Origin of the sequence: Deinococcus soli (ex Cha et al. 2016) (genome assembly GCF_001007995.1) — a bacterium.
GTDB classification, from domain to species: domain Bacteria; phylum Deinococcota; class Deinococci; order Deinococcales; family Deinococcaceae; genus Deinococcus; species Deinococcus soli.
Window position 1 is genome coordinate 950020 of sequence record NZ_CP011389.1, and the last position, 223035, is coordinate 1173054.

Consider the following 223035-nt stretch of genomic DNA (forward strand, 5'->3'; position numbering starts at 1 on the left):
CGGGCAGCCCTGCGCGCCACCCATGCCAAGCAGGAGGCACAGCGCCGCGCCCGTCCAACCTCCAGCCCACCGACGCCCTGGCCGCATGCGGCATTCCACCATACCGGTCCGGGTCAGTCGAACTGGATGAAGATGGCTTTGAGGTACTGCGCTTCGGGGAAGGTCGCGTGGTGGTCGGGGGCGTGCTGACTGGTGTGCAGTTCGCGCCACGTGCGGCCCGAGCGTGTGGCGGCGTCGTGGACGGCGTCCCAGAATTCCTCGGCGCTGACGTGCGCGGAGCATGAAGCGCTCAGGAGGATGCCGCCGGGCGCAAGGCGGCGGATGCCGTCGGCGGCGAGTTTCCCGTACGCGCGGATCGCGCCGGCCCGTTCCGTCTCGCGGCGGGCCAGGGAGGGCGGGTCGAGGATCACGAGGTCGAAGTCACGGTCGGTGGCGGCGAGCCACTCGAACACGTCGGCCTGGACGGTCTCGTGCGGGGCACTCAGTTTCGGGTTCAGGGCGTAGTTGCGTTCGGCGCTGTCCAGCGCGTGGGCGCTGATGTCGAGGCTCACGACGTGCACCGCCCCGCCCCGCGCGGCGTACAGGCTGAAGCCCCCGCTGAACGAGAAGGCGTTCAGGACCCGGCGGCCCCGGGCGTACTTCTCGACGCGGCGGCGGTTGTCACGCTGGTCGAGGAAGAACCCGGTCTTCTGGCCGCGCAGGACCTCCGCCTCGAACGCCAGTCCGGTCTCGTGGAAGACGACGGTGCCGCTGCCGACGCTGCCCGCGAGGAGCTGACCGTCGAACAGGCCGTCCTCGCGCGCGCGGGTCTGGATGTTGCGGCTCAGGCGCAGCACCAACGCGAAGTCCGGGAAACGCTCGGCGAGGAGGCCCAGGATGCGCTCCAGGTGCGGGAACCACGCGGCGGTGTACAGCTTCACGACCAGCGTGCTCGCGTAGCGGTCCACGACCAGCCCGGGGAAGCCGTCGGACTCGCCGTTCACCACGCGGTACCCGTCGGTATCCGGGCCGAACAGCGGCGCGCGGCGCAGCAGCGCCTCGTCCAGCCGCGCCGCCCACCACGCGTCGTCCAGCGTGGCCGGGGTGCCCTGATGCAGCACCCGCACCCGCAGCGGACTGTCCGGGTCGAACAGACCGATCGCCAGGAAGCGGTCGCGGCGGTCGTAGATCACGGCCAGTTCGCCCGCGTCGCCGTCGCGGTTCTGGGCGCGCAGGCTGGACTCGTACACCCAGGGGTGCCCGGCGCGCACGTGCGCCTCGGCAGCGGGGGACACCCGCAACCTCAGGCGGGAACGGGTGGGGGCGGCGGGAACGTCCGGCATCCCTCCAGGGTACCGCACGGGCGGGAAAAGGCGGGAGGGGGCACGCCCCACTGGACGGCCCCCTCCTCCACTCCGCGCGACTCATACGGATTCCGTCTGCTTCGTTGACAGATCGGAACACCACCGATCTGCTAACTCCCCGCCCGGAACCCGCTCCACTCCTCCTCGCATCCGCTCGGATTGAACGGTTTTAGCAAACCATTCAATCGGAGTCCGTATCAGGCGGCGGGTGCGTCCCGTTCCGGGCGGGGGGCCAGGGCGCGCAGCACCAGCGGCGCCAGCACGGTCGTCAGGAGGACCATGAGGAGCACCTCGGCGTACACCTGCTTGCCGATCACGCCCGCCGCGAGACCCAGGCTGGCGACGATCAATCCGACCTCGCCGCGCGGGACCATGCCCACGCCGACCAGCAGCGACTGCCGCCCGCCCATGCTGCGCGCGCCGATCAGGCCGCCCGCGACCTTGCCGATCACGGCCAGTACGGTCAGGATCAGGCCCGCGACGATCACGACCGGGTCACCCAGCACGCCCAGGTCCAGCTGCAAACCCACGACCACGAAGAACACGGGGGCGAGGAAGGACTCCAGCGCGTGCACCTTCGACTCGAATTCCACCTCGTCCTTCACCTCGGCCAGGACCATGCCCGCCAGGAACGCCCCGATGATCGGCGCGAGGCCCGCCACGGTGCTCAGCGCGGCCACGCCCAGGCCCACCACGATCGCCACGTTGAACATGCGTGACAGGCTCAGGTTCCGCAGCCTCGGCTGGAAGCGGCGGATGAGCGGGATGCCCAGCGCGAGCACCAGCGCCACGAACCCCACGCTGAGGCCCAGGATCAAGCCCACCTGCCCGGCACTCATACTCTCCCCGGCACCCAGGCCACTCACGACCGCCAGCAGCGTCAGGCCCAGGATGTCGTCGATGACGGCCGCGCCCAGGATCACCTGCGCGAACCGGGCGTCCAGTACGCCCATCTCCTGCAACACCTTCGCGGTGATGCCCACCGACGTCGCCACCAGGGCCGTCCCCACGAACAGCGCACTGACGTTCTCCTGCCCCTGCCACAGCCCGAACCCGAAGCCCAGCGCCAGCGGGAACGCGATGCCCAGCACCGCCACGAGCAGCGCCTCCTTCCCCACCGACAGCAGGTCCCGGAAGCGGGTCTCCAGGCCCACCATGAACAGCAGGAACACCGCGCCCAGCTCCGCGAGGCTGAGCAGGAACTCGTCCGGACGCACCAGACTCAGCACGCTCGGCCCGATCAGAATCCCGGCCAGCACCTGCCCCACCACCGCCGGAACCCCCAGCTTCGAGGCCACCGTCCCGAACACCGCCGCAGCGAGTACCACCCAGAACAGCCCGAACAGCAGGTCCGCCGTTCCCGCCGAACTCGCCGCCAGCGCGCCGCCCGACAGCAACACGCCCAGCGGCAGCGCCGCACGCCAACCCAATCCCTTGAACACCACCATCACCTCCACACCTGAATGAGCGAAAAGCAAAAGGCATGGAGTCAGGCCAACTTGACCTGACTCCACCCCGGCGGCCTATGGGAACCGCACCCCGCCGCACCGAAGCGACGAACTTGAATCTCATTTTAAAGGTTGAAGAGGCCATGCGCCTGAACCTTTAACGCCCGATGAACCCCTGGAGGGGGATGCCAATCATGCGCCACATGAGAGGAATGCGCCACTCTAAAGTGCTTGACGTGAAACGTTCCGCTCTTCTGCTCGCTCTTCCTGCACTCCTGATCACTGCCTGCACGCCCGGTAGCGGAGGCACGGCCACGCCTGACACTACCGGCCCCCAGATCAGCCTGACCCAGAGCGCGCCTCTGGAAGACGCCACCGTCACCCTGACCGCCACCGCCACCGACGACAGCGGAATCAGCAAAGTCGAGTTCTACCGGAACGGTACCCTGCTCGGCACCGACTCCACCGCCCCTTACACGTATCCGGTCGATCTAGTAAATGACACCCGAACCGGGTACACCGCCAAGGCATACGACACCAAGGGCAACGCCACCGTTACCGCCGCGTTCAATGTCACAACCAAGTACCAGGGCAGCTGGTACTGGCTCGCCGTCGACAGCGCAGGCAATAACGTCGCAGACGGGGTCTCGGTCTTCATCACCGAGGTTCCCGTCAGTGGTCAGCAGGTGGCCGCCGGCGTGTACACCGACACGGCACAGACCCGGGTCGGCCTCAGCCTGCTGGGACCGATTGCCAGCACGACCAGTCTCGACGCCGCGTTCACCGTCGACACCACACAACCTGCCCTCTATCTCGTTGCTCAGGACAACGACGGCGCCTTCGGCACGTACAACGGCAGCGCCACCTTCGGCGGTCTGGGTGTCGTCATTGACCCGACCACCGGCGCTGAGCGGGACATCGCGCTGGGCATGGTCCAAATCGACACCACGGTGGATGCGGCAGCCAGAGCGCAGACCACCCTGCGTGCCATGCTGAAACGCAGCCTGAGTGCCCAGCGCCTGAACCGCTCTGCCCGCGTGGCCCTCCCCGCCACCCTGAACGTCAAGCTGCCCGACCTCAGCCGCTTCAAGCTGCCCCAGTAACCTTCACAGCCAAGCAGGGCACCCCCTTCCCGGCGGGTGCCCTGCTTCTACACGGCTCGGGTCAGTCGGCGGCCTGGTCCGCGCCGTACACTTCGATGATCCCGGCGGCGCCCATGCCCCCGCCGATGCACATGGTGATCAGGGCCTTCCCGCCCCCACGGCGCTGCAGTTCATAGATGGCGGTCGTGGCGAGTTTCGCGCCGCTGCACCCCAGGGGGTGACCCAGGGCGATCGCGCCGCCGTTGACGTTCATGATGTCCTGGTTCAGGCCCAGTTCCCGCGCCACCGCCAGGGACTGCGCGGCGAACGCCTCGTTCAGCTCGATCAGGTCGATATCGTCCAGGGTCAGGCCGGTCTGCGCCAGCACCTTCGGCACGGCCTTCACGGGCCCGATGCCCATCAGTTCGGGTTCCACGCCCGCCACGGCGAAGCCGAGGAACTTCGCCAGGGGTTTCACGCCGAGTTCCTGCGCCTTCTCGCCGCTCATGATCAGCACGGCGGCCGCGCCGTCACTGAACGGGCTGCTGTTCGCGGCGCTGACCGAACCGGTCGCCTTGAACGCGGGGCGGACCTTCGCCATGTCCGCGAGGTTCGCGTCCCGGCGGATCAGTTCGTCCCTGTCGAAGTTCACGGTTTCGGACTTCATCTTCGTGCCCTTCAGCTTGTCCACGCGGACGGGGACGGGCACGATCTCGGCGTCGAACTTCCCGGCGTCCTGAGCGGCCGCGGCGCGCTGGTGGCTGCGGAACGCGAACGCGTCCTGATCCTCACGGCTGATGCCGTACTTCGCGGCGACGTTCTCGGCGGTCATGCCCATGCCGATGTACGCGCCGGGGCGGGCGTCCACCAGTTCCGGGTTCGGGCTGGGGTTGTGACCGCTCATGGGCACGAAGCTCATGCTCTCCACGCCACCGGCCAGCATCACGTCCGCCTGCCCGGTCTGGATGGCCGCCGCGGCCATGGCGATCGTCTGCAGGCCGCTGGAGCAGAAGCGGTTCACGGTCACGCCGCCCACGCTGTCGGGCATCCCGGCGCGCAGCGCGGCCAGGCGGGCCACGTTCAGGCCCTGCTCCGCCTCGGGAATCGCGCAGCCGAGGTACACGTCCTCGACCAGGGCGGCGTCCACACCGGCGCGCTTGACGGCCTCGTTCAGCACCAGCGCCGCGAGGTCGTCGGGGCGGGTGTTCGCCAGGGTGCCTTTCACGCCACGACCAACGGGCGTCCGGACGGCAGAAACAATAACGGCGTCACGCATCAGGGTTCTCTCCTTGCACCGTCGCTCTCGGACGGTTGAATGTGAATCAGTCCTGTCATCGACAGAAATTCTTTGGTGCTCATCGAGGGGGGCAGGGAGGGGAAAGGAATGTCACTGCCTCCGATCCATGCACCACTCTCGTGTTGAAGGTTGAACGTCGCGCCTGTACCCATGAATACGACCAGGCCCGTGGGCGTGGAGAGACATTCGGGTTGTTCTTCGCTTCCCAGCCAGCTCAGGACGTACCTCTCACCTGCGGCGAGCTGGAAGGTCTCACCCCAAGGTTCCACCACGAGTTCAGTGTCCTCCTTCGGTTGCAGAGGCAAGGTCAGGGCGCTCACCCTTCCACCTCTGGCAGGACTTTGCCGATGAAGGTTTCGAGTTGGGCGTCGTAGGCTTTGGGGTTGATGTTCCACACGCGGATGTGTTTGCCGCCTTCGACCCGGTGGTATTCGATGAGGTCGGGGCGGGCGGCGGCCAGCGCGTCGGCCTGCGCGATGGGGATGGTGCGGTCGCGCGTGCCGTGCCACATGAGGATGGGGAGGTTGAAGTTGGGTGCGGCGCGGATCTGGTCGACGGTGTCGAAGTCCTGGCCGCTGCGGCGTGTCACGACCCACTGGGTGAAGGTGGCGACGTGCCGCGCGAGGAAGGGTGGGAGGCCGAAGCGTTGGCCCTGGGAGAGGATGGTGGCCCGCCAGTCCAGCGCGGGGCAGTCGAGCATGACGCCCGTGACGGGAATGGGGTAGGGCTGGTGCCGTTCGCGCAGGGCGCTGAGGGCGATGTTGCCGCCCATGCTGAAGCCGTACAGCACGGCCCGCCTGTACCCGGCCCCCTGCGCCCAGTGCAGGGCGCTGATGACGTCCTCGGCTTCCTGGTCGCCCAGGGTCAGGTAGCCGGTCTCGCTGCGGGGGGCGCCGTGGGCGTTGCGGAACGTGACGAACAGGCTGGCCGCGCCGGTGCGCCGCAGGGCGGGCAGCATCCGCAGGGCCTGGGGCCGCTGCCCGCCGTGCCCGTGGATGACGATCACGATGGCGTCCGCGCGGCCCGGGGCGTCGCCGCTGGGGGGAATGTGCCAGGCGGGCATGTCGCCCAGCGGGGTGCTGACCGCCGTGTCCTCGAACTCGACGCCCAGCTGCGCGGGCGTGCCGTTGTACACGAAGGTGCTGGCCCACGCGAGCGCGCCGTTGGGCAGCAGGCCGCGTTCCTCCTGCACCGGGCGGCGCACCAGCGTGCCGACGACCTGCCGTTCGCCCAGCACCGCGTGCCCCTTGTTCGGGAGCAGCGGCACGATGCCGATGGGGCCGCGCGACAGCGTCTCACTGCCTGCCGGGAGGTACACCTCGTTTCCGCGCCGACCCACCGGCACGAACACGCCCTTCACCCAGCGGGTCTTGCTGCGCAGGGTGATGTCGGCCCCCACCAGCGCCCCGGCCAGCACCACCCCGGCGTAAGCCAGGGCGGCCCAGCCGAGGGCGCGGCGTTTGCGGACGTTCAGGAGTCGGTCGGTCAGGCGGCCGCCGGTTGATGGGTGATGGGTGATGGGTGATGGTTGGCGCTTCATGCTTCGGCCTTCAGGGTACGGGCGAGGGCACTGAGCATGGCGGCGATGGTCTGCGCCTGCTCGTGAACGGCCTGGGTGTCGGTCTGCGGCACGAAGCCCAGTCGCACGGCGAGTTGCAGTCCGCTGGCAACCTCGTACGTGGATCCTCTGGCCTGCGTCAGGAAGTGGGCGAAGTCCTTGCGGGAGTCCCGCCCGGCCCCTTCGGCAATGTTGAGGGTGACTGAGGTCGCCGCGCGGCGCAGCTGATTGGTGAGGCCGAAGCGTTCGTCCTGAGGAAAATGCCCGGACACGCGGTAGACGTCGGCTGCCATCTCCACCGACAGGTGGTAGACGTCCAGTTTTTCGAATCCGAAGAAGCGTGCCTGAGTCATCTGTCCTCTTTCAACCTTCATCCATCAACTATCGACGTTAGTTGCGCAGGGGTTTGCCGGTCTTGAGCATGTGCTCGATGCGCTGCTGGGTGCCTTTCTTCCCGAGGAGGGTGAGGAAGGCTTCGCGTTCGAGGTCGAGGAGGTGCTGCTCGGACACTTTGGCGGTGCGGTTGTTGCCGGTGCCGCCGGAGAGAACCTTGGCGAGCTGTTCGGACACGACGAGGTCGTAGTCGGTGATGTAGCCGCCCTGGTGCATGCCGTGCAGGGCGCTCTTGATGGCGCCGATGGCGGCGTCGCCCATGACGGGGATGTCCTGGCGGGGGGTGGGTTGCACGTAGCCGGGGGCCAGGGCGAGAACCTGACGCTTGGCGTCCTCGAGGATGTGGTTCTTGTTCATGGCGACGGTGTCGGTGTCGCGCAGGAACCCGAGGTTGCGGGCTTCGAGGGCGCTGGTGCTCACCTTGGCGGTGCCGATGAGTTCGAAGGCGCGCTGCACGGCGGGCAGCAGCGTGGCGCCGACGCGCTGGCTGGGCTGCTGCTGGTCCGTGAAGCGCAGCAGCATTTCCTTGGTGCCGCCGCCGCCGGGGATCAGCCCGACGCCGACTTCCACGAGGCCCATGTACAGTTCGGCGCTGGCGACGACGTGGTCGGCGTGCAGGGTGAATTCGGCGCCACCGCCGAGCGTCAGACCGAAGGGTGCGGCGACGGTGGGGTGGGGGCTGAAGCGCAGCGAGGTGGTGACCTGCTGGAACTGCTTGATCATGTCGTCGAGTTCGTCCCACTCGTCCGCCTGCGCCTGCGAGAGGATCAGGGGCAGGTTGGCGCCCGCGCTGAAGTTCTCGCCCTGGTTGCCGATGACGAGGCCGTGGTAGCCCAGGTCCTGCACGAGCTTGTGGGCGTCCTGCACGGTGCGCAGCTGGTCCTCGCCGAGGGCGTTCATCTTGGCGTGCCATTCGGCCAGCAGGACGCCGTCGCCCAGGTCGATGACGCTGGCCCCGGCGCGTTTCTTGACGATCTTCGTGGCGTCCTTCTTCAGGTCGGTCAGGATGAAGTAGGGGGCCTGGTAGGGGGTGGGCTGGCCTTCAGGCGTGACGATCTCGCCGCCCTGGTAGAAGGCGTCGCGGCCACTGGCTTTCATGGCGGCCAGCAGGGGGGGCAGGGTGCGGCCCTCGGCTTCGAGGTTGGCGATGACGCTCTGGACGCCCAGGGTGTCCATCGTCTCGAAGGGACCCTGTTCCCAGCCGAAGCCCCACTTCAGGGCGTTGTCGATGTCCTGAAGGCGGTTGCTGACGTTGCCGGCCATCTTGGCGGCGTACCAGAAGCCGTCGTTCATGACGCCGCGCAGGAACTCCCCTTCCTTGCCTTCAGCGCCGTACAGGGCCTTCACGCGCTCAGCCAGGGGGCGGCCTTTGACGGCGTCCACGGCGGCGACCTTGACCTTGCCCTGGTCCTCGTACTCGAAGGTGTCGAGGTTCAGGTTCAGGATCTTGGTCTTGCCCTTCTCGTCCTTGGTCTTCTTGTAGAAGCCGCTGCCGGTCTTGTCGCCCAGCCACTTCTTGTCTTCCACCAGGGTGCGGAAGGCGGGCGTGAGGGTGAAGTCCTCGTCGTCCGGCGTGGCTTTGCCCAGGTCATTGGACACGTGGTAGATGATGTCCAGGCCCGAGAGGTCGGCGGTGCGGAAGGTGGCTGACGAGGCGCGGCCCAGGGCGGGGCCCGTGAGCTGGTCGACCTGCGCGGGGGTCAGTCCGGCCCGCTGCATGTGGTCCATGGCGCGGACGATGCCGTACACGCCGATGCGGTTGGCGACGAAGCCCGGCACGTCGTTGGCGACCACGATGCCCTTGCCGAGGGTGGTTTCCGCGAACTCGCTGAAGGTCTTCACGATCGCCGGGTCGGTCTTGGGCGTGGGAATGACTTCCAGGAGGTGCAGGTAGCGGGGCGGGTTGAAGAAGTGCGCGCCCACGAAGCGGCGCTGGAAGTCCTCGCTGCGCCCCTCGATCTGGAGGTGCATGGGGATGCCGCTGGAGTTGCTGCTGATGATCGCGGTTTTCTTGGCCACCTGCTCGACTTTGGCCCACAGGTCGCGTTTGGCGTCGAGTTTCTCGATGATCGCCTCGATGATCCAGTCGGCGTCCTTGAGTTTTTTCAGGTCGTCTTCGAGGTTGCCCACCTGAATCAGGCTGGCGCGGCTGGCGTCCATGAAGGCGGCGGGGCGGGCTTTCAGGGCGCGCTCCACGCCACTCTTGGCGAGGAAGTTGCGGTCGGGGTTGTCGGGCAGGACGATGTCCAGCAGGGTGACGGGAATCCCGGCGTTGGCGAGCTGAGCGGCGATGGCAGCGCCCATGACGCCTGCGCCGATGACTGCGGCTTTCTGAATCTTCATGCGACCTCCTGCGAGATACCTATAAAATTAGACTCGGTTCAAGTTTAAGACTGCGGCGGGGCGTTTGTCCACCAGCCCCGCACCCCGTTCAGCGCCCGCCGTCCCGCCTCCAGATACGCGGGTCGGCCCTCCCGCACCGCGAACGCCAGATCGCCCAGCGCGCGGCACAGCGCGTACCACGCCGCGCGCTCCCACACCACCCCGGACGCCGGGTAAACCACCCGCGCGGCGTGCCACAGCACCGGGTCACCCCAGTGGATCAGGCCCGCCAGATCCCGCGCCGGGTCCCCCAGCGCCGCGTCCGCCCAGTCCAGCACACCCACGAGTCGCCCCGCCCCGTCCAGCTGAATGTGCTCAGCCGCGAAATCCCCGTGAATGGGCACCGGGCTCACCTCCCACAGGTCGGGCACCGCCTGCACGCGGGCCGCCCAGGTCCCGGCCTCCGGCAGGACACCCGCTGCCGCCGCCACAGCCAGATCGTCCAGTGCGGCGGCCCGCCAGTCGCGCCCCGTCGGGTCGAGATCCACGCCCAGCCCGGAGCCCTGTGGGTTCAGGGCGTGCAGCTCGGCCAGCCAGCACCCCAGCACCTCACCCAGCGCGCCTGGATCGGCCAGAGGCGGCCCCAGTGCCGATACGCCGGGCACGCGCCGCGCCACGCTGAACCCCTCCGGGGCCAGGGGCGCCGGTTCCCCCATGTGTAGCACCTCCGGCAGCGCCGCGCCGGGCAGTCTGGGGGTCAGCCACGCCAGCAGCCGGGCCTCGCGCCGCAGGGCCTCTCCACCGCCGGGCCAGCGGGGCAGGCGCACCACCCGGTCCTCCCCCAGAGCGTAGGCGCGGTGATCGCTGCCCGCGCCCAGCCATGACACCGCGCCCCGCCACGACACCACGTCCGGCGAGGCGTGCAGCAGGGCCGCCACCTGCGCCGGGGTCAGGCTCGGGAGTTCCGGGGCGTTCACCCCGCCAGTCCACCACGCCCGGGTGAGGGGGCGGGTGAGGGGCGGCCTACTTGATGAAGCCTTTCACCACGAACACCAGCGCCAGCCCCGCCAGGGCCAGCAGCGCCGCGCCGCTCAGGCGGCGGTCCGTGCGCCAGCCCGCCGCCGCCACCCACAGCGCCGCCAGGACCGGCACGGCCGCCACCCACACCACGCCCACCCACGCGTAGTCCGGCAGCAGCACCCCCACCGCCAGCAGCGCCACGCCCACCCAGAAGCCCAGCGGGTACAGCCACGCGGGCAGCCCGGCCAGTTCGGTGTTGTTCCTGCGGTCCGGGGCGCTCACGCCTGCCCCCAGTACTTCCACAGCAGTTGCCCGGCAGTGAAGATCAGCAGCAGGCTGAAGAACAGTTTCAGCTGCGCGGCGGGAATGCGGCTTTGCAGGCTGGCTCCGGCGCGCGCGCCGATCAGGACGCCCAGCGCCACCCCGGCCGCCAGGCGCAGGTCAAGCAGGCCGCCCGCCTGGTACACCAGGGCGTTGCCGACGGCGGTCAGGCCCATGATGAAGGTGCTCGTGGCGATGGCCTGCCGGATGGGCACGCCCGCCATGAGGTTCAGCACCGGGACCTGCACGGTGCCGCCGCCGATGCCCAGCAGGCCGCTCATGATGCCCGCGAAGGTCATGGCCGGGGGGACCAGACGGGAGGGTTCGCGTTCGACCTCCACGCGTTTCAGTCCGCGCAGGAGGTTGTACGCGGAGTACAGCAGCAGCGCCGCGAACACGGTCGCGACCGCGCGCGCCGGGAGGATCAGGCCCAGGAACGACCCGGCGGCCCCGCCGACGATGGTGTAGGGAGAGAGCAGGTACCCGGTCCGCGCGCGCACGAGGCCCTGCTGCAGGTAGCTGGCCGCGCCGCTGAGGCCCACGGCGAGCACGCCGATCTGGCTGATCGCGACCGCCTGCGCGATCGTGATGTCCCGCCCGAAGTGCGGCAGCAGGAATTCCAGCGCGGGGACGACGACCACGCCGCCCCCCAGGCCCAGGATCGCGCCGAGCACCCCGGCGAGCAGGCCCACGCCGATCACGGCGAGCGTCACGGCACTGATCACGCGCGGCCCTGCCCGGCGGGCGCGGTCAGGATACGGACACGGGTTGAACTCACGTCCCGGAGGCTAACACGGGCCCGGCGGGTCCGGGCGGGGCCGCAGCGCGTCCGGGAGGGCCTCGGCCTCCCGCAGCTGCGCGCCGCCCCCGCGCTTGGCGAGGTACAGGGCGGCGTCCGCGCGGCCCAGCAGCGCGTCGGGGGACACGCCGGGTTCGCCCTGCGCCACGCCGACCGACACGCCCAGCGTCATGTGACCGCCGCGCACCTCAAAGGGCTCGGACAGCCGCCCGATCAGGAGCGCCGCGACCTGCCGGACCTGCGGGGCGCCCAGCGGCTCGCGGCTGAGCAGCGCGAACTCGTCGCCGCCCAGGCGGGCCGCATCGAACCAGGGTTCGCTGACGTCGTGAATGCGGCGGGCCACGTCGCGCAGCACGCGGTCCCCGGCGGCGTGCCCGTGGGTGTCGTTCACGGGTTTAAACCCGTCGAGGTCCAGCATGAGCAGGGTGCGCAGCCCGGTCTGGGCCTGCATGAGCTGCCGGAACCCGTCACGGTTGAGCAGCCCGGTCAGGCTGTCGTGCAGCGCGCGGTATTCCATCTCGTCGCGGCTGCCGCGCAGTTGCGCGGCCTGCTCGGTCAGCAGGCGGTTCAGGCGGCCGGTGTCCACCAGTGTGTACGCCTGCCGGACCATCACGAGCGCGAAGACGGTCACGGTGAACCACACCACGCCGCGCCCGCGCAGATCGAGGCTCAGACCGTTGAAGATCAGGATCAGGCAGGCGGTCAGGACCGCCAGGTACGGCAGGGTCCGCACGATCAGCGTCACGGCCACCGGGGTGGGCGCGGTCAGGTCGGGGCGACGGACGAGCAGTGCAAATCCCACTGCCTGCCCGACCGTGCCCCAGGTCCACAACAGGTCGGTCAGGCCGACGGGGATGCGAACCGGCCCGTCGATCAGGTACAGCAGGTCCGCCGCCACGTAGGACAGCAGGCCCGCCACGAGCGGCCAGGAGTGGTCGCGGCCCAGCCGCAGCCGCAGCAGCGCCAGGGTCAGCAGGATCACGTCGAGGACCACGTACGACACGTTCACGGACTTGAACAGCAGCGTGGTGCGCGGGTCGGCCAGCAGCGGCACGAGGCCCAGGACCCAGGAGAGTTCCGCGACGACCACGCCGGTGATCAGGCTGTCCAGAACCCCTTCGGGTGGCGTCAGGCGCCGCTCGCGCTGCGGGGGACGCGGGCCGGCGCGTGTGCCGAGCAGCAGGGCCACCAGTCCCAGGTAATAGGCGTGGTACAGCGCGTCTCCCACGCCGTAGTCAGGAGCGCGCAGGTCCTGCAGGTCATACGCGGCGACCAGGATCACCTCGGCGCCCGCCAGGAAGGTCAGACAGACGGCGGCCCACACGGCCAGCCGCCGGTCACGCGCGCCGCGGACCGCCTGCCAGCTGGCCAGCGCGGCCAGCGCCGGGACGATCAGGTACAGCCGGTCCGAGACAGTCAGGATGTCCCCGGCGCGGTGACTGAAGATCAGTGACACGCTGTGCGCGGCCGCCAGCAGCAGCAGCGGCACGAACAGGGTAGGCAGCGGGAAGGGGCGCATGGGCAGTCCGCACTCAGGGTAGCGCGCGGCGTCCTTCACGGGCCTGACAGGGCACCCGGCACCGGTGTGCAGGTCCCCTGAACGGACAGGGGAACGCCCCCCACTCCAGCCGCGGCCCTTCTCAGCCGGACGCATCGTGTCTGGTGGACCGCCCGGAACGCGCGTTGTTCTCACCCTGCGGGGCGACGCTCCCGGACGCGTCCGCCCGGAAAGGTGGGTGCACGCCACTCCACCGGAGTCCGGCTGCCCCCAGCGGTGCATCTCGCTGTGAACATCGGCGGGGGGGGGGAGCAGCGTACCGGACCGGTCGGGCGCCCGCCACCGCAGGTGACCAGGTGATCAATTCATGAAGGTGCGCCGCGCTGCCCGGTCAGAGTCTGACTGGCCGGGCGCGCCCATGACCACCCGGTCAGCCCGCCCGGTCACCCGGACGGCCCCAGGCCTCTGGCCGCTCCAGGAGCCGTCAGCGCCCGGGGCGAGCGGACTGGCGCCCCCTCCCCTCCCCCCCCCACCGTCATGCAGGCCAGAGCTGGCGGCAGGTGGGGGGGCTGTCAGGGCCCCTTCCGTACCGTCAGGGCACGACTGACAGGCCCCTGACAGCTCCGGCAGGTCGCCTGCCCCGCAATACACGCACTCAGCCCTCACACTCCACCCGGAGGCCACCCATGAAAGGAACGACCGCCCTCCTGACTGCTGCCCTCAGCCTGCTCGGCGCCGCCATGGCCGCCGGGACCACGCAGGGCACCGCGATCACGAACACCGCGACCCTGACCTATAAAGACGCGCTGAACCAGAACCGGACCGCCAGTTCCAACATCGTGACCGTCACCGTCCGTCAGGTGTACGTGACCACCGTCACGCCCGACGCTGCCGAGGGGAGCATTCCCGCCGGGCGGCAGCTGAGCACCTATGTGGGCGGCACCCGCCAGTACCCGTACACCCTGACGAACGGCGGGAACGGCCCGGACAGCTTCACGCTGAGCTTCACGCAGTCCGGCGCGGACGACTTCAACCCTGGCCTGAAGGTGTACCGCGACCTGGACGGCGACGGGACCTTCAGCGACGAGGTCACCGCGCCCATCAGCCTCGCGGCGGACGCCAGCGTGAACCTGATGGTCAGGGCCACCGTCCCCAGCGGCCCGCAGGTCGGGAACACCGGCATCTTCGCGCTGGTCGCCACGTCCACCGGGGACACCAGCGTGACGGACACCAACAACTACGCGCAGCTGACCGTCTCCGCCGACGGGCTGCTGGGGGTCACGAACACGGTCTCGCCCGGCGGGACCGCCGTGCCCGGCGCGACCCTGACGTACACCGTGACCGGCACCGTCGCCAGCGGCAACCCGGTCGGCGCGGTCAGCAACGTCGTCACCGTGGACGGCGCCGCCCGCAGCGGCGTGCTGATCACCGACACGCTGACCAACCTGAACTTCACGGCCCTGAGCAGCGTCACCGCCACGAACGGCACGGCCACCGCGCTGTACTCCACCGACGCGGGCAGCACCTGGAGCGCCACGAACCCCGGCAGCGGCGTGAACGCCGTGGCCATCCTGGTCGAGGGCAGCGGCAGCTTCCTGCTGGCCGGGAACACCGTGCAGCTGGTGTACACCGCGCAGGTGCCCGCCACCGCCCTGGCGGGCAGCACCGTGGGCGGCAGCGCCAGCGCCCGGTTCGACGGGAACGGCGACGCCGCCACGAACGAACTGCCCGAGACCACCACGCCCGTCGCCGTGAGCACCACGGTCGCCACCGTGACCGGCGGGGCGGTCGGGCCCAGCGCCTTCCCGCAGGCCGGCGCGACCGGCACGTACACACTGGGCGGCGTGACCATCGCCCGCAGCGGCGACACGCAGACCACCCAGACGGACATCGTCGCGGGCACCCGCGTGACCTTCCGGCAGACGCTGCGCAACACCGGCAACGCCAGCAACGACTTCACGCTGGCCGTCAGCGGCGCCCCCAGCGGGTGGACCTGCACCGTGAACACCATCGACGGGTCCGGCACGCTGGGCACCCTGACAAACCCCGTCACGGTCGCCGCACTGACCGACTACACCTTCGCGGTGTCGTGCGCGGTGCCGTTCAGCGCCGCCGGAAGCACGAACGTCGCCCTGACCGTCACCGCCACCCCGGCGGGCGGCAGCGCCGACACCACCACCAGCACCGTCGCGACCATCACCGCCGCCGGACTCCCGCAGCTGGGCAACGGGGACGGCAGCGACGCCACGGCGCCCACCAGCACGAACGTCACGGCGGGCGGCGACCCGGGTGAGAACGCCCTGTTCCGCCTGGAACTCCTGAACGGCGGGCCCGTGGACGAGGCCTTCACCCTGAGCGGTCCGGCGGGCACCGTGTTCTACCTGGACCTGGACGGCGACGGCGTGATCGACCCGGGCGAGCCGCCGGTCACGACCACCGCCGCCCTGACGCCCGGCCAGAGCGTCAACCTGATCGCAGCCGTGCCGGTCGCGGCGGGCAGCGCCACCGGCACCAGCCCCGCGGTGTTCACCGCGACCAGCACCCTGGACGCGACCCGCACGAGCAGCGTCACGGATACGCTGCGCGTGAACGCCGTCGCGAGCGGGACGTTCACGGCGGACAGTTCGCTCAGCACCATCGCGGGCGGGACGGTCACCCACGCGCACACCCTGACGAACACCGGGAACGGCGCGGCCGACTACGCCGCCGGGCCGCTGCCCACCACCGGCGGCTTCGCGTACGCCTTCTCGACCAGTCCCAGCGGGCCCTTCACGAGCACGCTGGGCGGGACGCTGGCGGCCGGGGCATCCACCCCGGTATACGTGCGGGTCACGGCGCCCACGCTGGCCAGCGGCGCCACGGACAGCCAGACGAAGACGGTGCCGGTCACGCTGACCATGCAGGACGCCCCGCAGCCCGCCGTGACGCTCAGCGTGCAGGACACCACCGGCGTGCAGAGCGTCGTGGGCACCGTGAACAAGAGCGCGCTGCGGTGCGCAGACGCCACCTGCGCGGTCACCAGCGCCATCACCGATGGGAAGGTCAGCCCCGGCGACATCGTGCAGTACACCCTGCAGGTCGTGAACAGCGGCACCAGCACCCTGTACGGCGCGCTGCTGAGCGACACGCGGCCCACCAGCACCACCTTCGTGAAACTGACCGGCGGCACCAGCATCCTGTTCAGCACCGACAGCGGCGCCACCTGGACTGCCGCGCCGCCCACCGCACTGTCCGGCGGTAACGACTTCCTGGCGGGCCTGGACACCAACGGCGACAGCGTGATCAATGACCTGGACACCCTCGCGCCGGGCGCCGGGTTCACCGTCACGTTCGTCGTCCGGATCAACTGAGCGCCGGGCCCGCACCGGGAGTCCTCCTCATGCCCCGACCGAGCCTGCTGCCCCTGACCCTGAGCGCGCTGCTGAGCGGCGCGGCGGCCCTCAGCATCCCGAACACCGCGTCCCTGTCTGCACGGGGCGTGCGCGTGAACTCGAACACCGTCGAACTGACGCGCGTGGCGCCCTGTGATCCGCGCGTCACGCCGGACGGCAGCGCCGCGCAGCCCGCCCGGACCCTGGACCTCGCCACGCCCGGCAGCCTGCTCATCCCGTACCAGCTGACGCAGGCGGGCGACGTGCCCGGCCCGGTCCGGCTGAGCGTCACCCTGAGCGGCGCCCCGGCCGGCGCGCGCGCCCAGGTGCAGGCGCCGGGCGGCGAGGCGCTGGACAGCGTGCCCCTCGCGCCCGGCGAGACCCGCCGCGTGAACGTGGCGCTGCTCGTCCCGCAGGGCGCGCAGGGGGAACTGGACGTGAACCTCGCCGCGCAGTGCGGCGCGAGCAGCGACCCGCTGAACGTCACGCGCGTGCGGCTCTCACCGCAGGTGAACCTGCTGCTGACGCACACCGTCACGCCCGCCCGCAGCGAGGTGGGCCGCACGGTGCCGTTCACGCTGCGCCTGCCGAACCCGGCCGCGCGGCCCATCACGCCGGAACTGACCGTCACGCTGCCCGCCGGGCTGAGCGTCGTGCCCGGCAGCGCCCGCAGCGGCGACCGGCCCGTGCCCGCCACGTCCGGCGCGGACGGCCGCGTGACCTTCACGCCCGGCCCGCTGGAGCCCGGCGCGACCCTGACCGTCACGTACGACGCGCTGATCACCCCGCAGGCCCTGCCGGATCCCGGCACGGAACGCACCCTGCAGGTGCCCGCCACGGCCCGCGCCCAGTACGCCGGGCAGACGCTGGTCGCCCCGGAGGCCCGCGCGGCCCTGATCGTGGCGCCCGGCGTGTTCGACCGGCGCGGCACCGTGATCGGCGAGGTGTTCCTCGACGCGAACGGCAACGGCCGCCGCGACCCGGACGACAGCCCGCTGGCCGGGGCGCGCGTGCTGCTTGCCAACGGGCAGCAGACCCTGACCGACGAGCAGGGCCGCTACGCGCTGCGTGACCTGACGCCCGGCCCGTGGCTGCTGCGCCTGGACGCCGCCACCGCGCCATTCGAGCCGGTGCCGGGGCTGGGCGCGCGCCTGGTGGACGTCTTCGCGCTGACCCGCGTGGACTTCGCGCTGCGCCTGCCGGGCGCGCAGCCTGCCCCGGCCGGGACGCTGGCCGCGCCGCGCGACACGACCGTGCGCAGCGGCCCGGTGGTCGTCACGCGCCGCGTGACCGCGCAGCCCGGCGGCGCGAGCCTGATCACGCTGGAACTCAGCAGCGCCCGGCCGGTCGCGGACGTGACCGTCACCGACCACGCCGGGCCGGACGAGCCGCCGCGCAGCTTCCGCGTGACGCTGCTGTCGGGACCCGTCACCTTCTCGTACCTGACCCTCACGCCGGCCGGACCGAACGATCCGGACGTGCTCTGGAGAGAACCATGACCACGTCATTCCGCATGAGGCCCCGCCTGGGGGCGCTGCTCCTGAGCGCCATGCTGGGTTTGGCGCAGGCGGCGCCAGTGGCGCTGCGTGCCGCCCTGAGCGGCGAGGACGCCCCGGCCGTGCCCGCCACCGTGACCCTGCTGGGCGACCGGGGCGAACAGACCGTCATGCTGCCCGAGGGCGGCGCGGTGCTGGACCTGCCGCCCGGCGAGTTCCGCGTGACCGTCGCGGGCGGCGCGACGCTGCTCACGCCGTCGTTCACGGTCACCGAGCGCGGCGCGGACGTGACGCTGCGCGTGCAGCCGGACGTGACGGTCCGCGCGCAGCTGCCCGCCACGGCCGCGCCCGGCGAGACCGTCACGGCCCGCGTCACGCTGAGCAGCGCGTACGGCGCTCCGCTGACCCTCACGCCAGAGCTGTCCCTGAGCCCGGGGCTGCTGCTGCTGCGCCGCGTGAACCTCACGCGGACGCTCGCGCCGGGGCAGACCGTGACGCTGGAGGTTCCGCTGCTGGTGGGCGCCGCCGAGGACCTGGGCCTGAGCGTGAACATCCGCGGCCTGAACGCCCGCGCCGACGCGACCCTGCTGGGCCGCGCGCCCGCCCGCGCGCAGGTGGACCTGGAAGATCCGGAGGCGGCGGATGACGCCGGTGCGGCGATCCGCACCGCCGGGCGCACCCTGACCGTCCGGAACGTGGGCGGCGAGGACGGCGTGTTCCCTGTGCAGGTGCAGGCGCAGGGTGTGCGCGACGCGCGCGTGATGCGCGGTGGACAACCGCTGGGCGGCGCGACCCTGGGTGTAGCGGCCGGGCAGGAGGTCCGGCTGGACGTGGCGGGCGAGGCGACCGGGCCGGGCGCGCAGCTGACCGTCACGGTGGGCGGCGTGCCCACGCGCGTGCCGCTGGCCGCGCCGGACGCGCCGCTGCTGGGCACCCTGAGCGTCACGCCGGCCGATCCGCTGCCGGGCGAGACGGTGACCGTCACGCTGCGCCTGGACAACCGCAGCGGCGCCCCGGTCAGCGGCCCGCTGCGCGTGCAGGCGCCCACGTGGCTGACCCTGGACGGCCCTCCCGGGGACAGCGTCACGGTCCCGGAGGGCACCTCGGAGCTGAGCTGGACGGCCCGCGTGCCCTTCGGCCCGGCCGACCGGGGGTTGGTCAGCGTGGAGGGCAGCGGGCCGCTCGCGGCGCTGCGGGACGCCCGGCCAGTCACGCGGACCCTGCTGGCCGTGCAGGCCGGGGTGGACCCGGACGTCGCCGCAGCCGGTTCGGATGGACTGCTGCCGCTGCTGGTGCGCAACCCGACCGGACGGCCCGTCACGGTGCGCCTTCAGGTGGACGCGCAGGCGCCCGCCGACAGCGGCCTGCCGGCCGAACTGGACCTGGAGCCCCACGCGGCGGCCGTCACGAACGTCAGCGTGCAGAGCCCGGAGGCCGGGACGGTCAGCGTGACGGTCACGCCCCTGATCGCGGGCGTGGTGGCGGGCGCGCCGCAGCCGGGCGGGGTGACCTTCGCGGCGGTCACGCAGGCGCAGCGGCGCAGCACCCTGCGGCTGCCGTTCGACATCCGTGGCCTGACGACCGGGCGTGTCCTGGCGGCGCACCTCCCGCCCGAGGGCGCGCGGTTCGTGCCGGGCAGCGCCACCGCGCTGCTGGATACGCGACGCGTGGCGCTGCCCGACCCGCGCGTGGGGGACGACGGGCGCCTGCACTGGACGCTGCCGGAAGGTGTCCGACAGGGCGCGCTGGTGTACGACGTGCTGCACAGTGACGCGCTGGACGCGCCGCTGCCGCTGGACCTGACCGCGCGGGTCGGCGAGCGGGACCTGCCCCTGGCCGGGCAGCTGCGCAGCGAGGACGCCGCGCGCGCCGCGCCGCTGCAGGTCAGTGAACGCGACGGGCTGATCCGCTTCCCGCGTGACGGCACGGTGCTGCCCGACGGGGGCCGCAGCGACGTGACGCTGGAAGGTCCGGCCGGGGTGCCGGTGCGCCTGACCGTGAACGGCGAGGAGGTCCCGGACGAGCGGATCGGCGAGGCGGGCCGCGCCTTCGACCGCGAGCGGCGCGTGTACGTGGGGCTGCCCATGCAGGTCGGCGTGAACGTCATCGAGGTCAGGTACGGCGCGCTGAGTGACCGCGTGCAGGTGGTCGTGCCGGGCGCCGCCACGCAGCTGGACCTGAGTCTGGACGGCAGCACGGTCGCGGACGGCAGCCGCCCGGTGGCGCTGCTGGTCCGCAGCCTGGACGCGCAGGGCCGCCCGTCCGGCGAGGGTCAGGTGACGCTGAGCACCAGCCTCGAACCGCTGGATCCCGACGCGGACCCCGGCGCGCCCGGCTACCAGGTGAACCTGCGCGGCGGCGTGGCGCGCGTGCGGCTCGAGGCGGTGTCCAGCGCGCAGACCCTGGAGGCCGAGGCGCTGCTGGGGCAGTTGCGGGCCCGAGCGGCGCTGTTCGTGCCGGTCCCGCAGCTGACGAGCGCGTCGTACCAGGCGAGCGCCGGATTGACGTACTCCGCGCGCGGCGGCCTGCGCGCGCAGCTGAGTGCACGCGGGTACGCGGAGTTCCCCGCGTGGCAGGGGCAGATGCAGGTCGTGGCGGACACCGGACAGCTCCCCGGTCTGGACAGCGCCGCCACGGCTGCGCGCCGCTACGCCCTGACCGGCAGCGGCACCGAGCCCCGCAGCGCGCTGAGCAGTGACCTGGGGTTCGCGTTCCGGTTCGAGCGGCAGGAACTGAGCGCCGGGTACTTCGCCGGCCCGCTGAACCTGCCGGGCCTGAACAGCCTGCCGACCGCGAGTGCGCTGCGCGTCACGACGCACGGGCGGGGCGTGAGTCTGTTTGCGGTTGCGGCGCGCGTGCCGGGCGGGACGGTCACCGACACCTTCGGGCCGGACGGTGGGCGCCGCTTCACGCTGCGCGCCCGGCCGCTGGTGGGAACGGAACGGGTGGTGCTGCGCGGCGCGACTGATCAGGTGCTCACGGCGGGCCGGGACTACACGCTGGACCCGGTGACGGGCGACCTGACGCTGGCGCGCACCCCGTCGCTGTTCGGTCCGAACTTCGAGCGGCAGACGCTGGTGGTCACGTACTCGGCGGTGGGTGAGGCGGGCGTGCGGCTGGGTGCCGGGGTGGGGGCCAGCGTGCAGCGCGGCGGGTGGACACTGGGCGGGTCGGTGGCGGTGCTGGGGACGCAGCCGGCCTTCGGGGTGCAGGCGCGTTACGTGCGGCCCGGCACGGAGTTCGGCGTGGCGTTCACGCGCGGCCCGGACAGCCCGGAGGGTCGTCTGAGCGTGGCGGGCAGCGTGCAGCGGGGGCCGCTGAGCGGCTCGCTGAGCGTAGGGGGCAGCGGGGACCTGCGCGTGACGCTGGCGGGCGCGGCGGAACTCGCGTACCGGCCCGGTCCGTTCGGGGTGAAACTGTCGGGCCGGGTGCAGGAAGGGGGGCTGTGGACGGCCGCGCAGGGCGAGTGGCGGCCCGCGGAAGGCGTGACCCTGTCGGCCGGGCCGGAGGTCCGCTGGGGCGCGCAGGGAACGGCGCTGAACGCGCTGCTGGGCGTGTCGGTGACGCGGGGGAACGTCTCGGCGGACCTGTCGCACGCGCAGCCGCTGCTGGGCGGGGATGATCCGCTGACGCGGCTGGGCGTGTCGTACGCGCTGAGTGCCACGACGGCCGTGACGGCGCGCGTGCAGCGCGGCGGGCCGGACGGCGCGCTCAGCGGCGAGGTGGGCGTCAGTCAGAAGTTGGGGACCAGCAACCTGAATGTCACGTACCAGCTGCCCGGCGTGAGCGGGCAGAGCAGCCGCGCACGCTTCGGGGTGAACACGCCCCTGGTGTTCAGCCCGAACCTGAGTGCCACGCTGAGCGCGTCGCTGCTGCGGGACCTGGACCGGGGGGTGAACACGGCCGGGGCGGGCTTCACGGTGAACTACCGCCGCGCGGGCCTGAGCGGCACGCTGGGCGTGGACGGCACGCGCGGCGAGGGCGGCGCGCGCGTGACGGTACGGGGCGGCGTGAGCGGCACCGTGAAGACGCACGTGCTCAGCGTGGACGGCAGCCTTCAGGTGCGGCCCGAGCTGGGTGGGCAGCTGAACGTCAGTCACGCGTGGCGTTCGGACCGCGCGGCGCTGCTGCAGTACCACCGCTTCAGCAGCCTGGGCGCCGACCCGACCCTGGAGGGCGAGGTCGCGCTGCACGTCGACCTGCCGCGCGCCGGGGGCCGTCCGGGCCTGACGCTGCAGCCGTCGGTGGCGTACCAGCTGCCCACGCGGCGCCGCGAGGACCTGACGGGGCAGCTGGGCCTGAGCGTCACGGTGCCGCTGGACGGGCGGTTCAGTGTGGGGGTCAGCGGGTTCCTGATCGGCCAGCCGGGCCGGGAGCAGTACGCGGCGACGCTGGGCGCGGACGTGCGCGTGCGCGTCAACGAGAACCTGCGCGTGGTGGGGGGCTACACCCTGAACGTGGCGGGGGCGGATCTGGCGGGCCTGACGCCCGGGGCGGGCGGCGGCTTCTTCGTGCGCGCCGACCTGTTCGGAGGACGATGATGCGGGGCATGGACGGACTCCTGAACGGCAGGCAGAGGTGGTGGCGGGCCCTGCTGCTGCTGGCGGCACTTCTCGCGGCCCTGCTGGGCGCGGCGCGGGCCGGGTCATGCGCGGCCGTGGCGTGCGTGAGTGCCGGGCCGCGCCTGGTGAGCGTGAATTCGGCGCAGAGTGCGATTCTCAATCCGCTGATCGGGGGGCTGCTGGGCGGGAACGTCACCCTGAGCGTGCTGGACTGGAACGCGGTGGCGGCCACGGACCTGCGCCTGGGGCTGTTCCTGGACGCACTGCGGGTGCAGGCGGGCGTGGCGACGGTGGAGGGGGCCCTGACGACCGGCATGAGTGTTGCGGGTGTCCTGGAGGCCGCGGCCGTCGCGGCCGAGGCGGACGGCAACACGGCCGGAGCGGGTGCGCTGCGGGCGCTGAAGGCGCAGGTGGCGGGCCTGACGGGCACCGTCGCGCTGGGGGACCTGCTGAAACTGAACTTTCCCAGCGGGGCGTTCGCGGACGCGCGGCTCAATGCGCTGAATCTCGTGACGGGCGGCGCGCAGCTGTTCAACCAGCGTAACGCCGTGACGACCGGCAGCAGTCCCGTGACGCTCAACGGGGTCAGCGTGAACCTTAGCGGGCTGGGCCTGGGGGTGGGCGCCGCCACGCCGACCGTGCAGCTGTTCGTGCAGGTCGTCGAACCGCCGGTGTACGTGTGCGGCGAGCAGGGCAGCACGTTCCACACGGCGGCGGTGCGCGTGAAGCTGAACGTGAACCTGAACGGCCTGACCGTGAACGTGCTGGGCCTGTCGAATGCGACTGTCGCCCTGACGAACCTGACCCTGTACCTGGAGGTCGCGCGGGCCACCGGCACGCTGGATCTCGTGAACGCCGTGTCGCAGGCGCTGACGCTGAAGGCCACGCCGGGCCTGGCGCGGCTGGGCCTGGGGCAGATCAGTGACGCCGTGTTCTTCGACCGGGGGCGCACGGCGCCCATGACGCTGCCCGCGTACGCGAAGATCGGCGCGGTTACCGCGAACCTGGGCCTGGTGCTGGGCACCGTGAACCTGGATGTCGAGGCCCGCAGTCTGGCGGACGGCACGTACCCGCTGGAGAGCGTCAGCGCGGCGCCGCCGTACCCGCAGGCGGTGACGGTGGGCAGTTCCAGCGCCGCGATTCCCACGCTGGTGGGGACGCTCGTCACGAACCTCGACGTGCGCCTGACGCCCGCGCCCCTCCAGGCGGTGCTGGACGTTCTGCTGGCCCCGGTGAAGACGACGGTGGGCACCGCGCTGCAACCGACGCTGGTGGCCGTGCTGCAGGCCAGCGTGGATCAGGTGCTGCGCCTGCTGGGCATCGGGATCGGCGAGGCGGTGTTCACCGTGAACAGCGTCTCGAACGGGTGCCGCGTGACCGCGCGGGTGTACCGCGACGCGGAACCGGACGGCGCGCCCGGCGCGGCCGAGACCTGGGACGGGCCGGGCACGCGGGTCAATCTCGTGTCCGGCGCCAGTGCGCGGCAGTCGGTGGCGGTCCCGGCGGGGGCAGGCACGGCGGAGCTGGGCGTTCCGGAGGGGACACATACCCTGATCGTCGCGGGCGGCGCGGCGGGCGTGGCGGCGCAGGCGCCGGCCGGGTGGGTGTTCGTGAATCCGGTGGGGGGCAGCGTGACCCTGACGGTGGCGGCGGGGACGGCCAGCGTCACGGACCCCACGTTCGGGCTGTTCGAGGGGGACCGCGTGGACGGCACGCTGTTCCGCGACGACGGCTTCGGGGGCGGCGCGGCGCATGACGCGGCGGCGCAGCCGTCCGAGCCGCGCGTGGCGGGCCGCAGCGTGACCGTGACCGGCAGCGGCGGCGCGAGGAGCGCCACGACCGCCGCGGACGGGTCGTTCACGCTGTTCGTGCCGGGGGGGTGGACGGGCGTCACGCTGGACTTCACGGGCGCCGAGACCGTCACGGGCGTGCGGGTGGGCGGCGCGGCGACCCTGGCGACCGATGCGCTGGGCAGCGGGGTGAGGCCGGCGGCCCTGCCGGTCCCGGCGGGCGCGGCGCGCGTGGTGACGCTGGGCGTCACGGGCCGCCCGGCGCTGAGTCCGGACCGGTCCGGGCGCAGCATCGCGCCGGGCACGCTGCGGTACCTGCACGTCCTGGATCCGGGGTCGGTGGGCACGCTGAGCTTCACGAAGACCGGCGCGTTCGGGCGGGCGTTCTACCTGGACAGCGACTGTGACGGCGCGGTGGGGGCCGCCGAGCGCACACCGCTGACGACCGTGACGGTCGGGGACAGCTGGCCGCGCGCGGCGGACGGCGCCCTGCGAAGCTGCGCGCTGGAGGTCGAGGTGAGCGTCCCCGCGAACGCCGCGTCTGGCGCGACCGAGGCGGCCACCGTGACGGCGCAGCTGGCCTGGGCGGGCAGCGCGGTGACGGACAGCGCCGCCGTGACGGACACCACGACGGTCAGTCCGCCTGCGGCGATCACGAAGACGGTGGAGAACCTCACGGGCGCGCCGGGCGTGGTGGGCACGGCGGCGCTGGCGCGCCCGGGCGACCGGCTGCGCTACTGCCTGAACGTCACGAATCCCGCGCTGGACAGCGTGACGGACCTGACGGTCAGTGACACGCTGACGGGTGCGGCCGGGTACGAGCCGGGCAGCCTGACGCTGGACGGGGTCGCCCTGAGCGACGCGGCCGACACGGACGCCGGGAGCGTGAGTGGCCGGACGGTCACGGTGACGCTGGCGACCCTGGCGGCCGGTCAGACCCGGCAGGTGTGTTTCGAGGTGACGGTCCCCTGAGCCCCGGCGGGAGGGGGCCCGTACGGGCGTGTGTGGCCGCCGCCCCTCCCGCCCGCCCTCAGGAGCTGCGGCGACGGCGCGCAGCAGACCGGTTGCGCCCCAGTGGCTCGTGTCCCAGAGGCGTCCTGCGTGTGGCACTGGCGCCTCTGCTGTGTGGTGTGCGGGCCCGTGCGGCCAGCGCCGCGGAGGCGCTGCGTGCTGTGGGCCGGGGCTCGTGGCGGGTGGGTCAGGACATTCGTCTCATCATTAATCCAAGCGGTTTACTTAGGATTACGGGGATGAAACGCACCCTGCTCGCCGTCACCGCCCTGCTGCTCACCGGCACCAGCCTCGCGCAGACCAAGACCCTGACCGTGTACTCCGGCCGCGCCAAGACCTTCGTGGACCCGGTCGTGCAGCAGTTCGAGCGTCAGACCGGCATCAAGGTGAACGTCCGCTACGGCACCGACGCGCAGCTCGTCGCCGCCCTGCGCGAGGAAGGCAGCCGCAGCCCCGCCGACGTGTACTGGGGCAACTCGGTGGGCGCGCTGGGCGAACTGGCCGAGGAAGGCAAGTTCAGCAAGCTGGGCGCGGCCCTGACCCGCAACGTCAGCGACGACTACCTGCCCGACAGCCGCACCTGGCTGCCCACCACCGTCCGCTTCCGCACGCTGGCCTACAACACCAGCAAGATCAAGCCGGACCAGCTGCCCGACTCGATCATGGACCTCCCCAAGATGACCAGCCTCAAGGGCCGCATCGGCTGGACCGTCAGCTACCCCAGCTTCCAGGATTTCCTGGGCGTGATGATCGCGCAGCAGGGCGAGCAGAAGACCCGCGCCTGGATCGAGGGCATGAAGGCCCTGCAGCCCAAGGACTACAAGACCAGCAACGTGGGCATGCTCGAGGCGATGCGCGCCGGTGAGATCGACGTGGCCCTGACCAACCACTACTACATCCAGCGCGTGAACCGCCTGAACTACCCGATCGACACGTACTTCTTCAAGAACGGCGACATCGGCAACCTGGGCAACGCCACGGGCGCGGGCATCCTGAAGACCAGCAAGAACCAGGGCAATGCTGCGCGCTTCCTGAGCGCCCTGGTCGCCAAGGACGCCCAGACGTTCTTCCTGAGCGTGAACTTCGAGTACCCCGTGATCGGCAACATCCTACAGCCCACGACCATGCTCCCCTACGCGGACGTGATCAAGCGCAGCCCCAAGGTGGACCCCACCGTCATGCCGAAGAACATCGAGAAGGCGCAGAAGCTCCTGCGTGACGCCGGACTGCTGTAAGCCCCTCCGGTCAGGCCGCCGCCCCGCTTGGCAGGGGTGGCGGCCTGCTCATGCTCCGGGGACACCCGACCCGAAACCCGAGTAAACCGCTCTGCTATCGTGACGGGGCTGCCCGCGTGGACGCACCACACCCCCAGCCATCCCCATGACCCGACGACGCCCGCCCCTCGCCCTGCTGCTGCCCGCCCTGCTGACCGTGGCGGGCGTCCTGCTGCCCCTGGCGTACCTTCTGATCCGCGCGCTGGGTGCCGAGGGGACCGAACTGCGCGAGATCGTGTTCCGCCCCCGCAACCTGGAGCTCCTCGCCAACACCCTGCTGCTGACCGGCAGCACGCTGATCACGACCACGCTGGTCGCGTTGCCGCTGGCGTACCTCGCGGCGCGCACCGACCTGCGCCCCCGCCGCGCGCTGATGCTCGCGGGCGTGCTGCCCCTGGCGATTCCCGGGTACGTGGGCGCGTACGCCATGCTCGCCGCGAGCGGCCCCGGCGGCACCATCGAGACGCTGACCGGCATCAACTGGCCCGGCCCGACCGGCTTCTGGGGCGCGCTGGGCATCCTGACGCTGTTCACGTTCCCGTACCTGTTCCTGAACCTGCACGCCGCGCTGCGCGCCCAGGACCCCGCCCTGGAGGACGCCGCCCGCCTGCTGGGCCGCACGCCCGCGCAGACGTTCCGCGAGGTCACGCTGCCGTACCTGCGGCCCGCGTGGCTGTCCGGGGCGCTGCTGATCGCCCTGCACGTCCTGGGGGACTTCAGCGTGGTCAGCCTGATGCGCTATCCCACCTTCAGCGCGGCGATCTACCAGCAGTACACCGCCGCGTACGACCGGGTGTACTCCGCGTGGCTGGCGCTGGGCCTGCTGCTCGTGACCGGCGCGGCCCTGCTGCTCGAGGCGCGGCTGATGCGCGGCCTGCACCTCGCCCGGGTCAGTCCCGGCGGGGCGCGTGAGGTCCGCACCATCCGCCTGGGCCGCGCCCGGCCCCTGGCGTGGGCGTTCGTGGCGGCCCTGACCGGCGCCGCGCTGATCGTCCCGCTGGGCACCATCGGGTACTGGCTGCGCCTGGAAACGAACCCCTTCGCGTGGGCCAGCCTGTGGGACGCCCTGAAGAGCGCGCTGGGCGCGGCCGCCATTGCCGCCGTGACGACCACCGCGCTGGCGTTCCCGCTGGCGTACATCGGCAGCCGCGCGCAGGGCTCCCTGGCGCGCTTCACGGAACGCGCCGCGTACCTCGGGTACGCCACGCCGCCCCTGGCGTTCGCGCTGGCGCTGGTGTTCTTCAGCCTGAAAGTCGCCCCGCCGCTGTACCAGACCTTCCCCCTGCTGATCCTCGCGTACACCCTGCACTTCGTCGCCGAGGCCGTCGGGCCGATCCGCACCAGCTTAAGCAGTGCCACGCCCCGCCTGGAGGAAGCCGCGCGGCTCCTCGGGCAGACCAGCCGGGGCGCGCTGGCCCGCGTCACGCTGCCCCTGATCCGCCCCGGGCTGCTCGTCAGCGCCGCGTTCGTGTTCCTGAGCGTCCTGAAGGAACTCCCGCTGACGCTGCTGCTGGCCCCCATCGGGTTCGAGACGCTGGCCCGCAACGTCTGGGCGTACACCGAGGAAGCGCAGTACGCCGCCGCCGCCCCCTACGCCCTGGCCCTGGCCCTGAGCGGCGCGGTCCTGACCCTGCTCATCCTGCGCCGCGAACACCGCCCCGCTCCCAGACCACCCCGCCCCCCCAAGGAACAGGCATGACCCCGATCCTCCAGCTCGACCACCTCAGCAAACGCTACGCCCCCGGCCACCCGCCGGTCGTGAACGACCTGAACCTCAGCGTCAGCGCCGGGGAACTCCTGACCCTGCTGGGTCCCTCCGGCTGCGGCAAGACCACCACCTTGCGCCTCATCGCGGGCCTGGAACAGCCCGACAGCGGCGACGTCCTCATCGGCGGGCGCAACGTGACCACCCCCTTCGCGCCTCCCGAACGGCGCGGCGTGGGCCTCGTCTTCCAGGACTACGCCCTGTTCCCGCACCTGAGCGTCCTGGGGAACGTCCTGTTCGGCCTCTCGCACCTGCCCCGCGCCCAGCGCCTCCCGCGCGCCCGCGAGACCCTCGCCCTGGTCGGCCTGACCGTCTTCGAGAGCCGCCGCCCGCACGAACTCAGCGGGGGACAACAGCAGCGCGTCGCCCTGGCCCGCGCACTCGCGCCGCGCCCCACCCTGCTGCTGCTGGACGAACCGTTCAGCAACCTCGACGCGCAACTGCGGCACGCCACCCGCCAGGAGATCCGCAGCATCCTGCGCGCGGCGGGCACCACCGCCATCCTCGTCACGCACGACCAGGAAGAGGCGCTGGCGTTCAGCGACCGCATCGTCCTCATGCGCGCCGGACAGGCCGAACAGATCGGCACCCCGCACGACGTGTACACGCAACCCCGCACCGCATTCGTCGCGAACTTCCTGGGCCGCAGCAACCTGCTGTCCGGCACCGCCGACCGCCACATGGCCCGCACCGCCCTGGGCATCATCCCCCTGCAGGAACCCCGCAGCGGCCCCGTCCTCGTCAGCGTCCGCCCCGAACATCTGCGCTTCACCGACGACCCCGCCGCGCCCGAGGTCACCATCCAGGCCCGTGAATTCAAGGGGCACGACATCACGTACACCGTCACCCTCGACGGGAACCGGCAGGAACTCCTCGTGCACGGCCCCAGCGACGACCTGCGCCCCGAAGGCAGCCGCGCCCGCCTGAGCGTCACCCAGCCCGCCCGGCCCGTGCAGTGAGGGGCACGGGCGGGTACAACATGACGTCACCGGTTCTCTGAGCACCGTCACCCGGCCTGCGCCGCACGCCGTCTCCGGCTTGACCGGCGCCGCGAGACACAAAAAAAACACCCGGCACGAAACCGGGTGTTCCTTGGTGGAGGCTTGGGGATTCGAACCCCAGACCCTCCGCTTGCAAAGCGGATGCTCTCCCGCTGAGCTAAGCCCCCTCAGCGCCCGGCAATGTATCAGAGGGGTGCGGTTCTGGCAAGGGGGGGCGGCGTAGGCCGTGCGGCGGAGGCCGGTCGGGATGGGGGCGGGTAGAGTGGCGGGCATGTTCCGTCGCCGTCCTCCTCTGCCGCCGTTTCCGCCGGGTGGGGTGCTGGTGGGGGGCGCGGCGCGTGACTGGTTGCGGGGCGTGGCGGCGAAGGATTTCGACTGGATGGTGCCGGACCCGGCGGGCGCGGCGCACCTGCTGGCGGGCGCGCTGGGTGGGTCGGCGTTCGAGCTGGATGCGGCGCGGGGCTACTGGCGGGTGTCGGCGGCGGGTGGGGTGCAGCATGATCTGGTGCCGCGCCCGGCGGACGTGGAGGAGGATCTGCGGCGACGGGATTTCACGGTGAATGCGCTGGGGGTACTGCCGGGTGGGCGGGTGCTGGACGTGGTGGGCGGGCAGGCGGACCTGCGTGCGCGGCGGCTGCGGATGGTGTCGCGGGGGAATCTGCGCGCGGATCCGCTGCGGGCGTGGCGGGCGGCGCGGTTCGAGCTGACGTTGGGCTTCCGGCTGGAGGACGGGACGGAGGCGGCGGTGCGGGAGGTCGCCTCGGACCTGGCGGCGGGCCGCCTGCCGGTGCCCGCGTGGGAGCGGGTGCGGGATGAGGTGCACGCGCTGCTGCGATCCATGGACGCGGCGCGGGGCGTGAGGCGCCTGGAGGAACTGGGCCTGCTGGCCCTGACTGTGCCGGAGCTGCGCGAGGGGCAGGGCGTGGTGCAGGGCGGCTTTCATCACCTGGACGTGTTCGCGCATGGGGTGGAGGCGCTGCATCAGCTGATCGGGCGCTTCCCGGACGCCCCGGTGCCGCTGCGCTGGGCGGCGCTGCTGCATGACGTGGGCAAACCCCGCACGCTGATGCGGGACGAGTTGACCGGTCGGACGTCGTTCCACGGGCATGACAGGGTCGGGGCGGCCATCACGGCGCAGGTGCTGACGCGCCTGAAACTCCCCGGTGAGGACGTGCGGCACGCCTCGGCGCTGGTGGGCGCGCACATGGTCCCGCTGCCCGCCACCGAGCGGGAGGCGCGGCGCTTCGTGCACCGCCGCCGCGCGCTGCTGACGGACCTGCTGGCGGTGATGCTGGCGGACCGGGAGGCGGCGCGCGGCCCGCTGAGCAGCGAGGCGTCCCGCCGGGCGTACGCGCGCGGCATCGAGCGGGTCCTGGCGGCGCTGGAGGAGCAGCCCAGCGCCCCACCTCCGCTGCTGCGCGGCGAGGAGATCATGGCCCTGCTGGGCGTACCACCCGGCCCCCGCGTGGGCGAGGCGACCCGCGCGCTGGCCGAGGCGACGGCCCTGGGCGAGGTCGGCACTCCCGGAGAGGCCCGCGCGTTCCTGCTGGCCTGGGCCGCCGCGAACTAGCCGGGTGGGGGGCCGTCAGCATTCCGACAGGGCCATGGGGCTATCCTGACCCGGTCATGAACGCGCTTCACCCGGACCACACCCTTGATCCCCGTCCTGTCACGCCGCAGTGGGTGACGGACGCGGTGTTCTACCAGATCTTCCCCGACCGCTTCGCCCGTTCGGGTCGCGTGCGGGGCCTGAACCTCCAGGAGTGGGGGGACACGCCGCACTTCAACCGCTACATGGGCGGCGACCTGTGGGGCGTGGCGGCGAAACTGGACTACATCCAGAGCCTGGGCGTGAACGCCATCTACTTCTGCCCGGTGTTCCAGTCGGCCAGCAACCACCGCTACCACACGCACGACTACTATCAGGTGGACCCCATGCTGGGCGGCAACGAGGCCCTGCGGCACCTGATCGACGAGGCGCACGCGCGCGGCATGCGCGTGGTGCTGGACGGCGTGTTCAATCACGCCAGCCGGGGCTTTTTCCAGTTCAATGACCTGCTGGAGCAGGGCGAGGCGAGCGCGTACCGGGACTGGTTCCATGTGGACGGCTGGCCGCTGCAACCCTACGACGATGCGCGGCCCGCGAACTACGCGGCGTGGTGGGGCAACAGGGCGCTGCCGAAGTTCAACACGGACAACCGCGCGGTGCGGGCGTTCCTGTGGGACGTCGCGGAGCACTGGATCCGTTTCGGGGTGGACGGCTGGCGGCTGGACGTCCCGAACGAGATTGACGACGATTCCTTCTGGCAGGAGTTTCGGCGGCGCGTGAAGGCCATCAACCCGGACGCGTACATCGTCGGGGAGATCTGGGGGGACGCGCACCGCTGGTTGCAGGGCGATCAGTTCGACGCGGTCATGAACTACCACTTCACGCGGCCCTGCCTGGCGTTCTTCGGGGCGCACACGCTCGATCACCCCATGAACGAGCGCAGCGGCACGGGGCGCGTGGACGCGATGGACGCCGCGGCGTTCGCGCAGCGCATGACCGAGGTGACGCGCATGTACCACCCGGACGTGGTGCGCGTGCAGCTGAACCTGCTGGACTCGCACGACACGGCGCGCTTCCTGACCGCCGTGGGCGGGGATCACACGGCGTTCCGGCTGGCGACGGTGTTCCAGATGACGTACGTGGGCACGCCCTGCATCTACTACGGCGATGAGGTGGGCCTGCCCGGCGGCCCGGACCCGGACTGCCGCCGCGCGTTCCCCTGGGACGAGGGCAGCTGGAACCAGGAGACCCTGGCCCTGACCCGCAAGCTGACGGCGGCGCGCCACGCCAGCCCGGCCCTGCAACGTGGGGACTTCCACGTGACGCACGCGCAGGGCGAGCAGCTCGTGTACGCGCGCCGTCACGCGAGCGGCGCGGCGCTGATCGGCCTGAACGCCGGCCGGAAGGACGCGCACCTGCCGTTCACGGGCGTCACGCCCGGCGATTACCGCGACGTCCTAACGGGCCGCACCGTCCACCTGACCGGCGACACGCCCCTGAGCGTGCCCGCGCGCGGCGCGCTGGTGCTGGTCCCTCTGGCGTAAACCGCAGGCCGGGCGTGGGAGGCAGCGGGCGCGTGCGCTCTGCCGCCCACGCCCGACTTCCCAGTTACAGCAGGATCACGTCCACATCGTCTCCGGCCTGCACGGCCTGCCCTTCGGGGACGATCACCAGGGCGCCCGCGTCACTCAGGGACCGCAGGATGCCGCTGCCCTGCTGGCCGTAGTCGCGGACCTGCCCGCCGTCGACCACGCCGCGCCAGAAGGCTGTCTTGTCGGGCAGGGCGCGGAAGGGCGTGGCGGCGCGCAGGCGCAGCGTCTGCGGGGGCTGACCGGTCAGGGCGGGCCGCACGATCACGTGGAACACCACGAGGCTGCTGACCGGGTTGCCGGGCAGGCCGAAGACGGGCAGGCCGTTCCAGCCGCCCAGAATGGCGGGTCCGCCGGGACGCATGCGGACCTTCCAGAAGCTCACGCGGCCCTGTTCGACCAGCAGGTCCCGCATGAAGTCGTATTTGCCCATGCTGACGCCGCCGCTGGTGAGCAGCACGTCCGCGCCGCCCGCCGCGTCGATGGCCGCCTGGAGGGCCTTCGGGCTGTCGGGCGCGTGCCCCAGCGGCAGCACCTCGCATCCGGCTTCCAGCAGCATGGCGTGCAGGCCGACGCTGTTGCTGTCGTATACCTGCCCCGCCGTGAGGGGCTGGCCGGGCGGGACGACCTCGTCCCCGGTGGAGAGCAGCGCGACCCGCAGGCGGCGCTGCACGCTCAGCTGCGCGTGCCCCAGGGCCGCCGCCAGCGCCAGCCGGGGGGCCGTGAGGTGTTGCCCGGCGTGCAGGACGACCTCGCCCGCGCGGAAGTCGCCGCCTTCAACGCGGACGTCGGCGGGACTGGCGGGGCGGCGCAGGAGCACCCCGTCCGGCCCGTCGTCGGTCAGCTGCTCGACCGGGCAGATGGCGTCCGCGCCCGCCGGGAGGGGCGCGCCGGTGTAGATCCGCACGCACTCCCCCGCGCCGACCGTGCCGCCGAACGCGGCCCCGGCGCGGCTCTCGCCGATCACGCGCAGGCGCGCCGGGGCGTCCGCGGAGGCGCCCAGCGTATCGGCCTCGCGGGCGGCGATGCCGTCCAGGGCGCTCTCGGTGGCGCTGGGGTGGCTGACCAGGGCGGGCACGTCCGCGGCCAGGGTACGGCCGTACGCCTGCGCGAGCGGCACCGTCTCGGCCGTCCGGGCGGGCAGCAGGGCGGTCAGGTGGGTGCGGGCGTCGTCCACGCTGACGTGCATGGGGAAGGTCGGGGCGGTCATGAAGGCAGGATAGGCGCGCGGCGCACGCGGCGCAGCCCCGGCCCGTCTAGCCTGAATGAATCATGGTGCGTTGGAGGCGGGCCCTGTGGGCGATCCTGGGTGGCGCGGCGCTGTTCGCGCTGGGCCTGAGCGGCCTCTGGCTGGCCGGGTGGTGGCCGGGTCGGGAGGCGGCCCGGCCGCCCGCGCCGCGTGTGGAGGCACCGCTCGCGCCGCCAGGGGCGTCCGCACCGGAGGTCCCGGCCGCCCCTGCGGTCCAAGCCCCCCCTGAGATTCAGGAGCCGTCCGCGCCCACGGACCTCGCCGGGGTGCGGCAGGACCCTCTGGGCACGGTCCCCCCCGCCCCGGCCACAGAGGAGCAGACGCCAGAGGAGCAGACGCCGCGCGCCTCCGCCCAGTCGGCGCCGGACACGCCGGAACCGCTGCTCGCTCCACCAGCGGCGGCCCCACCAGAGTCGGCGGGTGCCCGGACCTCTCCCCTGCTGGCGGGACTGAACCGGGTGCGGGCCCGCGCCGGACTCCCGACCGTGACGGCCGAGGTGGCGTGGCAGGCGGGCTGCGCGGGGCACGCGCGGTACCTCGTGAGGGAGGACCGCGCCGAGCACCGTCAGGACCCCGCCAGTCCGTTCCGGTCCGCGGCGGGCGAGACCTGCGCGCCAGGGCACTACTTCGTGTCGAGCCGCGCGGAGTCCGGGCCCGATCGGGCGCTGACGTACTGGGTGGGAGGCGCGTTCCACCTGCCGCAGCTGATCGATCCGCGGCTGACCCGCGTGGCGTCGGGGGTGGCGCACGACGCGGCCGGGGCCTTCCAGTCGGCGGTGGTGCTGGATGTCCGGCGCGGCCTGACGGGGGCGGGGCGGTACCCGGTGCGGTACCCGGGGCCGGGGCAGGCGGCGCCCAGCCTGCGGGCCGCGACAGGCGAGTGGCCGGACGCGCTGGCCGGGTGCCCCACGGTGGCGGCGCGGGGCGCCCCGGTCGCGTTGCTGCTCGGCCCCGGGCGGGCGGGCGAGGTGACCGGCGTGACGCTGCGCGTGAACGGTCAGGCGGTGGGCGCGTGCCTGCTCACGGCGTCCACCTTCACGGGGGCGAACGAGGCCGAGACGCGCGTGGGCCGGGGCGTGCTCGCGGCGCAGGGGGCGGCGCTGGCCCTGCCCGACATGCCGCTGCCGGTCGGGGCGGGCGTGCAGGTCAGCTTCGAGACGGCGCGCGGGCCGGTGGCGTGGTCGTTCCGCACGCAACCGTGACCGTCAGGAGACCGCGACCTGCGGGTCCCGGGGTACACTCCTGAGTGGCGAGCACGCCTCTCGCGCCCACCTGATCTCGGTGGGGCCGCGAAACGGAGACCCCATGAACATCACCCAGGACAAGGTTGTCGAACTCGACTACACACTCACCGTGAACGGCGAGGTCATCGACCAGAGCGAACCCGGCGAGCCGCTGGTGTACCTGCAGGGCCACAGCAACATCATTCCCGGACTGGAGCGCGCCCTGGAAGGCAAGGCCGTCGGGGACGAGCTGCAGGTGACCGTGCAGCCCGAGGACGGCTACGGCGAGCGGGACGAGGAGAACGTCGAGGAACTGTCCCGCGAGGACTTCGAGGACGACATCGAGGTCGGCGCGACGTACTACGCGCAGGCCGAGGACGGCAGCGTCATCCCCTTCACCGTGATGGACGTCAGCGGCGACACCGTGAAGGTGGACTTCAACCCGCCCCTGGCCGGGATGGTCCTGAACTTCGACGTGAAGGTCCTGAACGTCCGTGACGCCACGCCCGAGGAACTCGACCACGGGCACGCGCACAGCGACGGCGACCACGACCACGAGTAACCCCTGACCGGGCAGCGCCGCCCCTCCATTCCGGGGGGGCGGCGCCGCTTCAGTCTTTCACTCCTGATCGTCGTAGAGATGCAGGAGCATGGCCTCCGGGTCCCCGCCCGGGTGGTGGTGCCGGGCGACCAGCCTCGCCACGCGGGGCCGCGCGCCCGCGTGTGCCAGGAGCCGCGCGCCGAGTTCCGGGTGGTGTGCGCGGATGCCGATTGCCCCGACGGGCGGCAGCACGCGGGACAGCCGGTTGGGAATCAGCCCGACCAGCACGCGTTCCCACAGGGAGTAAGGGCGCAGGCTCTTGCCGCAGTCGTGCAGCAGCGCTGCGGCGACGAGTTCGGGGTCGGCGTGCGGGTGGTCGCGCAGCAGGTGCCGGGTGACGCGGCAGGCGTGCTCGCGGTCACGGGGGTCCATGGCGCGGTACACGACCTGCTCGGCGGGGGTGAGCAGGTGCTCGGCCCAGGGGTCGTCGGGGTGGGCGTCCTCGGCGTTCACGCTGCGCAGCAGGCGGCAGGCCTTGGCTGCGTACCCGTTGGCCTTGCGGCGGAGTCGGGCGAGAAGGGAACGGCGCGGCATGCGCTGAGCATAGTACGGATGCGGGCGCCCCCGGTTTTAGAGAACTCTGGTCAACGGAGCGGGACGCCCCGGGGGATCCCAGAGCGTCCCGGCGGGGCGACGATCAGTCGGCGGCGGTCTCGGTTTCGAGTTCCAGGGCGGCCAGGGCGCGTTCGGCGCTCATGGCGGCGCGGGTGCCGGCGCCAACCGACGTGCCCAGCTGGCGGTAGATGTAGTCGCTGACGTCCCCGGCGGCAAACAGCATCGGGACGCTGGTGTAGATCTCGTCCGTGACGTCCACGTACCCGTCGGGGCGCAGCTTGACGGTCTCCTTGACGAATTCGGTGTTGGGCGTGTGGCCGATGAAGATGAACACGCCGTCAGTGCTCATGTCGCTCTCCTCGCCGGTCTTGAGGTTCTTCAGGCGCACGCCGGTGACGGTGTCCTCACCCTTGATCTCCTCGACGGCGGTGTCCCAGATGAATTTCATCTTGGGGTTCGCGAACGCGCGGGCCTGGGCGACCTTGTTGGCGCGCAGGGTGTCGCGGCGGTGGATCAGGGTGACCTCGTCGGCGAACTTGGTCAGGAACAGCCCTTCCTCGACGGCGGCGTCCCCGCCGCCCACCACGACGACCTTCTTGCCGCGGTAGAAGAAGCCGTCGCAGGTGGCGCAGGTGCTGACGCCCTTGCCCCAGAAGTGCTCCTCGCCGGGCACATACAGGCGTTTGGGGTTCGCGCCGGTGGCAAGGATGACGGCCTTGGCGCGGTAGGTGCCGCTGTAGCCGGTGACCGTGAAGGGGTAAGCGTGTTCGCGGTCGTCGCCTGCGCGGGTGATGCTCTGGACCTCGTCCATCTCGATGACGCCGCCGAACTTCTCGGCCTGCTGCTGCATGCGGCTGGCGAGTTCCATGCCGCTGATGGGTTCGGGGAAGCCGGGGTAGTTCTCGACTTCCTCGGTCTGGGCGATCTGCCCGCCGGGGAGGCCCTTTTCGAGGATCAGGGTGCTGAGGCTGGCGCGGCCGGTGTAGATCGCGGCGGTGAGGCCGGCGGGGCCGCCGCCGACGATGACCACGTCGTAGTTCTGGGTGTTGCCCGTCATGGGTGAAGCGTACCACCGGGCACGATTGGGGATGGTCAGCCACGCACAGTTTATTTTTTAAAGCATTGCCTGGACAGGCAGGCGGCCCGGGCAGGACAGCAGGCATCCGCCCACCCACCTCCCACAGGCCACCGGACCGCTCCGCTCAGCGCGCGGCGTCCACGGCGAACTCCGCACCGGACTGCAGGCTCAGCAGGCGCGCCACGTTCACGGGGAATACCGCCGTGCGCCCCGCCACGCCCAGTTCCACGCCGCGCGCCGCGCCGGACACCAGCCGCACCTGCGCGCCCGGCAGGTCCGCCAGGGCCGCCAGCGGCACGAACGCCACCCGGTCGAACAACCGCACCGTGACCGGCAGGTTCTGGGCCTGCACCCGCAGCGTCGCGGTCCGCACCGTCACGGTCCGCACCGTCAGGCCCAGCGCCCCGGCCGCCTCGGTCAGCGGCAGGAACAGCTGCCCGTCCGCCACGCGCGCCTTCTGCCCCGCCGCCGCCGCGAACTGCTCCGGCGTCAACGCGGGCTGCGCAGGCTGGGCTGGTTGCGTCGGGGTCGTGGGCTGGGCGGGCGCGGCGGGCTGCGTCGGGGTCGTGGGCTGCGCCGGCCGGGTCGGCTGGGCCGGTTGGGTGGGCTGCGGGGGCCGCGCGGGCTGCGCCGGGGCCGTCGCGACCGGCGTGGCCGGCTTCAGGGCCGCCACGACCGCGCTGGCCGCCGCGCGGCGCGCCTGCGTCTGCGCCTGCAACTCAATCGGCGTGGGCACGCGCCCCACCGGGTTCGGCGCGCCGTGGAAGGTCGTCCAGGGGCCCACCGCCAGCGGCCGCTGCTTCTGCACGATGTTCAGGCCGCCGCCGTCCGTCACGAAGTACAGGCTGCCCTGATCGCTGACACTCAGCCCCGTGTCGATCTTCTTGCCCGTCTTGATCTGCCACAGTGCCTGCCCGGCCTTCCCGATGGCATGCACGGTGCCGCTCAGGTCCGGGACGATCACGGACCCGTCACTGAGTTCCACGGCGCTGCCCGCAATTCCGGCCCCGGCGCGGTACGTCCACTCGGTCTCGCCGCTGGTGTTCACGGCGTACACGCTGCCGTCGTAACTGCCCACCACGACCAGACCGCCGCTCGTGATGATCGGGCTGGCGTTCACGAACAGCCCGGTCAGGACTGTCCACTTCGGCTGCCCGTCCGGGCTGACCGCGTGAATGCGGCGGTCACTGCTGCCGAAGTACACGCTGCCGTCCGGTCCGACGGCCGGAGAGCTGAACACCAGTGACCCGGCCGCGTACGTCCATTTCAGCTGGCCGTCGGGCGTCAGGGCGTGCACGCGGTTGTTCTGCGCGCCGAAGTAGATTGTGCCGTCCGGGCCGATCGCGGGGCTGCTGAACACGGGCGCACCCACCTTGAACGTCCACAGGGTCTTCCCGGCAGGGCTCAGCGCGTGAATGGTGCCGCCCGCCGTGGCGACGATCACGCTGCCGTCGATGCGCAGCGCGGGCGTGGCGAAGATGTCCCCGTCGAGTTTCAGTTTCCACAGCAGCTTCCCGGCGGGGTCAAGGGCGTACACGGTGTCGTCGTAGGACGCCGCGATGGTCACGCCCTGCGGCGTCACAACCGGGTACGCGCGGCCGATGTCGCCCACCGGGAACGCCCACCGCGAGCTGCCGGTGGCGTCGGTACGGTGAATTTTGACATCCGACCCGACGAACGTGAGATCGCCGTTCCCGGAGACCGTCACGCCAGACATGACGCGCAGTTCCTTGAAGATGTCCACCTTCGGCGCGGTGAACTGAGGGGCGGGTGAAGGCGTGGATTGCGCACTGGCAGAGGAAAAACCGGCCAGAGTCATCAGAAGGACAGCGGGGAAAACGGAGGTTGTTCTCATGTTGGATTGGGCTCCTTTACACACTCTTTACGGTGCTGTTCGCGGCGTGGACGAGCCCCAGGGTAGAGCCTAAGATGCGAACTGTTATGAAGAAGATTCTCATGCTGACCGCGTTCGCGCTGACCGGCCTCGCCGCCGCGCAGGACACCACCACGACCACCACCGAGACCACCACGACCACGACGACCGTCGCGGAACCCGTGAATGCCCCGGCGATGATGAGCGCGGGCGACAACTTCGCCAAGGCGCAGGAGTACGCTGTGCAGGCCGACGTGGCCTACCCCGTGCCCTTCTACGACCGCACGCTGTGGAAGGCCGCCGTGGACCACGCCTACTACGCCGCCAGTATGGAAGCCGGCAACCGCGACTACAACGCGTACCTGGCGCAGCTGTACACCAAGACCCAGTGGTGGATCAACGCGTACAACGCCTGGACCCGCCTGGGCGACCTGACCGACCAGGAGAAGCAGTGGGCCTCCCTGAGCGCCGCCAAACTCGCCTACCTCGCGCTGCAGCGCGGTGACCAGACCATGGCCCGCATGTACGTCGAGAAGGGCATGGCCTGGGCTGACAGCGCCAGCCTCCAGGCCATCATGAAGCGCCTGCAGTAAGTCGCCCAGCACAGCATGAGAGCGGGAGGCCCGGCGTGGCCTCCCCTTTCACTGGCCGGGGCAGCGGTCCACAGGAATGCCACGCGCAAGGCGGGACGCTGGGGGTCACACCCACCGCGTCCCGCCTTCTGCGTGCAGGTGAACTACTGCAGCGTGCGCAGGGTCTCGCGCATGATCTCCAGGCCCGTGGCGGCCTCCTCGCGGGTCAGGATCAGCGGTGGGGAGATGCGGATCACCGCTTCACCGCAGTCGAGGTTCAGCAGGCCCCGCTCGAACATCGCCATGCTCGCCCGGTCCCGCAGCGCCCCGTCCGGGCTGCCGTCCGGCTTCACGAATTCCAGACCGATGAACAACCCCGCCCCGCGCACGTCCCCGAGGAAAGGGAATTCCGCCTGCATCTTCTTCAGCTCGGTCATGATGAACTCGCCCACCTGCGCGGCGTTGTCCATCAGGTTCGCGCCGCAGCCCGGGTGCTGCACCTTGCCTTCCAGCAGGTCCAGCGTCGAGTGCGCCGCCGCCGCCGCCACCGGGTTCCCCCCGTACGTGCTGCCGTGCGACCCGACCGGCCACGTCATGACGCTCTCCTTGGCCAGCAGCGCACCCAGCGGCATGCCCGACGCGATGCCCTTCGCAGACGTGATGATGTCCGGCTGCACGTCAAAGTGCTGGAAGCTGAACATCTTCCCGGTGCGGCCCATCCCGGCCTGCACCTCATCGAAGATCAGCATGATGCCGTACTTGTCACACAGCGCCCGCAGGCCCGGCAGGAAGTCCGCCGGAGGCACGATGTACCCGCCCTCGCCCTGCATGGGCTCCACGATGATCGCCGCGACCTCATCGGCCGGCAGGATGCCCACGAACAGGCTCTCGATGTGCTCCAGCACCGCCTGACCGCACGTCTCGGCCGTGCTGCCCAGCGGCGGACGGAACGGATTCGGGTACGGCACGTGCGACACGGCGGGCAGCAGCGGGCCGAAGCCACGCTTGTACTTCGTCTTGCTGCCCGTCAGCGTGATCGCTCCATACGTGCGGCCGTGGAAGCTACCCATCGTCGAGATGATGTGCTGACGCCCCGTGTGGTTGCGCGCCAGCTTCACGGCCGCCTCGACCGCCTCTGCGCCGCTGTTGCTGAAGAACACGCGCCACTTCTCGCCCGGCTTCTCGACATGCTTCACCAGCCGCTCGGCGAGGCTGGTCGTGATCTCCTGCGGGTAATCGGTCAGGCACACGTGAGTGAACTTCGTGATCTGCTCCTGCACTGCCTGCACTACGTGCGGATGCGCGTGCCCGGTCGTGCTCACCGCGATCCCCGCGAAGAAATCCAGCATGGTGTTGCCGTCCACGTCGGTCAGCCACACGCCCTCACCGTGGTCCGGCACGAACGGGTACGGACGCATGTAGGACGTCGAGAGGTGCTGGCTGTCGCGCTCCATGATCGAAGCGGTCTTCGGGCCGGGCAGAGCGGTTTTCAGTTCAGGCTGACGGGGTTTAGCAAGGGTGGTCATGGATGTTCTCCTGGGAGGAGGGCCGGCAGAGTCGCGGGCGACCCCTCCGCCCCTTCGGGGCACCTCCCCTCAAGGGGAGGCTGGTGTTCTCTGGCTCCACTTGGCTCGTAGAGCCCGCAGGGAGGGGAGCTGGCCGCGCAGCGGACTGAAGGGTCGCCTTTCGCTCAGTCGCCGCTGATGGTCTGGGGTTCGCTCTGGACGGGCTGGGGCGCGTCGATCATGCCGTCTGGCGCGGTGTCGGTCGCGGCGCCGATGCCGTGGGCAGCCCATTTGTCTTCGCGGCTGTTCAGGCGGTGCTGGGTGGCGCCGGGGCGGTGGCGGGATTCGGCGAATTCCTTGGGTTCGATGCTGATGCGTTCGCCTTCCATGAGGCCGAAGATGCCGCTCTGGCCGGGTTCCTTGCGCTGCCAGTCTGTGGGGACGAGCATGTCGGGGCCGGTGTAGTCGGTGGGTTCGCTGTACGCGGCGATGTAGCCTTCGAAGTTGCGCAGGATGAGCTTCTCGGGGCTGTGGCTCAGGACGTAGTTGGGCGCGACGGGAATCTTGCCGCCGCCGCCGGGGGCGTCCACAACGTAGGTGGGCACCGAGTAGCCGCTGGTGTGGCCGCGGAGGCTTTCCATGATTTCCAGGCCCTTGCTGACGGTGGTGCGCAGGTGCCCGGCGCCGTGCACGAGGTCGCACTGGTAGATGTAGTAGGGGCGGACGCGGATCTTGACGAGTTCGCGCACGAGTTTCTGCATGATGACGGGGTGGTCGTTCACGCCGCGCAGCAGCACGCTCTGGTTGCCCAGGGGCACGCCGGCGCGGGTGAGGCGGTCGCAGGCGTCGGCGACTTCCGGGGTGATTTCCTTGGGGTGGTTGACGTGGATGTTCATCCACACGGGGTGGTTCTCCGCGAGGACGTCGCAGAGTTCCTGCGTGACGCGCATGGGCATGAACACGGGGACGCGGGTGCCGATGCGGATGATCTCGATGTGCTCGATCTTGCGCAGTTCCGCGAGCAGGCGGCCCAGGACTTTCGGGGCCAGGGTGAGGGGGTCACCACCGGACAGCAGGACGTCGCGCACCTGGGGAGTGTTGCGCAGGTAGTTCAGCTGCTGCTCGTACTCGGCGGGGTTGAAGGTCTCGGTGGGGTCACCCACGATGCGGCTGCGGGTGCAGTAGCGGCAGTAGCTGGCGCACTGCGTGGTGACGAGCATCAGCACGCGGTCCGGGTAGCGGTGCACGAGGCCGGGGACGGGACTGTGCTTGTCCTCCGCCAGGGAGTCTTCCATCATGCTCGTGAACGGCTGGAGTTCTTCCTCGGTGGGAATCACCTGGCGCCTGACGGGGCAGGTGGGGTCGTCCCGGTCCATCAGCGAGGCGAAGTACGGGGTGATGTCCAGGCGGAAGATGCCCTCCGCGCTGGCGCCCTTCCGTTCGCTGTCGGTCAGGGTGAGGACTTCCTCAAGTTCGGCGACGCTGTTGATGCGGTTTTTCAGCTGCCACTTCCAGTCGTACCACTGCTCGTCGGGCACATCGGCCCACTTGTCGGCGCGGTGGTTGCGGGGCAGCATCATCTGGCTGCGAAGGGTGGCCTGCGGGTGAATCGGCATGGGAGAACCTCCGGTGGTGCGGCGTGAACGGGTGAAACTCGGATTGAGTGCACCTTCATTGTCCGTGCCGGGCGGGCCGGATTGGAATGCGCGTCGCCTGTCAGGTGCGCGGGGGTCGCCGCACACCAGCCTCGCAAACGCCACCCCCCACCTTCCAAATGCTAAGGTGGTGTGGATGAGACAGTCCGGCGGCCACCTCGACCCCCTCGACCACCGCATCCTGCAGGAACTCCAGACGGACTCCCGCCTGAGCATGCGAGAGCTGGGCCGCCGCGTCGGCCTGAGCGCCCCCGCCGTCACCGAACGCGTCCGCCGCCTCGAAGACGCCGGCGTGATCCTCGGCTACGGCATCCGCGTTGCCAGCAAACCCCTGGGGCGCACCATCACCGCGTTCATCGGCGTGCAGGACTCGGGTCGCAACGACCCCACCCTGGTCCGCTGGGCCACCAGGCACGACGGCGTGCTGGAATGCCACAGCGTCACCGGGGACAACTCCTGCATCCTGAAAGTCGCCGTGCCCGACGTCGGCGCGCTGGAGAACATGCTGACCGAACTGATCAACATGGGCTTCACCTGCGACACCAGCATCGTCCTCAGCACCCCCCTGGAAGGCAAACTGCTCCTCCCCCCCAAATGAACCGGATCAGAGCGGGTACAGTTCGTCATGACATCCAGATCCACCCGTAAGGCCCAGCCGGACGACGCCTTCAGCGCCGAGGAACGCGCTGCCATGAAGGACCGCGCCCGCGAGGTGCGCGCCTCCCGCCGGGCCAGACCCGCCGCCGACGGTGACGCGGAGGTCCGGGCCAGGATCACCGAACTGCCCGAACCCGAGCGGACCCTGGCCCGGCACCTGCACGACCTGATCCGCGAGGAGAGCCCCGCCCTGACCCCACGCCTGTGGTACGGCATGCCCGCGTACGCGCTGGAGGGGAAGGTCGTGTGCTTCTATCAGGCGGCAGCGAAGTTCAAAACCCGGTACGGCACGCTGGGGTTCAGTGACGCGGCCCGGCTGGACGACGGGGTGATGTGGCCCACGGCGTACGCCCTGACCAGCTGGACTCCGGAGAGCCGCGCGCAGGTGCAGAACCTGATCCTCCGCGCCGTCCGGGAGCGGCAGGGCGGGTAAGCTGCGGTCATGTGGCCTGAGCTGCGGGAGCTGTTCGTGCGGGACCTGGGGAAGCTGATCGCGGAACTGGAGGCGTACCCGGATGACGCGTCGGTGTGGCGGGTGCGGGGGGACATCGTGAATCCGGCGGGGACGCTGGCGCTGCACCTGATCGGGAACCTGTCGCAGTTCGTCGCGGCGGACCTGGGCGGAGTGCCGTTCGTACGGGACCGGGAGGCGGAGTTCGCGCGGCGGGACGTGCCCCGCGCGGAGTTGATCGCGGGGCTGCGGGAGGTGTCGGCGCGGGTGGTGGCGGGCCTGGACGGCCTGGACGAGGCGCGACTGGACGAGGTGAGTGCGCGGCAACTGCCGGGCTTCCCGGAGGGCATGACCACCCGGTACTTCCTGATTCACCTGTACGGGCACCTGAACTGGCATCTGGGGCAGGTGGATTACCACCGCCGGATGCTGGATTGAACGGCTATTTCACCTTGACGTAGGCGCTGTAGGTGCCAACGGACTGCATCCAGAGGATGCGCTGCCCACCGCGTCCGGCTTCGAAGTAGGCGTTGTACACGCGGGGTTTGCCTTCAATGTCGCTGAAGCTGATCTGCCAGCTGCCCTTCATGGCGTGCCTGCCGCTGGATTTGGCGCCGCTGAAGGTCTGCGCGCCGACAACGCCGCTGGCCATGGCGAGACTCCAGCGGTACGTGCCGGTCCCGGTGAACTCGAAGGTCTCGTTGCTGGAGAATCCGGTCGCGCCGGCGCTGAGGCCGGTGAAGGCGTTCACCCACTGCGTGTACCCGCCCGCGTTGCTGCTCCAGGTGCCGGTGAGGTCGCTGGCGGCGACGGCGAAGCGGTTCAGGCCGCGCAGGTTCCGCAGGGGCCGCAGGAGGGTGTCGTCCACGCCGTAGAACTGGGTGGGGTCCAGCCGGTAGGTCTTCAGGAACGTGTCGCGGTCGGGGGTGACGATCTCGATCCAGCCGCTCTCGGCCTGCCGGAACAGCGCGACGTACACCCGCTGCCCGGTCTCCAGGCTGGTGGCGGTCCCGGTGGCGAGGTAGGGCCGTTCGAAGTTCAGGGTGTCGAAGTTCTGCGCGTAGCCCTGGAGGTCGCGGTAGCGGGGCGCGACGAGGGTGTTCCAGGCGTCCCGTAGCGCGGCGTCGGAGTCCGGGTTGTAGCTGGGGCCGCTGGGGTAGTGGAGGCGGACGGTGGTGGTGCCGCGCCGGGCGAGCACCCAGTCCTTCTGCACGACGGACACCCAGCCGTCGTCGAAGGTGGTGGTGTCGAACTTGTAGGTGCTCTTCAGCGGGGTGGTGTTCAGTCCGCCCGGGGCGGGGGCCGCGGTGGTTTTCGAGGCGGTGGGCGAAGGGGCGGGTGGGGTCGGCGTCTGGGCAGTGGGGGCCTTCAGGCGCAGGGTGGTCAGGAACGTGTCGAACTGCTCCAGGCACTGTTCGTCGTTGCCGAGCATCAGCACGCTCGCCGCCTGACTGGCCGCGCTGAAGGTGGCCAGCACGGCCAGGCTGGTGCCGCCCTCGTACGCGAAGGACGCGCCGCCCAGGTGGCTCTGCCACACGCCCACCGGGTCGCCGCCCTCCTCCTCCGGGGCGCCGTCGGGCGCGTAGGGTTTCACGACCAGGGTGTTCCACTCGCTGCGGAAGTCCTGGGTCACGTTCCCGCTGCCCTTCGTGGCGGGGTACAGGTCAAACACGCAGTACTGGCCGCCCGCGGTGCGGCTCAGGCGCGTGATGCCCTTCGTGGTCGTCTGCGTCCAGCCGCTCGGGGGCGTGAAGGTGTACACGTCGAACGTCGCGGCGTGCGCGGTACTCAGGGTGCTCAGGGCCAGCAGGGGCAGGTGGGCGGTGCGGATGCGCATGCGGTGAACCTCCGTCAGTGGGGGCGCGGGCCGGGGGGACCATCAGTATCGCCCACGCGGTCCCCTGGCTCCAGGCCGCCTATCGGGTAGACTGCGGGGCTGATGTCCGACACCGCTGCCCCCACTGCCCTGCCGCCCCAGTCCACCGGGATCACCCTGGTCGTCACCGAACGCGTGCGTCTGTCGAAACTGGACGCGTACGAGGCCTGGGCCCGCCGCCTGCACGCGGTGCAGGCCACCCAGCCGGGCTTCGTGGGCCTGCATGTCCTGCGCGACACGAACGGCCCGGTCGCGGAGTACGTGACCCTGGTCCGGTTCGAGTCCGCGCAGGCGCTGGAGGCGTGGCGGGCCACCCCCGCCTACCGCGAGGCGCTGGCGCAGCTGGACGACTTCACCGCCGACGAGGTCGAGTACCGCGAGGCGCAGGGTCTGGAGGCGTGGTTCGACCGGCCCGCGCGCCTGCCCGCCCCGCCCCTGTGGAAGAACGTCATCGTGGGCATCGTGGGCGTGTACCCGCTGATCATGCTGTTCGCGTGGCTGCTGCGCCCCGTGACCGGCGAGTGGCCCGCGTGGGCCGCCACCCTGGCGACCGCGTCGCTGTCCACGCTGTTCCTGAACTGGCCGGTGCTGCCGTGGCTGTCACGCCTGCTGCGCCCCTGGCTGTACCCCACCCGGCGCGGGTGAGCAGGACAGCGAGGCGGCCCCGGTGTGCACACCGGGGCCGCCTCTTCGTGGTGTCCGTCAGGTCCAGGTGCCGTTCACCTCGCGGACGTGCAGGGTCGGGCCGTCCGCCGCGACGATCACGACACGAGCGCCCTGCGGGGTGTCGGGGCCGGTGGCGCGCCACTCGCTGTCCCCCACCCGCACGCGGCCGGTGCCGTTCACGATGGGTGTGACGACCGTGACGGTCTGCCCCACCAGCCGGTGTGCGCCCCGGTTCACGCGGCCCGCCTCGGGCGAGTCCGGCAGCAGGCGCGTGACGTACCGGCGGCCCAGCGTGACCGCCGCGACGCTCAGCGCGGCGAACAGCAGCAGTTGCGCGGCGACCGGCAGGACCGGCAGCACGAACACCAGCAGGCCCAGCGCGAACGCCGCGAGGGCCAGCCACACGAAGAAGATGCCGGGCGCGGCGACTTCCAGGATCAGCAGCAGGGCGCCCAGCACCCACCAGTGCCAGGACTGCACGCGTTCCAGGGTGGGCAGCCAGTCCATCCGCCTACCCCTTGCGTCCGAAGGCGTCGCGCGCGATCTCCGCGACGCCCTGCAGGCTGCCCAGGATGCTGGTCGCTTCCAGCGGCAGGATCAGGGTCTTCTGGTTGGGGGCGCTGGCGATGTCCTTCAGGGCGTCCACGTAGCGCTGCGCCACGAAGTAGTTGATGGCCTGCACGTTCCCGGCGGCAATCGCGTCACTGACCAGCCGGGTCGCCTCGGCTTCCGCCTGCGCGGCGCGTTCGCGGGCCTCGGCCTCCAGGAACGCCGCCTGCCGCCGCCCCTCGGCGGAGAGGATCTCGGCCTGCTTCTCGCCCTCGGCTTTCAGGATCGCGGCCTGCCGGAAGCCCTCGGCGTCCAGAATGTTGGCGCGTTTCTCGCGTTCGGCCTTCATCTGGCGGGCCATGCTGGCGACCAGATCGGCGGGCGGCTTTATATCTTTGACCTCGATGCGCGTGGCCTTCACGCCCCACGGCTCGGTGGCCTCATCCACGACGGTCAGCAGCCGCGCGTTGATCTGGTCGCGGTTGGACAGCAGTTCGTCGAGGTCCATGCTGCCCATCACGGTGCGGATGTTCGTCATGGTGAGATTCAGGATCGCCTGATTGAGGTTGCTGACCTCGTAGCTGGCCTTGGCGGCGTCGAGTACCTGGTAGAACACCACGCCGTCCACGGTGACCAGGGCGTTGTCCTTGGTGATGACCTCCTGGCTGGGCACGTCGAGCACCTGTTCCATCATGTTCACGCGGCGCCCGATGCGGTCGATGTACGGAATGATGATGTTCAGCCCCGGCTTGAGTGTGCGCTGGAACTTCCCGAAGCGTTCCTGCGTCCACTCGCTGCCCTGCGGCACGCTCTTGACCCCGGCGAACAGCGTGATGATCACCAGCAGCAGCAGGACCATGACGAAAATGGTGAATCCCATGAAATTGCCTCCCTTTACGGGGCAGTACGCGCCCCCACCGGGCCGGGTTCCCAGGGCACGCTGAGCACCCCCAGCAGGGGCAGATCCCGCCACAGCGGGTACGGGTCCACGCCGCGCCGGGCAGCCACGAGCAGGCTGATCACCGTCCCGTGCGCCACGACCGCCACGGTGGGCTGCGGGTTGGCGGCCATGACGGCGTTCACGGCGTTCGAGAAGCGGGTGCGGGCATCCCGCGCGGTCTCCTCGCCGACCACGAGCCGGTCCGGCTGCGCGAAGAACGCGCGGTATTCGGCCTGGAAGTCCGCCGGGTCAGCGTGACAGCGGGCCGTGTAGCGCAGCTGCTCGTGCAGACCGTGCATGGGCCGCAGCGGGATACTCAGGTGATCGGCCAGGGCCTGCGCGGTCGCGTGCGCCTTGGGTTCCAGCGAGCACACGATCACGTCCGGGCGGGGGTCCAGCCGGGCCGCCAGTGCGGGCAGCTCGGTCAGGGCATCCGGGGCGAGCGGCCACTCGTGCGCCGGGACGCCCGCCACGAACTGCGGCTTGCCGTGCTTGATCAGGTGCAGGGTGCGGGGCATGGGTGCAGCAGAGCACGCGCCCTGTCCCACTGGCGTCTGCCGGATCGCGTAGACGCCTCCCCGGCCCGCAGGGCGGCGCGCCGCTAGACTCGCGGGGATGAGTGCGCCGCTGGTGGCCCTGAGGGACGTGGATGTGATCGCGGGTGGGGACACGCGCCTGCGCGGCGTGACGCTGGACGTGCCGCGCGGCGCGGCGCTGCGGCTGTGGGGGCCGAACGGGGGCGGGAAGACGACGCTGCTGCGCCTCCTGGCGGGTGAGGTGGCCCCGGTGCGTGGCGAGCGGGCATACGGCCTGGGGGGCGGGGTGCAGCGGTCGGCGGTGCGGGCGCGGCGGTCGCTGCGGCTGGTCGGCCCGGACGCGGAGACCTTCTACCTGACGCGGGAGTGGGTGCAGACCGTGCAGGACGTGCTGCTGGCGGCGCTGTCCGGCGAGCGTCTGAACCTCTGGGAGGCGACACCGGCGGCGCAGGCGCGCGTGGCGGAGGTCGCGGCCCTGACGGGGCTGGGGGCGCTGCTGGGCCGGGACGTGCGGACGCTGAGTCACGGGCAGCGGCGGCGCGTGATGCTGGGCGCGGCGCTGATGCCCGCACCGGAGCTGCTGCTGCTGGACGAGTTCACGGACGGCCTGAGCCCGCAGGCCCGCGCGGAGCTGGGCGCGCTGATCGCGCGGGTGCACGCGGCGGGGGTGGCGGTGGTGCTCGCCACGCACCGCCCGGAGGAGGCGCCCGGTCTGCCCTGGCGGACCCTGCGGGTGGAGGGGGGCGTGGTGACCGAGGTGGCGCCGCCGGCCCAGGACCTCTCTCCTGCCCTGGTGCTGCCCGGCGCGGCGGGCACAGGAGAGACGCTGGTGCGGGTGCAGGACGCGGTCGTGTATCGGGACGGGCACCGCGCGCTGGGTCCGCTGGACTGGACGTGGCGTTCGGGGGAGCACTGGCTGGTCACCGGCGAGAACGGCAGCGGCAAGAGCACCCTGGCGCGCCTGATTGCTGGGGAACTGCACCCCGCGCTGGGAGGGCGCGTCCGGCGGCCGTTCCTGGGGCGCGACCTGCTGACCGAGCGCCGCGCGCAGATCGGGCTGGTCAGCGCGGAGCTGAGTATCCGGCAGCGGCGGGACTGGACGGGCCGCGAGGTGATCGGCAGTGCCTGGAGCGGCGCGGAAGGCTTCAGCCCCGACCTGACACCCGAGCAGGCGCGCAGGGTTGAGGAGCTGGCCGGTCACCTCGCCCTGAGAGACCTGCTGGACCGGGGCGCCGAGTCCCTGTCGCAGGGGCAGCTGCGGCGCCTGCTGCTGGCCCGCGCGGTCGCGCACCGCCCGCGCCTGCTGATCCTCGACGAGGGGCTGGACTTCCTGGACGCCCACGCGCGCGCCGCATTCCTGGCGCTGCTGCCCGGGCTGGCCCGCGCGGGTACGCACGTCCTGATCGTCGCGCACCGTGATCAGGACGCCCCGGCGGGCCTCACGCACCACCTGCATCTGGAGGGCGGGCGGGTCGCGGTCACGCGCCCGCTCCAGTCAGACTCGGCTCACCTTCAGGCTCTACCCTGACGCTCATGAAGCGCGCCACCCTGCTTGCTCCCCTGCTCCTCGCGGCCCTGAGCCTCACCCCCGCCCTCGCGCAGGGCGCCGCCGCCACGCCCGCGACGCCCGCCGCTGCGGAGGGGACGCGCACCGTGGAGGCCGTCACCGCCACGAGCAGCCGCGGGTACTCGATCCGCGTGCCCGCCGGGTGGATCCCGCTGAAGAACGTGCCGGGCGCGGACGTGGCGTTCATCAACCGTGACGCGGGCACCGTGCGCCCCACCGTGACCGTGCAGGTGCAGGACGTGGACCCCAAACTGAAGGCCACCCTGGCGGACTTCCGGGACCTGTTCGCCACGCAGCTCGGCAGAGACGTGCCCAAGTTCAGGATGCTGGGCGAGAAGACCATCAAGCTGGGCAGCACGCCCGCGATCCTCTGGACGTACCTGGGCGACGGGGACGGTGGCATGGTCCGCTGGACGCAGGTGTTCACTGTGAAGAACAACCGCCTGTTCACCGCGACCCTCGTGCAGCCCAGCGGCACCACCGCCGAGCAGATTGAGGAAGGCCGCGCGATCCTCACCAGCCTGACCCTGAAGTAAGCTCATACGGAACCGCGACCGCCACTTTCAAGGCGGTCGCGGTCTTCTGTTACAGCGCGTGGACGATGTCGCGGGTGGCCGGGTACAGCGCGCGGTACAGGCCGTACAGGCGGTCGTACTCGGCGCGGGTGGCCGCATCCGGCGTGACGGGCGGGCCGGGCTGCACCCAGCGGTCCAGATCGTCTCGGGTCAGCGCCCCGGCGGCCAGCCCGGCCAGGAACGCGTCGCCGTAGCTGGCGCCGACGGTCACCCGCGGCACCGCCTGCACCTGCCCGGTGATGTCCGAGACGATCTGCAGCCACGTGCCGCCCTTCGTGCCGCCGCCCACCGCGACGACGCGCCGCACGTCCGCGCCGAGGTCGCGCAGCGCGTCGAGGTTGTGGCGGATGCCGAAGCCCACGCCCTCCAGCGCCGCGCGGAACAGGTGCGCGCGGGTGTGCGAGAGAGTCAGACCCGCCACCACGCCGCGCGCCCGGGAGTCGTTGACCGGCGTGCGCTCGCCGCTGAAGTACGGCAGCATGAGCAGGCCGTCCGCGCCGGGCGGCAGGGCCGCCGCCTGCGTAAACAGCTCGTCGTAGGCGGCGGCGGTGTCCTGCTCGCGGGCGAATTCGTCCACGATCCAGCGGGTGAGGCTGCCGGTGGTGCTCATCCCCGCCGCGAGGTTCACCTGACCCACGAACGCGCCGCCCACCGACCACACGCGCGGGTCCGGGGTGGGGCGCTCCTGCGTGAGGATGAAGAAGGTGGACGAGCCGTACATGACCATCAGGTCACCGGGCCGCGCGGCGCCCACGCTGAGGCCCTCGGCCAGGGCGTCCACGGTGCCCACCGCGACGGGCGTGCCGGGCCGCAGGCCGGTTTCAGCGGCGGCCGCTGCCGTGACCTGCCCGGCCCGTTCGTCACTCCAGGCGAGGCGGGGCAGCACCTCCAGGCCCCGGTCGCCCAGCACGGACGCCGCGAACCGGGCTGTCCAGGTGCGGGCGCGCGGGTCGTACAGCGGCATGACGTGCGCGCCAGTGTGGTGGTCGATGACGTGCTCGCCGGTCAGGCGGAACACGAGGTAACTTCCCGCGCTGGTCAGGGTGCGCGCCTGCGCCCACACGTCCGGTTCGTGTTCGCGTAGCCAGCGGATCTTCGGGCCGGTCGCCTGACTCGTCAGGGCCATGCCGCTGTGCGCGAGGATCGCCGCCTCGCCCAGTTCGGCGTTCAGCGCGTTGATCTGCGCCTGCGCGCGGGTGTCCACGCCGTACAGGATGCCGGGCCGCAGCGGCTGTCCCTCCGCGTTCAGGGGCAGCAGCGTGGGCCCAATGGCGCTGCACGCCACGCCCGCCACGCGCCCGGCAGTGTCAGGTTCACGCAGCAGCGCCCGCAGGATCGTGACCACGTCCGCCCACCACACCGCGTCCGCGTCCTGCTCCACTTGCCCATGCCGGGGCACCGAGATGCCGTGCGGCACGACGTGCTGAGCCACGATCTCCCCCTCCAGCGTCGTGAGGACCCCCTTGCTGGAGTACGTGCCGACATCCACCCCGATCAGCAGATCCCGGAGCCGCTCAGCGGACATCGATCATGACCTTCATGGACGTGCGCTTCTCGCGGTCGGCGAACGCGAACGCGTCGGGCGTCTGCGCGAACGGGAAGCGGTGCGTGACGAGCGCGTCCAGGTTCACGCGGCCACTCGCCGCAAGCTCGACGGCAGCCGGGTAGCAGTTCGCGTAACGGAACACGCCCCTCAGCGTCACCTCACGGCTCGCGGCGCTCACGATGTCCAGGCTCACCTCCGGATCAGGCGGGAGGCCCACCAGGACCGCCACGCCGCCCGGTTTCGGTGCGGCCAGGGTCAGGCGCGTGGTGGGAAGGCTCCCGGCGGTCTCGAAGGCGACGTCCACCCCCGCGTGCGAGAGCGGCAGCCCGTCGCGCGCGGCGCACAGCTCGCGCAGGGCGGCCAGCGCGTCCACACGGCGCGCGTTGAGGGTGTGGGTGGCGCCGACCTCACGCGCGAGATCGAGCCGGAAATCCTCCAGATCCACCGCGATGATTGTCGTCGCGCCCGCCGCGCGGGCCGCCATGACGGTTGTGCAGCCCACCGGCCCGGCGCCCAGCACCGCCACCGCGTGCCCGGGCCGCACGTCGCCCCTGCGGGCGGCCCACAGGCCCACCGCCAGCGGTTCCAGCAGCGCCGCCGCGTCGTCACTGACGCTGTCCGGCACCGGGTACACGAAGTCGTCGGGCCACAGGACGTACTCGGTCAGCGCGCCGTCCACCGGGGGCGTCGCCATGAACGTCATGTCCGGGCAGAGGTTGTACGCCCCAGTGCGGCAGTACGCGCAGTGGCGGCACGGCACGCCGGGTTCCAGCGCCACGCGGTCGCCGGGGCTCACGCGCGTCACACCCGCGCCCACGGCGTCCACCACGCCGCTCACCTCGTGCCCCAGCACCAGCGGGCCGTTCACCACGAAGGGCCCGATTTGGCCGTGCGAGTAGTAGTGCACGTCGCTGCCGCACACGCCGATCCGCGTGACCCGCACCCGCACCTTCCTCGCCCCGGGCGCGGGCACCTCGCGGGACGTCCAGTCCAGCTGGCGCGGACCGGTCAGGACGGAGGTTCTCGAACTCAGGGTCATGTCACTCCTTGAAATGGTCGTGGGGTCGAAGGGTCGAGCGACTTCAGGCGTTCCGGATCCTCGACCCTCCCCGCGGGGGGCTTTACCAGCAGGTGTAGCCGCCGTCGACGACCAGGGCGTGCCCGGTGACGAAACTGGCGGCGTCGGACGCGAGGTACAGCACGGCGGGGGCGATCTCGGCGGGTTCCGCGAGGCGGCCCATCGGGGTTTCCTTCAGCCACGTCTCGCGCCATTCGGGGGTCTCCAGCCCGCGTTTGGTGAGGGGCGTGGCGGTGTAGCCGGGCGCGACGCAGTTCACGCGCACGCCGCGCGGCGCCCACTCGCCCGCCAGCGAGCGGGTGAGGTGAATCACGGCGGCCTTGCTGGCGTTGTATGCCGCCTGCGGCTGCGGGTGGTTGCTGATCAGGCCGCTCATGCTGGCGGTGGACACAATGCTGCCCTGACCGCGTTCCAGCATGCCGCGCCCGAATTCGCGGCAGCACCAGTACACGCCGTTCAGATTCACGTCGATCACGCTGCGCCAGTCGTCGTCGGGGGTCTCCTCGGCGGGGGTGTTGCGGACAATCCCGGCATTGTTTGCGAGGATGTCCACGTCCGGGAGCCTGCGGGCAAGGGCGGCGACGGCGGCGGCGTCGGTGACGTTCAGCACCTCGAACTGCCCGTCCAGGGTCGCGGCGGCGGTCTGGCCCACGTCGGGGTTCAGGTCGGCGATGGTGACGCGCGCCCCGGCCTGCGCGAGGCCCCGGGCGATCTCGAAGCCGATGCCCTGCGCGCCCCCGGTGATCAGGGCGTGGCGGCCGTCCAGGCGGAAGAGGTCGAGGATGGTCATGCGTGTTCTCCTTGCGTGGGGGCAGCGTGCAGGGCGCGCAGCGCGCCGAGTGGGCCGTGGGTGGTCAGGGCGGCGCGGGCGTCCAGGTAGGCCTGCACGAAGGCGGGCGCGGCGCTCAGGTCGCCGAACACGTCGGGCTGGTGCAGGAACGCGCCGGGCGTGACCTGATCGGCCAGGGCGGCACGGGTGAGGTCGTCGGCGCGGACGTCGTCCAGCCGGTCGCCGCGCGTGGCGGCCTGCGCGACGTACGCGCTCCAGGCGGCGACCACGAGGGCGCAGCGGCGCAGGTCCCCGCCCCGCGCGGCCTGTTCGCGGGCGACGGGCAGCAGGAATTTGGGGATGCGTTCGCTGCCGTCCACGATCAGGCGGGCCAGGGTGTCCTGAATGGCGGGGTTCGAGAACCGCGCGATGAGGTCGTGGCTGTAGGCCCCCAGGTCGATGCCGGGCACGGGGCGCAGGGTGAGGCGGGCCTCACACGTCATGTAGTCGAGCAGGAACTGTGCGTAGTCGGGCTGCTGGCAGACCTCGTGCACGAACGTGTGGCCGTCCAGAAGCGCGGGGTAGCTCATAGCCTGATGCGCGGCGTTCAGGAGGCGCAGTTTCATGAGTTCGTACGGTTCGACATCCGGGACGAGCTGCACGCCCACGTCCTCCAGTGGGGGGCGGCCGCAGGTGAAGTGGTCCTCGAGCACCCACTGCGTGAACGCCTCGGCGACCACCGGGCAGGCGTCCTGCACGCCGTACTCGCGCTCCAGGTCGGCGCGCACGGCGTCCGTGGTGACGGGCGTGATGCGGTCGACCATGCTGTTCGGGAAGGCGACCTCGCGGTCGATCCAGTCGGCGAGGTCCGGGTCCCGGCGGCGGGCGAAGGCGGTCAGGACGCGCCGGGTGACGTGCCCGTTGCCCTGGATGTTGTCGCAGGACATGACCGTGAAGGGACTCAGGCCGCGCTCGCGGCGGCGGCGCAGGCCCTCGGTCAGGAAGCCCAGGGTGCTGCGGGGCGCGGCGCCGGGCTGGAGGTCGTGCAGGACGTCCCCGCCGGGGTCGAACTCGCCGGTGGCGTTGTTCAGGCTGTAGCCGCCCTCGGTGACGGTCAGGGACACGATGCGCGTGGCGGGGTGCGCCAGCCGCTCGCAGACCGCCTCGGGGTCGTCCGGGGCGTACAGGTAGTCGTGCACGGCGCCGATCACGCGGGCCTCGCTGTGGCCGTCCGGGGCGCGGGTCAGCAGGGTGTACAGGTGGTCCTGGGCGCACAGCGCGTCGCGGACCCGGGCGTCCCCGGGCAGGACGCCCACGCCGCAGATGGCCCAGTCGTGCGCGGCGCCCAGGTTCAGCAGCCGGTCGAGGTACATGGCCTGATGCGAGCGGTGGAAGGCGCCCACCCCGAAGTGCACGATGCCGGTGCGCAGGCCGCGCGGGTCGTAGGCGGGCACCTGCACGCGCCCGGCCAGGGCGGGGAGGCTCGCGGCGCGCAGGGGGAAGCTGGCGGCCACGGTCATTTCACCGCGCCGAAGCTCAGGCCGCGGACCAGCTGCCGCTGGGCGACCCAGCCGAAGATCAGGACAGGCAGGACGGTCAGGGTGGCGGCGGCGCTCAGCTGCGCCCAGAACAGGCCCTGGCTGGTCTTGAATTCACCGATGAACACGCTCAGTGGGGCGGCGTCCGAACTGGTGAGGTTCAGCGCGAAGAACACCTCGTTCCACGCGAAGATCAGGCACAGCAGGGCGGTGGCGGCCATGCCGGGCGTGCTCAGGGGCAGCGCGATCCCGAAGAATTCCTGCGCGACGGTCGCGCCGTCCACCTTGGCGGCCTCGTAGATCGCGTAGGGGATCTCGGTCATGTAGGAGTGCATCATCCACACGACCAGCGGGAGGTTCATGGTGGTGTACATCAGGATCAGTCCGGGCAGCGTGTCGAGCAGGTCGAGGTTGCGGTAGATCAGGAACAGCGGCACGATCACGCCCACGGCAGGCATGAACTTCGTGGACAGCATCCAGGTCAGGACGTTCTGCGCGCGGCGGGTGGGGTACACGGCCAGCGCGAACGCGGCCGGGAGCCCCAGGATGAACGCCAGGACCGTGCTGCCCACGGCGGCGACCAGCGAGTTGCGCAGCGCCGGGAAGTACGAGCCCATGGCCTTCTCGAAGTTCTCCAGGGTGGGCGTGAAGATGAACACGGGCGGGGTGGCGAAGGCCTGCGCCTCGGTCTTGAAGGCGGCCATGAACATCCACACCAGCGGGAACAGGAACGCGGCGGCGATCAGGTAGGTGACGAGGGTCAGCAGGGTGTTACGCAGTCGGATCTGGGCTTTCATACGGACTCCGACTGAACGGTTTGCGCAAACCGTTCAGTTCGAGCGGATGCGAGAAGGAGCGAAGCGGGTTCCGGGCGTGGAGTGAGCAACCCGGTAATGTTCCGGGTTGTGAACGAAACAGACGGAATCCGCCTCATGTCATTCGCTCCTGCTGGTACGGGTCAGGAGGCGCAGCATGTACGCGGCGAGCACGTTCGTGAGGACCACGGTGATGACCCCGGCGGCGCTGGCCAGTCCGATGTTGTACTCCGCGAAGGCCTTCTGGTAGATGAAGTACGGGAGGTTGGTGGTGGCCAGCCCCGGCCCGCCGGACGTTGAGCCGTAGATCTCGCCGTACACCTGCAGCAGCGCGATGGTCTCCATCAGGACGACCACCTGGATGGCCTGCGTCCAGTGGGGCAGCACCACGAAACGGAATTCCTGCCAGGGGCTGGCGCCGTCCAGGCGGGCGGCCTCGATCTGGTCGTCCGGGAGGCTCTGCAGGCCCGTCAGGAGGATCAGCATGGCGAAGGGCGTCCATTCCCAGGTGATCATGGCGATCACGCTGGCCATCGGGTGCTGCGCCAGGAAGTCCACCGGGGGCAGGCCCAGGCTGGTCAGCACCCACGAGAAGAAGCCGAAGGCGGGGTTCAGGAGCATGTTCTTCCAGACGACGGCCGTCACGACCGGCATGACCAGGAACGAGCTGATCAGCAGGGTGCGCAGCAGCGCGCGGCCCGGAAAGTCGCGGTTCAGCAGCAGCGCCAGGGCCGCGCCGATGATCAGGGTGAGGATCAGCGTGCCGCCCGCCAGGACGACGGTGTTCCACAGGATCGTGAGGTTCTGCGGGTCGGTCAGCAGGTTCTTGTAGTTGTCCAGCCCGATGAAGGGGCGGGCGCCAGGAATGGCGAGGTTGTAGCGGAAGAACGAGTAGTACACCGTCATGAAGAACGGCACCTGGGTGGTCAGGATCAGGTACAGCAGGGCGGGCCAGATCAGCGCGGCGGGTGTCAGTCGGAAGCCCCGCCTGGGGGCGGCGGTCGCGTGTGGTGTGGCGGCGGCGGTCATGATTCACCTCCTGCGGGTGGGGGGTGTACAAGTTCAGGGGAGGCGAGGTGGTCGCCTCGGGCCTCCCCTGGAGTGCGCTGGGACTGTGGATTGTGGGTGGGCGCGGCGCCCTGGAGGATCACCGCGCCCCGTGGAGTGGTTACTTCTGGTAGCCGCCTTCACGGGCGGTCTTGTTCGCGGCGTCCTGGCTGAGTTTCAGCGCCTGATCGACGGTGTACTGCCCGCTCAGGGCCCCGGCGAGGTACTGTCCGACCTGCGTGCCGAGCGCCTGGAATTCGGGGATGGCGACGTACTGCACGCCGGTGTAGGGCACGGGGTCCTTGGTGGCCTTGTTCACGTCGGCGCTGTTGATGCTGCTCAGGACCAGACCGCTGAACGCCCCGGCGGCTTTCCTGTAGTTGGCGTTCTGGTAGGTGCTGGTGCGGGTGCCGGGGGGGACGCTGGCCCAGGTGCCCTTGGTCTTGGCGACCAGGGCGATGTAGTCCTTGCTGGTGGCCCAGGTCAGGAACTTGAAGGCGGCGTCTTCCTGCTTGGTGCTCTTGGGAATGGCGAGGTTCCAGCTCCAGTACCAGTTGTTGCCGCGCGGGGTGGTGCCGACCGGGGCCTTGGCGAAACCGACCGACTTGGTGATCTTGGAGCTGCTGGGGTCGCTGAGGAACCCGGCGGCGACGGTCGCGTCGACCCACATGCCGCACTTGCCCTGGCTCATCAGGGTGAGGTTCTCGGTGAAGCCGTTGCCGGTCGCGCCGGGAGGGCCGTACTTCTTGACGAGGTTCACGTAGAAGGTCATGGCGCTTTTCCAGGCGGGGGTGTTCAATTGGGCCTGCCAGCCCTGGTCGAACCAGCGGCCGCCGAAGGTGTTGACCATGGTGCTGAACAGGGCCATGTTCTCGCCCCAGCCGGGCAGGCCGCGCAGGCACACGCCGTACACGCCCTTGGCGGGGTTGTGGACCTTGCTGGCGAAGGTCTGGATCTGGGTCCAGGTGGGCTGGGCGGGCATGGTCAGCCCGGCGGCCTTGAAGAGGTCCTTGTTGTAGTACGTCATGCTGCTCTCGGCGTAGAAGGGCACGGCGTACAGGCTGCCGCCGACGGTCAGGGCGCCGCGCACGCCGGGCAGGACGTCGGCGAGGTTGTAGCTCCTGGCGATGTCCGGGTACTTGCCGAACAGGGGGGTCAGGGGTTCGAGCCAGCCGTTCTTGGCCCAGATGGGCACCTCGTAGGCGCCGACGGTGGCGAGGTCGAAGCTGCCGGCGCCGCTGGCGACGTCCAGGGTGATCTTCTGGCGCAGTTCGTTCTCGGGGAGGGTCACCCACTTGACCTGGATGTCGGGGTACTTCTTGTTGAACTCGGGGGTGAGTTTCTGCATGGTGACCATGTCCGGGTTGTTCACGGTGGCGATGGTGATGGTCACGGCGCTGGCCTGGCTGAGCAGGGCGGTCAGGGCGAGCAGGGCGAGTCGGTTCACGGGTGGTCCTCCATGGGGCAGGGGCCCGGTCAGGGGCGTGCGGCGCGGGGGCTGCGGCGGGTGACGGCCGGGCAGCTTCAGGTGACGGGTTCACCTGATCTCGGATTGAATGGTCTCGTGACCATCAGTGAATCACACCGCTTTTCGTTTGTCTACAGGTGCCACTGCCGGGGACATCATGTGAAAATGGTCTCGTGACCAACGGCTTGAGCGTGCCTCCCGCGCTGGCCTACAATGCAGCTGTGTCCACCATCCAGGACGTCGCCCGGCTGGCCGGCGTCTCCCCCACCACCGCCAAACGCGCCCTGAAAGAACCCGACAAGCTCACGCCGGACACCCTGGCGCGCGTGCAGCAGGCCATCGCGCAACTGCACTACGAACCCGACCAGCGCGCCGGAAGCCTGCGCGGCGGCCAGAGCACCACCGTCGGCCTGATCGTCGCCTCAATCCTCGAACCCTTCTTCGCGCAGTTCGCCCGCACCGCCTCACACGTCCTGGCGGACGCCGGATACACCCTGATCATCAGCGAGAACGAGTACAGCGCCCAGCGCGAACTCCAAGAACTCCGGCGCCTGTACGGCCTGCGCGTGGCGGGCATCCTACTGCGCCCCGGCTACGGCCAGGACAGCCAGGAGTACCTCGCGCGGCTGCGTTCACGCGGCGTGGCGGTCACCGAGTACGACTACCGCCCCCCGCACCACGACGAACCCAGCGTGATGCTCGACAACCCGGGCGCGGTGCGGCAGGCGGTCACGCACCTGCACGCGCTGGGCCACCGCCGCATCGCCGCGCTGGGCACCTACCACCCGGTCATCCACCCGGAGGAACGCAGCCGCGCCTTCCCGGAGGTCATGAACGCCCTGGGCCTGACCGTCCCCGCCGAGTACCAGCGCGTCACGCTGCTCACCGAGGACACCGCCTACGCCCTGACGAACGACCTGCTGGACCTGCCCCAGCCGCCCACGGCCCTGATCGCCCTGACCGGCACGCAGGCGTCCGGGGCGTACCGCGCGCTGCGCGAACGCGGCGTGCGCCTGCCGCACGACATCAGCCTCGTCGCCTTCGACAACTACCCCTGGACCAGCCTGGTCGATCCGCCCATCACGGTGCTGGAGCAGCCGGTCGAGGCGATGGCCGAACAGGCCGCCGCGCTGATGCTCGCGCAGCTCGGACATGGCACGGTCACGCAGCGCCACGTGGTGCTGGGCGCCCGGCTGATCGAACGGGGCAGCACCGCCCCGCCTGCACGCCCCTGACCGAAAACCGCTTACCAGTCCCTGGTCTGGGTGGCCGCCATCCGGTCTGCCCAGGCGTGCAGGAATGCCCCGAGCTCCGCCTGGGTGTCCACCCGGGCGTCCGCGTGCGGGGTCAGCAGCGGCAGGTCCCCCACCTGCACGCCGAACGCCGCGACTTCCAGCATCGCCTGATCGTTGTCACTGTCCCCGAACGCCACCGTGCGGTCATGCGGGACGCCCAGCGCGTCCGCGATCAGGCTCAGCGCCGCGCCCTTGTGCGCCCCCTGCGGCGTGACCGTCAGGAACTGCGGGTAGGGCGCCTGCGCGCCGGTCAGGACCAGATGAGGGTGCCCCTCACGCAGGCGCCCGGCCAGTCCCGCCACGTCCGGGTGGTAGTACCCGGCCTTCAGGATGCCCGCGCGCGGCGCGTCCGCCAGCGGCCGGAACGACCGCGCCAGCATCCAGGGTTCGGGCTCCACGCCGGGCGGCAGGTCCACGTACAGCGTCTCGGCGGTGAACAGCACCACACGCGCGCCCGGCAGCTCGTGCGCCAGCACCGCCTCTAGGTCCGCGTCGGTGAAACTGGCCTCCTGGTGCAGATCGTCCCCGACGAGGACCCGCCCGCCGTTGTTCGTGGCGACCGCGTGCGGCCGCATGGCGTCCCGCACCGCGCCGGGCGGCGTGTCCCGCCCCGTGATGATCGCCAGCTGCACGCCCAGGGCCCGCAGGCGGCCCAGGGCGTCCACCACATCGGGCGCGGCGGCGCGGCCCGCGTCGGGAATCAGCGTGCCGTCCAGGTCGAAGGCCATCAGCAGAGGGAGCGTAGTCGGGGCGTTCTCGGGCAGGTTCACAACGGGCAGCGTAGACCACGGGCATGAGGACGCGCCAGCAGTTCCGGACAGGCCCGGCGGCCCGGCGCACCCGTGACGGTACACTGCCGCTCGGGCCGGGGGGCGACTGGCGCTGAACGTGGGCACACCACGGGGAAGCCCCCGACACGGACTTCTGATCGCGCGCCTGGGTCGATCCCCGCCCCCGTGGGCGGGGTCCTCGGAGGTCACAGTGACGCAGCATGGGACGCAGACCGGCACACAGGGCAGGAGCAGACGGGCACTCATCTCGGTGAGTGACAAGACGGGCGTCGTGGAATTCGCGCGGCAGCTCGAGGCGCGCGGCTGGGAGATCCTCAGCACGGGCGGGACGTATCAGAGCATCGTGCAGGCCGGAATTGCGGCGCGGCAGGTCAGTGACGTGACGGGCTTCCCCGAGATGCTGGACGGGCGCGTGAAGACGCTGCACCCGGCGGTGCACGGCGGCATTCTCGCGGTGCGCGAGCCGGGGCACCTGGGGCAGCTGGAGGCGCACGGGATCGGCACCATCGATCTGGTGTGCGTGAACCTCTACCCGTTCCGGGAGACGGTGGCGCGCGGCGCACCCGACGCGGACGTGATCGAGAACATCGACATCGGCGGGCCCGCCATGATCCGCTCGGCGGCGAAGAACCACGCGGGCGTGCTCGTACTGGTGGACCCCGCGGACTACAGCGTGGCCCTGCAGGACGAGGTCAGTGAAGCCGAGCGACGCCGACTGGCCGCGAAGGCGTACCGGCACACCAGCGAGTACGACGCCGCCATCACCGCGTACCTGACCGGCGCCAGCGACGACCTGCCCACCGCCCTGCCTGGGACGCTGACCCTGAACCTGACGCGCGCCGCGCAGGTCCGCTACGGCGAGAACCCCCACCAGCCGGGCGCGATCTACCGCCTGGGCGACGCCACCGGGCCCGTCATCGACGCGCAGGTCGTGGCGGGCAAGCCCATGAGCTTCAACAACTACGCCGACGCGGACGCCGCCTGGGCGCTGTGCCAGGAACTCGCCGTGCAGGAGGCCGCGCTGCCCGAACACGCCGCCGTGTGCGTGGCGGTCAAGCACGCCAACCCCTGCGGCGTGGCGGTCGCAGCGGATGTAAGGGCGGCCTGGGAACGCGCCCGTGACGCGGACACCCTGAGCGTGTTCGGCGGCGTGGTCGCCGTCAGCCAGCCCGTGACGCTGGAGGCGGCGCAGGCGACGCGCGGCACCTTCTTGGAGGTGCTCATCGCGCCCGAGGTCACGCCCGAGGCCGCCGCGTGGTTCGCGGAGAAGAAACCGGACCTGCGGGTGCTGGTGGCCGCGCCCGCCCAGGGCGTGAGCGTGCTGGACGTGCGACCCCTGACCGGCGGGTTCGCCGTGCAGGAACGCGACGCGCGCCCCTGGGACGACCTGTGCCCCGAGGTCGTGACCAAACGCGAACCGACCGAGCAGGAGTGGCTGGACCTGCGCTTCGCCTGGGCGACCGTGAAGCACGCCCGCAGCAACGCCGTCGTGCTTGCCAAAGATGGCGTGACGGTGGGCCTGGGCGCGGGCGCCGTGAGCCGCATCTGGGCCGCCGAGCGCGCCGTGGCGAACGCTGGTGAGAAGGCGCAGGGGTCCGTCCTGGCGTCCGAGGCGTTCTTCCCCTTCGACGACGTGGTGCGTCTCGCGGCGAGCGTGGGCGTCACGGCGATCCTGCAACCCGGCGGCGCCAAACGCGACCCCGAGGTGATCGCCGCCTGCAACGAGCTGGGCATCAGCATGGTGTTCAGCGGCTCGCGGCACTTCAAACACTGACCTGAATCCTTACCTTCGACTTCCCGGGTGGACGTGGCGGCGTCCACCCCCCTTCTTTTCTTTTTGGGTGATGGGTGATGGTCAACAGCAGGCGCGCGATCACCCCGTCCAGGGCAGGCCACCCACTGCCCACGCCCTGCCTCCCACTCCTCTTCACCGGCTCCTCAGCCGCCCACATCCAGATTGTTGCAGAATGCAATCATGTCACCCGACCACCTCACGCCGGATCTCACGCGGCAGCCGCTGCGGTTCCTGGCGGCGTACTGGACGGCGTGGCAGGGCCTCAGCGGGCAGGTGCAGACCGCCCTGGCGCGCGAACACGGCCTGGATCTGCGCGCCTTCCTGATTCTCAGCCACGTGCAGGCCGGGCCGCAGACACCCAGCGACCTCGCCCGCACGCTGGATCTGCCCCGCTACGAGGTCGCCCGCGCCCTGCGGCACCTGCAGGGCGCCGGGGCCGTCGCGCACGCCCCGCATCCCACGGACGCCCGGCGTCACGCGCTGCACGTCACGCCCGCCGGGGCGCAGCTGTGGGGGGCCGCCATGCAGACCCTCCAGCACGCCACGCAGCCCGCCCTGACCCGCCTGGGTTCACAGCTGGACGCCGTCACGGCGGGCCTGGAAACCCTGAGTGCCACCCCCCTCCCGGAGGCCACCGCATGACCATCAACGAATCCAGCCCGCCCGAACCCGCCCGCTGCCCCTTCGGTGGGGACAGCCTCACGCGCCGCGACACGGCCCAGCCCGGCGCGGCCCCCCAGGCCGACGCGCGCGGCGTCGTGCAGGTGCGGTCCTTCCAGGCGGCGCGGGACGTGCTGCGCAGCGAGGCCGTGACCCAGGCGGGCTTCAACGCCGAGACCGTGAACGACGCCGGGATCCTCAAGCGCCGCCCCGTGCTGTTCACCGAGGGTGAGGAGCACCACGAGATGCGCCGCGACACCGCCCGGTACTTCACGCCGGCCGCCGTCGCCGGGTACCAGCCCATGATCGCGGCCCTCGCCGACCGCCTGATCGGTCAGCTCGCGGCGCGCGGCGAGGCGAACATCGACGACCTGAGCCTCACGCTGGCGGTGCAGGTCGCCTCGCAGGTCGTGGGGCTCACGAGCAGCCGCCTGCCCGGCCTGGAACGCCGCGTCATGACCTTCGTGGAGCACGACGGCAACAGCGAGCCCGGCATGAGCCCCGAGAAGGGCCGCCTGGCAGGCATCCTGGACCAGCGGCACCTGCTGGCCTTCTACCTGCTGGACGTCAAGCCCGCCATCCAGGCCCGCCGGAAACAGCGCCGCGACGACCTGATCAGCCACCTGCTCGACCGCGACTACAGCGACCTGGAGATCCTGACCGAGTGCCTGACCTACGGCACGGCGGGCATGGTCACCACGCGCGAGTTCATCACGGTCGCCACGTGGCACCTGCTGCGCGCCCCCGAGCTGCGCGCCGCGTACGTGCACGGCACCGAGAAGGAACGCCTGGACATCCTGCACGAGATCCTGCGCGTGGAACCCGTCGTGAGCACCCTGTACCGGCGCGCGCAGGCGGAGCTGACCGTGGACGGCCACACGGTCCCGCAGGGCACGCTGCTGGCCCTGAACCTCGCGGACGCGAACACCGACCCCGCCGTGGCGGGCGAGCAGGCCGGGTCCGTGTGCCCCGCCCGGCCCCTGCCGCGTGGCGTGCAGGCCCCCGTCATGGCGTTCGGAGACGGGCACCACCGCTGCCCCGGCGCGTTCCTGGCGATCAAGGAGACCGACACGTTCCTGCGCCGCCTGCTGATCTGGCAGGACCTGCGCCTGGTGGCCGAACCCCGCGTGACCTTCAACGAGGTCGTGAAGGGCTACGAGCTGCGCGGGCTGCGCGTCGCACTGGGCGGGGCCTGACCGGCAGTGCCCGGCGGATGGGGGCGGACGCGGATCATCACGCGGTCGTTCGCGCCCACCTGCGCCTCGTCGTACGCGGTGCTCGCGCCGGTCTCCTCCTCCCGGATGGGGTGGGGAGCCTCTGCGACGTCCGCCGGGTCCTGCCGGCCCAGATAGCGGGCGTACAGCGTGGCGCCCATCAGTCGGGAGACCGGGACGTCCGCGTGCAGCAGCCGGGGCGCGGACCACTGCTGCGCCACGACCGCCAGGGGCGTGACCCGCACGAGGCCCGGACGTTCCGGCTCACCCGCCGCTGATCGCTGCGGCGCACGGACGTCCTCGCGCAGTTCGATCAGCCAGGTCGCCTGCCCGCCCGGCACGGACGCCAGCACCCGGAAGATCGGGCGGCCCAGCACGGCGGACAGGGGCAGGTTCTCCTCAAACATCAGCAGGCGCCAGTGCTCCTCGCTGTCGTCGCCCAGGCTGACGCTCTCGCGGTCGAACGCGACGTGCAGCAGCCCGGGCCGCAGAACGTCCCGGCGGTGTGACGCCTCGCGCTGCCGCCACTCGTCCTGCGGGTCACGGGGCGGCGGGGGCAGCGTGCGGCGCGCCCTGGTCCAGCTCAGTCTGGCGCGGGCCAGCCCGGCGCGGACCAGGGGCCGCAGCAGCCACAGCAGCAGCAGCACCGCGGCCCCGCCGATCACCTGCAGGGCGCTGTCGGGTAGGGTCATGCCCGCCAGTGTAGAACGTGCCCACCTGCCGCCAGGGTCCGGCACCGTCCGGGCCCGGTGCCCCGGCCGCCGCTCAGGCGCTCTTCTTCCAGCGGCCCTTGCCGCGGTGCCCGACGCGGTTCCCGGCGTGGGCGGTGCGGGCGCGCACGTGTTCGTCGTCGTAGCGGAGCATGACGGCCAGCCGGGCGCGGCTGATGATGTGGTGCGGGTGCTTGGGCACGAACGCCGTGACGATATCCACGAGCCCGTCGCGGTGCGGCTCGGCGACGACATGCAGGGGCAGCGCGACGCCGCACGCCTCGAAGTAGCCACACACCAGCCAGCGGCGCTCCTGGGTGTACACGGCGCGCACGCGGCCGGTCAGGAGGACGTTCAGGACGTCGTGTTCCAGGAAGCCCTCGGCGCGGGCGTGCCCGATGGCGTGCGGGCACAGGTGGTACCGCCCGTCGTACACGGCGTCGCGCAGCCGGGCGTGCGCCTGAGCGAGGCTGAAGTCGTCGGTGCTCACGCCACCCAGTTCCGCCTGCCGCTGCGGTTTCAGCGGCGCCTGCGGCCGGGCGGCGCGCGCCGGGGTGGGCGCGGGGGCACGACGCGCGGCCTTCTCGGCGCGGGACAGCTGGGCGCGCAGGGCGAGCAGGTCGGCGCTGGCGGCCAGGGTGTTGGTGTGCCCGGGGTCGGCGGGGCGGGCGGGGGCGTCGGTTCCTGGCCGGGCGCGGCGGGGCGGGGCCCCTGGGGCCGGTTTGCTGGACTGTTTCGTCACGGCGGTGCACCTCCGGTTCTTCCGGGCCTGCTGGCGGCGCTGCGTGGCCGCCCCTTTCCATGAGAAGCTCTCAAAAAAGAAAAGGCCCCTCAAACACGGCTTCGTGTCTGTGGGGAGGCAGGCGGCGTACCCTGTTCAGGGCATGCGCGCAGCATATCACGCGCCCCCGGCGGCGTAGGGTGAGCGCCGGAACAGACGCGCCCGGCCCGGCCTCTCTAGGCTGGGGGTCAGCACCCGCACCGCTCCCGACGTCACGTTCTCCCGCTGCCCTGGTCCTTCCTGGAGGTCACCTCATGATCCGACCCATGCTGGCCACCGATGTCCCCGACGTGCTCGCCCTGCTCACCTGGATGGACGACGCCCCCGAACGCGAGGTGTTCTCCCCCGACGCCCGCGACCCACGCGAACTGCAGACCGAATGCGAGGACAACCTCTGCCTCGTGGACGTGGACGACGAGGGCGTGCTGGCGTACTGCGCGCTGTCTCCCTTCCGGGACGGCCTGGTGCTGGAGGGCCCCGTCAGCGATGGCGGGCACGTGCAGGCCCTGCTGGGGCGCGCGCTGGCCCACACGGACGGCCTGCCGGTGTACGCGTTCGCGGCGCAGGAGAACCTGCCGGTGCGCGCGGCGCTGGAGGGCGCGGGCTTCGCGGCGATGCACACCACCGACTTCTACAGCGCGCCCCTGGACCGCCTGACGCCGCACGCCTGCGCGCCCGCCGGGCACCGCATCGCGCGCAGGCTGCCCATCGCGGCGTACCGCGAGCTGTTCAAGTCCAGCGAGGACGCCTGGGCGGGCCGCCTGACCTGGACGCCCGAGCAGTTCGACGGTCACTTCGCGCGGGACGACGTGCGGCTGGTGGCGCTGCTGCGCGGGGATCAGCCGGTGGGGTTCGCGGAACTGGAATTCTGCCCCGAGGACGCCCGCGCGGACGTCACGTACCTCGCGGTGCATCCCGCCGAGCGCGCCCAGGGGTACGGCCTGAAACTGCTGGCGCTGGCCGCCGCCGAGGCCGAGACCCACCCGGAGGTCCGCACGCTGCGGGTCCGCGCGCACGACCACATGAAACCCGCCCGCGCCCTGTACGCCCGCGCGGGCTTCACGCACTGCCGCAGCATCGTGACGTACATGCGCGACGGCGACGAGGACGTGTAAGCCGGCATCCTCCCGAATGGTGTGGCCGAATCAGTGCACCCAGGTGGCTACCACGCACAGACCGGTCTCACGGCGTGCCCGGCCATCAACGCGGCGAGACGGCGCCTATGACCTGAGCGAACAGCGTTCGTTCACTGTCCCGAAGTTGTGACACGGCGCGCGGCACACTCCGGGATATGACGTCATCCGAGCCCGTGATCCCCGCCCCTCATTCCACCGGTGCCGGGCAGGAGCTCGCGCAGCGGATCGTGCATCTGGCGCAGGTGGCGCTCAGCGCGCCGGACCTGCCCAGCGGGATCGTGCCCACGCTGGAGGCACTGATCAGTGACACGGCCGCCGTGGGCAGCGCCTACTTCCACCTGGAAGCGCAGGACCTGACGTTCCGGGTGCGCGCCGCGACCGGCGAGATGCCCGCCACGCCCGCCATGCAGGCGATCGTCACACACGGCCTGCCGGCCGGCACGCCGCTGCTGCTGGCCCTGCGCGACAGCCGCGCGCCGCTGTACTTCGCGGACACGGCGGCCTCGCCGGTCACGGCGGGCTTCCCGGAACTGGGCGTGGCGAGCCTCGCGGCGGCGCCCGTGCGCGCCGCGACGGGTGAACTGCTGGGCGCGTTCCTGATGCATACCTTCACCCCGCACGGCTGGCAGGCGCACGAGCAGGCGCTGTTCGGGAGTATCGGCGCGACCCTGGCGACCCTGGCCGGGCGCCTGACCGCCGAGCAGCAGGCCCGCGAGGCGCGCGAGGCGGCCCTGCGCGCCCTGGGCCTGGCGCTGGAGACCCGCGACCGGGAGACGCTCGGGCATACCGACCGCGTCACTGACCTCGCGCTGCGCATGGGGCGGCAGCTGGGCTGGGACCCCGAGCGGCTGGAGGCGCTGCGCTGGGGCGCGTACCTGCACGACATCGGGAAGATCGCGGTGCCGGACAGCGTGCTGCTCAAGCGCGGCGCGCTGGACGCCCCCGAACGCAGCGAGATGCAGCGGCACGTGACCGAGGGCGTGCGCTTCGCGCAGGCGCTGGGGTTCCTGCCGCCGCAGGCGATGAACGTCATCCGCGACCACCATGAACGCTGGGACGGCGCCGGCTACCCACACGGCGCGGCCGGCCACGCGATCAGCGAGGAAGGGCGCGTGTTCGCGCTGTGCGACGTGTTCGACGCCCTGACCAGCGCCCGGCCCTACAAGGACGCCTGGACGCGCGAGGCGGCCCTGGCTGAACTGCGGGCCCAGGCCGGACGGCACTTTGACCCGGCGCTGGTGAGCATCTTCACAGGCCTGATTGAGCGTGGCACGTGCACGCCGGACCCGCAGGATCCAGAAGGCGCCCCGCACGGTCTGGCCTGAGCGCTGTGTTCAGGGGACCCGGCCTGCATCGCGGTGCGGGCCACACATGCGCGCGGGGGGCGGGGGTACGCTGCGCGCCTATGGCGAAGAAGGATCGGCGTTCCCCGCAACCGGCGTTCGTGACCCTGCGGGACATGCCGGGCACGCGGGTGATGTTCTGGGTGGTGGACGCCTGCCCGTACTGCGGCGAGCGGCACGCGCACGTGATCGGGAACCTCCGCACGGCGGACCCGGTGGACGCCCTGGGGGAGATTCCCGCGCCGTGCCAGCCCGAGCGCCTGTACGTGCTGTCCCTGCCGCCCAGGCCGAAACGCAAGGGCGGCAAGGAGGAGCGCCGCCGGGCCCGCCGGGATGGCAAACGCGAGGACCTGGACGACGAGACGTGGTGAGTAGGGGCTGACCTACGCGCGGCGCAGGGGCCGCAGCCAGTCGAGGATCCAGCGGGCGACCTGATCGCCGCTGGCCGTGGTGATGTCCAGATGCGCCGCGCCCTTCAGCGTGCGCACGGTGAGTGGGGCGCGGGTTCCGGCGGCGTACTCGCGGAACTGCGTCTCGGTCGTCACGCCCTGCTCGGCGGCAATACCCAGAACGGGCAGAGTCAGGTCGCGGGCGCTGCGGACCGGGAGGGTCTTCTCGAAGGGCGTGCCGGTCGTGTCGGTGCGCGCAGCGGCCAGATCCAGCGTCAGGCGGTTCGGGAAGTACCACTCGGCGTAGTCGCTCTGGGGCGTCAGGTAGCGGCGGACGAAGTCGCGGGCATCGGTGACCTGCCCGGCCTCGCTGCCCCACCCGACGGGCCGGGCCGGGTCGGCCGCGCCGGTGATCCAGCGGGTGTCCCTGGCGCCCAGCACGCGGTTCAGGAGATACGGGGCGTCCGCGGCGTTCGTGGCGTGCCCGGCGCGGATGGCCAGGAACGGCAGCAGCGCGTACCGCTGGTCCAGGCGGGTCATGGCGGCGGCGAGGTTCGTGGCGGGAAACGCCGCGAAGCCGTTCTGCGGGGCGGGCGCGTCGGGTTGCAGCGCGGCCAGCCGGGCCTGCGCGGCGGCGCGGGCGGCCAGCGCGGGGCTGAAGTACAGGGCGTCCACGTAGGGGCTGCGGGTCAGGGTGTTCAGGCCGGGCAGCGGCCCCAGGGGGTTCATGGCGCCCTGCTCGTACTGGTCGGTCGTGAGGGCCTTGCCGCTCATCAGGCCGGGCAGTCCGTCCAGCATGATCAGGCCGCGCACGTCCTTCGCGCCGCGAGTGCCACGGAAGTCGTACGAGGCGTACAGGCCGGTCAGGGTGCCGCCCATGGAGTGCCCGCCGATGAACACGTTCGGTGTCAGGGTGCGGGCCTCCAGCACGGCGGCGCGCCAGTCACGCAGGGTGACGTCCAGACCCCAGTCCTTCATGAAGGGCACGCTGGCGGGAGCGCGGGTGGGCAGGCCGCGCTGCACGATCTGCGCCAGCTGCGGGGCGCCGCCCGTCAGCAGCGGCGCGTGGTCCTCGAGCAGGTTCGCGCGGCGGTCCACCGCCCACACGGCCAGGGTGGGGTCGAGGTTCACGAGTTGCCGCGCCAGCCGGTCGAAGCTGCCCGCGCCCCCCAGGTAGCCGGGCATGAGCAGCAGCACGGCGGCGGGTTTCGCCGGCCCGTAACGGACGGTGACGCTGGCGTTCAGGTCGGTGGGCGTGCCGGGGACGGGCGTACCGGACCGCACGACACGCGTGACAGGCACGAGGTTCAGCGTGGCGGCCGCCTGAGCGTTCAGGTCGTCCAGGGCGGCGTCTTGGGCAGCCGCCGGGAGGCTCAGGGCCCCGAGCAGGGGGAGGAGAAGGGAGGCGCGGCGCATATGCCCCCAGGGTGGCAGGCGGGGGGCGCCGCAGTGTCCCAGACTGCGTTGACGGGACTTGGGTGTTCCTGTATGGCTTCTTCAGGAAGGATGACTCACAGCGGTTCCCAGTTCCATTGAGGGGTCAACACCACGCCCCGGGGCTCCACCTCCAACCGCTGTCCTTCTCAGGTGCTCGCTCTGCGGCGCAGCTCTTTGAGTCCACTCGATTCAGAGGTACAGAGAAAGCCCTTCAATGCCTCTGAAGTCTGCTGTCAGTCCTGCGGGGGCGTGTACTTGTCGCGCAGGTAGGTCGTCCCGGCCTGCTGGTCGCGGCGCTGCGCCTCGGCCTGCTCGCGGGCGATGCGGGCCATGCGGTCCTCGATCAGGCGCAGCTGCCGGGTCAGTTCCCGGTCGTCGCGGCCCTGCGGGGCGGCCGCCTGGTAGGTCTCCAGGATGCGGGGCAGGTCCTCGCGGGCGGCCTGGCGGGCGTCGAACACGTCGCGGGTGAGGGTCGAGGTGCGGGCGGTGGCGCGCAGCGCGTCGCGGGTGGCGGTCACGGCGCCCAGGAGGGCCGGGAGGGTGGGGGCGGGCAGGGCGCGTTCGTGCTGGCGCAGGGTGCGCAGCAGGTCCTGCTCGTCCGGGGGGGCGGCTTCCAGGGTCAGGGTGTCGGGCGTGGGGGCGCGCAGCAGGCGGCGGGCGCGGCGCACGCTCCAGCCGAGCACGATCAGGCTCAGCAGCAGCGTGGCGCCCAGCAGCCACCCGGCGACGTCACTGCCGGACGCCACACCGATGCCCAACAGGACGGCCAGCGTGCCCAGGAACGACAGGGCGGTCAGGGTCAAGGCGGCCAGCAGGCCGACCCCGGCGAAACGGCGGGCCTGGGTACGGCCATGGGCCAGGGCGGCGCGTGGGTCGCGGCCCGGCTGGAGTCGCCACGGGTCGGCGGGATTCAGGGGGGTGTGGCTGGGTGGGCTGAGCAGGTCGCGGGCGGCGCGCACGCCGCCCCGCAGGATCGTGCGGGAGCGGGTCATGATGCCGGTACGGTGTCCGGGGCGTCCGGGTTCCCGCGCAGTTCCTGCACGCGCGCGGCGAGGGCCTGCCAGGGCGCCAGCTGGAAGTGCGTCTGCCCCAGGGGGCTGGTGCTGGGCAGCACCCACAGTTCGCAGTCCTCCAGAGTCTGGGGCTGCTGGCCGTAGGGCAGGCGACCGGTGGAGACACCCAGCGTCTCGGCCGCGCCGCGCTTACTCGTGAAGGCGACCAGCCGGGGCCGGTGGGCGCGCAGCTTGGCGCGCAGTTCGTCCGGCGCCCAGGCGTGCCCGGGCAGGGCGGCGTCCACGCCGCTGTGCCGCTTGGCGACATCGGTCAGGCCAATGCCGAACTCGGGCAGGCGCGGGTATTCCTGCGGCAACAGAAGCTGCGGGGTCAGGCCCACCTCGTGCAGGGTGCGCCAGAAGCGGTTGCCGGGGTTGGCGTAGTAAGCGCGGGCGGCGGCGCTGATGCGGCTGGGCGCGGTGCCCACGAGCACCAGGGTCAGGCCGGGCCGCAGCACGTCCGGCACGAGGTACTCACCGCTTCCGGTCAGGTCGGGCGCGCCGGGGGGCAGGTCAGTCGTCGTCGTAACGTTCCTCCGCGAAGGGATCACCGCGCATGTGGTAGCCGTTGCGCTCCCAGAAGCCCGGCTGGTCGGCACTCATGAACTCCAGGCCGGAGAGCCACTTGGCGCTCTTCCAGAAGTACAGGTGCGGCACGACCAGCCGCAGCGGCCCGCCGTGCTCGGCGTCCAGGGGCTGCCCGTCGAATGTGTGGGCCAGCAGGTTCTCGGGCCGCAGGAAGTCCTCCAGGGCGAGGTTGGTGGTGTACCCGCCCACCGAGTGCTGCATGACGTGCGTCGCGCCGGGTTTCAGGTCGAGGTGCGCCATCAGGTCCGTGACGCGCACGCCGGTCCAGGTGGTGTCCAGCTTGCTCCAGTGGGTGACGCAGTGGATGTCGTACGTCAGGGTGGTCTGCGGCAGGGCCATCAGGTCCGCCCAGGTGAAGGTGCGTTCCCCGGCGAGGCCCGTGATGCGGATGACCACGTCCTCGGGCCGGTAGTGCTGGGTGGGGCCGTAGGTCAGCACCGGGAAGCGCGTGGTGAGGGTCTGCCCCGGGGGAACGCGGCCGCCCATGTCGTCGGCGGGTTTCTTGAAGAACTTGCCAAGCATGCCGCATTCAACACCCCCGGCCCGCGCGGTCCAGGGACGCGGCACACCATCCGGCGCGACATGAAGCGAATCAGAAGGCCGCCGCGCGGGCCGCAGGGTCTGCTGGGGGCAGAGGGCATTCGTCACCGAATCCTGACACGCGCAGATGTACACTGCACACCAAGTCCGGGCTTCTCTCTCCCGGCGGTGACAGAGGCGACCCGGCCCCCGCGCGCCCCCCCAGGGGGGACACAAGGAGTGAGCCAGTCCCATGTCCATCTTCGATCAGGCCAAACACGACGTCGAACGCGCCCGTTTTCTCGGGGACGTGCGCGACCTCCTGTCCATCCTGCGGCGGCAGCCGAACGAACTGCTGCCCTTCGACTGGGTGCGTCACCTCTCCCCGGACGGCGAGCACCAGCGCGGCCTGGAGACCATCGAGGTCGACCACATCATCGGGTCGGTGGACCGCTACCGCGAGTTCGACCGGCACTACCTGCCCAAGGAAGCGCACCTGGACGAACGCTGGATCGGCGTGCGCGCCGCGCAGCTGCAGGGCAAGGAACTGCCGCCCATCCAGGTGTACAAGGTCGGGGACCTGTACTTCGTCAAGGACGGCAACCACCGCGTGTCCGTCGCCCGGCGTCAGGGGCAGAAGTTCATCGACGCGTACGTGATCGAACTGCACGTCACCGTCCCGCCCGAGGAGGGCGACACCCTGAAGGACCTGATCATCAAGGGCGAGTACGCGCAGTTCCTGAAGGCCACGAACCTCGACACGCTCGTGCCGAACCACCACCCGATCCGCTTCACCACGCCGGGCCGCTACGAGAAGCTGCTCGAGCACATCCGCACCCGGCAGTACTTCATGGACCGCAAACCCGACCGCGCGGGCCTGCCGCCCGTCACCTGGGAGGAGGCCGTGGAGAGCTGGTACCGCCGCCTGTACTGCCGGATCGTGGAGAACATCGACCTGCACGACGTGATGTCCCGCTTCCCGGGGCGTACCGAGGCCGACCTGTACCTGTGGATCATGGATCACCGCTACTTCCTGACGCAGAAGTACGGGCATGACGTGGGCAGCGAGGAGGCCACCATGGACTTCCGCGCGCAACACTCCCCGCCGCTGTACAAGCGGCTGGGGCAGCGCATGAAGCTCGTGCTGCGCGGGAAGATCAACCCCGCGATGTAAGCAGGGAGTGGGAAGAGGTCATTCCACTCCCTGCTTCCCGTTTACCGCGCCAGGACGTATTCCACAAGCGTGCCGACGCCCCAGCCGGTGGCGTGTTCCTCGCGGGTGGCGTTCCCGGCGATGTCCAGGTGCGCCCAGGGGCGGGTGACGAACTGCCCCAGGAACAGCGCGGCCTTGATGCTCGCCCCGGCGGGCTGCATGTCGCTGTTCTTCAGGTCGGCCACCGTCCCTTTGCGGTAGGTCTTCAGGTACGGCTGGTGCAGCGGCAGTTCCCAGACGTGCTCGCCCGCGTCCTGCGCGGCGGCCTTCAGGCGGGCGGTCAGGGCAGCGTCGCTGCTGAACAGCGCGGCGATGTCGTTGCCCAGCGCGCTGACCTTCACGCCGGTCAGCGTGGCGAGGTCCACGAGTTCGGTCGCGCCTTCCTCGCAGGCGACGGTCAGCGTGTCGGCCAGCACGAGGCGGCCCTCGGCGTCGGTGTTCGTGATCTCCACGTGCAGGCCGTTGGCGGCGCGGTACACGTCGCCGGGGCGCATGGCGTCCGGGCCGACCATGTTCTCGGCGGCGGCGACGTAGGCGCGCACCTCGACGCCCTCGGGGATCAGGGCGCGCAGGGCGGCCAGGGCGCGCACGGCGCCCAGCACGGCGGCCGCGCCTCCCATGTCGCTCTTCATGTTCACCATCCCGGCGGCGGGCTTGATGGAGTACCCGCCGGTGTCGAAGGTGATGCCCTTCCCGACGAGTGCCACGACCGTGTGCGCCTCGCCCCGTGAGGGGAGGGTGGCGCGGATCAGGCGCGGCCCCGTGGCGCTGCCCGCCGCGACAGCGGCCAGAAGGTTCATGCCGCGCGCGGCGATGTCGTCCCCGTCCCAGACGTCCACGTCCACGCCGTGCGCTTCCAGGGTGCGGGCCTCGCGGGCCAGCGTGGCGGGGTTCAGGACGTTCGCCGGGGCGCTCACGAGGTCCCGCGCGAGGGTCAGGCCCGCGCCCAGCGCCTCGATGCGGGCCTGCTCGTCGGCGCCCAGGCCCTCCACGAACAGCTGGACCGGTGCGGGAGTGGCCTGGCGGTAGCGGGCGTCGCGCCAGTCCTCGGCCAGCGCAGCGGCGGCCAGCGCGGCGGCATGCTCGCTGGCGGGGACCCGGACGCGCGTGGCTTTCAGCTCGCGGGCCAGTCGCATCAGCGCGGCGCCCACCTCGCGCGCCTCGGCGGCGCCGGCGGGGTGCAGGGCGGCAGCCTGATCGCCGTCCTCGTGGCGGGCAGTCAGGCGGACCTCTCCCCCGCTGAGGTCCCGGGTCAGGCGGCCCCCGTCCGGCGTGACGAACGACAGGGTGAGGTCGGCGGCGTCCATGGCAGTGACCAGAGGCATGCGCGGAGTAGACCACGCGCCGCCCGGGTCGGGTTCCGCAGGTCGGGACGGTCGCCGGGACCACGCGCGGCGGCGGGCCTGCCGGGAACGGGCAGGGACGGGCGGGTATACTGCCCTTTACTGTGAATGGCTCCATTCAAATCACCGAGGCGGCCCTCGCCTCACTGATCGGGCTGACTGCCCACGAGATCCCGGGCGTGGTGGGCATGGCCCCCAGCAACCTGAAAGAGGGCCTCAGCCGCGTGCTGGGCCGCGCGAACGTCAGTGACGGCGTCGTGATCAGCCGCGACGGCGCGAAGTACGTGGCGGACCTGTACGTGGTCGTCGCGTACGGCGTGAGCATCCCCACCGTGGCGCGCAATATCGTGGAGCGCGTGGAACACACCGTGAAGACCCAGGCGGGCATTGACCTGAGCGCCGCGCGCGTGCACGCCGTGGGGGTGCAGCGTGTCTGACATTCCGAATGCCGCGAACACCGGCCACCGCGCGCACCTGACCCCCGCCGATCTGGCCCGCATGCTGCGCTACGCCACCGACTGGCTGGGCGTGTACCGCGAGCAGGTCAACGCCCTGAACGTCTATCCCGTCCCGGACGGCGACACCGGCACGAACATGCACCTGACCATGCAGTCCGTGCGCCGCGAACTGGACACCTGCGACGAGAGCAGCATGCCCGGCGTGGCCCGCGCGATCAGCTACGGCGCGCTGCTGGGCGCGCGCGGGAACAGCGGCGTGATTCTCTCGCAGCTCCTCAAGGGCTTCGCCGAGGCGATCAAGGATCTGAAGGTGGTGGAGGCCGCCGCGCTGGGCCGCGCGTTCCAGGCCGCGCAGAAGACCGGGTACGGGGCCGTCATGAAGCCCGTGGAGGGCACCATCCTGACCGTCGCGCGCGGCGTGGCCGAGGGGGCGGCGCAGCAGGGTGAGCACATCGAGGACGTGCTGGAGAACGCCCTGTTCAGGGGCCAGGAACTGCTCGACCAGACGCCCGAGATGCTCCCGGCGCTGAAACAGGCCGGCGTGATCGACAGCGGCGGGCAGGGCTACCTGTATATCGTGCAGGGCATGCTCGCGCAGCTGCGCGGCGAGGCGCTGCCGCCCGCGCCCGAGATCACCAGCTACGCGCAGGAGCAGTTCGAGAACGAGGAGTTCGGGTTCTGCACCGAGTTCCTCATGAGCGAGGCCACCAAGCCCATCGAGGAGATCCGTGAACTCGTCACGCCGTTCGGGGACAGCCTGCTCGTCGTGGGCGCCGAGGGGTACGTGAAGGGCCACATCCACACCAACGAGCCGGACCAGCTGCTCGCCACGGTGGGCCGCTACGGCAAGATGCTCAAGACGAAGGTCGAGGACATGAGCGAGCAGCACACCGAGATCCTCGGCATGGCGGGCGCCACCGCCCGCGCGGAAGAGGAGATCGCACCGACGGGCCTCGTGGCGGTCGCCAGCGGCTACGGACTGGTGAAGCTGTTCCGGGGCTTCGGGGCCAGGATCGTGTCCGGCGGGCAGACCGCGAACCCCAGCGTGCAGGACATCGTGGACGCCGTCCGGTCGGTCAGCGCCGAGAAGGTCATCATCCTGCCGAACAACAAGAACGTCCTGATGGCCGCCGAGAAGGCCATGGAACTCATGGAGGGCCGCGCGGTCGTCATCCCGACCCGCACGCTGGGCCAGGGCATCGGCGCGGCGCTGAACTTCAGCCCCGACGTGCCCGCCGGGGATCTCGTCGAGGCCATGACCGAGTCCTCGCGCGCCGTCACGACCTTCGAGGTGACCCGCGCCAGCCGCACCACGAACATCACGGTCAAGGACGGCCGCACGCTGGACATCAGGGAAGGTGACGTGATCGGCCTGATGGACGACGAACTCGTCCAGAGCGGCGGCAGTCCCGAGGACAGCGTCATGGAGATGCTCAACCGCCACTACCAGGGGCAGGAGATCATCACTGTATTCGGCGGCCCCCAGCACACCCAGGAGGATCTGGATGCCCTGGCTGCACGGATCAGAAAGGAATTCAGCATGGCCGAGGTCGAAACCCACCCCGGCGGGCCGGACCTGTACGACTACCTCGTCACCGTGGAGTAAGCACAGCCCGCAGTGCGGAGTGAGGTACGGACAGCGCGGGACAGGGGTCGGAGTTCACTTGAGCTCCGGCCCCTGCCCAGTTCATGGCGGCGCGGCAGACTTGCGGGCAGCCGTGAACGCCTCCAACGTCTGGGATCAGCGGTGCAGGTCCCGGAGTTCGTCCTCGGTCAGCGGGGCCAGGCCCAGGCGCAGCAGCACGGGCTGGCCTGCCCCGGCATTGGCGGCGCTGAACTCTGCGACCCTGCGCATCAGGAGGATCAGGTCGCGCTGCACCTCGGCCACCTGGGCGGCAGTCAGGCGGGCGGTGGGGGTGCCACTCAGCATCCGGGCCGGGGGGCCCTGCCACTCGTCCAGTGCGCTGAGGGGCCGGGCGCTGCGGGGGCCTTCCAGCACCGCGAAGCCCGGCGCGTCCGGCGTGGCGTACACCCGCAGGCCCCAGCCGGGCGTGAAGTCGCTCAGGGCGCGGCGGAATTCCCGCTCGGCCGCGTGGTGGAACAGTGTGTCCAGCGCGGTGGTCTTTCCGTCGTGGGCCTGAGGGGGCAGGTGCCGGGCGTCCACGAACAGGTCGTCTGCGCGGGCGCGGTACACCTTCACGGGCCGACCGGCGCGCGCCCTCTCGCGGAGCACGCGCAGCAGGCCAGCCCGCGTGAGGGCCTGCACGTCCCGGTGCACCACCCGGAGGTCCAGCCCGGTCTCGCGCGCCGCGCCCGCCACGGTCTGCTCGCGGCCCAGGAAGGCGCCCAGCACCCGCCGGGTCCGGTCGTGAACAAGGAGGGTCACGGCGGCCGGGTCGGTCACCTCGTGCGGGCTACTCACCGTGGAGCCTGTCATGGCGAGTAGCCTACCCGTGAAGCTGGCTCCATGCCCACCTTCACGCTGCCGACCCTGCCCGACCTCTCCCCTGCCACGCCGGTCCTGTGGCGGGGCCGCGTGTGGACCGGCGTGGAGGACGCCCCGCTGAACGACGGCGCGGTCCTCACCCGCGCGGGCCGGATCGAAGCGGTCGGACCCGCCACCCAGCTGGCCGCCCTGGAGGACGCCGTGACCGTGCAGACGGACGGCACGATCCTGCCGGGCCTGATCGACCTGCACGTGCACGCCCGGCCGAGGTACCTGCCGTGGTTCGTGGCGGCGGGCGTGACGACCGTGCGGGACGCCTGCAACTCACTGGAGACCGTGGCGGCGCTGCTGAATCCGGCGGGCCTCGCGCCGCGCGTGCTGCCTTCCGGTCCATTGCTGGATGGCCCGGACGCCTTCTTCCGTCAGTTCGGGCCCGGCGCGGTCCACGAACCGGGCGACGGGCAGGAGTACAGCGCCGGGGCGCTGATCGTCCGCACGCCCGCGCAGGCGGAACGCGCCGTGGCGTTCCTGGCCGATCAGGGCGTGACGCATCTCAAGCTGTACGAGGCCCTCGCCCCGGACGTCTACGCGGCGGCCACGCGCGCCGCCGCGCGGCTGGACCTGCCGGTCATGACCGACCTGGGCATGCTCACCACGCGGGGCCGCGCGGCGCAGGTGGATGCCCGACAGGCTCTGGCGCTGGGCGTGCGGTCCATCGAGCATGCCAGCGGGTTCGCTCTGGCCGCCACCCGCGCAGGATTCGACCCGGCAGGCGAACTGTCTGCCGCGCTGCTGGATGAACTGGCCGCCCTGACCGTGCAGGCGGGCACGGCACTCGTGCCGACCCTGAGCGTGTTCGAGCCGCTGGCGACCGACACCCCGCCCGACCAACGTGACCTGCCGCTTGCCGGGCAGGGCGGGCCGGTCCGGGAGAGCCTGGACGCGCAGTGGCACGCCGTGCACGCGGGCACCCGACCCATCCGCTCACTGGCGCAGGCGGACGCGCGACTGGCCGCGCAGCTTGCTGTGCGGGTCGCGCGGCTGGGCGGGCGGGTCGGGGCGGGCACCGACACCCCGGCGGGCGCGTTCACCCTGCCCGGCGGGGGCCTGCACGCGGAACTGGAGCGGCTGGTGCAGGCGGGCCTCACCCCGGCGCAGGCCCTGCGCGCCGCGACGGGCACGGCGGCGGACATCCTGGGCCGCGCCGATCTGGGCCGCGTGCAGCCCGGCGCGGTGGCGGACCTGCTCGTCGTGGCGGGCGATCCCACGACCGACGTCCGCGCCACCCGCGACGTGCGGCTGGTGGTGCAGGGGGGTCGGCCCCTGACCCCGGCGGCCCTGCGCGCCACGCTGGAGGCATGAAGGCGGCGGTCAGCCCTCCCGGAAGATGTCCAGGGGCAGGAACGCGCTGACCGTGTAGGTGGGGGCGTCGACGATCTGGCTGATCTTCAGGTCCACGCAGGCACTCGCCAGGACGTAGGCATCTTCCAGGCTCAGGCCACGCGATTCCAGGCGACGCAGCACGGCGCGCAGCGCGATGCGGGCGGCCGTCATGAGGTCCGGGTGGTGCCCGGTGGTGGCGTGCCACTGGCGACTCTGGCCGCCGCCTGTGGGCGTGGTGAATTCCGGGGTGGTGATCCCGGCCTGCGGCTCGACGTGCACCCTCAGGGTCAGTTGCCCGTCCGTCTCGATCCCGGTGCCGCTGACCTCGCCGTCGCCCTGCGCGGCGTGCAGGTCGCCCGCCGAGAGGAGCGCGCCGGGCACCTCCACCGGGAGCCACAGGGTGCTGCCCGCCACGAGCTGCCGGACATCCATGTTCCCGCCGACGTGCCGGGGCGGAGCGGTGGGATGCGGTCCCGGGGCGGCGGGGGCGACGCCGATCACGCCGGGGAACGGTGCGAGCGGCACGCGGATGCCGGGGCGGAAGTCGGCGTGCGTCCCGGCGCGCAGGTCCCACAGGTGCGTGTGGGGGCGCAGGCCCTCGGCGGCCAGCGCGGCGTCAAGGAGGCCGATGCCGTCCGGGCGGCAGCCGGTCCAGCCCCACGTGGCGGTGCGGACATCCAGGACCTCGATGCGCAGGGCGTCGCCGGGCTGCGCGCCCTGCACGAACAGCGGGCCGGTCAGCGGATGCCCGCGCGGGCCACTCAGGGGAGCGCGGGCGTCCGCAAGAATCAGGGCGCGCAGGTCGTCCGGGGCGCCCAGCTCGCCGCTGGCGACCCGGCGGGCCACGCCCCCACCCGAGGCGTCCAGGGTGTCCAGCGTGACGGTGTCGCCACTCGTGACGGTCAGAGCGGGCGGCAGCGCGTTGTCCCAGACAGTGTGCAGGGCGTCCGGGCGCAGGTGGTGGTGAGTCATGGGCTCAGGGTACGGCAGGCCGCGGGGCAGGCGGTATGCTGCCGGGCATGCTGGACCCTCAGGCGCCACTTCCCTTTCAGGCCACTGTTCATCCGGAGGCGCGCGCCGCACGGCGCCTGACGTGGGACTCGCGTGAGGCCTCGCCCGACGTGGCGTTCGTGGCACTGCCCGGTGAGCGGATGCACGGGAACGCGTTCGTGGAGCAGGCACTCGCGGCGGGCGCGCCGTTCGTGCTGACGGACCTGGACGTGCCGCGCGCCGTCCGCGTGGAGGACGCGCGGGCGGCGCTGTTCGACTGGGCCCGCGCCGAACGTGCCCGGGCACCACTGGTGGTGGGCGTGACGGGCAGCGCCGGGAAGACCACCGCGAAGAGTTACGTGGCGGCGGCGCTGGACGCGCTGTTCATGCCGGTGTTCAACACCATGCCGGCCATCGCGTGCTTCCTGATCGAGTCGGGCGGCGCGGGGCGGCCGCTGGTGGTCGAGATGGGCATTGACCGGGTCGGGGAGATGGCCGAGCTGGTGGATCTGGTCCGCCCGGATGTGGGGGTGATCACGACGATCGGCCCGGCGCACCTGGAGCAGCTGGGCAGCATCGAGGGGATCGCGCGGGAGAAGGGCGTGATCCTGCGCGGCGTGGACGGCGGGCCGGTGCGGGCGCTGGTGGGCGCGCAGGCGGCCGCGTTCTACCCGGGGGTGGACAGTTACGGGTTCGGGGACGTGACCTTCGCGGGTGAAGGCCTGCGCGTCACGCCGGAGGGTGCGTCGTTCTCGTTCGCGGGTGTGCCCGTCTCGCTGCCGCTGGCGTCCACGGTGCAGGCGGAGGCGGCGGTGCTGGGGCTGGTGCTGGCCCGCGAGGCCGGGGTGGACCTGGCGGACGCGGCCTCGCGGCTCGCGGGTGTCAGTGTGCCGGATGGGCGGTACCGGGTGCACCGGGGGCGTTTCACGGTGATCGATGATGCGTACAACGCCTCGCCGGTCGCGGTGCGCGCGGCGCTGGACGCCCTGAGTGGCTGGGAGGGGCGGCGGATCAGTGTGCTGGGCCGCATGCTGGAACTCGGCCCCACCGAGCAGCAGCTGCACGCCGAGGTGGGCGCGTACGCGCGGGACCGGGCGGACCTGACCTTCGGTGTGGGCGCCTTCGCCGCCGAGCTGGGCGAGCGGGCCTTCGCGACGGTCCCGGAGCTCGTGGGGGCGCTGCTCGCGGACATCAGGGATGGGGACGTGGTGCTCGTGAAGGCCAGTCGAGGGATCAGCTGGACGCCCGAGCGCCGCGCGCAGGAGGGTGTGGGGCTGGACGTGGTCGTGAATGCCCTGCTCGAGGCGCGGGACGGGCCCGCGTCGGTCTGACCCTCTTCTCCGGGGTCTTCATGCCCCTCAGGGTGGGGCTGGGCACAATGGCGGGCATGCGACTGCTGAGTGCCGCCCTGCCTGTTCTGCTGTCGGGTGTCCTGGGGGCCTGCGCGCCCGCGGTGACGGGCGCCGCGCCGGGTTCGCCCGCCGGTTCGCTGCGCGCGGCGTTCAGTGACGCCGGGGTGGCGTGGACGGTCGGGGGTCGGGCGTGCGTGGCGCGCGCGCCGTCCTTTCAGGCCAGCTGCCCGTCGCTGCCGGGCGTGGTGGACGTCGCGTGGCTGGGTGCGCAGGCGTGGGCGGGCGTACCGTCGCTGGGCGCGGTGGTCACGCTGGACGGCGCGGCCCGCAGCGTGAGCGTGGGCCGGGTGGCGGTCATGAGTGGAACGCGGGTGTACCGCGAGAACGGCAGCGCCGTGGATTATGCCGGGGTGGCGGCGGCGGGCGTGCTGGGTCAGCCGTCGGCGGCCCTGACGGGCGGGGACGGCCAGGAATACGTGCTGCTGGATGGCCGGGCCATGCGTGTGTCGGACGCCTCGGTCCTGCCGGGCGCGGGGTTCACGCTGCTGAACCTCCGGCCGGACGGCGTGGCGGGCGGCACGCAGCCCGAGGTGGTCACCGCGACTGGCACGTACCGCCTGACCGGCACGCAGCTTGAACGCCTGGACGCGGCGGGCGTGGTGCGGGCGCGGGTGCCGCACGGGCCGGGGCGGCTGGGGGTGGTGGGGGCGTGGCTGGTGACGGTCGTCCCGTCCGGCGAGGTGCGCACGTTTGGTCCGGACCTCGCGGCGCGCTGAGCGGACCCGCTCGGGTGCCGGGCAGTGTGCTCCGGACTCCAGTTGGCGCCGGTTGGTGTGTACGCACTGTTTCATCCGGGAGGCCGCGAGGCGCACAGCTGCCCCGCAGAGCGGGAGCGCAACAGCTTCCGGCCGGGCATGGGCTGCCGGTGGCCGGCTGTCTCTGACCCACATGGCCTCCGTCCGAGGGCCCGGATAGGGTCTGCACAGCGGCTGCGGCACGGTCTGGCCATGGCCCGTACAGGCCGTGACCGGGTGGATTCCGCTGGGCTGAAAGTGCTCACGCGACTCATACCGTTCCCTCACGGGCGGCCGGGGCGACGTGAGGAATTGCGTGAACTCTGGGGCTGACTTGTGGTGTACTAAAGCACCCCGTTCAAGAAGCCTTCATGTTCGGGGTGGGTGACCGGGCTGCGCGCGCCTTGCCCACCGGGCGACGGAGGCGGCAGCAGGTGACCGGAGTCAGGGAACGTTCCCGCTGGCTGGGCGTTTCAGGTGTCAGGGTTCCGTGAGTGGTGAGGTGGTTGAATGGAATCTCCATGCCCCTTGCCCCGTTGTCTTCTGCGTCGTCCGCTCACTGCCTGCTCCGGCCTTCCCGCCGCCAGATGAGTGAATGCTAAAATCCGCGTGATCCTGGAGGGAGAATGTCGAGTTTCCTGAACCGCTTACTCAGTCCGCGCCCGAACGCTCTGGGTGTGGAGATTGGCACGAGTGCCATCAAGGTCGTGGCCCTGCGCCCCGGCTCACCGCCGTCCCTCCAGCACGCCGTGATGGTGCCCACACCCATCGGCAGCATGCGCGACGGACTGGTGGTCGAACCGCAGGCGGTCGCGACCGAACTGAAGAACCTGCTGGCCGAGCACCGCATCACGAACCGTTTCGCCGTCACCTCGGTCCCGAACCAGGTGGCGGTCACGCGCAACATCATGGTCCCGAAGATGGACCGCAAGGACCTGCAGGAGGCCATCAAGTGGGAGGCCGAACGCTACATTCCCTACCCCATCGACGACGTCAGTCTGGACTTCGACGTGCTCGATGATCCGGCCAACGTGCCGGACGACGGGCAGATGGAGGTCGTGATCGCCGCTGCGCCCACCGAGGCAGTCGCCCGGCAGGTCGAGGTGCTGCGTCTGGCGGGTCTGGAACCCAGCATCGTGGACCTGAAGTCCTTCGCGGCGCTGCGCGCCCTGCGCGGAAACCTGCTGGGCGAGCACCTCACCAAGAGCACCCTGACCGGCAGCAACTACACCGAGGCCGGCGAGGTGGCGCTCGTCATGGAGATCGGCGCGAGCAGCTCCGTCATCAACCTCGTGCGCGGCGACCGCGTGCTGATGGCCCGCAACATCAACGTGTCCGCCGACGACTTCACGACCGCGCTGCAAAAAGCCTTCGACCTGGACTTCAGCGCCGCCGAGGAAGTCAAGCTGGGCTACGCGACCGCCACGACCCCCACCGAGGACGAGGAGGACCTGCTGAACTTCGACATGGCCCGCGAGCAGTACTCCCCGGCGCGCGTGTTCGAGGTCGTGCGCCCCGTGCTGGGCGACCTGATCACCGAGATCCGCCGCAGCCTGGAGTTCTACCGCGTGCAGAGCGGCGACGTGGTCATCGACCGGACGTTCCTCGCCGGAGGCGGCGCGAAACTGCGTGGTCTGGCCGCCGCGATCAGCGATGCGCTGGGCTTCCGCGTGGAGGTCGCCAGTCCCTGGCTGACCGTGCAGACCGATCAGGCGAACGTGGACACCGGGTACCTGCAGGCCAACGCGCCGGAATTCACGGTGCCGCTGGGCCTGGCGCTGCGGGGGGTGACCAGCCGTGGTTGAAGTCAACCTGCTGCCACAGCAGTACCGCAAGCAGAGCGAACCGACCCTCTGGCAACCGGCCGCGGTCGGCCTGGCGGTCCTGACCGCCCTAATCCTCGTGGGCGTCGAGGTCGCCACCGCCACGCGGGTGGGCAACCTGAAAAAGGACATCGACAGCGTGAACGGCGAGATTGCTGCCCTGACGCCCGCCGACCAGGAATTCAAGGCGCTGACGCAGGAGAAGACGCAGCTGACGCAGATCACGGCGATCGCCGGGCAGCTGCGTGACGCCAAGACGTACTGGACGAACGATCTGGCGAGCTTCACGGCGCAGCTGCCCGGTGGCAGCGGCGTGGCACTCAAGAGCATGACCATCCGCCCGCTGGACGCCGCGGCGCTGGCCACGCAGCAGCAGAGCGGTGTGTACACTGGCAAGAACGTGACCCGTGAAATTGAACTGAGCGGCTCGGCAAGCAGTCAGCAGGCGGTCGTGAACTTCCTGCGGACCTTCGAGAACAACCCGAACTTCGGCGTGAACTTCCGCAGCCTGCAGAGCGAGGGCGAGACCGGCCAGTACAGCTTCAACGCGACCGTCGGGCTCGTGAAGGGCGACGCGGCCGCACCCGCCACGCCGGCTGACGGTACGCCCACCGCGCCGCCCGCCCCGGGCGCGCCGGTCAGCTCCGCGGAGGGTGGCCGTGTCGATTAAACTCACGCCCCGCAACCTCTTCTTCGTGGTGCTGGCCGCGTGCCTGCTGGTCGTCGCCCTGTGGTACACGCTGCGCTTCCAGGCGCGCCAGCAGGAGATCAGCCTGCTGCAGGGTGACCTGGACACCGCGCAGGCGCGCGTGGCGGTCATGCGCAGCAACGCGGCGCAACTGCCGACGCTGCGCGAGGAGGTCGCGAAACTGAAGGTGCAGCAGGACGAGTTCCTCGCCGCGCTGCCGCAGACCGCGAACTACTACCGCATCCTCGACGAGGTCCGCCTGAACGCCGCGGCTGCCGGGGCGAGCATGTCCTCGTTCAACGTCACGAATGCCACCGCCACCAACCTGCCCGGCGGCGTGCGGCCCATCAACCTGAACGTGAATGTGTCCGGCACCTTCGGGCAGCTGTTCCAGCTGCTGCGCTCGGTGGAGACCATGAGCCGCTTCACGAACGTGAACAACGTCTCGCTGCAGTTGCCGCAGGCCGACAGCTTCGACCCGTCGCTGGAAGGCACGCTGGCCCTGACCGTGTACACCTTTGACCCCGCGCAGGCCAGCGCGCCGGCCGCCGGCACGACCCCGCAGGCGCCGAACGCCGCGCCCGCCGCGCCCGCCCCGGCAGGAGGCACCCAGTGACGCGCGCGCCCGTCAAACTCTCCCGAGAAATGAAACTGCTGCTGGGCCTGCTGCTGCTGGTCGCCGCGATCGGCCTGTGGTACGTCCTGACCAACCGCGGCGCCGCCCCGGATGACACGGCTGTCACGCCCGGCACCACCACCGGCACGCCCGTCACGCCGGGCGACACCGTGCCTGTCACGCCGCCCGAACAGTCCGGCAGCACCGGGCAGTCCGGTCAGGGCAGCGGCGTGCAGTCCGGCGGTCAGGTGGACGTCGAGGTCATCCCGCCCTTCCCCACCGGCGACACGGCAAGCACCACGACCCAGCCTGAACAGACCGACACGCCGCCCACCCCGGCCGGGATCAACCCCGCCGGCACGCTGGCCGCCGTCCCCGGCAACAACCCCTTCCGCCCCCTGACCATCGAGGGCGACGGCCAGACCGCCAGCACGCCCACCACGGCGCCCAGCAGCCCGGCCAGCACGCCCAGCGCGAGCTCCCCGGTGGCCAGCGCGCCGACGGTCACGCCGATCCCCTCGACCGGCGCGGTCGGCCTGAGCCCACTGCCCAGCAGCGGCAACGACACGGGCGGCGCGCTGCCCGTCCCGACCATTCCCGTCACGGACGGCACGCCCAGCGTGACCCCCATCACCCCGGGCGGGACGGTTGCTATCGGGAACGCGCCCGTCGGCACGCCCACCGGGACGGACATCCCCACCGGGACGAGTACCCCCGCGCCGGTCAAACCCCCGGTGGCCGGGGTCAGCGTGCCCGGCCTCACCCGCGTGCCCGCCAGCGTCACGGCGCCGCCCACGCCGGGCGCCGGCCAGGGCGGCGCGGCGACCCTGCCCACCGGCACCCCCCAGCCCGGCACGCCGCAGGTCATCAGCGAGGTCGCCAGCGGCGGCGGGGTCGTGTCGGCCACGTCGGCTCTGGACAGCTTCGTGCAGACGCAGGAACTGGCGTTCAACGCCGTGGTGCTCGGCCCGGTGAACACCGCGATCTTCCGCAGCAAGGACGGGTACGTGGTCGTCGCCGTCGGGCAGACCCTGCCGGACAGCCAGGTCACCGTGAAGGAAGTCACGGCGACCGGCGCGACCCTCAGCCTCGGCAACGACTCCAAGACCCTCGAACTGGATAAAAGGTGAGCCATGACTAACCGCTTCGCTACTCTGCTGCTGACCGCCACCCTGGGTCTGGCCGCCGCTCAGACCACCCCCGCGACCTCCTCTGTGGCCGACACCAGCCTCACGAACGCCACCGTGACCATCGAGATCGGCCGTTACGCCGGGCCGCTGTCGAGCCTGCTGGCCGCGCTGGCCAAGAGCGCCGGATACGGCCTGATCCTCGACACGAACGTGGACGCGCTGCCCCAGGCGGCCGGGACGACCGCCGCGACCGGCACCCCGGCCACCGGGACTGCCGCGACGGGTACCGCCACGGCGGACACGGCCCGCCCGGTCGTGTACTCCTTCCAGAACAAGCCCTTCAACGAGGTCTGGCCGCTGCTGATGGACGTCTACGGCCTGAGCTACGACGTCGTGACCCTGGCCGGACAGCCGGTGCTGCGCGTGAGCAACACGCCCATCCAGCGCACCGTCACCCTGAAGAACGCCGACGCGACGCAGGCCAGCCAGCAGGTGAAACTGTTCTTCGGCACGCCCACCTACAGTGAGACGCCCCAGAAGGACGCGCAGGGCAACACCGTCGGCGTGACCCGCACCCTGGTGGACGTGAAGCTCGACAGCGCCACCCTGCGAATCGTGCCGGACGTGCGCAGCAACGCCGTGATCGTGCGCGGCACGAACAAGGAGGTCGCGGAGGTCACGCGCCTGCTCGCGCAGCTCGACAGCACCCCCGGCGCGCAGGCGGGCAGCGCCAGCACCCCCGAGGTGCAGACCGTGCAGCGCGTGTACACCGTCAAGGGCGCGCAGGCGGACATCGTGGCGCTGCTGGCCGCGCAGTACCCGGGCCTGAAGGTCACGCCCGTCGGGCAGACCGGGCAGCTGGTCGTGACCGGCCCGCAGAACCAGCTGGACGCCGCGCTCACCCTGCTGGGGCAGGTGGACCGCGTGGCGCCCGTCGTGGCCGGCGCGCAGATCACGCAGCGGATCTTCCAGCTCGTGAACGCCAGCGCCGAGGAGGTCAAGGCGACGCTGGAGGGCACGCTGGCGCGTGACCTGGGCACGACCACTGCGGCCACGACCGGCACGGCCGCGGCAGGCACCACGACCGCCGCGACCGGCGCCGCGACCACCGCGCAGGCGAACACCGCGACGATCATCGCGGACAAGCGCACGAACACCGTGATCGTGCGCGGCACCGCCGATCAGGTGGCGCAGGTGGCGGACCTGATCCCGCAGCTGGACCAGAAGGTTCCGCAGATCAACGTGCAGGTGCGCATCCAGGAGATCACCGAGCGGGCGTCGCGCGCGCTGGGCGTGAACTGGTCGGCGGGCTTCGGCGGGTTCTCGGTGAGCAGCAGCAACACGGCGGGTCTGGGGGTTTCCTTCGATCCGACCCGCAGCCTGCTGGGCTTCAACCTGGGTGCGTCCCTGAATGCCCTGCAGGGTCAGGGGCTGAGCAAGAGCGTGTACGACGGCAGTATCACCATGCAGAGCGGCCAGCGGTCGCTGGGCGGATCGGGCGACACGCAGAACGCGTCGAGCACGGCGGCGGCCAGCATCAAGAGCGGTGGGCGTCTGGAAGTGAACATTCCCTCGGCGGCAGCGAACGTCCCAGCGATCCAGAAGCAGATCGACTACGGCGTGAACCTGGACTTCTTCAGCCCGCAGGTCGCGCCGGACGGCACGATCACGCTGCGCGTGCGCGGCCAGGTGAACGACCTCCGGACGACGATCGCGGCGAACACCGTTCCGAACGTCCTGCAGTTCACGAACAGCGAGGCGCAGACGACCCTGACCTTCAAGAACGGGGAGACGCTGCTGCTCAGTGGGCTGCTGGCGACTAAGACCACCGAGAACAAGGACGGCACGCCGTTCCTGTCGAGCATCCCGGTGGTGGGCAGCCTGTTCGGGAAGCAGAGCACCTCGACCGAGAAGACGCAGCTGCTCGTCGTGATCACCGGCACGATCGTCCAGTAACGCACTTTCTCCCGGCGCGCCTCCTCCAGGGGGGCGCGCTTTGTTTGTGCAGGGGCGGTGGGCTCCTGGGGGGCAGGCGCTACAGTCGGGGGGCATGAGGTACCTGACCGCTGGCGAATCGCACGGGCCGCAACTGACGGCCATCATCGAGGGGCTGCCCTCCCAGTTGCCGCTGGGCAAGGGGGACATTGACCCGTGGCTGCGCAGGCGTCAGGGCGGGTATGGCCGCGGGCGGCGCATGGTGATCGAGACGGACGAGGCCAAGATCCTGTCCGGGGTGCGGGCCGGGCGGACGACGGGCGCGCCGGTCACGCTGGCGATCGCCAACAAGGATCACCGGAACTGGACGGAGATCATGTCGCCCGAGCCGGGCGGTGAGCCGCGCAAGAAGGCCCTGACGGACGCGCGGCCCGGGCACGCGGACCTGACGGGCGGCGTGAAGTACCGGCACAAGGACCTGCGGGACGTGCTGGAGCGCGCCTCGGCGCGGGAGACGGCGGCGCGCGTGGCGGTGGGGAGCATCGCGCTGAAGCTGCTGTCGGAGCTAGGCGTGGAGGGCGCGAACTATGTGTCGAGCCTCGCGGGGATCGAGACGCGGGTGCCGTTCAGCTGGGACGCGCTGGAAGCCATCGAGAACAGTGACCTGAGGACCCCGGATGAGGACGCGGCCGCGCAGATGCGGGAGCGGATCGATCAGGCGAAGAAGGACGGGGACACGCTGGGCGGCATCCTGGAGGTGCGCTTCAGGGGGCTGCCGGTGGGGCTGGGTTCGTTCGTGCACCACGACCGCAAGCTGGACGGGAAGATCGCGCAGGCGGCCCTGAGCGTGCAGGCGATGAAAGGCGTGGAGATCGGCCGCGCGTTCGAGAACGCCACGGCGCCGGGCAGCCGCGTGCATGACGCCGTGTACTACCGGGGCGGCACGTACGCGCGGGACACGAACGGCGCGGGGGGCCTGGAGGCCGGGATGACGAACGGCGAGGAGCTGATCGTGCGGGTCGCCATGAAGCCGATCGCCACGCTGATGAAGCCGCTGCCGACCGTGAACGTGGTGACGCACGAGGCGTCCGACGCGGCCCGTGAGCGCAGCGACACCACGGCGGTCCCGGCGGCGGGCGTGATCCTGCAGTGTGTTATCGGCTGGGTGCTGGCCGAGGCGATGCTGGAGAAGTTCGGTGGGGACACCCTGCCGGAGTTGCAGGAGCGCGTGGCGGCGGCCCGGGCCTTCGCGCAGTCGTACTGAGCGCATGCTGAACGACACCGAGGGCGGGGTCCGCCACCTGCGGGGGTTCCGGGCCGGGCTGGAGGCCGGGCTGACGGCGCACCTGCGCGACGTTCCTGAAGAGCCGATCGGGGGACGCGTCACGCCGCGTCCGGAGGATTCCCGTACACTGTCCCCCATGTTCAGTTCGGGCCTCATTGAGCGTCCGGTGTCGTGGGTGGCGCTGGCGGGCTTCATGGGCACCGGCAAGAGCCGGATCGGCTGGGAACTGTCGCGGGCGCTGGCGCTGCATTTCGTGGATACCGACAAGCTGATCACGCGCGTGGTCGGCAAGAGCATCCCCGAGGTGTTCGCGCAGGAGGGCGAGGGGTACTTCCGCGCCTGCGAGCACGAGGTCGTGGGCCGCGTGACCCGGCTGGAGCACGCCGTGATCAGCCTGGGCGGCGGAACGTTCATCCAGGAGGAGAACCGCCGCTGCCTGCTGGAACGCGGGCCGGTGGTGGTGCTGTGGGCGACGCCGGAGACGATCTACCAGCGCACGAAGCACAGTGACCGCCCCCTGCTGCGCACCGAGGACCCCCTCGAGCGCATCCGCACGTTGATGGACGAGCGCGCCCCGGTGTACCAGCAGGGCACCATCCACGTGCACAGCGACGGGCGGCCCAGCGAGGAGATCGTCGAGGAGATCATCGACCGGCTTTGGTCGTGGGCGGACGCACAGCACGCCTGGGCGCTGGACCACGCGGCGCCCGACCACACGCCGGGCGGGGAGTCGCGTGCGTCGGATTGAGGTCGGCGGCGCGCAATCGTACGCGGTGGAGGTCGGCGCGGGCCTGCTGGACACGCTGAGGGTCCCCGAGCGGCACGTCGCCCTGATTCACCCGACCGACCTGCCCGCCGGGTTCGTGACGCGGGTGCAGAAGGCGTTGCAGCCCGCCGTGACGATTCCCGTGCCGGCTCGTGACGACTGCAAGACGCTGGAGGTCCTCTCGGGCGTCCTGTCGCGGCTGGCGGGCGCGAACATTCCGCGCGACGGCGCGGTCGTGGGACTGGGGGGCGGCGCGGCGACCGATCTGGCGGGCTTCGCGGCGGCCAGTTACCTGCGCGGCGTGGCGTTCTACACGCTGCCGACCACGCTGCTGGGCATGGTGGACGCGGCGGTGGGCGGCAAGACCGGCGTGAACCTCCCCGAGGGGAAGAACCTGGTGGGGGCGTTCTGGCCGCCGCGCGCCGTGTGGTGCGACACCGATACCCTGGGCACCCTGCCCGGCGCGGTGTTCCGCGAGGGGGCCGCCGAGGCGTTCAAGCACGGCCTGATCAGCGACCCCACCCTGCTGGACCGCGTGCTGTCCCCGGACTTCCGGCCCGGCGGCGCGCTGCTGGAGGGCACGCTGGCCGATGCGATCGACGTGAAGGCGGGCGTCGTCACCCGTGACCTGACCGAGCGCGGCGAGCGGGCGTTCCTGAACTTCGGGCACACGCTGGCGCACGCGCTGGAGGCCGTCACGCACCACGGCGTGCCCCACGGCGACGCCGTCGGGTACGGCATGCACTACGCAGCGCGGCTGTCCCGCGCGCTGGGCGGCGCGGACCTGACCGGGCACACCCGCGCGTTCCTGACGTGGCAGCAGCCGGCGCCCCTGCCCCCCGTGAGCTTCGAGGACGCCCTGACCTTCATGGCCCGCGACAAGAAGGCCGACGCGGACGGCGTGCGCTTCGTGCTCCTGCGCGACCTCGCTCAGCCCTACCTGACGCGCGTCCCGGAAGACGTGCTGCGAGAAGAATTCAGCGGCTGGCAGCAGGATCTGCACGACCTCAACCTGCTGACCTGAGCATCCCTTTCCATGCGGGCTGCACAATCCGCCCCTGGCCCACACGCCGGGGGCGGTACGCTGCGGGCATGCTGCTCGTGCTGAACGGCCCCAACCTCAACCGACTCGGCCTGCGGGAACCCGGCGTGTACGGCTCCCAGACCCTCGAAGACCTGGAACGTCAGTGCGACGCCTGGGGCGCGGAACTCGGGCAGGCCGTCACCTGCCGCCAGAGCAACTACGAGGGCCAGCTCATCGAATGGATCCACGAGGCCGAGGAGCACGGCTTCACCGGCATCGTCCTGAACCCCGGCGCGCTGACGCACTACTCGTACGCGCTGCGCGACGCGATTGCCGGGCAGCGCGTCCCGGTGATCGAGGTGCACATCAGCAACGTGGACGCCCGCGAGGAATTCCGCCACAAAAGCGTCACGGCCGCTGTGTGCCGCGGCAAGATCAGCGGGCTGGGCTTCCTGGGCTACCGCCTGGGCCTGGAGGCGCTGGTCGAGAGTCAGGAATGAGCGACTGGCACCCCTACCGGCCGCTGGCAGACAGCACCGTCACCGGGGACCTCTGGCAGCTGGACGGCGTGGGCGACGCGCAGCACGCGCCCCGGCCGGTGCTGGTGTGGCTCCCCCCCTCGTACCACGCGGACAGCGGGCGGAGGTACCCGGTCGTGTACTTCCACGACGGGCAGAACGTGTTCGACGCGGCCACCAGTTACAGCGGCGAGTGGGGCGCGGACGAGACCCTGACCGCGCTGGCCGCGCAGGGCATCGAGGCCATCGCGGTCGGCATTCCCAACGGTGGAGACCGCCGCTTCCACGAGTACAGCCCGGTCGAGTACCACGACTACCCGCAGGGCGGCGGGGGCGGCGCGGACGCCTACGTGGCGTTCCTGACGGACACGGTGAAACCAGCGGTAGACGCGGCGTTCCGCACGCGGCCCGGCGCGGACGACACGGTCGTGATCGGCTCCAGCATGGGCGGCGTGATCAGCCTGCACGCCTGGCTGACCCGCCCGGGCGTGTTCGGGCACGCCGGGATCATGAGCCCCGCCTTCTGGACGAACGCGGGCTTCTCGCTGCGGCAGGCTCAGGAGGCTCCCCTCCCGGCCGGGCGCGTGTGGGTGGATATCGGCGGGCAGGAAAGCCCGGAATTCCCCGACCGGATGCGCGCCTACTGGCATGAGGCCCACGCCTTCGTGGACACCCTGAGTGCCCGGGGTCTGGGCGAGAGGCTGCGCTTCCAGGCCGACCCGGCCGCCCCGCACCACGAGAGTGCCTGGGCGGCCCGGCTGCCCGCCGCGCTGCGCTTCCTGCTGACTGGCCTGTAGTTCCACACGACTTGCCCCGCCTGCGCTCATCTGGTACCCTTGCGTTTAGTGTCTCGCGCTTGGTAGGGCCGAGATGACCGGGAGGCACCCGGACACACCAGCAGCCCTCTCCCCCGTCGGCCTGGACCGTGTCGCAGCCAAATCCCCCAACTTCGGAGTTTCACGGTGAAAACCTACATCCCCAAAAATGACGAGCAGAACTGGGTCGTCGTGGACGCCACGAACGTGCCCCTCGGCCGCCTCGCGACGCTGATCGCCAGCCGCATCCGTGGCAAGCACCGCCCCGACTTCACCCCCAACATGATCCAGGGTGACTTCGTGGTCGTCCTGAACGCCGCCCAGGTCGCCCTGACCGGCAACAAGCTGGACGGCAAGGTCTACACCCGCTACACCGGCTACCAGGGCGGCCTGAAGAAGGAAACCGCCCGCGAGGCGCTCAAGAAGCACCCCGAGCGCGTCATCGAGCACGCCGTGTTCGGCATGCTGCCCAAGGGCCGCCAGGGCCGCGCCATGCACAGCCGCCTGAAGGTGTACGCCGGTGAGGCGCACCCCCACGCTGCCCAGAAACCCCAGACGCTCGAGGTCAAATAATGGCGATTCAGCAACCCGAACAGTTCTACGGCACCGGCCGCCGCAAGAGCGCCGTCGCCCGCGTGTTCCTCCGCCCTGGCGAAGGCAAGATCATCGTGAACGGCAAGGAGTTCCAGACCTACTTCCGTGGTCTCCTGCGCGCCGTGCACGCCCTGCAGGCCTTCCGTGAAACCGGCACCGCCGGCCGTTACGACGCCGTGATCACGGTTGTCGGCGGCGGCCCCACCGGCCAGGCCGACGCGATCAAGCTGGGCATCTCCCGCGCCCTGCTGAAAGTGAACCCCGACTTCCGCGCGCAGCTCAAGCCCAAGGGCCTGCTGACCCGCGACCCCCGCGAAGTCGAGCGCAAGAAGTACGGCCTCAAGAAGGCCCGCCGCGCCCCCCAGTTCAGCAAGCGCTGATCCCCGCGAAAAAAGCCCCCCGCACCTTCGGATGCGGGGGCTTTTTTGTTGATGGTCGATGGTTGATAGAGGATGGATTGCTCTCCTCTATCAACCATCAACTGTCTTCCATCAACGCCGCGTGTGCGCGGCGTAGCGTTCCAGGATGTCCCACCCCTGCCCGCCGTGCATGACGGCGCGGGCCTGTTCGACGCCCTCGCGGATGCTCGCGGCGCGGCCCGCGGTGCGCAGGGCCGCTCCGGCGTTCAGCGCGACGATGTCCCGCTGGGCCGGGGTGCCGCCGCCGGTGAGGAGGGCGCGGGTGATCTCGGCATTCTCGGCGGGACTGCCGCCCACGATCGCCTCGCGCGGGTGCAGGCTCACGCCGGCCTCCTCGGGGTGAATGGTGCGGTCGATGATCTCGCCGTCGCGCAGGCCAGAGACGGTGTTCACGCCGCTGACCGTGAATTCGTCCAGGCCGCTACCGTTCACGACGGTCGCGCCGCGAGCACCGAGCAGGCGCAGCACTTCCGCCAGCGTGCGGGTCAGTTCCGGCTTGAACACGCCCACGATAAGGTGCGTGGCGCCTGCGGGGTTGCTCAGGGGGCCCAGGATGTTGAACACGGTACGCGCCGCCAGTTCCGAGCGGACCGGCGCGGCGTGCCGCAGCGCCGGGTGGTAGTTGCGGGCGAACATGAAGCCGATCCCGAGGGTGTTCACGGCGTCCGCGACGACGTCTGGCGTGGCGTCCAGGTTCACGCCCAGCGCTTCGAGCACGTCGGCGCTCCCGGCGCGGCTGCTCGCGGCGCGGTTGCCGTGCTTCGCGACAGGTACGCCCGCGCCCGCCACCACGAACGCCGTCGTGGTGCTGATGTTGAAGGTGTGCGCGCCGTCCCCGCCAGTGCCGACCACGTCCAGCAGCACCTCGCGCGGCTGCACGTTCACGCGCACCGCGTGCTCCCGCATGGCCTGCGCGAAACCCGCGATCTCCTCGGGCGTCTCGCCGCGCACCCGCAGGGCAGCCAGGGCCGCAGCCAGCCGCACGCCACTCAGTTCACCCTCCATCACCTCGCGCATGAAGGTCGCGGCCTCCGCCTGAGAGAGGCGCTCCCCGTTCATCAGTCTCGCGTGCATCACTTCGTTGCCTCCTGCCGCGCGCGGAACGCCTGCACCTCGGTGAGGAAGTTCCGCAGCATCTCCAGGCCGTCCTGGGTGGCAATGCTCTCCGGGTGGAACTGCACCCCGAACACCGGGAAGGTGCGGTGGCGCAGCGCCATCACGACCTCGTCCTGCGGGTCGGTCGTCCACGCGGTCGCCACCAGCTCCGGCGGCAGGTCGCGCACCACCAGCGAGTGGTACCGTGTGACCGTCACGCCGTCCCGCAGGCCCGCGAACAGGCCCGCCCCATCATGCCGCACCGGACTGGTCTTCCCGTGCACCGGCAGGATCGCGCGGCCCACCTGTGCCCCGAACGCCTCGCCAATGCTCTGGTGGCCCAGACACACGCCCAGCACCGGCACGCTGGACCCCAGCTCACGGATCACGGCCACACTCTGCCCCGCCTCGGAGGGCGTACAGGGCCCCGGCGACACCACGATCGCATCCGGGTTCAGGGCCCGCACGTCATCCAGCGTGAACGCATCGTTGCGCCACACCGTCAGCTTGGCGCCCAGCGTCCCGAAGTACTGCACCAGATTGAACGTGAACGAATCGTAGTTGTCGATCAGGAGGAGGCGGAGGGGGGCGGTCGGCTCGGTCATCGGTGAGTCTCCTGAGCGGCTTGAGCTTGGTTCGGGCGTCATGGCGGCCATCACAGCCCTCCTGCGGCGAGTTCGACGGCGCGCATGAGGGCGGCGGCCTTGTTGCGGGTCTCCTGCTCCTCGCTGGCCGGGTCGCTGTCAGCGACGACGCCCGCGCCCGCCTGGATGTGCACGCGGCCGTTCGTGATGACCATGGTGCGCAGCGTGAGGGCCATGTCCATGCTGCCGTTCAGGGCGATGTACCCGAAAGAACCGCCGTACGGGCCGCGCCGGACGGGTTCAAGCTCATCGATGATCTGCATGGCGCGGATCTTGGGGGCGCCGCTGACGGTCCCCATGGGCTGCACGCTGGCCAGCGCATGCAGCGGCGTCTGGTCGTCCCTGAGGGTGGCGGTGACGCTGGAGACGATGTGCATGACGTGGCTGTAGCGTTCGATGGTGAACGCGTCGTGCACGCGGACGCTGCCGAAGCGGCTGACCTTGCCCAGGTCGTTGCGGCCCAGATCCACCAGCATCAGGTGCTCGGCGCGTTCCTTCTCGTCCGCGAGGAGTTCGTCCGCGAGGGCCTGATCGTGCTCAGGGGTGGCGCCGCGCGGGCGGGTCCCGGCGATGGGGCGGGTGGTGACCGTCTGGCCGTCGCTGGCGAGGAGGCTCTCGGGGCTGCTGGCGACCAGGGTGACCGGCCCGAGTTGCAGGTACCCGAGGTACGGGCTGGGGTTCACGCGGCGCAGCGCGCGGTACAGCGCGAAGGGGTGCAGGTCGCCCAGGTCGGCGCTGAAGCGCTGGCTGGGCACCACCTGGAAGATGTCCCCGGCGCGGATGTACTCCAGCGCGGCCCTCACGGCGGCCTGGAAGGTGTCGGGGGTGAAGTTGCTGGTGAATTCGGGCGGCGTGGTGGGGGTGCGGCCCGGCACAGCGGGGAGCGGCCCGCGCAGGCGCTGCGTGAGGCGCTGCACCTCTTCCTGCGCGCCCGCCTGCGTGTCGGCGGTGGCGACGGTGATCAGACGGTGCTTGAGATGGTCGAAGATGACCATGCCGCGCGGCGCGATGAAGCACGCGTCGGGGACGTTCAGTTCGTCGGGGTTCGCGTCGGGCAGGCGTTCGTAGTTGCGGATCAGGTCGTACGCGGCGTACCCGATCGCGCCGCCGATCAATGCCGGGAGGCCGCCCGGGACCGTCGCGGGGCGGACGGTCGCGTGGTACAGCCGCGCCAGGGGATCGGTGTCCTGCCCGTCGAAGTCGCCGAAGGTGCCGCTGCTCGTCACGTGCGCGCCGCGCGCCTCGAAGCGGCCCTGTTCACCCACGCCGATGAACGAGTAGCGGCCCAGTTTCTCCCCGGCCTCCACACTTTCCAGAAGGAAGGTGACGGTCTCGCCCTGCGCGACTTTCAGGTACGCGGTGACGGGCGTGTCGAGGTCGGCGTTGAGTTCCTGCACGGCGACGGCCAGAGGGGAGCGCGGATTCGGTTGCGTCATGGGTCTCCTGGGGTTCGGGGGCGGGGGGTCAAAAAAACGCCCGGGTGGGAGTTCCACCTGGGCGCGTCTGTGCAGTGTCGGGGCGACAAGCGTGATCAGACCCAGGAGTTTCTGGGCCACCACCACGCACCGGACACGGTCATGCGTGGCAGCATAGCGCGCGGCTCGCAGGGGCAGGGGGCGTGTGTAGACAGGTGCCAGCTCATCCGGGCGTGACGGTCACCGTTACCGCCTGCCCCTCCTCCAGCGCCTCCGCGCGGCGCACCGCGACCTTCACCGGCAGCAGGTACCCGCCGTCCTTCGGGAAGATCGAGGTGCGAAACCGGGTCTCGCCCACCACCGCCTCGCAGGGGATCATGCCCCACCCGTACGTCACGAACCGCGCGGCGTCCTTCAGGTCCGTCACCAGCTCAGCCGGCACCCGCAGGAAGTAATGCGGGGCGGGGCCGCGCCAGTGAAACAGCTCAGCAGTGAACGTCAGGGGCATGGAGGCAGCCTAGCGGGTCAGGGGGAGACGGTCAGCGAGAACGCGGCGCGCCCCACCACCTGACCGTCCTTACGGAACGTGAGGGTCATGGACGAGTCCCCGGCGGGCACCGTGGCATCTGCCTGGAAGTTCAGGGTGGTCTGGAGCGCCTGGGCACCCAGGCCCTGGCCGGAGAGGCTGGGCAGGATCAGCGTGGCGGGGCTGACGGTCACGCCCGGTACGTCCACCGACAGCGTGACGGTTCCGCTGATCGCGCCGCCCTGACGCAGGTCGACGGGTACCGCCGTGGGCTGACCGGTGCGGAGCAGCAGGTCACTGCCCCACGCGGGCGACGCGACGTTCACCCAGGCCGCGCCCGGCTGGAAGCTCAGGCGGGACCACGTTCCGGCCGGGACGGACGTGCGCTGGATGGTGGTCTGGGTGTCCGTGCTGCTGCTCTGCCGCTGGATCAGGTTCCAGCCCCGTTTCAGATCCAGCTGATCCAAGTACGTGAGCGTCATGCCCAGGGACGTGTCCTCGCAGCGGCCCTGCACGCGGATGTCCCGGTCGACGTACAGGCGGGTCAGGCCGCGCGGCTCCAGACTGGCGCTGACGGCGCGTCCCAGTGGATCACCCTGCGCGCTGACCACCTGAAGGTTCGCCTCTGTGGCCAGCGCGTCCGGTTGCGAACGCTCCCCCACGAAGGCCTGACACTCGAACAGGCTGCTCAGCGCCCCGGTGGGCGGGGTACTCAGCGTGACATTCACCTGCCCGTCGGCGGCGAGCGGCACGCTCTGCGCGGTCATGACGGCAGGGTCGGGCAGCGTGAAGTCCAGGTACTGCTCCTCGACCCGCGCCCCCTGACCCAGGGTCGGGTGGTGCAGCGTGCCCACCACCCGCGCCGGGTCGGTGGGGCCGCCAACCTCGCTGCCGGTCGCGTCCTGCGCGGACGTGAACAGCAGGCTGAAGCTGTACACCTGCGTGTCGGGCCGCTGCCGGTCCACCGGGAAGTCCACGGCGAACGTCACGGGGACACTCGCGCCGGGAGCGAGCGTGCCGGGCAGCACCCACCCGCCGCTCTGGGTGGCCACGCTCAGTCCGGCGGGTGGCGTGACCTGCACGCCGCGCAGGTCGAGGCCGGTCAGGAAGGGCGTGCCCTGCGGGTGCGGGCGAGCCACGCCGGTCTGAAGGTCAACGTCCTGGGCGCGGGTGGCGCTCAGCTGCGGCGCCTGCGCGGACGCGTCTTGCCCGCTGAAGAGTTGCAGGCGGCGGAACGGCGTTCCCGCGATGGTGGGCGCCATGGCGTTGTTGCCCGGGTCGCCGTCCGTGTCGTTCAGGGCGACGGGCAGCAGCACGAGGTTCGTGATGGGCACGCCGGTCGGGTTGGTGACTAGGAACGTGGTGTTCACATGCCGGACGTCCTGGGTGCCGCGGCGGCTGATGAACGTGACGGTGCTGATGGCCTGCGCGCCCAGCTGCACGTCACCCGGCGCGCCCTCCAGGCGCTGCGCGGTCAGCTGAGCGGGGGGCAGGGACTGCAAGGTCGCCTGCGTGCCCTGCGGACCGCCCACCCGGATGTCGAGGGCATAGACCTGACCGCCGGACGCCACAGGGTGAGCGGGTGGGGTCGGGGCAGAGCAGGCGAGCAGCAGCAGGGTCAGGGCCGGAATCAGGGACGCGCGCTTGAACATGAAGAACCTCGGGGACAGCAGGACTGGAGGTTCAGCGTAGCGGACGGCAGCGGGCAGTTCTGCCTCACCTGAGTGCGTGACGGCGTCCACGGGATCACCCCGGTCGGGGCCGGCGGCGTTACAGCTGATCGACGCCCTGACGGACGCTGGTCATCAGCGCCTCGTCGTACAGACCGGCGTAGTGGTCCCCGAGGGTGATGAGGAACTGCATCTCCTCCCGGGTCGTGCGGGCGCTGAGGCGCGTCTCGAAACTCAGGAGGAGCGCGCCGTACGCGAGGGACGCCGCGCCCGCGATGGCCAGGATGACCGGCAGTGGTCCGGCCTGGGCGCCGAGCAGGGCGCTGCCACCGATCAGGATGCTGGTCAGGACGAGCAGCGCCACCGCGAGATACAGGGCCGTCATGGCGCGCACGATGATGCGGCTGCGGCGCGCCAGCCGGGGGAGCTGCTTGACGATCAGGCGTTTCTCGTCCCGGGCGAGTGCCTCGGCGCGGCCCTCGTCGGTGACGAGCACCTTGAAGCGCGCCGTGAGTTGCCGCACGCGGTCGGTCACGCGGCCCAGGCGGCTGCTGGTGCTCATGAGCAGTGTGCCCGCGCCGCTGATCAGTACGGCCGGGGTGATCATGGCGGTCAGGACCTGCAGGTTCGCGTCGGCCATGCCATGAAGGTACGCTAAAACCCCACTGGGACGCCTTCGACAAATCTGCACATTCCCTGCGAGAAGCCTGCACGGGTGCCCGTCATCCTTTGACCCAGGAGAAGGGCAGCGGCGAGCGCCGCACCCGGATCGAAAAGGAGACCCACCATGAAGAAGATGCTGCTGACCGTCGCCGCTGCCCTGAGCCTCGCCACCACCGCCTTTGCCGCCAGCCCCATGACCGTGTACGCCACCGACGGGAACGGCAACGAGTACCAGAGCCTGTCCACCGAGTCCAGCTGGATGGCCATCGAGGTGCCCCTGAATGCCCTGGGCGGCAGTGTTCCCGGCGACCTGAGCATCGCCGTGAGTGGCCTGCCTGCCGGGACGTACGTGACACTCGACAGCGTGAGCACCGAGGGCGACAACGCGCTCCTGTACGTGTCGGTCACCCGCGACGACACCAGCAGCAACGTGAACGCCCTGGCGCAGATCAACGTGAACGCCGGTGGCAGCACCCTGACCACCGTGCAGATCCCGGTGTACGGCGCCGCGTACGGCGAATAATCGGGAACCGGCCAGTCCGGGTGATCGCCTGCCTCCATCCGGGGCAGGTGTTCTGCTGGTGTGGGCCGCCTCATGCTCTACCCTGCGGGGCATGTGGGAGTCACGGCGGGCGGCGGCGGTGCCGGGGAGCGTGTTTGCGCTGATGGACGCCGCAAAGGGGCGGGCGCGGGCGGCGGGCCTGGGCATCGTGGATCTGAGTATCGGGAGCAGTGACCTGCCGCCGCCGGACGCGGTGCTGGAGGTGCTGCGCGGGGCGACGCGGGACGCGCAGACGTACCGGTACCCGCTGTTCAGTGACACGGCGCCGCTGCGGGAGGCGGCGGCGGGGTATCTGGCGCGGCGCTTCGGGGTGTGCGTGGACCCGGCGCGGGAGGTGCTGCCGCTGATCGGTGCGCAGGAGGGGCTGGCGCATCTGCTGCTGGCGGTGACCGATCCGGGGGATAAGCTGCTGCTGCCCGACCCCTGTTACCCGCCGTACCTGGGGGCGGCGGCGGTGGCGGGCCTGAACGTGGTGACGTTGCCCCTGCGGCCCGAGGCGGCCTTCCTGCCGGATCTCGACGCCGTGCCGGTGGGCGTCCGGCCGCGCGTGCTGCTGCTGAATTACCCGAACAATCCGACGTCGGCGGTGGCGGACGCGGCGTTCTTCCGGCGGGCGGCGGCGTGGTGCCGGGCGCGGGGGGCGCTGCTCGTCCATGACCACCCGTACGCGGAGCTGACCTTCGGGGCGTACCGCGCGCCGAGCGCGCTGGAGGCTGGCCTGGAGGGTGTGGTGGAGCTGCACTCGCTGAGCAAGACGCACCACATGGGCGGCTTCCGGGTGGGCTTCGCGGCGGGGGACGCGGGCGTGATCGCGGCGCTGGCGCGGGTGAAGGGCGCGATTGACTTCCACCCGTACCTGGGCATCCAGCGGGCGGCGGCGCACGCGCTGGGGCTGCCGGACGGGGTGGGCCGGGCGGGCGCAGCGGTGTTCGAGGCGCGGCGGGACGCGCTGGTTCCGGCCCTGAGGGAGCTGGGCTGGGAGGTGGCGATGCCGGAGGCGAGCATGTACGCCTGGGCACGCGTGCCGGGCTTGAGGGACAGTGTGGCGTTCGCGGTGCGCGCCGCCGAGACGACGGGCGTGGCAGTCAGTCCCGGTGCGGCGTTCGGGGCGGGCGGCGAGGGCTTCGTGCGGTTCGCGCTGGTGCAGCCACCCGAGGTCCTGCGCGAGGCGGCGAGGCAGTTGGGGACGGTGCCAACCGCCTGAACGCGCGCGGGGCGCGGGCAGATGTCCGCGCCCCACCTCCTGTGACCGTTACTTGTCGAACTTGTCGTACCCGGCAGCGCTGCGGCGCTGGGCGCCACGGGCGTAATCCATCTGCATCTCGACCGTTTCGTGCTTGCCTTCGGTGAAGGTGCTGTCGTGAATCCAGTAGTTCAGGCGGTCATCGCCGAGTTGCACCCAGAGTTTGTGCTGGTCTTCGGGGTCGCGCCAGAAGGAGACGTGCTCGAAGGCGTTGCGCTGCGCCCAGGTCTGGATGTCCGACAGGACGCGGGCGGCCTTGGGGTGGGTCATCTGGAATTCCTGACCGTCGGCTTCGTTGCGGAACTTGATCTCGACCATGGTGGGTTCAGCGTAACAGACGCCGGGTGAACTGCGTACAGAGTTGCGCGAAGGGGTCTTCATGTGTCCTGCTGGGCGTGGAAGCGGTACCGGACTCAGCGGGATAACTACCCTGGTCACGCTAGGGTGAAGGGCGATGACGGACGCTCTGAAAGTCACCACCCTGAATGTGAACGGTCTCCGCAGCGCGCTGCGCAAGGGCCTGCGCGACTGGGCCGCGCGGGAACAGCCGGACGTGCTGCTGCTGCAGGAGGTCCGCGCCGACCCCATGCCCGACGCCCTGGCGGACCTGGGCTACGCCGGGGCGTGGTTCCCGGCGCAGAAGGCCGGGTACAGCGGCGTGGCGGTCCTGTCCCGCCGACCCCTGTCGGACGTCCGCGTGGGCATGCCGCACGCGGAGCTGGACGCCGAGGGCCGCGTGCTGAGCGCCGTGGTGGACGGCGTGCGCTTCGTGAGCGTGTACCTGCCCAGCGGCAGCAGCGGCCCGGACCGGCAGGGCTTCAAGGACCGTACGCTGCTGGACTTCCAGGCGTGGACGGACGCCCTACTGGCCGAGGGGCAACCCGTGGTGATCGGCGGAGATTACAACATCGCGCACCAGCAGGTGGACCTGAAGAACTGGCGCTCGAATCAGAAGAACAGCGGCTTTCTGCCGCACGAGCGGGCGTGGATGACCGCGCACCTCGCGTCGGGCCTGACGGACACGCACCGGGCTTGCCTGGGCGAGGCGGCGGAGTACACGTGGTGGAGCAACCGCGCGAACGCGTACGCGAACAACGTGGGCTGGCGCATCGACTATCTGCTCGCATCGGGCGTGACCGTGCAGGAAGTCTGCGTGGACCGTGACGCGCGCCTGAGCGACCACGCGCCCCTGAGCGGCGTGATCCGGCCGGGCGGGCCGCTCAGGGAAGCGTAAAGTTCGCGTCAGATGAGGCCGGAAGGCGCGTGATATGCTGAGCGGGCTGCCGGGTTCAGGACAGCGCCCCCGCCCACTCACCGCTCAGCACCCGCTGACTGACGCTGGACGGAGGGCGCAACCCGAGGATAGCGAACACCTGCTGCCCGTGGGCGGGTCGCGCGCACGCCAGCGTCAGTCTGAGAAGCGCGTCTCACACGAGTTAACCCCCACGGGCGCGTCCTGAGTGACCAGGAACGTACATGCCGAAAACGAAGAAGACGGAAACGGTGCCCGGCACCGAGAGGACCGGCACCGACATCACCAAGACCACCCCCTCCAAGCGCGGCGCGAAGAAAACGGCCGCCCAGACCGAACCGAAGACGGCCGCCAGTACGTCGGCCCGCCCGGCGAAGCGCGGCGCCAGCAAGGCTCCTGCGAAGACCACCGCTAGCCCCCGCGCGAAGAAGACCGTGGCGGTCACGCCCGACCCTGTCGTCGAGGCGCCCATCCCCGCCGAAGTCCCCACCCTGGCCGAGCCGGTCACGCCCCCTGTGCAGGCCGCGCCGAAGCGTGGCGCCCGCAAGGCGGCCCCGGCTCCCGCACCCGTGGAGTCAACCCCAACAGAAGCAGCACCAACTGAGGCGGCCCCAGTCGCAGCAGTTCCTGCCGACGTGACTGCCGAGGTCGAGGCGACCCCTGCGCCCGCATCCGAGCCGCAGCCCGTGAAGGTCCGCCGTGGCCGTCCGGCAAAGGTGAAGACCGAGCACGCCGAGCAACCTGAAATTCAGGAGCGCGCGGCGGTGACGGCAGCAGCAGACACTGAAACGGTCAACACCGTGGAGCCCACTCAGCCCGCCGAGGCCATCCCGGCGGAGCAACCGAAACCTGCCCGCGGGAAGACCGGCCGCCGCCCCAGCAGGGCCGGGATTGCGTCCCTGGCAGAGATTGAGCCTGCTCCCGTGACCGCGACGGAGGGCTCTGAAGAGCCCACCGCGCCGAAGCGGAAGGCAGGACGTGGTCGTCAGGCGGCTGCGCCCGTCACCGAACCGGAGGTGCAGGCGCCCACCGCTGAGTTGGCGCCAGAGCCGGGTGCTCCAGCCGTGAAGCCTGCGCGGCGGGGCCGCAAGCCCAGGGCCGCACCCATGCAGGACACCCCGGCCAGCGAACCGGAGGGTGTGGCAGACGCCTTGCCCGACCTGGCTCCCACGGACGCCGATCCGGTGATCCTGGAAGTGCCCCGCAAGCGTGGAGGCCGCCGCAAGAACGTGCTGCCGGTCGCGCCGCTGGAGGACGTGCTGACGGGTGTGGAGGCGGTCACGAGCGAGCCTCAGCCGACTGAGGTCGCAGCCGAGGCCGTTGAAACTGAGCCGGTCACCGCCGAACCCCTGGTCGCCGAGGCACCCGCTGCCGAGACGAAGGGTCGCCGGGGCCGCAAGAAGAAGCCGGAGGCGGCGCCCGCACCCACCCCGGTGGATGCTGATGAGCCTACGCCGGTCGTGGATCAGGCCGCGGAGTCCGTCGAGGAGGCAGAGGCCGGGGAGCCGCTGCCGGGCCTGGATCCGCTGAGGGATCTCGTGGTGGCGCAGCTGCGGAAGCTGGGCCGCCCGGTGCACGTGCGGGATCTGGAGCGCACCTTCACGCGGCAGACCATGAACCGTCTGGGCGGCTGGCGCGAGCTGACGGACCTGCTCGACACGCTGGTCGAGGACGGGCAGGTCATCCGCACCCGCAAGAAGACGTACGGGCTGCCCGAGGCGATGAGCCTGATCCGTGGGCGCTTCCAGGCGTCGGCGGCGGGCTTCGGCTTCGTGATTCCCGACAGTGGCGGCGAGGACTACTACGTCCCGGCCGAGCAGACGCTGGAGGCCTGGAACGGCGACATTGTGCTCGTGCGTCAGGAGGGCCGTGGCGACAGCCGGGACGACCGCGGCCGGGGCGGGTCGCGCCGCGGGCAGCGGGGGGACGGCAATCCCCGCGCGAGCGTCGTGCGGATCGTGCAGCGCGCCTACCGTCAGCTGGTGGGGACGCTGGAATTCCATCACGGGCACCCGATCCTGAAGCCGGACGATCACCGCGCGCGGCACCGCATCCTGCTGCTGCCCGAGGGTCTGGACGGCCTGGAGGCCGGGGCGCGCGTCGTGACCGAACTGTTCTGGCCCGAGCATACGGGCGAGGACGAGGTGTTCGGGCAGGTGTCGCGCGTGCTGGGCGACCAGGATGATCCGGTCACCGAGACGGAGGCCGTGATCGTGAAGTTCGGCCTGCGCGGCGACTTCCCCGAGGACGTGCTGGAGCAGGCGAACGCGATTCCCACCCAGATTCCCGAGGAGGCCCTGAAGGGCCGCCTGGACCTGCGGGACTTCAATATCTTCACGGTGGACGGCCGGGACGCGAAGGACTTCGACGACGCGATCCACATCCAGCCGACGCCCGAGGGCACCTTCGTGGTGGGCGTGCACATTGCCGACGTGAGCCATTACGTGCAGGAGGGCTCGCCGCTGGACGAGGAGGCGTACGCGCGGGCGACCAGCGTGTACCTGCCGGGCCGGGTGCTGCCCATGCTGCCCGAGCACCTCAGCAACGGCGTATGCAGCCTCGTGCCGTACGAGGACCGCCTGACCATGACGGCGCTGGTGGAACTGAGTGCCGAGGGCGAGATCCTGAAGGTGCAGCTCGCGCCCAGCGTCATCAACAGCAAGGCCCGTCTGACGTACGACGAGGTGCAGGCGTACAGCGAGGCGACCGCCACGCTGCCCGAACACGCCCGGCACCTCGAGGGCGACCTGCACCTGCTGCTGAAGATCACCACGAAGCTGCGCCAGAAGCGGCTGCGTGAGGGCTCGCTGGACTTCAAGCTGCGCGAGGTGAAGGTGGACGTGGGCCCCGACGGGCGCATGGAACTCATCCCGATCCGCGAGGAGACGGCGCGCGGCATGATCGAGGACCTGATGCTGCTGGCGAACAAGGTCGTCGCGCACGAGCTGATCCAGCGCGAGATCCCGGCCCTGTTCCGCATTCACGAGGAACCCACCCTCCAGCGCTTCCAGGACGTCACGAACGCCATCGGGCGCCTGGGGCTGGCCTTCCCCGGCGGGGAGCCCACCCCGCAGGCGTACCAGGCGGTGCTCAAGCAGGTACGGGGCACGCCGCGCGAGAGCGTCGTGAACACGCTGCTGCTGCGCTCCATGCAGCAGGCGAAGTACGCCGGGGAGAACCTGGGGCACTTCGGGCTGGCGTTCGACGAGTACCTGCACTTCACCTCGCCGATCCGCCGCTACCCGGACCTGCTCGTGCACCGCGTGCTGCGCGGCATGCTGTCGGGCGAACTGAAGGCCAGTTCGCGCGGGGTGGCGCAGCTTCAGGCGCGCCTGCCCGGCATGGGCGAGCACACCAGTGAGCGGGAACGCGCGGCGACGGAAGCGGAGCGGGACCTCACGAAGTACTACCAGGCGAAGTGGGCGCAGGAGCACCTCGGGGAGTCGTTCCCCGGCACGGTGTCCGGCGTGGTGGCCAGCGGGCTGTTCGTGGCGCTGGACAACGGCGTGGAAGGCAAGCTGCACATCTCACACCTGGACGACGACTACTACGTGTTCATCGAGGACGCGCAGATCCTGCGTGGCCGCAGCCGCGGGCGGTCGTACCGCCTGGGCGATTCGCTTCACGTCACGATTCAGGCCGTGAACCCGCTGGCTCGCCAGACGGATTTCACGCTGGCCGACCCGACCGACCCGGACTACCGCCCGGGCGACCTTCATCAGGAGACCGATATGGATTCACCCGTCAAACCCCGTGCCCGCCGCCGTGAGGACCGCGAGCAGGAGAAACGCGAGAAGTTGCAGAGCCTGCCCGTGAGCGAACCGAAGAAGTTCACGCTGGAGGACCCCTCGAACCGGCCCACGCTGTCGCCCTCCGCGGGCGGACGTGGCGGGCGTGGACGCCAGGCCCCGGCAGGCCGCAGTGAGGGACGCGGTGAGAGTCGGGGCGAGGCGCGTGGCGAGGGCCGCGAACGGGGCCAGGGCCGCACCTTCGGCGGGGTGAGCATGGGCCGCTCCCGGCGCGTGATCACGCTGGAACGCCCCCGCAACGAGCACCTGCGCCCGGTGAACATCACGGTGCAGCGCATGTACTTCGGCGACTGGACGCTGGAGAACATGCCGCCCGAGGACGGTCAGGGCGGCGGGCGCGGCGGGCGTCCCCCCATGCGCGAGCGCAGCGGCGGGGAGCGCGGGCGGGGCTTCACGCGCGGCGGGAACGACCGGGGCGCGGTGCAGCGCGTGAACGGCCGCCAGCAGGGCCAGGGTCAGGGCCGTCAGCGGGAGGCCGCCCCGCAGGTGCAGGCGCCGCAGCCCGCACCCGCCGCCGCGCAGGACGCCGCCGGGGATGACGCCAAGCGTCGCCGTCGCCGCCGGGGCCGCCGGGGCGGCGGGGGCAGCGCGCCCACGCAGAGCTGAGCTGCGCGGAACACCACGGATCACATTGATGGGCCAGTCTCCTGGGGGGGCTGGCCCCTTGACTTGGCGAAATTCTCATGTTGGCCGCTCTGCCGGGACACACCAGCGTGGCCCTCCCAGACAGGACGGAGCGCTGGGCACCCGGCAGGGCTGTCGCCTATGCAGGTGTGCGGAAGACGGGCACACCTTGGGGTTTCTATCATCGGGCGGGTGGCCGCCCCCCTCTAGGCTGTTCTGATACGCCCGGACGGGCGTGCAGGAGGGAAGAATCATGACCATGTCGGAACAGCCAGGGACCCAGCGTCAGCGCTCCCGCCTGGGGGCGCAACTCCTGCCGGGAGGGCGGGAGACGCGCTTCCGGGCCTGGAGTACCCGCGCCGGGCAGATGTGCGTGCGGGTCGGGGGCGAATCGCACGTGATGGAACCACTTCCAGGTGCGTATTTCGAGACGGTGCTGCCGGTTGGGGCGGGCACCCGCTACTGCTTTGAACTGGACGGGCAGGCGCTGCCGGACCCGTACGCGCGTTTTATGCCGCACGGCGTGCATGGTGACTCGGAGGTCGTTGATCTCTCCGCGTACGAATGGCAGCACCCGGACTGGACAGGACGGCCGCTGGCCGAGTGCGTGTTCTACGAACTGCACGTGGGCACCTTCACGCCGGAAGGCACCTACCGCGCCGCACAGGAGCGGCTGCCGCAGCTGGTGGAGCTGGGCGTGACCGCGATCCAGATGATGCCCGTCGCGGCCTTCCCCGGCGAGCGGGGCTGGGGGTACGACGGCGTGGCTCTGTTCGCGCCGTTCGCGCCGTACGGCCGCCCCGAGGACCTGATGGCGTTCGTGGACGCCGCACACGGCCTGGGCCTGGCGGTGTTCCTGGACGTGGTGTACAACCACTTCGGGCCGGACGGGAACTACCTGACGAGCTACAGCCCGTCGTACTTCACGGACCGTTTCCACACGGCGTGGGGGCAGGGCCTGGACTACGCCGAGCCGCACATGCGCCGGTACATCACCGGGAACGCGCGGATGTGGCTACAGGACTACCGCTTCGACGGCCTACGGCTGGACGCGACCGCCAGCATGCAGGACGACAGCGAGGAGCACATCCTGCACGAACTGGCGCGCGAGACGCACGCGCTGGGGGGCGGGCACATCCTGCTGGCCGAGGATCACCGGAACCTGCCGGAACTGGTCACCGAGACCGGCCTGGACGGCATCTGGGTGGACGACTTCCACCACGAGGTGCGCGTGACCCTGACCGAGGAGCAGGAAGGCTACTACGGGGGCTTCCGGGGCGGCGCGCGCGAACTGGCGCACGTCATCAACCGGGGCTGGCAGTACGAGGGGCAGTTCTGGAACGTGACCGGCGAGGAACACAACCGCGGCCGGCCCGCCACCGACCTGGAGGCGCCCAGCTTCGTGTACTGCATCCAGAACCATGATCAGGTGGGAAACCGCGCGCTGGGCGACCGCCTGCATCACTTCGAATCGGTGACGCTGGCCGAGTACCGCGGGGCGAGCACGCTGCTGCTGTCCCTGCCGATGACGCCGCTGCTGTTCCAGGGGCAGGAGTGGGCGGCGAGCACGCCCTTCCCATTCTTCAGCGACCACATCGGGGAACTGGGGCAGATGGTGACCGAGGGACGGCGGCGGGAGTTCGCGTACTTCTCGGGCTTCAGCACACTGAACGTGCCGGACCCGCAGGCGCCCGGGACCTTCGAGAGCGCCCGGCTGAACTGGGCCGAACGCGAGCAGGGCGAGCACGGGCGCACGCTGGCGCTGTACCGTCACCTGCTGCGCCTGCGCCGGGAGGATCCGGTGCTGCGGGAGCGCTCGCGCCGCTTCATCCGGGCGGGCGCGGTGGACACCGGGGCCGGGGAGGCGCTGTGGGTGCGCTGGGAGACCCCGCAGGGCGTGCGGGCCCTGCTGTGGAACCTGACACACAAGCCGCTCACGCCGGGGCTGCTGGCGCTGCCGTTCGCGCTGCCGCAGGAGGTGCTGCTGCACTCCGAGGGCGACCTGCACGCGCCCGCCGCGCTGGGCGGGCTGCACCTGAGTCCGGGTGAGGCCGCGCTGCTGGCCGGGCCGGTGGAGGCGTGACCCCGGCTTCCCGAAACGGGGCGTCTCAGGCCACCATGGACGGCACCCGGACCCACCTGCCGGGCGCGACGTACCGCCTCCAGCTGCACCGGGACTTCGATTTCGCGGCGGCGCGGCGGGTGCTGCCGTACCTCGCGCGGCTGGGCGTGACCGACGTGTACCTCTCCCCCATCTGGACGAGCACGCCGGGCAGCACGCACGGCTACGACGTGACCGACCACGCGCAGGTCAACCCGGAACTGGGCGGCCTGAAGGGCCTGAAGAGCCTGTCCGCGCGGGCCCGCGAGCTGGGCCTGGGCCTGATCGTGGATTTCGTGCCGAACCACATGGGCATCCAGGGCGGCCACAACCCCTACTGGGAGGACGTGCTGGAGCACGGGCAGGCCAGCCGCTACGCGCATTTCTTCGACATCTCCTGGCATCCGCTGAAGCGGGCGCTGGACGGCAAGGTGCTGCTGCCGGTGCTGGGCGACCAGTACGGCCGGGTGCTGGAACGCCGTGAGCTGCGCCTGGAACGGCAGGGCGGCGCGTTCCGGCTGCGCTACTGGGAGCGGCAGCTGCCCCTGTCGCCGCGCAGCGTGGGGCAGCTGCTGGCCTGGACGGCCCAGGCTCTGCCCGCCGGGACGGGCACGGTCACGCTGGGGGAACTGGCCAGCATCCGCCGCTCGGTGGACACGCTGCCGCGCAGCACCTCGGCCGACCTGACCGACACGGACCGCGTGATCCGCGCGCAGGAGGTGCAGGTCATGACCCGCCGCCTGGGCGCGCTGCTGGAGGACTCGGGAGCGGTACGCGGCGCGCTGGACGCCACACTGGACGCCGTGAACGCCGACCCGGCGCGGCTGGACCGGGTGATCGGCGAGCAGAACTACCGGCTGGCGTTCTGGAAGGTCGCCGCCGAGGAGATCAACTACCGGCGCTTCTTCGACATCAACGATCTCGCGGCGCTGCGCATGGAGGACCCCCGGGTGTTCGCCTGGGCACACGGGACGCTGTTCGACCTGCTGCGTCAGGGGCTCGTGCAGGGCGTGCGGCTCGATCACACCGACGGGCTGTTCGACCCTGCCGGGTACTTCCAGGCCCTCCAGGAGGGCGCCGCACAGGCCCTGGGCCGCGGGGTGGGCGACGAGCTGCCGCTGTACGTGGTGGCCGAGAAGATCCTGGAGCCCGGCGAGACCCTGCCCGAAGCCTGGGCGATCCACGGCACGACCGGGTACGACTTCCTGGCGCAGCTCAGCGGCACCTTCGTGGACGGCGCGAACGAGGAGGAACTGAGTGCCATCTACCGCCGCTTCAGCGGGGACCGGCTGTCGTACGGGGAGCACCTGTACCGCGGCAAGCACCTGATCCAGCGGGTGAGCCTGCCGGGCGAGGTGAACGTCCTGACCGAGCACCTCGAGCGGCTGGCCGAGACGGACCTGAACGCGCGGGACTTCACGCTGAGCACGCTGCGCGCCGCGATCCGCGAGGTCATCGCGACGTTCCCGGTGTACCGCACGTACATCCGCGCCGACGGGCAGCGCGAACCCGGCGACGACGCGAAGATCGCCCACGCCATCCGCGACGCGAAGGCCCACAACCGCCGGGACGGCCTGACCCTGGACCCCAGCGTGTTCGACTACCTGCACGCCGTGCTGACCCTGAACGCCCCGGACAGGCAGACGCGCGCGGCGTACGCGGACTTCGCGCTGAAATTCCAGCAGCTGACCGGGCCGGTCACGGCCAAGGGCGCCGAGGACACGGCCTTCTACCGCTACGCGCGGCTGCTCTCGCTGAACGAGGTGGGCGGCGACCCGGCGCTGTTCGGCACGCCGGTCGCGACCTTCCACGAGGCGGCGCAGGGCCGCGCGGCGCGCTGGCCGCACGCGATGCTGGCGGGCAGCACCCACGACACCAAGCGCGGCGAGGACACCCGCGCGCGCATCAGCGTGCTGTCCGAGCTGCCGCAGACGTGGTCGGCGTACCTGAGCCGCTGGTCGCCGCTGATCCGCAGCCTGGAGACCGACCTGGAACTGGGCCGCGCCCCCACCACCCTGGATGGGTACGTGCTTCTCCAGAACGCGCTGGGCGCGTACCCGCTGGACGGCCGCACGGAGGACTTCGCGGACCGCCTGAGTGCGTACATGCTCAAGGCGGCGCGCGAGGCGAAGCTCCGCACGAGCTGGGCCGCGCCCGACGAGGAGTACGAGGCGGCGCTGGACGCCCTGGTGCGCGGCCTGCTGACCGACGACGACTTCATGACATCACTCACCGAACTGCACGGCCGGATCAGTCCGCACGGGGCGCAGAACGGCCTGAGTGCCGCGCTCGTTCGCCTCACGGCGCCTGGCGTGCCCGACACGTACCAGGGCAGCGAGGGCTGGAACCAGAGCCTCGTCGATCCGGACAACCGCCGCCCCGTGAACTACGGCGCGCTGAACCGCACGCTGGGCCGCCTGGAACGCGGGCAGGGCACCCTGGCGCTGGCCCGCAAACTGCTCGACACCTTCGAGGACGGCAGCGTGAAGGTCCTGGTCACCTGGGCGGCCCTGCAGGCCCGCGCCGCGCACCCCGGCCTGTTCCGGGACGGCACGTACCGGCCCCTGGACGGCGGGCGGCACGTCCTGGCGTTCGCGCGGGAACTGGGGACGCAGCGGGCCGTGACGGTCGCGCCGCGCCTGACCTTCACCCTGACCCGCGAGCGGACCCCCTGGGCGACCGGGGCGGCGTGGGGCACGCGGCAGCTGACCCTGCCCGCCGGGACGTACACCAACCTCCTGACCGGGGAGCGGCTGCGCGCACGCGGCGGCAAGACCCCGCTGGCGAAGGTGCTGGAGGACTTCCCGCTGGCCCTGCTGCTGCGCGAGTGACACGGACGGCGGTCGAAGACCGTTCGACGGACAGATGAATCCCCCCGGGTGGGTGGAGGCGGGACGTGAATCCGCCTTCACCACCTGCGGGAACTTTCCCTGTGATCACCGCGTAGTCTGAGGCGTATGCAGACCTATCCCACCACTGCCCGTTCGACCGACATCGTGCGGACGTTCATGGCCCGCACCTATTCCTGGATGGCGGCCGGTCTGGCCCTGACCGCCGGCATCGCGTGGCTGACCGCCAGCAACGAGGCCCTGGCCCTGCAGGTGCTGAATCTGCGCCTGCCGCTGATCATCGCGCAGCTGGCGCTGGTGTTCGTGCTGAGCCTCGGCGCGCAGCGTCTGCCCAGCGCGCTGGCCGGCGTGCTGTTCATCGTGTACGCCGCCCTGACCGGCCTGACGTTCTCTTCGATCCTGCTCGCCTACGACCTGAGCGCCGTGACGGCCGCGTTCGCCACGACCGCCGGGACCTTCGGCCTGATGAGCGTGGCGGGCTTCGTGATCAAGAAGGACCTGAGCGCCATGGGCCGCTTCTTCATGTTTGCGGTGATCGGCCTGTTCGTCGCCATGATCGTGAACCTGTTCGTGGCCAGCAGCGCCCTGACGCTGGGCATCAGCATCGTGGGCGTGCTGCTGTTCGCGGGCCTCACCGCCTACGACACTCAGATGCTGCGGAACCTCGCCCTGAGTGGCGTGCAGGGCGAGCAGGCCGAGCGGGCCGCGATCAACGGGGCGCTGGCGCTGTACCTGGACTTCATCAACATGTTCCTGTTCATCCTGCGTCTGTTCGGTATCGGCGGCAGCCGCGACTGAGCCACGCACATGGAAGCGCCCCCGCCGATGCACGGGCGGGGGCGTTGTCCTGCGTGGCCTACTTCGGGTACAGCGTCTTCACCAGCGGGCTGTTCAGGTTCGCGTCGCCGCGCAGCGTCACGTACGGCAGGGTGACCGTCTCGGCGCAAGCCGACACGACGTGCGGCAGGTCGCTGGGCGTCAGGTTCACCCCGGCGGCGCTCAGGTGCGCGGTGAACTCGTCGGCGTCCTCACGCAGGACGTCCAGACACTCGGCCTCCACCTTCGTCTTCACGCCCGATAGGTACAGCGTCTTCTGCCGCGCGGCACTCAGTTTCGGGAACAGGGCGGTCAGCGGCACAGCGCGGCCCGTGTCGCGGTCCAGGATGACGCCCTCCGTCCAGTTGTCCGGGTGCGCGCCCCCGCAGTAGTAGTTCACGTCCTCGCGCAGGCTGATCAGGCGGGCGTTCGACAACGTGAGACCGGCACTCAGGGTGTAGCCGTTCTCCGGGTCCTTCTGGGCCGATTCGGGCAGCAGGGCGCGGCAGTCCAGGGCGTCCGCCGCATGGCGCAGCTGACGGTCCTGCAGCGCGGCGTTCAGCGCGCCGCTCGCGCCGGGCACGCGCGGGTACGTCACGCCGGACAGCGGCTCGCGCACCGCGCGCCCCCCGGGGAGTGTGACCCACGGGCGGTTCAGTTTCAGGAAGGCCAGCGGGTCGTCGCGGCGCAGCGCACTCAGGCCCGGCGAGAGGGGCAGCCGCAGCGGCAGGCGGCCCGCGTCCAGCGGGGTCAGGGTGACCTCCTGCGGCCGGGCGGCGCCCGGGGCCTGCCAGGTGCCCTTCAGGCCGCCCGGGGCGGGCATCAGGCTGAAGCAGCCGGTCACGACCGCTTCGCCGCCCAGTTCGCGGCGCACGCGTTCCTCCAGCACCAGCGCGTTCCCGCTGCGGCGCGCCTCCAGGAACAGGTCGAGGCTGCGGCCCTCGTAGAAGTACCGCGACTCGCCCCGGGGGTCGAGGCTCAGCGCCACGGGCAGCGTGCCGAGGGTCCCGCGGTACGTTCCGGCGCGTGCCCAGTCGGGCAGGCCCTCGGTGCCGCCGCACCCGGCGGCCTGCGCGCCCGCACCGAGGACGAGCGCGGCGGTGAACATCCATTTCATGCGTGCAGCGTACACCGTCAGGGTTGCGGGCCCTCCCACACGCCGTCCCCGCGGGCGTCCATGGTGCCGGTGCGCAGCAGCTGCGCCTCGCCGTCCCCGAAGGGCGTGTGGGTGCAGGCCCAGGTCACGGCGGCCTCGATGTCGTACAGGGTGGCCCGGAAACGGACGTCCCAGTCGCGCCCCGCGCGGGTCAGCAGCGTCCAGCGGGCACGCGGATCACCGTCTACCTGATCACTCACCGACCCGGCGTTCACGAGCAGCGTGTCCCCCACGCGGGTCATCCCGGCCCGGTGGGTGTGCCCGCACAGCACGACCTCCGCGCCCAGCGGGTCCAGCGCCGCGCGCAGCTCACGCGGGTCGCGGGCCCGGTAGAACCCACCGTGATCCCATACCCACAGCAGGCTGTGCCACGCGCTGTCCAGCGTGCCGTGGCAGGCCAGCAGCGCCCCGTTCAGCGCGCGGGTCGTCAGCGGCAGGGCCGCCACCCGCGCCAGCAGGGCCGGATCGGTGTGCTCGGCCAGCCACGCGCCGTAGCGCCGCGACAGGGCCGAGCGGCGCCCGCCGGGCCAGAGTTTCTCCTCGTTGTTGCCGCGCACCTCCAGCGCGCCCGCGGCGGCCAGTTCCGCCTGCGCAGCCAGCGCGCGGGCGGGGTCGGCACTCCCCTCGGCCTGATCGCCCAGGTTCACGATCAGGTCCGGGCTGGCGGCGCGCACCTCGCGCAGCACTGCGTCCAGCGCGAAGGCGTTCCCGTGCACGTCACTGATCACCGCGACCCTCATCAGGGCGCAGCGTAGCGCGTCACACCCCCGGCGGGCGCAGACTTGGCAGGCCCCGCCCCCCTGTGCACAATGGCAGCATGAACCGCTGCCTGCCGCTGGCCTGCACGCTGCTGCTCGGCTCCGCTCTGGCCGACTCGCTGGAGGGCACGTACCACGTGACCCGCACGCTGAGCGGCGGCCGCCAGGAACAGGGCACGCTGCGGATCACGGCGGCCGGGAAGGCCCTGAGTTTCGACTGGGATGGGGGCAAGGTCACGGGTCTGGGGCTGCGCCTGGGTGACCGGGTGGCCGTCGCCTACGGGAACCCGGACTGTGGCGTGGCTGCCTACCAGCAGACGGGCGGGACCTTCACGGGCCTCTGGACCCTCAGCGGGCAGGCGACGGGCACCGAGACCTTCAACTGGGACGGGCTGAAACCCGCCCGCGTACCCCTCAGTGGCCGCAATCCGGACGGCAGCACCTACAGCGGTGAGCTGCTGCTCCCCCTTCAGGACGGTCACAGCCTGCCGCAGTGGCGGATCGGGCAGGACAAGACGGCTGGCGCCGCGCTCCTGCAGAACGGATTCCTGGCCACCGCGTTCGGCAGTGAAACCTGCAACGTGGCACTGTTCGAGGTGCGGGCCGGGCCGGGCGAGCTGGGGGGCCGCTTCTTCACCCTGTCCCGGGGCGGCCCGGCCTGGGTGGCGGAGGTCGCGTCACGCCGCTGATGACCATCCGTCCACGCCGGGCGGATGACCTGCCCGCACTGGTCGCCGCTCTGCGCGCCGTGCACGAGACGATGGGTTACCCCTCGGTGTGGCCGGATGATCCGGCGGCGTTCGTCCTGGGCCGCGGCGAGGCCTGGGTCGCCCAGCACGCGGGCCGCGCGGCGGGGCAGGTCATGCTGGCCCCCCTGCCCGAGCCGCGCCCGGGCTGGGCGACGCAGATCGCCCAGCCCAGCGGAGCCGTCTGGCACGGCGGGATCCTGGAGGTCAAGCGGCTGTTCGTCAGTCCGCACGCGCAGGGGCTGGGGCTCGCGCGGGCACTGCTGGCCCACGCGCGGCGCGAGGCCAGCGAGCGCAGAGCGTTCAGCGTCCTGCAGGTCAATGAGACCAGCGGGCCAGCCCTGGGCCTGTACGAGCGCGAGGGCTGGCGGTTCCTGACCCGCGCGCAGGCCGCGTGGACGGACCCGGACGGCTCGCACCCGTGGGTACGGGTGTACGTGCAGCCCGGTCCTTGAGGCTCGCTTCAGAGATCAAGCGCTGTTCACGCGACCCTGAGGGTTCTCGCCTGCCCGCCTGCCACCCTGGACGCATGCCAGACAAGGACGACAAGAACAGCGGGCACACCAGCCAGCCGCAGGACTACGACCGCAACAAGAAGGAAGTCCACGAGATCGAGCACGACAACGGGCCTTCCATGAAGAGCGCGAACGACCGCGAGGCCAACGCGCCCCGCAACAACGACAATGGCCTGAGTGACAAGGAACTCAGGGACCGCGAGGAAGCCCGCAGCGTGCCCTCCAGCAACGGCTGACGCCGACCTTACCCGTCCCCCCACGGCGAGAAGGGAGCCCCGCAGCGGCTCCCTTTTCGCCGTGGGGGCGTACCCTGTCCGGGTGACTGTCTCTCCTGTGCCTCCCCGCCCGAGCGTGGGGACGCTGCTGCTCTCGGCGCTGTTCGTCACGGCGGGCACGCTGCACTTCGTGACACCCGGCTTCTTCGACCGGATCGTGCCCCCCTGGGTGCCCCTGACGGCGCGCCAGGCGACCCTGATCAGCGGCGCGGCGGAACTCCTGGGTGGGCTGGGCCTGCTGCACCCGCACACCCGCCTCGCCGCCCGCTGGGGCCTGCTGGCGCTGCTGGTCGCGGTCTTCCCCGCGAACGTCTGGATGGCGCAGGACCCCGGGCGGTTCCGGGTCAGTTCGTGGGTGGCGTGGGGGCGCCTGCCGCTGCAACCGCTGCTGATGTGGGCGGTCTGGCGCGCGGGCCGCCCCAGGGGGCACGGACCTCGCTGACGCCCGGCGAGGTCCGCACACTCCGTTTGCGCTACGACGTCTGCTCGCGCCTGACACCCAGCCGGGGCAGCACCCAGCGGTCCAGGCCCAGCCAACCCGCGACCCGCCAGCCCAGCACCAGCCACGTCGCCAGGATGAACAGGACGGGGTTGCTGCTGACCGTGCCCGCCAGCAGGAAGTTAGCGTTCAGAAACCCGCCGAGGAACGCGGCAGCCCCCGTGAACAGGCCCAGGATCAGCGCAACGCCGACCGTGAGTTCCCCGAACGTCACGAGGTGCGAGAACAGCGCCGCGTTGGGCAGCGCCACGTGCTCGATGAACCACGCGTAGCCTCCCGTGACGTCCGGATGGTCCCCGGTGGTCTTGGCGAGCGCGCCCTTCAGGAAGCCGCTGACCGCCCCGCCTGCCTCCGCGCCGATCCAGCCTCCGCCGGTGGCCTTGTGCCAGCCGGCCGTCAGCCACTGCCAGCCCACGTAGATCCGCAGCAGCGCCCACACGGGCGCGAGGCGCGTATCGGCGAACAGCAGATGCGACCAGCGGGTTTCCGGCACGATGACGGGCGTGCGGGGCGCGTGGGCGGGGGTTCTCAGTGCAGTGCTCATGGTCTGCCTCCCGGCGGGCCCGTGACGGTACGGGGGACCGCGCTGCGTTCACGGTGCGCGCCCCGCATTACCGTCCCGTTACCGCGCGGCGCCCGTACCTGGAGAGGGGGGTGGGTGCCACGCGGACCCAGTCGGTCCGGTCAGCAGCGCGGTTCAGGGCCGCGCGAACACCTGCGTCCAGTAGCGGGTGAATTTCGTGCCGGGGCGCTGCACGTAGCTCAGGCCGACCAGCGTGAAGTCCCCCATGATGTTGCGGCAGTGGCCGGGGCTGCGCAGCCACGCGTCCACGACCTCCTGCGGCGTCTGCTGCCCGGCGGCGATGTTCTCCGCGACGCTGGTGGGGTTCATCCCGGCCGCCTGCACGCGCCGCATGGGGGTGCTGCCGTCGAGCGCACTGGCGTGGTCGAAGTACCCGTACAGCGCCATGCCTGCCGACTGTGCCTGCGCGGCCACGTCGAGGGTCGCGTCGCCCTTCAGGGGGGGGCGGGCGGGCCCGCCGGGCCGCTTGGTGTCGCAGTTCCAACCCTGCGCGCGGGCCTGGTTGGTGAGGCGCAGGACCTCGCTGTCGAAGGGCAGGCTGGTGGTCAGGGCCGCGCCGGTGAGGGTCAGGGTGCGCTGCACGGTCTGCCCGGCGCTGGTCGTGGCCTGCGCGGTGGCCGTGTTCGCGCCGCCGCCCAGGCGCCCCGCGCCGCTGACCTCGCGGCCGTTCAGCAGCACCCGGACGGGTTCTGGTCGGTACAGGACGCTGCCCAGGCCACTCAGGCGCACGGTGCCGTCGGCGGCGTGCAGGACGGTCAGCTCGGCGCGCTCGGCGCCGCTGCCGCGCACCTGCATGGGGATTTCGGTGCGCCCCACGACGCGGCCCTGCGCATTCAGCAGCGACACCTGAATCTGGTACGTGCCGGGCCGGTAGTACGTGTGCGTCACCTGGGCGCCGCTGCCGGTGGCGCCGTCCCCATACGCCCAGGTGACCGTGTGCCCGGCCGGGTGCGTGACCCGCAGCGTGACGGTCAGCGGCGCGAGGTGGTCCGCGCTGGCGCTGTAGCCCACACGGAACAGTTCGCTCCCCTGGGCGCGGGCGGTCTGGCCCAGTGTCAGCAGTGAAAGAAGGGTCAGGCAGAGTCGCGCGGCAGGCACCCCACGATGTTAAGAGATCCTGAAGGCCACCCGCTGTGAAGTGGCCGTGAAGATCAGCCGGGCGTCAGCTTCCGCACAGGGACGGGCGCCGCGACCTGCGTGACCGCCTGCCCGAACGTCAGGGTGATCAGCAGACCCCCGCCCGGCGCATGGTTCAGCATCACGTCCCCGCCGTGCGCGTGCGCGTAGCGGCGCACGAGCGGCAACCCCAGGCCACTGCCCGGCCCGAGGCTCTGCGGGCCGCGCTCGTACGGCAGGAACACCCGGCCGCGCAGCTCGTCGCTGATGCCAGGACCGTGATCCCGCACCTGCACACGCGGCGCGCCACCCGGAGCGTCCAGCGTGACCTCCACGGTGCCCTGCGTGTATTTCACGGCGTTCTCCACGAGGTTCTCCAGCATCTGCCGCACGCGGTTGGCATCCACCGGCCACACCAGCGGCGAGGGCGCCGTCACGTGTACCCGGCTGGACGAGAAGCGACGCACGAGTTCGCCCAGGTCAGTGGGCTGCACACGCAGCGTCACGTCCAGGTACAGGTCGTTCAGGCGGGTCAGGTCCGCGCGACTGGCCAGCTGCGCGGCGCTGTCCTCGATCTGCGTCAGCAGACGCTGCTGCATGCCCTCGTCCCGCGCGGACCGCAGCGCGTCGGCGGCCAGCAACAGCGCCTGCAGGGGACGGCGCATCTCGTGACTGGCCAGCCGCAGCGCCTCACGCTGACGGTCCTCACGCCGCTGCGCCCGCACCTGGTCGGCGCGCCACAGCAGCAGGGCGCGCAGGATCAGCACCAGACTCAGCAGCCCCGAGAAGATCGCGCTGCCGATCAGGGCGCGGCGCAGTTCGACGAACGCCCGCTCGTAGGCGGCGCCCTGATCAGCGCTGTAGTCCCGCACGAGGTTGTTCAGGGCCACGGCCTCGTTGATCGCGCGCTGCAATCCCTGGGGGGTGCGCTGCTCCAGGCCGTGCTGCACGGCGCTCAGGCGGAACTCGTCACTGGCTTCGAGGTCGTTCAGGTACGCGTACTGCTTCCGGTTGCTGGCGCTGCTCAGGGCCTGCTGGTACCGCTCGGTGCGTTCTTCCGGGGTGACCTGCGGGTCCAGGGTGGCCACGCGGTACTGCAGGAGGTCCTGCACCAGTCCCTGGTACGCGTAGGGGCTGAGTCCCTTGCCGCCATTCGTCAGGGCGATGTACGCGGGCTGGGTGATCAGGCCGAGCAGGGTGACGGTGGCCAGCAGGGGCAGCAGCGCCAGCAGCAGTTCACGCAGCAGTTCACGCCGGGGGTGGGCGGGCCGGGCGGTCATGTCAGCGGGGCGATGCGCTCGACGTACCACACCCAGGCCGCGCCGTACTCGGTGGTGTGCAGCCGCGCAGGCTGGGCGGGCAGCACGACGGTCAGCGGGCCCTTCTGCAGGGTCGTGATGGCCTGCCCGTCGGCGCTGTAGGCGAGCATGATCGGTTCGTTCATGTAGTCGCTGGCGCGGATGGTCGTGAAGTACCCGTTGCTGGCGTACACCCGCAGGTCCTTCCCGGCGAAGCCGCCGCGCGCGGCAAGGTCACGCAGCGTGACCCCCTGGTACGTGAAGGTCTGTTTCAGCTGGCGGTGCAGGGTCGCGTAGCGCACGGCGGGCATGGCCTGTAACTGCCGCAGCGTGAGCTTCAGGGTGCCGGACGTTCCATCGAGTTGCAGCATGACCCGCTCGCCGGGTTTGCGGACCGGGGTGGGCTGAGCGGCGCGGGCGTACGTGAACGGCTTCCAGCTGGCGGGAGCGCCCCAGGTCTGTGCCGCCGCAGAGTGCAGCAGCAGCGCACTCAGGGCCAGTCGGGCGAGGTGGGGCAGGGTCACGATCCCGATTCTAGAGCAGTTCGCCGGATGGAGGCATCAGGAAACCAGCGTCCTGCTGCCTCTATTCTCCGTCCTGCCCGGTCAGATTCACTCGTCTTCCTCCGGCGCTTGACAGGTCTGTTCTCCCAGCGCAGCTCTTACGGCAGAGGCCCCAGGGGGCAGGCCGGGCCTCTCGGGCGCGCGTCCGGAGCGGGCGTGAGGTGGGCGTGAGGGGCGCCGCCGGTTTTCCTGATGCCCCGGTCAGCCTGGGGTCACGCCGGGGGCGCAGGATGAAGGGCATGAACGCGAAACTCTCCCTGACTCTGCTGAGTGCCGCGCTGGGCCTGGGTGCGCCCGCGCTGGCCGCCCCGACCCTGAGTGCCCAGAGCATCATCGTGAACCCGGTGCAGACCGACCTGAACGTGAAGGTCTGGACGGACCGCGACAGCAGCGGTGCGGGCACACCTGCGTACCGCCCCGGCGAGAAGATCCGGCTGTTCACCAGCGTGAATCAGGACGCGTACGTGTACCTGTTCAACGTGGACCCGCAGGGGCAGGTGGACCTGATCCTCCCCAACCGTTTCCAGGGGGGCGCGAACTTCCTGAAGGCGAACACCGTCAAGGCCTTTCCCAGCGCGGGTGATCCGTTCACGTTCGACATTGCCGCCCCGTACGGCGTGAACAAGGTGCTGGCCCTGGCGAGCCGCACGCCGCTGAAGCTGGATCAGATCGCGACGTTCAAGTCGCAGAGCAGCTTCGCGTCGGTGACCGTGACCGGGCAGCAGGGCCTGGCGCAGGCCCTGAGCATCGTGGTGACGCCCGTGCCGCAGACGAGCTGGGTGACGGACACGGCCTTCTACTCGGTCGCGTCTCCGGCAGCGGCGGTCCCGCTGCGCACGGCGCCCGCCCCCGCTCCCGTGGCGACCCAGCCCGCCCCGCGTACCGCGCAGGCGCTGTCCGTGACGGTGCAGCCCAAGGCCCCCGCGGGCCCATGGGGGTCGGCGCGCGAGTGGAGCACGGTCGTGGACAATCAGGCGGACCTGCGCGCCCTGCACGACCGCTACGCGGCGTTCCTGCGCGCCGAGGGCTACACGCTGACGGAACTGAAGAGCAAGCCCAGTGAGGTCAAAAGCGAGTACCGCCGCGCGAACGGCGGGAAGGCTGAACTGACCGTGAAGCGCAAGGGCAACCGCGTTGAGGTGAAGGTCGAGCGCCGCTGAACGTTCAGGCGCTGCGGAGGTGGTCCGGGATGTCGGGCCACCTCCTTTCTGTCTGTAGGCCGTAGCCCGGCCGCTCCGATAGCAGTTTCCAGTTTCATTGAAGGGCCGGCACCACGCCCCTTAGATCCACTTCCGGCCGCTGTCTTTCTCAGGTGCTTGCCCTGCTCGGTCCAGAGGTATCGAGGGGATCCCTCCACACCTCTGGACTCTGCTGTCAGCGCAGCAGGTCGCCCGCGATGATGAGTTTCTGGATCTCGCTGGTGCCCTCGTAGATGCGCAGGAGGCGCTGGTCGCGGTAGTAGCGTTCGACGGGGCTGTCTTTCATGTAGCCCATGCCGCCCGCGACCTGCACGGCCCTGTCGGCCACCTGGGAGAGGGCCTCGGTGGCGTGGTACTTGGCGACAGAGGCCATGCGGCGCACGTCCTGGCCCTGGTCGACCATCCACGCGACTTTCTGCCACAGGACGCGGCTGGTCTGTACGGCGATCTCCATCTCGGCGAGCATGAACTGCACGGCCTGGAACTCCGCGATGGGTTTCCCGAACTGTTCGCGGGCCTGGGCGTGCGCGACGGACAGGTCCAGCAGGCGCTGCATGGCGCCCGTACTGCGCGCGGCGATGCCGACGCGGCCGTTCGTGAGGATGCCCAGCGCCTCGCGGTACCCGAGGTGTTCGGGCCCCAGGAGGTTCGCGGCGGGAATCTCGGCGTCCTGGAAGATGACTTCGGCGCTCAGGGCGCCCTTCTGGCCCATCTTCTCGTCGATCTTGCCGATGCTGACGCCCGGCGTGCTCTGCGGCTCGACGAGAAAGGCGCTCATGCCCTTGCTGCCGCGGGCGGGGTCGGTGACGGCGATGACGGTCAGCAGGCCCGCGATGGGCGCGTTGCTGATGTAGTGCTTGGTGCCGTTCAGGACGTACACGTCGCCCCTCTTCTCGGCGCGGGTGCGGATGTTCGCCGCGTCGCTGCCGGAGCTGGGTTCGGTGATGGCGAAGCCCGCCACGCACTCGCCCGAGGCCATGCGCGGCAGGAAGCGCACCTTCTGATCGTCGGTGCCGAGCTTCACGAGGCCGCTCGTGCCGATGCTGGCGTGCGCGCTGATCACACCGCCGAAGCCCATGTGGCCCATGCCGAGCGCCTCGTATACGGCGCAGCGGCCCAGGGCGCCCAGGCCGACCCCGCCGTACGCCTCGGGGATGCTCAGGCCGAACAGGCCCAGGGCGGCGGCCTCGCGCAGCAGGTCGTCGGGGACGTGGTTGGTCTCCTCGATCTCGTGCGCGCGGGGTTCGACGCGCGTGAGCATGAAGTCGCGGATGGTCGCCTGCATGTCACGCAGGTCGCCGGGCAGCTCGAAGTTCATGTGCCCCCCAGCGTACTCCCTGCGGGCGGAACACCTGCGCGCGCCTGCGCGTGGCACCATGGGTGCAGGAGGTGGCGGGCATGACGGACGGGGACAGGCCGAATGGGGACTGGCTGCTGCGCTCACTGGGGCAGGCGGAGGTGCTGCGCGGCGGCGTGCCGGTCGCGTGGCCCGCGCGCAGCGCGGAGGAACTGCTGTGGTACCTGCACGCGCACCCGGACGGCCGTTACCGGCATGACCTGCTGCGGGACCTGTGGGATCTGGAGGACACCCCGGCCGCCGCGAACCGCTTCCGGGTGGCGCTGCACCGGCTGCGGCACGCGCTGGACTTCCCGGAGGCGGTGACCGAGCGCGGCGGGCGGTACGCGCTGCACCCGGACCTGCTGGCGGCCAGTGACACGGCGGCGCTGCACCGGGCGCTGCACGGCGCGCGGGAGGCCCAACTGCCGCGCGTGCAGGAGGACCTGCTGCGCCGGGCCCTGGCTTGCGTGGAAGGCGAGTACCTGCCGCACCTGACGGGCGAGTGGGTGCAGGAGGCCCGGCAGGCGCACCGCGCGGCGGTCGTGGAGGCGCACCTGACCCTGGCGCGGCTGCACTGCGCGGCGCACGAGTGCCCGCTGGCGGCGCAGGATCTCGTGCGGGCCGCTCAGGCCGACCCGCTGATCGGGGAGGATCACCACCAGCGGCTGATGGCGTGTCTGGCGATGACCCGGGACCGGTACGCGGCGACCGAGTACTACCGCCGCTACCGGCAGTACCTTCTGACCGAGATCGGAGACACGCCGCTGCCGGAGACGGTGGCGTTCGCCGAGCGGCTCAAGGAGGGCGAACTGCCGTGCGTGGACGCGCCGTTCCGCCCGGCCGGTTCCGGCGACCGCACCTGACGGACAGACAGGCTGGATGAAGGGCCCAGGTCACCCCCGGGGCCCTCGCTGCTGCCGCGCCCAGACGGCCCGAAGCGGGGCTGAGCGGGTCGTAATGCCTTCGTAATGCCCTCACTGGACCCTCACGGCATGGAGGTGTTCCATGCGAGTACTTGATCTGATGACGGCCCCGGTGATCACGGCGGCCCCGACCCTGTCCCTGCCGGACGCGGCGCACCTGATGCGTTCGCGCGGCATCCGCCGTCTGCCCGTGCTGGACGGCGTGACCCTGGTGGGCATCGTGACCGACCGCGACGTGCGCGAGGCGATGCCCAGCCGCGTGTCCAGCCTGTCCCCCTGGGAGGCCACGACGCGGCTGGCGGCCGTGTCCGTGGCGGACGTGATGCGCCGCTCGGTGCTCACGACCCGTCCCGACGCGGACGCCCGCGACGCGGCGCACACCATGCTCACGCACCGCGTGGGCGCGCTGCCCGTCGTGGACGACCAGGGGCGCGTGGTGGGCGTCGTGACCGTCAGTGACGTGCTGCGCGACTACGCGCACGAGGACGGACTGAACATGGGTTGCGGTGAGTCGCAGACGAACCCGACTGAAAGGAGCAGCAATGGAGACCGGAGTTCAGGAGATGGACGGACGGTCAGCGCTGTCCTGACCGTCCGGGAATCGGATGACTCCGGTCTCAAGCCCGGTGCCGCCAGTGGCGCGGAGGCGCAGGCGTGAGCGGCCCGCACCACCCGCAGGAGGGCGGTGAGGCCCCGCGCGGCGCGCTGGTCGTGGTGATCACCCTGGTGCTGAGCATCCTGAGCCTGTGGATGCTGGCGCTGGGCGTCCTGCAGGGGCGGGCCTGACATGAGCCGCGCTCCTGAATCCGCCCCGTCCGCCCGGCTGGACCACCACGCGCTGGAACGCTACGAGACCGCGTGGCTGGGCGTGGCGGCGGTCATGACGGCGCTGCTGTTCGTGGGCGTGCTGGCCAGCGTGGTCAGCGGCACCTACCCCCTGCTGGACGCGGGCAGCGGACATGCCCACGACGGGCCCATCGTCCGGGGCCGCGTGGATCCGAAGAATCTGGCCGCGACGCCCTTCGCGAAACCGGGCCTGGTCGTGGACGCGGCCGGGCAGCCCCTTCTGAACGATCAGGGCACCCTGGACGCGTACATCGTGGCGGGGAACTTCACGTTCCAGCCGGCGGTGCTGCGCGTCCCGGCGGGCGTGCCGGTCACGCTGCACGTCACCGCGACCGACGTCGCGCACGGCTTTCAGGTGACCGGCACGAACATCAACGCCGAGATCCTGCCCGGGCACGTCGCCTCCCTGACCGTCACGTTCCGCCACCCGGGCGAGCAGCACGCCATCTGCAACGAGTACTGCGGGGTGGGGCATCACAACATGATCACCCGCTTCGTGGTCGATCCGCCTGCCCAATCCACCCTGAAGGAGACCCAGTGACCACCGCCCTTCCCTCCAAGTCGGCCCCCGGCGCGGCGCTGCCGGGCCTGGACGCCGCGACGCTCAGCAGCCTCAAGACGCTCACGCAGTACTACGCCGTGACCGCCTTCATCGCCCTGATGATCGGCGTGCTGCTGGGGCCGCTGCAGGCGCTGAACTACGGCGGCATCAACGTGTACGACTCTCCCCTGCTGAAGGTCCTGATCAAGTCGTACTACCAGGGCCTGACGCTGCACGGCGTGCTGAACGCGCTGGTGTTCACGCAGTTCTTCATCAGCGGCTGGATGCTGTACCTGCCGGTGCGGGACCTGAACGTCCGCCCGAACATGCGCTTTGCGTGGTTCACGTACCTGATGATGACGGCGGGGCTGCTCACGGCCGCCGTGCCCCTGCTGACGAACGACGCGACGGTGCTGTACACCTTCTACCCGCCGCTGGAGGGCAGCCCGGTGTTCTACATCGGCGCGGCCGTGATGGTCGCTGCGAGCCTGCTGGTGGCCGGGCAGGTCGTGTGGCTGTGGCTGGCCTGGAAACGCGCCCACCCGGGCCGCGTGACCCCCGTCGTGACGTACATGAGCGTCGCCACGTGGCTGATGTGGGTCGTGGCGGCGCTGGGCCTCGTGGTCGAGGTCGTGGTCATGCTGATCCCCTGGTCGCTGGGGCTGACGCGCGGCGTGGACCCGCTGCTGGCCCGCACGCTGTTCTGGTGGACGGGGCACCCCATCGTGTACTTCTGGCTGCTCCCGGCGTACATCTCGTGGTACGCGTTCCTGCCCCGTCAGGCGGGCGGCCGCATGGCCAGCGAGGGCCTGACCCGCCTGGCGTTCGCGATGTTCCTGGTGTTCAGCGTGCCCGTGGGCCTGCACCACCAGTACGCCGACCCGAACGTGCAGAACAGCTGGAAGATCATCCACATGTTCCTGACGTTCCTGGTCGCGGTGCCCAGCCTGCTGACCGCGTTCAGCGCCGCCGCGTCGCTGGAGGACGCCGCCCGCGCCCGGGGGGGCCGGGGCCTGATCGGCTGGGTGCGCCGCCTGCCGTGGGGGAACGCCAGCATGACCGCGCAGGTGCTCGCCATGGTGTCGTTCATCTTCGGCGGGGCGGGCGGCATCGTGAACGCCTCCATGGCCTTCTCGCCCGTGGTGCACAACACCGCGTGGATTCCCGGGCACTTCCACATCACGGTCGGGACCGCGACCACCCTGACGTTCATGGGCGTGATGTTCTGGCTGGTCCCGCACCTGACCGGGAAGCGGCTCGCGTCGCCGCGAACAGCGCTGGCGTCGGTGTGGTGGTGGTTCACGGGCATGATGCTCTTCGCGCTCGGCATGCACTGGCAGGGACTGGCGGGCGTGCCGAGGCGCGCCCTGGTGAGCGCCTCGGCGCAGCAGGGCGTGTACGACGCCATGCACCTGGGCCTGCCGAAGATAATCACGGCCGCCAGCGGCGGGGTGCTGTTCATCGCGGCGATCCTCTTCTACACGGTGCTGTGGCGCACGCTGCTCTCCCGGCGCGTGGACGACCCGGAAAGCACCCCGATCCCCAGAAGTGACGCGATCAGCGCCGCCGGGGAGACCCTGGCCGACGCCAGCCCCCTGGTGCGCCGCACCGAGCCGCTGCTGGCCCTGACGTTCGTGGCCCTCGTGCTGGTGATCCTGGTGTACGGCCCGGTCATCGCGCCGATGCTGACGAACTACCAGTTCATTCCCGGCCAGAGGCTCTGGTGAGCGCCGTGCCCGACCCGCACGGGGGCTGGTTCACGCCGGGGCAGATCGCGGGCTTCGTGGGGCTGCTGGTGCTGGGCGCGGCGCTGGGCGCCGGCTCGTACCATGCCGGTCACCGCCTGGCGGGCACGGGCAGCGGCGCGGTCGTCGCGGCGGCCAGCAGCGCCGCCACCCCGGACGGCAGCGTCCTGTACGCCGGGAACTGCGCCGGTTGCCACGGCGCGAGGGCGGAGGGTGCGGTCGGCCCCGCCCTGAAGGTGGGCGGCTGGAGCGCCGCCGACTTCCGGCACGCGGTGCTGGATGGGCAGGCCCCGGGCGGCCGCACGCTGGGCGTCGTGATGCCCCGCTTCGCCGCCACCGGCCTGGACGGCGCGCCCCCCACCGACGCGCAGATGGACGCCATCCAGGCGTACGTGAAGACCCTGCCCTGACCGGCACGCGCAGACCGGGGCCGCCCGCACCGCCCGTGGGATTGACAGGCGGCCCCCCTGCCTTTAATCTGTGTGGGCCTGACAGGACGTGGGCCAGCGTGGTGGGTTTAGCTCAGCCGGTTAGAGCGCCGCTCTGTGGAAGCGGAGGTCGTGGGTTCAAATCCCATAATCCACCCCACACCGAAATCCCGGCCCCAGGCATCAGCCCAGGGCCGGATTTCATTTCATGCAGGGCCAGGTACAACCAGCGTGCGGGGATGGCGGAATTGGTAGACGCACCAGACTTAGGATCTGGTTCCCGTAGGGAGTGAGGGTTCAAGTCCCTTTCCTCGCACCACAGCCACAGCGGCGGTCTCACCCACAGCGGGCAGGGGCCGCCGCTGCGCTCTGCCCCGGCGGCCCAGCACCGCGTCTCTCTGTCCACTGCGCGTAAATGCACTATCATGCTCGGCGGCATGTCGCGCCCAGGCCCCCGCAGTGGTGGGGCGCCGGTGAGCGGCAGGGCAGATTCAACAGAGGAACGCGCCGCGACCGCTCGCACCCCTGAACCGGGGGCCGGGGAAGCGGCGCAGACGGGAGACCCAATGGCAGAGCTGATCAGCAGAGAAGGCAACAAGGTGGAATTCAAGGTGTCGGTGCCCGCCGCCGAAGTGAACCGCGCCTACGACCAGGTGTGGGCCGGTCTGGCGCGCGACGTGCGCGTGCCCGGCTTCCGCCCCGGCAAGGCTCCCCGCAAGGTCATTGAAGGTCGCGTGGGCAAGGGCTACGTCGAGCAGGAAGTCCGTGACCGCCTGCTGGAAACGCACTACACCCAGGCCGCCCGCGAACTGAAACTCAGCCTCGTGGACGCCAGCATCGAGCCGCAGACCCTGGCCAGCGGCCAGACGTTCGAGTTCACCGTGAAGGGCGAGACGTACCCCGAAGTGAAACTCGCCGACTGGAGCGGCCTGAGCCTCAGCGCCGCCGCGCCCGAGATCACCGACGAGGTGCTCGAGCGCACCCTGAACGACCTGCGCGAGCGCAACGCCACCTTCGAGAGCGTCGAGCGTCCCATCGAAGCCGGCGACCAGGTGACCATTGAGGAGGAAGGCGAGGACGGCGGCACGTACCCCGTATACCTGGACGTCGCCGAGGCGCACGTCCGTGACGCGCTGGTCGGCAAGACCAAGGGCGACACCGTGGAGATCACCGTGCCCGCGCACAGCCACGGCGACCACGAGCACGCCGAGCACACCGTGACCGTCAAGGTCGTGGACGTGAAGACCAAGCAGCTGCAGGAGCTCGACGACGCGTTCGCGGGCAGCCTGAACTTCGACTCCCTGGAGCGCCTGCGCACCGACCTGAAGGGTGAACTGGAGCGCCGCGCGCAGCAGGAAGGCGAAGCCGCCCGCCGCGAGGAATTCATCACCGCGCTGGTCGACGGCATGGAAGCCGACATTCCCCAGGCGCTGCTGGACCGCCGCCGCGAGGGCATGCTGGAAGAGATCAAGGACGACCTGGGCCGCCAGGGCGTCAAGTGGGGCGAGTACGAGGCGTTCATGCAGGAGCAGGGCAAGCTGGACGACTTCATGGCCGACCTGGGCAAGAACGCCGAGAGCCGCGTGAAGCGTGACCTGGTGCTGGAGAAGCTGGCCGAGGACCTGAAGGTGCAGGTCAGCGACACCGAGTTCAACCAGACCATGAACGCCCTGGCGCAGGCCAACGGCCTGACCCCCGCCGAACTGAGCAAGCAGCTCGGGCCGAACGGCATCAACTCGTACTACATCAGCCTCGTGCGCGAGAAGGGCCTCCAGCAGGCCATCGCCCAGCTGTCCGGCGCCAAGAGCGAAGGCAGCGAGGCCGCCGAGAGCACCGAAGAGCAGAGCACCGAGACCAGCGCGGAGTAATCCCGCATGAAGGGCCGGGGCGTTCCTGCTGGAGCGCCCCGGCTTTTCGTGTTCTACGCTGCTGCCAGCAGCATTCAGGAGTAGCGGAGCGAGCACCTGACAACACCAGCGGTTGGAAGTGAAATTGACGGGCGTGGTGTTGGCCCCAGGGTGGAACTGGAGACCGCTGTGCGTCTGATGCGGCCGGACAAACTCTGAACTCAATTCATTGAACGGACGTTCAAAGAATGCTACGGTGCCCCCATGAGCGACCCCTCCCCCACCCGGCCCACGCTGGGCATCACGGCGCTGGGCATGTACGTCCCCAAGCGCGTCGTGCCGAACAGCGACTTCGAGGCCCGCATGGACACCAACGCCGACTGGATCGAGTCCCGCACCGGCATCCGCGAACGCCGCTTCAGCGCGCCCGACGAGTACACCAGCGACGTGGGCGTCGGCGCCGTACGCGACATGCTGCGCCGCGACCCACAGGCGCTGCAGGACGTGGACGCTGTCATCTGCGCCACCGTCAGCCCCGACGCGCTGATGCCGTCCACCGCCGCGCTGATCGGCATGCAGGTCGGCCTGACCGGCGCGGCCGCCTTCGACCTCTCGACCGCGTGCAGCGGCTTCGTGTACGCCCTGAGCGTCGCGCAGGGCCTGATCCTCGCGGGCAGCGCCCGGCGCGTCCTCGTGGTGGGCGCCGAGGCGCTGAGCAAGGTCGTGGACCAGAACGACCGCAACACCGCCATCCTCTTCGGGGACGGCGCGGGCGCCGCCGTGGTCGGCCCGGTCCCCGCCGGGTACGGCTTCCAGGACTTCATCATGGGCGCCGACGGGAACGGCGGGTCCAGCCTGTACCTGCGCTGCGCCGCCCCCCAGCTGCCGGGCGGGTTCCCCATGGGCGAGTCGGTCGGCATGAACGGCCGCGAGGTCTTCAAGTTCGCCGTGCGCGTCCTGGGCGACAGCGGCACGCAGGTCCTCGCCAAGAGCGGCCTGACCACCGCCGATGTGGACTGGGTCATCCCGCACCAGGCGAACGTGCGGATCATCGAGGCCGCCATGGAGCGCTTCGGGCTGCCCATGAACAAGACCATCGTGAACCTCGACCGCTACGGGAATACCAGTTCCGCGACCGTGCCGCTCGTGCTGCGCGAGGGCGTGGACGCCGGGCAGATCACGGACGGCCAGCAGCTGCTGCTGATCGCGTTCGGCGGCGGCCTGAGCTGGGTGGCGGGCACCATGAAATGGTGGGGCGGCGCGCCCAGCCTGACCGCCGAGCAGCAGGCAGAGGTGAACGCATGAAGATCGCCGCACTCTTCCCCGGTCAGGGCTCGCACAGCGTCGGCATGGGCGCCGACCTGACCACCGCGTTCCCCGAGGCCGCCGAGGTGTACACCCAGGTCGAACATGTCCTGCCGGGCCTGCGCGCCGTGATCGAACAGGGCCCGCCCGACGAGCTGACCCTGACCGCCAACCAGCAGCCCGCCCTGGTCGCCGCGAGTGTCGCCGCGTACCGCGCGTGGCGCGCGCACACCGGCCTGACGCCCGCGTTCGCCGCCGGGCACTCGCTGGGCGAGTACTCCGCCCTGGTCGCCGCGGACGCCCTGAGCCTCGGGGACGCGCTGCGCCTGACCCGCCAGCGCGGCAAACTCATGCAGGCGGCCGTGCCGGTCGGCGCGGGCGCCATGAGCGCCGTCATGGGCGACCCGGCCATCGTCGCGGAAGTCTGCGCCGGGACCGAGGGCGCGCAACCCGCGAACTTCAACGCGCCCACCCAGACCGTCATCAGCGGCACGAAGGAAGGCGTGGAGGCCGCGAACGCCGCCCTGAAGGCGCGCGGCCTGAAGGCCATCCCCCTGAAGGTCAGCGCGCCCTTCCACTGCCCGCTGATGGCGCCCGCCGCCGCCGGGCTCGCCCCGGAGCTCCAGACGACCGCGTTCACGCCGCCCGCCTTCCCGGTTTACGCGAACGTCACCGCGCAACCGAACACCGACCCGACCGCCCTGCCGGGCCTGCTGACCGAGCAGATTACCGGGGCCGTGCGCTGGGTCGAGACCATCCAGGCCCTCGCCGAAGCGGGCGCGGACGTGTTCATCGAGTTCGGCCCCGGCACCGTCCTGACTGGCCTCGTGAAGCGCATCCTGCCCGACGCCCGCACCCTCAACGTCGGCAGCGCCGCGCAGGTCCAGGACTTCACGCTGTGAACCCCCACCGCCGGGATGAGGTGCTGGCCGGCCTGACCGACGCGCAGACCACCTGGACCGCCTATGCCCAGGCGCTGCCGCTGGAGACGTTCTTTCAGGCGCCGTCCCCCGGCCGCTGGGCTCCCATCACGCACCTGCGCCACCTGACCCTCACGCACCGCCGCGTGACCCAGGGCCTGAGCACGCCGCGGCCCGTCCTGCGGGTCATGTTCGGCACGCCGGGTCCAGCCCGCCGCTACGCCGAACTGGTCAGCGCCTACCAGGCGGCACTCGCGGCCGGGGGCACCGCCCCGGACCGTTACGTGCCCGCCCTGGACCGGACGGTCGCTGAACCGGTCCGCGACGAAGCGCTGGCCGCGTACGCCACCGGCGCGGCGGCCCTGCGCGGGGCCCTGGCCCGCTGGTCCGAGCCTGACCTGGACGCCCACGCCCTGCCGCACGACCTGCTGGGCCGCCTGAGCGTGCGGGAGGTGGCGCTGTTTACCCTGTATCACGATCATCATCATCTTCGCGGCGTCCGGACCGCACTGGAGACCCCATGACCCAATCCACCCGTAAAGTCGCCCTGGTGACCGGCAGCAGCCGGGGCCTGGGCCGAGCCATGGCCCTCAAACTCGCGCAGGGCGGCTTCGACGTCGCCATTCACTACGGCCGGAACGCCGACGAGGCCCGCAAGGTCGCCGCCGAGGCCGCCACGCACGGCGTCCGCGCCGAGGTGTTCGGCGCCGACCTGACCGTCCCCGCGAACGCCGGAGCGCTCGTCGAGGATGTCATCAAGACCATGGGCCGCCTGGACGTGCTCGTGAACAACGCCGGGATCACGCGGGACACCCTCGCGATCCGTATGAAGGACGAGGACTGGGACGCCGTGATCCAGACGAACCTGTCGAGTGCGTTCACCGCGTGCCGAGCGGCGATCAAGCACATGATGCGCGCCCGTTCGGGCCGGATCATCAACATCGCCAGCGTGGTCGGCCTGATGGGCAACCCCGGGCAGGCGAACTACGTGGCGAGCAAGGCGGGGCTGATCGGCCTGACCAAGGCGCTGGCCAAGGAGTACGGCGGGCGCGGCATCACCGTGAACGCCGTGGCGCCCGGCTTCATCGAGAGTGACATGACCGCGCAACTGCCCGAGACCGTGCAGCAGGCGTACCTGGGCGGCATTCCCCTGGCGCGCTTCGGGCAGCCGGAGGAGGTCGCGGCGCTCGTGGCGTTCCTGGCCAGCGACGGCGCAGGGTACATCACCGGGCAGACCATCGGCGTGGATGGCGGCCTGAATCCTCACTGAGAGCAGCGTCTACACCCGCCTTTTCCGGTCCTTTGAACCCCGTTCAAATCAGCCGACTCTCATGGGCGCCGCGTGTAGACTGGCGCAGACTTCAGTATCAGGAGGTACGAACTCATGGCAACTTTTGATGATGTGAAAGACGTGATCGTGGACAAGCTGGGTGTCGACGCCGACAAGGTGAGCCCCGAAGCGCGCTTCGTGGAGGACCTGGGCGCGGACAGCCTGGAGACCGTGGAACTGATCATGGGTCTGGAAGACAAGTTCGGCATCACCATCAGCGATGAGGACGCCGAGACGATCCGCACCGTGCAGGCCGCTGTCGATTACATCGAGAGCAAGCAGTAACTTCCCTGGTCGGGTCAGCCCGGCCCAGGGGACAGTGACGTCCGCACAGGACGTCCGGCGGGCGGGGTGCGGGCACAGATCCGCCTCCCGCCTCTACTTTTTCCGGGTGGCCCCTGTGGGCGCGCCCAGTCAGGAGGGAAGCCAGTGGGTGTTTCAGGACTGAAACGGGTGGTGATCACGGGCCTGGGGCCGGTCACGCCGATCGGGGTGGGCGCGCATGCGTTCGCGCAGGCGCAGCGGGCCGGGAAGAGCGGCATCTCGACCATCACGCGCTTTGACCCGGTGGATACGGGCAGCAAGATCGCGGGGGAAGTGAACGACGACCTGTCCGCGTTCGTGGATCCGCGCGAGGCGAAGAAACTCGACCGGTACGTGCAGCTGGCCCTGGCGGGCGCGGCGCTGGCCGTGCAGGACAGCGGCCTGAGCGAGGACGAGCTGCGCGGCGAGCGCACCGGCGCCGTGATCGGCAGCGGCATCGGCGGCGTGAAGACCTTCGAGGATCAGGCGGGCGTGCTGCACTCGCGCGGCGCGGGGCGCATCAGCCCCATGTTCATCCCGATGATGATTGCGAACATGGCCACCGGGCACGTCGCCATGCGGTACGGCGCGACCGGCCCGAGCAGCACGGTTGTCACCGCCTGCGCCACGGGCACCGGCGCGATCGGGGACGCGGCGCGCTACATCCAGCTGGGCCTGGCGGACGTGATGATCGCCGGGGGCAGCGAGGCCGCCATCACGCCCATCGCGATCGGGGGCTTCTCGAACATGAAGGCCCTGTCCACCCGCAACGACGAGCCGGCACTCGCCAGCCGCCCCTTCAGCGCCACCCGTGACGGCTTCGTGCTGGGCGAGGGCGCGGGCGTCGTCGTGCTGGAGGAGTACGGGCACGCCGTGAAGCGCGGCGCGACCATCTACGCCGAGGTCGTCGGGTACGGCACCAGCGCCGACGCGCACCACATCACCATGCCCGCCCCCGAGGGCCGAGGCGCGCAGGTCGCCATGCGCATGGCGCTCGCCACGGCAGGCGTGAACCCCGATCAGGTCGGGTACATCAACGCGCACGGCACGAGCACGCACTTCAACGACCTGCACGAGACGCAGGGCATCAAACACGTGTTCGGCGACCACGCCCACAAGCTGGCCATCAGCTCCACGAAGAGCATGACCGGGCACCTGCTCGGCGCGGCAGGCGCCGTGGAAGCCATCGCGGTCGCGCAGGCCCTGAAGGACGGCGTCCTGCCGCCCACCATCAACCTCACCGACCCCGACCCGGCCCTCGACCTGGACTACATTCCCCTGGAAGCCCGCGAGACGCAGGTGGAGTACGCGCTGAGCAACTCCTTCGCGTTCGGCGGCCAGAACGCCGCGCTGCTGTTCAAGAAGATCTGAAACTCCGGTTGAATGGTTTGCAAAAACCGTTCAATCCGAGCGAAGCGAGCAGGAGGAGAGCGGAGTCCGGGCGTGGAGTTCAACGATGAGGCCCCATCCGATCACTGGAGGGGGCCTCTGCTGTTCCTACTTTCGACTGATTGCTGCCCTCAGATGGCCTGTATTTCGAAGGTCAGGCCCAGTGCGGCGAGGTCGTCGCTGTTGGGGTCGCGGCCGGTGACGACGCCGTACGTGGCACGTTCCGGGGTGAGGTAGGTGTCCATGACGCGGCGCAGGTCGTCCAGCGTGACGGCCAGCAGGCGGGCCTTGTAGGTCTGTTCGAGGTCCTGGGTGTACCCGGCGTGGTCGCCGTAGATGCGGCGGCGGCCGGCGGTGTCGGGGCTGGTGAGGGGGTCGAGGATCTTGCTGGCGGAGAGGATCGCCTCGGTCAGTTCGCGTTCGCCCAGGTCGCCGTTCAGGAACGTGCGGGCGTCTTTGAACACCTGGAAGGTGCGGGCCACGTGCGGGTCGCGGTAGCTGCTCATGGCGAAGACGCCCTCGCGCGGGTCGAAGCTGGCGGCGCCGCCGTACGCGCCGCCCTTCTCGCGCAGTTCGGGCAGCAGGTACTCGCTGCGCAGGACGCGGGACAGGACGAGCAGGGCGGGGCTGTCGGGGTGGGTGTAGGGGACGGTGGGGAACGCGACGGCATTGTACGAGACGGGCACGTCGGTCGTGCGGGCCTGCGGGGCGCGCGTGGGCAGGGTGGGGGCGGGGCGGCCGACAGGGGCGTCGCCGCTGAACAGCTCCGTGAGGGGGCTCAGGTCGAGGTTCAGGTCGTCGGGTGTGGCGGTCAGCGCGAGGAGGGGGTCCGCCGTGCGGATCAGGTCCCGCAGGCGCCCAAAGCGCTCCAGGAGGTCGTCCAGGCCGCCCTCGCCTTCCACGGTGACTTTCAGGGTGGCCAGGGCGGTGAGGCCGCTGAAGCGTTCCTGCACGGCGCCCGTGACGTTCAGTTGCGCGGCGGCGAGGCGTTCGGCGTAGGCGTTCCCGGCCTGCACGACGCTGGCTTTCAGGCCCGCGAGGCGCTGCTTGAGCAGTTGTTCCAGGCGGTCGCGGGTGAAGTCGGGCGCGGCGATCAGGTCGCGCAGCACCTCAACCAGGGCAGGGGCGTTGCGGGCCAGGGCCTTGCCGCTGAAGGTCACGGCGAGGCGCACGGCGTTCAGGTCGTCCGGGGGGGTGCCCACGCCGACGGCGGCACTGACGCCGCCCGTGACGGCCTCGATGCGGCGCGCGAGGCTCACGTAGTCCTGCCCGGCGGCGCCGCTGCGGGTCACGGCGAAGGTGTACAGCGGCAGCGCGTCCAGCAGGTCGTCCGGCAGGGCCGGGAGGCGCAGTTGCACGTCCAGGTACGTGAGGCCGCCGGTAGGCTGCGCGGCGCGGGCCACGCGGGCGCGGCCGGGCTGCTCGGTGTGGTAGGTCACGGCGGGCGCGGCGGTGGGGATGTCCTCCAGGCCCAGGGTGGGCAGGACGCTGCGGTCGGCCTCCTGACCCTGGAGTTCCTTCAGGCGAAGGCTGTCCGCGACGATGCGGGCGCGGTCCTCGTCGGTGAAGTCGGCGCTGAGGCGCTCGACCAGGGCGGCCTCGTCGGCCTCGGCGCGTTCGGCCGAGGCGGGGTCAGGGGCGACTTCCAGCGTGACGCGGTGCGGGTTGCCGAGCAGGTCGCGGAGCATCGGCTCGAACACCGCGCCCTGCGCGAGATCGGCCCGCAGGCGCCCCAGTTGCGCGTCGAGGCGCAGGCCGGTGACCGGGTCGCCGCCCTGCATCCAGGGGCCGAGCAGGCGGAACATCACGCCCAGCGCGAAGGGGTAGCCGCTGTTGCTGACCTCCTTCTGCGCGATCTCGAACTGGTGGAGGCTGCTCTCGATCAGTTCCGGCTCGATGCCCTGCGTGGCGATCTCCTCCAGGGTGCGTAGCACGAGCGCCTCGACCTCGGCGGCCTTCCCGGCGGGCAGGCCCTTGAGTCCGGCGGCGAAAGCCCCCTCACGGAACGAGTCGCGGTAGCCGCTGCCGTCCGCCAGGGCGCTGCCCAGCCCGGACTCGATCAGCGGGCGGGTCAGGGGCGCGGCGGGGTTGCCTAGCAGCACGTCACTCAGGACGCTCCAGCGCAGGTTCAGGTCCGGGTCGCTGGAGTGCCCGAGTTTCCAGCCGACGAGGACCTGCGCGCCGCGTTCCACGTCCGTGCCGGGGTACACGGCGCTCTCGTGGCGGGGTGCGTCGAACGCGGGCTGGTCGGGGATGCTGACGTCCAGCGTCTGCGGCGCGAACTGCGCCATGACGTGGTTCTCGATGGCGTCCAGGATGCGCGCCAGCGGCAGCTGCCCGTAGGTGTAGAAGAACGCGTTGCTGGGGTGGTAGTGCGCCGCGTGGAAAGCCCGCAGGCCCTCGTAGGTCAGGTTCGGGATCTCCTCGGGGGCGCCGCCGCTGTTGTTCGCGTACGTCAGGTCCGGGTACAGCGCCTTGCCGAACGCGCGCCACATGACCGACCCGGGGCTGGCCATCGCGCCCTTCATCTCGTTGTACACGACGCCCTGCAACTTCAGCGGCGTGGTGGGATCGTCGGGCGTGGCGAATTCGAAGCGGTGCCCGTCCTGCCGGAAGCTCTCGTAGCGCATCAGCGGGAAGAACGTGGCGTCCAGGTACACGGCCAGCAGGTTGAAGAAGTCCTTCTCGTTGCGGGTGGAGAACGGGTAGGTCGTCCAGTCACTGGCGGTCATGGCGTTCATGAACGTGTTCAGCGACCTGGGCAGCATCGAGAAGAACGGGTCCGGCACCGGGAAGCGCTGGCTGCCCATCAGGACGACGTGTTCGAGGATGTGCGCCACGCCGGTGCTGTCCTGCGGGACGGTGGGGAACGTCACGCCGAACGCGGCGTTGTCGTCCGCGCGGATGACGTGCGCGTGCTGGGCGCCGAGTTCGTGGCGCAGCAGCACCAGCGTGCCCTGCATCTCGGGCAGGGGTTCGACGCGTTCGACGGTGTAGCGGCCCAGGTGATCCCCCACGCGGGGCGCGGCGGGCAGTGAATCCATGATCGTCATATGCCCGGCAGTCTAAACCCGGTCCCGGCGCGACGTGAGGGAAGTCAGGCACGATTCAGGCGGCCGCCAGGGGTGGCGGGAAGGGGTGGCCGGAACGCCGGGGGGAGCGGCGGACATCCGCGCGGAGCACCCCGCGCGCTGCGCTCCGTATCACGGTTCGTTCACCGCCGCGCGGTCCGGCGCGGCTACACTGCTCGGTATGGCACATTCGCGTTTCGCTGCCCGGCGGGGGCTGGGCGTCCTGCTGGCCTGCGCGCTGCCCGCCTTCGGGATGGTCGCGTGCGGGCAGGACCTGACCGGCACGTCCAGTACCAGTGCGCGCGACGCGCTGTACTTCAACGACCGCGCCAGCGGCCTGCCCCCGGTGTACATCCAGGAACCGTATTCGGCGCCCATCGAGGTCGCGGGCGGCGCGGGACCGTACACCGTCCGCCGCATCGAGGGTACCCTCCCGCCCGGGCTGACGCTGACCGGCACGACCCTGAGCGGTACACCCACGAAGACCGGGACGTACACCTTCACGCTGGAGGTCACGGATTCCACGCTGAGCAGCAAGCAGAAATCCTACACCCTGAACGTGCAGGAACTGCCGCCCCTGAGCCTCAGCCTGACCCTGCCGACTGGCGAGATCCGCGGCGAGACGCGCGTGCCGCTGCTGATCGCCGCGCCGCGCAGCGTCCGGGCCGCGCGCGTCACGTGGACCCTGCCGGAGAAGGTGACGGTCACGCGCGTGCAGCCCGAGGGGGGCGCGCTGGTGTTCTGGCGGCAGGACGGGACGCGCCTGACGGTGGACCTGGGCTTCAAGGCGGTGCCGCGCAGCGGGTCGCGCGTGGCACTGATCAGCGTGAAGCCGGGCGCGCCCGTCACCCTGAGCAGCCCCGACCTGGGTTACGAGGCGCGCGGCGGGGACGGCAAGGTGCTCGCGCAGAAACTGACGGCCGCCGAGCAGAAGACACTCGACGAGCAGAAGGCCGCCGAGCAGAAAGCGGCCCAGGAAAAGGCGGCGCAGGAGAAGGCTGCGCAGGAAAAAGCCCCGGAAGCGAAACCGGGTGACGTGAAGCCGGGCACTTCCACCCCGACCGACGCGCCGAAGACCGGGACGGACACCACCCCGCCGGGCGAGGCGCCGAAGACGGACCCGCCGAAGACCGAGCCGACCCCCACCCCTCCGCCCTCGGGCGGCGCGGGAGGTGGCAAGTGAACGCGCGCACGTTGCTGCTGGGCGCGGCCCTGGCCGTGCTCTCCCCTGCCCTGGCGACCACGGCGCCCACGCTGACGCTGACGCAGCAGGCGCAGCGGGCCGAGGTGATCGTCCGCGCCACGCTGGGCACCCCCGCCGAGGTGAAGGACGGGGAGGTCACGTACCTCGCGTACCCGCTGACCGTCACCGAGACCATCGCCGGGGACGCCGCGAAGCTGCCGCAGCAGGACGGCAAGCCCGCCCTGTTCGTCCTGAAGGGCGTGGACAGCCTGCCCGACCTGCGCGCGGGCCTGGAGGTTGTGGCGCTGCTGTACGCGTCCAGGCTGGACAGTCCGGTCGTGGGCTTCAATCAGGGGCTGTACCCCGTGACGGCCGGGAAGGTCGCGGCGGGCGACATCACCGATCCCACGAAACTGCGTGAGGCGCTGCTGGGCGCCCGGGGAGGCAAGTGATGCGCGCCCATTCCCTCCTGCTGGCCCTGGCGGGCAGCGTCCTGCTGGGCTCTGCCGGGGCGGTCAGCGTGAAGCTCCGTCCGCAGGGTGAGGAGCTGACGAAGGCGGTGCAGGCCGCGCTGGCCGCCCTGTCCACCCCCGACTTCCCGGTCACGCTGGACACCAGCGGCGGCCCCATCCTGACGCTGGGCGGCGCCGCCCCATTCAGCCCGGACGTCGCCGCCCGCAGCTTTGGCCTGGGCACCGAGCGCCGCATCGAGTTCAATCCGCGCGGCCCGCTGAACATCCAGGACGCCGTCCGCGCGGAACTGACCCGCGAGTGGAAACTGACCGACTGGACGACCGCCAGCGCCCGCGCACGCCTGAGCGGCGCGGACCTGAACGGCGACGGCAAGATCGACCTGACCGACCTCGCGCTGCTGATGAACAACTACGGCAAGTCGACCAGCATCGGCGACCTGGACGGCAACGGCAAGGTGGACGACGCCGACCTGAAACTGTTCAGCGCGCAGTACAAGCTGTAGAGGGGTGTGGGGAGTGGGCTGTGGGTTGTGGGAACAGATTGCTGTCCGCCCACAGCCCACACCCCACAACCCCATCACAGACAGGCGGGGCGGGGCGCTGCTACGCTGCGCGGCATGACTGGTGAACGAGGGTACCCCGAGCAGGACACGATCGACCTTCAGGACTTCCTGAAGATGCGCGGCATGGTGGAGACCGGCGGCGAGGCGAAGTTCCGCGTGCAGGGCGGCGAGGTGCGGCTGAACGGTGAGATCGAGACGCGCCGCCGCAAGAAACTGCGCCGTGGGGACATCGTGGAGTACGCCGGGGAGCGCGTGCGGGTGGATTTCTAACGTGACCGCCTCGGCGTACGAGGCGGCGGTGCTGGATTTCCGCCGCCGCAAGGACGAGCACTTCGCGGCGGGGCGCGGTCCGGTGGACCCGGCGGCGTTCGCGGGCCTGTCGTACTTCCCGCCGGATGAGGCGTGGGCGTTCACGGTGCTGCTCGACCCGCTGCCGCAGGCTGACGCGGGCGCGGAGTGGACGCTGGAGACGAACACGGGCGAGACGCGCACCATGACCCGCATCGGGCAGGTGCAGCTGCCCCTCCCGGACGGCGAGCGGACGCTGCTGGTGTTCGCGCCGCTGGGTGAGGAGCGCCCGGAGCGGGTGTTCATTCCGTTCCGTGATGCCACGAGCGGGGAGGCCACGTACGGCGCGGGCCGTTACCTGGACGCGCCCCTTGACCGTCAATTGGGTGGGGACGGCGCGCTGGTGCGGGTGGATTTCAATCTGGCGTACCATCCGTACTGCGCGTACGGGGACGGGTGGACGTGCCCGCTGCCGCCCCGCGAGAACTGGCTGCCGGACGCGGTGACGGCCGGCGAACGCCTGAGCTGAAACGGGCTGAGGTGGACGAGGAGCACCCGCCCCCCCCAGCCCGTTTCAGCGGGCGACGACCGCCACGTACACCTGCGGCGCGCCCGCCTGTTTCAGGGCGTCCTGGCAGGCCTGCGCGGTGTGCCCGGTGGTGAGCACGTCGTCAATGAGGAGCACCGGGCCACCGGGCAGGAAGCCCTCGTGCGCGCGGAAGGCGCCGTGCAGGTCCTCGCGCTGCGCGGCGTGCCGCCGGGCCTGCTGGGCGCCAGCGTGGGTGCGGATCAGGGCGGGAACGCAGGGGACGGCCAGGGCGCTGGCCAGGGCGCGGCCCAGCAGCTCGGCCTGATTGAAGCCGCGCTGACGCTGCCGCCCGGGGTGCAGCGGGACGGGAATGACAGCCTGCACGTTCCAGTCGGCGGGCACGCCCGTGGCGAGCGCCTCGCCGAGGATGCGGGCGAGGTCGCGGGCGTGGGCGAACTTCAGTTCCCGCACGGCGCGTCGGCGCACGCCGCTGTACGTCCCGAGCGTCACGAGGTGCGGTTCCGGCTGGGCGCGCAGGGGGCTGTGGGCCTGCACATGGGGGCGCAGGGCGGCGCGGCAGGCGGGGCACAGTCCGGCGTGCGCCCCGAGCTGCGCGCCGCAGCCGGGGCAGGCGCGGGGCAGCAGGGTGCGCAGCGCGCCGAGCAGGGCCGTTCCGAACGCAGCGGTCATGCGGCGAGTGAACCACGCCGCGCGGCGCGGCGTTGCCTCATGTGCACGCCGGTTGACAGATTGGCCGACCTTTCAACCCGAGCGGACTCGGAAAGCCGCCCAGCAGAGCGAGCAGGAGCGTGAAGGGATCGGGCGTGGAGTTCGCCAACCGGCGTTCTTCCGGGTTGGGAACGAAACAGAGGGACTCCTGGTCGGGTGAGCCTCTACGGGGCGGGCTGCTGCAATTCGTCCAGGAAGAGGGGCGGGCGGGTCGCCTCGATCCGCTCCCACGCGGCGTTCAGGCCGTCCGGGTCGAGCATCGGCGCGGCCAGCGCGAAGCACGCGATGTGGTGCGCGCACACCTGCGCCACGCCGCCTGTCCCGAGCCGGGCCTGCTCGGCGGGTGTCAGGAGCCGCGCGAACGCGGCCGGGTCGCCCAGCGCGGGGTGGCTGCCCTCGCGGATCGCGGCGCGCAGGAACGCGGCGACCTCGGAGGGGTTCAGCCAGAAGCCGAACATCAGCTGGTCGCTCAGGGCGTCCAGGCGGCGCATGCGCGCGCCGTCCAGGCCGCGCCGCACCAGCGAGCGGGCGAGGTCCTGGCGTTCCAGGCGCAGGGCGGCGTACTCGCTCAGGCGCAGCTGCTCGCCGGGCGGCGTGACGCGGCCGCCCACGGCGCGGCGCAGGCGGTAGGCGAGCACGTATTCCTGGTACTCGCGCAGCAGTTCGCTGACGGGCAGGGTCACGCCGGTCAGTGTACGGGCCTCCCATACGGCACACGGGGTTTTCACACCCGTTTGACACTGGGGGGGCATGCTGCGCGGGACGGACATGTTGGACAACTGCTGCGCGGTGGGGACAAAGGCCACCGCGTGACCCCGTACGCTGATGGCATCCAAGTCAGTTTCAAGGAGATTCCCATGCACCTGCTGAGGCGCAATCATCAATTCGAATTCCGTTCCCCGTCCGGTGATGACCGGCACGGCGCAGCCGACCTGTACAGCGACGCTGGGGCGACCCGCGCGGTGCTGGTGCTGCGCGGCATTCCGGCGGCCGAGGCGCCGCGCGCGCTGGCGTGCCTGAACCACTCGTGGCTGCCGTACCTGCTGCGGGCCGACACGTCGCTGCTGGTGCTGACGCTGCGCCCCCGCGCGGACGGCGAGAAGGCCCGCGCGGTCGTGCTGCCGCTCAGCGCGTAACCACACTCACAGGACGGCGCGGCCCCCGGAACCTGGAGACCGCGCCGTCTCCCGTCAGGGTCAGGCCGGGCGGGGGTGCGGGGCGGTCTGCACGGCCTTCAGGGCCAGCAGGGTGGCGGCCACGTCCAGCAGGGCGTGCAGGCCGTACACGCCCAGGCTGACCGCGTCGGGGGCGCCGCCCAGGCCCGCGACGGGCACGACGTTCACGACGCCCAGCGCGAGGCTCAGGGGCGCGGCCACGTTCAGCCACGACAGCAGCCGCGCGCGGGCGGGCAGGTCCTCCGGGTGCGGAGCGGCGCGCACGAGACTGCCGTACACGGCGTTCTTCGCCAGGATGAAGCCCAGTTCGATGGTGGCGATGGCGGTCAGCGCGACCGGGTTGGCGTTCAGCGTGCCGGACAGGTACGCCAGGGCGCTCAGGGCCCACAGGGCCAGCCGCAGGGACGTCAGCCACGGGAACAGGCCGCGCAGGGAGCGCAGCACGCCGTCCCCGTCCGGGGTGGGAACCGCGTGGGTGTAGCGGGCCAGGAGCTGCGTCCACCACACGAGGACCACGGCGGCCAGCAGGGCGCGCAGGGTCGCCAGCCACGCGAACTGGTCGGTGACGCCAGCGCGCCACAGGCTGTACGCACCGAGCGCGAGGGTCGCGGCGACCAGCGTCCACAGGGCAGCCAGGGCGGCGGCACGCCAGCGCCCCGGGGTGATGGCCCCGGGGATCATGACAGGCCCAGTTTCGCGGTCAGGCGCTCACGCACCACCTCCGGCTTGGCCTGCCCGCCCATGGCCTTCATGACCGGTCCGAACAAGGCGTTCATGGCCTTCGCGTTCCCGCCGCGCACCTTCTCCACGGTGGCCGGGTCGGCGGCCATGGCGGCGTCAATGGCGGCGTCAATGGCGGCGGTGTCGGTCACGACGCTCAGGCCGCGCTCCTGCACCAGGGTGGCGGGGTCGTGCCCGGCCAGCACGTCGGGCAGCAGGTCCTTGGCGATCTTGCCGCTGATGGTGCCTGCGTCGATCAGGCCCACGAGCGCGGCGAGGTACGCGGGCCGCAGGGCGCTGCCGTCCAGGGTCTCCTCGCGCGCGGCGAGCAGGCCGGACACGTCGCCCAGCAGCCAGTTCGCGAGTTTCTGGGCGTCAGGACGGGGTTGCGCGGTCAGCGCCTCGTCGAAGAAGCGCGACAGGGGCACGCTGAGGCTCAGGGTCTGCGCGTCCGCCGCGCGCACGCCCGCCGCGAGGTACCGCTCGAGCTTCTGCGCGGGCAGCTCGGGCATGCGCTCACGGACGCGGGCGATCCACTCGGGCGTGATGTCCAGCGGCGGCAGGTCCGGCTCGGGGAAGTAGCGGTAGTCGGCCTCGCCCTCCTTGGTGCGCATCAGGAACGTCTTCTGCCCGCCCTCGTCCCAGCCGAGGGTGTCCTGCGTGATGCGCCCGCCCGCGTCCAGAATGCGCGCCTGCCGCGCCGTCTCGAACTCGATGGCGCGGGCCACGCTGCGGAACGAGTTGAGGTTCTTCACCTCGCACTTCGTGCCCCACGGCTCGCCGGGCCTGTGCAGGCTGAGGTTCACGTCGCAGCGCATCTTGCCTTCCTCGGGCGTGGCGTCACTGACACCCAGCGCCTGCGCGATGGCCTGCACGCTCTCCAGGAACGCGCGGGCCTGCTCGGCGCTCACGATGTCGGCCTCGGTGACCATCTCCAGCAGGCTGGACCCGGCGCGGTTCAGGTCCAGCATCGAGTACGGCGCATATGTGGGGTGCGTGAGTTTCCCCGCGTCGTCCTCCAGGTGCGCGCGCTTGATGCGGATGCGGTGCGTGGTCCCGTCCTCCAGCGTCACGTCCAGGAACCCGTCGCGCGCGATGGGCCGGTCGTACTGCGACAGCTGGAAGTTCTTCGGGGCGTCCGGGTAGAAGTAGTTCTTGCGGTGAAACTGCGTGAAGCCCGACACATCGCAGTTCAGGCCCAGGCCGAACATCATGGCGAGTTCCACCGCCTCGCGGTTCAGGGTCGGCAGGGTGCCCGGCAGGCCCAGCGTGAAGGGATCGGTGAAGGTGTTGGGCTCCGCCCCGTGGTACTCCTGCGGGCACGCGCTGAAGATCTTCGATTTCGTCTTCAGTTGCAGGTGAACTTCCAGACCAATGACCGCCTGATACGCCATGACGCGCAGGATACCGCCGCGGGGCGGGAAACCCGGCGCTCAGGACTAGGAAGGCGTCCACTCAGCGCCCGGCGGCGCACGCCCCCGTGAGTTCCGGGCGGTACTCGAAGTGCATGGTGTCGAGGTGGTACCAGCGCCCGCCCCAGATCCAGCCGTGCCGCTCGAAGGTGTGCACCAGCCCCGCCGGGAACTGGTTGCGCCAGGGAATGCCGCGCTGCCCCTCGCGGAAGCCGCTCCACTGCCAGTACGCCGCGCGGGTGGTATTCAGGTCGATGGCCGCGCCGAACGAGTGGACGCTGCGCCGGGACGTGCCCGCCACCGTGCGCCACAGGAACGCGCCCGCGCTGGGCGTCAGGAACGCGCGCCACTCCGGGTGCGCCGCCAGTTCCTGCGCGACTGCCCGCAGCGAGTCGGCCGCTCCGTTCACGCGCGTGACCCGCAGCGGCTGCCCGAACCAGTCCACGGTCACGAGGTTCGCGCGCACGGCAGGGTCGGACGCGCCGTACATCTTCCGGAAGAGGGGCTCGAAGCGGGCGCGGCCCGGATCACTCAGGTACGCGGGCGCCGTCAGGGGCGCGCAGGCGGGGTACGCGGCGTCCAGCTGATCGAGCAGGCCCGGCGCGTCCAGTCGCCCCGGGTAGGTGGTGGCCGCGCTGCGCTTCAGGGACATGCGTGTGCCATCCCACCACACCAGCGCGCCGCCCTCCACGCCCCGCAGGAACGCCGGGTACGCCGCCACCAGCCGCTGCGCGGCGGCCGACTCGGCGGGGGTCAGGGCGGACGCCCACCCCAGGCAGGCCCCCAGCAGGCAGGTCCACACGGCACGTCTCTGCACCCGCGTAGCGTAACGCCTCGTTAACGCCTCCGGGCGCACACTGACCCCGTGCCTGAGCTGCGATGCAAGGGGGGCCGGAACCCGGGCCTGCCCGCCTCTCACGCCGCGCCGCGCACTGCCGACTTCCCCTCCGTCTTCCCTTCCGAAAGTCGTCACGCCGTGACGCGAAGGCAGCCCATGACGAACTATCCCCTTGCCAACTTCACCGGTTCCTGCGGCGAATCCTCCACCCGGGGCCAACCCAACTCCGTGAGCTCTGCCCGCGGCATGCAGCCCAACGAGGCCGCCGCCATCGACGGCAACACGGACCTGTCCACCTGCATGGTCGCCAACGGCGGCGCCAAGGTGTACGGCATCACCCTGACCGGTTCGCCCGGCATCTACGACTACGTCGTGAACGTGGACGCCCAGGGCCCCAGCGGCTTCGGCAGCGGCAGCATGTATCTGGCGTTCACGGATCAGTCCGGCGACACGTACTACCTGTCCATCTACAGCAGCAGCCGCTCGGTGCACACCGTGCGCTACAACAGCCAGCAGCCGGCCATCGTGAAGATGTGGTGGAGCGACTACAGCTTCGACGTGTAAGCCAGCCCGACTGAACCGCGCCGCCCCTCGTCCGGGCGGCGCGGTTCACGTGTCCTGCCGGTCCGGCGGCAGGAAGTGGGTGCGGGCCGCCGGGCTGTTCAGCACGTCGGGTGGGTAGAAGGCGTGCAGGTACGCGGGGTTGAACAGGTGGGGGCAGCGGGCCTCGAAGGCGTCCCAGGTTTCGGTGCAGTCCGGGTGGGTGCGGTCCAGGTGGTCGAGGACCACGAAGAACCACGCGGCGGTCTGTGTCTCGCTGTACTTGGCCTGGAGGCCCATCCGGTCGGCCAGGTCCCGCAGGCCGGAGCGGAATTCGGCCAGGGCGGTCAGCGCGGGCCGCTCCCGCAGCAGGTGCCACGCCACGTGCGGGTGGGCGGCGTGACTGAAGCGCCCGTACCGGGCGGTGGCCTGCGTGAGGGCGCGCTTGAAGGGGGTCATGCCTGCATTGTGCTTGAGAGTGCGGGATCAAGCTGCTACTATTTCGGTAGTTGCCTAATAAGGCAATCAGCGAATGAGGTACTGGCATGTGTGACCACCCATGAACGAGGTCTTCAAGGCCCTCTCCGACCCCACCCGGCGCGACATTCTCGCCGCCCTGCGCCAGGGCGAACAGACCGCCGGACAGCTCGCCGACCGCTTCCCCCTCAGCAAGAGCACCCTGAGCGGTCACTTCGCCGTGCTGAAGGCCGCCGACCTGATCGACAGCGAGAAACGCGGCACCACCGTCATCTACCGCCTGAACACCACCGTCTTCCAGGACGTCCTGAGCCACATGCTCACTCTGTTCGGCCCCGCCAGCGACCACCCCACCCGAAAGGAGAACCCCTGATGCGCCCCTGGCTTGCCCTCCTCCCCTTCCCGCTGACCTTCGCCCTGGCCGCCTGGAGCCTCCCACAGCAGCCCGCCCGCCTGCCCACCCACTGGGGCGTGGACGGTCAGCCCGACGCCTGGGGCAGCGCCGCGCAGGCCCTGTTCCAGCTGCCCGCCCTGCTCCTGCCCGCCGCCCTGCTGCTGCTGTACCTGGGCCGGGTGCCGTCCCAGCGCCGGAACGCACCCCTTCTGCAGCTGGTCGCGCTGGGCCTGGGCCTGCTGGCCCTCACGCAGACGGCCGCGCTGGCCTTCGCCTGGGACAGCAACCGCGCCCTGCTGGTCGGCCTGGGGCTGCTGTTCACGCTAATCGGCAACGTGATGGGCCGCGCGCACCCCAGTGCGTTCGTGGGCCTGCGCACCCCCTGGGTGTTCCTGAGCCGCCGCGCGTGGCACGCCTCGCAGCGCCGCAGCGGCGTGTGGTTCGTCGGCCTGGGCGTGGGTCTGCTGCTCGCTGCCCTGCTGGTGCCCACCGCGTGGCTGACCCCGTGGGTGGCCCCCTACGCCCTGCTGGCCGCCGTGGCCATCATGCTGGGTGTCCTGACGTACGCCTCTTACCGCGACTGGAAGACCGACCCGGAGCCGCAACCCGTCCAGCTGTAACCCCCAGCCTCACCCTGACCCGCGCGCCCGTTCAGTCGAGCACGCGGGTCATCTCGTGCGCGCTGGCCGTGAACCCCAGCGCCCCGTACAGCGGCCGGGCCATGTCGCTGCTGCCCAGGCTGACGCGCGTGACACCCTGCGCCCGCAGCACGTCCAGACACGCAGTGACCAGCGTGCGGGCGTGCCCGGCGCGGCGGTGGTCCGGGTGCGTCCAGACGTTCACCACCCGCCCCCGCCACGGCTGCGGATCACCCCGCGTGGGGCCCCAGTGCAGCAGGGTCACGCCCGCCCCGGCGATCACCTCCGCCCCGCCTTCCAGCAGGAACCCCAGGTACAGGCCGCCTCTGATGGCACCTGCCACCCACTCGGCGTACGTGGGCCGCTCGGGAAGGTCGCGGGCATCCGGGTAGCGGTGCGCGGCAATGGTGTGGGCGTCGGCAGGCGTGACCGGGCGCAGGTGGGGGGGCGGGGTCATGGCTGGCGGGTCTCGGCGTGCGCGATGAGGCGGCGCAGCAGCTGTTCGAGTTGCTGGCGTTCGCTGGCACTCAGGGGGCTGAGCAGGTCCTCCTCGCGCCGCAGGTGGACGGGCAGGTGCATGCGGACGAGGTCGCGTCCCGTGTCGGTCAGGTGGATGCGCTGGGCGCGGCGGTCCTGGGGGTCGGGGGCGCGGCGCAGCAGGCCTCGCGTCTCCAGGCGGTCGAGGCTGCCGGTCACGCTGGCGGGGGATACGGCCAGCAGCGCGGCGAGTTCGCCGGGGGTCAGGCCTTCAGGTGGGGCGGAGCGGTGCAGCGTGAACAGCAGGTCGCGAGTGGTGGGCGTCAGGTCGGCGCCTGATGCGGTGGCGCGAACGTGGTCGTCGAGCAGGGCCTGGGCGCGCGTGAGGGTGATGAAGGTGAGCATGGGGGCGGTGTCCAGTTCAGGTTCGCGGGTCTGCCAGTCGTGCCGGATGCGGTCCAGCAGATTGAGAAGGTTCACGGGAGGAGTATAGGAAATAGCCTATATACTTTATGTATAAAATATTTATAGATAAAATAATTATATGAAGCCCTCTCCTCTGTTGCTTGCCTCACTCGCCCCGATCGGCTGGGGCACCAGCTACGTCGTACTGGAGCACCTCCAGCCGCTCGGACCTACCAGCGTCGCCGCCCTGCGGGCCCTCGGGGCGGGACTGCTGCTGCTGGCCCTCGTGCGGCAGTGGCCGCGCGGCGAGTGGTGGTGGAAGAGCGCCCTGCTGGGCGCCCTGAACTTCGGGCTGTTCTTCAGCACCCTGTTCATCAGCGCCGCGCACCTGGGCGGCGGACTGGCCGCCACGCTCGGCGCGCTGGGTCCGCTGCTGATCCTGGCCTTCAATTGCGCGGCGCTGCGGCAGTCACCGGGCCCGGCCGCGCTGAAAGCCGGGGTGCTGGGCCTGCTGGGCGTGGCGCTGCTGGTCATGGGACCCGGCGCGCACGCCAATGCGATAGGCCTGATCACCGGCGTGCTCAGCGTGGTGGCGGCGTCTGGTGGATACCTGCTGGCGGGCGCATGGGGCACCCCACCCGGCGCCTCGCTGCTGGCCCTGACCGCGTGGCAGCTGTGCTGGGGCGGCGCGCTGCTCGTGCCGGTCGCGTGGTGGCTTGACGGGCCCCTGCCCTCCCTGACGCCCGCGCAGCTGCCGTGGCTCGCGTACCTGATCGTGGTGGGTACAGCGGTCGCGTACGCGCTGTGGTTCCGGGGGATCCGCGACACGTCGCCCGTGCAGGTGTCCCTGCTGACCCGCCTGAGCCCGGCGACAGCCATTGCGCTTGACCTGCTGAATGGGCGTCCCCTGGGCGCCGCGCAGTGGACCGGTCTCGGCCTGATTGCTCTGAGTGTGCTGGTCGGTAGCTGGCCTTCCCGCCCGGCCCGCGCGGCCTACAACTGACTGCCGCCCGGCAGGGTGCGGCCCAGCGCGTCGCCGGGGTTATGCAGCGCGCAGCGGTCCAGGCTGAGGCAGCCGCAGGCGATGCAGCCGTCGAGATCGTCGCGCAGGCGGGTGAGGGTGGCGATGCGGGCGTCCAGCGCGGCGCGCCATGTTGCAGACAGGGCTGCCCAGTCCTGCGCGCTGGGGGGGCGGCCGCCGGGCAGGGTGTCGAGGGCGGCGCGGATCTCGGCGAGGGGCACGCCGACGCGGGCGGCGGCGCGGATGAACGCGAGGCGGCGCAGCGTGTCGGGTGGATAGCGGCGCTGGTTGCCGCCGGTGCGCGCGGCGGTGATCAGGCCCTCGCGTTCGTAGTGGTGGAGGGTCGGGACACTCAGGCCGCTGCGGGCGGCGAGCTGGGCGGGTGTGAGGGGCGTGGGCATACGTGGCCTCCTGGGCTTGACCTCAAGTCAACTTGAGGTTCTACCCTTCCAGTATGTGGCGCCCACCCTGTTCCTGCGTCCCTGCCCGCCCGTGACCTCATCCCGCGCGCCCCCACCCCGGAGGAACCCCGATGCGCCTTGACCACCTGACCCTGCACGCCCCGGACCTGAGCGCCCAGCGGGCCTTCTACGCCCTGACCCTCGGCCTGACCGTCTGCCACGACACCCCGGAGGAATTCACCGTGCAGGTGGGCCGCTCGCGGCTGTCCTTCCGCCGGGGGCACACGCCCGCCGCGCACTTCGCCGTGGACATTCCCCGCACGCTGGTCACCCAGGCGCAGGCGTGGCTGGAGGCGCGGGTGCCGCTGCTCGCGGACCCGGCCGGGCAGGTGCGGTTCGGCCCGGACGGCGCCTTTCACAGCTCGAACCTGTACTTCCGCGACCCGGCGGGCCACATCGCCGAATTCATCGCGCGGCACGACCTGCCCTTCGATCACGCGGGGCCGTTCGGGCCGCAGCACGCGCTGCACCTCAGCGAGTTCGGGCTGGTCGTGCCGGACGTAGCGGGCGCGGTGGACTGGCTGGAGGCGCGGCTGGGCCTGCGCGCCTGGGTGGGCCGCAGCCGCACCTTCACCCCGGTGGGCGGCGCGGACGGCAGCCTGATCGTCGTCCCGCGCGGACGTGGCTGGTTCCCCATCGGCCTGCCGGGGCAGCCCGTCCCGTTCCACCTGACCTACCGGCAGGATCAGGAGCGCCACCTCAGCCCGGCGGACCTGCCGTTCCTGCACCCGCAGGTGCCGGCGTGACCGGCCGCCTCTCCCCTGCCCATCACATCTGGCTGGCGCGGCCCAGTCTGAATCTGGACGCCGCGCAGCGCTTCTATGCGGACGGCCTGGGCCTGCGCGTGCTGCACCGCAGCGCGCACGACGAGTTCGCTGCGCTGCTGATGCTGGGCCTCCCCGGCGCGGCGTGGCACCTGGAACTCACGCAGGCGCATCACCTCTACGTGGCGCCCACCCCCACTGCCGAGGATCTGCTCGTGCTCTACCTGGACGGCCCGGTGCCGCCCGACCTGATCCGGCGGCTGGAGGCGCACGGGGGCGGGCGCGTCGCGGCACTGAATCCGTACTGGGACCGCTGGGGCGTGACGGTGCGCGACCCGGACGGCTTCCGGCTGGTGCTGTGCACGCGGAATTGGCAGAGCGCCCCGTGACAGAATGGAACGCATGATCTTCGTGGCGCTGCTGCACGCCGTGAACCTGGGCGCCAGGCGCAAGGTGCCCATGGCGGACCTGCGCGCCCTGCTGACCGGCCTGAGGCTGGCGGAGGTCCGCACGTACATCCAGAGCGGCAACGCCGTGTTCAGCGCGGACCCGGAGACGGACCTGCGCGGGCGGCTGGAGGCGGCGCTGGAAGCGCAGTTCGGCTTCCCCGTGCCAATGACGCTCCGCACGGCGCACGAGTGGCGGGAGGCGGCCCGTGGCTGCCCCGCGCACCTGCGGGATGAGGCGGTCGTGGTGGCGTTCCTGCGCGACCCGCCCGACCCGGGGCGCGTGGAGGCCCTGCGTGGGCGGGACGTGACCCCCGAGCGCTGGGAGGTCGTGGGCCAGCAGCTGTACCAGACGGTGCCGGAGGGGATACGGAACCTGCGGCTGTCGGCTGCGGTGATCGAACGCCACCTGGGTGTGAAGGTGACTGTGCGCAACGAGCGGACTGTGCAGACCATCGCGGCGATGCTGGACACCTGAGCCCGGGTGGGGACGTGGCTGGTTTAGCCTGCCGCATGACCCGCCTGAAGTCCGCGCCCGCCGCCTTCCTGTCGGCGGCGCCGATGCTGTTCGTGCTGCTCTGGAGCACCGGGTTCCTGGGCACCAAGGGCGCGGCCCGCAACGCTGATCCCTTCGCGTTCCTGACGGTGCGCTTCATGCTGGCCGCCGGGCTGATGGCACTGCTCACGGCGGCGCTGCGGGCGCCGTGGCCCACGCGGGCGCAGGCGGGCCGCGCGGCCGTGACGGGTCTGCTGCTACACGCCGGGTACCTGGGCGGCGTGACGGCCGCCATCTGGCTGGGCCTCCCGGCGGGCGTGACGAGCGTGCTGGTGGGCGTGCAGCCCCTCCTGACCGGCTTTCTGTCCTGGCCGGTCCTGGGCGAGCGGGTCACGGCGCGCCAGTGGGCGGGCCTCGCGCTGGGTTTCGTGGGGGTGCTGCTGGTCATGGAGGGCCGCGTGAGCGGTGGGCTGGGCAGTCCCGCCGCGCTGGGGGCCGCGGCCTTTGCGCTGCTGTGCACCACGGCGGGCACCCTCTACCAGCGGCGCGTGGGGGGGGACATGCCGCTGCTGGGGGGGACGACCGCGCAGTACGTGGCAAGCGCCGCCGCGCTGGGGACCGTCACCCTGGCCCGCGGGGGCGGCGAGATTCACTGGAACGCGGAATTCATCCTGTCGCTGACGTGGCTGGTACTCGTGCTGTCGGTCGGGGCGATCCTGCTGCTCATGCGTCTACTGCGGGACCTCCCGGCGGCGCGCGTGAACAGCCTGTTCTACCTCGTACCGCCACTGGCGGTGCTGGAAAGCTGGCTGCTGTTTGGCGAGCGCCTGAGCGCCGCGTCCCTGGCCGGACTGGCACTGTGCGTGGCGGGCGTGGCGCTGGCCGCCGCCGTCCCGCGTCCGGCCGCGCGGGTGGGCGGCAGCTGACCGGCAGACCTCTGACCGCGCGTCAGATTTCTGTACGCGCCATGAGGTAGCCTGCACTCCCGAGATCAAACTGGGAAGGTTGACGTGACGGAATGACGATCCACGCCACAAACGTCCGCGGGCTGGAACGGCGGGCCGAGACCGCGCTGCTCACGGCAGTCGCGCTGCACGCCGCGCTGGTCCTCGCGGCGCCGCACCTGCCGGGCGGGCCCTGGGTGACAGGAGGCGCATACCTGCTGGCCCTCGGCGTGTGTCTGGGCGTCACGACGTGCGCGGCGCGCAGCGGGCACCCCGCGCAGCGGCCCCTGCTGCGGCGCTTCACGCTGGCGCTCGGCGCGCTGATCCTGGGCGACGCGGTCACCCTGAGTTTCGAACTGCGCGCCCTGCCGGTCCCGCCCCTGTCCGTCGCGGACGCCCTGTACGGCGCGTACTACATCCTGATGACCTGGGGCCTGCTGAGCCTCACGCGGCTGCGCGTGAACTCCCTACGCACGGCCGCCATGATCCTCGACAGCCTGATCGTCATGGTCATCCTGGGCACGGTGTGCTGGACGTTCCTGCTGACCCAGCCGGCGCCCCTGCACGCCGCGGGCGCCGCGTACATGACCCTGGACCTCGCGCTGATCGCCGTGGGCCTGCTGGCGCTGCGTCAGCAGCGGCTCAGCGTCCCGGTCGCGCTGCTATGCGCGGGCCTGACGCTGATCGTGGGCGGCGACCTGCGGTTCGCGGTGACGGGCGGCATGACCGGGGACCGCGCGGACGTCCTGTACCTGTGGGGCACCGCCCTGCAGGCGCTGGGGCTGTGGCAGCGGCGCGAGCAGTCCGTGCGGGGCGTGCAGTGGCGCCCACCGCGCCCCGTGCGGGTGTGGCTCGCGGCGTTCCCGTACCTGGCGGGCGGCCTGACCTGCGCGGCGCTGCTCCTGACGCGGCCCACCCCGGTCACGCTGTGGGGGGCCGCGCTGACGTTCCTGCTGATCCTGCTGCGCCAGAGCACCGTGCTGGAGGAGAACCGCCTGCTGGCCCGGAAGCTGCGGCACTCCGCGGCGGAACTCGAGCGGCGCGGCGCGCGGCTGCGCCACCAGGCGCGGCACGATACCCTGACCGGACTGCCCAACCGCAGCGAGTTCGAGGATCAGCTGCGCGCCGCGCTCGGCGGGCCGGCCGCCGTGATGTTCATCGACCTGGACGGCTTCAAGGATGTCAACGACACCTTCGGGCACCCGGTCGGGGACGAACTGCTGCGGCTGGTCACGGCGCGGCTGCAGGCGCACCTCCCGGCGCGCGCCACGCTGGCCCGCGTGGGTGGCGACGAGTTCACGCTGGTCCTGCCCGGCGCGGACGAACGGCAGGCGATGCACGCCGCGCGGCAACTGCTGGGCAGCCTGCGCGAGCCGGTGCCGCTGGTCGGCCTGAACGTGCAGGTATCCGCGTCCATCGGCGTGAGCCTCGCCCCGCGTGACGGCACGGACGTCACGACCCTGCAACGCCGCGCGGACACCGCCATGTACCACGCCAAGCGCAGCGGGCGGCAGCAGGCGCAGCTGTTCACGCCCAGCCTGGACGAGCAGCGCCGCGAGCGGCTGGTGCTGGAGGCGGCGCTGCGCCGCGCCCTGCACGGCGACGAGTTCACGCTGCATTACCAGCCGCAGCTGCGCGGCACGCACCTGGAGAGCGTGGAGGCGCTGCTGCGCTGGACCGCGCCCGACCTGGGAACCGTCACGCCCGGCCGGTTCATTCCGGTCGCGGAGCAGTGCGGCCTGATCCTCCCGCTGGGCCGCTGGGTGCGCGAACGGGCGTGCGAGCAGGCCGCCGCGTGGCACCGGCAGGGGCGCGCCCTGCGGGTCGCGGTGAACGTCTCCCCGCTGGAGTTCGCGCAGCCGGATTTCGTGCCGCACGTGCAGGGCCTGCTCGCGCGGCTGGACCTGCCCGCGCACCTGCTGGAACTGGAGGTCACCGAGGGCGTGCTCGTGCAGGACCTCGCGGGAACCGCCGCGAAACTCCGCGAGCTGCGCGCCGCCGGGGTCCGCATCAGCGTGGATGATTTCGGGGTGCAGCACGCGTCCCTGAGCGCCCTGATGGCCCTACCGGCCGACGTGCTGAAACTCGACCGGAGTTTCCTCATCGGGCCCGGCGGTGGGGACGCCCCCGCCGCCGGACCGCAGGTGCTGCGCGCCGTGCACACCCTGGGCCGCGAACTGAACCTCGACGTGCTCGCCGAGGGCGTCGAGACGCCCGAGCAGCACGCCATGCTGCGCGACCTGGGCTTCGAGTACATGCAGGGCTTCCTATTCTCCCCTGCGCTGCCCCCTCAGGAACTGGACGCGTGGCGCGCCGGGCGGGTCGCGCCGGGCGGCACGTAGGACCGCGTCCGGCCGTCAGCCTCACACGGCAACCCGAACTGATCTGCGCGCGTACCTGCGGGCATGGACCTGAACGGACGGATCGGCGGCATTACCCAGGGGTACGACGTGCACGCCGCGTGGGACGGCACGCACCTGACCGGCCGCATCGGCGGGAAGTTCGACGGGAAGGACATCCGCCTGAGCGTGCAGGGCGGGCGCGTCACCGGCCGGATCGGCGGGACCTTCGAGGGCTTCGACGTGACTGGCGACCTCAGCGGCGACCGGATGGACGTCCGCCTGGGTGGCCGCGTACAGGGCGACGACTTGCACCTGACCACCCACGATACGCGACTCGAGGGCCGCTTCTCGGGGCGCGTGTCCGGCAAGGACGTGAAGCTCACGGCGGACAGCGGCACGCTGCGCGGCCGGATCGGCGGCGTGGTGGACGGCAAGGACGTGCACGTGACCCTGGCGGGCGTTCCCGGCACCCTGGCGGCCCTCGCCGCCGCGTGTGCATTCAAGGCGCTGGAGGATCAGCAGGCCGCCTCGACCGCCGCCAGCACCTGAGTGGCTGTTGGCACACGGACAGCCACAGGCATCAGCCCAGCTTGGTGCCCGCGCCTCTGCTCACGTCGCGCGCCCGTCGCCGGGGACCGGCACGGCACCGGCAGGTGCTCAGCGGCGCAGCAGGATGAATCCGGCGGCGCAGGCCAGCGCCAGCAGCAGGGCGGGCGCGCCGAGCATCCAGTGGGCCGTGCCTGCCAGGGCGGCGGTGACGGTCAGGACGCCACTGATCCACCCGCAGGACAGCAGCGCGAAGGTGGTCCAGGGCAGGCGGTTGACCGTGATCAGCAACAGCGGCAGCAGCGCCACGTAGCGGAGCGTGCGGACTAGGCCGCTCGTAGCCCCCGCGTCGAAGGTGGCTCCGGCGATCCACAGGGTCAGGGCGGCGGCCGGAATCAGCAGCAGGATGGGCAGGAGGGCGGTGCGGGCAGCAGCGGGTTGCATCTAACCCACAGTACGGTCGGGAGAGCCACCGGGTTGCCTCATTCGGGTGCCGCCTGTTCCGTTCACAACCCGCAAGGACACCGGGTTGCCAACTGCACGCCCGGAGCCCATTTTTCTCCCACTCGCTCTGCTGCGCAGCTCTGCGAGTCCGCTCGGCTTGAACGGCTTTGTCAGCCATTCACTCGGAGTCCGTGTCAGGTGCCCAGCCCTTCCCACTTCCCACAACCCACTTCCCCCTTCATTCCCAGCAGGTCGCACAATCCCGCCCGGGGGTGCGTGGTACGTTCCGCGCATCATGACCGTGACTGCGAAGGCGAGGACGTTGGGAGAACTGCTTCAGACCGAAGGGTACGCCGGGCGCGCGCCGTTCGACGGGAAGATCCGCCTGGTGCAGGACGAGGTACGGGACAACCTGACCCGCAAGCTTCGGGGCGGTGAGGAACTGTTCCCCGGCGTGGTGGGCTATGACGACACGGTGATTCCGCAGCTGGTGAACGCGCTGCTGGCGCGGCAGAACTTCATCCTGCTGGGCCTGCGCGGGCAGGCCAAGAGCCGCATCCTGCGCGCCATCACCGAGCTGCTGGACCCGGAGGTGCCGGTCATCGCGGGTGTGGACATGCCGGACGACGTGCTGAACCCGGTGGGTGCCGAGGGCCGCGCGCTGCTGGAGGCGCACGGGCTGGACCTGCCGATTCGCTGGCTGCCGCGCGCGGAGCGGTACGTGGAGAAGCTGGCGACGCCGGACGTGACGGTCGCGGACCTGATCGGGGACGTGGACCCGATCAAGGCGGCGCGGCTGGGCACCAGCCTGGGTGACGTGCGCAGCATGCATTTCGGGCTGCTGCCCCGCGCGAACCGAGGGATCTTCGCCGTGAACGAACTGGCGGACCTGGCGCCGAAGGTGCAGGTGGCGCTGTTCAACATCCTTCAGGAGGGGGATGTGCAGATCAAGGGGTACCCCATCCGCCTGGAACTGGACGTGATGCTGGTCTTTTCCGCGAACCCCGAGGATTACACGGCGCGCGGGAAGATCGTCACGCCGCTGAAGGACCGCATCGGCAGCGAGATCCGCACGCACTATCCGACCGACGTGCGCCTGGGCATGGACATCACTGCGCAGGAGGCCGTGCGCAGCGGCGACGTGACGGTGCCGGAATTCATCGCGGAACTCGTCGAGGAGATCGCGTTCCAGGCGCGCGAGGACGGCCGCGTGGACAAGCTGAGCGGCGTGTCGCAGCGCCTCCCGATCTCGCTGATGGAGGTCGCCGCCGCGAACGCCGAGCGCCGCAGCCTCGTGCAGGGTGACGACGCGGTCGTGCGCGTCAGTGACGTGTACGCGGGCCTCCCGGCGATCACCGGGAAGATGGAACTGGAGTACGAGGGTGAACTCAAGGGTGCGGACAACGTCGCCCGGGACGTGATCCGCAAGGCCGCCGGGGCCGTGTACGCCCGCCGCTACGGCAGCGCGAACACCCGCGAACTGGAAAAATGGTTCGAGGCCGGGAACGTGTTCCGCTTCCCGCAGGGTGGGGACAGCGCCGCCGCCCTGAAAGCCACGGTGGAGGTGCCGGGCCTGAGCGACCTGGCCGCCGAGGTCGCCGCGAGCAGCGTGGACGCCGTGCGCGTCTCCGCCGCCGAGTTCATCCTGGAGGGCCTGTATGGCCGCAAGAAGCTGTCCCGCGCGGAGGAACTGTACGCCGCGCCGGAACCCGAAGCGCGCCAGCAGCGCGGCGGCCGCTGGAACTGAAGACCCATTGCGGTGAGTCGCAGACGAACCCGACCGGAGGGACTCGCCGAGCTGCGCAGCAGAGAAGCAATCAAAGCCGGAGCTCAGGAGATGGACGGCTCTCCGGGACACCGCCGGAGAGCCGGGAATCGGATGAGTCCGGCTCCGGCAGGGCCATGAGCTCTGGGCTGTGTGCGCTGAGCGAACCCCCTCCCCCACCCCGCGCGGGCCGGAGGGGGTTCGCTTTTCCCACTTCCCACAACCCACTTCCCACTTCCCACAACCCACTTCCCACTCCCCATCGCCCCCCTTTCGTATGCTGTGCGCTATGTCTGTTGTGACCCGTATTGCTCCGAGCCCGACCGGTGACCCTCATGTGGGGACCGCGTACATCGGGCTGTTCAATTTCACGTTGGCGCGTCAGGGTGGCGGGAAGTTCATCCTGCGCATCGAGGACACCGACCGGAACCGCTACGTGCCGGACAGTGAGAAGCGCATCTTCCAGATGATGCAGTGGCTGGGCCTGACGCCGGACGAGTCGCCGCTACAGGGCGGTCCGAATGGGCCGTACCGTCAGTCGGAGAGGTTTGACCTGTACGGCGAGTACGCGCGGCAGCTGGTCGCCAGCGGGCACGCGTACTACGCCTTCGAGACGGCCCAGGAGCTGTCGGCGCTGCGCGAGGCGGCGCAGGCGGAGGGCCGCGTGATCGCGGTGCCCAGCCGTGAGCTGGACCCGGCGGCGGCGCAGGCGCGGATGGATGCGGGCGAGGCGGCCGTGATCCGCCTGAAGGTCCCGCGTGAGGGCGAGACGGTCGTGAACGACCTGCTGCGCGACCCGATTCACTTCCAGAACCGCGAGATCGACGACAAGGTGCTCCTGAAGGCGGACGGGTTCCCCACGTACCACCTGGCGAACGTGGTGGATGACCGCCTGATGGGCGTGACGCACGTGGTGCGCGCCGAGGAGTGGATCACGAGCACGCCCATTCACGTGCTGCTGTACCGCGCCTTCGGGTGGGATGAGCCGGTGTTCGCGCACATGCCGCTGCTGCGCAACTCGGACCGGTCGAAGATCAGCAAGCGCAAGAACCCCACGAGCGTCGAGTGGTACCAGGGGCAGGGGTTCCTGCCGGAGGCGATGCTGAACTTCCTGGCGACGATGGGCTGGACGCACCCGGACGGCCTGGAGGTGTTCGACCTGGAGGAGTTCGGGCGGGTCTTCCGCCTGGAGGACGTGACGCTGGGCGGCCCGGTGTTCAGTCAGGAGAAGCTGCGCTGGTACAACGGCAAGTACCTGCGCGAGGTGCTGAGCGAGGACGAGGTCGCCCGGAGGCTGCACGCGTTCCTGGCCGATCAGAAGGTGAACCTCCCCCTGGACGACTACTTCCGTTCGGTGGTGCGCCTGATGACCCCCCGCATCGAGGTGTTCAACGAGTTCCTGGAGAAGACGCCCTACTTCTGGTCCGAGGAGTACCCGGTGACCGAGAAGGCGCAGGCGGCGATCGACGGCGCGCGCGACCTGCTGCCCGAGCTGGCCGCCACGCTGAAGAACCTGCCGACCTTCGACGCGGCGTCCATCAAGGCGGCCTTCGCGGCGTTCGCCGAGGAGAAGGGCCTGAAGCTCGGGAAGGTCATGCCCCCCGTGCGCGCGGCGGTCGCCGGGACGATGGAGAGCCCGGACCTGCCCGAGCTGCTCGCCACGCTGGGCCGTGACCGGGTGGTCGCCCGCATCGGGAAGCTGGGCGCATGACCCTGATCGCCGCCGCGCTGGTGGGCCTGATTGCCCTGCTGCACGTGTACATTCTGGTGCTGGAGATGTTCCTGTGGACCACCCCACGGGCCATGAAGGCCTTCGGCACCACCCCGGAACTCGCGGCGCAGACCCGCGTCATGGCGGGCAACCAGGGCCTGTACAACGGCTTCCTGGCGGCGGGCCTGATCTGGGGCCTGATCACCGGCTCGGCAGCGATCCAGCTGTTCTTTCTGACGTGCGTGGCGGTCGCGGGCCTGTACGGCGCGGTCACCGCGAACCGCCGCATCCTGTTCATCCAGACGGTGCCCGCTGCGCTGGCGATCCTGGCGGTGCTCGCGGCACGCTGAGCGCCCGTCCCCGCCTCCCAAACGCTCGTTTGGTTCCCGTGCCTCCCGGCTGCTACGCTGGGAGGCACTTCTCATACCGACGGGGCCGCGCGGCCCCACCTGCCCTGCCATGCCTGACGTTCTGCCCTGTCCCTCCTCCGGCCTGCCCCGTCGCAGCGACCGGCTGCTGAATCAGCGCCGCGCGCCCTGACGCGCCCCACCCGCCGCCTCAGACCCCGCGCACGCGCCCACCCTCAGACAGGAGACTTCATGACCCCAGACCCCACCCAGGCTGCCCGTCAGCCCCACGCCCCAGTTGCAGAGTCGCAGGACACCGCCCCCGGCTACGCGGCGGCGCAGGCCGCCTACGACGCCGCGCAGCAGGACACGACCATGGTGCAGTGCCTCGCGCCGGACGGCTCGGTCGTCCGCGAGGACCTGCTGCCCAACCCCGCCACGCGCCTGGAGCTGTACCGGCAGATGCGCCGCGCCCGGCACTTCGACGAGCGCGGCTGGGTGCTGTACCGCCAGGGCCGCCTGGGCGTCTTCCCGCCCTTCGGTGGCATGGAAGCCAGTCAGGTCGGCACCGCCGCTGCGCTGACGAAGAACGACTGGCTGTTTCCCACGTACCGTGACACCGGCGCGGCCCTGACCCTCGGGCTGCCCATCGCGCGCACCCTGGCGTACTGGCGCACGTCACCGCACGGGTGGCACATGCCCGCCGACCTGAAGGTCCTGCCCTTCTACATCCCGATCGCCACGCAGTATCCGCAGGCGGTGGGCGCGGCCCTCGCCGAGCGACGCCAGGGCACCCGCAACGTCGCCATGGCCTTCATCGGGGATGGCGGCAGCAGCGAGGGGGACTTCCACGAGGCCCTGAACTTCGCCGGGGCCCTGAACGCCCCGTGCGTGTTCATCCTCCAGAACAACGGCTGGGCCATCAGCGTGCCCACCCGCACGCAGACGCGCGCCACGGATCTGAGCCGCCGCGCCGACGGGTACGGGATTCCCGGCGTGCGCGTGGATGGTAACGACGCCCTGGCCACCTACCACGTCACCCGTGAAGCCGTGGAGCGCGCCCGGGGAGGCGGCGGCCCCACCCTGATCGAGACGGTCACGTACCGCGTCAAGCCGCACACCGTCGCCGACGACCCCAGCCGCTACCGCAGCGAGGCCGACACCGCCGGCTGGGACGCGAAAGACCCCGTCACGCGCCTGCGCACGCACCTCCTGAACGCGGGCCTGATGACCGAAGCGAGCGAGGCCGAGCTGCTGGCCGAGATCGCCGCCGAGTTCGAGGCCGCCCTGGCCGAAGCTGACGGCTACCCCGAGCCGACCCCCGCCGAGATCCTCGACCACGTGTTCGCCGAACCCACCCCCCAACTGAGGAAGCAGCGCGCGGAGATCCTCGCCGAGCACGCGCAGGACAAGAAGGAGCAGGCATGACCGCCACCGCCACCCCACCCACCGGCACCACCAAGAACATGACCATGGTCGCCGCCATCAACGACGCCCTCGACATCGCCCTGGCCGCCGACGACACCGTGCACATCTTCGGGGAGGACGTCGGCGTCATGGGCGGCGTGTTCCGCGCCACCGACGGCCTTCAGGCCAAATACGGTCAGGAACGCGTGTTCGACACGCCCCTCGCCGAGGCCGCCATCGTCGGCATGGGCATCGGCATGGGCCTCGCGGGCCTCAAACCCGTCGCGGAAATCCAGTTCGCGGGCTTCCTCTACCCCGCCCTCGACCAGATCCTCTCCCACCTCGGCCGCTACCGGCACCGCACCCGCAGCCGCTACCACCTCCCCATGGTCATCCGCGCCCCCTACGGCGGCGGCGTCCACACCCCCGAACAGCACGCCGACAGCCCCGAAGCGATCCTCGCGCACACGCCCGGCGTGAAAGTCGTGATCCCCAGCACCCCCGCCGACGCCAAAGGCCTGCTGCTCTCGGCCATCAACGACCCCGACCCCGTCTTCTTCTTCGAGGCCATCAAGCTCTACCGCAGCGTGAAAGAGGACGTCCCCGTCGGCGACTACCGCGTCCCCATCGGTAAGGCCCGGATGGTCACGGAAGGCGACGACGTCACCGTCATCTGCTACGGCGGCATGGTCGAAGTCGCCCAGAAAGCCGCCGCTGCCGCACAGGCCGCCGGCATCGGCGTTGAAGTCATCGACCTGCGCACCCTCGTCCCCATGGACACCGACACCATCATCACCAGCGTCGCCAAGACCGGCCGCGCCGTCATCGTCACCGAAGCGCCCCGCACTGCCGGATTCCACAGCGAAATCGCCGCCATCATCGCCGAAGAAGCCATCGAACACCTCCGCGCCCCCATCGTCCGCGTCACCGGCTTCGACGCCCCCTACCCACCCTTCACCGCCGTCGAGGACGTGTACCGACCCAACCCGCTGCGCGTGGCGAAGGCGATCCGGCAGGTCATGGACTACTGACCCATCTCGTGAGCGCGTAAGGGGGACGCCTGCGGCGAGCTGCCCCACCCCCCAGCCCCCTCCGCAAGCGGCTCATACGAGTACCCCAGGGGGGCAGGGGGAGCGGTCGCTGCGCTCGGCAGGTATTTCTCTGAGGTAGTCAGCGGGTATGGGGCGGGGTCGGCCACGTATGTGTCTGCATTCCTTCGGTTTCGTCGCTTGTGCCCCGCGCGCTGCGCGCACGACGGGCTCGGCTGCCACAACGCCAGTGGGGCAAGCCAACTTGGTGCGTGTCAGAAGGTTCTACTTTTTGGGCTTCAGCAGCGGCGGGCTTCTTGCGGGTGTCGCGGCGCACTCGTGCCGACAGCGTGATCTGCGCGACCTTTTCGCCTCAGGGGCGGATCATGAAGGGCGGGGACGATGAAGGGGATGCGTTCCCCTGCCCTGCTGGTGACGGCGGCCCTGCTCCTGTGGGCGGCCGCGTTCGGTGTCACACGCCTTCAGTCGGGTGCGGAAGCTCAGACGGCCACTGTCGAGCAACCAGCGGTGCCTGCGCTACCGCCCGCTGCGGAGCCAGCTCCAGAACCTGTAGAGCCGGACCCTGCGCCGGAACCGGTCATCCCCACTCCGGTACAGGTGCAGCCGCCCACGCCGGAGGTCACGCCCGCGCCTCCTCCAGCTGCGCCGTCCCGGGTGCTGCCCGCGCGGGCCAGCGTCACGGGCATCCGGCACGAGTACCAGCGGCTGAACAACTGCGGGCCGGTCACGATCGGCATGGCCCTGAGCCGCTGGGGCGGCACGCTGAATCAGTCCGACATCGCGCCGAAACTCAAGCCGTCGCGGGGGGACGTGAACGTCTCGCCGGAGGAACTCGCGGCGTTCGCGCGGGCGCAGGGCATGGACGTGCATCTGGCGCGCGGCGGCGACCGCGCGCTGCTGCGGTCACTGCTCGCGTCGGGCTTCCCGGTGATCGTGGAGACGTGGTTCGTCACGCCGGACTCTGGCGGGATGGGACACTACCGCCTGCTGACCGGGTACGACGACCGGGCCGGGCAGTTCAGCGCGCTGGACTCGTACCTGGGGCCGCTGCGGATGGACTACGCGAAGTTCGACGAGCTGTGGCGGTCCTTCGGGCGCACCTTCCTGATCGTCACGCCACCGTCGAAACGGGCGGCCCTGGCGGGCGTGCTGGACTGGCGGGCCGACCGCGCGCAGGAGCAGGCGGAGGTACTGCGGATCGCCGGGCGCGAGGCGGAACGGCGCAACGACGCGGTGGGCTTCCTGACGCTCGGGCAGGCGCAGCTGGACACCGGGGACGCCCGCGCCGCCGCGCGCACCTTCGACCGGGCGTTCGCCGCCGCGCCCGACCGCACCCTGGACCCGACCCGGCCCGCGTGGGTGCAGGGCGGGCTGCCATGGCGCGCGCTGTGGTACTCGTTCGGGCCGCTGGAGGCGTACACCCGCACCGGGCAGTACGCGCGGGTGTTGACACTGACAGGCGCGGTGCTGCGCTCGGTCCCCACGCACGAGGAGGCGCACTACTGGCGGGCTCGCGCCCTATCCGGCCTGGGACGCACCGCCGAAGCACAGGCCGCGTACCGCGAGGCGCTGCGCCTGCGCCCCGGCTACGCGGAGGCGCGGCAGGAGTTGAACCGCCTGTAACCCTCAGCCGGGGAAGTTCAGGAGGACGTGTTCGGCGCTGAAGCCGGGGCCCATGGCGCTCAGGAGGGCGCGGCCCTGTGGGTGGGCGCGCAGGGTTTCTTGCAACACGAACAGGACGGTGACGCTACTCATGTTGCCGTAGTGGCGCAGGACGTGGCGGCTGGCGTCCAGCGCTCCGGCGGGGAGGTTCAGGGCGTCCTCGTAGGCGCTGAGGACTTTCACGCCGCCGGGGTGGACGACGTAGGTGTCCACGGTGTCCTGGCTCCAGCCGTGTGCGCTCAGGGCGGCCTGGACGTTCCCCTGCATCATGCCGCGCACCAGGGTGGGGATGTCGCGGCTGAAGCGGACTTTCAGGCCCTCGTCCACGACGTCCCAGCCCATGATGTCCTCGCTGTTCTCGATCAGGGTGGAGTACGCGCCGCACAGTTCGGCCAGGGGGGCGGGGCCGGGTTCGTCGGGGTGGGTGAGGACGGCGGCGGCGCCCCCATCGGAGAAGAGGGCGGTGCCGACGAAGTTGCTCTTGGTCTCGTCGCCGTGCACGAGGGTCAGGCTGCACAGTTCCACGGCGACGTACAGCACGCGGCGGTACCCGGCGCGGACGAGGTCGGCGGCGCGGGCCAGTCCGCTGGCGCCCCCGGCGCAGCCCAGGCCCCACACGGGCAGGCGGGCGGCGTGCCGGTTGATCCCGAGGTGCTCGATCAGGTCGGCGTCGAGGCTGGGTGCGCTGATGCCGCTGGTGTTCACGACGACCACGGCGTCCACGTTGGCGGGGGTGATCTGCGCGGCGGCCAGCGCCTCTTTCGCCAGTCGGCGGGTCAGGGCGCGGGCTTCCTGCACGAAGACGGCGTTCTTCTCGCCGAAGCCGCGTGGGGTGAGGTACCACTCGAGTGGGCGGGCCAGGGCGCGCGTGTCGATCATCGCGTTCGTGAAGACGTCCAGCAGTTGCGGGCGGGCCGCCATGCGCGGGAAGAGTGTGCGGGCCGCCTCCTGCACCTGCGTCTGCGGGGTCAGGTGCGGGGGCGTGCCCGTCACGAGGGCGCGCAGGTGGGGGGTCAGGGGCATGCGCCGCATTCTGCGCGACCCTGGCAGGCTCCAGGGGGGACACACGCCACGGTTCAGTGTTCAGGAAACGTCCATGCACGCCTCACCGCGCTCCCCTGTCTCCTGAGGGTGAGGCGCGGTGAGGCATGAACCCTCCGCGTTCAGTTCTGCTGTTTCTCCCATTCCTGACGGCCGACCTCGTCCAGCGCGCGGAAGTCCTCGTCGGTCAGGGTGAGGCGGGCGGCGGCGACGTTTTCTTCCAGGTGCCGGACCTTGCCGGTGCCGGGGATGGGCAGCATGACGGGGCTGCGTTTCAGAACCCAGGCCAGCGCAATCTGGGAGGGCGTGGCGCCCAGTCGGGCGGCAATGTCGGTCAGGACACTGCCTTCCCTGGCGAGGTTCCCGGCGGCCAGTGGGTACCAGGGGATGAAGCCGATGTGCTCCTGCTGGCAGTAGTCCAGCACGTCCTCGCTCTTGCGGTTGGCGAGGTTGTAAAGGTTCTGCACGGTGGCGACGGGGAACACGTTGCGGGCGGCCTCGATCTCCTCGACCGTCACCTCGGAGAGACCCGCGTGGCGGATGACGCCCTCGTCCATGAGTTCCCTGATCGCGCCGAACTGCTCGTCGCGCGGCACGTTCGGGTCGATGCGGTGCAGTTGCCACAGGTCGATGCGGTCCACGCCCAGGCGGCGGCGGGAGAGGTGCGCCTGCTGCTTGAGGTACTCGGGGCGGCCCACGGGCATCCACACGTTCGGGCCGGTGCGGGTCAGGCCGCCCTTCGTGGCGATCACGACCGTGTCGTAGGGGTGCAGCGCCTCGCGGATGAGTTCCTCGCTGACGGCCGGGCCGTAGCTGTCGGCAGTGTCGATGAGGTTCACGCCGAGTTCCGGCAGGCGGCGCAGGGTGGTCAGGGCGCCCTCGCGGTCGGCGGGGTCGCCCCACACGCCGTCGCCGGTGACGCGCATCGCGCCGAAGCCCAGGCGGGTGACGGTCAGGTCGCCGCCGATCTCGAAGGTGCCGCTCTGGGCGGCGTTGGGGGTGGTGTCGGTCATGGTGGTGCCCTCCAGGGAGGCATTGTGCGCCGCGTGCCCGCCCGGGCGCGTGGCAGTTTCCTCAAGGGAGGATGAAGTCATACGGACCTCGACTGAATGGCTTGCAAAGCCGTTCAATCCGAGCGGACGCGACTCGTAGAGCTGCGCAGCAGAGGAGGAGAAAAACGGGTTCCGGGCGTGGAGTTGGCGGCCCGGTGCCGTTCCGGGTTGTCAACGAAACAGACGGAATCCGGATCACTCCCGTTCGGGCTGCTCGCAGGTGTCGCGGTACACGAACTGATCCAGGCGTTTGCGGTGGCGGCTGCTCCAGTCGATGCTGGGCCGCGCCTGATCGTGCGGCAGGTACCCCAGGCGGTACACGGCCATGAGTTCCAGGTCGCCGGGGACGCGCAGCAGGTCCTGGATGGCCTGCCAGTGGCGGGGGATCTCCATGGGCGTGCTGACGAACTGGATGCCCATGCCGAGCGCGCCTACGGCGTTCCAGATGTTCTCCATGGCAGCGCCCATGCCGAACACGGAGTAGAAGCCGGACAGTTCGCCGGGACGGTACTCGCCCTTGTCAAGGAGGACGGCCAGCAGCAGGGGGCTGCCTGCCACGAGTTTGCGGTTGTCCTCCCCGAGTTTTTTCGGCACGCCGAGTTGCCGCATGAGTTTCAGCCCGGCGTCGCTGAACACCTGCCGCGTGAAGGGTTTCAGCGGGCCGGGCAGGTGGTCGATGTGAATGCCGTCGCGCCGCTCCTCCATCTCCTTCTCGGTGAAGCGGAAGTAGCGGCGGTAGCGTTCGAAGAACACGCCGCCCTCGATGAGTTCGGTCATGCTCTGCCCGGCGATGCCAGCGACCTGCGCGATGGTGTCCGGGTTCTCGATGAGCACGAAGCGCCACGGCTGGCTGTTGAAGTGGCTGGGCGCCGCCTGCGCGACCCGCATCAGGAGGTGCTGGTGCTCGCGGCTGACCGGGTCCGGGCGGAAGGGGCCGTTGGTGGTGCGCCGCGCGAGCATGCCGTCGATCAGGTCCATGCGGGCAGGCTAGCAGTGCGGGCCGGTCAGGTGCCCCAGGCGGTCAGGGTCCCGGCGGTGAACGCGGCGGCGCTCAGCAGGGCGCGCTGCCAGTGGTCGGCGCGGCCCGGGCGGGTGCGGGGCATGCTCAGCAGGAGGGCCAGCGCGGGCAGCAGCGCCCAGGCGGCCGCGCCGGCGCGCCAGGCCAGCCCCAGGCTGATCAGCGTCCCGGCGCAGGTCAGGAAGAACAGCGCGTGGTGCGGCCAGCGGGCCGCGTCCCGCCGCCAGCCGAGGTGCAGGCTCAGGCCCAGCGCCAGCAGCGCGCTCAGCAGCGTGGCGGTGATCAGCAGGGCGAGGTGGTGCGGGCTCACGCCTCATGCTCGCACGGCGCGCCATATGACAGATGCCCTGCCGGGGCGGGTGTACGTTCAGAGGCATGCGTCCTGTTCACCTGCTGCTGCCCCTGCTGTTCCTGACTGCCTGCAAACCCGGCGGGGCGGCCAGTGACGGCGCGGTGCCGGGAAGGGAGGATCTGGTTGCCAGAACCCTGTTCACGGCGACCGGGTCGTTCGACGCGCAGGCGGACGCGCGCGAGCGGATCGGCGGTGGGCTGCGCCGCGCCACCTGGACCAGTCGCCCGCCGCTGGACGCCGCCGGGGTGGTCGTGCAGTACGACAGTGACGCGCGGCCCCTGAGCTGGAGGCTGGACATCCGGTCGCCGCGGTTCACCGCGCAGGACCTGGCCGGGCCGGACGCGCAGGCGGTCACGACGACGCAGGGCGAGGCGCTGCACCCGGTGGCAGGCTCCCGGCTGGCCGACACGCTGATCCTGACGACCACGCAGGGTCTGCGGGTGGTCACGCGCGGGTACGCCACGCAGGAGGACGCCGCGCTGCTGCCCGCCTTCCGCCGCTGAACGCTGGCGGCGCAGCGGCAGAAGGCGCGGACCGACCGCGCCTCTGTGCCTGGATGGCCATCAGCGGACCAGGTTGCGGCCGGAGCGTTTGGCGTTATACATGGCGCTGTCGGCGCGGGCGAACAGGTCTTCGGCATTGTCCTCCGCGCCGCGCAGGGACCCCACGCCGAAACTGGCGGTGACGTTCAGGCCCGCGATGGGCTCGTCGGCCACCTCGGCGCGCAGGCGCTCGGCGACGACCACCGCGTCCGGGCGGGCCATGCCGGGCAGGATCACCAGGAATTCCTCGCCCCCCCAGCGGCCCACCTGTCCGCCCGAGGTGCTCACGCTGCGGCGTAGCCGCTTGCCGAACGAGCGCAGCACGTCGTCCCCGGTGCCGTGCCCGTGCACGTCGTTCACGCGCTTGAAGTGGTCGATGTCGGTCACGATGATGCTCAGCGGCGCGCGGTTCTTCAGGGCCTGCTCGATGCTGCGTTCGAGTTCCTCCTCGGTGGCGCTGCGGCCCAGCACCTCGGTCAGGGCGTCCTTGCGGGCCGCCTGGAGGCGCTGGCTGGTCTGCTGGTGCGCGCTGAGGTTCTGCTCGATGAACGCCATGACGTTGAATGCGATCAGGCCGGTGCCGCCCAGCACGATGATCGCCGTGACCCAGTCGGCCATGTTGCTGGCCTCCAGCGGGCCGTTCATGAGGACGCTGACGATCATGGTCAGGACACTCCCGAGGTTCACGGCGGTCCCCAGGCGCGTGCCGAACACCAGGTACGACACGAGCACGTTCATGGTCAGCCACAGCGTCAGGTGGAACGGCATGTCACCCCACGCGACGGCGCGCGGGATTTCCAGCACGGCGACGAGCAGGTATCCGACGCTGGTCACGGCGTACACGGCGCCCACCCGCGCGGGCCGCAGCAGGGTGGCCGCAGCGGTCAGCAGGGCCACGACGCCCGCAATGTATTTCGGGAGCAGCAGAGCGACCCAGCCCTCGCGGGGCGGGTCGACCAGACCGGTCAGGACGGCGTACAGGACGTAGGCCAGGCTGGCGCTGCACACCACCAGGACCCGGTTGCGTTGCAGCAGCTGAGGAAGCGTCGGCGTTTTCAATTCGGCTTCACTCCGGGAACGGACCTGTCGACCATGTGCTGAGTGAAATTCTCGCACGAAGCGCCCGGCACCGTCACCCGCAGGTGGGGGCCTCCGGCGGGGGTGGCGCGCACCGGGGGTCAACGGCGCCGCGCCCCGCTCACGGTGGAGGCGGGGCGCGGCGCACGGGGGCACGGGGTTCAGGCGAGCAGTTCGCCGTCCTGGAAGAACAGGGCCAGTTCGCGCGCGGCGCTCTCGGTGCTGTCGCTGCCGTGCGTGACGTTCTCGCCGGTGGTGGTGGCGAAGTCGGCGCGGATGCTGCCGGGGGCGGCGTTGGCGGGGTTGGTCGCCCCCATCATGGCGCGCCAGCCCGCGATGGCGTTCTCGCCTTCCAGGGCGATGGCGACGACGGGCCCGCCGGTGATGAAGTCCACGAGTTCGCCGAAGAAGGGGCGCTCCTTGTGCTCGCCGTAGTGCGCTTCGGCGGTCTCGCGGGCGATGACCATCTGCTTGAGGCCCACGACGCGGTAGCCCTTGCGCTGGATGCGGGCGAGGATCTCGGGGGTCAGGCCGCGGCGGACGCCGTCGGGTTTGATCATGGCAAAGGTGCGTTCCATAGCGTCCCCGAGGATAGCAGGCTGGCCCGGACCGGGTGAGACCTCCACCCCCACCACCGGGCGCATGTGCACCTGTCCAGACTTGCCTGAAACCCCGTACAATGGGAAGGTGACCCACGATTCTCACCCTCGCCCATCCGGCGACGCGGCCCGCATCGCGCTGATCGCCTGCGCCGTTGCCGCCCTGGGCATGCTCCTCTTCCCCCTGGCCACCCTGGGCCGGGGCTTCAGTGCCGACGCCGTCCTGATGCACGTCACGGGCAGCGTCATGAACCTCACCTCCAACCAGCAGGCCCCGCTGCCCCCCACCGGCACGGTCTTGGCGCTGGCCTGGGCCGCACTGGCCGCGCTGCTCGTGACCCTGGCAGGCGCCTGGGGCCGCCAGCGCTGGTTCTGGGTGACGGGCCTCCTCACCTTCGGGCTGGCCACCGCCGCCGTGGTCGTGCTGGGCGGCGCCCTGGACGACCAGACCCGGCGCGTACTGGCCGACACGACCCTGCGCCCCGGCGCCAAGCGTCAGCTGGGGAACTTCTACGCCAGCGGCGGCATGAACCTGGGCCTGTTCCTCCCGGCCCTGGCGGGCCTGATCGCCGCCGGTGCGGGCCTGAGCGCCACGCCGCGCGTGTGGCAGGCGTTCAACCGCATGCGCAGCCTGCTGGTGCCCGCCGCCGCGATCGGACTGGCCGTGCTGGTCGGCGCGGTCGTCGTGCTGATCGTGCAGCCCAGCGTGAACCAGAGCGGCGCGCCCATGAGCCTGTGGGGCGCGTGGCTGGCCAAGTCGGACCTGGTGTACTTCGTGTACTCCACGCTGTTCGCGCCGGTCACGGCCCTGAACCCGCTGCTGGACAGCCTGAAGCTGGCCACGCCCCTGATCTTCACGGGTCTGAGCGTCGCGTTCGCCTTCCGCACGGGTCTGTTCAACATCGGTGCGCCGGGCCAGCTGACCATGGGTGCCATCGCCGCCATGCTAGTCGGCGTGTACGGCCCACCCAGCCTGGGCTACGGCCTGCTGGCCCTGAGCGTCCTCGCCGCCGCCGCCGGGGGCGCCCTGTGGGGAGCCATTCCCGGCCTCCTGAAGGCACGCTTCGGGTCCAGCGAGGTCATCAACACGATCATGCTGAACTACATCGCGTCTTCGGTGCTCGTGTTCCTGATCGGCAGCGACTCGTTCCCGTTCCTGGGCCGCGAGTACCCGCAACCGCTGAAGGCCGAAGGCTCGAACCCACAGAGTGAACTGCTGAACGGCGAGGCGCAGTTGCGTCCCCTCCTGGAGGTCCTGAACGTGGGGCAGAACGGTCAGGTGGCCCTGAGCATCGGCCTGCTGGTCGCGCTGGCCGCCTTCGTGATCGTGCGCCTCCTGGCGCGCAAGAACCGCACGCTGATCGCCCTGGCGGCCGCCGCCGTGCTGGGTGCCCTGACGTGGCGGATCGGGATTCCGGTCAGCGTCACCGGCAGTCAGCTGAACGGCGCGTTCCTGATCGCGCTGCTGTGCGCGGCGGGCTTCGGCATGCTGATGTGGCGCACCGCCGCCGGATACGCCCTGCGCGCCGTGGGCCTGTCCCCCAAGGCCGCCGAGTACGGCGGGATCAGCGTCGCGAAGAACACCATCCTGGCCATGACCATCGCGGGGATGTTCGCGGGTCTGGCCGGCACGCACTACGTGAACGGCGGCGCGCTCGACGAGTACCGCCTGAAGCAGAACATGCCCGTGAACGTCGGCTTCGACGGGATCGCCGTGGCGCTGATGGGCCAGAGCACCCCGGCGGGCGTCGTGGCGTCCAGCGTGCTGTTCGGCACCATCGACACCGGCGCGGTCAGCGTGACCACCAAACTCTCCAAGGTCAACAGTGACATCGTGACGGTCCTCAAGGCGTTGATCGTGTTGTTCATCGCCGCCGGGGGCTTCCTGAGCCGCCGCCTCACCTCTCCCCCACCGCCCGCACTGGCCGCCGCCGCGGACCGCCACGAGACGCCGGCCGCCGCTGACGTCACCAAGACCCTCACCCCGCAGCCGAACGTGGCCCAGGCCAGCGAGGACATCACCCGGGAAGGCAACAAATAATGGACGGCCTCATTGCACAGATCTTCACCACGGCGTTTCTCGCCACCTTCATCCGCAGCGTCGTGCCGCTGCTGCTGACCGCGCTGGGCGGCCTGTTCAGCGAACGCAGCGGCGTCGTGAACATCGCCCTGGAGGGCCTGATCATCTTCGGGGCGCTGTCGGCTGCCGTCAGCACACACCTGCTCACGCCCAGCCTGGGTGCGGCCGCCCCGTGGGTGGGGTGGCTGGCCGGGATGCTGGTCGGCGGTCTGATCGCCTGGATTCACGCGGTCCTGAGCATCAGGTACCGCGCCGATCAGGTGATCAGCGGCACGGCCATCAACCTGCTCGCCACCGGCGTGCCCGCCGTGGTCCTGACCGCGCTGTACGGCGTGTCCAACGAGAGCCCCAAGGTCGAGTACGCGCTGCCGCTGTGGGGCGCCGGGGAACTGCGCTTCTCGCCCCCGGTGTTCTTCGCGTTCCTGGCCGTGGTGATCACGTGGTACGTCATGTACCGCACGCCGTACGGCCTGCGCCTGCGCGCCACCGGTGAGCAGCCGGGTGCGGCCGCCAGCATGGGCGTGAACGTGCGCCGCATGCGCTACAGCGCCGTGATCCTGTCCGGCGTGCTGGCCGGGACCGCCGGGGCGTTCCTGAGCATCGGGAACCTCGACTCGTACGTGCGCAACATCAGCGCGGGCGCAGGCTTCATCGCGCTGGCCGCGCTGATCTTCGGCCAGTGGAAACCGCTGGGTGTGCTGGGCGCCACGCTGCTCTTCGGCCTGCTGCAGGCCCTGAGCATCGTGCTGGGCGGCACGAACCTCCTGCCGAGCACGCTGGTTCAGGCCCTGCCGTACCTGATCACGATCCTGGCGCTGATCTTCACGGGCCGCAGCCGCGCGCCCAAGGCGCTGGGCCGCCCCTACGACGGGTAGAGCCGACCCGCACCACCCAGACCGGGAGTCCGCCACACGGCCGGCTCCCGGTCATCCTGTTCCGGGTCCGGTACGGTCCGATGCGCTACTCTGGACAGTACCGTGACGAGCTTTGGAGCCGCCCTTCGACAGGCCCGCGAGGGTCTGGGTCTCAGCACGCAGGACGTCGCCCTGCGCACCAAGATCCGCGGGGACTACCTGCGGGCCCTGGAGGACGGCAACCTGGCCGCGCTGCCCGAACGGACCTTCGCCCGCTCGTACCTGACCCGCTACGCGCGGGAACTGGGCCTGGACCCGCAGCCGCTCCTGAGTGACTTCGACCGGGCGCTGCCCGCCCCCGCAGGGTCGTCCGCCGCGACCCGCGTCACCACGCCGGTCCGGCCCGCCCGGCGTTCGGCCGCTCTGTGGGCGGCGCTGGCCGCCGGCGCCCTGCTGATCGCCGGGGCCGCCGCGTACCAGTTCACGCGCGGCGGGAACGGCACCCAGACGGCCGTCACCCCCGCGACGGGCGCGTCGGCCGGGGCCCCGGCCGGTACGGGCAGCAGTTCGGCGGGCGGCGCGGCGACCACCACCCCAGCGACGCAGACGGTCCGCCTGACGGTGAAGGTCGTGCCACCCGGCGCGAGGGTGTTCCTCGACAACCGCGACCTGGGCACGGCGCCGGTCCTGGCGTTCCCGGTGGACGCCCGCCGGCAGGCGGAACTGCGCGTGGAACTCCAGGGGCGCGAGCCGCTGCGGCAGGCAGTGGACGTGAGCCGCAGCCGGGACCTGCGAGTCACCCTCAGTCCCAGCGGGACGACCAGCGTCCTGACCGACGCGGCCCGTCCTGTCACGACGGGCACCAAAGCGACGGGCACCGCCAGTGGCACCCCTGCTGATCAGGGTTCCGGCGCGGGCACCGGAACGGGCGCGGCGCCGAAGCCCACGCCAGCCCCCGCGAGCGCCGTGAAGGTCACGTACAGTGGGCCGTCGTGGACGCGCGTCACGGACGCCGCGGGCCGCATCGTGTTCGAGGGCACGCCTCCGGCCGGGACCGTGAAGGGCTTCCCGAAGGGCGTGACGATCCGCACCGGGAACGCCGCGGCTGTCAGCGTCAGCGTCAGCGGCGGGCCCAGCGCGCCCCTGGGGCAGTCCGGTCAGGTCGTGACGCGCACCTTCTGACAGCAGCGTTCAGAGGTGTCGGTGGTGTCCCTCACGACCTCTGAACCGGGCAGAGCCGCGCGGGCCCGGTTGCCCCGAAACCGGCTGTGGCCTTCCGGGTAGGAACCCGTGCGTGGTCGGGCGGTCGCGGCCCGCTAGAGTGGAGGCGTGACCCGACCTTCCCCCGCGCCCGCGCCCCGCTCCCGGCCGTCTTCCGGTGACCCGACCCGCCTGAACGCCTTCCAGTACGTGTGGCGTAGCCCGTGGGTGCGGGCGCTGGTGTTCCTGCTGGCCATCTACGTCGCGTGGCGGTTCGTGGGGCAGATCCGGACGGTGCTGATCGATTTCGCGGTGGCGTTCCTGATCGCGTACCTGGCCAATCCGCTGCTGAACTGGCTGGAGCGGGGCCGGGTCCGGCGCGGCCTGGGCGTGTTCTTCGTGGTGCTGATCTTCGCGGGCCTGCTGAGCCTCGCGGGGATACTGCTGGCGACCGTGTCCGGCCAGCTGGTCACGCTGATCAAAGCGCTGCCTGATCAGATCGGGTCACTGGGTGACGTACTGGACCGCGTGACCTCCTGGCTGACCGACCGGGGCGTGCCCGGGCTGACTGACTCGCGCGAGCGGCTGATCACGGCTGCGCAGGACTACGTGCAGAACTTCGGGCAGAACATCGTGCCGATCCTGCAAAACGCCCTGTCGTCCACGGGAACGCTGCTGAACAGCCTCGTGTCGATCGGCGGGGTGGTGGGGCAGGTGCTGCTGATCCTGCTGATGAGCGTCTACCTGATGATCGACTACAGCCGCGTGAACGCTGCGCTGCTGCATGTCTTTCCGCGTCCCTGGCAGCCGCGCGTGCAGGAGTTCAGTGATCTGGTCGGCACGGCTGTGGGTGGGTACGTGCGTGGGCAGTTGCTGATCGCGTCGTTCATCGGGGTGTTCGTGTGGCTGGGCCTGACCATTGTGGGGATTCCCAGTGCCGCCGCGATCGGGTTCCTGGCCGGAGCGTTCAACATCGTGCCGTACCTGGGGCCGATCATCGGTGCGACCCCGGCGATCCTGCTGGCACTGACGCTCCCGGGCGCGCTGCTGAAGATCGTGCTGGTGATCGTGGTGTTCGTCGCCGCCAACCAGATCGAGGGGAATTTCCTCAGTCCGTACATCCTGAGCCGCACGACGGACCTGCATCCGATCACGGTGCTGGTCGCCATCCTGGTCGGGGCGTCGCTGCTGGGCTTCGCCGGGGCGCTGCTGGCGGTGCCGCTGGTCGCGCTGGGCAAGCTGATGCTGCAGCGGTACTACTATCCCAGCCGCGTGTATACCGACGGGCCCTGACCGGCGGACGTCACGGGCGAGGGGGACGGGGCAGCGTAGCCCGTCCCCCTCATTCCGTTCTGCCTGCTGGTCCTCCCCGGGCATCAGGTCGCAGTCAGTCGGGCGGGGTCAAGGTCGGCGCGGTGGACACGGTTGCGGCCCGTGTTCTTGGCGTGGTAGAGCGCCTCGTCGGCCGCGTCGAGCAGGGTGGGGATGTGGGCGGGAACGGGACTGACGACCAGGCCGACACTGACGGTGACGTTCAGGCCGTGCAGGGGCTCGTTCGCGAGGCGGCGGCGCAGGCGTTCGCAGGCGTCGTGGGCGCTGCTGGGGTCAGGGACGCGCAGGATCAGCAGGAATTCCTCGCCGCCGTAGCGGCCCACGACGCTGGCCTGCTGCGCGTGCTGGTGGCTGCGCAGGTGAACGGCCAGGCGGCGCAGCACCTCGTCCCCGGTGGCGTGCCCGTGCCGGTCATTGATGAGTTTGAAGTGGTCGACGTCCAGCAGGCCCAGGGCGAGCAGGCCGCCCCGCTGGTCGTGGGCGTGCTCCTCCAGAGCGTGCAGCAGGGCGCGGCGGTTGGGCAGACCGGTGAGGACGTCAGTGTGCGCGTCCTGAAGGGCCTGCCGGGCGCGGACGCTGATGAGGTGGTGGCGGCGCAGCACGACGGTCTGGGCCGCGATGACGGTGGTGGCCGCCATCAGCAGTTGCAGCAGGGTATTCATGAGCTGCGCCTGTTCGGCCGTCCAGGGTGGAGCGGGCCACGAGGCGACGCTGAGCAGGGCAATCGCGCCGACGACAATGCCGTTCACGGACAGGCTGGTGCGTTCGGACACCACCCAGCTGGTGATCAGCAGGGCCACGATCACCCACGGGAGGGTGGAGGCCAGCTGCGCCGCGCGGGCGTCCAGGTCGGGGGTGAACAGCACGGCCCCGACCCGCCACGTGACAAACCCACTGAGGGGGATGATGACCGCGCATTCCAGCCACGCCAGCGGCACGGACAGCCAGCTGAGCGCAGTGAGCAGCACGTAGGTGGCGAGCATCAGCGGGAACGCCTGCTGGTCGAAGGGCGCCAGGAACGGCTGCTGGTGGTGCAGCCACAGGGGCACGGCGAAGGCGACGACGCCGCCCGGGAGGATCATCCGGTGGTACTGGTGACGGCTCCACGAGGCGTGATCCAGCGTGGCATGCGCCGGGTCGGGTCGTTCGGTCATGGGTTATCTCAGCACGCGTGGTCTGGCAGGTTCCTGACACGCCCCCGGCATGGATGTGCCCGCCCTCACCAGTGTGGTGGGGCGGGCACGGGGGTCTGGAGTCAGACCAGTTCGATGAGGGCCATGGTGACGCCGTCACCGCGGCGGGTGCCGACGCGCAGGATGCGGGTGTAGCCACCGGGACGCTCGGCGTACTTGGGGGCCACTTCATCCATGACTTTACGCAGCACGGCGTTGTCGTGGATGTCCTGGGCGACGAGGCGGCGGGCGTGCAGATCGCCGCCCTTGGCGGTGGTGATCAGTTTCTCGACGAAGGGGCGAAGCTCTTTGGCCTTCGTGAGGGTCGTCTGGATGCGGCCCTCGCGCAGCAGGGCCGTCGCCTGGGCGCGGGCCAGGGCGGTGCGGGCGCTGCTGTTGCGGTTGAGCTTGCGACCGGCTTTACCGTGACGCATGGTGTTTCTCCTTGGGGGTCAGTCGGCTCAGTCGCGTAGGGCGAGGCCGAACTGGGCGAGTTGCTGCTTGATCTCGTCGAGGCTGCGCTCGCCGATGCCGGGGACCTTTTTCAGGTCACGGTCGGACAGGGCGCACAGGGCGTCCACGCTGTCGATGCCTTCTTCCTTCAGGGAGTGCAGCACGCGGGTGGTGAGGCCCAGACCCTCGAGGGTCACGCGGGGGGAGTCCATCTCGGCGGGGTAGTCGCCGGGGTTCAGGTTCAGGCTGGCGGTGCTGGGCGGCAGGTCGTACACGTTCGGCGCGGTGGGCGCGGGGGTGTAGACGGGCTGCTGGTACTCGGGCGCGGCGGCGGGGAGGGTCTCCACGTTGCCGAACACCGTGAGTTCCTCACGCAGGATCTCAACAGCCTTGTCCAGGGTGTCCTGGGGGCTGGTGCTGCCGTCGGTCCAGACGCGCAGGATCAGGCGGTCCAGGTCAGTCTGCTGGCCCACGCGGGTGTTCTCGACATGGTACGCCACGCGGCGCACGGGGGAGAACATCGCGTCGACGGGGATCGAGTTGATGCGGTCTTTGGTGGCGTGCTTGTCCGCGGGGACGTAGCCTTCGCCCTCCTCGATGCGCACTTCCATGACCAGTTTGCCGTCCTCGGCGAGGTTGGCGATGACCAGGTCAGGGTTGACGATCTCGGCGTCGCTGGGGACCTCGAAGGCGCTGGCCTTGACGACGCCTTCGCCCTGCGCGCGCAGGGTGAGGGTCTTGGGGCCGGTCGCGTGGAATTTCACCACGAGTTCCTTGAGGTTCAGGATGATCTGGATGACGTCTTCCTTGACGCCGGGGATGGTGGAGAACTCATGCAGGACGTCCTCGATGTACACGCTCGTGACTGCGGTACCGGGGATGGAGGACATCAGGATGCGCCGGATGGGGTTCCCGATGGTGACGCCGTAGCCGCGGGTGAGCGGTTCCAGGACGAACTCGCCGTAGTCGCCGTCCACGCGGGCTTTGAGTTGAGGGCGCTTTTGATCCACTGGGGCCTCCTGGTTTAGCGCGAGTAGTACTCGATGATGAAGTTCTCGTTGATGGGCAGGGCGAGGTCTTCACGCGCGGGGAGGCGGGAGAAGGTGCCCTTGAAGTTCTCGGCGTCCAGTTCGACCCAGGGGCTCACGCGGCGGCGCTTCTGCGCTTCCATGTTTTCCTGGATGAAGCCGATCTTGCGGCCCAGGTCGGACACGCTGATCTCGTCGCCGATCTTGACGCGGTAGCTGGCGATGTCGACCTTCTTGCCGTTGACCAGGATGTGGCCGTGGCCGACGAACTGGCGGGCCTGGCGGCGGGTGCTCGCGAAGCCCATGCGGAAGACGACGTTGTCCAGGCGGCGTTCGAGCAGCTGCAGGAACACGGTGCCGGTCACGCCGGGAACGTTGGCCGCTTCCTCGAAGAGGTTACGGAACTGCTTTTCCCCGATGCCGTACAGGCGGGCGAGTTTCTGCTTTTCGCGCAGACGCACGCTGTAGTCGCTGGGGCGGCCGCGGCCACGGCGCTGGCCGTGCTGGCCGGGCGCGTAGGGGCGCTTGTCCAGGTACTTCTGGACTTTTTCGGTCTCCGCGAGGTTGATGCCTTCGCGGCGGCTGAGTTTGGTAATGGAACCACGGAAACGACCCATGTCTTACTCTCCTTGCGGCGCTTCCCCTGGGGGGAGGCCGGGTCTGCGGCCCTCTGTTGCCCGCCTCCGTTGCCTGTGGTGGGGCTTACGTCACGTGGGACGGTGGAGGCGGGGCAGGTGGGCGCGCGCGTGCGCTTTAGGCGCGGAACTTCTTCTTGGGGCGGCAGCCGTTGTGCGGCACGGGGGTGTCGTCCATGATGGACTTCACTTCGATGCCCGACGCCTGGATGGCGCGGATGGCCTGCTCGCGGCCGGAGCCGGAGCCGCGCACGATCACGTCGACAATGTTCATGCCGAAGGTCTGCTGGGCCTTCTTGACGGCGTCAGCGGCGGCCAGCTGGGCGGCGTAGGGGGTGCCCTTCTTGCTGCCCTTGTAGCCGATCGTCCCGCCGCTGCTCCAGGCAACGCTGTTGCCGTCGAGGTCGGTGATGGTGACGATGGTGTTGTTGTAGCTGGCGTGCACGTACGCGCGGCCAGCGCTGATGTTGCGCCGGGCGCGGCGCGGGGTCTTGCCTTTGGTGCTCTTCGCCATGGCTTACTTCCTCGTGGCCTTTTTCTTGCCGGCGACGGTCTTGCGGGGGCCCTTGCGGGTGCGCGCGTTCGTCTTGGTGCGCTGGCCGCGCACGGGCAGACCGCGGCGGTGACGCAGGCCGCGGTAGGCGCCGATGTCCATCAGGCGCTTGATGTTCTGGCCGACTTCGCTGCGCAGGTCACCTTCAACCTTGTAGGTCTTCTCGATGGCTTCACGCAGGGTGCTCTGCTCGCCTTCGCTGAGGTTCTTGACGCGGGTGTCCGGGCTGATGCCGGTGTTCGCCAGGATCTCTTTGGAGCGGGTCAGGCCGATGCCGTAGATGTAGGTGAGCGCGATTTCGACGCGCTTTTCGCGGGGCAGGTCAACGCCAGCAATACGCGCCATGATTAACCCTGCCTCTGCTTGTGCTTGACGTTGGAGCAAATGACCAGCACGCGACCATGGCGGCGGATCACTTTGCAGTTGTCGCACATCTTTTTGACACTGCTACGAACTTTCATTGCTTCCTCCTCGCGCCGCCGCGCCGACGCGCCCCATCATGGATGCGCGGCTGGCAGCGCTCGACCCCCCTCCCACCTCCGGCAGGTGGGGAATCTGTTGGGTACTTCGGCCCGGGTCTTACTTGCGGTAGACGATGCGTCCGCGCGTCGTGTCGTAGGGACTGATTTCCAGAACCACACGGTCCCCGGGCAGGATGCGGATGTAGTGAATGCGCATCTTGCCGCTGATGTAAGCCAGGATGTCGTGCCCGGTGTCGAGCTTCACGCGGAACGTGGTGTTCGGCAGCGCCTCTTCGACCACGCCCTCGGCCCGCACGGTATCGGACTCTTCCTTCTTACGCTTTTCCCGCTGTTCCGGCATCTTTCGTCTCGCCACGCAACCTCCAGGCCTGATACAAGCCAAACGTAAAGGTATCATGACCCTTCCCGGAACGGCAAGGCCGGACCAGGGGCATGCCGGGCAGGTACACGCCCAGCTCCAGAAGCGTTCGTCTATTCGGGACGTAGGTCGTCAAGGACCTCCTGCCAGAAGGTCAGGCAGGCCTGCTCGTACAGTTCCCCCATCCGCAGGGTGCGGGTGAAAGGAGGCTTGTCCGCCCACCCGCAGGGGTCGGCACGCAGCATGGCGTGGTAGGTGTCCAGCCGCTCCTGGTGCTGCTGAAGCTGCCCGGCGGCCAGTTCGCGCAGGGCCGCGTGATCTCCGGCGGGCGTGAAGAATATGCGCAGCAGGCCCGGATCACGTAGTTCGGGCATCCCGGCGGGACTGCGGCGCCACTCCGAGAGCGCGGCGCGGCCCGCGTCGGTGACCGCGTACAGGCGGCGGCGGCGGCCCGATTCCTCCTGCGTCTCTGTCAGCAGGCCGAGTGTGACGAGGCGCTGCGGTTCGGCGTACAGCTGCGACCGGGGGAAGGTCCAGAAGAAGCCCACCGAGTCGTCCGCCCAGCGTTTGAGGTCGTAGGCGGTGGCGGGGCCCGCGTGGTTCAGGAACCCCAGCACGATGAACGCGGAGGGGCCCAGGGTTGCGTCCGGCATACCCGGAGCGTACCATCAGATCAGACCATCCAGAATGGACCATTTAAACTAGATGATCAGGAGGAGCCATGACCCGCAACGCCACGACCGTCCCCGACCACCGCCCGGCGCGCCTGACCGCCGAACTGGGCGGCCCCTTCGCCGTGTTCCTGATCGGCGCGCGCGTGAACCAGCCCTGGAACGTCTCCGCGTGGCTCCCGGTGTTCCGCGCCATGCCGCGCATGCTGCGCGAACTCCAGGCCCGTCCCGAATTGGGCCTGCTGGGCGGCCAGACGCACGGCGGCACCCTGATCCAGTACTGGCGAAGTGCCGAACACCTCCACGCCTACGCGCACGCCCGCGACCACGCCCACCTCCCCGCGTGGCGCGCCTTCAACCAGGCCGCCCGGCGCCACCCGGGCGCGGTCGGCATCTGGCACGAGACGTACCTGATCCAGCCCGGCGCCTACGAGACCCTGTACGTGGACATGCCTCCCTTCGGCCTGGGCCGCGCCGGGACGCTGCACCCCGCCACCGGCCGGCGCCAGAGCGCCCAGGGCCGCCTGACCGGCCCACCCACCGACGTGGGCGCCGGCACCTGAGCAGCGCCCACACCCGACCGCATGTCACGCTGACGGCATGCACCCCCCCGCCGCGCTGACCGGCGCCCTGACCCTGATCGCGCGCACACCCACTCTCTGGCCCGGGTTCGCGCCGGAGCGCACGCCGCTGCTGACCTTTGAGGGCACGCACACCTGGCTGCACCACGCCGACCCGACCGGGGACGGCTGGAACCGGGTGCACGGCGCGTGGGTGTGGCCGGGCCGCCACCCGGCGCTGACCGCGCACACCGCCGTCACCCTGCCGGGCGGCCTGGACGCGGCGGGCGTGCTGCTGGCCGACCTGCCCCTGCCCGGCGACCCCGATCAGGCGGCACGGACGCTGGCCGCCACGCTGATCCACGAGGCCTTCCACGTGTACCAGGGCGCCACGCCGTCCCCCGCATGGCCCGCCCCGGAACTGGCGGCCCTGACCTACCCCGCCGGGACGGAGATCCGCCACGCCCGGGCCGAGGAGACCCACTGGCTGCGACTGGCCCTGCGCGCAGGAGACGGCGACTGGACGACCCCGGCGCGGCACGCCCTGCACTGGCGCGCCCGGCGGCACGCGCAGCTGGACGCGGACCACCAGCAGTTCGAGACCCGCATGGAGACCACCGAGGGCCTCGCCCTGTACGTCGAGACGCGCTTCCTGGCGGACCACCCCGACCTCGACCCGGACGCGGCGCCCCGGCAGACCCCGCGCAGCTGGAGTTACCGCAGCGGCGCGGCCCTGGCGCACCTGCTCGACCGGACCGGCACCCCATGGACCGGCGAGCTACTGGCCGGGCACCCTCTGGCCGACCTGCTGATCGGACAGGTCGGGTCTCCCCTGCCCGCCGCGCCCCACCCGGACCTGAAAGACGCCGCGCAGGCCGCGGCGGGCGCACACGACGCGGACCTGAGCGCCCGGCTGGCGGCCTTCCACGCCCAGCCCGGCCCCGCGCTGCACCTGAGCAGCCCCGGCGGTCTGCGGCTCGGCGGGTTCGACCCGATGAACCTGCACGCCGTAGGACCGGGGACGTTCCTGCACGCCCGGCACGTTCAGGTCCGCGGGCCCGATGCGGAACTGCTCACGGTGGGCCACCCCGCCCTGACACGCGGCCCAAGCCTGTTCGACGTCCACGAAGTCACGCTGCGCGCGCTGCCCGCACCCGCTGTCCACGAGGGACGCTGGCGGATCCGCACGCCCACCCTGACGCTCGACCTGCCCGGGCACGCGGTGCAGCGCACGCCGGACGGCTGGTCAGTCCGCCTGGGCTGACGGCAGCGGCCAGGGGCCCCACACCAGATCGTCCGGAGCGGCCGGGCGCGCCACCACGAACCCCTGGATGAGGTCGCAGCCCCACCCGCGCAGGTCCCGCCACTGCTCGGGCCGCTCGACGCCCTCGGCGACGACCTGCACCCCGGCCTCGTGGGCGAAGGTGATCAGCGCCCGCACGATCGGCCGGGACGAGCGCGCCGGAGCCGCCGCGTCCTGATCCTGAACGAGCGACCGGTCGATCTTCAGCCAGCAGGCCGGCAGGCGGTGCAGGCGACTGATGCTGGAGTACCCGGTCCCGAAGTCATCCAGTGCCAGCGGCAGGCCCAGCGCCGCCACGCGAGAGACGTGCGCCTCGCCGTCCTGACCCAGCACCGCGCCCTCGGTCACCTCCAGGATCAGGGCCTCGGCGTCCAGGCCGAACTCGTCCAGCGCCGCCTGCACCACCTCCGCGAAGCCCGGCTGCGCCAGCTGCCGCGGCGCGACATTCACCGATACCCGCAGCCCCGGGCGCTCCCGGCGCCACACCCGCAGCTGCCGGGCCGCCTCGCGCAGCACCCACGCGCCCAGCGGCACGATCAGGTCCGTGCCCTCGATCAGCGGAATGAACCGCCCGGGCGGGACCAGCCCCAGCTGCGGGTGCCGCCAGCGCACCAGCGCCTCCAGCGCCCGCACCTCACCCGTCGCGGCGTCCACGATCGGCTGGTAGTGCAGACAGAACTCCGCGCGGTCCAGCGCGGCGCGCAGCGCCTGCTCCAGTTCCATGCGCTCCAGCGCCGCGGCACTCAGGTCCGCGTGGAAGCGCCGCACCGCGTGCCGGTCCTGTTTGGCCTCGTACATTGCCAGGTCCGCGTTCTTCTGCAGTGTCCGCACGTCCCGCCCGTCCTCCGGGAACACCGCCACCCCGATGGACGCCGTGACCGTCCACTCGCGCCCCGCCAGCACCACCGGCGCCGCGAGTGAGCGCAGCAGCCGCCCGGCGGCCAGTTCCGCCTCCTCATGCGAACGTACGCCGCGCAGCAGCACCGTGAACTCGTCCCCGCCCTGCCGGGCCACGAGGTCCCCGTCGCGCACCGCGCGCCGCAGCCGCTCGGCCACCTGCACCAGCAGCACGTCCCCCATGTCGTGCCCCAGCGTGTCATTCACCTGTTTGAAGTGATCCAGGTCGATGAACAGCACCCCCACCGGCGCGCTGCCCTGCACCGCCACGTGCAGTTCCGTCTCGAACGCCGCGCGGTTGATCAGCCCGGTCAGCGCGTCGTGCCGCGCCTGATGCGCCAGCTGCGCCTGCGCCTCCTGCAGCGCCACGTTCGCGGTGGTCAGTTCGGCGCTGCGCCGCCGCTCCTGCTCGGCCCGGTGCGACACCTGCTCCAGCTTGATCTGCGCCGCTGTGACCTCGGTGCGGCGCCGCAGCACCTCGGTCAGCGCCTCGCGGTCCAGCTCGGCGGCGAGCCGCGCGTGCCGCAGCGCCCCCACGGCGTCCCCGTGGGCCTCCAGCAGCTCAGAGAGTTCCTGGTGCGCCTCGATCTGCCGGAAACTCACGCCCAGCTCGTCCGCGAGGGCCGCGGCGCGCTCCAGCACCGCGCGGGCCTGCGGGTCGTGCAGGGCCCGCAGCGCCCGGCCCTGCATCACCAGCGCGTCACACAGGTTCTCGCGGTCCCCGAGATCCTCACTGCCGCGCAGGGCACTCACGGCCTGCGCGAGCGCCTCGGCCGGGCGGTTCAGGCCCAGCAGGTTCGCGGCCATGTTCGCGCGCAGCAGGAACTCATGCTGCCGGTACCCGCGCGCCTGCGCGCCCGCCAGCGTCGCCCGGTTCAGCGCCAGCGCCTCCTCGAACCGGCCCAGGTAATTGAAGTCCAGCGCGGCATTGATGGACGCGCTGGACACCATCAGGTCATGCCCGAGGTCGCGGGCCAGCGCCAGCGCGTCCTGATGGTACGCGAGCGCCGTGTCGAAATCCCGCAGGTCCAGGTAAAGGTTCCCGATGTTGTTCAGGGAGCGTGCCTGCGCGACCCGGTCCCCGCTCGACTGCCCCAGTTGCAGGCAGTGCAGGTGCCGGTCCATGCCCGCCCCGTACTGCCCCTGCGTGACCAGGATGATCGCCTGACCGTTCACGGCGCGCGTCTGCGTGGCGAGCGCCCCGATCCGCGCGGCGAGCGCCTCGCTCTGGTCGAACAGCCGCAGCGCCTCGGGGTACTCGGACAGGAAGTAGTGGCCGTACCCGCACAGCATCCGCGCGCGGGCCTCCCCGGCCTCGTACGAGAGGCGCGTGGCGAGCGTCAGGGCCTGACCGGCCAGATCACGCGACCGCTGCATGGACGTCATGAGCACCGCGTCCGCCTCGTCGTTCAGGCGGTCCACGTCGGCGCGGGTGGCGGGCACGGGCAGGGCAGGGTGATCCACAGGCGGGTTGCCTCCTGCCCCCACCATAGGCGCGCGCGGCTGACAGGCTTCTGAATGCCGCGCCCACAGGCGACGTGAAGACCGCCCGTGAAGGTCACAGCAGCATTCAGGAGTATTGAAGGTGCCCTTCAATACTCCTGAACGAGCGGACTCGCAGAGCTGCGAAGCAGAGCGAGCACCTGACAACACCAGCGGTTGGAAGTGGAATTGAAGGGCGTAGGGCCCTTCAATGCAACCGGACACCGCTGTCAGTGTCCGGCGTGCCCCTCGCGGCGGGCCTGCGCGACCAGTTCACGGATCGCCTGCGGCCACGTGGGGTACTCGAAGGTGAAGCCCGCGTCCAGCAGGCGCGTGGGCACCACCCAGCGACTCTTGAGAAGGAGTTCCGCCTCAGAGCCCATCACGGCGGCGCCCAGGCCGATCAGCGCGGCGGTGGACGGCACGCCGACCGGTACGCCCCACGCGTCGCGGTACGCGCGCAGGAACGCCGCGTTCGGGAGGGGGTGCGGCGCGGTGACGTTCACCGGACCGGAGAGCGCCGATTCGGGGGACGAGTCGATCAGGAACTGCGCGGCGCGGCAGAAGTCCCGCTCGTGAATCCACGACACCATCTGCTCCCCACCGGCCATGGCGCCCGCCGCGCCCAGCCGTACCACGCGGTCGGTGGTCTCCATGATGCCCCCGGTGCCCACGCCGTACACCATCGCGGTGCGCAGCGCCACGCGCCGCGTGTGCGGCAGCGTCTCCTCGTTCAGCGCGGCCTCCCAGCGGCGGGCGACGTCCACGCTGAAACCCGAACCCAGCTCGCCAGTCCGTTCATCCTGCGGGTGGTCGCGGGCGTCGCGGTAGATGGTCGCGGTGGAACTGTTCAGCCACACGCGCGGCGGGCGGTCCACGCTGGCCAGGGCGCGGCCCAGCGCGCGGGTGCTGTCCAGGCGGGACGTGTAGATCTCCAGCATGTTCGCCGCGCTGTACCGGCAGTTCACGGTGCGCCCCGCCAGATTCAGCAGGGCCGCGGCGCCGTCCAGTTCCCGCACCCACTCGCCCTGCCGCAGCGCGTCCCACGCCACCCTGCGCCCCGGCGCCGGCGCAGCCGGGCGGGAACGCGACAGGATCACGACCTCCCACCCCAGCGCCGTGAAGTGCCGCGCCACCGCCCGACCCAGGAACCCACTGCCGCCCGCGACCACCAAACGCTGCGTCATAGGCCTACCCTACGCCGCTGCCCCGGACCACAAGTCCCTGATCGCCCGCCCACGCGCCCGGATCGTCCCCGCGCAGCGCGGCGGCCAGCAGGCCCGGAAAGTGCGCGGGCGTGCACGCGAACGCCGGGATGTCCAGGCTCGCCAGGGCGCGCGCCACGCCGTGGTCGAAACTGGGCGCGCCGTCGTCCGACAGGGCCAGGAGTGCCACGACCAGGACGCCACTCTCGCGCAGCGCGCGGGCGCGGGCGAGCATCTCGCGTTCGTTGCCGCCCTCGAACAGGTCACTGAGCAGCACGAGCACCGTCTGCTCGGGCCGCTCGATCACGCCCTGGCAGTACGCCAGCGCCCGGTTGATGTCGGTGCCGCCGCCCAGTTGCAGGCCGTACAGCAGCTCCACCGGGTCGCCCAGGTGCTCGGTCAGGTCCGCGACCGCCGTGTCGAAGGCCACCACGCGCGTGCTCAGCGCCGGGAGGCTCGCCAGGACCGCGCCGAACACCCCGGCGTACACCACGCTGCCCGCCATGCTGCCCGACTGGTCCACGCACAGCACCACGTCCCGCAGGCTGCGCCGCCGCCGCCCATGCCCGACCAGCCGCTCGGGGACGAGGGTGCCCAGTTCCGGGCGGTACGTGCGCAGGTTCGCGCGGATCGTGCCCGGCCAGTCGATCTCGGCGGCCTTCGGGCGGCGCGTGCGCTGCGCGCGGCTGAGACTCCCGGTGACGGCCGCGCGGGTCGGTTCCTCCAGTCGGCGCGTCAGGTCGTCCACCACGCGCCGCACCACCGAGCGGGCCGCGTCCCGCGCCGACGGCGGCATCACGCCCTTCAGGGACACCAGCGTCGCCACGAGATGCACGTCCGGCTCCACGCCATCGAGCATCTCCGGTTCGAACAGCAGCTGCTGGAGGTTCAGGCGCTCGATGGCGTCCGCCTGCATCACCCGGACCACGTCGGTCGGGAAGAACTCGCGCAGGTCCGCCAGCCAGCGCGCCACACGCGGCGCACTCCCCCCCAGCCCGCCCCGGCGTTCACCGTCTCGCGGGTCGTACAGCCCGGCCAGCGCGGCGTCCATCCGGCGGTCTTCCAGCGTGAGGGGCACCTCCGTGCCCTCCTGCGCGCCCAGCCCGTCGGCGTCCCCGCCACCCAGCACCAGCCGCCAGCGGCGCGTGCGTTCCTCTGTGGTCATTGCTGTCCTCCCTCCCTCTGCCCGCCTGCTTACCAGACGGACGTGAACTTCACGCCGAACCGGCCCGCGCCGCTCACCTCGGCGGCGAGGCTGTAACTGCCCACCCGGTACTCCAGCTCCGCGAAGGGCCCGGCCCCCTCGCCCCAGCGGTACCCGCCGCCCAGCCGCAGCGGGCGGCCCTCGCCGTCCTGCCAGGGCAGCGCGGCCCGCAGGCCCAGCTGCGTGCCCGACGCCCCGTGCGCCGCGCTGATCTGCACGTAATCCGCCGGAATCAGGGTCGCGCCCGCACCCCACGTCCACGCGCCACCCAGCCGACTGGCCCGCCCCCAGACCTCGCCGTACCCGCCCAGGGACACCGCGCCGGCCAGCAGCGGCCCGCTGCCGTCCCACCCGGCGGCCAGCGTGACCGGCGCGACGTTGAACGCCACGCTGCCCCCGGTGTACACGCCGTCCAGGCGGCCCACCCCGCGGCGCGCGGCGGCGTTCACACTCCAGCGGCCCTCGCGCCACGCCAGCCGCGTCTCGCGCTCACCGCGCCACGCGACGCTGATCAGCCCGTTCCCCAGCAGTTCGTAATGCGCCGGATTCCAGGTCAGGGGCGGCTCGACCGCCGGCGCCTCGCCCGCCCCCCGATCCAGCAGGGTGTCGATCACCGGCTCGGTCACCCCGGCCAGCAGAAGCGGCGCGCGGGCGTCCAGCCCCCAGCGGGCCCGCAGGGGCAGCAGCGTGTCGTCCCAGGGCGTGATGGCCGGCGCGGGCAGCGCCAGCGGATCCGGGCGGCCCAGCGCGGGCGGCCCCCCGGCCACCCCACACGAGAGCCCCTGCGCCATCGCCGCGCGGCGTACCCGCGCGTCGTGGCGGTTGAGCGGGTACGCGACGCAGCGGGCCGCCTCGCCGTCCGGGACGCTCAGCTCGCGGCGCAGGCCCGCCGGGGCGAGGTCGGCCAGCGCCGCGTGCCGGTGCGAGTGCGTACCGATCTCCCACCCGGCGGCGCGCAGTTCGCGCACCTGCGCGCGGCTCAGGCTGCCCGGCTGATCCAGCCGCGACCAGATCACGTACGCCGTGCCGGGCACGCCCAGGTCACGCAGCACCGGGAAGGCCAGCCGGTACACGCTCTCGAAGCCGTCGTCGAACTGGATGACCGCCACCTTCTCCTGCGGGGCGGCGCGCGCAGCCTCGCTGGAGGTCACGAAGCGGTACCCGAGGCGGCGCAGGGTCTCGACCCGCTGCCGCAGGGCCTGCGGCGCGATCCCCAGCGACGCCCCGCTGCCCGCCCCGACCTGGTGGTACACGAGCACCATGGGACGCGCCTGGGCGTGGGAACACGCCGCGCCGGAGATCAGGGCCAGGGGAAGCAGCAGGGCGCGCAGGCGGGACGTCAGCATAAGACCCGATCAAGATACCCGGCACTGAATCTCATTTTCTTATCATTCGGGGGATACCCCCAGCAGGCTCAGCACGACCGGAACGACCCGCGCCGCCCGGGCGTCATCCACCGTGACCGGCGCGAGGCGCGACGCGGGCGTCCCCCCACGCAGCGCCTCGCCGATCGCGCGGCGTTCCGGGGCCTCGAAGCGCGCGAACACCCGGCGCAGCAGCGGCAGCACGCTCTGGAACACCTCGGCGTCCAGGGCCGACAGCCAGCCGTCCACCAGCGCCAGCAGGCCCGCGTCGTGCACGAGCAGCGCCCCGGTGTCCCCCAGGAAGCCGTCCAGCCACGCCGTGACCGCCAGCGGCGACGGATCACTCAGGGCCAGTCCCAGCCGCACCTCCACCTGACCGGCGTCCAGCACGCCCGCGTCCCGCAGGCGGCGCAGCGTGTCCCCCAGCAGCAGCGGATGCGCGTCCTCCCGGTCCGCCGTCCGGCGCAGGGCCGCACGCCACTCGGCCGTCACGTCCGGGTCGTCCAGCAGGCGCACGGCCGCGTCCGCCCCCCGCACCGCGTCCCGCAGCCCGGCGGCCGCCTCGTCCCCCAGACCCACCCCGGCCAGCGGCAGGCCCACCGCCGCGCGGGTCAGCAGCGCCCGGAACGTCTCCAGGGGGGCCACCTCTGCCCCACCCGGACCAGAGGCGGCCGGACCGCGCCCACGCACGTCCCCGTAACGCGCCAGTCGCGCCAGGGGCGGCAGAGCACGCAGCACGTCCGGCACGTCCGCGCCCAGCGCCGACCGCTCATCCAGCGCCGCGAGCGTCACCGGCAACGCACCGGGCAGGTCCGCGAGGCGCAGCACCTCCAGCAGCGCCGTCAGTTCCGCCAGCGTCCCCGCGCCCCGCGCGGCCTCCAGCGCGGACGCCGTCGCCGCGTCCCGCACCGTCTGCCCCAGCCGACTCGCCTCGACCAGCCGCACGCTGAACTCCGGCCGCCAGCGCAGCTGCCACCCCTCGCGGAACGTCCCCAGGCCGCCCGACCCCCGGGGTTTCGCCCACGGCACGCCCAGCAGGTTCAGGCGGTGAAACAGCACGCTGCGCGCCAGATCGTTGTCCGAGCGCAGGTCCAGATCCAGGTCCAGCTTCTCCGGCAGCACCTTCAACCGCAAACTCTTCTGCTGCCGCGCCACGTCCCGCGCCAGCGGCACCGTCGGCACCCCGTCCGGCACCACGCCCAGCGCCTCCCCCACCACCAGCCGCTCCTCGATCAGCCGCAGGGGCAGGTCCCCGTCCCAGCCGAACACGCTCAGCGCCGCCTCGTTCAACTCCTCCAGACCCGGCAGCGCCCGCCCCCGCAGCGCCGCCAGCGCGTTCGCCAGCCGCGTCGCCTCGATCACCGACGCGCTGCTCGCCTCCAGCCGCTCGGCGCGCAGCAGCCGCGCCACCCGCGCAAACCAGCGTTCCGCCACCGCGTCGCGCGACGTGAACAGATGCTCGTAGTACCCGGGCGAGCGCACGCCCGCCCCGTACCCGCTCGCCACGCTCAGGCGACCATGCGTCCACGGCACCCATGTCAGGGTCACCTTCGCCTTCGGCAGCCCCCTGAGCAGCGCCGCGTCCGCCTTCACCGGGAACACGGAGACATCCAGCGCGGGCGCATGCCACGCCCCGCACACCACCGCCACCCGCGCGAAGCCCTCCTTCAGCGCCGCGCGGATGCCCTGCCGCATGAACGCCTCCCGCTGCGCCTCCCGACCCACCGGCCCCAGCGCATCCGCCCGCACCGCCCGCATCGCCTCGTTCACCGCCGCGAACACATCGAAATCATCACCGCGGGCCTCCACCAGCGACTCCCACCACCGCTCGAAATCCGCGAAACCCGCCGCCTGCGCCAGCACCCCCAGCGGATCATCCCGCAACTCATCCTCCGGCGCGTCCCGCTCCCCGGCCAGCACCACCCCAGCCGGAAGATCCACGAACCGCGCCACTACCCCCGCCCGCGCCGCCCACCGCAACGCCACGAACTCCGGACTGAACACCGCGAACGGCCAGAACGCCGCGCGAGAAGGATCATCATTCACGTAGCCGAGGAGTGCCACGGGCGGCGTCATGTCCGCCTGCGCCAGGAACGGCAGCACGGAACCCGCATCCGACGGCCCCTCGACCAGCACCACATCCGGATTGAGCTGCGACAGCGCGTGCTCAAGGCTGCGCGCCGAGCCGGGGCCGTGATGACGAATGGGAAAGATGGAGACGCTCACATCACTCCTTTGAGACACTGATCGACGGTGGTCTGAACTCAGAGCTTGCGAACCCTGCGTTGAAAGCAGCAAGGACTCTCTCGTCTGTCCAGCCAGTACCAGTTGCCTCGTGGACATCCACGATTAATGGAGGCGCCAATTCGCTCGGTAGGACGACCAGCGTTTCCTGCGTCGCGAATTCAGCAGGCAGTGCCAGTTGGACTTCCCAACCCGGCCAACGTTCACGAACAAGGTTCAATAAGAACAGGAAGAGATCACGATATTCAATGAGTTCGTGCATCTCTTCCGACATCTCGTCGTAGCCGCGCACGTCAGGTACCCACTCCCAAAATCCGAAGATGACCGACTGCGCGTCAAAATTGACCAGCATGGCAGCTTCAGTGTAAATCTCATCCCAAATGGCTCGTGGCGGCCGATCCACCCGTTCAGCAGTATCAAACTGAGCCTGAAACCAAGCCAGAAACGGTGCCTCCCCCAGCGCCATCAGGCTGGGGACATCCAACGCGAATCCTCTATGGCTGCATGCCAACGTTTTCCCATTCTCGTGACGGATCAGGTTGCCTCTATGCCCCATTCCGTTCAGCTCACCGCCCGGCAGGCTTTATAGAAATCTTTCCAGTCGTCGCGTTTTTTGGTGACGGTTTCGAGGTATTCGCGCCAGATGAGGGCGTCCTGGGTGGGGTCTTTGATGACAGCGCCGATGAGGCTGGCGGCGATGTCGTGGGGGGTGAGGGTGCCGGTGCCGAAGTGCGCGGCGAGGGACAGGCTCTGGCTGACGACGCTGATGGCTTCGGCGGTGCTGAGGCTGCCGCTGGGGGTTTTGAGGCGGGTTTTGCCGTCTTCGGTGGTGCCGGAGCGGAGTTCGCGGAAGACGGTGACGATCCGGCGGACTTCCTCTAGCGCGGGGGGCTGTGCGGGGATCTGGAGGGCGGCGCTGAGGGCCTGGGCGCGGGCGGTGACGATGCGGACTTCGTCGTCGAGGGTGTCGGGGACGGGGAGGATGACGGTGTTGAAGCGGCGTTTGAGGGCGCTGGAGAGGTCGTTGACGCCGCGGTCGCGGGTGTTGGCGGTGGCGATGAGGTTGAAGCCCTGCACGGCCTGGATTTCGGTGTTCAGTTCGGGAACGGGGAGGGTCTTTTCGCTCAGGATGGTGATGAGGGTGTCCTGCACGTCGCTCTGCACGCGGGTGAGTTCTTCCAGGCGGGCGATCTTTCCGCCCTGCATGGCGCGGAGGATGGGGCTCTGGACGAGCGCGGCGGGGCTGGGGCCTTCGGCGAGGAGGCGGGCGTAGTTCCAGCCGTAGCGGAGGGTGTCCTCGGCGGTGCCCGCGGTGCCCTGGATGAGGAGGGTGCTGTCGCCGCTGATGGCGGCGGCGAGGTGTTCGCTGACCCAACTCTTGGCGGTGCCGGGCACGCCCAGCAGGAGGAGGGCGCGGTCGGTGGCGAGCGTGGCGACGGCGATCTCCATGAGGCGGCGGTCCCCAACGTACTTGGCGGTGATCTCGGTCCCGTCGGGCAGGGTGTCGCCGAGCAGGTACGTGAGGACGGCGTGCGGGCTGAGGTTCCAGCGGGGCGGGCGGGGGCGGGTGTCATGCGCGGCGAGGGCGGCGAGTTCGTGCGCGTACTGCTGCTCGGCGTGCTGGCGCAGGACGGTGGCGTCAGGGGTGGTCATGGGTGCTCCTTGAAGTCGTGCCGGATCTGCCTGCGGGTGTCGAGGGTGCTCGTCAGGTCGTGCCAGACGCTCTGGGCGTGGTGGGGGGCGTCGGGTGGCAGGGGTGGGGGGGGCGTGGTGTCGGGGTGGAGGTGATGGGCGTGGTCGTGCAGGGTGCGCCAGCGTTGCGGCCACTGGGAGGGGTGGTCGATGTGCCGGAGGGTGTCCTGGATGAGGGTGAGGATGGCGTGGCTGTCGTCGGGCTTCCAGGGGGTGGGGTGGTGCGCCAGGGCGGCGAGGATGAGGTCGGGGTCGCGGGTGTGCAGGCCGCCCTGGAGGGTGCGGGCCGGGTCGCTGAGGGCGCGCAGGGCCGGGGTGGACGCGTGCGGGAGGAGGGCCTGGGCGAGGGGCTGGTGCCGGTGCGTGAGGGTGCCCGCGATGAGATCGTCGAGCAGGTGGTGGTCGTGGGCCAGGGTGATCAGGGCGGGGGGGCCGCCGGGCGTGGCGTGCAGCAGCGCGTCGGGGTGGGCGTGCCGCAGGACGTGGCTGAGTCGGGCCTGGGGGCCGCCGCTCAGGCCGTCGCGGGGGTTGGGTGGCGTGCCGGGGTCGTGCAGCGTGGCGGCCAGTCGGGCGTTCAGGGCGCTGCGCGGGAGGCGCTGAAGGGTCTGCCGGGCGAGGGTCTGCACGTCGGGGCTGTGGTCGTCCAGCGCGCCCTCCAGCAGGGGTTCCAGGGTGTGGTCGTCGCCGTTCAGGGTGTCCAGCACGGCGCTCAGGAGGCGTTTGCGGCTGGCGGCGCGTTCCGTGTCGAACTGCGTGCGTAGCAGGGCTCGGGCGGCGCCGGGGTTGAGGGCTCGCAGGACGCGGTGCAGGGTGTCGCGGTCGGTGTCGCTCAGGGGGGCCCAGGTGGGCTCGTCGGGGGCGTCAGCGTGAGCCAGGGCGGGGCTGTCCGCGTGGTGTGCCAGCCAGCGCCCCCGTTCGCCCAGCACGCGGGCGAGGGGGACGCGCAGGCTGCGGTCCTGCGTGGCGAGGGTCAGCAGGCGCGGCAGGTACAGCGCCGGGACGCGGTAGCCGTGCGCGTGGCACAGGGTCAGCCACTCGTGCAGCAGGGGGCCGCCCAGATGCGGGAGGTGCCGCGCGGCGCGGGCCGGGGCTTCCGCACGCGGGTCGCTGGGGGCGGGGGTGGGGGCCGGGGCGGGCGGGTCGGGTTGCCGTCCGGCGGTCGCGGCGAGGGTCAGCAGCGCGGCGCGGGCCAGCAGGGTACCTGCCGGGTCGTCCCGGATGACCCGCGCGGCGGCCTGTCCGGTGGCGTCGGGGCCGGGGGTGGGCAGGGGGGCACGTTCGGTGCCGATCAGCGCGGCGCTCAGCAGGGCGGGCAGGTCAGAAGGCATCCTCGTCCTCCGGGGTGTCCAGGGGATGCAGGGTGCCGTCCTGCACGGCGCACAGGGGTGTGAGACTCTGGCCGTCCCATTCGGCGGTGAACGTCTGGGGGTGTCCGCCACACAGGGCCAGCAGGGTGAGGCGGGCCGTGTCGCTGCCGCCCAGCGGGAGGCTGCCACGTGCGTCCCCGGCCCGCCAGGGGTCGCCGTCCCGCGTGGGCGGGTGGACCGTGACGGGCCCGAGGTGGTGCGCGGTGCGCTCCAGCCAGGGGTTCAGGGCCAGGGCGGCGCCGTGCGCGTCGAGCAGCCCCTCCAGGGTGACGGGTGCGGGCAGGGGGGCGGGGGCGCTGCGGGTGGCCTCGCCGTTCAGGACGTGCCGCTGGGGGACCGTGCCGGGGGCGTGGCTCAGGCGGGCGCGGACGCTGCTCCCGGCGGGCAGGGCGGGCGGGAGGGGCCAGCCGGGCGCGGCGAAGTCCAGCAGCAGCGCGGTGGTGCCGCCTTCGTGCAGCCAGGTGCGGCGGGTGCGGACGTGCTCCTCGTCGCTGACGGTGTGCCCCAGCACCAGCCAGCGGGTGTCGGTCCCCCCGGCGGTGACCGTGGCGGCCTTGTCCAGCGGGAAGCCCAGCGCGGCGCGCAGGTCGGCCTGCTGCGGGCCGCTCAGGGTGTCGCGGCGCGGCCACGCCTCGGTCAACAGGTACAGACGGGCCAGGTGGGCCAGCAGCCGATCCGGTTGGGGCAGGACTTCGGGGATCATCCGGACCAGTCGCGCGGCGCCGGGGGCCTGGGCGTCCACGAGGCGGGCGGCCTGGGTGTCCCAGTCGCTGTAGGGGCGCGCGGCAGCCTGCGCCAGTCCGTCCCGGACGAGGTCTTTCAGGAAGGTCTGCAGGGCGTCCAGGCCCAGGCTGACCTTCTTCTCGCGCGCGGCGCGACGTCTGGCCTGCGCGGCGGGATCGGGGCCGCTGCGGGTCTCCCCTGCCGGGTCGGCGTCGGCTGGGCTGGAGTCGGACAGGGCGTGTTTCTCGGCGCGGCCGTCCAGCCACTTCCGGATGGCGTCCGGTGCGGGGTCCGTGCCGAAGTGCTGCGGGTGCGCTTCATGCAGAAGCAGCAGCGCCAGGGCGTGCTTGCAGGGAAACTTACGGCTGGGGCAGGAGCACCTGAAGGCGGGCGCGTCTGGGCCACTGCGGTCCACGCCGATCAGGTAGGGCTGCGTGCCGCTGCCCTGGCAGTGGCCCCACAGGTGGGTGGGTCCGGCGTGCAGATCGGGCCACCCGGCGGGCGTGGCGAGTGTGCGTGCGCTGGCAGCGCTGCCCGCGTCGGGGGCCAGGGTCAGGATGGGGTCAGGGGTGGGCGTCATGGGGCATCCTTTCAGCCGTTACGCTGCCAACGTAATGTAGTGCATTCCCCCATCCGCCTCAAGCGCGCCGACCCGGGAGCACTGCCGGGCACACGAAGGGGGCGGGTGAGTCCAGCCTCAGCCAGAACCACCCGCCCCCCTCGCCGCTGCCTTTACTTCATGCTGCCCAGGATACGGCCGTAGACCTCATCCATGCTGCCCACGCCGTCCACGCGGGTCAGCTGGCCGCGCGCGCTGTAGTAGTCGATCAGGGGCTGGGTCTGCTCGCGGTAGATCTCCTGGCGGCGGCGGGCGACCTCCTCGGTGTCGTCGCTGCGCACCGCCTCACCACGCGCGGCGGCCTGACGGCCCCGGTCCACGATCCGGTCGATCAGCACCTGATCCGGCACTTCCAGCAGCGGCACGGCACTGACGGGCGCGCCGAGTTCCTCGAGCAGCACGTCCAGTTCCTTCGCCTGCGCGCCGGTGCGGGGGAAGCCGTCGAAGATGACGCGCACAGCGTCCATGCTGGCCAGCTTGTCGCGGATCAGCGCGATCAGGATGTCGTCCGGCACGAGCTGTCCGGCGTCCAGGATGGGCTTGACCTGCTGGCCCAGGTCGGTGCCGCGCGCCACGTGGTCGCGCAGGATGTCACCGGTGCTGATCTTGACGAGGCCCTTGTCCTGCGCCAGTCGTTCCGCCTGGGTGCCCTTGCCCGCACCGGGAGGCCCGAGGAAGATCACGACGTTGTGTTTGGGTTGAGTCACTGTTGTCCTCCGTTCACCCCTCAGCATAGAGGCTGAAGGTGCCGTTGGGGTTGCCCTGCCCAGGGTGCGGCTGTCCCCACGGGGGGAACAGGAAACGCGCCGCCCCCGGCTGGGAGGGCGGCGCGCTCTGCGCTGGGGTCAGCTGTCGCGGTTCATACGGCCGCGGATGCGGCCCTTGCTGATGAAGCCGTCGTAGCGGCGGACCGTCAGCTGCGCTTCGAGCTGCTTGAGGGTCTCGAGCGCCACGCCCACGATGATCAGCAGGCCGGTGCCGCTGAACTGGAAGGTCGTGATGCCGGTCCAGCGCTGCACCAGCTGCGGCATGACCGTCAGGATTACCAGGAAGACGGCGCCCCACAGGCTCAGGCGGCTGCTGATCGTGCCCAGGAACTCCGCGGTGGGCGTGCCGGGACGGACGCCAGGAATGAAGCCCCCGGCCTCACGCAGCTGCTCCGCGATGCGCTTGGGATCGAACTGCACGCTGTTGTACAGGTACGTGAAGCCGAAGATCAGCAGGGCTTCCAGCGCGATGTACAGCGGCTGCCCGAACGTCAGGTACGTGGCGATCCAGCTGCTCACCTGCGGCGCACGGGTCACGGTGCCCTGCTGGATCAGGTTGGGAATGATCAGCATCGCCGACGCGAAGATCACGGGAATCACGCCCGCCTGGTTCACCTTGATGGGCAACCAAGTGGCCTGACCGGCGCTGCGGGCCTGTCCGGCCGCGCCGCCACGCGCGCGGGCGTACGTGACGGGCACGCGGCGCTCGGCCTGGTACACGTACACGATCCCGGCGATGGTCACCAGAATCACGGCCACGAACGCCACGATGCGCAGCAGCCAGGGCGCGTCGGGGTCACTGCCGACCAGCTGGGCGGTCAAGCGGATCTCGTTGGGGTACATGGCGATGATCCCGGCCGTGATGATCAGGCTGATGCCGTTGCCGATGCCCACTTCCGTGATGCGCTCACCGATCCACATGGTGAACGCGATGCCTGCCACCTGGGTCAGGACCATCACCAGGATGGTGAACAGGCCCGGCTCCCAGCCGACCGCCAGGAAGCTGGGGTTGGCGTTGATGTACGACGCGAAGAACGCGGCCTGGAAGGTCCCCAGGGCCACGGCGGCGTAACGCGTGTACTGGTTGATCTTCTTACGGCCTTCCTCGCCTTCCTTGGAGAGTTTCTCCAGCGGGGGCAGGGTGGTCGTCAGCAGCTGGATGACGATGCTCGCCGTGATGTACGGCAGCACGCCCAGCGCGAAGATCGAGAACTGCGAAAGATTGCCTCCCGAGATCATGCTGATCAGCCCGAACAGACTGCTGTTCGTCGCGTCGCTCAGTGCGGCGCTGTTGACCCCTGGTGTGGGAATGCTGCTCCCCAGCCGGTACACGGCGAGGAGCAGCAGGGTGAAGACAATCTTCCGCTGAAGATCCGGAATCCGGAATGCGTCGCGGAAGGCGCGAAGCATTTACTCCGCCTTCTCGGCTTCGTTCGCTTCGGGCAGGATGACTTTGCCGCCGGCCGCTTCCACGGCCTTCACGGCGCCTTCGCTGGCGGCGTCCACGTGAATGGTCACGGCGCGGGCGATGTCGCCGCTGCCGAGCAGTTTCACGGGACGGTTCTTGCGGCGCACGAGGCCCGCGAGTTCCAGCACGTTGCGGTCGATGGTGGCGTCCTCGATGTTCGCCAGCTGCGCCAGGTTCACGACTTCGAACGTCACGCCGACGTTGTTGAAGCCGCGCTTGGGCAGACGGGCGATCAGGCGGCTGCGGCCACCCTCGAAGAAGCTACCCTTGCCAGCGCCGCTGCGGCTCTTCTGGCCCTTGTGACCGCGACCGGCGGTCTTGTCGGTGCCACCGGGGCCACGGCCGACGCGCTTGCGGTTCTTGCGGCTGCCGGCGTTGGGCTTGAGTTCGTGGAGTTTCATTCTTGCACCTCCAGCAGGTGCTTGACGGTGTTCACCATGCCGCGCACGGCGGGGGTGTCACTGACCTCGCGGGTCTGGCCGATCTTCTTCAGGCCGAGCGCCTGGACGGTCTTCACCTGGTAGCCAGGGCGACCGATGACGCTGCGCTTCAGGGTGATTTTCACTGGGCGCCTCCGGTGGGCTGCACCTCGCCGCGCAGGGCACGGACCTGCTTGGCGGTGCGGAGGTTCTTCAGGCCGTCGAACACGGCGTAGGCGACGTTCACCTTGTTGCGGCTGCCCAGTTCCTTGGACAGCAGGTTGGTGATGCCGGCCAGTTCGGCGATCGAGCGGGGCACGGTGCCCGCGATCACGCCGGTACCGGGGCCTGCGGGCTTGAGCAGCACGCGGCTGGTGCTGTTCACACCCACGATGTCGTGGGGGATGGTGCCGTTCTCGACGGGCACCATGATCATGTTCTTGCGGGCGATGCTCTTGGCCTTCTCGATGGCCACGGGCACTTCTTTGGCCTTGCCAATGCCCATGCCCACGCGGCCGTTGCGGTCGCCCAGGATCACGAGTGCAGCGAAGCGGAAGCGGCGGCCGCCCTGATAGGTCTTGCTCGTACGGTTGACGAACAGCATCTTCTCTTCGAATTCGCTGCTTTCGCGGTCCATACGGTCGTTACGTCGGTTAGAAGTCAAGGCCACCCTCCCGCGCCGCGTCGGCGAGCGCTTTCACGCGTCCGTGGTAGCGGTACTGACCACGGTCAAAGACAACCTTCTTGACGCCCTTGGCCAGAGCGGCTTCCGCGAGGGCCTTGCCCACGGCGGTGGCGGTGTCGGTCTTGGTGCCCGTCTTGACAGCGGCGCTGCTGGCGGCAGCCACGGTGACGCCTTTGCTGTCGTCGATGATCTGGGCGTAGATGTGCTTGCTGGAGCGGTACACGCTGAGGCGCAGGCGATCTCCGGCGGCCTGCCGCACTTTGCGGCGGGCGCGGAGCTTGCGGCGCACGGTCGTCTGGGCAGCCATTATTTCTTCCCTTTCCCGCCGGTGGCGCCAGCCTTACCGGCCTTGAGGCTGATTTTCTCACCAGCGAAGCGCACACCCTTGCCGTGGTAGGCGTCGGGCTTGCGGACTTTACGGACGTTCGCGGCCACCTGACCGACGAGCTGCTTGTCGATGCCGCTCACGTCGATCTTGGTGGGTTCGGGCACGGCGAAGCTCACGCCAGCCGGGGGCTCGATCACGACGGGGTGGCTGTAACCGATGGTCAGTTCCAGGGCCTTCCCGGCGAGCTTGGCGCGGAAACCGACGCCCTTGAGCTCCAGGTTGATGGTGTAGCCGTCGCTGACACCCTTGACGGCGTTCGCCACGAGCGTGCGGGTCAGGCCGTGCAGGGCGCGGTGGCGCTGCGCGTCGCTGGGACGCTCGACGAGCAGCTGGTCGCCGTCCTGCTTGATGGTCAGTTCGGTGTTGTAGGGAACGGTCAGTTCGCCTTTGGGGCCCTTGACCTTGAAGACGCCGTCCTGGGCGCTCGTGGTCACGCCGCTCGGGACGGCGATGGGCTGTTTGCCAATTCGGGACATGGTCTGTCCTCCTTCTTCCTTAAGTTCGGCCTGCCCGCTGTGGGGGCCGAGGGGTCAGGTGAGATGCTCGCGCGCCGGGAATCCCTGTGGGGATTACCAGAGGACGCAGATGACTTCGCCGCCGACGCCCTGCTTGCGGGCGTCGCGGTCGGCCAGCAGGCCCTTGCTCGTGGAGACCACGGCCAGGCCCAGGCCACGCTGCACGCGGGGCAGGTTCTCGGCGCTCACGTACGCGCGGCGGCCGGGGCGGCTGATGCGCTCGATGTGCTTGATGACCTGCTCGCGCTTGGCGCCGTACTTCAGGGTCAGGCGCAGCACGTCGAACTTCTGGCCTTCGGGCAGCAGACGCTCGTAGCTGGCGACGTAGCCTTCGGCCACGAGCAGTTTGGCCAGCTGCTCTTTGAACTTGGAGGCCGGGACATCCACGGTCTCCTTGTGGGTGCGCGTCGCGTTGCGGATGCGCGTGAGCATATCGGCGATGGGATCACTCAACATGTAGCCTCCATGGGCTGGTGTTGATCCGGGCTGGTTCCCCGTGGGGCCTGGTCCCGGCAGGTGGCCCGGCCCCAGGCAAGCTGGCGGTCGGGCGCGGTTCTCCCCAAGTGGAAGCGGGGGCCACAAGGTGGCGCGTCTCTTCTGTTGGGTCTTCACCACCACCGGACGATGACCTCTCAAGGCGACAGGTTCGTATCCGGGGGGCACTGCGTCCGTTCCTCTTTCAAGGCACGGCAACTTGGGAGTGTATCAGGTCTGCGCCGCGGCCACAAGACAGGGCCGAGCGGCACCACGCAAAAGACCTCCCGCGTGGGGAGGCCCTGGGGGGTGTCAGCTGATTACCAGCTGGCTTTCTTCACGCCGGGCAGTTCGCCCTTGTGCGCCATCTCGCGGATGCAGATGCGGCACAGGCCGAAGAAGCGGTAGTACCCGCGGGCGCGACCGCAGCGGCTGCAGCGGTTGTAGTTCTGCACGGCGAACTTGTGGCCGCGCGCAGCTTTGACGACTTTCGAGGTGTTAGCCATTGTTCATCCGTCCTTATTTGCGGAAGGGCAGGCCCATGGCTTGCAGGAGCGCGCGGGCTTCTTCGTCCGTCTTCGCGGTGGTCACGATGGTGATGTCCATGCCGCGCACCTTGTCGACCATGTCGTAGGTGATTTCGGGGAAGATCAGCTGTTCTTTGATGCCCAGGTTGTAGTTGCCGCGGCCGTCGAAGGCGTTGGGGTTCACGCCCTTGAAGTCACGGATGCGGGGCAGGCCGATGTTGATCAGCTTTTCGAGGAACACGAACATGCGCTCGCCGCGCAGCGTGACCTTGATGCCCACGGGCATGCCCTGGCGCAGCTTGAAGTTGCTGATGCTCTTTTTCGCCTTGGTGACGATGGGCTTCTGCAGGGTGATCAGCGCCAGTTCCTTCGCGGCCTTGTCGATCGCCTTGGAGTCTTCCTTGGCGCTGCCGAGGCCTTCGTTGACGACGATCTTCTCGATGCGGGGCACGGCCATCACGCTGGAGTAGCCGAACTGCTGCATCATCGCAGGGCGGACCTGCTCGTTGTACTTGGTTTTCAGTTGCTGCATGGTGGGTTCCTTCGAGCGGTCTCCCAGTTTTTCAGAGAGCGCCGCTCAGGCCGCCGCGTGTCCCCGGGGGGTGGGCGGCGGCCCGGAGTGGTCAGTCGATGTTCTTGCCGCTCGCGACGGCCACGCGGACTTTCTTGCCGTCCACGATGGTCTTGCGGATGCGGGTCGCCTTGCCGGTCTCGGGGTCCACGATGGACACCTTGCTGGCGTGCAGGGCCAGCTCGCGCTGTTCCTGGCCGCCCTGGGGGTTGGCGGGGCTGGGCTTGACGTTCTTGGTGACAAGGTTCACGCCTTCCACGACGACCTTCTGGTCGCGGGGCAGGGCCAGCAGCACCTTGCCGGTCTTGCCTTTATGCTTGCCGCTCAGGACGATGACGGTGTCACCCTTCTTGATGTGCAGCTTGTCGTTGTGGTGGCTACCAGCGCTGGGACGGGGCATTACAGCACCTCCGGGGCCAGGGACACGATCTTCATGAAGCGGCGGTCGCGGAGTTCACGGGCGACCGGCCCGAAGACGCGGGTGCCGCGAGGCTCGCCCTGGTTGTTGATGATGACGGCGGCGTTCTTGTCGAAGCGGATGGTGCTGCCGTCGGCACGCTTGATCGCGTGGCTGGTGCGCACGACCACGGCCTTGACGACGTCGCCGGCTTTGACGGTGCCGCGGGGGGCGGCGTCCTTGACGGAAGCGACGATGATGTCACCCACGTGGGCGTAGCGCTTGTTGCCGCCGCCGCCGGTGGTGAGACCCTTGCCGCCGATGCCGCTGTTGAGCACGCGGATGCACATGATCTCGCGGGCGCCGCTGTTGTCCGCCACGTCGAGGCGGGACTGGGGCATGATCATGCTTTACCCCCCTCGGTTTCCACGGCGGTGGTCTCGATGCCGCGGGGACGCTCGATCAGCTTGGTGACCTTCCAGGTCTTGGTCTTGCTGATGGGACGCACGGCGATGATCTCGACGCGGTCACCGATCTTGTACTCGTTGTTCTCGTCGTGCGCAGCGTACTTGTGGCTGCGGGTGACGACCTTGCCGTACAGGGGGTGGGCGAACTTGCGTTCGACCTTCACGCTGACGGTCTTGTCGGCCTTGTCGCTGACGACGACGCCGGTAAAGGTCTTCTTCATGCCTGCTCCCCTTTGCTGCGCTCGCTCAGGATGGTGTTGAGCTGAGCCACTTCACGGCGGAGCTGCTTGACGCGGTGGGGCTGGGCGAGGTTGCCCACGGCCGCCTGGAAGCGCAGCTCCATCAGTTCCTTCTTGCGGCTGTCGATTTCCTTGGCGAAATCGGCGGCCTGCAGGTTACGCATATCACTGAGCTTCATCGTAGACCTCGCGCTTCACCATCTTGGTCTGGATGGGCAGCTTGTGACCGGCCAGGCGGAAGGCTTCCTTGGCCTGCTCTTCGGTCACGCCGGACACTTCGAACATCACGCGGCCGGGCTTGACGACACTGACCCAGTACTCCACGGCGCCTTTACCCTTACCCATTCGGGTTTCGGCGGGCTTCTTGGTGACGGGCTTGTCGGGGAAGATGCGGATGTAGATCTTACCGCCGCGGCGGAAGTGGCGGCTCATCACGATGCGGCACGCCTCGATCTGGTTGCTCTTGATCCACGCGGGTTCCAGGGCGATCAGGCCGAAGTCGCCGAACGCGACGTAGTCGCCGCCCTTGGCGTCACCGGTCATCCGGCCGCGGTGCTGTTTACGGAACTTGGTGCGCTTGGGAAGAAGCATCACTCACCTCCGGGGCGGCGCCGCGCGGCGGGGCGGCGGCGGTTGGGGCGGTCACCGTCTTCACGGCGGCGCTCGTCGTTGCGGCGCTGGGGACGGGCGTAGGTTTCGGTCTTGCCGCCGATGACTTCACCGGTGAAGACCATGACCTTGATGCCCAGGCTGCCGTAGGTGGTCTCGGCGCGGGCGGTGCCGTAGTCGATGTCGGCGCGCAGGGTATGCAGGGGCACGCGGCCTTCGCGGACCATCTCGGTGCGGGCCTGCTCGGCGCCACCGAGGCGGCCGGACAGGATGATCTTGACGCCGCGGGCGCCGCTTTCCATCACGCGCTGGGCGGCTTGCTTCATGGCGCGGCGGAACGCGAAGCGGCGTTCGATCTGCTCGGCGATGCGCAGGGCGACCAGGGGCGCGCTGATGTTGGGGTTGGGGATCTCGGCGACGTTCACGGCGACGGTGCCGGCGGACACGAGGCGCTCGATGTCCTGGCGGAGTTCCTTGATGGACTCCCCGCCCTTGCCGATCACGATGCCGGGTTTCGCGGCGCTGATGATCACGTTGACCTGCTGGCCGGCGCGTTCGATCTCGATGCGCGCGATGCCGGCGGCGTTCAGCTTGCGCTGGACGAGCTTGCGGATCTTCTCGTCTTCCTTCAGCAGGCCGGCGTACTGCTTCTTACCGGCGTACCAGCGGCTGTTCCACGTGCGGGTGATGCCCAGGCGGAAGCCGTTCGGGTTGATCTTGTTACCCATTACTTGTTCCCCTTCTCGCCCACGACGATGGTGATGTGGCTGGTGCGCTTCTTGATGATGTTCGCGCTGCCACGGGCGCGGGGGATCAGGCGCTTGAGGGTCGGGCCGGCGTCCACGTACGCGGCGGTAATGACCAGACGGTCCTCGAGCATGTTGTCGTTGTGCAGCGCGTTGTGCTTGGCGCTGTTCAGGACTTTCGCGACGGGTTCGCTGGCGGCGCGGGGGATGAAGCGCAGCAGGTCTTCGGCGTCACGGACGCTCTTGCCACGGATCACGTCGACCACCAGGCGCACCTTGCGGGGGCTGATGCGGACGTACTTGGCGATGGCCTTGCCGGGCGTGCGCAGCTTGACGTTCTGCTTGCGCTGCTTCTTGTTGCGGAATTCAGGAGCGGTCATTTCTTCTTGCTCCCCTTGGCGTTCTTGTCAGCGCCGTGGCCGCGGTAGTTGCGGGTGGGGCTGAATTCGCCGAGCTTGTGGCCGATCATCTGCTCGTTCACGAAGACGGGCACGTGCTGCTTGCCGTTGTGCACGGCAATGGTGTGACCGATCATTTCGGGAACGATGGTGGAGCGGCGGCTCCAGGTCTTGATGACGCGCTTGTCCTTCTTTTCGTTCTGGACGTCGACCTTCTTCAGGAGGTGGTCATCCACGAACGGGCCCTTCTTGAGGCTACGGGGCATGTCCTACCCTCCCTTACTTCCCGCCGCGGCGGGTGATGATGAAGCGGTCGCTGTTCTTGCGCTTCTTGCGGGTCTTCAGGCCCTTGGCGGGCTGGCCCCAGGGGCTGACGGGCACGCGGCCCGCGCCGGTACGGCCTTCACCACCGCCGTGGGGGTGATCCACGGGGTTCATGGCGCTACCACGCTGGTGGGGCTTGCGCCCGAGCCAGCGGCTGCGGCCGGCCTTACCGATGTTGATGTTCTTGTGCTCGGCGTTGCCGACGGCACCGATGGTGGCGTAGCACTCGCTGTGCACGCGGCGGAGTTCGCCGCTGGGCAGACGCAGGATGACGTAGTCGCCTTCCTTGCCCTGCACCTGGATGCTGGTACCGGCGCTGCGGGCGAGCTGGGCGCCCTTGCCGGGGATCAGTTCCACGCTGTGCACAACGGCACCGACGGGCACGAAGCGCAGGGGCAGCGCGTTGCCGAGCTTGGGTTCGGCTTCGGGGCCAGCGTTGACCATGGCGCCGACCTGCAGGCCTTCGGGCGCGAGCACGTAGCGCTTCTCGCCGTCGACGTAGTTCAGCAGGGCGATGCGGGCGCTGCGGTTGGGATCGTACTCGATCGCGGCGACCTTGGCGGGCACGCCGGCCTTGTCGCGGCGCTTGAAGTCGATGATGCGGTACAGGCGCTTGTGACCGCCGCCGATGAAGCGGCTGGTGATGCGGCCGCGGTTGTTACGGCCACCGGTCTTGGGGAGCGCCTCGGTGAGCGCCTTTTCGGGGCGCTTTTTGGTCAGTCCGCTGAAGTCCGCAGTCGTCATGTGGCGACGGCTGGGGGTGTAGGGACGGTATTTCTTGACGGCCATGTTCAATCTCTCCTTAGGCCTGGCCTTCAAGGGCGGCGATGGTCTGGCCGTCGGCGAGGCGCACGATGGCCTTCTTGCGGTCGGCGCGGTGGCCCATGAAGCGGCCGACGCGCTTGCGCTTGCCGGGGACGTTCATGGTGCTGATGCCGATCACGGTCACGCCGAACGCTTTCTGGATGGCGCCCTTGATCTCGGTCTTGGTGGCCTTGGGGCTGACCCAGAAGGAGTACACGCCGCGTTCCATGCCAGCGTAGGCTTTCTCGCTGATCACGGGGGCCTGGATGATGTCGTAGTGGCTCATGCCTCTTCCCCTTCCTGCGCGGGCTCGAGAACGACCGCGTCGATCACCAGGCGCTCGTGGCGCAGGATGTCGTAGGCGTTCAGGCCGGCGACGGGCAGCACGGTGGCCCAGGCGACGTTACGGGCGGCCTGGCGGGTCGCGGCGTCATCGGTCACGATGAGCACGCGCTCGCTGCCGTCCATGCCGTTCTCTTTGGCCCAGGCGACGAAGTTCTTGGTCTTGCCGTCCTGGTCGTAACCGTCGACGGCGATCAGCTTGCCGGCTTCCTGGCGCGCGGCCAGGGCCATGGCCAGACCCAGCTGACGGACCTTGCGGGGCAGGGTGTAGCTGTAGCTGCGGGGCTTGGGGCCGAAGGCCACGCCGCCGCCCACGAAGCTGGGGACGCTGCGGTCGCCGTGACGGGCGTTACCGGTGCCTTTCTGACCGTACATTTTCTTGCCGGTCTTGCTGACTTCCGCGCGGGTCTTGGTGCTGGCCGTGCCGCGGCGGCGGCTGGCGAGCTGCCAGGTGACGACGTCGTGCAGGACGCCGCTGTTCACTTCCGGCAGTTCGAGGTCGATGGTGCGGCCCCCGTTCTTGCCGATGACGTTGATCTGCGCCATGTGTTACTTGCCTCCCTTGGCGGCCTGACGCAGGACAACGAGGCCACCGTTGGCGCCGGGGATTGCACCCTTGACCAGGATGATGTTCTCGTCAGCGCGGATCTCGACCACTTCGAGGTTCTGGACGGTGATGCGCTCCATGCCCATGTGGCCGGCCATGCGCTTGCCTTTGTACACGCGGCCGGGCGTCTTGCGCTGGCCGATCGAGCCGGGGCGGCGGTGCCACTTCTTGGAACCGTGGCTGGCGGGGCCGCCCTTGAAGTTCCAGCGCTTCATGACGCCCTGGAAGCCTTTCCCCTTGCTGGTGCCGGTCGCGTCGATCTTCTCGCCTTCGGCGAAGATGTCGATGCTGACGGTGTCGCCTTCGGGGCTGAAGTCGCGGAATTCACGCAGGAAGCGAACGGGGCTGACCCCGGCCTTCTTGAAGTGACCGGCTTCGGGCTTGTTGACGCTCTTCTCGCGCTTGGGCGCGTAGCCGATCTGCACGGCCTCGTAGCCGTCGGTCTGCGCGGTCTTGCGCTGCACGACGGGGCAGGGGCCGGCCAGCACGACGGTCACGGGAATGGCCTTGTCGCCCTTCCAGATCTGGGTCATGCCGATCTTGGTGCCGAGGATGCCCTTCATGCGCGGCCTCCCACCGTCTTGATCTCGATGTCCACACCGGTGGGCAGGTCGAGGGTCATGAGGCTGTCAATCGTCTTCTTGGTGGGGTTCATGATGTCCACCAGACGGTTGTGGGTGCGGATCTCGAAGTGCTCGCGGCTGTCCTTGTTCACGAAGGGGGAACGCAGGACGCAGAAGCGGCGGATGCGGGTCGGCAGCGGCACGGGTCCGCTCACGTCGGCGCCGGTGCGGCGCACGGTGTCCACGATCTTGCTGGCGGACTGATCCAGCGCCTTGTGGTCAAAGCCACGCAGTTTGATACGGATCTTGGGGGCAACCATGTCTATTACTCCAGAACCTTGGCGACGACGCCGGCGCCGACGGTACGGCCACCTTCGCGGATGGCGAAGCGCAGGCCTTCTTCCATCGCGATCGGCTTGATGAGTTCCACCACGAACGTGATGTTGTCACCAGGCATCACCATTTCCACGCCTTCGGGCAGTTCCACCACGCCCGTCACGTCCGTCGTGCGGAAGTAGAACTGGGGGCGGTAGCCACCGAAGAACGCGCTGTGACGCCCGCCTTCGTCCTTGCTCAGCACGTACACGCTGGCTTCGAACTTCGTGTGGGGCTTGATGCTGCCGGGCTTCGCCAGCACCTGGCCACGTTCCACGTCGTCACGCGCCACGCCACGCAGCAGCACGCCCACGTTGTCGCCCGCCATGCCGCTGTCGAGCAGCTTGCGGTGCATTTCGATCCCGGTCACGGTGGTCTTCTTCGTGTCGCGCAGACCGATGATTTCCACTTCGTCCTGGACTTTCACGACGCCACGTTCCACGCGGCCGGTCGCCACGGTGCCGCGGCCGGTGATCGTGAACACGTCTTCGACGGGCATCAGGAAGGTCTTGTCGGTGGCGCGCTCGGGGGTGGGGATGTAGCTGTCCACCGCGTCGAGCAGTTCCCAGATGCGGTCAACCCAGTTGTTCTCGCCGCGGGCGGTCTTGGGGTTGGCCTGCAGGGCTTCGAGGGCCTGCAGGGCGCTGCCCTTGATGACGGGCAGGTCGTCGCCGGGGAACTCGTACTTGCTCAGCAGTTCGCGGACTTCCATTTCGACGAGCTCGAGGAGCTCTTCGTCGTCGACCATGTCCACTTTGTTCATGAACACGACGATGTAGGGCACGCCGACCTGACGGGCGAGCAGGATGTGCTCGCGGGTCTGGGGCATGGGGCCGTCAGCGCTGCTGACCACGAGGATGGCGCCGTCCATCTGGGCGGCACCGGTGATCATGTTCTTGACGTAGTCGGCGTGGCCGGGGCAGTCCACGTGGCTGTAGTGGCGGGTGGGGGTGTTGTATTCGACGTGGGCGGTGTTGATGGTGATGCCGCGGGCCTTTTCTTCGGGGGCCTTGTCGATCTGGTCGTAGGCCAGTTTTTCGATGGTGGGGTCCATCGCGGCGGCCGTGAAGGTGATCGCGGCGGTCAGGGTGGTCTTGCCGTGGTCGACGTGACCGATGGTGCCCACGTTCACGTGGGGCTTCGTGCGCTCGAACGTTCCTTTAGCCATGTTCTTACTCCCTCCAAGAGGTGGATCTGCACGCAAAAGCGGCCCTTTGATCGGGGCTCCCCCGCGCATGTCGCAGGGTTCTGATGGTGCTGAACCACATTGGGTTGATTCTCGCCAGGGTGGTGTCCCACCGTGCTGGCCACGCTACGCCGCCTCTGCGTCCCGCTCCGGCGGTGGGTGAGGCCGCGGGGCAGGTCCGTGAGTCCACGGCGTACCGAAGAAGTATGTTACAGGATCACCTATCAAAGGGCAAGTGGGAGTAAAGAGGCAGGCAGGGGCCAGAAACGCCCACACAGTGGCAGAACGGGCAAGAAGGTGTGTGGTCTGTCACGCAGCATGTGACAGACCGCAATGTTTCAGGATCTCAGCGGCGCGTGTACGCCACGACCTGTTTGTCGAACGCGCCGATGAGCATCACGATCCCCAGCACCGTGAAGATCGGCGGGATGAGCAGACTGAATACACCAATCACGATGCTCGACACGCGCCCCCAGCCGCGGCCCTCCAGCACGGCCCGGCGCGTGTAGTACACCCACAGGATCTGGACCATGGTCAGGACGAACGAGATCCACAGCGCCGCCTGAATCTGCGCGGGCGTCACCGTCAGGTCCGGAATGCCCATCTGCCGGACCATATCTGTGGTGGTCTCGGTCAGGGTGGGTCCGGCAAACGGCAGGAACAGCAGGGTGATCGCCGAGTAGATCAGGTTGATCATCAGCGGCACGGTCAGGAAGCCGATCCGGGGGGGGAGCGGTCCGCTCGGGGCGGCCGGGTTGGGGGTGGGCACCGTCATGCACGCAGCTTAGCGTGCCCACCCTCTTGCCTGCCTGAAGCGAAAAAAGAGGAAGCCCCACAGTGGGAGCTTCCTCTGGCGTCACCCCGGTGCGGGGCGAGGCGGGTTTACTTCTTCATCAGCTGCTGGGCGATGTTGTTGGGCAGCTGGGTGTAGTGGTCGAAGAACATGGAGTAGCTGGCGCGGCCCTGCGTCTTGGAACGCATGTCGGTCGCGTAGCCGAACATCTCGCTCAGGGGCACGAAGGCCTTCACGATCTGCGCGTTACCGCGGGCTTCCATGCCCTGGATCTGGCCACGGCGGCTGTTCAGGTCGCCGATGATGTCACCCATGTAGTCCTCGGGGGTGGTCACCTCGACGCGCATGACGGGTTCCAGGATGGCGGGGCTGCCCTTCTGGACGGCTTCTTTCAGACCCATCGAACCGGCGATCTTGAACGCCATTTCGCTGGAGTCGACTTCGTGGTAGCTGCCGTCGTAGATGGTGACTTTCAGGTCGACCACGGGGAAGCCCAGCATGGGGCCGCTCTGCATGGCTTCCTCGATACCCTTCTGGGCCGGCCCGATGTACTCCTTGGGCACGGTGCCGCCGACGACGGCGTTCTCGAAGATGAAGCCCGCGCCGGGTTCCAGGGGTTCCACGCGCAGTTTGACGTGACCGTACTGACCGCGACCACCGGACTGGCGGGCGAACTTGCTGTCCACCTCGACCTGCTTGGTGATGGTTTCACGGTAGGCCACCTGGGGCGCACCGACGTTCGCGTCGACCTTGTACTCGCGCTTCAGGCGGTCCACCAGGATTTCCAGGTGAAGTTCGCCCATCCCGGCGATGGTGGTCTGGCCGGATTCCTGGTCGGTTTCGACCTTGAAGGTGGGATCCTCTTCGGCGAGCTTCTGCAGGCCGATGCCCATCTTCTCCTGGTCGGCCTTGGTCTTGGGCTCGATGGCGAGCTTGATGACGGGCTCGGGCACGTCGATGCTCTCCAGCAGGACCTTGTCGTCGCCGTCGCCGATCAGGGTGTTGCCGGTGCCGGCGTCCTTCAGGCCGATCACGGCGCCGAGTTCCCCGGCCTTCAGTTCGGTGACTTCCTCGCGGCTGTTGGCGTGCATCTTCAGCAGGCGGCCGACGCGCTCGCGCTTCTCCTTGCTGGCGTTGTACACGTAGCTGCCGGACTGCAGGGTGCCCGAGTAGATGCGCACGAAGGTCAGGCGGCCCACGTAGGGGTCAGCCATGATCTTGAACGCCAGCGCGGCCAGCTTGCCTTCGGGATCGGCGGGGAACTCGATGGTGTCCTCACTGTCCTCGACCTTGCCCTTGATGGCGGGCACTTCCAGCGGGCTGGGCAGGTAGTCGATGACGGCGTCGAGGAGCAGCTGCACGCCCTTGTTCTTCAGGGCGCTGCCGCACAGCACGGGGAAGATGCGCTTCTCGATGGTGCCCTTGCGCAGGGCGGCCACGAGCTGCTCCACGCTGGGTTCCTCGCCTTCGAGGTACATCATCATCAGGTCTTCGTCGACTTCAGCGGCCGCTTCGATCAGCTGGGCGCGCATCTCGGCGACCTTGTCGAGGTACTCGGCCGGGATGTCGGTCTCCTCGATATCGGTGCCCAGGTCGTTGGTGTAGAAGTGGGCGCGCTGACGCACGATGTCGATGATGCCCTTGAACTCGTTCTCGGCACCCATGGGGTACTGGACGGGCGCGGCGACGGCACCGAGGCGCTCCTTGATGTCGTTCAGCACGAGCTCGAAGCTGGCGCCGGTCTTGTCCATCTTGTTGCTGAACGCGATGCGGGGCACGCCGTACCGGTCGGCCTGACGCCACACGGTTTCACTCTGGGGCTCCACGCCCTGGCTGCTGTCGAACACCGCGACGGCGCCGTCGAGCACGCGCATGGAACGCTCCACTTCGATCGTGAAGTCCACGTGACCGGGGGTGTCGATGATGTTCACGACGTATTCCTGGTCGGTGCCGCTGCGCTTCCACTTGGCAGTCGTGGCGGCCGCCGTGATCGTGATGCCGCGCTCGCGCTCCTGCTCCATCCAGTCCATGGTGGCGGCGCCGTCGTGCACTTCACCGATGTTGTGGGTCCGGCCGGTGTAGTACAGGATGCGTTCGGTGGTGGTGGTCTTACCGGCGTCGATGTGCGCGGCAATCCCGATGTTACGGAAGTGGGTGAGGTACTGCTGGGCTTTGGTGGTCATAAGACTCCCTATTGTGGCGGGTGACGTGTCTCGTCACCGTCAGATGCGCTGGGTTTCGCTTCACGCGACATGGACGGCAGGGCGAACCTACCGTCCGAGAATTCCTGTGCGGGTGCGTGGGGGTGTGCCGCTCGCTGCACTTCGCATCAACCGGGAAAGCGCCGCTTGCTGCTGCGTTCCGCGAGAGACACACCTGTTCCTGCTCGCTCCGCTCGGATCTCGGGGCCCAGGGGGCCCCTTGACCGGAATTACCAGCGGTAGTGCGCGTAGGCGCGGTTGGCTTCCGCCATGCGCTCCACGTCGTCTTTCTTCTTGATGGCGCCGCCACGGCCCTGGGCGGCGTCCATGATCTCGCCGGCCAGACGCTCGACGGCGGTGCGCTCGGGACGGCTGTCCACGGCGCTGATCAGCCAGCGCAGGGTCAGGCTCTGCTTGCGGCGCTCGCTGGGCTCGACGGGCACCTGGTAGGTGCTGCCGCCCACGCGGCGGCTGCGGACTTCCACGCGGGGTTTGACGTTGTCGTACGCCTGGCGGAAGATCTTCAGGGACTCCTGGCCGGTGCGCTCCTGCACGAGCTTCATGGCTCCGTAGAAGATGCGGCTGGCGAGGTTCTTCTTACCATCACGCATGATGCGGTTGATCAAAGCGCTCACCAGAACGTCCTGGTAGACCAGGTCGGGCTGGATGACGCGCACTTCAGCTTGGCGGCGACGTGCCATGGTTGACTCCCTTGAGGCTCAGGCCCCACACGCTGTGGGGTGAGCGCGCGCACTTCAGGCGCGAATATGCTGCTTCATTGGCATCACCCCTGTGGGGGATGGGTTCGGGCGTGCGCCGCGGTGCGGCGCGGCGGCCTTACTTCTTCTTCGCGCCCGCGGCAGCGCCGGCCTTGGGCTTCTTGGTGCCGTACTTGGAACGGCTCTTGTTGCGGTCCTTGACGCCCTGGGTGTCGAGGCTGCCGCGCACGATGTGATAACGCACACCGGGAAGGTCCTTCACACGGCCGCCACGGATCAGCACGACGCTGTGCTCCTGCAGGTTGTGGCCTTCACCCGGGATGTAGGCGGTCACTTCGAAGGCGCTGGACAGACGCACGCGGGCGATCTTACGAAGCGCGGAGTTCGGCTTCTTGGGGGTGGTGGTCTTGACGACCGTGCACACGCCGCGGCGGAAGGGGCTGCCCTTCAGGGCAGGAACCTTGCTCTTCTTCTGGATCGTCTTGCGACCCTTACGGAGCAGTTGCTGGGTAGTAGGCAGGGGAAATCACTCCTCATCTGGTTCGGCCGCAGCGCGCCGGGTGGCGGCGCGGGCCGGGGGGCGGGTGGCCACCCACGCGTACGGGGCGGCGCTGGGTTGACTCGTGCGGGCTTGGAGGTGATCACGCACCACACTGGGCTGCGCGCGCCGGTGGTGGCATGCCGAAAAACCCCCCTGGTGCAACCCGGTACCGGGGCAGTTTTCAACCTTGAAAGCATACGCCTTCCTCACAGGCAAGTGCAAGCGGGACGTGAAGCGCCGGGAGTAGCGCGCCGCCGGAAGGGCGTGCTATGCTCCCCGTCGCCCGTTCAGGCGATCATCAGGTGCGGAGAGGTGCCAGAGTGGTTGAATGGGTCGGTCTCGAAAACCGAAGTAGTCGCAAGGCTACCGTGGGTTCGAATCCCACCCTCTTCGCCAACCGAGAGCCCCCAGGTCAACGCCTGGGGGTCTTTCCTTTCCTCCGTTCATTGCGGGCGCAGACCGCGCCAGTGTTGCAGGAGCGCCGCCTCCCGCGCGGCGTGCAGGACCGCCCCGTGGGCCTCGCGCTGCGCGGCGGGCGTCAGGGGCAGGAACAGTGCGTCATACAGCGCCTGCCCGGCGCGGGCGAGGTTCACGAGTTCGTCCCGCCACGCCTGCGCGCCCGGCGGCTGCCAGCCCTGCGGGTCGGTCGGGTCGCTGAGAAGCGCGTGTGGGTCGGCGAGGCGCAGGGCGGTGAGTTCCAGCGCGTGCCGCAGCGCCATGACCCGCCCGGCCATTCCGGGGGCGGCGCGCAGGTCGTCCAGGGTCAGGGCGTGCGCGGCGCGCAGCAGGCCGTCGCCGGGCACGCTGAACAGGCCCGACAGGCCGTCCGGGCCGTACAGCACCTCACGCAGGGTTTCACGCAGCAGATCCGACATCTCCGCCCAGTACGCGCCCTGGCCGATGCGCGTTCCCAGCTCGCGCGCGTACGCTGCGGACATGCAGCGGGGAACAGCATGAGTGAGGCCGAGATCATCGCCCGGACGGACACGCCGCGCACCCGCGCGACCCTGGCGGGCGATCTGCGCCGCCTGCGGGTGCAGCCGGGCGACACGCTGATCGTGCACGCCAGCCTCAGCAGTCTTGGCTGGGTGGCGGGCGGCGCGGCAGCCGTCGTGCAGGCGCTTCAGGACGCGGTCGGGCCGCAGGGGACGCTGGTCGTGCCGACCTTCACGCTGAACCTGACCGACCCGGCCAGGTGGGGCCGGACGAGGGTGCCCGAGGCGTGGTGGCCGGTCATCCGCGCCGAGTTGCCCGCCTTCGATCCGGCGGTGACACCCAGCCGGGGCATGGGCCGCGTTGCGGAGACACTGCGGACGTGGCCGGGCGCGCGGCGCAGCGACCACCCGCACAGCTCGTTCGCCGCGTGGGGCCGCCACGCCGAGCACGTCACGGCGGATAACCCGCTCGCGTTCTCGCTGGGCGAGGGCTCACCCCTGGCCCGCGTGTATGACCTGGACGGCCGGGTGCTGCTGCTGGGCACCGACGTGAACACCAGCCTGCACCTCGCGGAGGTGCGGGCCGGGCAGCGGCCCACCGTGCCTTTCAGCGGCCCGGTCCTGGTCGGGGGCGAGCGGCACTGGCTGACCTTCGACGAGGCGGACTACCACGAGCAGGCCTTCCCACCCGTCAAGGCGGCGTTCGAGGCGACCGGCGCGGTGACCGTGGGCGTGGTGGGCTCCGCGACCGCGAAACTCATGTCCCAGCGCGCCCTGGTGGACTTCGCCACGCAGTACTGGCAAGACGGGATGACCGAAGAGTAGTAACCATCAGCCGTTGACATCCATCTACGTCAGGTGGCCGATGCGCTCTCCCCTGCCTGCCCCGTACCCTGGGGCCACAATGATCAAGAACTTCAAGTGAACCCACACGTTTGCCCGTGACCTGCGGCGGTAACATGACGTCAATGCAGGCATGGCCGCGCCCCCAGTTCCAGCGTGATAGCTGGGCGGGGCTGCTGACGGCCCGGCAGTGTGCCCTTCACCTCTCTCCCCTTTCCGGCCGCCTGCGCGGCGGGTGGGGCGCGTATTCAAGGAAGTGACCAGCTATCGATAAAGTGCATGGTAATACGTCGGGCCTCCGCCCGGCTCAGATGAAAGCCCTCGGGAACCTGTACCGCCGCCGGATCGAACCGGGCCGGGTGGGCTCGCCGGAACTCGCGCGCAACCTCGCGGAACTGTCGAATGACGTGCGGCGCGAGGTGGGCGTCCTGATCGACCGGCGGGGCCGCGTGATCTCGGTCAGCGTGGCGGACGCCAAGGGCACCGAATTCCCGGACCTGCGCATGGGCGAGAACCGCCTGTCGGGCTTCCACCTGCTGCACACCCACCCGCGCGGCGGGGCGCTCAGCAAGGGCGACCTCTCCACGCTGTTCCTGAAGCGCCTGGACGCCGTGTCCGCCATCGAGGTCCGGAACGAGGGCCAGGCGGGGCTGGTGCACACGGCGCACCTGACGCCGCCCGGCACGGTCGGGGAGGAGGAGGACTGGCGCATCTTGCCGCCCGTGCCCGCCTTCCAGATTGACGAGTTCGACCTGGGCGCGCAGGTGCAGGCGCTGGAGGAGGAGATTGCCCGCGCCGCCCGCACGCGCGTGGCGAAGAAGGACCACGAGCGCGCCATTCTGGTGCAGATCGACCAGGGTGAATTCGACGCCGAGGACCGCCTGGACGAGCTGGCCGAACTGGCCCGCACCGCCGGGGCGGAGGTCGTGCACCGCGAACTGGTGTTCCGCCGCAACCTGAAGCCCGGCACGCTGGTCGGCGCGGGGAAACTGGAGGAACTGACGAGCCGCGCGTACCACCTGGACGCGGACCTGCTGATCTTCGGGCAGGAACTCGGCGCGGCCCAGGCGCGTGAGATCGAGGCCGCCACGGGCCTGAAGATCATCGACCGGACGCAGCTGATCCTGGATATCTTCGCGCTGCACGCGCAGGGTGTGGAGTCGCGCCTGCAGGTGGAATTGGCGCAGCTGCGCTACATGAAGCCGCGCCTGCTGGGTGCCGGGGCGGCCCTGTCCCGCATCGGCGGCGGCGGGGGCAGCGCGGGGGGCGGCGCCATCGGCACGCGCGGGCCCGGGGAAACGAAGCTGGAGCTGGACCGCCGCCGCATCAACGACCGCCTGAGCTTCCTGGAGAAGCAGCTGGAGGGTGTCGCGCAGCGCCGCGAGGAACGCCGCAAGGGCCGCGAACGCAACGCCGTGCCCGTGATCTCCATCGTGGGGTACACGAACGCCGGGAAGAGCACGCTGCTGAACGCGTTCACGCACGCCGCCGAGGAACCCCGCCGGGTGCTGGCGGAGAACAAGCTGTTCGCCACGCTGCGCCCCACCAGCCGCCAGGGGTACCTGGAGGGCATCGGGCCGGTCGTGCTGACCGACACGGTGGGCTTCATCCGCGACCTGCCCAAGGACCTGACCCGCGCCTTCCGCAGCACGCTGGAGGAGATCGGGGACGCGGACGTGCTGCTGCATGTGGTGGACGCCGCCAGCCCCGGCGCGGACACCCGCCTGGACGCCGTGAACCGCATCCTGGAGGACCTGGGCTTCCGGGACATGCCGACCGTCGTGGCGCTGAACAAGGCCGACGCGGCCGACCCGGAGGCGCTGGACCGTGAGCTGGAATGCACGGGCGGCATTGCCGTCAGCGCCCTGAAAAACCGCGGGCTGGCCGAGCTGAAGGAGGCCCTGGCGGACGCCGTGTCGGGCGTGCAGCGCGCCGAACTGGCCCGGCAGGAGGAAGCTCGCGCGCTGGCCGCGCAGTACCGGTAACGGCCCTGCTCAGCAGGAGGGTGGGTGTCACGGGGCGCCCACCCTCTCCCCTTTTCTGTGGACGCGCTGTGCGGCGGCAGGCGGCACACTGCGCGCTGTGCACGCCCACCTGTCTGCCCTGCCTCTGCTGACCCTGCTGCTCGTGGTGCTCGGCTGGGCGCTGGGTGAGCTGATCGGCGAGCGGACGCTGCCCACCCTGCTGCTCGCGTACGCCCCGCCGCTGCTGTGGGTCCTGCTGTGCCTGCCCGCGCTGGCCTGGGCCGCGTGGCGTCGCTGGGGCCTGGGCATGGCGCTGGCCGCGCTGCTGCTGGCCGCGTGGGGCGCAGGTCTCCTGCACTGGCGGCCGCAGCAGTCGGGCACGCTGCGGGTGGTGACCTTCAACGTGCTGGGCGGCGCACGCACCTCCCCGGCCGGACTGGGTGCAGCCCTGCGCGCCCTGAACGCCGACGTGATCCTCCTGCAGGAAGCCCGCTTTCACGCCCCCACCTTTGAGGGGGAGCTGCGGGCCGCCCTGCCCGGCTACCGCGCCGTGCGGGCGCAGGAGGTCCTGACCCTCACCCGGCTGCCCCTGCTGGGCACCGACGCGCGGCCCCTGCCCGGCCTGAACCGCGCCGCGCTGGTGACCCACCTGCGCTGGGACGGCCGCCCGCTGACGGTCATGAACGCCCACCCGGGAGCCACGCAGGTCAGTGCCGCCCTGCGCGACCCGGCCCGGCTGCGCCGCTCCCGCGACCTGCGCGCCGCACAGCTGGACGTGCTGATCACCCTGGCGCGCCGCACCCCCGGCCCCCTGATCCTGGGCGGCGACCTGAACACCCCGCCGCGCGGACCGGCGTACCGGGCGCTGCGGCAGGCGGTCGGCCCCGACACCTTCCAGCGTGCCGGGCGCGGCCCCGGCTGGACGTACCCCGGCCTGCGCCTGCGGATCGACCACCAGTTCAGCCGTGACCTGCGGCCCTCCCGCGCCCGCGTGCTCCCGTGGACGCTCAGTGACCACCGGCCGCTGCTGGTCGAGTACCGACCCTGAAGCCCGCTTCATGCACCTCGGTGGTTGATCGCACCCTTGCGCGGCAGACTGACGGTCATTCCCACTCAGGAGGTGCCCCGATGACTGGACCGTACGACCGTCCGCCCGCCCCCGCATCCGAACCCACCGACATGCCCACCCCGATGCCCGAGCAGATGCCCGGCACGGGTGACAGCGGTCCCGTGATGGACCCCCCGGTGAACCCGGACACCCCCGGGATGCCCGAACCGCACCCCACGCCCAACCCGGACACGCCCGGCATGCCGGAACCGATGCCCGCCATGTAGAGCGGGTCAATGGTCTGAGGGTCGAAGCGTCTGAGACTTAATCTCTCTGACCGCTTCGACCCTCGACCTTTTGACCCTCTAGAGGGTGTGTCCGTACTCCTTGAGCCATGCCCGGTGGGTCTGCCACCCGGGCATGAGGCGGGTCACGTGCGCCCAGTAGCGCGCGGAGTGGTTCAGTTCGAGGAGGTGCGCGGCCTCGTGCAGCGCGACGTAGTGCAGGACCTCGGTGGGCGCGCGGGTCAGTTTCCAGTGCAGGCGGATACTCCCGTCGGCGGAGCAGCTGCCCCAGCGGGTGCGGGTGTCGCTGACGTGCACGGCACGCAGGCGGTCAGCCGCGCCGAGTTTTGCGGCGTAGTCCTCCACCAGCGCCCGATACGGGACGGCGCAGGCCCGGCAGGTCCAGGCGGCCAGGGCGACCTCGGCATTCTGCGCGGGCAGGTGCAGGGTGTCCCCGTCACGGTCCGGACGGGTGCGGGCCGCGTCCAGGTGCAGGGTCAGGTCCTGTCCCAGGAACGGGACGCGCTGCCCGGTCTGCGGGGCGGGGCGCTGCGGCGGCCGGGCGGCGTACCCGGCGAGGTGCCCGGCGACCCAGTCGCGGCGGGCATCCAGAATGTCGCGCAGCTGGGACAGCGGCACGCGGGTCGGCGCGAACAGCGTCACAGCGCCCGGCGTGACCTGTACCGCCACCGTGCGCCGCCGCGCGCTGCGCCGGATCTGTACGGGCACGCCCGCGACCTCCCAACCCGTCATGGGGATAGGAAAGCGCATGCTGTGCCCGGGCGTAGTGAGCGCCGTCACGCAGCAGGGGCGGGGCGCGTCGGGTCTCCCCACCCCGCCCCGCCTCCCACTGGCCTTACAGCTGGTTGTAGTTCACGTTGAAGGTGTCGCAGCTGTTGGGGTTCCCGCTCCTGAAGCCGGTCATGAACCACCGGACGCGCTGCGCGGCGCTGCCGTGCGTGAAGGAATCCGGGGCGACGTAGCCCTGCCCCTGCCGCTGGAGATTGTCGTCCCCGATGGCCTCGGCGGTCGCGACGGCTTCCTGCACGTCCGCCTGGGTGATCTTGGCGTCCTGCTGGGTCTTGTTGCCCCACACCCCGGCGAAGCAGTCGGCCTGGAGTTCCAGGCGCACGCTGTAGCTGTTCGCCTCTGCCTCGGTGCGGGCACTGCGCTGACGGCGGTTCACCTGATCGGCAATCCCGAGTTCGTTCTGGATGTGGTGACCGACCTCATGGGCAATCACGTATGCGTACGCGAAGTCGCCGCCACCACCGAGCTGCCGGTCCATCTGCGTGAAGAAGCTGGTGTCGAGGTAGATCTTCTGATCGGTGGGGCAGTAGAACGGGCCGACGGCACTATCGGCCTGACCGCAGCCTGACTGAGTGCCACGCGTGTAAAGCACGAGGCGTGGTTCCTTGTACGTCCGACCGGCCTGCCTGAAGATGCTGCCCCAGACCTGATCGGTGCTGCCCAGTACCCTATCGACGAACTGATATGCCTCGTCGTTCTGGGTGGTCTGTGTGGACTGACTCTGCTGGGTGGGCTGACTACTATTGCCACCACCGAGAATCGCTCCGGGGTCTATGCCGAAGAACATGGCGATCAGCGCAATGATCAGGCCGCCCACACCACCCACCGCGATGCCCCCGCCGGGCAGTCCACCGGCTCCACGACGATCCTCAACGTTCCCACTGCCGGGAAGATTCTTCCAGTCCATACCCTGCCCCTTTGACGCTGCTTGAATTCAGAGGAGGTGGCGGGGTGTGCGCCCGCGAGTGCCGTCCGCTGTCGAGGCCCTCATTGTAGGAAGGGCCGTGTGCTGGACGTCTGATCTGACCTTTAGGCTTTGCACTGGAGATGTTCAGGCTTCAGGAGAGGCGCCTGAAGTACGTCTGGGCGCGTGGGGTGGGTCGCAGGAGGTGCACGGCGGGTTCGACCCTGGCAGCGGTGCGGCACATGTTCTTCCGGGTACAGGGGCCGCACGTGCTCCGCAGCACTGTAAGCTCACTCGATTCAGAGGGATTGAGGGAGCCGCCCAGACCCTCTGGAGACTGCTCTCCAGCCGACGCGGACTGCTACCAGAACCACAGGCAGCGGGCTTCCTGATGGAGCGGAAGCCAGCTGCTCTTCCCTACAGCAGAATTCAGGGGTATGGAGGGAATCCCCCGATCCCTCTGATCCGAGCGGATTGAGGCGCCGACATGACAGTGGTGGGAGGCAGAGCCCTGGGGCGTGCTGTTGGTCCCTCAAGGCAGCTGAACATCCCTGGAGACGCCGCTCCCCCGCAGGTCTGCCCGGTCCGGAGGTGTGGAGAACACTCCGGCGGGCGGTGCGGTCAGCGGTCTTCGAGGGCCAGTTCCACCAGCCGGGTGACCAGCGCGCTGTAGTTCAGGCCTGCCGCCTCAAACAGCTTGGGGTACATGCTGGTCGTCGTGAAGCCCGGCATGGTGTTCACCTCGTTCAGGAGCAGCTCGCCGGTCTCCTCGACGTAGAAGAAGTCCACGCGGGCCAGTCCTGCACAGTCCAGTGCGCGGAAGGCGCGCAACGCGAGGGTGCGGATCTGCTCGGCGACCTCTGCGCTCAGCGGCGCGGGGATGTGCATGCTGGCGCGGCCCTCGGTGTACTTTGTCTCGTAGTCGTAGAAGTCGGCGTCGAAACGCAGCTCGCCGACCGGGCTGGCGATCGGCGCGTCGTTGCCCAAGATGCCGACCTCGACCTCGCGGGGCTTGTGGGCGGTCATGGCCTCCAGGATCACGCGGCGGTCCAGGCTGAACGCCAGGGTCATCGCGCCGTCCAGATCCTCTGGGCGGGCGACCTTGCTGATGCCCACGCTGGAGCCCAGGTTCGCGGGTTTCACGAACAGCGGGTAGCCCAGCGCGGCGGCGCGCTCACGCACCGTGTCAGGCTGGGTCTGCCACTCACGGCGCACGGCCAGTGCCCACGCGACCTGCGGGATGCCCGCCGAGGCGAGCACCTGCTTGGTCATGACCTTGTCCATGCTGACCGCCGAGCCCAGCACGCCGCTGCCCACGAAGGGAATCCCGGCCAGGGTCAGGAGGCCCTGCACGGTGCCGTCCTCGCCCATCGGGCCGTGCAGCAGCGGGAACACGGCGTCGTAGCCCTCGGCACTCGCGGCGCGGTGCAGCACGAGGTCACCGCCGGTCGGGGCCTCGCCGGATTCCAGGGCGCGCTGCGTCTCGGTGGGGGGCAGCCAGCGGCCCTGCTTGCTGATGACCACGGGCGTCACGTCGAACTGATCGCGGGGCAGGGCGCTGAGGACACTCCGGGCACTCATGAGGCTGACCTCGTGTTCACCGGACTGGCCGCCGGCCAGCAGCAGGATGCGCTTCTTCACGCGGCGCAGTATGCCACGCGCGCCGCCCTACACACGATGCTCAAGAGCCACCACATGAGCCTCAAGCTCACCAGACGCCGCGTCCAGCACCGCCGAACATGCATAAATATAGACAGATGCGTTTTCTCAGCACAGCCACGAAGTATCTCTGATGCCCGGCGCGGACAACCGGACGAACGTCACACCAACGCTGCAGACGCTGCGCTATGATGCCGCCGATCAACCCACAGACTGTCCACCCGAGCCGCCCAGACGGGCGACCTCGCGCAGACCGTCAAAGCACCCATCTGGAGGATCAATGAAAAAAGTTGCTGCTCTCGCCACCCTGCTGGCCCTCACCAGCGCCCTCGCGGCCTCCCCCAAGGACACCCTGGTCTACCAGTCCTCCTCCGACATCCCCACCATGGACCCCGGCGTCACCTACGACACGGCCTCCGGCGGCGTCGTTGAAAACATCTACGAGACCCTCGTCACCTACAGCGGCGCCAGCCTCAGCAAGCTCGAGCCCCTGCTGGCCACCAAGTGGACCATCAGCAACGGCGGCAAGACCTACACCTTCGACCTGCGTAAGGGCGTGAAGTTCCACAGCGGCAACGCCTTCAGCTGCGCCGACGCCGAGTACACCTTCGAGCGTAACCTGGTCACCAACAGCGCCGAGTCCGGCAACTGGTTCCTTGCCGAGAGCCTCCTGGGAACCGGCGCCAACGCCGCCGACGACAAGACCATCACCTGGGCCCGCATCGACAAGGCCGTCGAGTGCAACAACGCCGGACAGCTGATCTTCAACCTGCCCGCCGTGGACCCCGCCTTCCTGGCCAAACTGGCCTTCGCTGGCCAGAGCGTCGTGGACAGCAAGTACGCCGCCGGCCTGGGCGAGTGGAACGGCAAGGAAGCCACCTGGAAGGACTGGGTCGGCAAGGACCTGACCAACAGTAAGCTGAGCCAGGCTCCCAGCGGCACCGGCGCGTACAAGCTCGTCCGCAAGGACTCCAACACCCTGCTGGCCACCGCCTTCGACGGCTACTGGGGCAAGAAGCCCGCGATCAAGAACATCGTGATCCAGAAGGTCAGCGAACTCGCCGCCCGCCAGCAGGCCTTCCTGCGCGGTGACGCCGACCTGATCGACGGTGGTGGCCGCGCGGTCGACGAGACCCAGGTCAAGGGCAAGGCCGGCGTCACCTGGGTCGACAACCTGGACAACACCGTCGCCACGGCGTTCTTCATGAACCAGAACATCAAGAACCCCGCGCTGCTGGGCAGCGGCAAGCTGGACGGCAAGGGTATCCCCGCGACCTTCTTCAAGGACGCCAACGTGCGCCGCGCCTTCAGCTACGCCTTCGACTACCAGAAGTACATCACCGACGTGCAGAAGGGTAAGGGCAAGCAGCGCACCATGCTGCTCCCCGAGATCTTCGGCGGCTACGACGCCAAGGTCAGCAAGTACACCTACGACAAGGCCAAGGCCGAGTCCTTCTTCAAGCGCGCCTACGGCGGCCAGCTGTGGAAGAACGGCTTCGTCCTGACCGCCAACTACCGCCAGGGCAGCGAGCCCTCGCAGAAGGCCATGGAAATCCTGAAGGCCAACCTCGAAGCGCTGAACCCCAAGTTCCGCGTGAACATCCAGGCCAAGCAGTGGAGCGAGATGCTCAAGGACTCCAAGGACGGCAAGGAAGCCATGACCATCATGGGCTGGGCGCCTGACTACGCCGACCCGGACAACTTCATGTACACCTTCTACAGCAGCAACGGGTACTACAACCCCCGCCTGAACTGGAAGGACAGCCAGATCGACAAGTGGCTCGAGCAGGCCCGCAGCACGGTGAACACCACCGAGCGTAACCGCCTGTACAGCCTGGTCGGCAAGAAGGCCTTCGAGCAGGCCCCGTACATCCTGATGCCCGCCGGCATCAACTACATCTTCATGCGCGACAA

At 70.6% G+C, this 223035-nt stretch carries 223 protein-coding genes, 4 tRNA genes and 1 riboswitch (2 of these 228 cut by a window edge); of the genes, 106 read left to right on the top strand and 121 right to left on the bottom strand.

The genetic code is table 11. The features are described from left to right. The 3 genes from SY84_RS04710 to SY84_RS04720 form a co-directional block, all read right to left on the bottom strand. Positions 1-24 carry the start of a hypothetical protein gene (locus tag SY84_RS04710; RefSeq protein ID WP_046843045.1) on the bottom strand. The gene continues 363 nt to the left of window position 1, outside the view, so only the first 24 of its 387 coding nucleotides appear in the window; it begins with the start codon at positions 22-24; the stop codon falls past the left edge of the window. 89 nt (positions 25-113) lie between these two features. Continuing rightward, the gene (locus SY84_RS04715) at positions 114-1322 is read right to left on the bottom strand and encodes a 23S rRNA (cytosine(2499)-C(5))-methyltransferase (RefSeq protein ID WP_046843046.1); all 1209 of its coding nucleotides are present in this window, start codon (positions 1320-1322) and stop codon (positions 114-116) included. 218 nt (positions 1323-1540) lie between these two features. Further along, positions 1541-2791, bottom strand: coding sequence for a cation:proton antiporter (locus SY84_RS04720; protein WP_081424661.1), 1251 nt, complete (start codon positions 2789-2791; stop codon positions 1541-1543). Positions 2792-3027: 236 nt separating this feature from the next. Here SY84_RS04720 and SY84_RS04725 point away from each other — a divergent pair, with 236 nt between their 5' ends. Then, entirely contained in the window at positions 3028-3894 is an 867-nt protein-coding gene (locus SY84_RS04725; RefSeq protein WP_046843047.1) for an Ig-like domain-containing protein, read from the top strand. A gap of 61 nt (positions 3895-3955) precedes the next feature. Here the strand turns inward: SY84_RS04725 and SY84_RS04730 are convergent, their stop codons facing one another. The 9 genes from SY84_RS04730 to SY84_RS04765 form a co-directional block, all read right to left on the bottom strand. Beyond that, complete coding sequence (locus SY84_RS04730) at positions 3956-5149, bottom strand: thiolase family protein (protein ID WP_046843048.1); 1194 nt, start codon at positions 5147-5149, stop codon at positions 3956-3958. Beyond that, the gene (locus SY84_RS16430) at positions 5149-5490 is read right to left on the bottom strand and encodes a hypothetical protein (protein WP_157882893.1); all 342 of its coding nucleotides are present in this window, start codon (positions 5488-5490) and stop codon (positions 5149-5151) included. Before SY84_RS16430 ends, SY84_RS04730 begins: the two co-directional genes overlap by 1 nt. After that, positions 5487-6710, bottom strand: a complete 1224-nt coding sequence (locus SY84_RS04735; RefSeq protein ID WP_046843049.1) for an alpha/beta hydrolase family protein — start codon at positions 6708-6710, stop codon at positions 5487-5489. The genes SY84_RS16430 and SY84_RS04735 overlap by 4 nt, the downstream gene beginning before the upstream one ends. Further along, positions 6707-7081 carry a four helix bundle protein gene (locus tag SY84_RS04740; RefSeq protein ID WP_046843050.1) on the bottom strand — a complete coding sequence of 125 codons (375 nt, stop codon included), beginning with the start codon at positions 7079-7081 and terminating at the stop codon, positions 6707-6709. Before SY84_RS04740 ends, SY84_RS04735 begins: the two co-directional genes overlap by 4 nt. Before the next feature lie 37 nt (positions 7082-7118). After that, on the bottom strand, positions 7119-9464 hold the full coding sequence (locus SY84_RS04745) for a 3-hydroxyacyl-CoA dehydrogenase/enoyl-CoA hydratase family protein (protein ID WP_046843051.1): 2346 nt from the start codon (positions 9462-9464) through the stop codon (positions 7119-7121). Positions 9465-9508: 44 nt separating this feature from the next. Beyond that, positions 9509-10420, bottom strand: a complete 912-nt coding sequence (locus tag SY84_RS04750; protein WP_046843052.1) for a phosphotransferase — start codon at positions 10418-10420, stop codon at positions 9509-9511. A 46-nt stretch (positions 10421-10466) separates the two neighbouring features. Further along, positions 10467-10745, bottom strand: coding sequence for a hypothetical protein (locus SY84_RS04755; RefSeq protein ID WP_046844945.1), 279 nt, complete (start codon positions 10743-10745; stop codon positions 10467-10469). Then, positions 10742-11509: a sulfite exporter TauE/SafE family protein gene (locus SY84_RS04760; RefSeq protein WP_046843053.1), complete on the bottom strand. Its 768-nt coding sequence runs from the start codon at positions 11507-11509 to the stop codon at positions 10742-10744. The genes SY84_RS04755 and SY84_RS04760 overlap by 4 nt, the downstream gene beginning before the upstream one ends. A 63-nt stretch (positions 11510-11572) precedes the next feature. Continuing rightward, a complete protein-coding gene (locus SY84_RS04765) occupies positions 11573-13102 on the bottom strand; it encodes a GGDEF domain-containing protein (protein ID WP_046843054.1) in 1530 nt (509 codons plus the stop codon). 665 nt (positions 13103-13767) lie between these two features. On the opposite strand from SY84_RS04765, the gene SY84_RS16775 reads away from it, so the two are divergent. The 7 genes from SY84_RS16775 to SY84_RS04800 all read left to right on the top strand — a co-directional run bounded on the left by SY84_RS16775 (position 13768) and on the right by SY84_RS04800 (position 29309). Continuing rightward, a complete protein-coding gene (locus SY84_RS16775) occupies positions 13768-16431 on the top strand; it encodes a beta strand repeat-containing protein (RefSeq protein WP_046843055.1) in 2664 nt (887 codons plus the stop codon). Positions 16432-16460: 29 nt separating this feature from the next. Next, positions 16461-17951: a hypothetical protein gene (locus SY84_RS04775; RefSeq protein ID WP_046843056.1), complete on the top strand. Its 1491-nt coding sequence runs from the start codon at positions 16461-16463 to the stop codon at positions 17949-17951. Further along, complete coding sequence (locus tag SY84_RS04780) at positions 17948-22489, top strand: hypothetical protein (protein WP_046843057.1); 4542 nt, start codon at positions 17948-17950, stop codon at positions 22487-22489. Before SY84_RS04775 ends, SY84_RS04780 begins: the two co-directional genes overlap by 4 nt. A gap of 8 nt (positions 22490-22497) precedes the next feature. Next, a complete protein-coding gene (locus SY84_RS04785) occupies positions 22498-25272 on the top strand; it encodes a DUF11 domain-containing protein (protein ID WP_046843058.1) in 2775 nt (924 codons plus the stop codon). 278 nt (positions 25273-25550) lie between these two features. Continuing rightward, complete coding sequence (locus tag SY84_RS04790) at positions 25551-26546, top strand: extracellular solute-binding protein (RefSeq protein ID WP_046843059.1); 996 nt, start codon at positions 25551-25553, stop codon at positions 26544-26546. Positions 26547-26691: 145 nt separating this feature from the next. Then, positions 26692-28284 (top strand): ABC transporter permease, encoded by a 1593-nt coding sequence (locus tag SY84_RS04795; protein WP_046843060.1) that lies wholly within the window; start codon positions 26692-26694, stop codon positions 28282-28284. Next, positions 28281-29309 (top strand): ABC transporter ATP-binding protein, encoded by a 1029-nt coding sequence (locus tag SY84_RS04800; RefSeq protein WP_046843061.1) that lies wholly within the window; start codon positions 28281-28283, stop codon positions 29307-29309. Before SY84_RS04795 ends, SY84_RS04800 begins: the two co-directional genes overlap by 4 nt. 134 nt (positions 29310-29443) lie before the next feature. On the opposite strand, the gene SY84_RS04805 is transcribed toward SY84_RS04800, so the two are convergent. Next, a tRNA-Ala gene (locus tag SY84_RS04805) sits at positions 29444-29518 on the bottom strand. 104 nt (positions 29519-29622) lie between these two features. Here SY84_RS04805 and SY84_RS04810 point away from each other — a divergent pair. After that, the gene (locus SY84_RS04810; protein ID WP_046843062.1) at positions 29623-30921 is read left to right on the top strand and encodes an HD domain-containing protein; all 1299 of its coding nucleotides are present in this window, start codon (positions 29623-29625) and stop codon (positions 30919-30921) included. Positions 30922-30977: 56 nt separating this feature from the next. Then, positions 30978-32444: a glycoside hydrolase family 13 protein gene (locus SY84_RS04815; protein WP_046843063.1), complete on the top strand. Its 1467-nt coding sequence runs from the start codon at positions 30978-30980 to the stop codon at positions 32442-32444. 64 nt (positions 32445-32508) lie between these two features. On the opposite strand, the gene glp is transcribed toward SY84_RS04815, so the two are convergent. Further along, positions 32509-33699 carry a gephyrin-like molybdotransferase Glp gene (gene glp, locus SY84_RS04820; RefSeq protein ID WP_046843064.1) on the bottom strand — a complete coding sequence of 397 codons (1191 nt, stop codon included), beginning with the start codon at positions 33697-33699 and terminating at the stop codon, positions 32509-32511. A gap of 62 nt (positions 33700-33761) precedes the next feature. Here glp and SY84_RS04825 point away from each other — a divergent pair, with 62 nt between their 5' ends. Then, positions 33762-34940 (top strand): CAP domain-containing protein, encoded by a 1179-nt coding sequence (locus SY84_RS04825; RefSeq protein ID WP_046843065.1) that lies wholly within the window; start codon positions 33762-33764, stop codon positions 34938-34940. Between the two features lie 103 nt (positions 34941-35043). Continuing rightward, on the top strand, positions 35044-35523 hold the full coding sequence (locus tag SY84_RS04830) for an FKBP-type peptidyl-prolyl cis-trans isomerase (protein ID WP_046843066.1): 480 nt from the start codon (positions 35044-35046) through the stop codon (positions 35521-35523). Between the two features lie 57 nt (positions 35524-35580). Here the strand turns inward: SY84_RS04830 and SY84_RS04835 are convergent, their stop codons facing one another. The 3 genes from SY84_RS04835 to SY84_RS04845 form a co-directional block, all read right to left on the bottom strand. Further along, positions 35581-36096, bottom strand: a complete 516-nt coding sequence (locus tag SY84_RS04835) for an HD domain-containing protein (RefSeq protein ID WP_046843067.1) — start codon at positions 36094-36096, stop codon at positions 35581-35583. 103 nt (positions 36097-36199) lie between these two features. Further along, a complete protein-coding gene (trxB, locus tag SY84_RS04840; RefSeq protein ID WP_046843068.1) occupies positions 36200-37174 on the bottom strand; it encodes a thioredoxin-disulfide reductase in 975 nt (324 codons plus the stop codon). 145 nt (positions 37175-37319) lie between these two features. Then, positions 37320-38939: a PQQ-binding-like beta-propeller repeat protein gene (locus SY84_RS04845; protein ID WP_245621411.1), complete on the bottom strand. Its 1620-nt coding sequence runs from the start codon at positions 38937-38939 to the stop codon at positions 37320-37322. Positions 38940-39136: 197 nt separating this feature from the next. On the opposite strand from SY84_RS04845, the gene SY84_RS04850 reads away from it, so the two are divergent. Next, complete coding sequence (locus SY84_RS04850; protein ID WP_229755704.1) at positions 39137-39661, top strand: hypothetical protein; 525 nt, start codon at positions 39137-39139, stop codon at positions 39659-39661. Between the two features lie 143 nt (positions 39662-39804). On the opposite strand, the gene SY84_RS04855 is transcribed toward SY84_RS04850, so the two are convergent. Together SY84_RS04855 and ablA are read right to left on the bottom strand one after the other, a co-directional pair. Next, positions 39805-41166: an acetyl ornithine aminotransferase family protein gene (locus tag SY84_RS04855; RefSeq protein WP_046843071.1), complete on the bottom strand. Its 1362-nt coding sequence runs from the start codon at positions 41164-41166 to the stop codon at positions 39805-39807. Positions 41167-41330: 164 nt separating this feature from the next. Next, positions 41331-42761: a lysine 2,3-aminomutase gene (ablA, locus tag SY84_RS04860; protein WP_046843072.1), complete on the bottom strand. Its 1431-nt coding sequence runs from the start codon at positions 42759-42761 to the stop codon at positions 41331-41333. Between the two features lie 175 nt (positions 42762-42936). Between ablA and SY84_RS04865 the strand changes: the two genes are divergently transcribed. Genes SY84_RS04865 through SY84_RS04875 form a run of 3 tightly spaced genes read left to right on the top strand, consistent with a single transcriptional unit; the run spans position 42937 to position 44346 of the window. After that, positions 42937-43398, top strand: a complete 462-nt coding sequence (locus tag SY84_RS04865; protein ID WP_046843073.1) for an Lrp/AsnC family transcriptional regulator — start codon at positions 42937-42939, stop codon at positions 43396-43398. Between the two features lie 27 nt (positions 43399-43425). Next, positions 43426-43890 carry an iron chaperone gene (locus tag SY84_RS04870; protein ID WP_046843074.1) on the top strand — a complete coding sequence of 155 codons (465 nt, stop codon included), beginning with the start codon at positions 43426-43428 and terminating at the stop codon, positions 43888-43890. Between the two features lie 9 nt (positions 43891-43899). Further along, positions 43900-44346, top strand: coding sequence for a DinB family protein (locus SY84_RS04875; protein WP_046843075.1), 447 nt, complete (start codon positions 43900-43902; stop codon positions 44344-44346). A gap of 4 nt (positions 44347-44350) precedes the next feature. Here the strand turns inward: SY84_RS04875 and SY84_RS04880 are convergent, their stop codons facing one another. Beyond that, entirely contained in the window at positions 44351-45745 is a 1395-nt protein-coding gene (locus SY84_RS04880) for a hypothetical protein (RefSeq protein WP_046843076.1), read from the bottom strand. 102 nt (positions 45746-45847) lie between these two features. Between SY84_RS04880 and SY84_RS04885 the strand changes: the two genes are divergently transcribed. After that, positions 45848-46429 (top strand): antibiotic biosynthesis monooxygenase, encoded by a 582-nt coding sequence (locus SY84_RS04885; RefSeq protein WP_046843077.1) that lies wholly within the window; start codon positions 45848-45850, stop codon positions 46427-46429. A gap of 57 nt (positions 46430-46486) precedes the next feature. Here the strand turns inward: SY84_RS04885 and SY84_RS04890 are convergent, their stop codons facing one another. From SY84_RS04890 to SY84_RS04900, 3 genes are read right to left on the bottom strand one after another with little or no spacing between them, the layout of a single operon-like run. Continuing rightward, on the bottom strand, positions 46487-46957 hold the full coding sequence (locus tag SY84_RS04890; RefSeq protein ID WP_046843078.1) for an NfeD family protein: 471 nt from the start codon (positions 46955-46957) through the stop codon (positions 46487-46489). Positions 46958-46961: 4 nt separating this feature from the next. Next, positions 46962-47879 carry an SPFH domain-containing protein gene (locus SY84_RS04895; protein WP_046843079.1) on the bottom strand — a complete coding sequence of 306 codons (918 nt, stop codon included), beginning with the start codon at positions 47877-47879 and terminating at the stop codon, positions 46962-46964. 14 nt (positions 47880-47893) lie between these two features. Continuing rightward, on the bottom strand, positions 47894-48457 hold the full coding sequence (locus SY84_RS04900) for a histidine phosphatase family protein (protein ID WP_046843080.1): 564 nt from the start codon (positions 48455-48457) through the stop codon (positions 47894-47896). Positions 48458-48554: 97 nt separating this feature from the next. Here SY84_RS04900 and SY84_RS04905 point away from each other — a divergent pair, with 97 nt between their 5' ends. Both SY84_RS04905 and SY84_RS15780 read left to right on the top strand, forming a co-directional pair. Continuing rightward, on the top strand, positions 48555-50003 hold the full coding sequence (locus tag SY84_RS04905; protein WP_046843081.1) for an ATP-binding cassette domain-containing protein: 1449 nt from the start codon (positions 48555-48557) through the stop codon (positions 50001-50003). A gap of 5 nt (positions 50004-50008) precedes the next feature. Continuing rightward, on the top strand, positions 50009-50578 hold the full coding sequence (locus tag SY84_RS15780; protein WP_052751041.1) for a PsbP-related protein: 570 nt from the start codon (positions 50009-50011) through the stop codon (positions 50576-50578). 49 nt (positions 50579-50627) lie between these two features. Here SY84_RS15780 and SY84_RS04915 read toward each other — a convergent pair whose 3' ends face one another. The 7 genes from SY84_RS04915 to SY84_RS04945 all read right to left on the bottom strand — a co-directional run bounded on the left by SY84_RS04915 (position 50628) and on the right by SY84_RS04945 (position 58857). Then, complete coding sequence (locus tag SY84_RS04915; protein ID WP_046843082.1) at positions 50628-52142, bottom strand: FGGY-family carbohydrate kinase; 1515 nt, start codon at positions 52140-52142, stop codon at positions 50628-50630. Then, positions 52132-53202, bottom strand: coding sequence for an NAD(P)-dependent alcohol dehydrogenase (locus tag SY84_RS04920; RefSeq protein ID WP_046843083.1), 1071 nt, complete (start codon positions 53200-53202; stop codon positions 52132-52134). Before SY84_RS04920 ends, SY84_RS04915 begins: the two co-directional genes overlap by 11 nt. 82 nt (positions 53203-53284) lie before the next feature. Beyond that, the gene (locus SY84_RS04925) at positions 53285-54031 is read right to left on the bottom strand and encodes an SDR family NAD(P)-dependent oxidoreductase (RefSeq protein WP_046843084.1); all 747 of its coding nucleotides are present in this window, start codon (positions 54029-54031) and stop codon (positions 53285-53287) included. After that, positions 54028-55530: a mannitol dehydrogenase family protein gene (locus tag SY84_RS04930; protein ID WP_046843085.1), complete on the bottom strand. Its 1503-nt coding sequence runs from the start codon at positions 55528-55530 to the stop codon at positions 54028-54030. The genes SY84_RS04925 and SY84_RS04930 overlap by 4 nt, the downstream gene beginning before the upstream one ends. Beyond that, complete coding sequence (locus tag SY84_RS04935) at positions 55527-56345, bottom strand: carbohydrate ABC transporter permease (RefSeq protein ID WP_046843086.1); 819 nt, start codon at positions 56343-56345, stop codon at positions 55527-55529. The genes SY84_RS04930 and SY84_RS04935 overlap by 4 nt, the downstream gene beginning before the upstream one ends. A gap of 138 nt (positions 56346-56483) precedes the next feature. After that, positions 56484-57392, bottom strand: a complete 909-nt coding sequence (locus SY84_RS04940) for a carbohydrate ABC transporter permease (protein WP_046843087.1) — start codon at positions 57390-57392, stop codon at positions 56484-56486. A 139-nt stretch (positions 57393-57531) separates the two neighbouring features. Beyond that, on the bottom strand, positions 57532-58857 hold the full coding sequence (locus SY84_RS04945; RefSeq protein WP_046843088.1) for an ABC transporter substrate-binding protein: 1326 nt from the start codon (positions 58855-58857) through the stop codon (positions 57532-57534). A gap of 242 nt (positions 58858-59099) precedes the next feature. Between SY84_RS04945 and SY84_RS04950 the strand changes: the two genes are divergently transcribed. Next, a complete protein-coding gene (locus SY84_RS04950) occupies positions 59100-60113 on the top strand; it encodes a LacI family DNA-binding transcriptional regulator (protein ID WP_046843089.1) in 1014 nt (337 codons plus the stop codon). A gap of 11 nt (positions 60114-60124) precedes the next feature. Here the strand turns inward: SY84_RS04950 and SY84_RS04955 are convergent, their stop codons facing one another. Continuing rightward, positions 60125-60943, bottom strand: a complete 819-nt coding sequence (locus SY84_RS04955) for an HAD family hydrolase (RefSeq protein WP_328512061.1) — start codon at positions 60941-60943, stop codon at positions 60125-60127. Positions 60944-61035: 92 nt separating this feature from the next. Then, positions 61036-61122, top strand: a riboswitch (ZMP/ZTP riboswitch). 92 nt (positions 61123-61214) lie between these two features. On the opposite strand from SY84_RS04955, the gene purH reads away from it, so the two are divergent. The 3 genes from purH (at position 61215) to SY84_RS04970 (ending at position 64615) form a co-directional block, all read left to right on the top strand. Further along, complete coding sequence (purH, locus tag SY84_RS04960; RefSeq protein ID WP_245621412.1) at positions 61215-62738, top strand: bifunctional phosphoribosylaminoimidazolecarboxamide formyltransferase/IMP cyclohydrolase; 1524 nt, start codon at positions 61215-61217, stop codon at positions 62736-62738. 201 nt (positions 62739-62939) lie between these two features. Beyond that, a complete protein-coding gene (locus tag SY84_RS15785) occupies positions 62940-63401 on the top strand; it encodes a MarR family winged helix-turn-helix transcriptional regulator (protein ID WP_052751042.1) in 462 nt (153 codons plus the stop codon). Further along, positions 63398-64615, top strand: coding sequence for a cytochrome P450 (locus SY84_RS04970; protein ID WP_046843091.1), 1218 nt, complete (start codon positions 63398-63400; stop codon positions 64613-64615). Before SY84_RS15785 ends, SY84_RS04970 begins: the two co-directional genes overlap by 4 nt. Here the strand turns inward: SY84_RS04970 and SY84_RS04975 are convergent. Together SY84_RS04975 and SY84_RS04980 are read right to left on the bottom strand one after the other, a co-directional pair. Next, a complete protein-coding gene (locus tag SY84_RS04975; RefSeq protein WP_046843092.1) occupies positions 64573-65325 on the bottom strand; it encodes a hypothetical protein in 753 nt (250 codons plus the stop codon). The genes SY84_RS04970 and SY84_RS04975 overlap by 43 nt on opposite strands. A 73-nt stretch (positions 65326-65398) precedes the next feature. After that, on the bottom strand, positions 65399-65980 hold the full coding sequence (locus SY84_RS04980; RefSeq protein ID WP_046844949.1) for a DUF4258 domain-containing protein: 582 nt from the start codon (positions 65978-65980) through the stop codon (positions 65399-65401). 410 nt (positions 65981-66390) lie between these two features. On the opposite strand from SY84_RS04980, the gene SY84_RS04985 reads away from it, so the two are divergent. From SY84_RS04985 to SY84_RS04995, 3 genes are all read left to right on the top strand, one after another. After that, a complete protein-coding gene (locus SY84_RS04985; protein WP_245621413.1) occupies positions 66391-67239 on the top strand; it encodes a GNAT family N-acetyltransferase in 849 nt (282 codons plus the stop codon). A 176-nt stretch (positions 67240-67415) separates the two neighbouring features. Further along, positions 67416-68585, top strand: a complete 1170-nt coding sequence (locus SY84_RS04990) for an HD domain-containing phosphohydrolase (RefSeq protein ID WP_046843094.1) — start codon at positions 67416-67418, stop codon at positions 68583-68585. Positions 68586-68665: 80 nt separating this feature from the next. Next, positions 68666-68974 (top strand): hypothetical protein, encoded by a 309-nt coding sequence (locus tag SY84_RS04995; RefSeq protein WP_046843095.1) that lies wholly within the window; start codon positions 68666-68668, stop codon positions 68972-68974. Positions 68975-68986: 12 nt separating this feature from the next. Here SY84_RS04995 and SY84_RS05000 read toward each other — a convergent pair whose 3' ends face one another. From SY84_RS05000 to SY84_RS05015, 4 genes are all read right to left on the bottom strand, one after another. Further along, positions 68987-70408, bottom strand: coding sequence for an alpha/beta hydrolase (locus SY84_RS05000; protein WP_052751043.1), 1422 nt, complete (start codon positions 70406-70408; stop codon positions 68987-68989). A 254-nt stretch (positions 70409-70662) separates the two neighbouring features. Next, positions 70663-71421 carry a hypothetical protein gene (locus SY84_RS05005; protein ID WP_046843096.1) on the bottom strand — a complete coding sequence of 253 codons (759 nt, stop codon included), beginning with the start codon at positions 71419-71421 and terminating at the stop codon, positions 70663-70665. After that, a complete protein-coding gene (locus tag SY84_RS05010; RefSeq protein ID WP_081424512.1) occupies positions 71418-71948 on the bottom strand; it encodes a mismatch-specific DNA-glycosylase in 531 nt (176 codons plus the stop codon). The genes SY84_RS05005 and SY84_RS05010 overlap by 4 nt, the downstream gene beginning before the upstream one ends. A gap of 46 nt (positions 71949-71994) precedes the next feature. Then, positions 71995-72591, bottom strand: coding sequence for a sulfite oxidase-like oxidoreductase (locus SY84_RS05015; RefSeq protein ID WP_046843097.1), 597 nt, complete (start codon positions 72589-72591; stop codon positions 71995-71997). A 250-nt stretch (positions 72592-72841) separates the two neighbouring features. Here SY84_RS05015 and SY84_RS05020 point away from each other — a divergent pair, with 250 nt between their 5' ends. Beyond that, positions 72842-73762, top strand: coding sequence for a DUF4032 domain-containing protein (locus SY84_RS05020; protein ID WP_046843098.1), 921 nt, complete (start codon positions 72842-72844; stop codon positions 73760-73762). Between the two features lie 41 nt (positions 73763-73803). Here the strand turns inward: SY84_RS05020 and SY84_RS05025 are convergent, their stop codons facing one another. Next, positions 73804-75126, bottom strand: coding sequence for a M17 family metallopeptidase (locus SY84_RS05025; protein WP_046843099.1), 1323 nt, complete (start codon positions 75124-75126; stop codon positions 73804-73806). 122 nt (positions 75127-75248) lie between these two features. On the opposite strand from SY84_RS05025, the gene SY84_RS05030 reads away from it, so the two are divergent. After that, positions 75249-75581 carry an Asp23/Gls24 family envelope stress response protein gene (locus tag SY84_RS05030; protein ID WP_046843100.1) on the top strand — a complete coding sequence of 111 codons (333 nt, stop codon included), beginning with the start codon at positions 75249-75251 and terminating at the stop codon, positions 75579-75581. Between the two features lie 61 nt (positions 75582-75642). Then, positions 75643-77208, top strand: a complete 1566-nt coding sequence (locus SY84_RS05035; protein ID WP_046844952.1) for a DAK2 domain-containing protein — start codon at positions 75643-75645, stop codon at positions 77206-77208. 135 nt (positions 77209-77343) lie between these two features. On the opposite strand, the gene SY84_RS05040 is transcribed toward SY84_RS05035, so the two are convergent. Continuing rightward, complete coding sequence (locus tag SY84_RS05040) at positions 77344-78039, bottom strand: hypothetical protein (RefSeq protein WP_046843101.1); 696 nt, start codon at positions 78037-78039, stop codon at positions 77344-77346. A 30-nt stretch (positions 78040-78069) separates the two neighbouring features. Here SY84_RS05040 and SY84_RS05045 point away from each other — a divergent pair, with 30 nt between their 5' ends. Beyond that, positions 78070-79410: an amidohydrolase family protein gene (locus SY84_RS05045; RefSeq protein WP_046843102.1), complete on the top strand. Its 1341-nt coding sequence runs from the start codon at positions 78070-78072 to the stop codon at positions 79408-79410. Between the two features lie 9 nt (positions 79411-79419). On the opposite strand, the gene SY84_RS05050 is transcribed toward SY84_RS05045, so the two are convergent. Further along, complete coding sequence (locus SY84_RS05050; RefSeq protein WP_046843103.1) at positions 79420-80403, bottom strand: acetamidase/formamidase family protein; 984 nt, start codon at positions 80401-80403, stop codon at positions 79420-79422. A 47-nt stretch (positions 80404-80450) separates the two neighbouring features. On the opposite strand from SY84_RS05050, the gene murF reads away from it, so the two are divergent. The 14 genes from murF (at position 80451) to rpsI (ending at position 94141) form a co-directional block, all read left to right on the top strand. Continuing rightward, on the top strand, positions 80451-81752 hold the full coding sequence (murF, locus tag SY84_RS05055) for a UDP-N-acetylmuramoyl-tripeptide--D-alanyl-D-alanine ligase (protein ID WP_046843104.1): 1302 nt from the start codon (positions 80451-80453) through the stop codon (positions 81750-81752). A gap of 56 nt (positions 81753-81808) precedes the next feature. Continuing rightward, positions 81809-82549 carry a hypothetical protein gene (locus tag SY84_RS05060; RefSeq protein ID WP_046843105.1) on the top strand — a complete coding sequence of 247 codons (741 nt, stop codon included), beginning with the start codon at positions 81809-81811 and terminating at the stop codon, positions 82547-82549. 644 nt (positions 82550-83193) lie between these two features. After that, positions 83194-84372 (top strand): type IV pilus assembly protein PilM, encoded by a 1179-nt coding sequence (gene pilM, locus SY84_RS05065; RefSeq protein ID WP_046843106.1) that lies wholly within the window; start codon positions 83194-83196, stop codon positions 84370-84372. Continuing rightward, complete coding sequence (locus tag SY84_RS05070) at positions 84365-85060, top strand: fimbrial assembly protein (RefSeq protein WP_046843107.1); 696 nt, start codon at positions 84365-84367, stop codon at positions 85058-85060. Before pilM ends, SY84_RS05070 begins: the two co-directional genes overlap by 8 nt. Further along, entirely contained in the window at positions 85050-85694 is a 645-nt protein-coding gene (locus tag SY84_RS05075; protein WP_046844953.1) for a type 4a pilus biogenesis protein PilO, read from the top strand. The genes SY84_RS05070 and SY84_RS05075 overlap by 11 nt, the downstream gene beginning before the upstream one ends. Continuing rightward, on the top strand, positions 85691-86824 hold the full coding sequence (locus SY84_RS05080; RefSeq protein WP_157882896.1) for a hypothetical protein: 1134 nt from the start codon (positions 85691-85693) through the stop codon (positions 86822-86824). Before SY84_RS05075 ends, SY84_RS05080 begins: the two co-directional genes overlap by 4 nt. Before the next feature lie 3 nt (positions 86825-86827). Next, entirely contained in the window at positions 86828-88780 is a 1953-nt protein-coding gene (locus tag SY84_RS05085) for a secretin N-terminal domain-containing protein (protein ID WP_046843109.1), read from the top strand. Positions 88781-88874: 94 nt separating this feature from the next. Next, positions 88875-90023, top strand: a complete 1149-nt coding sequence (gene aroC / locus SY84_RS05090) for a chorismate synthase (protein WP_046843110.1) — start codon at positions 88875-88877, stop codon at positions 90021-90023. A gap of 4 nt (positions 90024-90027) precedes the next feature. Then, complete coding sequence (locus SY84_RS05095) at positions 90028-90792, top strand: shikimate kinase (RefSeq protein ID WP_419177412.1); 765 nt, start codon at positions 90028-90030, stop codon at positions 90790-90792. Continuing rightward, the gene (gene aroB, locus SY84_RS05100) at positions 90779-91834 is read left to right on the top strand and encodes a 3-dehydroquinate synthase (RefSeq protein WP_046843111.1); all 1056 of its coding nucleotides are present in this window, start codon (positions 90779-90781) and stop codon (positions 91832-91834) included. Before SY84_RS05095 ends, aroB begins: the two co-directional genes overlap by 14 nt. A gap of 68 nt (positions 91835-91902) precedes the next feature. Continuing rightward, positions 91903-92334, top strand: coding sequence for a type II 3-dehydroquinate dehydratase (gene aroQ / locus SY84_RS05105; RefSeq protein ID WP_046843112.1), 432 nt, complete (start codon positions 91903-91905; stop codon positions 92332-92334). After that, positions 92331-93149 (top strand): alpha/beta hydrolase, encoded by an 819-nt coding sequence (locus SY84_RS05110; protein ID WP_046843113.1) that lies wholly within the window; start codon positions 92331-92333, stop codon positions 93147-93149. The genes aroQ and SY84_RS05110 overlap by 4 nt, the downstream gene beginning before the upstream one ends. 165 nt (positions 93150-93314) lie before the next feature. Continuing rightward, positions 93315-93740, top strand: a complete 426-nt coding sequence (rplM, locus tag SY84_RS05115) for a 50S ribosomal protein L13 (protein WP_046843114.1) — start codon at positions 93315-93317, stop codon at positions 93738-93740. Beyond that, positions 93740-94141, top strand: a complete 402-nt coding sequence (rpsI, locus tag SY84_RS05120; protein WP_046843115.1) for a 30S ribosomal protein S9 — start codon at positions 93740-93742, stop codon at positions 94139-94141. The genes rplM and rpsI overlap by 1 nt, the downstream gene beginning before the upstream one ends. Before the next feature lie 111 nt (positions 94142-94252). On the opposite strand, the gene trpD is transcribed toward rpsI, so the two are convergent. The 6 genes from trpD to SY84_RS05150 all read right to left on the bottom strand — a co-directional run bounded on the left by trpD (position 94253) and on the right by SY84_RS05150 (position 100170). Then, positions 94253-95254 carry an anthranilate phosphoribosyltransferase gene (trpD, locus tag SY84_RS05125; RefSeq protein ID WP_046843116.1) on the bottom strand — a complete coding sequence of 334 codons (1002 nt, stop codon included), beginning with the start codon at positions 95252-95254 and terminating at the stop codon, positions 94253-94255. Further along, positions 95254-95880: an anthranilate synthase component II gene (locus SY84_RS05130; RefSeq protein ID WP_046843117.1), complete on the bottom strand. Its 627-nt coding sequence runs from the start codon at positions 95878-95880 to the stop codon at positions 95254-95256. The genes trpD and SY84_RS05130 overlap by 1 nt, the downstream gene beginning before the upstream one ends. A 50-nt stretch (positions 95881-95930) precedes the next feature. Next, the gene (trpE, locus tag SY84_RS05135) at positions 95931-97355 is read right to left on the bottom strand and encodes an anthranilate synthase component I (protein ID WP_046843118.1); all 1425 of its coding nucleotides are present in this window, start codon (positions 97353-97355) and stop codon (positions 95931-95933) included. A gap of 202 nt (positions 97356-97557) precedes the next feature. Continuing rightward, positions 97558-97842 carry a DUF1905 domain-containing protein gene (locus SY84_RS05140; protein WP_046843119.1) on the bottom strand — a complete coding sequence of 95 codons (285 nt, stop codon included), beginning with the start codon at positions 97840-97842 and terminating at the stop codon, positions 97558-97560. Positions 97843-97859: 17 nt separating this feature from the next. Continuing rightward, positions 97860-99512 carry a hypothetical protein gene (locus SY84_RS05145; protein WP_046843120.1) on the bottom strand — a complete coding sequence of 551 codons (1653 nt, stop codon included), beginning with the start codon at positions 99510-99512 and terminating at the stop codon, positions 97860-97862. A 118-nt stretch (positions 99513-99630) separates the two neighbouring features. Beyond that, positions 99631-100170 (bottom strand): DUF2721 domain-containing protein, encoded by a 540-nt coding sequence (locus tag SY84_RS05150; protein ID WP_046843121.1) that lies wholly within the window; start codon positions 100168-100170, stop codon positions 99631-99633. A gap of 147 nt (positions 100171-100317) precedes the next feature. On the opposite strand from SY84_RS05150, the gene SY84_RS05155 reads away from it, so the two are divergent. Together SY84_RS05155 and SY84_RS05160 are read left to right on the top strand one after the other, a co-directional pair. After that, positions 100318-100716 carry a hypothetical protein gene (locus SY84_RS05155; protein WP_157882897.1) on the top strand — a complete coding sequence of 133 codons (399 nt, stop codon included), beginning with the start codon at positions 100318-100320 and terminating at the stop codon, positions 100714-100716. A gap of 91 nt (positions 100717-100807) precedes the next feature. Beyond that, complete coding sequence (locus tag SY84_RS05160; RefSeq protein ID WP_046843123.1) at positions 100808-101959, top strand: aminotransferase class I/II-fold pyridoxal phosphate-dependent enzyme; 1152 nt, start codon at positions 100808-100810, stop codon at positions 101957-101959. Between the two features lie 48 nt (positions 101960-102007). On the opposite strand, the gene SY84_RS05165 is transcribed toward SY84_RS05160, so the two are convergent. Next, complete coding sequence (locus SY84_RS05165) at positions 102008-102316, bottom strand: hypothetical protein (RefSeq protein ID WP_046843124.1); 309 nt, start codon at positions 102314-102316, stop codon at positions 102008-102010. 136 nt (positions 102317-102452) lie between these two features. Here SY84_RS05165 and SY84_RS05170 point away from each other — a divergent pair, with 136 nt between their 5' ends. The 5 genes from SY84_RS05170 to SY84_RS05195 all read left to right on the top strand — a co-directional run bounded on the left by SY84_RS05170 (position 102453) and on the right by SY84_RS05195 (position 113431). After that, positions 102453-103232: an exodeoxyribonuclease III gene (locus tag SY84_RS05170; protein ID WP_046843125.1), complete on the top strand. Its 780-nt coding sequence runs from the start codon at positions 102453-102455 to the stop codon at positions 103230-103232. A 242-nt stretch (positions 103233-103474) separates the two neighbouring features. Next, entirely contained in the window at positions 103475-107665 is a 4191-nt protein-coding gene (gene rnr, locus SY84_RS05180; RefSeq protein WP_081424514.1) for a ribonuclease R, read from the top strand. Positions 107666-107936: 271 nt separating this feature from the next. Then, positions 107937-109766: a malto-oligosyltrehalose trehalohydrolase gene (gene treZ, locus SY84_RS05185; protein ID WP_046843127.1), complete on the top strand. Its 1830-nt coding sequence runs from the start codon at positions 107937-107939 to the stop codon at positions 109764-109766. 35 nt (positions 109767-109801) lie between these two features. Next, on the top strand, positions 109802-112615 hold the full coding sequence (gene treY, locus SY84_RS05190; protein WP_046843128.1) for a malto-oligosyltrehalose synthase: 2814 nt from the start codon (positions 109802-109804) through the stop codon (positions 112613-112615). A 126-nt stretch (positions 112616-112741) separates the two neighbouring features. Next, positions 112742-113431 carry a Bax inhibitor-1/YccA family protein gene (locus SY84_RS05195; protein WP_046843129.1) on the top strand — a complete coding sequence of 230 codons (690 nt, stop codon included), beginning with the start codon at positions 112742-112744 and terminating at the stop codon, positions 113429-113431. 58 nt (positions 113432-113489) lie between these two features. Here the strand turns inward: SY84_RS05195 and SY84_RS05200 are convergent, their stop codons facing one another. Further along, positions 113490-114566 carry a hypothetical protein gene (locus tag SY84_RS05200; protein ID WP_245621414.1) on the bottom strand — a complete coding sequence of 359 codons (1077 nt, stop codon included), beginning with the start codon at positions 114564-114566 and terminating at the stop codon, positions 113490-113492. A 17-nt stretch (positions 114567-114583) separates the two neighbouring features. Next, positions 114584-115345, bottom strand: coding sequence for a metallophosphoesterase family protein (locus SY84_RS05205; RefSeq protein ID WP_046843130.1), 762 nt, complete (start codon positions 115343-115345; stop codon positions 114584-114586). A gap of 77 nt (positions 115346-115422) precedes the next feature. Between SY84_RS05205 and SY84_RS05210 the strand changes: the two genes are divergently transcribed. The 4 genes from SY84_RS05210 (at position 115423) to SY84_RS05225 (ending at position 117341) form a co-directional block, all read left to right on the top strand. Continuing rightward, positions 115423-116052: a hypothetical protein gene (locus SY84_RS05210; protein ID WP_046843131.1), complete on the top strand. Its 630-nt coding sequence runs from the start codon at positions 115423-115425 to the stop codon at positions 116050-116052. Next, positions 116052-116564 (top strand): GNAT family N-acetyltransferase, encoded by a 513-nt coding sequence (locus SY84_RS05215; protein WP_052751044.1) that lies wholly within the window; start codon positions 116052-116054, stop codon positions 116562-116564. The genes SY84_RS05210 and SY84_RS05215 overlap by 1 nt, the downstream gene beginning before the upstream one ends. A 74-nt stretch (positions 116565-116638) precedes the next feature. Beyond that, on the top strand, positions 116639-116860 hold the full coding sequence (locus SY84_RS05220; protein WP_046843133.1) for a hypothetical protein: 222 nt from the start codon (positions 116639-116641) through the stop codon (positions 116858-116860). Positions 116861-116942: 82 nt separating this feature from the next. Next, positions 116943-117341 carry a membrane protein gene (locus SY84_RS05225; protein WP_046843134.1) on the top strand — a complete coding sequence of 133 codons (399 nt, stop codon included), beginning with the start codon at positions 116943-116945 and terminating at the stop codon, positions 117339-117341. 31 nt (positions 117342-117372) lie between these two features. On the opposite strand, the gene SY84_RS05230 is transcribed toward SY84_RS05225, so the two are convergent. The 4 genes from SY84_RS05230 to SY84_RS05245 all read right to left on the bottom strand — a co-directional run bounded on the left by SY84_RS05230 (position 117373) and on the right by SY84_RS05245 (position 120919). Beyond that, on the bottom strand, positions 117373-117942 hold the full coding sequence (locus SY84_RS05230; protein WP_046843135.1) for a DoxX family protein: 570 nt from the start codon (positions 117940-117942) through the stop codon (positions 117373-117375). Positions 117943-118095: 153 nt separating this feature from the next. Continuing rightward, positions 118096-119079 carry a CAP domain-containing protein gene (locus SY84_RS05235; protein ID WP_052751045.1) on the bottom strand — a complete coding sequence of 328 codons (984 nt, stop codon included), beginning with the start codon at positions 119077-119079 and terminating at the stop codon, positions 118096-118098. Positions 119080-119132: 53 nt separating this feature from the next. Next, the gene (locus SY84_RS05240) at positions 119133-120377 is read right to left on the bottom strand and encodes a sensor histidine kinase (protein WP_046843136.1); all 1245 of its coding nucleotides are present in this window, start codon (positions 120375-120377) and stop codon (positions 119133-119135) included. Next, complete coding sequence (locus tag SY84_RS05245; RefSeq protein WP_229755697.1) at positions 120374-120919, bottom strand: molybdopterin-dependent oxidoreductase; 546 nt, start codon at positions 120917-120919, stop codon at positions 120374-120376. Before SY84_RS05245 ends, SY84_RS05240 begins: the two co-directional genes overlap by 4 nt. 278 nt (positions 120920-121197) lie before the next feature. On the opposite strand from SY84_RS05245, the gene SY84_RS05250 reads away from it, so the two are divergent. After that, positions 121198-122118, top strand: a complete 921-nt coding sequence (locus SY84_RS05250) for a DUF4384 domain-containing protein (protein ID WP_046843137.1) — start codon at positions 121198-121200, stop codon at positions 122116-122118. A gap of 214 nt (positions 122119-122332) precedes the next feature. Here SY84_RS05250 and SY84_RS05255 read toward each other — a convergent pair whose 3' ends face one another. Beyond that, a complete protein-coding gene (locus SY84_RS05255; RefSeq protein ID WP_046843138.1) occupies positions 122333-123475 on the bottom strand; it encodes an acyl-CoA dehydrogenase family protein in 1143 nt (380 codons plus the stop codon). An 80-nt stretch (positions 123476-123555) separates the two neighbouring features. Here SY84_RS05255 and SY84_RS05260 point away from each other — a divergent pair, with 80 nt between their 5' ends. The 15 genes from SY84_RS05260 to fabF all read left to right on the top strand — a co-directional run bounded on the left by SY84_RS05260 (position 123556) and on the right by fabF (position 135055). Further along, positions 123556-124359, top strand: a complete 804-nt coding sequence (locus SY84_RS05260) for an AfsR/SARP family transcriptional regulator (protein ID WP_046844959.1) — start codon at positions 123556-123558, stop codon at positions 124357-124359. Positions 124360-124501: 142 nt separating this feature from the next. Beyond that, positions 124502-125077, top strand: coding sequence for a CBS domain-containing protein (locus tag SY84_RS05265; RefSeq protein ID WP_211117127.1), 576 nt, complete (start codon positions 124502-124504; stop codon positions 125075-125077). Next, entirely contained in the window at positions 125074-125205 is a 132-nt protein-coding gene (locus SY84_RS17000) for a hypothetical protein (protein WP_268236006.1), read from the top strand. Before SY84_RS05265 ends, SY84_RS17000 begins: the two co-directional genes overlap by 4 nt. A 1-nt stretch (position 125206) precedes the next feature. Beyond that, entirely contained in the window at positions 125207-125806 is a 600-nt protein-coding gene (locus SY84_RS05270; RefSeq protein ID WP_046843139.1) for a cytochrome c oxidase subunit II, read from the top strand. Next, complete coding sequence (locus SY84_RS05275) at positions 125803-127533, top strand: b(o/a)3-type cytochrome-c oxidase subunit 1 (protein WP_245621415.1); 1731 nt, start codon at positions 125803-125805, stop codon at positions 127531-127533. The genes SY84_RS05270 and SY84_RS05275 overlap by 4 nt, the downstream gene beginning before the upstream one ends. Further along, the gene (locus tag SY84_RS05280) at positions 127530-127961 is read left to right on the top strand and encodes a c-type cytochrome (RefSeq protein ID WP_229755695.1); all 432 of its coding nucleotides are present in this window, start codon (positions 127530-127532) and stop codon (positions 127959-127961) included. Before SY84_RS05275 ends, SY84_RS05280 begins: the two co-directional genes overlap by 4 nt. Positions 127962-128062: 101 nt before the next feature. Beyond that, positions 128063-128139, top strand: a tRNA-His gene (locus tag SY84_RS05285). 73 nt (positions 128140-128212) lie between these two features. Beyond that, positions 128213-128298: transfer RNA gene (locus SY84_RS05290), tRNA-Leu, on the top strand. Between the two features lie 247 nt (positions 128299-128545). Continuing rightward, a complete protein-coding gene (tig, locus tag SY84_RS05295) occupies positions 128546-129847 on the top strand; it encodes a trigger factor (RefSeq protein ID WP_046843140.1) in 1302 nt (433 codons plus the stop codon). Positions 129848-130090: 243 nt separating this feature from the next. Beyond that, positions 130091-131131 carry a beta-ketoacyl-ACP synthase III gene (locus SY84_RS05300; protein ID WP_046843141.1) on the top strand — a complete coding sequence of 347 codons (1041 nt, stop codon included), beginning with the start codon at positions 130091-130093 and terminating at the stop codon, positions 131129-131131. Next, positions 131128-132033: an ACP S-malonyltransferase gene (gene fabD, locus SY84_RS05305; protein ID WP_046843142.1), complete on the top strand. Its 906-nt coding sequence runs from the start codon at positions 131128-131130 to the stop codon at positions 132031-132033. Before SY84_RS05300 ends, fabD begins: the two co-directional genes overlap by 4 nt. Then, entirely contained in the window at positions 132030-132575 is a 546-nt protein-coding gene (locus tag SY84_RS05310; protein WP_046843143.1) for a DinB family protein, read from the top strand. The genes fabD and SY84_RS05310 overlap by 4 nt, the downstream gene beginning before the upstream one ends. Continuing rightward, positions 132572-133321, top strand: coding sequence for a 3-oxoacyl-[acyl-carrier-protein] reductase (gene fabG, locus SY84_RS05315; RefSeq protein ID WP_046843144.1), 750 nt, complete (start codon positions 132572-132574; stop codon positions 133319-133321). Before SY84_RS05310 ends, fabG begins: the two co-directional genes overlap by 4 nt. A gap of 114 nt (positions 133322-133435) precedes the next feature. After that, positions 133436-133666 carry an acyl carrier protein gene (gene acpP / locus SY84_RS05320; protein ID WP_046843145.1) on the top strand — a complete coding sequence of 77 codons (231 nt, stop codon included), beginning with the start codon at positions 133436-133438 and terminating at the stop codon, positions 133664-133666. Positions 133667-133810: 144 nt separating this feature from the next. After that, complete coding sequence (gene fabF / locus SY84_RS05325; RefSeq protein ID WP_046843146.1) at positions 133811-135055, top strand: beta-ketoacyl-ACP synthase II; 1245 nt, start codon at positions 133811-133813, stop codon at positions 135053-135055. Positions 135056-135204: 149 nt separating this feature from the next. Here fabF and SY84_RS05330 read toward each other — a convergent pair whose 3' ends face one another. Then, positions 135205-138126: an insulinase family protein gene (locus SY84_RS05330; RefSeq protein WP_046843147.1), complete on the bottom strand. Its 2922-nt coding sequence runs from the start codon at positions 138124-138126 to the stop codon at positions 135205-135207. A 199-nt stretch (positions 138127-138325) separates the two neighbouring features. Between SY84_RS05330 and SY84_RS05335 the strand changes: the two genes are divergently transcribed. The 5 genes from SY84_RS05335 (at position 138326) to SY84_RS05355 (ending at position 141180) form a co-directional block, all read left to right on the top strand. After that, positions 138326-139327 carry a putative Ig domain-containing protein gene (locus SY84_RS05335; protein ID WP_046843148.1) on the top strand — a complete coding sequence of 334 codons (1002 nt, stop codon included), beginning with the start codon at positions 138326-138328 and terminating at the stop codon, positions 139325-139327. Next, complete coding sequence (locus SY84_RS05340) at positions 139324-139779, top strand: hypothetical protein (RefSeq protein WP_046843149.1); 456 nt, start codon at positions 139324-139326, stop codon at positions 139777-139779. The genes SY84_RS05335 and SY84_RS05340 overlap by 4 nt, the downstream gene beginning before the upstream one ends. Then, complete coding sequence (locus tag SY84_RS05345) at positions 139779-140303, top strand: hypothetical protein (protein ID WP_046844963.1); 525 nt, start codon at positions 139779-139781, stop codon at positions 140301-140303. Before SY84_RS05340 ends, SY84_RS05345 begins: the two co-directional genes overlap by 1 nt. Before the next feature lie 114 nt (positions 140304-140417). Next, a complete protein-coding gene (locus tag SY84_RS05350; protein WP_046843150.1) occupies positions 140418-140633 on the top strand; it encodes an RNA-binding S4 domain-containing protein in 216 nt (71 codons plus the stop codon). A gap of 1 nt (position 140634) precedes the next feature. Continuing rightward, positions 140635-141180, top strand: a complete 546-nt coding sequence (locus tag SY84_RS05355) for a DUF1684 domain-containing protein (protein WP_046843151.1) — start codon at positions 140635-140637, stop codon at positions 141178-141180. A 45-nt stretch (positions 141181-141225) separates the two neighbouring features. Here SY84_RS05355 and SY84_RS05360 read toward each other — a convergent pair whose 3' ends face one another. Further along, complete coding sequence (locus SY84_RS05360; RefSeq protein ID WP_046843152.1) at positions 141226-141870, bottom strand: ComF family protein; 645 nt, start codon at positions 141868-141870, stop codon at positions 141226-141228. A 203-nt stretch (positions 141871-142073) separates the two neighbouring features. After that, on the bottom strand, positions 142074-142592 hold the full coding sequence (locus tag SY84_RS05365; RefSeq protein ID WP_308420058.1) for a hypothetical protein: 519 nt from the start codon (positions 142590-142592) through the stop codon (positions 142074-142076). A gap of 174 nt (positions 142593-142766) precedes the next feature. Here SY84_RS05365 and SY84_RS05370 point away from each other — a divergent pair, with 174 nt between their 5' ends. Continuing rightward, the gene (locus tag SY84_RS05370; RefSeq protein ID WP_046843153.1) at positions 142767-143045 is read left to right on the top strand and encodes a hypothetical protein; all 279 of its coding nucleotides are present in this window, start codon (positions 142767-142769) and stop codon (positions 143043-143045) included. A 60-nt stretch (positions 143046-143105) separates the two neighbouring features. Here SY84_RS05370 and SY84_RS05375 read toward each other — a convergent pair whose 3' ends face one another. From SY84_RS05375 to SY84_RS05385, 3 genes are all read right to left on the bottom strand, one after another. After that, a complete protein-coding gene (locus tag SY84_RS05375; RefSeq protein WP_046843154.1) occupies positions 143106-143765 on the bottom strand; it encodes a hypothetical protein in 660 nt (219 codons plus the stop codon). Next, positions 143762-145198 (bottom strand): Asp-tRNA(Asn)/Glu-tRNA(Gln) amidotransferase subunit GatB, encoded by a 1437-nt coding sequence (gene gatB / locus SY84_RS05380; RefSeq protein ID WP_046843155.1) that lies wholly within the window; start codon positions 145196-145198, stop codon positions 143762-143764. The genes SY84_RS05375 and gatB overlap by 4 nt, the downstream gene beginning before the upstream one ends. Before the next feature lie 61 nt (positions 145199-145259). After that, on the bottom strand, positions 145260-146033 hold the full coding sequence (locus tag SY84_RS05385) for a M15 family metallopeptidase (protein WP_052751046.1): 774 nt from the start codon (positions 146031-146033) through the stop codon (positions 145260-145262). A gap of 267 nt (positions 146034-146300) precedes the next feature. Between SY84_RS05385 and SY84_RS05390 the strand changes: the two genes are divergently transcribed. After that, positions 146301-146618: a hypothetical protein gene (locus SY84_RS05390; RefSeq protein ID WP_046843156.1), complete on the top strand. Its 318-nt coding sequence runs from the start codon at positions 146301-146303 to the stop codon at positions 146616-146618. 45 nt (positions 146619-146663) lie between these two features. Here the strand turns inward: SY84_RS05390 and SY84_RS05395 are convergent, their stop codons facing one another. Next, positions 146664-147053, bottom strand: a complete 390-nt coding sequence (locus SY84_RS05395) for a hypothetical protein (protein WP_046843157.1) — start codon at positions 147051-147053, stop codon at positions 146664-146666. Positions 147054-147153: 100 nt separating this feature from the next. Here SY84_RS05395 and SY84_RS05400 point away from each other — a divergent pair, with 100 nt between their 5' ends. Both SY84_RS05400 and SY84_RS05405 read left to right on the top strand, forming a co-directional pair. Beyond that, on the top strand, positions 147154-147444 hold the full coding sequence (locus SY84_RS05400) for an autorepressor SdpR family transcription factor (RefSeq protein WP_046843158.1): 291 nt from the start codon (positions 147154-147156) through the stop codon (positions 147442-147444). Beyond that, positions 147444-148085, top strand: coding sequence for a DUF1648 domain-containing protein (locus SY84_RS05405; protein ID WP_046843159.1), 642 nt, complete (start codon positions 147444-147446; stop codon positions 148083-148085). The genes SY84_RS05400 and SY84_RS05405 overlap by 1 nt, the downstream gene beginning before the upstream one ends. A gap of 31 nt (positions 148086-148116) precedes the next feature. On the opposite strand, the gene SY84_RS05410 is transcribed toward SY84_RS05405, so the two are convergent. Together SY84_RS05410 and SY84_RS05415 are read right to left on the bottom strand one after the other, a co-directional pair. Further along, positions 148117-148560: a GNAT family N-acetyltransferase gene (locus SY84_RS05410; protein WP_046843160.1), complete on the bottom strand. Its 444-nt coding sequence runs from the start codon at positions 148558-148560 to the stop codon at positions 148117-148119. Further along, complete coding sequence (locus SY84_RS05415; protein ID WP_046843161.1) at positions 148557-149060, bottom strand: MarR family winged helix-turn-helix transcriptional regulator; 504 nt, start codon at positions 149058-149060, stop codon at positions 148557-148559. The genes SY84_RS05410 and SY84_RS05415 overlap by 4 nt, the downstream gene beginning before the upstream one ends. 64 nt (positions 149061-149124) lie before the next feature. Here SY84_RS05415 and SY84_RS05420 point away from each other — a divergent pair, with 64 nt between their 5' ends. Then, positions 149125-149988, top strand: a complete 864-nt coding sequence (locus SY84_RS05420) for an EamA family transporter (RefSeq protein ID WP_046843162.1) — start codon at positions 149125-149127, stop codon at positions 149986-149988. On the opposite strand, the gene soxR is transcribed toward SY84_RS05420, so the two are convergent. Further along, positions 149979-150407: a redox-sensitive transcriptional activator SoxR gene (gene soxR, locus SY84_RS05425; protein ID WP_046843163.1), complete on the bottom strand. Its 429-nt coding sequence runs from the start codon at positions 150405-150407 to the stop codon at positions 149979-149981. The genes SY84_RS05420 and soxR overlap by 10 nt on opposite strands. 131 nt (positions 150408-150538) lie before the next feature. Between soxR and SY84_RS05430 the strand changes: the two genes are divergently transcribed. From SY84_RS05430 to SY84_RS05455, 6 genes are all read left to right on the top strand, one after another. Further along, positions 150539-151213 (top strand): VOC family protein, encoded by a 675-nt coding sequence (locus tag SY84_RS05430; RefSeq protein ID WP_052751048.1) that lies wholly within the window; start codon positions 150539-150541, stop codon positions 151211-151213. Then, entirely contained in the window at positions 151210-151620 is a 411-nt protein-coding gene (locus SY84_RS05435; RefSeq protein WP_046843164.1) for a VOC family protein, read from the top strand. Before SY84_RS05430 ends, SY84_RS05435 begins: the two co-directional genes overlap by 4 nt. A 13-nt stretch (positions 151621-151633) precedes the next feature. Then, complete coding sequence (locus tag SY84_RS05440) at positions 151634-152155, top strand: DUF1697 domain-containing protein (RefSeq protein WP_046843165.1); 522 nt, start codon at positions 151634-151636, stop codon at positions 152153-152155. A gap of 35 nt (positions 152156-152190) precedes the next feature. Next, the gene (locus SY84_RS05445; protein ID WP_046843166.1) at positions 152191-153099 is read left to right on the top strand and encodes a DMT family transporter; all 909 of its coding nucleotides are present in this window, start codon (positions 152191-152193) and stop codon (positions 153097-153099) included. Between the two features lie 92 nt (positions 153100-153191). Continuing rightward, positions 153192-155459 (top strand): putative bifunctional diguanylate cyclase/phosphodiesterase, encoded by a 2268-nt coding sequence (locus SY84_RS15790; RefSeq protein ID WP_052751049.1) that lies wholly within the window; start codon positions 153192-153194, stop codon positions 155457-155459. A gap of 63 nt (positions 155460-155522) precedes the next feature. Then, entirely contained in the window at positions 155523-156008 is a 486-nt protein-coding gene (locus tag SY84_RS05455; protein WP_046843167.1) for a hypothetical protein, read from the top strand. 108 nt (positions 156009-156116) lie between these two features. Here SY84_RS05455 and SY84_RS05460 read toward each other — a convergent pair whose 3' ends face one another. After that, a complete protein-coding gene (locus tag SY84_RS05460; protein WP_046843168.1) occupies positions 156117-156449 on the bottom strand; it encodes a hypothetical protein in 333 nt (110 codons plus the stop codon). A 295-nt stretch (positions 156450-156744) separates the two neighbouring features. On the opposite strand from SY84_RS05460, the gene SY84_RS05465 reads away from it, so the two are divergent. The 6 genes from SY84_RS05465 to SY84_RS05490 all read left to right on the top strand — a co-directional run bounded on the left by SY84_RS05465 (position 156745) and on the right by SY84_RS05490 (position 164351). Continuing rightward, a complete protein-coding gene (locus SY84_RS05465; RefSeq protein ID WP_046843169.1) occupies positions 156745-158196 on the top strand; it encodes an ATP-binding protein in 1452 nt (483 codons plus the stop codon). 307 nt (positions 158197-158503) lie between these two features. Then, the gene (gene gltX, locus SY84_RS05470; RefSeq protein WP_046843170.1) at positions 158504-159925 is read left to right on the top strand and encodes a glutamate--tRNA ligase; all 1422 of its coding nucleotides are present in this window, start codon (positions 158504-158506) and stop codon (positions 159923-159925) included. Beyond that, on the top strand, positions 159922-160275 hold the full coding sequence (locus SY84_RS05475; RefSeq protein ID WP_046843171.1) for a DUF1304 domain-containing protein: 354 nt from the start codon (positions 159922-159924) through the stop codon (positions 160273-160275). The genes gltX and SY84_RS05475 overlap by 4 nt, the downstream gene beginning before the upstream one ends. A 372-nt stretch (positions 160276-160647) precedes the next feature. Continuing rightward, on the top strand, positions 160648-161700 hold the full coding sequence (gene pdhA, locus SY84_RS05480) for a pyruvate dehydrogenase (acetyl-transferring) E1 component subunit alpha (RefSeq protein WP_046844968.1): 1053 nt from the start codon (positions 160648-160650) through the stop codon (positions 161698-161700). Next, the gene (locus SY84_RS05485) at positions 161697-162710 is read left to right on the top strand and encodes an alpha-ketoacid dehydrogenase subunit beta (RefSeq protein ID WP_046843172.1); all 1014 of its coding nucleotides are present in this window, start codon (positions 161697-161699) and stop codon (positions 162708-162710) included. Before pdhA ends, SY84_RS05485 begins: the two co-directional genes overlap by 4 nt. A 615-nt stretch (positions 162711-163325) precedes the next feature. Next, the gene (locus SY84_RS05490; protein ID WP_281174746.1) at positions 163326-164351 is read left to right on the top strand and encodes a C39 family peptidase; all 1026 of its coding nucleotides are present in this window, start codon (positions 163326-163328) and stop codon (positions 164349-164351) included. 3 nt (positions 164352-164354) lie between these two features. Here SY84_RS05490 and SY84_RS05495 read toward each other — a convergent pair whose 3' ends face one another. The 4 genes from SY84_RS05495 to SY84_RS05510 form a co-directional block, all read right to left on the bottom strand. Next, on the bottom strand, positions 164355-165422 hold the full coding sequence (locus SY84_RS05495; RefSeq protein ID WP_046843174.1) for a type III polyketide synthase: 1068 nt from the start codon (positions 165420-165422) through the stop codon (positions 164355-164357). A gap of 131 nt (positions 165423-165553) precedes the next feature. After that, positions 165554-166444, bottom strand: a complete 891-nt coding sequence (locus tag SY84_RS05500; protein ID WP_046843175.1) for an aldo/keto reductase — start codon at positions 166442-166444, stop codon at positions 165554-165556. Between the two features lie 234 nt (positions 166445-166678). Further along, positions 166679-167461, bottom strand: a complete 783-nt coding sequence (locus SY84_RS05505) for a nitroreductase family protein (protein WP_046843176.1) — start codon at positions 167459-167461, stop codon at positions 166679-166681. A 26-nt stretch (positions 167462-167487) separates the two neighbouring features. Beyond that, positions 167488-167811 carry a hypothetical protein gene (locus SY84_RS05510; RefSeq protein WP_046843177.1) on the bottom strand — a complete coding sequence of 108 codons (324 nt, stop codon included), beginning with the start codon at positions 167809-167811 and terminating at the stop codon, positions 167488-167490. Positions 167812-167876: 65 nt separating this feature from the next. Between SY84_RS05510 and SY84_RS05515 the strand changes: the two genes are divergently transcribed. Then, on the top strand, positions 167877-168356 hold the full coding sequence (locus SY84_RS05515) for a hypothetical protein (protein ID WP_046843178.1): 480 nt from the start codon (positions 167877-167879) through the stop codon (positions 168354-168356). Between the two features lie 60 nt (positions 168357-168416). On the opposite strand, the gene SY84_RS05520 is transcribed toward SY84_RS05515, so the two are convergent. Together SY84_RS05520 and ndk are read right to left on the bottom strand one after the other, a co-directional pair. Continuing rightward, entirely contained in the window at positions 168417-169454 is a 1038-nt protein-coding gene (locus tag SY84_RS05520) for a GGDEF domain-containing protein (protein ID WP_229755692.1), read from the bottom strand. A gap of 179 nt (positions 169455-169633) precedes the next feature. Beyond that, positions 169634-170050, bottom strand: a complete 417-nt coding sequence (gene ndk, locus SY84_RS05525; RefSeq protein WP_046843179.1) for a nucleoside-diphosphate kinase — start codon at positions 170048-170050, stop codon at positions 169634-169636. A gap of 109 nt (positions 170051-170159) precedes the next feature. Between ndk and SY84_RS05530 the strand changes: the two genes are divergently transcribed. From SY84_RS05530 to SY84_RS05545, 4 genes are all read left to right on the top strand, one after another. Next, positions 170160-172112: an ABC transporter permease gene (locus tag SY84_RS05530; protein ID WP_046843180.1), complete on the top strand. Its 1953-nt coding sequence runs from the start codon at positions 170160-170162 to the stop codon at positions 172110-172112. Next, the gene (locus SY84_RS05535) at positions 172112-173026 is read left to right on the top strand and encodes an ABC transporter permease (RefSeq protein ID WP_046843181.1); all 915 of its coding nucleotides are present in this window, start codon (positions 172112-172114) and stop codon (positions 173024-173026) included. The genes SY84_RS05530 and SY84_RS05535 overlap by 1 nt, the downstream gene beginning before the upstream one ends. Positions 173027-173128: 102 nt before the next feature. Continuing rightward, positions 173129-174187: a RodZ domain-containing protein gene (locus SY84_RS05540; RefSeq protein WP_046843182.1), complete on the top strand. Its 1059-nt coding sequence runs from the start codon at positions 173129-173131 to the stop codon at positions 174185-174187. A gap of 147 nt (positions 174188-174334) precedes the next feature. Then, a complete protein-coding gene (locus SY84_RS05545) occupies positions 174335-175498 on the top strand; it encodes an AI-2E family transporter (protein WP_081424518.1) in 1164 nt (387 codons plus the stop codon). A gap of 83 nt (positions 175499-175581) precedes the next feature. On the opposite strand, the gene SY84_RS15795 is transcribed toward SY84_RS05545, so the two are convergent. The 9 genes from SY84_RS15795 to SY84_RS05585 all read right to left on the bottom strand — a co-directional run bounded on the left by SY84_RS15795 (position 175582) and on the right by SY84_RS05585 (position 180871). Beyond that, a complete protein-coding gene (locus SY84_RS15795; RefSeq protein ID WP_052751050.1) occupies positions 175582-176691 on the bottom strand; it encodes a sensor domain-containing diguanylate cyclase in 1110 nt (369 codons plus the stop codon). 101 nt (positions 176692-176792) lie between these two features. Continuing rightward, entirely contained in the window at positions 176793-177143 is a 351-nt protein-coding gene (gene rplQ, locus SY84_RS05555) for a 50S ribosomal protein L17 (protein WP_046843183.1), read from the bottom strand. 27 nt (positions 177144-177170) lie between these two features. Continuing rightward, a complete protein-coding gene (locus tag SY84_RS05560; protein ID WP_046843184.1) occupies positions 177171-178172 on the bottom strand; it encodes a DNA-directed RNA polymerase subunit alpha in 1002 nt (333 codons plus the stop codon). A 14-nt stretch (positions 178173-178186) separates the two neighbouring features. Then, a complete protein-coding gene (gene rpsD / locus SY84_RS05565; RefSeq protein ID WP_046843185.1) occupies positions 178187-178807 on the bottom strand; it encodes a 30S ribosomal protein S4 in 621 nt (206 codons plus the stop codon). Positions 178808-178943: 136 nt separating this feature from the next. Then, on the bottom strand, positions 178944-179339 hold the full coding sequence (gene rpsK / locus SY84_RS05570) for a 30S ribosomal protein S11 (RefSeq protein ID WP_046843186.1): 396 nt from the start codon (positions 179337-179339) through the stop codon (positions 178944-178946). A gap of 3 nt (positions 179340-179342) precedes the next feature. Next, positions 179343-179723 (bottom strand): 30S ribosomal protein S13, encoded by a 381-nt coding sequence (gene rpsM / locus SY84_RS05575; protein ID WP_046843187.1) that lies wholly within the window; start codon positions 179721-179723, stop codon positions 179343-179345. Positions 179724-179725: 2 nt separating this feature from the next. Continuing rightward, positions 179726-179839, bottom strand: coding sequence for a 50S ribosomal protein L36 (gene rpmJ / locus SY84_RS16160; RefSeq protein ID WP_012693977.1), 114 nt, complete (start codon positions 179837-179839; stop codon positions 179726-179728). Between the two features lie 118 nt (positions 179840-179957). Then, complete coding sequence (gene infA / locus SY84_RS05580) at positions 179958-180200, bottom strand: translation initiation factor IF-1 (protein ID WP_012693978.1); 243 nt, start codon at positions 180198-180200, stop codon at positions 179958-179960. 131 nt (positions 180201-180331) lie between these two features. Next, positions 180332-180871: a PadR family transcriptional regulator gene (locus SY84_RS05585; protein WP_046843188.1), complete on the bottom strand. Its 540-nt coding sequence runs from the start codon at positions 180869-180871 to the stop codon at positions 180332-180334. A gap of 68 nt (positions 180872-180939) precedes the next feature. On the opposite strand from SY84_RS05585, the gene SY84_RS05590 reads away from it, so the two are divergent. After that, on the top strand, positions 180940-181452 hold the full coding sequence (locus tag SY84_RS05590; RefSeq protein ID WP_046843189.1) for a DUF4188 domain-containing protein: 513 nt from the start codon (positions 180940-180942) through the stop codon (positions 181450-181452). A gap of 37 nt (positions 181453-181489) precedes the next feature. After that, entirely contained in the window at positions 181490-182713 is a 1224-nt protein-coding gene (locus SY84_RS05595) for a hypothetical protein (RefSeq protein WP_046843190.1), read from the top strand. On the opposite strand, the gene SY84_RS05600 is transcribed toward SY84_RS05595, so the two are convergent. The 37 genes from SY84_RS05600 to rpsL form a co-directional block, all read right to left on the bottom strand. Beyond that, complete coding sequence (locus SY84_RS05600) at positions 182696-185113, bottom strand: putative bifunctional diguanylate cyclase/phosphodiesterase (RefSeq protein WP_046843191.1); 2418 nt, start codon at positions 185111-185113, stop codon at positions 182696-182698. The genes SY84_RS05595 and SY84_RS05600 overlap by 18 nt on opposite strands. A gap of 248 nt (positions 185114-185361) precedes the next feature. Then, complete coding sequence (locus SY84_RS05605; RefSeq protein WP_046843192.1) at positions 185362-186318, bottom strand: TIGR01777 family oxidoreductase; 957 nt, start codon at positions 186316-186318, stop codon at positions 185362-185364. Positions 186319-186322: 4 nt separating this feature from the next. Then, a complete protein-coding gene (locus SY84_RS05610) occupies positions 186323-187501 on the bottom strand; it encodes a VWA domain-containing protein (protein WP_046843193.1) in 1179 nt (392 codons plus the stop codon). A 29-nt stretch (positions 187502-187530) separates the two neighbouring features. Then, complete coding sequence (locus tag SY84_RS15800; RefSeq protein ID WP_052751051.1) at positions 187531-188886, bottom strand: polysaccharide deacetylase family protein; 1356 nt, start codon at positions 188884-188886, stop codon at positions 187531-187533. A gap of 42 nt (positions 188887-188928) precedes the next feature. Continuing rightward, the gene (locus SY84_RS05620; protein ID WP_157882901.1) at positions 188929-191130 is read right to left on the bottom strand and encodes a DUF5682 family protein; all 2202 of its coding nucleotides are present in this window, start codon (positions 191128-191130) and stop codon (positions 188929-188931) included. A 1-nt stretch (position 191131) separates the two neighbouring features. Further along, positions 191132-191632, bottom strand: a complete 501-nt coding sequence (locus SY84_RS16435) for a hypothetical protein (RefSeq protein ID WP_157882902.1) — start codon at positions 191630-191632, stop codon at positions 191132-191134. 77 nt (positions 191633-191709) lie between these two features. Continuing rightward, positions 191710-192801, bottom strand: a complete 1092-nt coding sequence (locus SY84_RS05625) for an ATP-binding protein (protein ID WP_046843194.1) — start codon at positions 192799-192801, stop codon at positions 191710-191712. Then, positions 192798-194168 carry a DUF5691 domain-containing protein gene (locus tag SY84_RS15805; protein WP_052751052.1) on the bottom strand — a complete coding sequence of 457 codons (1371 nt, stop codon included), beginning with the start codon at positions 194166-194168 and terminating at the stop codon, positions 192798-192800. Before SY84_RS15805 ends, SY84_RS05625 begins: the two co-directional genes overlap by 4 nt. Next, on the bottom strand, positions 194158-195510 hold the full coding sequence (locus SY84_RS05635) for an SWIM zinc finger family protein (RefSeq protein WP_052751053.1): 1353 nt from the start codon (positions 195508-195510) through the stop codon (positions 194158-194160). The genes SY84_RS15805 and SY84_RS05635 overlap by 11 nt, the downstream gene beginning before the upstream one ends. 152 nt (positions 195511-195662) lie before the next feature. Next, positions 195663-196256, bottom strand: coding sequence for an adenylate kinase (locus tag SY84_RS05640; RefSeq protein ID WP_046843195.1), 594 nt, complete (start codon positions 196254-196256; stop codon positions 195663-195665). Between the two features lie 138 nt (positions 196257-196394). After that, positions 196395-197726 carry a preprotein translocase subunit SecY gene (gene secY / locus SY84_RS05645; protein ID WP_046843196.1) on the bottom strand — a complete coding sequence of 444 codons (1332 nt, stop codon included), beginning with the start codon at positions 197724-197726 and terminating at the stop codon, positions 196395-196397. Next, positions 197727-198185, bottom strand: coding sequence for a 50S ribosomal protein L15 (rplO, locus tag SY84_RS05650; protein ID WP_046843197.1), 459 nt, complete (start codon positions 198183-198185; stop codon positions 197727-197729). It abuts the gene before it with no gap. Then, entirely contained in the window at positions 198182-198349 is a 168-nt protein-coding gene (gene rpmD / locus SY84_RS05655) for a 50S ribosomal protein L30 (RefSeq protein ID WP_046843198.1), read from the bottom strand. Before rpmD ends, rplO begins: the two co-directional genes overlap by 4 nt. Next, a complete protein-coding gene (gene rpsE / locus SY84_RS05660) occupies positions 198346-198867 on the bottom strand; it encodes a 30S ribosomal protein S5 (RefSeq protein ID WP_081424520.1) in 522 nt (173 codons plus the stop codon). Before rpsE ends, rpmD begins: the two co-directional genes overlap by 4 nt. After that, positions 198857-199195, bottom strand: a complete 339-nt coding sequence (rplR, locus tag SY84_RS05665; RefSeq protein ID WP_046843200.1) for a 50S ribosomal protein L18 — start codon at positions 199193-199195, stop codon at positions 198857-198859. The genes rpsE and rplR overlap by 11 nt, the downstream gene beginning before the upstream one ends. Further along, positions 199195-199752, bottom strand: a complete 558-nt coding sequence (rplF, locus tag SY84_RS05670) for a 50S ribosomal protein L6 (RefSeq protein WP_046843201.1) — start codon at positions 199750-199752, stop codon at positions 199195-199197. Before rplF ends, rplR begins: the two co-directional genes overlap by 1 nt. 93 nt (positions 199753-199845) lie before the next feature. Next, on the bottom strand, positions 199846-200247 hold the full coding sequence (rpsH, locus tag SY84_RS05675) for a 30S ribosomal protein S8 (protein WP_046843202.1): 402 nt from the start codon (positions 200245-200247) through the stop codon (positions 199846-199848). 338 nt (positions 200248-200585) lie between these two features. Then, the gene (locus tag SY84_RS05680; protein ID WP_046843203.1) at positions 200586-200771 is read right to left on the bottom strand and encodes a type Z 30S ribosomal protein S14; all 186 of its coding nucleotides are present in this window, start codon (positions 200769-200771) and stop codon (positions 200586-200588) included. 13 nt (positions 200772-200784) lie between these two features. Beyond that, complete coding sequence (gene rplE, locus SY84_RS05685; RefSeq protein ID WP_046843204.1) at positions 200785-201324, bottom strand: 50S ribosomal protein L5; 540 nt, start codon at positions 201322-201324, stop codon at positions 200785-200787. A gap of 91 nt (positions 201325-201415) precedes the next feature. After that, complete coding sequence (rplX, locus tag SY84_RS05690) at positions 201416-201763, bottom strand: 50S ribosomal protein L24 (protein ID WP_046843205.1); 348 nt, start codon at positions 201761-201763, stop codon at positions 201416-201418. Continuing rightward, positions 201763-202167 carry a 50S ribosomal protein L14 gene (gene rplN / locus SY84_RS05695; RefSeq protein WP_022800312.1) on the bottom strand — a complete coding sequence of 135 codons (405 nt, stop codon included), beginning with the start codon at positions 202165-202167 and terminating at the stop codon, positions 201763-201765. The genes rplX and rplN overlap by 1 nt, the downstream gene beginning before the upstream one ends. Further along, complete coding sequence (rpsQ, locus tag SY84_RS05700; protein WP_046843206.1) at positions 202164-202448, bottom strand: 30S ribosomal protein S17; 285 nt, start codon at positions 202446-202448, stop codon at positions 202164-202166. The genes rplN and rpsQ overlap by 4 nt, the downstream gene beginning before the upstream one ends. Continuing rightward, a complete protein-coding gene (rpmC, locus tag SY84_RS05705) occupies positions 202445-202645 on the bottom strand; it encodes a 50S ribosomal protein L29 (protein WP_046843207.1) in 201 nt (66 codons plus the stop codon). Before rpmC ends, rpsQ begins: the two co-directional genes overlap by 4 nt. Next, positions 202632-203057 carry a 50S ribosomal protein L16 gene (gene rplP, locus SY84_RS05710; protein WP_046843208.1) on the bottom strand — a complete coding sequence of 142 codons (426 nt, stop codon included), beginning with the start codon at positions 203055-203057 and terminating at the stop codon, positions 202632-202634. The genes rpmC and rplP overlap by 14 nt, the downstream gene beginning before the upstream one ends. Beyond that, positions 203057-203803, bottom strand: a complete 747-nt coding sequence (gene rpsC / locus SY84_RS05715) for a 30S ribosomal protein S3 (protein WP_046843209.1) — start codon at positions 203801-203803, stop codon at positions 203057-203059. The genes rplP and rpsC overlap by 1 nt, the downstream gene beginning before the upstream one ends. Beyond that, positions 203803-204201 carry a 50S ribosomal protein L22 gene (gene rplV, locus SY84_RS05720; RefSeq protein ID WP_081424521.1) on the bottom strand — a complete coding sequence of 133 codons (399 nt, stop codon included), beginning with the start codon at positions 204199-204201 and terminating at the stop codon, positions 203803-203805. Before rplV ends, rpsC begins: the two co-directional genes overlap by 1 nt. Beyond that, positions 204198-204485 carry a 30S ribosomal protein S19 gene (gene rpsS / locus SY84_RS05725; RefSeq protein ID WP_046843210.1) on the bottom strand — a complete coding sequence of 96 codons (288 nt, stop codon included), beginning with the start codon at positions 204483-204485 and terminating at the stop codon, positions 204198-204200. The genes rplV and rpsS overlap by 4 nt, the downstream gene beginning before the upstream one ends. A 13-nt stretch (positions 204486-204498) precedes the next feature. Next, positions 204499-205332 carry a 50S ribosomal protein L2 gene (rplB, locus tag SY84_RS05730; protein ID WP_046843211.1) on the bottom strand — a complete coding sequence of 278 codons (834 nt, stop codon included), beginning with the start codon at positions 205330-205332 and terminating at the stop codon, positions 204499-204501. A 13-nt stretch (positions 205333-205345) separates the two neighbouring features. Then, complete coding sequence (locus SY84_RS05735) at positions 205346-205633, bottom strand: 50S ribosomal protein L23 (RefSeq protein WP_046843212.1); 288 nt, start codon at positions 205631-205633, stop codon at positions 205346-205348. Next, positions 205630-206235, bottom strand: a complete 606-nt coding sequence (gene rplD / locus SY84_RS05740; RefSeq protein WP_046843213.1) for a 50S ribosomal protein L4 — start codon at positions 206233-206235, stop codon at positions 205630-205632. Before rplD ends, SY84_RS05735 begins: the two co-directional genes overlap by 4 nt. A 3-nt stretch (positions 206236-206238) precedes the next feature. Beyond that, the gene (gene rplC, locus SY84_RS05745; RefSeq protein WP_046843214.1) at positions 206239-206859 is read right to left on the bottom strand and encodes a 50S ribosomal protein L3; all 621 of its coding nucleotides are present in this window, start codon (positions 206857-206859) and stop codon (positions 206239-206241) included. Continuing rightward, positions 206856-207179, bottom strand: a complete 324-nt coding sequence (gene rpsJ / locus SY84_RS05750) for a 30S ribosomal protein S10 (protein WP_014685998.1) — start codon at positions 207177-207179, stop codon at positions 206856-206858. The genes rplC and rpsJ overlap by 4 nt, the downstream gene beginning before the upstream one ends. Positions 207180-207184: 5 nt before the next feature. Next, complete coding sequence (tuf, locus tag SY84_RS05755; RefSeq protein WP_046843215.1) at positions 207185-208402, bottom strand: elongation factor Tu; 1218 nt, start codon at positions 208400-208402, stop codon at positions 207185-207187. Between the two features lie 364 nt (positions 208403-208766). Beyond that, positions 208767-209195, bottom strand: a complete 429-nt coding sequence (locus SY84_RS05760) for a hypothetical protein (protein ID WP_046843216.1) — start codon at positions 209193-209195, stop codon at positions 208767-208769. Positions 209196-209302: 107 nt separating this feature from the next. Beyond that, on the bottom strand, positions 209303-211396 hold the full coding sequence (fusA, locus tag SY84_RS05765) for an elongation factor G (protein WP_046843217.1): 2094 nt from the start codon (positions 211394-211396) through the stop codon (positions 209303-209305). Positions 211397-211644: 248 nt separating this feature from the next. After that, positions 211645-212115, bottom strand: a complete 471-nt coding sequence (gene rpsG / locus SY84_RS05770) for a 30S ribosomal protein S7 (protein ID WP_046843218.1) — start codon at positions 212113-212115, stop codon at positions 211645-211647. 136 nt (positions 212116-212251) lie between these two features. After that, the gene (gene rpsL / locus SY84_RS05775) at positions 212252-212653 is read right to left on the bottom strand and encodes a 30S ribosomal protein S12 (RefSeq protein WP_046843219.1); all 402 of its coding nucleotides are present in this window, start codon (positions 212651-212653) and stop codon (positions 212252-212254) included. Between the two features lie 327 nt (positions 212654-212980). Between rpsL and SY84_RS05780 the strand changes: the two genes are divergently transcribed. Further along, positions 212981-213070, top strand: a tRNA-Ser gene (locus SY84_RS05780). Positions 213071-213117: 47 nt separating this feature from the next. Here the strand turns inward: SY84_RS05780 and SY84_RS05785 are convergent. Next, positions 213118-213612: a hypothetical protein gene (locus SY84_RS05785; protein ID WP_046843220.1), complete on the bottom strand. Its 495-nt coding sequence runs from the start codon at positions 213610-213612 to the stop codon at positions 213118-213120. 15 nt (positions 213613-213627) lie between these two features. On the opposite strand from SY84_RS05785, the gene SY84_RS05790 reads away from it, so the two are divergent. The 4 genes from SY84_RS05790 (at position 213628) to SY84_RS05805 (ending at position 217751) form a co-directional block, all read left to right on the top strand. Continuing rightward, positions 213628-214434 (top strand): aminoglycoside N(3)-acetyltransferase, encoded by an 807-nt coding sequence (locus SY84_RS05790; protein WP_046843221.1) that lies wholly within the window; start codon positions 213628-213630, stop codon positions 214432-214434. 329 nt (positions 214435-214763) lie between these two features. Then, positions 214764-216437: a GTPase HflX gene (hflX, locus tag SY84_RS05795; protein WP_245621416.1), complete on the top strand. Its 1674-nt coding sequence runs from the start codon at positions 214764-214766 to the stop codon at positions 216435-216437. Between the two features lie 97 nt (positions 216438-216534). Continuing rightward, on the top strand, positions 216535-217464 hold the full coding sequence (locus tag SY84_RS05800; protein ID WP_245621417.1) for an endonuclease/exonuclease/phosphatase family protein: 930 nt from the start codon (positions 216535-216537) through the stop codon (positions 217462-217464). A gap of 80 nt (positions 217465-217544) precedes the next feature. Beyond that, complete coding sequence (locus tag SY84_RS05805) at positions 217545-217751, top strand: hypothetical protein (protein WP_046843224.1); 207 nt, start codon at positions 217545-217547, stop codon at positions 217749-217751. 78 nt (positions 217752-217829) lie between these two features. On the opposite strand, the gene SY84_RS05810 is transcribed toward SY84_RS05805, so the two are convergent. The 3 genes from SY84_RS05810 to SY84_RS05820 all read right to left on the bottom strand — a co-directional run bounded on the left by SY84_RS05810 (position 217830) and on the right by SY84_RS05820 (position 221103). Next, positions 217830-218501 carry a M48 family metallopeptidase gene (locus tag SY84_RS05810; RefSeq protein ID WP_157882904.1) on the bottom strand — a complete coding sequence of 224 codons (672 nt, stop codon included), beginning with the start codon at positions 218499-218501 and terminating at the stop codon, positions 217830-217832. A gap of 103 nt (positions 218502-218604) precedes the next feature. Then, positions 218605-219465, bottom strand: coding sequence for a neutral zinc metallopeptidase (locus SY84_RS05815; protein ID WP_046843226.1), 861 nt, complete (start codon positions 219463-219465; stop codon positions 218605-218607). Positions 219466-220083: 618 nt separating this feature from the next. Beyond that, positions 220084-221103, bottom strand: a complete 1020-nt coding sequence (locus tag SY84_RS05820) for a D-alanine--D-alanine ligase family protein (RefSeq protein ID WP_046843227.1) — start codon at positions 221101-221103, stop codon at positions 220084-220086. Between the two features lie 298 nt (positions 221104-221401). Between SY84_RS05820 and SY84_RS05825 the strand changes: the two genes are divergently transcribed. Next, positions 221402-223035, top strand: the 5' portion of a protein-coding gene (locus tag SY84_RS05825) for an ABC transporter substrate-binding protein (RefSeq protein ID WP_046843228.1). Its footprint extends 88 nt past the window's final position; only the first 1634 of its 1722 coding nucleotides appear in the window; it begins with the start codon at positions 221402-221404; its stop codon lies off the right edge, out of view.

Excerpts from the sequence above, each read along its gene's own strand:
- SY84_RS04915 (WP_046843082.1), bottom strand. The coding sequence starts at position 52,142 with ATGTCCGCTGAGCGGCTCCGGGATCTGCTGATCGGGGTGGATGTCGGC.
- SY84_RS04775 (WP_046843056.1), top strand. The coding sequence starts at position 16,461 with ATGCCCCGACCGAGCCTGCTGCCCCTGACCCTGAGCGCGCTGCTGAGC.
- rplD (WP_046843213.1), bottom strand. The coding sequence starts at position 206,235 with ATGGCGCAGATCAACGTCATCGGCAAGAACGGGGGCCGCACCATCGAC.
- SY84_RS04735 (WP_046843049.1), bottom strand. The coding sequence starts at position 6,710 with ATGAAGCGCCAACCATCACCCATCACCCATCACCCATCAACCGGCGGC.
- SY84_RS05085 (WP_046843109.1), top strand. The coding sequence starts at position 86,828 with ATGACTAACCGCTTCGCTACTCTGCTGCTGACCGCCACCCTGGGTCTG.
- rplB (WP_046843211.1), bottom strand. The coding sequence starts at position 205,332 with ATGGCCGTCAAGAAATACCGTCCCTACACCCCCAGCCGTCGCCACATG.
- SY84_RS04765 (WP_046843054.1), bottom strand. The coding sequence starts at position 13,102 with ATGCGCCCCTTCCCGCTGCCTACCCTGTTCGTGCCGCTGCTGCTGCTG.
- SY84_RS05215 (WP_052751044.1), top strand. The coding sequence starts at position 116,052 with ATGACCATCCGTCCACGCCGGGCGGATGACCTGCCCGCACTGGTCGCC.
- trxB (WP_046843068.1), bottom strand. The coding sequence starts at position 37,174 with ATGACGGGCAACACCCAGAACTACGACGTGGTCATCGTCGGCGGCGGC.
- SY84_RS05330 (WP_046843147.1), bottom strand. The coding sequence starts at position 138,126 with ATGACGATCATGGATTCACTGCCCGCCGCGCCCCGCGTGGGGGATCAC.
- rpsD (WP_046843185.1), bottom strand. The coding sequence starts at position 178,807 with ATGGGTCGTTTCCGTGGTTCCATTACCAAACTCAGCCGCCGCGAAGGC.
- SY84_RS04865 (WP_046843073.1), top strand. The coding sequence starts at position 42,937 with ATGAGACAGTCCGGCGGCCACCTCGACCCCCTCGACCACCGCATCCTG.
- fabD (WP_046843142.1), top strand. The coding sequence starts at position 131,128 with ATGAAGATCGCCGCACTCTTCCCCGGTCAGGGCTCGCACAGCGTCGGC.
- SY84_RS05475 (WP_046843171.1), top strand. The coding sequence starts at position 159,922 with ATGACCCTGATCGCCGCCGCGCTGGTGGGCCTGATTGCCCTGCTGCAC.
- rpsG (WP_046843218.1), bottom strand. The coding sequence starts at position 212,115 with ATGGCACGTCGCCGCCAAGCTGAAGTGCGCGTCATCCAGCCCGACCTG.
- SY84_RS15780 (WP_052751041.1), top strand. The coding sequence starts at position 50,009 with ATGAAGCGCGCCACCCTGCTTGCTCCCCTGCTCCTCGCGGCCCTGAGC.
- rpsS (WP_046843210.1), bottom strand. The coding sequence starts at position 204,485 with ATGCCCCGTAGCCTCAAGAAGGGCCCGTTCGTGGATGACCACCTCCTG.
- SY84_RS04890 (WP_046843078.1), bottom strand. The coding sequence starts at position 46,957 with ATGGACTGGCTGCCCACCCTGGAACGCGTGCAGTCCTGGCACTGGTGG.
- SY84_RS05790 (WP_046843221.1), top strand. The coding sequence starts at position 213,628 with ATGAGTGAGGCCGAGATCATCGCCCGGACGGACACGCCGCGCACCCGC.
- SY84_RS05445 (WP_046843166.1), top strand. The coding sequence starts at position 152,191 with ATGACCCGCCTGAAGTCCGCGCCCGCCGCCTTCCTGTCGGCGGCGCCG.
- SY84_RS04920 (WP_046843083.1), bottom strand. The coding sequence starts at position 53,202 with ATGACCCTGAGTTCGAGAACCTCCGTCCTGACCGGTCCGCGCCAGCTG.
- SY84_RS05420 (WP_046843162.1), top strand. The coding sequence starts at position 149,125 with ATGAAGCCCTCTCCTCTGTTGCTTGCCTCACTCGCCCCGATCGGCTGG.
- rpsJ (WP_014685998.1), bottom strand. The coding sequence starts at position 207,179 with ATGGTTGCCCCCAAGATCCGTATCAAACTGCGTGGCTTTGACCACAAG.
- SY84_RS05395 (WP_046843157.1), bottom strand. The coding sequence starts at position 147,053 with ATGACCCCCTTCAAGCGCGCCCTCACGCAGGCCACCGCCCGGTACGGG.
- SY84_RS04900 (WP_046843080.1), bottom strand. The coding sequence starts at position 48,457 with ATGCCCCGCACCCTGCACCTGATCAAGCACGGCAAGCCGCAGTTCGTG.
- rplF (WP_046843201.1), bottom strand. The coding sequence starts at position 199,752 with ATGTCCCGAATTGGCAAACAGCCCATCGCCGTCCCGAGCGGCGTGACC.
- SY84_RS04830 (WP_046843066.1), top strand. The coding sequence starts at position 35,044 with ATGAACATCACCCAGGACAAGGTTGTCGAACTCGACTACACACTCACC.
- SY84_RS05585 (WP_046843188.1), bottom strand. The coding sequence starts at position 180,871 with ATGCCGGACGCAACCCTGGGCCCCTCCGCGTTCATCGTGCTGGGGTTC.
- SY84_RS05505 (WP_046843176.1), bottom strand. The coding sequence starts at position 167,461 with ATGGACCTGATCGACGGCATGCTCGCGCGGCGCACCACCAACGGCCCC.
- SY84_RS05255 (WP_046843138.1), bottom strand. The coding sequence starts at position 123,475 with ATGAACTTCGAGCTGCCCGGCGACCTGCGTGACATGCAGGCGACCATC.
- SY84_RS05195 (WP_046843129.1), top strand. The coding sequence starts at position 112,742 with ATGCAGACCTATCCCACCACTGCCCGTTCGACCGACATCGTGCGGACG.
- rplP (WP_046843208.1), bottom strand. The coding sequence starts at position 203,057 with ATGCTTCTTCCCAAGCGCACCAAGTTCCGTAAACAGCACCGCGGCCGG.
- SY84_RS04785 (WP_046843058.1), top strand. The coding sequence starts at position 22,498 with ATGGACGGACTCCTGAACGGCAGGCAGAGGTGGTGGCGGGCCCTGCTG.
- SY84_RS05465 (WP_046843169.1), top strand. The coding sequence starts at position 156,745 with ATGACCGTGACTGCGAAGGCGAGGACGTTGGGAGAACTGCTTCAGACC.
- SY84_RS05230 (WP_046843135.1), bottom strand. The coding sequence starts at position 117,942 with ATGAGCACTGCACTGAGAACCCCCGCCCACGCGCCCCGCACGCCCGTC.
- SY84_RS05810 (WP_157882904.1), bottom strand. The coding sequence starts at position 218,501 with ATGACGGGTTGGGAGGTCGCGGGCGTGCCCGTACAGATCCGGCGCAGC.
- SY84_RS05610 (WP_046843193.1), bottom strand. The coding sequence starts at position 187,501 with ATGACCACAGAGGAACGCACGCGCCGCTGGCGGCTGGTGCTGGGTGGC.
- aroQ (WP_046843112.1), top strand. The coding sequence starts at position 91,903 with ATGCTGCTCGTGCTGAACGGCCCCAACCTCAACCGACTCGGCCTGCGG.
- SY84_RS15785 (WP_052751042.1), top strand. The coding sequence starts at position 62,940 with ATGTCACCCGACCACCTCACGCCGGATCTCACGCGGCAGCCGCTGCGG.
- SY84_RS04875 (WP_046843075.1), top strand. The coding sequence starts at position 43,900 with ATGTGGCCTGAGCTGCGGGAGCTGTTCGTGCGGGACCTGGGGAAGCTG.
- SY84_RS04905 (WP_046843081.1), top strand. The coding sequence starts at position 48,555 with ATGAGTGCGCCGCTGGTGGCCCTGAGGGACGTGGATGTGATCGCGGGT.
- treZ (WP_046843127.1), top strand. The coding sequence starts at position 107,937 with ATGACCATGTCGGAACAGCCAGGGACCCAGCGTCAGCGCTCCCGCCTG.
- SY84_RS05535 (WP_046843181.1), top strand. The coding sequence starts at position 172,112 with ATGGACGGCCTCATTGCACAGATCTTCACCACGGCGTTTCTCGCCACC.
- SY84_RS05440 (WP_046843165.1), top strand. The coding sequence starts at position 151,634 with ATGATCTTCGTGGCGCTGCTGCACGCCGTGAACCTGGGCGCCAGGCGC.
- tig (WP_046843140.1), top strand. The coding sequence starts at position 128,546 with ATGGCAGAGCTGATCAGCAGAGAAGGCAACAAGGTGGAATTCAAGGTG.
- SY84_RS04940 (WP_046843087.1), bottom strand. The coding sequence starts at position 57,392 with ATGACCGCCGCCGCCACACCACACGCGACCGCCGCCCCCAGGCGGGGC.
- ablA (WP_046843072.1), bottom strand. The coding sequence starts at position 42,761 with ATGCCGATTCACCCGCAGGCCACCCTTCGCAGCCAGATGATGCTGCCC.
- SY84_RS05170 (WP_046843125.1), top strand. The coding sequence starts at position 102,453 with ATGACGGACGCTCTGAAAGTCACCACCCTGAATGTGAACGGTCTCCGC.
- SY84_RS05815 (WP_046843226.1), bottom strand. The coding sequence starts at position 219,465 with ATGGACTGGAAGAATCTTCCCGGCAGTGGGAACGTTGAGGATCGTCGT.
- rplE (WP_046843204.1), bottom strand. The coding sequence starts at position 201,324 with ATGCAGCAACTGAAAACCAAGTACAACGAGCAGGTCCGCCCTGCGATG.
- SY84_RS15805 (WP_052751052.1), bottom strand. The coding sequence starts at position 194,168 with ATGCCTTCTGACCTGCCCGCCCTGCTGAGCGCCGCGCTGATCGGCACC.
- SY84_RS05265 (WP_211117127.1), top strand. The coding sequence starts at position 124,502 with ATGCGAGTACTTGATCTGATGACGGCCCCGGTGATCACGGCGGCCCCG.
- SY84_RS16775 (WP_046843055.1), top strand. The coding sequence starts at position 13,768 with ATGAAAGGAACGACCGCCCTCCTGACTGCTGCCCTCAGCCTGCTCGGC.
- SY84_RS04870 (WP_046843074.1), top strand. The coding sequence starts at position 43,426 with ATGACATCCAGATCCACCCGTAAGGCCCAGCCGGACGACGCCTTCAGC.
- SY84_RS05515 (WP_046843178.1), top strand. The coding sequence starts at position 167,877 with ATGCGTCCTGTTCACCTGCTGCTGCCCCTGCTGTTCCTGACTGCCTGC.
- SY84_RS05345 (WP_046844963.1), top strand. The coding sequence starts at position 139,779 with ATGCGCGCCCATTCCCTCCTGCTGGCCCTGGCGGGCAGCGTCCTGCTG.
- SY84_RS05495 (WP_046843174.1), bottom strand. The coding sequence starts at position 165,422 with ATGCGGCGCATGCCCCTGACCCCCCACCTGCGCGCCCTCGTGACGGGC.
- rplX (WP_046843205.1), bottom strand. The coding sequence starts at position 201,763 with ATGCCCCGTCCCAGCGCTGGTAGCCACCACAACGACAAGCTGCACATC.
- murF (WP_046843104.1), top strand. The coding sequence starts at position 80,451 with ATGCTGGACCCTCAGGCGCCACTTCCCTTTCAGGCCACTGTTCATCCG.
- SY84_RS05165 (WP_046843124.1), bottom strand. The coding sequence starts at position 102,316 with ATGGTCGAGATCAAGTTCCGCAACGAAGCCGACGGTCAGGAATTCCAG.
- SY84_RS04895 (WP_046843079.1), bottom strand. The coding sequence starts at position 47,879 with ATGGGATTCACCATTTTCGTCATGGTCCTGCTGCTGCTGGTGATCATC.
- SY84_RS05110 (WP_046843113.1), top strand. The coding sequence starts at position 92,331 with ATGAGCGACTGGCACCCCTACCGGCCGCTGGCAGACAGCACCGTCACC.
- SY84_RS05005 (WP_046843096.1), bottom strand. The coding sequence starts at position 71,421 with ATGACCCGCTCCCGCACGATCCTGCGGGGCGGCGTGCGCGCCGCCCGC.
- tuf (WP_046843215.1), bottom strand. The coding sequence starts at position 208,402 with ATGGCTAAAGGAACGTTCGAGCGCACGAAGCCCCACGTGAACGTGGGC.
- SY84_RS04800 (WP_046843061.1), top strand. The coding sequence starts at position 28,281 with ATGACCCCGATCCTCCAGCTCGACCACCTCAGCAAACGCTACGCCCCC.
- SY84_RS05220 (WP_046843133.1), top strand. The coding sequence starts at position 116,639 with ATGCCAGACAAGGACGACAAGAACAGCGGGCACACCAGCCAGCCGCAG.
- trpE (WP_046843118.1), bottom strand. The coding sequence starts at position 97,355 with ATGACGCAACCGAATCCGCGCTCCCCTCTGGCCGTCGCCGTGCAGGAA.
- SY84_RS05130 (WP_046843117.1), bottom strand. The coding sequence starts at position 95,880 with ATGACCGAGCCGACCGCCCCCCTCCGCCTCCTCCTGATCGACAACTAC.
- SY84_RS04790 (WP_046843059.1), top strand. The coding sequence starts at position 25,551 with ATGAAACGCACCCTGCTCGCCGTCACCGCCCTGCTGCTCACCGGCACC.
- SY84_RS05785 (WP_046843220.1), bottom strand. The coding sequence starts at position 213,612 with ATGTCCGCAGCGTACGCGCGCGAGCTGGGAACGCGCATCGGCCAGGGC.
- rpmJ (WP_012693977.1), bottom strand. The coding sequence starts at position 179,839 with ATGAAAGTTCGTAGCAGTGTCAAAAAGATGTGCGACAACTGCAAAGTG.
- pdhA (WP_046844968.1), top strand. The coding sequence starts at position 160,648 with ATGGTGCAGTGCCTCGCGCCGGACGGCTCGGTCGTCCGCGAGGACCTG.
- SY84_RS05405 (WP_046843159.1), top strand. The coding sequence starts at position 147,444 with ATGCGCCCCTGGCTTGCCCTCCTCCCCTTCCCGCTGACCTTCGCCCTG.
- SY84_RS04720 (WP_081424661.1), bottom strand. The coding sequence starts at position 2,791 with ATGGTGGTGTTCAAGGGATTGGGTTGGCGTGCGGCGCTGCCGCTGGGC.
- SY84_RS04995 (WP_046843095.1), top strand. The coding sequence starts at position 68,666 with ATGGCGAAGAAGGATCGGCGTTCCCCGCAACCGGCGTTCGTGACCCTG.
- rpsI (WP_046843115.1), top strand. The coding sequence starts at position 93,740 with ATGGCGATTCAGCAACCCGAACAGTTCTACGGCACCGGCCGCCGCAAG.
- SY84_RS04780 (WP_046843057.1), top strand. The coding sequence starts at position 17,948 with ATGACCACGTCATTCCGCATGAGGCCCCGCCTGGGGGCGCTGCTCCTG.
- SY84_RS05270 (WP_046843139.1), top strand. The coding sequence starts at position 125,207 with ATGAGCCGCGCTCCTGAATCCGCCCCGTCCGCCCGGCTGGACCACCAC.
- SY84_RS05020 (WP_046843098.1), top strand. The coding sequence starts at position 72,842 with ATGTCCATCTTCGATCAGGCCAAACACGACGTCGAACGCGCCCGTTTT.
- SY84_RS05210 (WP_046843131.1), top strand. The coding sequence starts at position 115,423 with ATGAACCGCTGCCTGCCGCTGGCCTGCACGCTGCTGCTCGGCTCCGCT.
- SY84_RS05200 (WP_245621414.1), bottom strand. The coding sequence starts at position 114,566 with ATGAAATGGATGTTCACCGCCGCGCTCGTCCTCGGTGCGGGCGCGCAG.
- SY84_RS04885 (WP_046843077.1), top strand. The coding sequence starts at position 45,848 with ATGTCCGACACCGCTGCCCCCACTGCCCTGCCGCCCCAGTCCACCGGG.
- rplO (WP_046843197.1), bottom strand. The coding sequence starts at position 198,185 with ATGAAACTCCACGAACTCAAGCCCAACGCCGGCAGCCGCAAGAACCGC.
- trpD (WP_046843116.1), bottom strand. The coding sequence starts at position 95,254 with ATGCACGCGAGACTGATGAACGGGGAGCGCCTCTCTCAGGCGGAGGCC.
- SY84_RS05430 (WP_052751048.1), top strand. The coding sequence starts at position 150,539 with ATGCGCCTTGACCACCTGACCCTGCACGCCCCGGACCTGAGCGCCCAG.
- rpsK (WP_046843186.1), bottom strand. The coding sequence starts at position 179,339 with ATGGCGAAGAGCACCAAAGGCAAGACCCCGCGCCGCGCCCGGCGCAAC.
- rpsC (WP_046843209.1), bottom strand. The coding sequence starts at position 203,803 with ATGGGTAACAAGATCAACCCGAACGGCTTCCGCCTGGGCATCACCCGC.
- SY84_RS05680 (WP_046843203.1), bottom strand. The coding sequence starts at position 200,771 with ATGGCTAACACCTCGAAAGTCGTCAAAGCTGCGCGCGGCCACAAGTTC.
- SY84_RS05375 (WP_046843154.1), bottom strand. The coding sequence starts at position 143,765 with ATGATCCCCGGGGCCATCACCCCGGGGCGCTGGCGTGCCGCCGCCCTG.
- SY84_RS05400 (WP_046843158.1), top strand. The coding sequence starts at position 147,154 with ATGAACGAGGTCTTCAAGGCCCTCTCCGACCCCACCCGGCGCGACATT.
- SY84_RS04970 (WP_046843091.1), top strand. The coding sequence starts at position 63,398 with ATGACCATCAACGAATCCAGCCCGCCCGAACCCGCCCGCTGCCCCTTC.
- SY84_RS05150 (WP_046843121.1), bottom strand. The coding sequence starts at position 100,170 with ATGGCCGACGCGAACCTGCAGGTCCTGACCGCCATGATCACCCCGGCC.
- SY84_RS05140 (WP_046843119.1), bottom strand. The coding sequence starts at position 97,842 with ATGCCCCTGACGTTCACTGCTGAGCTGTTTCACTGGCGCGGCCCCGCC.
- SY84_RS05335 (WP_046843148.1), top strand. The coding sequence starts at position 138,326 with ATGGCACATTCGCGTTTCGCTGCCCGGCGGGGGCTGGGCGTCCTGCTG.
- SY84_RS05240 (WP_046843136.1), bottom strand. The coding sequence starts at position 120,377 with ATGACCGCCCGGCCCGCCCACCCCCGGCGTGAACTGCTGCGTGAACTG.
- rpsQ (WP_046843206.1), bottom strand. The coding sequence starts at position 202,448 with ATGAAGAAGACCTTTACCGGCGTCGTCGTCAGCGACAAGGCCGACAAG.
- aroC (WP_046843110.1), top strand. The coding sequence starts at position 88,875 with ATGAGGTACCTGACCGCTGGCGAATCGCACGGGCCGCAACTGACGGCC.
- SY84_RS04815 (WP_046843063.1), top strand. The coding sequence starts at position 30,978 with ATGAACGCGCTTCACCCGGACCACACCCTTGATCCCCGTCCTGTCACG.
- SY84_RS05760 (WP_046843216.1), bottom strand. The coding sequence starts at position 209,195 with ATGACGGTGCCCACCCCCAACCCGGCCGCCCCGAGCGGACCGCTCCCC.
- SY84_RS05095 (WP_419177412.1), top strand. The coding sequence starts at position 90,028 with ATGCTGAACGACACCGAGGGCGGGGTCCGCCACCTGCGGGGGTTCCGG.
- SY84_RS04880 (WP_046843076.1), bottom strand. The coding sequence starts at position 45,745 with ATGCGCATCCGCACCGCCCACCTGCCCCTGCTGGCCCTGAGCACCCTG.
- SY84_RS04930 (WP_046843085.1), bottom strand. The coding sequence starts at position 55,530 with ATGACCGTGGCCGCCAGCTTCCCCCTGCGCGCCGCGAGCCTCCCCGCC.
- SY84_RS05735 (WP_046843212.1), bottom strand. The coding sequence starts at position 205,633 with ATGAGCCACTACGACATCATCCAGGCCCCCGTGATCAGCGAGAAAGCC.
- glp (WP_046843064.1), bottom strand. The coding sequence starts at position 33,699 with ATGACCGCCCCGACCTTCCCCATGCACGTCAGCGTGGACGACGCCCGC.
- ndk (WP_046843179.1), bottom strand. The coding sequence starts at position 170,050 with ATGGAACGCACCTTTGCCATGATCAAACCCGACGGCGTCCGCCGCGGC.
- SY84_RS05390 (WP_046843156.1), top strand. The coding sequence starts at position 146,301 with ATGCAGCCCAACGAGGCCGCCGCCATCGACGGCAACACGGACCTGTCC.
- rplQ (WP_046843183.1), bottom strand. The coding sequence starts at position 177,143 with ATGCGTCACGGTAAAGCCGGTCGCAAGCTCAACCGCAACAGCAGCGCC.
- SY84_RS05015 (WP_046843097.1), bottom strand. The coding sequence starts at position 72,591 with ATGCTTGGCAAGTTCTTCAAGAAACCCGCCGACGACATGGGCGGCCGC.
- secY (WP_046843196.1), bottom strand. The coding sequence starts at position 197,726 with ATGCTTCGCGCCTTCCGCGACGCATTCCGGATTCCGGATCTTCAGCGG.
- SY84_RS05590 (WP_046843189.1), top strand. The coding sequence starts at position 180,940 with ATGACCCGCAACGCCACGACCGTCCCCGACCACCGCCCGGCGCGCCTG.
- gltX (WP_046843170.1), top strand. The coding sequence starts at position 158,504 with ATGTCTGTTGTGACCCGTATTGCTCCGAGCCCGACCGGTGACCCTCAT.
- SY84_RS05635 (WP_052751053.1), bottom strand. The coding sequence starts at position 195,510 with ATGACGCCCACCCCTGACCCCATCCTGACCCTGGCCCCCGACGCGGGC.
- SY84_RS05300 (WP_046843141.1), top strand. The coding sequence starts at position 130,091 with ATGAGCGACCCCTCCCCCACCCGGCCCACGCTGGGCATCACGGCGCTG.
- rplC (WP_046843214.1), bottom strand. The coding sequence starts at position 206,859 with ATGAAGGGCATCCTCGGCACCAAGATCGGCATGACCCAGATCTGGAAG.
- SY84_RS05145 (WP_046843120.1), bottom strand. The coding sequence starts at position 99,512 with ATGTTCAAGCGCGCGTCCCTGATTCCGGCCCTGACCCTGCTGCTGCTC.
- SY84_RS04795 (WP_046843060.1), top strand. The coding sequence starts at position 26,692 with ATGACCCGACGACGCCCGCCCCTCGCCCTGCTGCTGCCCGCCCTGCTG.
- fusA (WP_046843217.1), bottom strand. The coding sequence starts at position 211,396 with ATGACCACCAAAGCCCAGCAGTACCTCACCCACTTCCGTAACATCGGG.
- SY84_RS05025 (WP_046843099.1), bottom strand. The coding sequence starts at position 75,126 with ATGCCTCTGGTCACTGCCATGGACGCCGCCGACCTCACCCTGTCGTTC.
- SY84_RS15795 (WP_052751050.1), bottom strand. The coding sequence starts at position 176,691 with ATGACCGAACGACCCGACCCGGCGCATGCCACGCTGGATCACGCCTCG.
- SY84_RS04810 (WP_046843062.1), top strand. The coding sequence starts at position 29,623 with ATGTTCCGTCGCCGTCCTCCTCTGCCGCCGTTTCCGCCGGGTGGGGTG.
- SY84_RS05350 (WP_046843150.1), top strand. The coding sequence starts at position 140,418 with ATGACTGGTGAACGAGGGTACCCCGAGCAGGACACGATCGACCTTCAG.
- gatB (WP_046843155.1), bottom strand. The coding sequence starts at position 145,198 with ATGGCGTATCAGGCGGTCATTGGTCTGGAAGTTCACCTGCAACTGAAG.
- SY84_RS05455 (WP_046843167.1), top strand. The coding sequence starts at position 155,523 with ATGGACCTGAACGGACGGATCGGCGGCATTACCCAGGGGTACGACGTG.
- SY84_RS04835 (WP_046843067.1), bottom strand. The coding sequence starts at position 36,096 with ATGCCGCGCCGTTCCCTTCTCGCCCGACTCCGCCGCAAGGCCAACGGG.
- SY84_RS04985 (WP_245621413.1), top strand. The coding sequence starts at position 66,391 with ATGCTGGCCACCGATGTCCCCGACGTGCTCGCCCTGCTCACCTGGATG.
- SY84_RS04855 (WP_046843071.1), bottom strand. The coding sequence starts at position 41,166 with ATGACCACCCTTGCTAAACCCCGTCAGCCTGAACTGAAAACCGCTCTG.
- SY84_RS05605 (WP_046843192.1), bottom strand. The coding sequence starts at position 186,318 with ATGACGCAGCGTTTGGTGGTCGCGGGCGGCAGTGGGTTCCTGGGTCGG.
- SY84_RS04925 (WP_046843084.1), bottom strand. The coding sequence starts at position 54,031 with ATGACCATCCTCGACCTCTTCCGCCTGGACGGCCGCCACGCCCTGATC.
- SY84_RS05360 (WP_046843152.1), bottom strand. The coding sequence starts at position 141,870 with ATGACCGCTGCGTTCGGAACGGCCCTGCTCGGCGCGCTGCGCACCCTG.
- SY84_RS05410 (WP_046843160.1), bottom strand. The coding sequence starts at position 148,560 with ATGACCCCGCCCCCCCACCTGCGCCCGGTCACGCCTGCCGACGCCCAC.
- SY84_RS05160 (WP_046843123.1), top strand. The coding sequence starts at position 100,808 with ATGTGGGAGTCACGGCGGGCGGCGGCGGTGCCGGGGAGCGTGTTTGCG.
- treY (WP_046843128.1), top strand. The coding sequence starts at position 109,802 with ATGGACGGCACCCGGACCCACCTGCCGGGCGCGACGTACCGCCTCCAG.
- SY84_RS05060 (WP_046843105.1), top strand. The coding sequence starts at position 81,809 with ATGCGACTGCTGAGTGCCGCCCTGCCTGTTCTGCTGTCGGGTGTCCTG.
- SY84_RS05500 (WP_046843175.1), bottom strand. The coding sequence starts at position 166,444 with ATGACCGACACCACCCCCAACGCCGCCCAGAGCGGCACCTTCGAGATC.
- SY84_RS05035 (WP_046844952.1), top strand. The coding sequence starts at position 75,643 with ATGCTGCGCTACGCCACCGACTGGCTGGGCGTGTACCGCGAGCAGGTC.
- SY84_RS04850 (WP_229755704.1), top strand. The coding sequence starts at position 39,137 with ATGAAGAAGATTCTCATGCTGACCGCGTTCGCGCTGACCGGCCTCGCC.
- SY84_RS05595 (WP_046843190.1), top strand. The coding sequence starts at position 181,490 with ATGCACCCCCCCGCCGCGCTGACCGGCGCCCTGACCCTGATCGCGCGC.
- SY84_RS05050 (WP_046843103.1), bottom strand. The coding sequence starts at position 80,403 with ATGACTCACCACCACCTGCGCCCGGACGCCCTGCACACTGTCTGGGAC.
- pilM (WP_046843106.1), top strand. The coding sequence starts at position 83,194 with ATGTCGAGTTTCCTGAACCGCTTACTCAGTCCGCGCCCGAACGCTCTG.
- SY84_RS05370 (WP_046843153.1), top strand. The coding sequence starts at position 142,767 with ATGCACCTGCTGAGGCGCAATCATCAATTCGAATTCCGTTCCCCGTCC.
- SY84_RS15800 (WP_052751051.1), bottom strand. The coding sequence starts at position 188,886 with ATGCTGACGTCCCGCCTGCGCGCCCTGCTGCTTCCCCTGGCCCTGATC.
- SY84_RS05045 (WP_046843102.1), top strand. The coding sequence starts at position 78,070 with ATGCCCACCTTCACGCTGCCGACCCTGCCCGACCTCTCCCCTGCCACG.
- rplR (WP_046843200.1), bottom strand. The coding sequence starts at position 199,195 with ATGGCTGCCCAGACGACCGTGCGCCGCAAGCTCCGCGCCCGCCGCAAA.
- SY84_RS15790 (WP_052751049.1), top strand. The coding sequence starts at position 153,192 with ATGACGATCCACGCCACAAACGTCCGCGGGCTGGAACGGCGGGCCGAG.
- SY84_RS05625 (WP_046843194.1), bottom strand. The coding sequence starts at position 192,801 with ATGACCACCCCTGACGCCACCGTCCTGCGCCAGCACGCCGAGCAGCAG.
- rplN (WP_022800312.1), bottom strand. The coding sequence starts at position 202,167 with ATGATCATGCCCCAGTCCCGCCTCGACGTGGCGGACAACAGCGGCGCC.
- SY84_RS05460 (WP_046843168.1), bottom strand. The coding sequence starts at position 156,449 with ATGCAACCCGCTGCTGCCCGCACCGCCCTCCTGCCCATCCTGCTGCTG.
- SY84_RS04935 (WP_046843086.1), bottom strand. The coding sequence starts at position 56,345 with ATGAAAGCCCAGATCCGACTGCGTAACACCCTGCTGACCCTCGTCACC.
- hflX (WP_245621416.1), top strand. The coding sequence starts at position 214,764 with ATGAAAGCCCTCGGGAACCTGTACCGCCGCCGGATCGAACCGGGCCGG.
- rplV (WP_081424521.1), bottom strand. The coding sequence starts at position 204,201 with ATGACCGCTCCTGAATTCCGCAACAAGAAGCAGCGCAAGCAGAACGTC.
- SY84_RS05000 (WP_052751043.1), bottom strand. The coding sequence starts at position 70,408 with ATGCGCCGCGCCTCCCTTCTCCTCCCCCTGCTCGGGGCCCTGAGCCTC.
- SY84_RS05205 (WP_046843130.1), bottom strand. The coding sequence starts at position 115,345 with ATGAGGGTCGCGGTGATCAGTGACGTGCACGGGAACGCCTTCGCGCTG.
- rpsM (WP_046843187.1), bottom strand. The coding sequence starts at position 179,723 with ATGGCGCGTATTGCTGGCGTTGACCTGCCCCGCGAAAAGCGCGTCGAA.
- SY84_RS04740 (WP_046843050.1), bottom strand. The coding sequence starts at position 7,081 with ATGACTCAGGCACGCTTCTTCGGATTCGAAAAACTGGACGTCTACCAC.
- rnr (WP_081424514.1), top strand. The coding sequence starts at position 103,475 with ATGCCGAAAACGAAGAAGACGGAAACGGTGCCCGGCACCGAGAGGACC.
- acpP (WP_046843145.1), top strand. The coding sequence starts at position 133,436 with ATGGCAACTTTTGATGATGTGAAAGACGTGATCGTGGACAAGCTGGGT.
- SY84_RS04990 (WP_046843094.1), top strand. The coding sequence starts at position 67,416 with ATGACGTCATCCGAGCCCGTGATCCCCGCCCCTCATTCCACCGGTGCC.
- SY84_RS05040 (WP_046843101.1), bottom strand. The coding sequence starts at position 78,039 with ATGACAGGCTCCACGGTGAGTAGCCCGCACGAGGTGACCGACCCGGCC.
- SY84_RS05155 (WP_157882897.1), top strand. The coding sequence starts at position 100,318 with ATGAAGAAGATGCTGCTGACCGTCGCCGCTGCCCTGAGCCTCGCCACC.
- SY84_RS04730 (WP_046843048.1), bottom strand. The coding sequence starts at position 5,149 with ATGCGTGACGCCGTTATTGTTTCTGCCGTCCGGACGCCCGTTGGTCGT.
- SY84_RS05805 (WP_046843224.1), top strand. The coding sequence starts at position 217,545 with ATGACTGGACCGTACGACCGTCCGCCCGCCCCCGCATCCGAACCCACC.
- infA (WP_012693978.1), bottom strand. The coding sequence starts at position 180,200 with ATGCCGGAACAGCGGGAAAAGCGTAAGAAGGAAGAGTCCGATACCGTG.
- SY84_RS05260 (WP_046844959.1), top strand. The coding sequence starts at position 123,556 with ATGACGGACGGGGACAGGCCGAATGGGGACTGGCTGCTGCGCTCACTG.
- rpsH (WP_046843202.1), bottom strand. The coding sequence starts at position 200,247 with ATGTTGAGTGATCCCATCGCCGATATGCTCACGCGCATCCGCAACGCG.
- SY84_RS05485 (WP_046843172.1), top strand. The coding sequence starts at position 161,697 with ATGACCGCCACCGCCACCCCACCCACCGGCACCACCAAGAACATGACC.
- SY84_RS04825 (WP_046843065.1), top strand. The coding sequence starts at position 33,762 with ATGGTGCGTTGGAGGCGGGCCCTGTGGGCGATCCTGGGTGGCGCGGCG.
- fabG (WP_046843144.1), top strand. The coding sequence starts at position 132,572 with ATGACCCAATCCACCCGTAAAGTCGCCCTGGTGACCGGCAGCAGCCGG.
- SY84_RS04975 (WP_046843092.1), bottom strand. The coding sequence starts at position 65,325 with ATGACCCTACCCGACAGCGCCCTGCAGGTGATCGGCGGGGCCGCGGTG.
- rpmC (WP_046843207.1), bottom strand. The coding sequence starts at position 202,645 with ATGAAGCTCAGTGATATGCGTAACCTGCAGGCCGCCGATTTCGCCAAG.
- SY84_RS05250 (WP_046843137.1), top strand. The coding sequence starts at position 121,198 with ATGAACGCGAAACTCTCCCTGACTCTGCTGAGTGCCGCGCTGGGCCTG.
- SY84_RS04745 (WP_046843051.1), bottom strand. The coding sequence starts at position 9,464 with ATGAAGATTCAGAAAGCCGCAGTCATCGGCGCAGGCGTCATGGGCGCT.
- SY84_RS04715 (WP_046843046.1), bottom strand. The coding sequence starts at position 1,322 with ATGCCGGACGTTCCCGCCGCCCCCACCCGTTCCCGCCTGAGGTTGCGG.
- soxR (WP_046843163.1), bottom strand. The coding sequence starts at position 150,407 with ATGCCCACGCCCCTCACACCCGCCCAGCTCGCCGCCCGCAGCGGCCTG.